The sequence below is a fragment of the Accumulibacter sp. genome, from assembly GCF_029255125.1.
Classification (GTDB): Bacteria; Pseudomonadota; Gammaproteobacteria; order Burkholderiales; family Rhodocyclaceae; genus Accumulibacter.
In genome coordinates this window covers 1-230686 of the sequence record NZ_JAPUVR010000100.1, presented here as the reverse complement: position 1 = coordinate 230686, position 230686 = coordinate 1, and the positions used below count along the sequence as shown (strand labels likewise).

The following is a 230686-nucleotide window of genomic DNA, read 5'->3' as shown; positions in this document are numbered from 1 at the left end:
CTTGACACCCTCCGGCGCATTCGGCGTGCGCGCCAGGACCAGGTGGACGATGTTCTCGACCATGTCGTGATCACCATAGGTGATGAAGATCTTCTGTCCGTAAATCTTGTAGCTGCCATCCGGCTGCGGCTCGGCACGCGTGCGCACGGCGGCCAGATCGGAACCCGCGTTGGGCTCGGTGAGGTTCATCGTCCCCGTCCACTCACCGCTCACCATCTTTTCGAGATAGGTCTTCTTCAGTTCTTCGCTACCGGACAGAACGAGCGCCTCGATGGCTCCGGTGGTCAACAGCGGACAGAGCGAGAACGCATGATTGGCCGCTTTCCACATTTCGCCGACCGCCGCTGCAACCACCTTGGGCAGACCCTGCCCGCCCCACTCCGGCTCGCTCGCCAGAGCCGCCCAACCGCTTTCGACGAACAGCTTGTACGCCTCCTTGAACCCGGCCGGCATGGTCACCGCCTTGTCGTGCCAGGTGGCACCCTCCTGGTCGCCCGGATAGTTCAGCGGCGAGAGCACCTCGAGGGCAAAGCGGGCGGCTTCCTCGAGAACGGCATCGACCAGGTCCGGCGTCGCTTCCTCGCATCCCGGCAACTGGGCAACTGCATCGAGGCCGGCAAGTTCCTTCAGCACGAACTGCATGTCGCGCAACGGGGCATAGTATTCACTCATTCGATTCTCCTTCTCGATTGGGGCAAGTCATCTCGCTACACCCGGCCGCTCGTCCGCCATGGCCTCAGCCTTGGCCGAGGTAGCGCTGGTCTTCAAAGCTGGTCAGCAGATCCGGCCGGTACACCACCAGCAGCGTGGTCAGCATGCCGGAGAGCCACGCCTCGGAAAAACCCAGCAGCAGAAAGTACGGCAGGTATTCCTCACCCAGGTACTCGCCGCGATACGCTCCGGCAAGGGCGAGAACCAGGCAGGATACGGCGCCAACGGCGAGCACCGCCAGCGCCGCAGCAAAAAAGCCATTACAAAAAATATAAACGAAGATGTGCTGCGGCAGCAGCCGCTCGACCAGCCGATGCAGCAGGGCACTGGCGGCAACGCCGACACCGGCCATCAGCAAGGCATTGACGGCAAACACCTGCCAACCGGCGAAACCGTTCAGCGTCACGCCGAAAAGGACGAGCGACAGGCCGACGAAAGCCAGGCGCCAGCCAAAGCACAGGGTCAGCACCGTCGCGCCGAGCAGATGCAGCGTCAGGCCGGGCTTGACTCCGGCCTGCAGGTGCCAGAGCACGAGCAGCGCGACGAGCAGGCCAAGAAAGGCGTTCAGGCGCGCGCTGTCGGCCAGCACGCGCCACGGTGCCCGACGCAAGGCGCGCGCGGCGATCAAGACAAAGACAAACCACGCCGGAAGCGTCCAACTCGTGTCGAGCAGGCCATCCGGCAGATTCATCGCGCCCGCGCCGTCGGCCGATCAGCCGAGTTCTGCCAGCAAGGCCGGCAGCACTTCGAAGAGATCGCCGACCAGACCGTAATCGGCGACCTGAAAGATCGGCGCTTCGGCGTCCTTGTTGATCGCGACGATCACCTTGCTGTCCTTCATTCCGGCCAGGTGCTGGATCGCCCCGGAAATGCCCACCGCAATGTAGAGCTGCGGCGCAACGATCTTGCCGGTCTGCCCGACCTGATAATCGTTCGGGACGAAGCCGGCATCGACGGCCGCGCGCGAAGCGCCGATCGCCGCACCAAGCTTGTCGGCCAAGGGCTCGATCAGCTTGTGGAAATTCTCGCCGTTACCCAGACCGCGGCCGCCCGCGATGACGACGCGCGCGGCGGTCAGATCCGGACGCTCGGACTTGGTCAATTCGCGTCCGACGAGTCGAGCAAGGGCCAGGTCCGGCCCGGCCGGCAGGCTTTCCACGGCGGCGCTGCCGCCCTCGCCGGCCGCTTCGAAAGCCGTCGCACGCACCGTCACGACCTTGATCGGATCGCTCGACTGTACGGTGGCGACGACGTTCCCGGCGTAGATCGGGCGAACGAAGGTATCCGGCGCAACGACGCCAATGATTTCGGAGACTTGCGCCACGTCGAGCAGCGCGGCGACGCGTGGCATGAAATTCTTCCCGCTGGTCGTCGCAGCGGCCAGGATGTGGCTGTACGCCGCCGCCTGCGCGACGACCAGCGCGCTCAGGTTCTCCGGCAACTGGTCGGCATAATGCGCGGCGTCGGCGACGAGCACCTTGCTCACCCCGGCGATCCTTGCTGCCGCCTGTGCCGCCTCGGCACAAGCGCTACCGGCGACGAGCAGGTGAAGTTCGCCGCCGATCTTCGCCGCGGCGCTCACCGCGTTCAGCGTCGCAGCCTTGATCGAGGTATTGTCGTGTTCAGCAATAACGAGAATGGCCATGGTCAGATCACCTTCGCTTCAGTCTTCAGTTTCAACACCAGATCGGCGGCATCGGCCACCTTGATCCCCGCCGTCCGCTTCGCCGGCTCGGCCACCTTGAGCGTCTTCAGGCGCGCCGTCACGTCCACGCCAAGCGCCGCCGGAGTCAGCGTCTCGAGCGGCTTCTTCTTCGCCTTCATGATATTGGGCAGCGTCGCGTAGCGCGGCTCGTTGAGCCGCAGATCCGCCGTCAGAACCGCCGGCAGCCGCACTTCGACAGTCTCCAGCCCGCTGTCGATCTCGCGCGTCACCGTTGCCTGGTCGCCGGCGACGGCCACCTTCGAGACGAAGGTCGCTTGTGGCCAGTTGAGCAGACCGGCCAGCATCTGGCCGGTCTGGTTGGCGTCGTCGTCGATCGCCTGCTTGCCGCAGAAGACGATCTGCGGCTGCTCCTTCTCGCACACCGCCTTGAGCAGCCTGGCCACCGCCAGAGGCTGCAGTTCGCCGTCGGTCTGAATCAGAATCCCGCGGTCGGCGCCGGTCGCCATCGCCGTGCGCAGCGTCTCCTGGCAATTGGCGACGCCGGCCGAGACGACGACGACCTCGCTCGCCACCCCGGCTTCCTTCAGACGGACGGCCTGTTCGACGGCGATTTCATCGAATGGGTTCATCGACATCTTGACGTTCGCCAGATCGACGTCGCTGCCATCCGGCTTGACCCGCACCTTGACGTTGTAGTCGACCACCCGCTTGACTGGAACGAGGATTTTCAAGTTTCTCTCCTTTTATCACTTACTGATGAAATCGTTGGGCGCGCCGCGCGCCACGCACTGAAAACGACGTCAAGCCGGCGATCTGCGCCGCACGTTTGACATCGCCGAAATCTCACCGGACAATAGGCCATACTTTCTGGTATGGACGGCGTACGGTACCGTATGGAAAGTCTCCTGTCAACACCGTCGCAACGATGGTGTCACGCGAAGCTGTGATATTGCCTCAGGCGAGGAAATCAGGAAAGGACCAGATCGGAATGAAGTCTTCGGGCGGCAGACCACGCACTCCTCTCGACCGTCACGAGTGGATCGAAGCGGCGATCAACATCCTTGCCGAACAAGGTGTCCAGGGCATGCGGGTGGAGGTGCTGGCGAAGAATTTCGGCGTCACCAAGGGCAGCTTCTACTGGCACTTCAAGGACCGGCAGGATCTCTTCAGTGCCGTGCTGCAGACCTGGCGCGACGGACGCATACGCGACATCAACAAGCAGACGATCGCCACCCCGGGCAACGAACGCGAGCAACTCCTGCACCTGATCGACGTCTATGGCGCGACGCGCAACCGCAAAGGCATCTCGATCGAACTCGCCGTGCGCGAATGGGCGCGCCGCGACGAACAGGCGGCCGCCATCGTCGCCGAAGTCGACGCCTGGCGCCTCGAATGTACGCGCAAGCTCTATTTGGCGCGCGGGCTGAGCGACGACGAAGCCAGGAGTCGCAGCGTCCTGCTCTACGCCTACGTCTTTGGCCAGAGTCTGATGGTCTGCGAGGGCTTCGATTCCCGACTGGCCGATTTCAAACGCTGGATCGCCGACCTCATCGTACACGCCTGAGCGCCGCCGGTCGGCTCGGCGCTCGTTCATCCCATGCCGCGGGAGCGCTCACATGTCACAGGCCCCTCATCAACAGTTCATCCTCGCGCTCGACCAGGGGACGACCAGCTCGCGCGCCATCCTCTTTGCACGCGATGGCAGCCTGCGCGCGCTCGCGCAGCAGGAATACGCGCAGCACTATCCCCAGCCCGGATGGGTCGAACACGACGCCGACGAAATCTGGCAGACGCAACTGGCGGTCGCCCGCAGCGTCCTGCGCGAGAACGGCATCAGCGCCAGCCAGATCGCCGCTGTCGGCATCGCCAATCAGCGCGAAACGACCGTCCTTTGGGAGCGCGCCAGCGGCCGCCCGCTACACCGCGCCATCGTCTGGCAAGACCGGCGGACGGCCGACCGCTGTGCCGCCCTGCTCGCCGCCGGGCACGGCGAACTCATTCGCCAGCGCACCGGCCTGCAGCTCGACGCGTACTTTTCGGGCAGCAAGATCCAGTGGCTGCTCGACCACATCCCGGGCGCGCGGGCGCGCGCCGAACGCGGCGAACTGGCCTGCGGCACGATCGATACCTGGCTCGCCTGGCAGCTCTCGGGCGGCCGGGCCCATGTGACCGATGCATCGAATGCCTCGCGCACGCTGCTTTTCGACCTCGAACGCGGCACCTGGGACGACGAACTGCTGCACCTCTTCGACATCCCGCGCGCGATTCTGCCCGAGGTCGTCGACAGCAGCGGCGAAATCACGCGGCTTGGCGCGGAATGGCTCGGCGCATCGCTGCCGCTCAGCGCGATCGCCGGCGACCAGCAGGCGGCGACCTTCGGCCAGGTGTGCCTGACGCATGGCATGGCCAAGAACACCTACGGCACCGGCTGCTTCCTGCTGATGAACACCGGCCGCCAGGCGATGCCCTCCGCGCACCGCATGCTGACCACGATCGGCTGGCGGCGCCAGGGGACGACGACGTACCTGCTCGAAGGCAGCGTCTTCATGGGTGGCGCCACCGTGCAATGGCTGCGCGACGAACTCGGAGTGATCGCGCACGCGAACGAAATCGAGCCCTTGGCCAGGTCGGTCGCGGACAGCGGCGGCGTCTTTCTCGTTCCCGCGCACAGCGGGCTCGGCGCGCCGTACTGGGATCCCTACGCGCGCGGCGCACTGCTCGGCCTCACACGCGGCAGCACACGCGCGCACCTCGCGCGCGCCGCGCTCGAAGCGATCGCTTTCCAGAGCGCCGAAGTGCTCGCCGCGATGGAAATGGACGCCGGCCAGAGTCTGCGCGAACTGCGCGTCGACGGCGGCGCAGCACGCAACAACCTGCTGCTGCAATTTCAGGCCGACCTGCTCGGCGTACCGGTCGTTCGTCCGTCGATCACCGAAACCACCGCACTCGGCGCCGCCTATCTCGCCGGGCTGGCCGTCGGCTTCTGGCACGATGAAGACGAGCTGGCGGCGATGTGGCACAGCGACCGGCGCTTCGAACCGGCGATGTCGGCCGACCAGCGCGCCACGCTGCTCGCCGGCTGGCGGCGCGCCGTCGAACGCTGCCGCGACTGGGCGAGGAATCACGCCGCATAGATCGTCGCTTCGCACGACCCAGGCTTGCTCGATAGAGGGGAAACCCTCAGCAGACAAGACCGCCTTGCCCTTGGCCAGCCGGCGATCGCCGACCCCTGTCAGCTCGGCAATACCGAGTTCCTCCTGCCGGATCGGCGACAGGCTCACGACCGGCGATCCGCCAAAGCCGGTGCCGCTCCCTGAACACGGCCGCACCCGGCCGGCCGCTCTCGCGGCTTACCTTCGGGACGCGCAGCGCCAAGGACCGTCCCCCGCAGGAAGGATTCGGGGAGGGAAAACCTCGCGTGGTTTATGCACCGATTCCCAGATGGGTCTTAATCCCCTTCAGGAATTCGGGGAGGGAAAACCGATGCTGATAGCCTTCGCAACAGCGGACACGAGTCTTAATCCCCTTCAGGAATTCGGGGAGGGAAAACGTTCCGAAGGTGGGTTTAGGACAGCGGGAGATAGTCTTAATCCCCTTCAGGAATTCGGGGAGGGAAAACACAATTTTACTTTAGATACCCCCGAATATCAGGTCTTAATCCCCTTCAGGAATTCGGGGAGGGAAAACTCTAACGCTGGGAAGGCGCTTGTGGCAAGGGTTTGCGGGGGGGAAATCTGCGCCCTTGTGGGGAATAGGACAGAGGCATTCCCCGGATCGCCTGAAAATGGGGTTTTTTCCTTTTCTATCCGCTTGCTGCGCGCTTTTCGGCGAAGCCGCTCAGGAGAGGGCGTGGCGGAAGTCGTCGACGGGCAGGCCGCGACCGAGCGAGACGACATCGGCGTGGTCGCTTGGCGCCAAGGCGTAGAGCGCGATGCGATCCTCGCCGGCATCGATGCATGCCGCCAGCAGAGAAAGCAGGCGGCGGCGGGCGCGGGCATCGAGCCAGGCTTCGAAGACGCTTTCCTGGGCGCGCCAGGCGAAGGCTTCGAGTACGCGCACGACGCGTCGGCGACGGCGATCGTCGGCGATGTCGAAACAGACGATCGTGAATTCGACTGCCCCGCCGCGGCGGCGGTCGCCGCCGGTCGGCGCTGCGCCGCCTGCCCGCATCAGACGATCCAGAAACCGGTCGGACGCGGCGCACCCGCCGCCTCGCCGAGCGTCCGGCGGCGCGACGAGATGTTCCCCGCCAGCGGATAGGCGCGCAGCGCATCGACGGTCGGCTCGATCAATGCCGCCGCCTCGGCCAACAGGGCGCGGAGCTCGAACGCATTGAGCCAGCCTTCGAAGACGCTCTCCTGCACGCGCACCGCGCGTCGGCCGAGCGCCGAAGCCAGGCGGCGACGGCGAACGTCGTCGGCGATGTCGTAAGCGATCACCCACAGACGCATGGTCAGCGGGCCACGAACGGCCGATACGCCGGCGCGGCGCCCTGCAAGACATCGATCCAGTGCGCCACCTGGGCGCGCATCGCGCGCCGGAAATCCCGCGCCGGCGCCGCTGCCGCCTCGCGGGAAGGTGCCGGTTCCGCTGCCCGCGCCGCTGCCCGAGCCGCTGCCGCTGCCGCTGCCGCTGCCGCTCCCGGTATCGCTGCTGCTGCCGCACCCGGCGCTAGCGTATCCAAGCGCGTGTCCGTCGTGGGCGCCTCCTCCGGATGCTCGGCGATCGGCACCAACCGATGCCCGTCCACCGGCTCCAGCGGCTCCAGCGGCTGCGCCGTCGCCGCGATCGCCGAACCGTCCCCTGCCCTCTGCGTCACCGTACCCTGGAAGCGGCCTTCGAGCGCTGCCAGATACACCTTGCGCAGGCTGAGCCCGATGCGGCAGGTCTCGCCCTCGCCGGCCGACGAAAAGTCGTCGTCGCGGATATCGCCGTGGCACAACAGATTGAGCACCACCGCATCGACGGTGAGCGCGCGGAACTCCTCCATCAGATCGGAGACGAGCGCCGGATGCCCGTCGCGCAGCGCGTGCAGGCAGCCGAAAAAGGGATCGAGGCCGCGCTCGACGATGAGCGTCAGCAGATTCTGGAAGAGAACCGCGTAGCCATAGGAGAGCAGCGCATTCACCGGATCGCTCGCCGGCTGCCGACGGCGTCCGGGAAACGGCCAACGGCTGGGCAGCAGGCCGGCGAAGGAGGCGAAATACGCCCGCGCCGCGGCGCCTTCGACCCCGCGCAGCGCATTCAGATCGTCCGCCCGCAGCGCGCTGCGCTGCAGCTCGCGCAAGTCGGCATCGGCCGGGCAGCGGCCGCCGGGGCGGAAGCGATAATGTCGGCGCAGCAGCAAGCGGCCGTTGGCGATCTTGCCGGCGACGATGGCACGCGCCGCCGCCAGGCAGAAGGCGGGGTCCTCACCGCGCCGATACTGCCAGCGGCGCAGTTCGGCCCGGCTGTCGGCGGTGCTGAGCAACATCCCCGGCGGCTCGCCGGCCGTCCCGTTGAGCACGAAAGTCGCCCCGCGCGCGAGCAGCGTGCGCAAGACGGCAAAGCTCACCGCCCCTTCGTCGGCGGCGAACACCTGGTCCACCTTCTCCAGCGGAACACCGAGCAACTCCTCGCTGTTCTTGACGACCACGATGCGTCCGCCGTCGAGGCGCAGATAGGCGCCCGGTTCGGCCAGATAGAGCGTGCGCAGCAAAGGCGGCGGCGCCTCGTCGTAGCGCACGCCGCGCGGCGAGCGCGACGAGCGCAAGGCACGCGCCGGCAGGCGTGCCGACGAGGCCGACGACGCTGCGGACACCGCGGATGCAGTAGACGCCGACGGTCGCCGGGCCGGCGATAGCGGGCGATCAGCGGGCGGCGCCGCAGGGCGAAGCGCCGGCGCGACCGCAGGCAAGGCCGGCGAGGTCGGATCGGCATTCACCGGCGACGCGGCGTCGGCGTCGGCGTCGGCGTCGGCGTCGATTTCCGACTCGGCGTCCGCATCAGCCTTGATGTCGGCCTCGGCTGCGCTCGCCCGGCCGCCAGCGACCGGCGTTTCGCCCACCGCCACGTCCGCTGCCCCACCCAATGCCTGAGCGCCGACGAGCGCCGCCGGCGCTGCCTTGCCTTGCCGACGCAGATGCGGCATCAGCAGCCAGGCTTCGGCGGCCGGATCGACGGCCTGCTGGTCGTGCGCGGTGAAATGCACGCCGAGGAAGTTCACCCCCTGGCCGAAAAGCGCGATGCGCGTCTTGGCGAAATTCAGTTCCAGCCCGGCGCCGGTCAACCAGTTCGCCGCCGCTTCCAGCGCCCGCTCGGCGCTATCGCTGTCGGCGCAGAGGATGACGAAATCGTCGGCATAGCGCACCAGATGCCAGTCTGCGTGCGCTGCGATGGCCTCGTCGAAGCCGTCGAGATAGAGATTGGCGAGCAGCGGCGAAAGCGGCGAGCCCTGGCTGATGCCCTGCAGGCGGCGAAAACAGAGGTCGCCCGTCTGCACCGGCGCCGCCAGCCACTGGCGGACGAGCGGCAGGAGACTGCGGTCGGGTACCAGCGCGGCCAGCCGGGCGACCAGTTCGAGGTGCGGAATGTGGTCGAAAAAGTCGCTGATGTCGGCGTCGACGACATAGGCCAGGCCCATGTCACGCAGTTGCACCACGCGCGCGACGGCATCGCGCACCGAACGGCCGGGCCGAAAGGCAAAGCTTTCGTCTTCGAAGGTCGGATCGAGGAGCGGCCCGAGAACGAGCGCTGCCGCCGTCTGCAGAACGCGGTCGCGGATCGTCGGCACGGCCAGCCGGCGCGGCGCCCGGCCCGCCCGCGGCAACTCGACGCGCCGCAGCGGCGCCGGCGCATAGCGCCCATCGCGCACCTGATCGCGCAGACGACCGATGTGGATCAGCGCATTGCGACCGAATTCGTCGATATCCATCCCATCGACGCCGGGCGCGCCGCCATTGTGCCGGACACGCGTCCACGCGCGCGTCAGCGTATCGTCGGAAAGCAGTTCGTCGAGCAGGGCCATGACCGGAATCTCCTCGTCACATGAAAGGAACGCCCGACCGCCTAGCCGGGCCACGCTGGCCAGCAAGGGCCGCCTGATCGCAGCGCCCGCTGGCTCCTTGTTAATCCCCTTCAGGAAATCGGGGAGGGAAAACACGCCGGGGATCACTTCGGGGCGTGGCGCATAGTCTTAATCCCCTTCAGGAAATCGGGGAGGGAAAACCGCAGTGATGGCTGTGGCGGCAACGTCCATCATCAAGTCTTAATCCCCTTCAGGAAATCGGGGAGGGAAAACCTGTAGCGCTGGAAAGCCGCTGCTGGCAAGGGTTTCAGGGGGCAAGATCGGCGCCCTGGGCGGGAATATTGCTCTGGCATGCTCGGCGAAGCTCCGAAACGTCATTTTCTCGTTTGTCTTCAGTCGGCTGCGTCGATCATGTGGAGCGCTTTCGCGATTTGACCGGAACGGACAGGCAGCGGACGTTCCGCCGGAGCACAGGAAGCCGGTTTTTGCCTTCGGCCGACCGACTTTCGCAGCGTGTGGGCCGCCCGACGAGGCGCCGGGAGGGCGGATGGAACCGACGAAGGCATGGCTTGACCGACGCCCCCAAGCCGCCGCCCGTGACCGCGATCCGATCAACGTCCGACATCGATCGATCAACCTCCAGCATTGATCGATCAACCTCCAGCATTGATCGATCAACCTCCAGCATTGATCGATCAACCTCCAGCATTGATCGATCAACCTCCAGCATTGATCGATCAACCTCCAGCATTGATCGATCGACCTCCAGCATTGATCGATCGACCTCCCGCATTGATCGATCAACCTCCGGCATTGATCGATCAACCTCCGGCATTGATCGATCGACCTCCGACATTGATCGATCAACCTCCGACATTGATCGATCGACCTCCAGCATTGATCGATCGACCTCCGGCATTGATCTTTCCTTCCCGCATCGGGATTGCCCGCCCGCCGCCGGGCGGCCGGGACGGGCGGCGAAGCGCCGGCCGGCAGAGCGTCGGGCGGCGCGGGGGGGTCATTGACCTTCGCCGCTCTTGCGATTGCGCCGCGAGAAGCGCCGGCCGAGGTCGTCGAGGCTTTCTTCCAGCGCGCCGGTGGCGACGTTGTGCGTTTTGGCGTACTGGTAGACGAGCAGCGCGCTGACGTAGGCTTCGCTGCCGGCGGCGAAGTAGGTGTTGTCGATGCGACCCAACAGGGCTTCGACCGCGTTGCGCAGCGGGTAGAGGCTTTCGACGAGTTCGACGTCGGCGCGTAATTCGTCCAGGTCGAGGCTGCGCGGCAGGATTTCGGGGTGGTTCTCGGCGATGGCCAGCGCTTTGACGACGAAGCTGCGGTTCTTGTCGCCGAACTTGGCCATCGAGTTGCGTTCGTCGGCGCTGAGGTCGATCAGGAAGGGCAGTGCATCGTTCAGGCTGGCCAGTGCGGCGAGAGCCTGGCGGCGTTGTTCGTCGCTCAGCGTGGCGTTGATGCGGTTGACGGGCATGGCTTTTCTCCTTTTCGCAGAGGGTGGATGAGTTTGCGCAAATGGCCTTGAACTATTGTGGCATTTGCCGCCCGTCGTCAATCTGGCGGGGGCCGCCAGCGCCCGCTTCAGACTGCGGCCGGCGGTTCAGCGGCGGAGACGATGTTGAAGCTGCGCACCTCTTTTTCGCCTTCGGTATCGACGTACTGGAACTCGATCTCCGGGTGTTCGACGGTGACGATGGCGGCGACGATGCTGACGACTTTCGTGCCGCCGGTGACATCGAGCATGATTTCGCTTTTGCGCGCCGCTTCGCCGGCGATGATTTCGCGGTAGCAATCGAGCAACTCGTCGAGCGCGTCGAAGCTCGCCTCGCGTTCGTCGATGGCGATCGCGTCCAGGCTGGGGAAGTAGTGGCGGATCATCTGCCGGCAAAGCGACAGCGTGGCGAAGCTGCCGCGCGCGCCGGGCGAGCCGACGAGGACGATCCGTTGCAGGCGATCGGCATGCGGCGCGATGGCGCGCAGCAACTGCTCCCAGGCGAAACTGGGCAGCGTCTCGCCGTCGCCGGGTGCGGCGAGCCTGGCCATTTCGGCGAGCGCTTCCGGCAGCGTCGGCGGCAGCGGCCAGGTCTTGCCGCCGGGGCCGCCGACCAGCTCGCTGGGCGACCATTGCCAGCGCGGCGTCGACACCGGAAGGACGAGGACGGCGCGCGGCCGGACGCGGCCGGGGCGGCCGATGCGGCGCACTTCGACCGGCAGCAGGCGCCGCCCTTGCCGGTAGAGGAAGCCGATGCCGAGCGCAGCGAGGCCGATCATGCCGCCGACGACGCAGGAAAAGGCGGTGTCGCCATACTTGAGCTTGCCGCCCGGCCACCAGGGGAAGAGTTCGTCGCCCTTGAGGCCGTCGGCGATCCAGCTTTCGAGCAGGATGACGGCGAAGGCGACGCCGGCCAGGGCGATTTTGAGGGCAAGCGAGGCGGGCCGCGCGGCGGGCGGCGGTGGCGAGGCGTTCATACTCGGTCTGCCGAGGGGGAGGGGTTGAGGAGAAAGTGGCCATAGCCGGAACTGCGCTTGCCGCCGATGCCGCGCTGCTCCAGGCCGCCGGCGAGCAGGCGGCAGGCCAGGCGCGTCCACGCCGGGTCGCCTTCGATGACGAAACGGAAGCGGCCGCTGACGGCGATCTGCGGCGCCGGCACCGGCGCGTCGAAGTCGGTGGCGTCCTGCTTGCCGGCGCTGCCGTAGTAGCCGGCGTGATGGCCGGTGACGACTTCGGCGACGAGCGGCGGCGCCTTGCCGGCCGGGTTCCACCAGGCGTCGTGGAAGATGACGCCGCCGATTTCGCTGTCGATTCCGGCTTCGGCCGGGTCGGCGTCGGCGGCGTCGGCGGCGGCGTCGCGCGCGTCGTTTGCCGCGCGCGGCCGGCGGTCGTCGCCGAAAAGGTAGCGGCGGGCTTCGCGCTGCGCCAGCCATTCGCCGGCGGCGGCGCGGCACAGTCCCTTGACCGCCGAGCCGGGAATGAACGGCATGCCGTAGGTGTGCGACAGGCTGACGCCGGTTTCCAGCGCGTTGTCGCGCGCGACGCCGATGTAGAGCCGGCCGGCGAGCGGCGCGTCGAGGACGGCGAAGCGCCGGTCGTCGGCGGTCAGGTCGCACCAGCGGGCGTAGGCGGCCGCGTAGAGCGCGCCGCCGCGCGCCGCGTTCGCGGCGGCGACGACGGCGGCGATGTGCCGGGCTTTGCATTCGCCGGCGGCGGGCTGGCCGGTTCCGCCGCTTCCGCCGCTTCCGCCGCTTCCGCCGCTTCCGCCGCTTCCGTTGCTCCCGTCGCTTCCGTCGCTCCCGCCGCTCCCGGCCGCGCTCGTCTGCGTAGTCGGCAGTGCGACCAGCCCGCGCGCGAGGAGCAGGCCGCAGTGCGGCTGGTGTTGGCGCAACGCGGCGAAGTCGCGGTCGGCCAGCAGCGGCTGCAAGGCAGCGCGGCAGAGCGGGATCATGGCGTCCATGGCGCCTCCTGCGCGGTCGGCGCGCCGTTCCCGGCGTCGGCGCTCGCGCCGAGATAGGCTTGCCCGAAGCGCTTGAGCCAGCCGGCGGCGTCGAGTACCTGGCGGGTGAGTTGCCGGTAGGCGGGCAGTGGGGCGGCGATCGCCTGTTGCTGCAGCGCCTCGCCGTCGCTCGCGCCGACGACGACGGCGAGATCGTTCAGATAGCGCCGGTAGGCGTTGTCGGCGCCGCCGGCGTCGCCCGCCTTGGCGCGCAGGAAGCCGAGCGCCTGCGCCAATCCGGCCTGCATGACGAGGACCGGGAACTGGTCGGCGCGCGCTTTGTATTGGGCGCGTGAAAAGCCGGCCGAGGAGCCGGCGGACGGGCGGCTCTGGCCGTCCGCCGGCCAATCGGCGGCGACGGCGCGGATTCGGGTCAGCGCCGCTTCGGCCAGGCGCTGCGCGCGCGTGCGCGGAGCGGGGCTCATCGTTTGTCCCCCCTGCCGCCGCCGGCAGCCTTGTCCGCCGCGGGCGGCAGGACGAAGCGGACGAGGCCGCGCCCGATCGTCGCCTTGCCGCCGATCTGCAGCGTCAGTGCGCCGTGCCCGTTGCCGGCCAGACCGGCGCGGAAGGCGGCGAGCGTCTGCGCGGCGGCGAGCGGCTGGCCGTCGCGCGCCGGGCCGGCGGCGATCTGGCCCCAGAGGACGGTCTCCGCCGGCAGGTTTTCTTCGTACCACAGCGCGCCGTTGTCGACGACGCCACGCGAGTCGTCGATCCGGATGCGCGCGCGTACCTCGGTCGCCGTGTCGGCGAGGAATGAGAAGTCGGCGTCGGAAATGATGGCGAAGCGTTCGCCGAGCAGCGCCTGCCATTTCTTGTCGCCGGGATGGACGCGGGCGGCGATCCGTTCGGCCCAGGCGTCGGCCCCCGGCGCGGCGCCGTGCGGGCCGGCGTTCTGGCCGCTCGCCCGCAGGTCGAGGTCTTCGAGCACGACGAGTGTGCCGGGTTTGTGCTGGGCGATGATCTTCGTGCTTTGGCAGACGAGCGCCTGCTGCTCGTCGACCGGCGGAACGGCGGGGGGTTCGCGGACGGTCGGCGCTGCGGGGACGACGCCGACTGCGCCGCCGGCGGCCGCCGCCGTCGGCGCGGCGAGCGTTTCGCGGCGCAGGTCTTCGGCGTAGCGCGCGAGGACGAAGGGGCAGGTGACGAAAGCGACGATGCCGGCCAGCGAGCGCACCGGCAGGAGCAGGAGCTGCGCGTCGCCGAAAGCCAGCGCGCCGGCGTAGGCGGCGTCGCCGGAGTCGATGCTCGGCGGTCCGAAGAGCGTCAGGAGTGTCTTCTGCTGCCGCTCGTCGGCGGCGAATTCGTCGCGCAGGACGCCTTTCAGCGCCGAGCCGGGGACGATCGGCAGGTGGGTCGCGCGGGCGCGCGCCACCGGCAGGTCGACGGCGCCGAGCGCCTGGCCGCTGCCGACGTGCAGCGCGCTCAGGGCGTGCAGGTGAAAGATCTGGGTCAGCATGCGCTTTCTTCTCCTTGTTGTTGCGGGGTTGGCCAGAGACCGGGGATGACCAGGCCGAAGCCGTCGCGGCGATCCTGTTCGTCGTCGGCGATCGGCGCCAGCCAGAGGCGTTCTGCCCAGTCGTCGGGTGGGGCGCCGATGACTTCGAACCAGTAGGTGGCGCCGGCGGGAACCGCTTTGCGGGCGGCTTTGGCGCCGGCGGTGGGGCGGCCGGCGCCGTCTCCGGCGGCGACGAGGTCCCAGCCGGAGACGGAGAGCCAGCCGTCGACGGCGGCGGCAACCAGGCGGAGCTGCAGGGCGGGGCAGGCGGGCGGGCAGCCGCAAAGATCGTCATTCAGCCAGGCGGGCCGCCAGCCGGCGGCGAAGAGCGCCGGGGTGGCGAGGCTGAGCGTCAGGCGGCGCGCGCCGGCGAGGGCGGCAAGGTGCTCGGGCGGCGCGGCGAGCACTTCGCGCGGCGCGGTGTCGAGCCACGACAGCCGCCGTTCGCCGCCAAAGGTGACCCAGCGCGGAGCGATGTCCTGGGCAAAGCGGGCGAGGAAGATCCATTGTTCGACGGTGAAGCCGTGACGGTCGGCCCGCCGGCGCGGCGAGAAGTCGAGTCCGTCGCTCTGGAAGAGGCGGCCGGGGTCGGCGGCCAGCGTGTTGCGCGCCAGTGCAACGTGCGTGCGGGTTTCGCTCGGTGGTTCGTCGTGCGCGGGGAGCGCGACGCTTGCGCCGCGTCGCCAGGCGAGCACGGTGGACAGCGGCCAGAAGCGCGGGCCAGGCTGCACCTTGCCCTTGCCGGCGCCGGGCGGCAGGAGCAGCGGGCGCAGCCCGGTCGGCAGGTCGCAGCCGCAGCCGGCCGGCAGCGCGCCGGGCTGCAGCCGCTGGTAGGCGCCGGCGCCGTGCGCGTCGGCGAGGAGCACCGCGTCGGCCGGCCGGGGCAGCATCGGCGTGATCTTTCCGGCGCAGCAGTGGGCGAGCAGCGGCCCGTGCGCGGCGAGCGCGCGCAGCGCCCGTTGTTGTTCGCGGTCGACCGTGCCCGGCCACGGCGGCGGAGCGCCGGTGTCGCCGGTATCGCCGGTATCGCCGGCGGCAGTGGCGGCGTGCGCCGCGGCGTACGCTTCGCTGCGGTCGTCGAGCACTTGCGTGCGCAGCAGGCCGGCGAGCGACGAGGGCCAGGGGAAATGCGCGGCGTCGCGGCCGCCGACGCCGAATGGCCGGCCGGAGCGGAAGACGAGCGGTGCGCGCGGGACGATCAGGTAGTCGTACATCGTCGGCGCGGTGGACGCCGGCGGGGAGTGTTCGGCGCGGGGGGTCGGGTTCATCAATGGCTTTCCAGAAAAGCGCCGATTTCGGCTGCCGAGCGGGCCGCCAACCAGCGCGCGAGGATGAGCTCGTCGCCCAGCCGGTGCAGGGCGCCGGGGTCGTCGGCGCCGGCGAGCGGGGCGAGCGCCGCCTGCCGCTCGGCCAGCCAGTTGCGCGTCGCGTCGTCGATCCGCTCGCCGCCGCCGCCCTGGCGGGCGCGCGCCAGCAGACGGAGGAATTCGCCTTCGGCGACGCCGGCTCCGGCGCCGATCGCCCGGCAGTGCAGGCCAATGGCGCGCGTGTCGAAGGCGAGGCGGCCGGGCAGCCGGTGCGCGGCGTAGGCGGCTTGCCAATGATCGAGCGCGGCGCGCCCGTGTGCGTCGGCGAAACACAGGCGCAGGCCGACTTGCGGTCCGCTGCGCAGGCTGAGCAGCAGGCCGAGCGCATTGCCGGGCGCCGCCGGGCCGCCTTCGCCCTTGGCCAGGCGCTCGGCGTCGGCGGCGCGCTGCCGGATGACGGCGAGCGGTTCGAGCACGTGGCAGATCGCCGCGCCGACGCGCAAGGTCGGCGGCGGTGCGCCGTCCGCCGGCGGCGGCAGCGCGCCGACGACTTCGGCCAGCGCCTCGGTGAAGGCGTCGTGCAGATCGAAGGCGCCGTGGACGACGCCGGCGAGCGGGAAGTAGAGCGTGAGGTCGTCGCCGCCGGCAAAGACGCACTGGCCGGCGACTTCGCGCGCGATTCCCGGCACGCGGTCGGCAAAGGCGGCGACGGCGCGGGAAATCCGCTCATGCTCTTCTGCCGAGCGGGCGCGGTCGACGAGGCGCCCCATGCGGTCGCCGTCGGCGATGACGAGCACCGCATAGGGACACGGCTGACCGTGGTCGCGCCAGATCGGGCGCAGCGTGCGGCGCAGTTCAGCGAGCGCGGCCAGCGCGGCCGGCTCGGCGCGCCGCTCCTGCTCGGCGACGGCGATGCGTTCGGGAAAGAGCAGGCCACCGTCGTAGGGGAAGTCGGCGTGCGCGGTATCGAGGGCGCCCGTCGCGAGGTTGAGCGCCGGGTCGAGCAGTTTTTTGTAGGCGGCGCAGAGCGTGCTGCGGCTTTTGTCGTCGAGTCCGCCCAGCCAGCCATGCGCGGCAAAGCGGCTGAGCGCGGTAAAGCGCTCGTTGCGCCCGACAACGCGTTTGATGCAGCCGAGCGCGTCGAGCTGCTCACCGGGAGCGACGCCGAAGCGGGCCGGGAAGCTCTCGCCGGCGGGCAGTTCCGGCAACACCGATTCGCGCAGGCCGTCGAACGAGCACTTGGGGATGCCGGCGCCCTTGTCGGACGCTGCCGGCGGGAACATCGGTGCGAAGTCGCGCGTGTGCCTGCGCGCGGCGAGCGCGCCTTTGAGCTTGTCGTAGGCGATGCGGTACGGCGTTCGCCCGTCGCCCGACGCGTCGGCGGCTTCCGCCACGCGCGCCCAGGCGGCATAGCTGTCGATCGCGTCCTCGACCTGGCGCGTCCAGAAGTCCTCGCGCAGCCTCATGCGTGCGCCGTTACTGCCGCTCTGCCAGTCGTCGAGCGCGTTGTCGGCGAAGACACGCAGATGAGCACGCGCCTCGTCCTGCGCTGCGCGCGCGAGCTCGCGCACCGCCGCCTCGTCCGCCGCGTCGACCTCCGCCAGCAGGATGTTCGACAGATTGCTGTTCTCGTCCGGCGACGCTCTGCGCACGCGCGCCGCCAGCGGATAGATGAGCTGCGCGCCGTTGTCGAGCAGATGCAGCGCCGTCGCGCGGACGAGTTCGGAGAGCAGATGGCTGCCCGCCCACAGGTCGCGACTGCGCCGCGCGGCGGCGATGAAGCCCTGCACCGGGCCGATGGCGATTTCGAGGAGCCAGGTGCTCATTGGTCTTCCTCGATACGCAGGAGTTCTTTGCCTTTGACGATGGCCGCTGCCTGAAAGAAGCCGCGGGCGATCTTGCTTCTCGCCAATGGCGAGAGTTTTTTGTGCATGTCTTCGCCCATCTCCTGCAAGGCATATGCTTCTCGGTGGTGCGGACCCACGGCCGTGACCGTACCGTTATGCGTGTTGACGGTGATGCGTGCTTTCGGCCAGCGCTCCTCCGCGCGCTCTGGAGGGCTGCCGCTCGCGCCCGACCCAGGACTTTTCGGGGCAGCAGGCGAGAATCTGCTCTGGAAGGCGGTCAGTGCGTCGGTTCTGTGTGGCGGAAGGCTGGGATCCACGGCTGCCTGCACGCTCCACCCAGGATCACTGACCTGCGGCCACCAGACGCCGCGCGCAAACTGTTTCGGAAGATGCGGATTCATCGCTCTTCCGGAATTGACAAGTTCCACGGCCATCGTCCATACGTGATCGGACGGCAAGCAGAGGAGCGCCGGGTGCCACTTGCCGGATGCCGCGCGATACGGCCGTACGATCAGCGGCGAGGCCATCCGGTCGCGCCGTTGACCGTCGACCACCGGAACGAGCTGGGTATCCTGCGGGTCGTCGTCGTCTTTGAAATGGAAGACGATCGGCAGGCCGAAAGCCGCACGCGGGAAAACGGCGCCCGCCGCGTGCCGCGGCGGATGGCGCCGCGATGGGCTGCACACGGTTCGCCGAATGGCGTCGGCTTCCGGCCATCTGCTGCGACCGGGGTCACCCCCTGCAGATTTGTCGCGGGCGACACCGGGCTGCTGACGAAAGGAGCGCAGAGCGCACACCGCCGACTGCCAGGCGGCAAGTGCCGAGTCCACCGCGGGTTGCAGAAGGAGTTGCAGCCCGAATCGGCCGACTTCGGCGCTGGAAACATAGGCAAATTCGCCGTTTGCGCTGGAAGTCACTTCGAACGCACCAAGACCGCGCCGGGTGCGAGCGCCCACTCCGCCAAAGGTGGCCCACCAGCGAAACGCCTCTTCGACACTCTTGAACTGAGCGGAATCCGCCGTGAGCTCGCGGAAGCCGAGATGGATTTCCCAGCGCAATCCCTCGCGCGCAAACCGCGCGGGCGGTTTCTTGCTCTGACCGTTGTTCACTTCTCCCTGTGCGGGGAACATGGCGTATGGCGACGCCCAGTCAAGCCATTGGACGCCGACTTTGCCGTTTGCCTTTCGTTTGTGCCGCGCACCGGCTTCCAGCACCGGCGAGGAGAGGATCGTCACCTTGACGACGACCTTGCTCACCGCCAGCGTCTTCTCGTCGCCGAGGCCGCCCCAGATCTCCCGCTCGGCGGCGAAGAGCAGAGCGCTGTCGGGTTTTCCTTCACGGCAGTACTCGGTGCGCCGACGATTGAGCAGCCGCCACCAGGCGCGCAGTTGGCCGCGGATGGCCGTGGCGCGGATCGGCATCAGGCGATCGACCACCCCCGGCTCGACGCCGCCGCCGTACATCGGGGTGAGCAAGCGGCAGGTGTAGCGCTGCCAGACGGCTGCACTGTCGTCCATGGCGCGCTGCACGTCTTGCATCAGCGCGGCGATGTCGAGTTGCGGTGCTGCTTTGGCCATCGATTCCCTCCCCTGCGGCCGTGTTCTGGTCAAGTGCCGGCAGCGCCGGCCGGCCCGCCGGCGGCGTCGCTTCCGAGAATCCGGTAGGCGCCGAAGCCGAAAGCGCTCTTGCCGCCGATCTGCACGTGCTGCCCGGCGAGCAGCCAGGGCAGCGTCGAGTCGAGTTCGCCGGCAAAACGCAACCGGCCGAGCAGTCCGCCGAAATGCATTTGGCTATGGGTGCGCGCCGAGCGGCGGGCGATTTCGCTCCAGCGCAGCGCGGCGTCGGTCAGTCGCACGTCCTGCGCGGCGGCCAGGAGTTGCGCCCGCTCGTCGGCGGTAAACGGCGCCCGGCCGCCGGTGACGTGCGCCAGTTGTTCGAGGCGACCGATCAGGCGGTGCAGGAGCTGCGCGTAACTGGGTGCCTGGCGGACGATTTCGCCGCCTTCCTTGATGCGCAAGGGGGTGAGCAGCGTGAGCTCGATCGCCGCTGGGGCGGGGCGCGCCGGCAGCCAGTCGCAGAAGTCTGTCGTCGGCGGCGGCCGGGTGAAGCCGTCGGCGGCAGTGAAGTATTCGATGTCGCCGAGCGGCGTTCGCACGGCGGCGTGCGTCAGCCGGTAATGCCCGGCCGGGTCGATTCCGCTTTCGCCGAGTTGGGCGATGGCCTGCGTGCAGGCACAGACATGTTCGCCGGCACGGCCGAAGAGCGAGAGTTCGAGGGTCAGCCGGCTGCCGCTCGGGTAGGTCTCGCCGGGCTCCGGGCGCAGGCTGTGCAGGCGGGTTTCCGCCTGGCCGCCGTAGAGCAGGTGAAACGCTTCCGGAAAGCGGCGGGCGAGCGCCTGGCCGAAGCCGCCATGCCAGACGCTGCCGGAGAAAGCGGGGAAGCGCAGGCCGTCGGAAACGAGCTGCAGGCGGAGGGAAACGAGCGTGATCGAGGGCTCGGAGCGCATGTGAAGGGTCTGATATAAAGCTGCACGGGGGCGCGGGGAAAGTCGCATTATGTCCGCGAATGGCAGCAAACGCGAGTTCGCAAAACGGGATTTCGCTGCCGCGCGCGCGGCGCACCGCCGAAGGTTGCGGCGACTGGGCGAGGAGCCACACGGCTTGACGCCGCGCCGTCCAGCATCCCCCTTCCCGCCCATCGGGGTCCTGGGCGCGCACGCGCGCAGACTGGGTCTTGAAATAATGTGCCACCGGCCCTATTATTAGCACTCGTTAGCCGCGAGTGCTAATAGCCCGGCATCGACAGCCTCTGCAGACTCTGCGGAGACCTTGCGCAAATTCGTTATGTGTCTGAAAAACCTAGGAGAGACTTTATGAAGATTCGTCCGTTGCATGATCGCGTGATCGTCAAACGTCTGGAAGAAGAGCGCCGGACCGCTTCCGGTATCGTCATCCCGGATACCGCCGCCGAGAAACCCGACCAGGGTGAAGTTCGCGCCGTTGGCAATGGCAAGATCCTCGAAGACGGTAGCGTCCGCGCCCTCGCCGTCAAGGTCGGCGACCGCGTCCTGTTCGGCAAGTATGCCGGCCAGACCGTCAAGGTCGAAGGCGACGAACTGCTGGTCATGCGTGAAGAAGACATCATGGGTGTGATCGAGCCCTGAGGCGCTCGACGCGTCCCGCTCGAACACCCGGCATTTCCACGTTTTCCATCCAAACCAACAATCAATCAGGAGTTATCTCTATGGCAGCAAAAGACGTCAAGTTTGGCGACAGCGCCCGTGCCCGCATGGTCGAGGGTGTCAACATCCTCTCCGATGCGGTCAAGATCACCCTCGGTCCGAAAGGCCGCAACGTGGTTCTCGAACGCTCCTACGGCGCACCGACGGTGACCAAGGACGGCGTTTCGGTCGCCAAGGAAATCGAACTGAAGGACAAGTTCGCCAACATGGGCGCGCAGATGCTCAAGGAAGTCGCTTCGAAGACCTCCGACATCGCGGGTGACGGAACGACGACGGCCACCGTCCTTGCCCAGTCGATCGTTCGCGAAGGCATGAAGTACGTCGCCGCCGGTATGAATCCGATGGATCTCAAGCGCGGCATCGACAAGGCCGTCGTGGCCACCGTCGAAGAGCTGAAGAAGCTCTCCAAGCCCTGCTCGACGAGCAAGGAAATCGCCCAGGTCGGCGCCATTTCGGCCAATGCCGACGAGGCGATCGGCGACATCATCGCGAAAGCGATGGACAAGGTCGGCAAGGAAGGCGTGATCACCGTCGAAGACGGCAAGTCGCTGAACAACGAACTCGACGTGGTCGAAGGGATGCAGTTCGACCGCGGCTATCTGAGCCCCTACTTCATCAACAACAACGACAAGCAGAACGCCATTCTCGAGAATCCCTTCGTGCTCATCTTCGACAAGAAGATCTCGAACATCCGCGACCTGCTGCCCGTCCTCGAACAGGTGGCGAAGAACAGCCGCCCGCTGCTGATCGTGGCCGAAGACGTCGACGGCGAAGCGCTGGCGACGCTGGTGGTGAACAACATCCGCGGCATCCTGAAGACCTGTGCGGTGAAGGCGCCCGGCTTCGGTGACCGGCGCAAGGCGATGCTGGAAGACATCGCCATCCTGACCGGCGGCCAGGTGATCGCCGAAGAAGTCGGTCTGACGCTCGAAAAAGCGACGCTGAACGACCTCGGTCAGGCCAAGCGCATCGAAATCGGCAAGGAGAATACGACGATCATCGACGGAGCCGGTTCGAGCGCTGCGATCGAAGCGCGCGTCAAGCAAATCCGCGCCCAGATCGATACGGCGACGAGCGACTACGACAAGGAAAAGCTGCAGGAACGTGTCGCCAAGCTGGCCGGCGGCGTCGCGCTGATCAAGGTCGGTGCCGCGACGGAAGTCGAAATGAAGGAGAAGAAGGCGCGCGTCGAAGATGCGCTGCACGCCACCCGTGCGGCCGTCGAGGAAGGGATCGTCGCCGGTGGCGGTGTTGCGCTGTTGCGCGCGCGCGCCGGAATGGCCGGTCTGAAGGGCGACAACCACGACCAGGACGCCGGTATCAAGATCGTCCTGCGCGCGATGGAGCAGCCGCTGCGTGAAATCGTCGCCAACGCCGGCGACGAGCCTTCGGTCGTCGTCAACGCGGTGACCAACGGTACCGGCAACTACGGCTACAACGCGGCCACCGGCGAGTACGGCGATCTGGTCGAAATGGGTGTTCTCGATCCGACCAAGGTGACGCGTACGGCGCTGCAGAACGCCGCTTCGATCGCTGGCCTGATGCTCACCACCGACTGCATGGTCGCCGAGCTGGCCGAGGAAAAGCCGCCGATGGGTCCTGGCGGTATGGGCGGTATGGGCGGTATGGGTGGCATGGGCGGCATGGATATGTAATCGGCCGCCGGCGGGGCCGCAGCTCATCGGCTGCGGCCGCAGGCCGTCACAGCAAGAGAAAAACCCCGCCAGTGCGGGGTTTTTCTTTGGCCTTGCGGCGCCGCGCTTGGCGACGGACCTGCTCGGATTCCCCTGCGCGTCGCGTCCGGTTCGGCGAGATGGGCGGTCGCCGCCACGTGGGTCTGCCGGCGCGAAATGCTCGCGCCACCCGACTCCGAAAACGATCAGCGATCAGCGATCAGCGATCAGCGATCCTTGCTTTCCAGCATTGCCTTGTTGATGTCGATCTTGTAGCGCGTACGCAGACCGGCCAGGTAGGCATGGAACTCCTCCTGCCCAAGCAGCGCAGCGTACTCGCGGCGCACGGCCTGTCGCCGCTGCTCGTCGGTGGTGTCCGGGTGGCTCACCTTGATGAGCTTGTAGAGCGTGTAGCCGCCGCTGCCCGGGCTGCCGACATACGCCGGCAGCTTGCTGGCGTCGCTACGGAAAATCGCTTTCAGCGCCTCCTGCGAGACCTGTCGCGCGTCGTTCCGCCCGATGCTGCGCACCGTCGACCACGGCAGCTTGTCGTCACCCGCGCGCAACTCGGCGAGCCTGCTTTCGCCCGTCTTGCGCGCCAGGGCGGCCGCTTCCTCGGCGCGCAGCGTGCTTTCGATGTCGCCCTTGACTTCAGCAAACGGCCGCAGGCTGGCCGGCCTGTGCTCGACGACACGCGCCGCCAGCAGGCGGTTCGGGGCAATCTCGACGGCTTCGGTGTTACGCTTGTTCTTCAGCGAATCGTCGGCAAACAGCGCGGTCAGCAGCTTGGTATTGCCCAGCGGACCGAGCGCAGCGATCGCCTCGGGGCTGGCATTGCGCGGCAGCCACGCCGATTGCTCGATCTTCAGCTTGAACTTGTCGGCTACCGGCTGCAGGCTGTCGGCCTGCTCATAGACCATGTTGCTGAACGACTCGGCAGCCTCGGCAAACTGCCGCGACGCCGCCTGTCGCTTCAGCTCGTCTTCGATTTCACCGCGCACTTCGTTCAAGGCCCGCAGCTTGCCCGGCTTGACGCCTGTCCGGCGGATGATGTGGTAGCCGAAATCGGACTCGACGAGCTGCGAAATCTCGTTTTCGCGCAACGCAAAAGCGGCGTCTTCAAAGGGTTTGACCATCATCCCGCGGGCAAAGAAACCCAGGTCGCCGCCCTTTTCGGCCGAACCCGGATCCTGCGAGTGCTGCCGGGCAAGTTCGGCAAAGCGCTCCGGTGTCTTCTGCACTTCTTTCAGCAGTTCCTCGGCCTTGGCTTTCGCTTTCGCCTTGTCGCCTTCGCCGGTCAGCAGGATATGGCTGGCGCGCCTTTCCTCGGCCTGCTGGTAGCGCTCCTTGTGTCCCTGATACCAGGCGCTCACTTCGCTCTCGCTGACGACAGTCTGCGCGAGCAGCGAATCGAGCGAAAGAACCACATACTCGGCACGTGCCTGCTCGGCAGTCTCGAAGCGTTTCGGATTCTCATCGTAGAACTTCTGCACCGCCGCCGGATCTATTTTCACCTGCGCGGCGAATTGCTCCGCGCTGATCCGCCATTCGGCAATGTGCCGCTCTTCACTTTGCAGGCGGAGGAGCGCCTCACCGACTTCGCTGCCGACGATCGCCGTATCGCCGATCGCGCCGATCAGTTGCTGCAGCGTCAGGTCCTGCCGCAACTGCGCCTCGAATTGCGCCTGCGACATGCCCTGCGCGGCCAGCGCCGACTGATAGCGCGTCAGCGAAAACTGGCCGTTTTCCTGCAGCGCCGGGATGCGGCCGATCACCTCGCGCAGCATCTCGTCGCCGGTCACCAGATGGTTCTTCGTCGCCTCGAGCAGCAGCAGGCGCTGATCGATCAGTGCGTCGAGCACGGCCAGCCTGGCTTCGGGCGTATTCATCGCCTCCGGCCGGTAGTTGGCGCCGAGAAGCTGTCGCATCCTGTCCTGTTGGGCGCGCCAAGCCTGGTCGAAGCTGTGCAAGGTGATCTTCGAATCGCCAACGCTGGCCAGATCGCTCCCCGCCCCGACGTTACGCACGTACGAATCGACCCCCCAGAACGCGAACGGCAGCGTGATCAAGGCGAGAAATATCTGAACTGCTCTCTTGTTGTTGCGGACGGAGTCGAACATGTGCAGGCTCGCGATCTGATTCAGCGAAAAACGCAGCGGAAATGGGAAAAAACGGAGCAAAAACGAACTTGCGTTCGCCCTTTTCGGCATTGGCGGAGTGGACGGGGCTCGAACCCGCGACCCCCGGCGTGACAGGCCGGTATTCTGACCAACTGAACTACCACTCCCATGGCGCTGGTGGCCTAATGCCGCCAGACTGGTGGGTGCTGACGGGCTCGAACCGCCGACATCCAGCTTGTAAGGCTAGCGCTCTACCAACTGAGCTAAGCACCCATTACCGAAACCAAACGCAGGGGCGCGAGTCTACCGCATCCCTGGCCGGCTGACCAGAGCAGCGCGAGCGCCCCGGCCGGCGCCTTCGCCGGCCGACGTCTCGTCCTTGCCGAAACACGTCAATGCGTGGTCAGCCCGGCTCCCCCGGCGACGCCTTCGGCATTGGCCGCCGCCAACGGCGGCGCAGTGACCGCCTCCTCGCTCGCCACCGCTTCGGGCTTGCGCTCGAGCGCATGCTCGAGCACCTGATCGATCCAGCGCACCGGAATGATCTCCAGTTTGTTCTTGATGTTGTCCGGGATCTCCGCCAAGTCCCTGACGTTTTCCTCGGGAATCAGCACTCGGGCCAAACCACCACGAACCGCTGCGAGAAGTTTCTCTTTCAAGCCGCCAATCGGCAGAACCTCACCGCGCAAGGTGATTTCGCCGGTCATCGCGACATCGCAGCAGACCGGAATCCCGGTCAGCACGGAGACCAGTGCGGTGCAGATTCCGACGCCGGCCGATGGTCCGTCCTTCGGGATAGCGCCTTCCGGCAGATGGATATGGATGTCGCTCTTCTGGTAGAAGTCGTGATCGATACCCAGCGACTGCGCCCGCTTGCGCACCACCGAAAGCGCCGCCTGCACGGATTCCTGCATCACCTCGCCCAGCTTGCCGGTGGTCGTCGTCTTGCCCTTGCCGGGCAGGACGACCGCCTCGATCGTCAGCAGTTCGCCCCCTACCTCGGTCCACGCCAGCCCGGTCACCTGACCGACCTGGTTCTCGCGCTCGGCAACGCCGAAGTTGTAGCGCCGCACGCCGAGGAACTTGTCGAGATTGCGCGCGCCCACGGCGACCCTGTGCTGACTCTTGCGCAGCAGCAGCGTCTTCACCACCTTGCGGCAGATCTTTGAAATGTCGCGTTCGAGCGCGCGTACACCAGCCTCGCGGGTGTAGTAGCGGACGATGTCGCGCAAGCCACTTTCGGCAACGGTCAGCTCCGTCGTGCGCAGGCCGTTGTTTTTGATCTGCTTGGGCAGCAGGTAGCGCTGCGCGATATTGACCTTCTCGTCCTCGGTATAGCCCGACAGGCGTATGACCTCCATCCGGTCGAGCAAGGGCGGCGGGATGTTGAGCGTGTTGGCCGTGGCGACAAACATGACGTCGGACAGGTCGTATTCAACTTCGACGTAGTGGTCGACAAAGGTCGAGTTCTGCTCGGGGTCGAGCACTTCGAGCAGCGCCGAACTCGGATCGCCACGAAAATCCTGGCCCATCTTGTCGACCTCGTCGAGCAGGAAGAGCGGGTTCTTGACGCCGACCTTGCTCATGTTCTGCAGAATCTTGCCCGGCATCGAGCCGATGTACGTCCGCCGGTGGCCACGGATCTCGGCCTCGTCGCGTACGCCACCCAGGCTCATGCGAACGAACTTGCGGCCGGTAGCGCGCGCAATCGACTGACCGAGCGAAGTCTTGCCGACGCCGGGCGGCCCGACCAGGCAGAGGATCGGGGCCTTCAGGCGGTCGACCCGCTGCTGCACGGCAAGGTACTCGATGATCCGTTCCTTGACCTTCTCCAGGCCCCAATGGTCGGCGTCGAGAATCTTTCCCGCCGCGGCCAGATCCTTGCTCGTCCGCGTCCGCTTGCGCCAGGGCAGGCCGACCAGCGTTTCGATGTAGTTGCGCACCACCGTCGCTTCCGCCGACATCGGCGACATCAACCTGAGCTTGCGCAGCTCCGACTGCGCCTTGGCAAGTCCCTCGCGGCTCATTCCGGCGGCTTTGATCTTCTTCTCGAAGTCGTCGATGTCGGCACCGTCCTCGCCTTCACCAAGCTCTTTCTGGATCGCCTTGACCTGTTCGTTCAGGTAATACTCGCGCTGGCTCTTTTCCATCTGGCGCTTGACGCGACCGCGAATCCGCTTCTCGACCTGCAGAATGTCGATTTCGGCCTCGAGCTGCGCGAGCAAGCGTTCCATCCGCGCACGCACATCGAACATCTCGAGAATTTCCTGCTTCTGCTCGATCTTCAGCGGCAGATGGGCGGCAATCGTATCAGCCAGTCGCCCCGCCTGCTCGATGCCGGTAATCGAAGTCAGGATTTCCGGCGGGATCTTCTTGTTCAACTTGACGTACTGATCGAACTGCGCAATTACCGCACGGCGCAGCGCCTCGACTTCATGATTGACCCCGTCCTCGACGAGCACCGAGCGCGAGTGCGCGAAGAACATGTCCTGGCGCGCTTCGATCACTTCGATGCGCGCCCGCTGCGTACCTTCAACCAGAACCTTGACCGTTCCATCGGGCAGCTTCAGCATCTGCAGAATGTTGGCCGTGCACCCGACAACGTACAGGTCTTCTGCCTCCGGTTCATCCTTGACGGCCGATTTCTGGGCGACGAGCAGAATGTTCTTGCCGGCCTCCATCGCCACTTCGAGCGCCTTTATCGACTTTGGCCTGCCGACGAACAGGGGAATCACCATATGCGGAAAGACCACCACATCGCGCAGGGGCAGAAGCGGAAGTTCAATCCGCTCGCTGGACAGCTTGGGAGTTGCAGACATCGATTGTGCCCTTCAGGTAATGGTCCATGCCCCAGATGGTGACACGAATCCGAATTTCAAGCTGCGCCGCTCGCTCAGCACGCTAGCGCTTGGAAACGCGACATGGATTTTCCTCCGCTCGCGGCTCCCAGGTATCGTGCCCGGCTGGTGACGACCCCCGACAGGCGCTCAGTTACCGCCGGAAACCTTCGGCTGGCCGGCGTAGATGAGGAGCGGCTGCCCATCCCCGACAATGACATTCTCGTCTACGACCACCTCTGAGACATCCTCCATACTCGGGAGTTCGTACATGCTGTCGAGCAGCACCGATTCGAGGATCGAGCGCAAACCGCGGGCACCGGTCTTCCGTTCGAGTGCCTTCTTGGCCACCGCGGTCAGGGCCGCCGGCCGGATCTCGAGCGCCACGCCCTCCATCGCAAACAGCTTCTGGTACTGCTTCACCAGCGCGTTCTTCGGCTCGACGAGGATCTGGACGAGCGCATTGGCCGACAGTTCCTCGAGCGTCGCGACGACCGGCAAACGCCCGATCAACTCGGGAATGAGGCCGAATTTGATCAGGTCTTCCGGTTCGACAGTGCGCAATACTTCACCAATCGCCTTTTTGTTGTCCTTGCTCGTCACTTCGGCGCCGAAACCGATACCGCCACGCTCGGAACGATTGCGGATGACCTTCTCCAGACCGTCGAAGGCGCCCCCACAGATGAACAGGATATTCGTCGTATCGACCTGCACGAAGTCCTGATTCGGGTGCTTCCGTCCGCCCTGCGGCGGCACCGAGGCGATCGTCCCTTCGATCAGCTTGAGCAGAGCCTGCTGCACACCTTCGCCGGAAACGTCTCGCGTAATCGAAGGGTTATCTGACTTGCGCGAGATCTTGTCGATCTCGTCGATGTAGACGATGCCGCGCTGCGCCTTCTCGGTGTCGTAATCGGCCTTTTGCAGCAACTTCTGGATGATGTTCTCGACATCTTCTCCGACGTAGCCCGCTTCGGTCAGCGTCGTCGCGTCGGCCATCACGAAAGGAACGTCGAGCATCCGCGCCAGCGTCTGGGCGAGCAACGTCTTGCCCGACCCAGTCGGGCCGATCAGCAGGATGTTGCTCTTGGCAAGTTCGACCTCGTCAGCGCCCACCCTGCCCTGGTGGCGTAGGCGCTTGTAGTGGTTGTACACGGCGACGGCAAGAATGCGCTTCGCCTGGTCCTGGCCGATGACGTACTGATCGAGTAGCGCCGAAATCTCGCGCGGCGTTGGCAAGTCGTTCCGGCCACCTTTGCTGGCGTGATCGCCGACGATCTCGTCGCGCACGATATCGTTGCACAACTCGATGCACTCGTCGCAAATGAAGACGGATGGCCCGGCAATCAGCTTCTTGACTTCATGCTGGCTCTTTCCGCAGAACGAGCAGTAGAGCAGTTTTTCGCTGCCGCTTTTCTTTTCTGACATCTCCACCTACCTCACTGTTGCGCGACCCGGCACCCAGGCGCCAGTCACAGCGCGCCCCGGTTCGCCAGCACCTTGTCGATCAGACCATACTCGGCGGCTTCCTCCGCCGAAAGAAAGTTGTCGCGATCCGTATCGCGTTCAATGCGTTCGATGGCCTGTCCGGTGTGCCGCGCCATCAGTTCGTTCAACTTGGCGCGCAGCGACAGGATCTCCTTGGCGTGAATCGCGATATCCGACGCCTGCCCCTGAAAACCGCCCATTGGTTGGTGAATCATCACGCGTGAATTGGGCAGCGCGAAGCGCTTTCCCTGCGCGCCAGCGGCAAGCAGAAAGGCACCCATCGAACACGCTTGCCCCATGCACAGGGTAGACACATCCGGTTTGACGAACTGCATCGTATCGTAAATCGACAGGCCGGCCGAAACGCCACCACCGGGCGAGTTGATATAGAAATGGATGTCCTTCTCGGGGTTCTCCGCTTCGAGAAACAGCAACTGGGCGACGACCAGATTGGCCGTCACATCGTTGACCGGGCCGACGAGAAAGATCACCCGTTCCTTGAGCAGGCGCGAATAGATGTCGTAAGCGCGCTCGCCCCGACCGCTCTGCTCGATCACCATAGGCACCAGGCCAAGCGCCTCTGGCCGCCAGTTGCTACCGCCTTCGATGTTCATGCGCATTCCTCCTCGTCGTGCAGCCGCCCTGCCCTCAGGACGTATGCCCCATCAACTCCGCGAAAACCACCGGCTTATCGACCACCTTGACCTGCGCCAAGACCCAGTCGACGATTTGCGCCTCCATCGCCGCCCCCTCGAACTCGCGCAGGCGCTCCGGCTGCGCATAGTGCCAGCTGACGATCTGTTCCGGGTGCTCGTAGCTTTGCGCCGCTTCTTCAACCAGCGCACGCACCTGCCGCGGCTGGGCGCGAATGTCGTTGGCGGTGGCAATTTCAGCCAGGATCAGGCCGAGTGCAACGCGTCGCCGCGCCTGTTCGGCAAACCAGTCGGCCGGCATCGGCAGTTCTTTTGCGCTCATGCCGCGCTGCCGCATGTCCTGGCGCACCGACTCCTGCAAACGCTCGATCTCGCCGGCGAGCAGCGCCTGAGGTACGTCGATCGGGTTGGCCTTGAGCAGCAAGTCCATCACCTGTTGGGTCACTCTTGCCTGCAGGCGCCGCTTCACCTCGCGCCGCAGATTCGTCTCGATTTCGCTGCGCATCTTTTCCAGGTCGCCATCGGCAATCCCCAACGCCAGGGCAAAGTCGCCGTCGATCGCCGGCAGGATGGGTTCGCCGACCTCTTTCACGGTCAGCTCGAAGCTCACCGTCTGGCCGGCCAGCTCGGCCGAGAAATACTCCGCCGGGAACGTCATCTCGAAAGACTTGCTCTCGCCAGCGCGCGTACCGGCAACCGCATTCTCGAAATCCGACAGCATTCTGCCTTCGCCGAGAACGAAGCGGTAATCCTGGCCCTGGCCGCCGGCGAACGGCTCGCCGTCCTTGCGGCCGAGAAAGTCTATGCTCACCTGATCGCCGGCCGCCGCCGGTCGATCGACAATCTCGTAACGCACACGCTGCTTGCGCAAAATCTCGATCGTCCGGTCGATCTCCGTCTGCCCTACCTCAAGAACGGAGCGTTCGATCTCGAAGCTCGACAGATCGTGCAGAACGATATCCGGATAGACTTCGAACTCGGCCGAGAACTGCAAATGTGTGTCGCTATCGCCGGCTTCCGCCTCGAGCCTCGGCGCGCCGGCGATTCGCCACCGCCTTTCTTCGAGCGCCTCGTTCAACAAGCGCGCGAGTTCGCTGCGCAGCGCTTCATGATTCGCCTGCGCGCCATGCTGCTGGCGAATCACTGCCGGAGGCACCTTGCCGGGACGAAAGCCGGGCATTTTCATCGTCTTGCCGACGCGCCGCAAGCGCTGCTCCACATCCTTGTCGAGGTCAGCGATGGAGACCGACAGGTCGATCCGCCGTAGCAGCGGGCTCACTTCCGTAGCATCAGTGTTTTCGCCATTCGTTTCCATTAAGAGTCCTTCAAGTCCTTGTCATGCGGGCGGAAAGGTGGCCCAGCGCGAGTGCCCATGCCGCGTTTTGTCCCGGCAGAGCCTGCAGCAGCGCCAGCCCGAGACCGCGACCTGCTGCGCCTGGCTGGCTCGCCGCAGTGCGCCGGGACTGCGACAACTGGGCGAGGCCCGGCTTGCCCGCGCACCGCCCCACCTCTGCGTAAACGAAAAGCGAAAGATTCTACAGCAATACCAGCCAGGCCGAAACCTCACAAACGCCCCAGGATAACCTCGGCGACGAATCTGCTTCCGATGTACGCCAGAAGCAGCGCCAGGAAGCCGGCCAGCGTCCAGCGCAGCGCGACGCGTCCGCGCCAACCGTACCAGCGACGGCCGACCAGCAAAGCGGCGAAGATCGCCCACGAGGCAAAGGCGAACAGCGTCTTGTGATCGAAGACCACGGCGCGCCCGAAAATCGCCTCGGAAAACAGGACACCGCTCAACAAGGCCAGGCTGAGCAGAGAAAAGGCAAGCAAGATCATGCGAAAGAGCAGTGCTTCCATGGTCAGGATCGGCGGCAGGCTGCCCAGGCTCCTGGTCAGCGCGCGCTGATGCAGCTTGCGCTCGGCAAAACCCATGAACACCGCGTGCAGCGCTGACAGCGTGAACACGCTGTAGGCCAGCATCGCGGTAAGAAAATGGAACTGGAAACCCCAGGCGCCAGCGTGTGCGACGACGCGCAAATGGGGAAAAACCGCCGGCGCCGCGGCACCGAGCGCAGCCAGCGGCAGAACCAGCGGCTGCAAGCCGTCCATACGCGAACGAAAACTCTCCAGCCAGTAGATCAGCACGGCCAGCCAGAGCATCAACGAGAGCGCGTAGCTGAACGAAAAGCGCATTCCGCCAGTGCCGAACAGACCGTTGTAGAGGCCGCAAGCCTGAATCGCCAGGGTCGCAAAAATCGCCCAGCGCTCCCACGGCCGCATGGGTTGGGTCAGCAGCGGGCGGTCAGTTTCCCGCCAACGGGTATTCCAGAAGTGAATGCCGAGCGCCGCATGCAGCAGCGATGAAACGACGTGCGGAAGAAGCTGCAGTAGAATATCTGCCATTACCTGAGTTTACACCAAGCCGGAAGCCAAATGCTCGACAACCTCACCCAACGCCTTGCCCGCGTCATGAAGACCCTGCGCGGCGAAGCCCGCCTGACCGAGGCGAATATCAGCGACGCCTTGCGCGAGGTTCGCCTCGCGCTGCTTGAAGCCGATGTCGCTCTGCCGGCGGTCAAGGACCTGATTGCCGCGGTCAAGGAAAAGGCGATCGGCGAGGAAGTGATCGGCTCGCTCAGCCCTGGCCAGGCGCTGATCGGCGTCGTCCATCGCGAACTGACGCGCATCATGGGTGAGGCGCACAGTGGCTTGAATCTGGCGACGCAGCCGCCAGCGATCGTCCTGATGGCCGGGTTGCAAGGCTCGGGCAAGACGACGACGGTCGGCAAACTGGCCCGGATGTTGCGCGAAACGCAGAAGAAGAAGGTGCTGGTGGTTTCCTGCGACATTTATCGCCCGGCCGCCATCGAGCAGTTGAAGACCGTCGCCGGGCAGGCAGGAGCCGAATTCTTTCCCTCTGCAACGCACGAGAAACCGGTCGACATCGCCCGTCAAGCAGTCGATTGGGCACGCCGCCACTACCACGATGTGCTGCTCGTAGACACCGCCGGGCGACTGGCGATCGACGCAGCGATGATGCAGGAAATTGCCGAGATCCACGCCGCGATCAAGCCAATCGAAACGCTCTTCGTGGTCGACGCGATGCTCGGCCAGGACGCGGTCAACACCGCAAAAGCGTTCAACGAAACACTGCCGCTGACCGGCATCGTGCTCACCAAGCTGGACGGCGACGCGCGCGGCGGCGCCGCCCTGTCGGTTCGTCATATCACCGGCCGGCCGATCAAGTTTGCCGGCATCGGCGAAAAGCTGACCGGACTGGAAGCCTTTCACCCGGAGCGGATGGCCTCGCGCATTCTCGGCATGGGCGATGTCCTGTCGCTGATCGAGGACGCACGCAAGGGAATCGACGAACAGAAAGCGATCGACTTCGCGAAGAAGCTGAAAGCGGGAAAAGGCTTCGACCTGAACGACTTCAAGGAGCAGATCGGACAGGTGCGCAAGATGGGCGGCCTGGCCTCGATGATGGACAAGCTGCCGGCGCAGTTCTCGCAAGCGGCCGGACAGCTACCGGCCGGCGGCGAGGAGAAGGCCGTCGCCCGCATCGAGGGAATCATCAATTCGATGACCCCGACCGAACGCAGCAAACCCGAACTGATCAAGGCGGCACGCAAGCGGCGCATCGCGCTCGGCGCCGGCGTTCAGGTGCAGGAAGTCAATCGCCTGCTCAGGCAGTTCGAGCAAACGCAGCAGATGATGAAGCAGTTCTCGCGCGGCGGCATGGCGCAATTGCTGCGCGGCATGAAGAACATGCTGCCCGGTTTGCGCTGACCGCGCTGGCCACCCGCACACGGCGGCGACGCGCGGCGTTTCAGCGTAAAGCCAGCTTACTGCTGCGCGTATAGGACCAGTGGCGGTCCCAGGCAGCGCGCACCGTGTTCGGGTACTGTGGCTGGCCCAGGCTGCCGTTGTAGCGTCCGAGCGCGCGATACAGGTCGCCGCGCTCGAGGTCGAGATAGTGACGCAGGATCGTGCAGCCGTAGCGCAGGTTGGTCCGCAGGTGAAAAAGATTGTCGTCGCTGCGCCCGACCAGTTTGACCCAGAACGGCATGACCTGCATGAAGCCGCGCGCGCCAGCGGTCGACACGGCGTACTTCTTGAAGCCGCTTTCCACCTGGATCAGGCCAAGGACGAGTTGCGGGTCGAGTCCGGCGCGCGTCGCTTCGTAGTGCACCGAGCGGAGGAACTCTAACCGCCCTTCGCGATCGGGAATTCGCTTCTCCAGTCGACGCGACATCTCGCTCAGCCAGTCGACAGCCGCCAACGAATCCTGAAACGAGCTCGTTGGCGGCGCGCGGTCGGAAACCGTACGCGACAGCGCCGCCTGCACACTGGCCGACAGGGGCTCGTACTTCTGCGCCCCGGCCTGGGCTGCCGAGACGCTGAGCATGGCGACCAGGACGATCAGCCAGCGCACAGCCGCTCCTCCAGGAACGCACGGATGTCACTCACTGGCACCATCTGCGCCGCCGCATCGCAGCGACCCTTGTACTCCAGTTTTCCTTCGCCCAGGCCACGCTCGCCGACGACGATGCGATGCGGGATGCCGATCAGTTCCATTTCGGCGAACATCACGCCCGGACGCTCGTTGCGGTCATCGAGCAAGACGTCGATTCCCGCCGCCTGTAACTCGCCGTAGAGCGCATCGGCCGCCTGCCTGACCGCCTCGTTCTTGGCATAGCCCATCGGAACGATGCAGACGGCAAAGGGGGCAATCGCCGCCGGGAAAACGATGCCGCGCTCGTCGTGGCCCTGCTCGACAGCCGCCCCGACGATGCGTGTCACACCTATCCCGTAGCAGCCCATCTCCATGATCCGGCTCTGGCCACTCTCGTCCAGAAAGCTGCATTTCAGCGCTTCCGCGTACTTGGTGCGCAACTGGAAGATGTGGCCGACCTCGATGCCACGACAAAGTTCAAGCGATCCCTGCCCATCCGGTGACGGATCGCCAGCAACGACGTTGCGAAAATCAGCCACCATGGCCGGCTCGCGCAGGTCGCGGACAAAATTCACCCCGGCCAGGTGAAAACCTGCTTCGTTCGCCCCACAGACAAAATCGCTCATCGTCGCGACGCTGCGATCGGCCACGACCGCCAGGTCGCTCGGCACGCCCAGCGGCCCGAGATAGCCCGGCGGGCAGCCAAAAGCGGCGACGATTTCATCATCGCGCGCAAAGCGGAAATCGCCGAGCAGCTTCTGCGTCTTCACCTCGTTCAGCGCGTGGTCGCCGCGCAGGAGGATCAGTGCCAGCTCGCGGCAGCCTGGTGGCGGCGCCGCCAGAACGACCGCGATCAGCTTGACCGTCGCCGTAAGCGGGCAGCCGAGCAGTTCGGCAACGTCTTCGCACTTGGTTCGTCCGGGCGTCGGCACCTTGTGCAGCGCTTCCCGCGCCGGCAGCCGCTCGCCAGCCGGCGCCAGCGCCTCGGCCAGTTCGACGTTGGCGGCAAAATCCGATTGTGGGCAATAGGCCAGCGCGTCCTCGCCCGAGTCGGCCAGGACATGAAACTCGTGCGAACCGGTGCCGCCGATCGACCCGGTATCCGCCGCGACGGCGCGGAAACGCAATCCCAAGCGGGTGAAGATGCGCGTGTAAGTGGCGAACATGTTGCCGTACTCGCGCTGCAGATCCGCGAAACTGCTATGGAACGAGTAGCCGTCCTTCATCAGGAACTCACGCCCACGCATCACACCAAAGCGCGGTCGAATCTCGTCGCGGAACTTGACCTGAATCTGATAGAAATGCAACGGAAGTTGGCGGTAGCTTCTCACCTCACGGCGGACGACATCGGTGATCACCTCCTCATGCGTCGGGCCGATGACGAAATCGCGCTGGTGCCTGTCCTTGCAGCGCAACAACTCGGGACCGTACTTTTCCCAACGACCGGACTCCTGCCACAATTCGGCCGGTTGCACCGCCGGCATCGACAGTTCGATGGCCCCGGCGCGATTCATCTCCTCGCGCACGATCGCCTCGACCTTGCGCACGACGCGCAAGCCGAGCGGCATCCAGGTATAGATTCCACCAGCCAGGCGCCTGATCATCCCGGCGCGCAGCATCAGCTGGTGACTGACGACCTCGGCGTCGGCCGGCGCCTCCTTCAGGGTGGACAGAAAAAACCGTGAACTACGCATGGTGGATAGCTAAGAAAAGGCTGGCGGGATGGCAAGCAGCGATTTTACCCGAGCCCGGCAGCCGCCGCGAAATCATTTGGCGCGACTCGTGATCTGCTTTGCAAGTCCTGTGAAATGTGGAAGAATGTACGCAATCAATCGAATTGCAGGTCTTGGGAAATGCTTGACCGTGAAGGCTATCGCCCGAACGTCGGCATCATTCTTTGCAACGCCAGGAACGAGGTATTCTGGGGCAAGCGCATCCGAGAGCATTCATGGCAGTTCCCGCAGGGCGGCATCAAGCGCGGTGAAACGCCCGAGCAGGCGATGTACCGGGAACTGTATGAAGAGATCGGCTTGCTGCCCGAGCATGTCTGCATTCTGGGGCGGACCAAGGACTGGTTGCGTTACGACGTACCGGCGCATTGGGTAAGACGCGAATGGCGTGGCAGTTACCGCGGGCAGAAGCAGATCTGGTTTCTGCTCCGCCTGATTGGTCGCGACACCGACGTCTCGCTGCGCGCCTGCGACCACCCCGAGTTCGATGCCTGGCGCTGGAACACCTACTGGGTTTCGCTGGACGCCGTGATCGAGTTCAAGCGTCGGGTGTACGAACAGGCGCTGAACGAACTGGCGCGTTTTCTCAATGCCGATCACCGGCGAACTCGCCGGCCGCCACCCACCCGACGCGAAAACCTGCCCGACCCGCAACCCGTAACGCTGGTCGGCGAGGAGTAAGAAATGCTTCGCGTACCGCCCAGCCACAACCGGCAGACGCAGGCGAACGCACGTTGGCCGCGGCCGCTCCGCCAAACGCTGATCATCGCGGCTTGCCTTGGTGTGAGCGCCGGTTCGGTTGGCGCCGCCGCGCGCGCCGACGAAGACGAGGAACGGCCAACCTGGCAGGAAAACGAAGTGCAGTTACCGGCTTTTCCGCAAAACGAAAAACTGATCCCTTTCGAGGTCAGCGCGACAACAAACAACCGCTTTCTGATTGACGGCGACTCGCTGAGCGTCGGCAGCGACGGCGTTCTGCGCTATACGCTGGTCGTTGTCAGCCCGTCCGGTGCGCAGAACATCAGCTACGAAGGGATGCGCTGCGCAACCGGCGAGCGCCGGGTATACGCCCTCGGCCGCGCCGACCGCACGTGGTCGAAAGCGCGCAGCGACCGCTGGCAAACGATCAGCGAGAACACGCTCAACCGGCACTACGCGGCGCTCTTTTCCGACTACTTCTGCCACATCGACGTCCGCTTGCGCGACGCCGACGACGCTCGCCGCGCCTTGCGTCATGGCGGACAACCAACCGCCCTGCGCCGCTGATTGCCGGCCAGGCTTTCTCCACCAAGCGGCGCCGGCCGTCGCCCGGCAGAGGACCCCGATGACCCACGACGACCTCATTATCGGTTTCGACAGAGCGCTACGCACGCTCTTCGCGCCAGCGCCGACGACGCGCCCAGTGCCTGGAAACGAAATCGGCCATGATCCCTTGACTCCGGCGGAAAGGGCGCACGCCGCCGCCCTGATGCGGGTCAATCACGTCGGTGAGGTGTGCGCTCAGGCACTCTACCAAGGGCAGGCGCTGGCCTGTCGCGACCCGAGCATCCAGCACGCCTTGCAGCAGGCAGCGGACGAGGAAACCGAGCATCTCGCCTGGACCGAGCGCCGCCTGGCCGAACTCGCCGACCGCAAGAGCCTGCTCAATCCGGTCTGGTATCTCGGCTCGCTCGCCATCGGCATCTGCGCCGGCAAACTGGGCGACGCGTGGAGCCTTGGATTCCTGGCCGAAACCGAAAGGCAGGTCGAAGCACACCTCGACAGCCACCTCGACGAGTTGCCGGCGAGCGACCGCAAGTCGCGCGCCATCGTCGAACAGATGCGCGCCGATGAAGTCGCGCATGCGGCGACGGCCAACCGGCTCGGCGCGCGCGAACTGCCAGCGCCGGCTCGTCTGGCAATGAAGCTGGCGGGCCGCGTGATGACGCGGACGGCGTACTACCTCTAGCGCTTCAGGCTTCGACGATGGCATAGTCGTAAGTGATCTCGGCCGTCTTGCCGAGCATGATCGAGGCCGAGCAGTACTTTTCCTTCGACAACTGGATTGCCCGCTCGACGGCTTCCGGTTTGAGCTGCTTGCCGGTGACCCGGAAGTGAAAGTGGATGCGGGTGAACACCTGCGGTTCGCTTTCCGCGCGCTGCGCCTGCAGGCTGACTTCGCAACCGCTGATCGCCTGCCGCGCCTTCTTCAGAATCAGCACGACATCGAAAGCCGCGCAGCCGCCGGTGCCCGCCAGGAGTAGCTCCATCGGCCGCGGCGCCAGATTGCGCCCACCCGCTTCTGGCGCACCGTCCATCACCAGCGCATGGTTGGTGCCCGTCTCGGCGACGAACGCCATCCCGTCATTGATCCACTTGACCTTACATTCCACGCCACCAACCTCCACCCAAAACAGTCCTTACCCCATGCCTGCGGCCGCTGGCCGCGCCCGGCGCGGCGCGCCAGGGCTTATCCGCATTGTAACCGGAAGCGCTGGCCGGCAGGCCAGACGGTTGATGGTGCAGCGCAATATCGTAGTCAAAATGACGCCTTCATTCGACCCGCGAAAAAATTACGCATTGTATAATCGATGTCATTATTGAGCAGCAACCATCCGCATATTAATCGCTTTTACTCTAGAGGGGGGGCCGATCAGGGACAACGGAAAAAATATTGCGCAATGCAGCAAGAAAGCTTGACGCAAGGTCTTCGATCGGCGATAATTCACTCATCGGTAGCGATGTGGTGAGCCCGTGCCAAGCGTGGGAAGCGAGTTTCCCCCCATGCTGGCGTGTCGCAAGGCAATGCGGCACGCGGTGGCCGAAGGCAGCAGTGCAGCTCTTCTCCGGATGTCTCCTCCACCCTCCTCCTTTGGTGTGGATTTAGCGCGGTTCGCACGAACCGCGCTTTTTTTTGCCTCCCGCGCCGACCGCGTGTTCGCCCCCGACGGTCTGCCCACGGTGCGCCAGACCGCGCACTAGCGACCAAAACGGTAGGTCCAGAAAACGTCGAGCGCGTTGTCCGACCCGGCCCGACCGACGACCGACAGATTGCGTCCGAGATTGGCCGTCAGCTTGACGACGCTGCCGGTGGCATTCAGCGCCTGCTCGTAGCTGAGCAGCAGATTTGCCGACAGACGCTTGCCGACGCTGACGATCTGCCCGGTCGCCGTACTCGCGCTGCCGAAGCCGCTCGAGCTGGCGATGCGGCTGGTCAGCCGCCGACCCGAACCGTCGAGCGTCCCTGTGCTGATGCCGAAGTCGTCGATGCCCAGGCTGCGTTGCAAGGCCTTCAGCGGCCCGCCGTCCTGCCCGCCGAGAATCGCCTGCCCGGCGGCGAAGAGCAGCGCCGCGTCCTGCCCGCCCTCCTGATCAGGCGCGTGTCCGAGGACCAGCCAAGACAGCTTCTCGGCGTCGGGCACCGGTGGATCGGAAATCAGGCGAACCACCGGTCGGCGCGCCGTGCCGCTCACCTCGACGCCGGCTTCGACCGGCAGATTGGCGCGTATGGCACGGATGTTCAGTCCGGGATTGTCGACCAGTCCCTGGAAGTTGACGATGCCGCGCTCGATCTCCAGCTTCTGGCCGTAGGCATCGAAACGCCCGTCGCGCGTGCGGATCGACCCGCTCGCACGCAGCGGTTCGCCGCCCTGCGCGCGCAAGCGCAGGGCGCCGACCAGACGGCTTTCGACGCCCGCGCCACGGAAATGGAAGTTGCGACCAAGATCGGTCTGCAGGTCGACGCTGAGCAGGCGCGGCGCACCCGAGGCCGGCGCCTGAGCGCCGCCTCGGCGAATGAACACGTCCTCGGACAGGCTCGGCGTGCTCAGGCCGGCGAGTTGCCAATAGGCCGCGTCGACCGCGAGTTGGCCGACGACGGCCACGCTGCCGGCAGCCAACGCGAGTTCGCCGTTGCCCGAGACGAGCAGCCACTGGTCGGGCCGTTGCCACACGCCGAGACGCTCGGCGCGCAGCTGCAAGACCGCGTCGGCCTGCCCGAGGCGCAGTTCGCCACTCGCCAAGAAGCGTCCAGGCTTGCCGGTCAGTTCGCCGGGAGCGATCCCCGCCGCGAGTTGCAGCGCGCGTGGCATTGTCTGCAGATCGCTCTCGAAACTTAGTTCGTCGAGCCGCAGGCGCAGGTCTGCCGGCGTCTCGCCCCCGGCCAGGCGCGCCTGCAACCGGCCGCGTTCCAGACGCATGCCCTGGTCGAGCGCGCGCAGCGCCAAGTCGTCACCGCGCCACTCGCCGCCCAGGCTGGGCCGCGCCGGCGTGCCGCCCAGGCGGACATCGCCCACCAAGCGGCCGCCAAGCTGCCATCCGTGACCGAGCAGCGGACCGAGCCAGGCGAGGTCGGGCGCGTTCAGCCTGAGGTCGCCGCGCCACGGTGCCAGACGATCGAGCAGCGCGCGCGCCGACGCGGCAGCGCTGAGTTGCGCGGTCAGCTCGCCGAGGCGCGCGCCGCGCAGCCTGAGCCCCGCGACATGCCGCCCATCGCTGCTCGCCAGATCGAGCTGTGCCTCGTGCAGACCAAGCGCTAAAGCGCCGATCGCCAGATCGCCGCTCTCGCGCGCCAGGCGCAGGCGGCCGGCCGGCAGACCACTAGCGCTGCGCGTGGCTGGCGGGCCGAATTCCCACTCACCGGCCAGACGCAAGGGCTCGCCGCCCGCCGGGTTGGCCAGCGTCGCCGCCAGGCTGGGCGAGAACTCGGCGAGCGTGCGCGCCATCGGCAGGCCGCGCACGCTGCCCGCGCTCTGCCAGCCGGCGGCAGTCAGACGCAAGGATTCCACGCGTGCCGACCATCCCCCAGCACCCACCAGTTCGCCGGCACCCAGCGCCAGCCCGCCGCCGCCGATGCGCCAGGGCAGCGGCGCGGCGAGGCGGACGAAGGGCGCAGCGGGCTCGACGAGCGACGCGAACACCAGTTCGTCGAGCGTGCCGCTCCAGACCAGCCCGCCCGCCTGCTCGCCAAGCGCGCCGGCGAGGCGCAGACGCATTTCCCGCTCTCCCGCGAGGGCGGCTTGTGCGCGCAGCCGGTGTGCGCCGCGCACGCCTTCGACCTCAATGCTGAGCCCGCTGAACACGCCTGCGCCGCCCGCCCGGGTGTAGCTGGCGAGCCGCAGTTGACCGGCGAGCGCGCCTTGCGCACCCTCGCCCAGATTCGCCTGTGCCTGCAGCCCGCGCAACTCGCCGAGCCCGGGCAGTACCAGTCGCAGCGCCCGCAACTCGCCGCTCAGCGTCGGCGCGGCGAGCGTCCCTCCGAGCAGCACGCGCCCGTCCAGGTCGCCGACGATGCCGAGCGAATCAACTTTAGGCGCCGCGACGACGACGTTCAAACGATCGCTCGGCGCGCCGAACGCGCCGTTCGCGGTCAGCCGGTTGCCCGCCGCGCTCAACTCGATCGCCACCTGCGACAGGCGCCGCCCGACGATTTCCAAGGCGCCGCGGCCGGCCAGCGGCTGCCCGTGAAAACGGCTGTCACGCAGAGCAAAAGCGAGCTTCAGCGCCAGCGGCACGGCGTGTCCCTCGGCGTCAAACGTCGCGTTCAGGCGCGCCGTGGGCAAGCGGGCGAAAGCGCTCGGATCGAAGTCGTGCAGGCTGCCGCGCGCGGCAAACGCGCGCTCGCCGCTCAATGCCAGCCGTCCGTCGACGCGCAGCTCTGCCTTGCCGGCCGACAGGCGCATGCCTTCGACGAGCAGCACTGCCGGATCGGCGATCATCCGGGCGGCGACCGCGAAACGCGCGTCACGCAGGTCGACCGCGAGCGTTTGCCGATGCAACGCCAGCGTCGCGCGCAGCGCACCGGCAAGCTGCGTCCGGCGCAGCGCGCCGTGCAGCACAGCCGCGTCGAGACGAGCGGCGTTCAGGCTCAGCGCCAGCTCGTCCGTCTGCCAGCGTCCACTGCCCTGCAGGCGCCCGCCGCCGAGCAGTTCAGCGTCGAGCGCGGATAGGCTCAGCTCGCCGCCGCTCAGCCGCAGATCGCTGCGCAACGACTCGAGCGGCAGGCGCTGTCGGTCGACCGTGCCGGCCAGCCGATTGACCAGCGCCAGGCGCCCAACCAGTTCGCTCGGTGAGTCGCCCAGCGGCTGCAACTCGATCTGTACGGCAAGGGCGGCGCGCGGCGCGCCGTCGACCCACGCCGCCGGATCGACGCCCGACAGGCGGACGAGCGCGCTGCGATAGGATCCGCGCGCAAAGGGCGTCAGATGTGCCTGCAACTCGCCGGCGAAGTCCTCGCCCGCTCGCCCGGCGACCGTGCGCGCACTGCCGTGCACGGCGATATCGGTCAGTGGTCCCTCCGCGGAGAGATCGAAGGCGAGCGCCCGCCCGCCCGTTGCGCCCTCGACGGCGGCCTTGGCGAGAACGGCGAACGGCGGCTCGACACCCAGGCTCAACTCACCGTCAACCGCCAGACCGAAGACCGCGGCGCGCAGATCGGCAACGCGGTGCTGCTCATCGTCGCTGTGCCAGCGCGCCTTCAGGTTTTCCGCGACGGTCAGCGCCTTGCCGTCCCGATGCGCGTAATCGCCGGCTTCCAGGCGGCCGATGTCGACTTCGTCGACGACGACGGCGACGGCGAGCGGCAGGCGCAGCGTCTGTGGCGGCGCCGGCACTTCACTGCTTGCCAGCTTCGCGACGCGCAGGCGCGCCGCTGCCAGCCGGGCAATCGCCAGGCGCCCGCGCAACAGCTCAGTCGGGCGCCAAACCACCTGCAGTTGCTCGAGCTGCACATCGAGTGTGTCGCTGCGCCAGTGCAGCCAAGCGACCGCCGGCGCCGTGCCCAGGCTACCACTTGCCCCCCGGATGCTCAATTGCCCGCCGCCAACTGCGCTCAGCAAGCGACACGTCGCGCGCCACCCAGCCTCGCTCGTCCACACCCAGGCGGCACCGACGAGCAAACCGAGCAGGCAGACGACGAACAGCCACCAGCGAGCACGGTGCCCGTCCGTCCCCGTCGGAGGCGGCCCCGCCACTGTCGGCGGTGCGATCGCCGGATGATCGCTGGCAGCGCTCGCCTGGTCGCTCACCGGCTCGTCCATTTCGTCGCTCGCTGCACTTCGCGCGCCACCTTCGGCTTCATCGCTGCCGCCTCAAAACGGAATCGCCAGCGAGAAATCGAGGCGCAGCTTGCCCACGCGCTGGCCCCACGCGAGATCGATGCCGAGCGGCCCGGCCGGGCTGCGCCAGCGCGCACCGACGCCGTAACCGGTCGCCAGCTGACGCACCCGGCGCTCGTCGAAGGCATCTCCAGCATCGACAAAGACCGCCGCACCCCAGGTCGCGCTGAGCCAATGCAGGTACTCGGCGCTCATCGTCAGCAGATAGCGTCCACCCACGGTCGCCGTCCCCTCGCGCACGCCGAGGCTCTGGTACGCATAGCCGCGCACTGAATTGCTGCCGCCGGCGCGAAAGAGGAAGTCCTGCGGAATCCCGACGCGCGAAGGCGCCAGCGTGGCACCCACTTCGCCCCGCACGAGCAAGGCGTCGCGCGCGCTCAGCGGGATCCCCTGGCTATAGCGCAGATAAGCGCGCAGGAAGTCCTGATCGGACAGCAGGTTCCGGCTGCCGCCGCCGAGCTGCACCTGCAGCGAAACGCCCTCGGCCGGGTCGAGCGGATCGACCGCGTGCCGCCAGGTCCACGCGAGCAAAGCGGTCAGCGCCCGGCTGCTACTCTCGGGCGCGCCGTCCGGCAAGCGCTTCTCTTCCTGCCAATTGACGCTCAGCCGTTGCTCGACGCTGCCGCGCTGCTGCACGCGCATCGCGCCAACGGCAAAGCGGCGAATCGCCAGCCCGGCGATATCCGACTCCTCGAACGACGTGCCGACGCCGTCGCGCCGTCGCCGCTCATCGGGCGGGAAGAACAGATCGGCATACGCCGTCTGACGCAACTGCTCGATGCGCAATCCGCTCTGCAACTCCCAGGCGCGCGAAAAGACATCGCTGTTGCGATACGTCGCCTCCATGCGCAAACCCGTATTCGTGCTGTAGCCGCCGCCAAGCGACACCTGGTAAGGCGAACGCTCGCGCAAACGGACGAGCACCGGCGCCGTCAACGCGCCGTCGCTGGCCAGCGCGGGCGCGTCCGCCCGCTCGTCGGCACGCTCGAGCGTGACGCTCACCGACGAGAAATAGGGCGTGCTCTGCAGGGCATTCTGCAAGGCGAGCAGGCGGTCCTCACGGTAGTTGTCACCGACCTTGACGCTGTCGTTGAAACGCGCGACGAGCGCCGCCGAATAGCGCTGCAGCCCGCTGATCTTCAGTTCGCCGAAGCGATAACGCGGCCCCGTTTCGGCGACGATGTAGAGCTCGACCCGACGGGCCACCGGATCAACCTCGGCGCGCGTCTCGCGCAGCCGCGCACCGGCGTAGTCGACCGCCAGCAAGTCGGCGAGCAGCGCATGCTTGGCCTCGTCCCAGTCGCTTTGGCGAAACGCTTGCGCGCGCTTCAGCCGCCAACCGGCGATCAGCGACGCGCGCCTTTCCTCGGTCAAATCGCCGAGCAGAGCGATGTGTACCGCACCGATCAGCGAGCGCTCACCCGACTCGACGAGCAGCACGAGTTCGCCGTCGTCGCGGCGCAACTCGACGCGCGGCGAGAAATAGCCTTCGGTCGCCAGCAGATTCGCCGCCTCGCGCTGCGCCCGGCGAGCGAACGCAGCCTCCTCCGTCGCATCGCCCAGATCGGGCCGCTCGAGAAAGTTTGCCAGCAAGCCGCGCAGCTCGGCCGGCGCGATCAGCCTCGGCACCTCGGCGAAAACCGGCCAGCCAGACAGCAGCCCGGCGAAGGCGAGTGCGGCGAGAGCGGAAGAGGAGGACATGGTGGAATCGGCAGGTGGTCGACACGCGCCGGATCGCACCGGTGCGGCGTCCGTCAGCATACTACCGCAAAGCGCCGGCGCGGCCACCTTCAGCCCGCACCGGCGGACACCAACACCACACAGCGGCGACGGCAAGCAGCAAGTGGGAAACGCGCTTTGCCCGGCAGCCGACGGCCAGCGCCAACGCACCTCTTTGTTTATCTGCCAGACCGCCGAAGCGCTTGCCGAAACTCTGGCGAGGATCGATCAGGTCTTGAAATCGGCCACCGTCTGCTTCAGATCGGTTGCCATTCGTTCCAGGTCTTCAGCCGCATTACTGGTTTCCCGCACTTGCTCAAGATTGCCTTGCGCCAGCTTGGCAATCGCCTCGACATGGTGGCCGATGGCCGTCGCCGCCGCATGCTGCGAGTTCACCGCCTCGACGATCTCGGCCACCACCTGCCTGACCTGCCCGCCGGTCAGGCGCACCTGTTCCATCGCCCTTCCGGCGTGCGACGAGAGGCCGGCGATCTCGCCCGATCTTCGTTGGCATTCGGCGATTCCACTCACCGACTGCTCGATCTCGTGGCGAACCGTGCTGAGGATGTCGCCGATCCCGGCCGTTGCGGTGTCGGTCTTGTCGGCTAGTTTGCGCACTTCGTCCGCTACCACGGCAAAGCCGCGCCCCAGTTCGCCGGCGCGCGCCGCCTCGATCGCGGCGTTCAGCGCCAGCAAGTTGGTCTGTTGGGCAATTTCGCGAATCACCTGAACGATGGCATCTACCTCGCTCGAGCGCTGCCGCAGACCGCCGAGTTGTACGGCAAGTGCGCCAACGCTGTCGCTGGTAGCCTGAATCGCTTGCCCGACCTGCCCAACGATGGCGCTGCATTCGGTCGCCACTGTGGTTGAGGTTTCGGTCAGTTGCCCGGCTTCGCGCGCACGCTTGTCCAGATCGGTAATGGTGACATGCAAGGTGTCGACCACGGCTACGGCTTCGTGTGATGACGTTTGCTGGCGTGCCGAGCCGTCCCGGACGCGCTCGGCAACGCTCACCATGTTGGTGGCAGCGACGCGCAGACCTGCCATGCTGTCCAGAACGCGGCAAACGATCTGCTGCAACCCATTGATCAGCGAATTGAACGCACCGGTGACCCGACCGAGTTCGTCCTGATGCGGCCACTCCACACGGCGGGTCAGATCGTGTTCCCGATCGACCGAGACGATGGCCGACTGCAGGCGGTGCATCGGCGCCATGATTCGCCGATAGGTGGCGACGAAAAGCGCCAATAGGGCGACCGTCAGGAGAACGCTGGTCGCGCTGACGAGCGCGACCAGCCGTTCGATGCGCGCAGCAGCTTCCACCGCCGAGCGTGCGCGCAACTGGCCAATCTCCTGACTGAGGGCGTTCCCCAGATTGATCAGGCGACCAAAGGCAACCATCGCTTCGTCGTTGTCTGGCCCCGGCGACCTGACTTGCAGGAACGCTTCGATACTGCTGCTGAAGGCTTGCCACTTGGGTGAAATCTGACTACTCAGCGCTGCTTGCAGCGGAGTCCCCGAGCTGGCCGCGATCAGCCTCGGCCAGACGTCATTGAAGGCTTGCACGCTCTTGCGTGCCAAGTCCTTGGCTGCCGGCGTACCCTGGGTCAGGATTACTTCATCGAGACCGCGCAGGCTGAGCTGCAGATTGATGAACTGTTGCGCAGACGAAGCCTCGATCTCCGCTTCCCGTTCGAGCATGCGGTAACCATAAATGCCGGCAATTGCCAGAAACAAGACGATTGCCAACGAGAGGCAGCCAGCGATCAGCAGCCGACTGCCGATTGATGGGTTGCACAGGCGCACTGAACCGCTTTCTGGCTACTACTGGGCAACCGGAAGATTTCGCGCTGTCCACCCGGCAAAACCTTCACGCATCCACAGAACATTCTTGTACCCGGCGTTGATTGCCAGAGTAGCCGCCTTGTACGACTTCCAGCCTTTCGGCCCGTCGCTGTAGAAGACGACCTGGGCGCTCTTTTCAGCCGGCAGCTTGGCGAGCTCGAACGCGTCTTGGCTTGCGTCAAAGGTGGGACTGAAATCGCTCTTCTCCTTGTAGGAGACAATCGTCGCGCCGGGAACGTGCCCTTTGCCGAAATTCAGCGCGTTGCGTGTGTCGAAGAATGCGGCTGACTTCTTGTCGAGCAGGCTCTTCGCTTCATCGACGCTGACCACTTTTCCACCGCGAATACTGACTGGGGTATCGGGTTTGTCGTCTGCTGCCCAAGCAGGCGTAGTCAGGCAGGCGCTGACAAGGGTCGAAACGAGGACTGCTTTTCTTGGCCACATGCATGTTCTCCCAATGGTCTTCAACGAACGGGCGGCGACACGCCGCTGAGGAGCATTACGGCCAACTCACGGTCAACTTGAGCGCTGCTGGATCGACCAGCGGAATGAGATACCGGCGCCAGGGATGTGCCGCAGCAATGAGGAGCCGGCGGTTCCGCCTCGTCAGTCTCGATGACGACGTCGTGACCGCTGAGCGCACCCTGACTCGTGCTGCTCGTCCGCCCGGACGGCGAGCGCCGACGAAAGATGGATTGGAGCCTGCTGGGCGTGCTTGGCATGCCTGACGGCTTCGGGGGTCGGCCTGCAGTCAGTCGGTTGGCGGGGGCAGTTCCGACCAGCACGAGCGCATCCAGGCCAGGCCGCAGCAATCCAACGAGTATGTTTAAGCTGGATTTTCCCATGTCCTGCTGGGCGGGCGCGCGGCCACCGCCGCTCGCCGAATCGTCGGCAAGGAAAGCGGTGAGCAACGATTTTCCTGTCGCCGCGTCGTCGGCTTGGGCATAATCGACGGTTGCGCGCCGTCGGAGCGAGCCGGCTGGCGCATCCTCAAGAGACCCGCGGCGCTGGCGCCGCCATCGACTGCCCGCATGCACGAACGTACGCCGCCCGGCATCGCCGCTTTTGTCCTGATGATCGTGCTCTGCGCCACCTGGGGCTTCCAGCAGGTGACGATCAAGATCGCCAGCGCAGGAATCAGTCCGGTTCTCCAGTCCGGGCTGCGCTCGGCGATCGCCGTCCTGCTACTCCTTGTCTGGGCGCGCTGGCGCGGGATCGCGCTGACCCAGGCCGACCGCAGCTTGCGCCCCGGCCTGCTGGCCGGTTTTCTTTTCGGGCTGGAGTTCGTCTTCATCTATCTCGGGCTGTCCTACACCACGGCGTCGCGGCTGATCGTCGTCCTCTACACGGCGCCGTGCTTCACGGTTCTCGGCCTGCACTACTTCGTCGCTGGCGAGCAGATGCAGCGGCGACAACTGGCCGGCGTGCTGCTCGCGTTCATGGGTATCGTCTTCGGTTTTTCCGGTGAGAGCGGTGGACCGCCCGGTGCCTGGATCGGCGATCTGCTCGGACTGCTCGCGGCGATCGGCTGGGCCGCGACAACGGTGCTCATCCGGGCAACTCGGCTGGCCACGATCAGCGCCAGCAAGGTTCTGTTCTACCAACTCGCGGTATCGGCGGCACTTCTCCTGCCGCTCTCGCCGTTGATCGGCGAGGCCGGGATCAGCCAGCTCAGCCTGCCGGTCGTCCTCGCCCTCGCCTATCAAGGCGTGATCGTCGCTTTCGCCAGTTATCTCGCCTGGTTCTGGCTGCTGACGCGCTACCTTACCACCCGGCTGGCGGTCTTTTCGTTCCTGACGCCGCTTTTTGGCGTTGCTTTCGGCGTTGTCATGCTGCACGAGCGCCTTACGCCGAGCTTCATCGTCGCCGTCGCCTGCGTGACTTCCGGCATCGTCCTGGTCAATCTGCCCGCTCCGCGTCAGCGCGCGGCGCGCGTCGACGGCTGACGAACTGGCCGGACGAACGCACGACGGCGACGCCCGCCATCGAGCGCCTGCGGCCTCGCCGCTCAGCGATAGACGAGCACCGGAATCTTCGAGTGCGTCAGCACCTTGTTCGTCTCGCTGCCAAGCAGCAGCGCGCTGAATCCGCGCCGCCCGTGCGAAGCCATGAAGATCAGGTCGCAGCCTGCTTCGTTCGCCGCATCGATGATCGCCTGATACGGCAGGTCGCTGGTCAGCGCCATACAATCGACCTGGACGCCGGCCGCGCGCCCGAGTTCGACGACGAAGTCGAGCACCTGCTGCGCCTGCTGCTCGGCCAGCTCAGCGAATTTTTCCGGCGTCGTCGGGTCGATCAGCGCGCCTTCGCCGAAGTAGCTCACCGGATACTCGGGTTTGGCATAGAAGGCGGTGATTCGCGCACCCGCCTCCTTGGCAAAGGAAATGGCGCGCCGTGCGGTGTCCTGCGAGAGTTCCGAGCCGTCGGTCGGCACAAGGATGTTCTTGAACATGGTGAGTACTCCGGATAACGATCAAACAAAGCGCGGCGAGCGAGCCGACAGGTAACGGCTGGCGGCGCACCGGCGAAACGCGCGCGGGCGCCGTCCAGTGTTTAGTAAAGCCTTCGCCGAGAGGACTGTCAAGGCGCGCGCGTCGTTGCCCCGACACCCAGCGCGGTGAGCACGGCCAGCCCCTGCAGCGCAGCAACGCCGACCAGGACGGCAGCGAAGCGCCGGCCATCCATCAATCCGCCAAAAACCAGCGGCGCCAGCGCCAAGCCGCTGTCCAGACCCGAATAGACGAAGCCATAGACGCGACCGTAGGCCGCCTGCCCGAAGCGAGAGGTCGCTGCGCGGCGCACGAGAAGATCGCGCGAGGGTCCGGCAATTCCAGTGCAGAAGCCGATCGCCGCCATCAGCGGGAGCACCGCCGGCGCGGCGAGCGGCACTCCGGCGACAAGCAGCGCGAGGAGCGCGGCGACCAGCAGCGCGGCGGCGATCAACTTTTCGTGTTCGCCCTTCCGGGCGAGGAAACCGCCGGCGAGAATTCCGCCGGCACCCCCGGCCAGGTAGGCGGAGAGTGCCGTCGCGCCAGCGGCCAGCGACAGACCGTGCAGGTTCTGCAGGATCGGCGTGGCGAAATTCTGGATCGCGCCGAAGGCGGTCGTGATGAGGAGAAAGAAAAGGAAGCAGAGCCAGACGCCAGGCGCGCGCAGGAAGGCGAAGGTGGACACCGCCGGCTCACCGCCGCCCAGCCCGGAAGTCGCTCCGGCGCCCCAGCCCGGCGGGTCGGCAAGCGTCTGGCGGCGCGAGAAGAGCAGAGCGAGCGCGAACAGTGCGAGACCAGCCGCGGCGAGCGCCGCCAAGCGCCAGCCGAACGCTGCGGCGAGCGCGGTCAGGAAGACTGGCGCCAGCGCCCAACCGAGGTTGCCCGAGAGCCCATGGATGGAGAAGGCGTGCGGCAGGCGCGGCGACGAGACGTGTCGGTTGAGCACCGTGAAGTCGGCCGGATGGAAGACGCTGTTGCCCAGACCGGCGACGCCGCCGACCAGCGCCAGCATCGCATAGCCGTCGGCCAGCGCGAGAAGCAGCGCAGCCGCGGCGAAACAGGCGATGCCGCCAGCGAGGACGCGCGCCGCGCCGTAGCGGTCGACCAGGAAACCAGCGAGCGCCTGGCCGATCGCCGAGACGACGAAGAAGATCGTCATCGTCATACCGATCGCACTGAAACTGAGACCGAAGTCGTTCATCAGCCAGGGAAAGAGTGGCGGCAGCAGCAGGTGGAAAAAGTGCGAGACAGCATGCGCGAAGCCGATCAGCGAAATGACCTCGAAGTCGCGTGCCGGCGGCTCGGCGCTCTGCGCAGTAGCCAATGGCGTAGCGGGTCGAGGGTGGTTCACGGGCGCACAGTTCCGGGCGCAACGAATCCGTCGGCGGCCGGCGCGCGTGCCGCACTTACCTCTTCGCCGATGGCCAGACCGTCCTCACCAGCGGCGCAGGCAAAAGCGGCGGCGCAACCGATGCCACCGCCGACCCAGGCCAGTTCATCGCCGGCCCAAAGCAAGGGCAGACGGTGTCGCTCCCAGCACGGCACGCCGGCTTCCTGCAGCAGCTGGCTCAGGCTGCGCCGCGGGCGCCGCGTGTCTAGCTGCAAGCGCTCACCGCCCTGGCGCAGACGCAACCAGACGGACAGGCCGCTCAACCGGCGACGGCTGAGTCCGCCGCCGACCACCGGACGGAATGAAATCAGCCGCTCGCCCCAGGCGACTTGCTCTTCGCCTCGCCAGCACACAGCGCTTGGCAGCGCCGGCGCGGTGCCGGTCAATACGTACAACCGGCCACGATGCACGCGCAGTTCGCCGTCCTCGGTCCTCAGGCAGGGCTGTGCGCCGGCAGCGCTGCCGACCAATTGCCGCTGCGCCTCGGCGAGCCAGCGCGCGTCCGGGCTGCGCCAGCCGGCGCTGGCCAGCTCGTAGCGCAGAAGGTTGCGCGCGCGCGCCGACGACAGCCCCTGCAAACGCGCGAGCTCGATTCGCCCGCCGTCACCAGCGACGCACTGCCGGTCGGCATGGGCCACTTCGTCAAGCAATTCCTGCGCCTCGGCGAAGTGTGCCGCGGCACGCGCCAGCGCCGGAGCCGCCGCCGGAAAGACCGTGCTCAGCCGCGGCAGCATTTCGCGACGCAGGAAGTTGCGCCGGAAGCGACAGTCGGCATTGCTCTCGTCTTCGACCCAGGCGAGTGAATTGGCCGCCGCATAGTCGGCCAGTGCGCTACCTGGCAGTTCAAGGAGCGGCCGGATCAGCCGCGGCCCTCGTGGCAAGGCTCGCGCGCTGCGCATCCCGGCCGCGCCGGCCACCCCCGCGCCGCGCAGCAGGCGGAAGAGGACGGTTTCCGCCTGGTCGTCGCGGTGATGGGCCAGCGCCAGCCAGTCGGCCGGGCAGTCGGCGAAAGCGGCGTAGCGCACACGGCGCGCGGCCGCTTCCAGCCCGGCGCGATCGTTGCGCACAACCTCTACGCGGACGACGTGCAGCGGCACGGCAAGCCGCGCGCACAGCTCGTGACAGAAGGCTGCCCAGGCGCCTGCGTGTTCGCTCAAACCATGCTCGACATGCATGGCCGAGAGGCGCCAGCGACCGCCAGCGAAGTCTGCGGCCCGCAGGTGTACCAGCGCGTGCAGCAAGACGACGGAATCGCGCCCACCGGAAAGTCCGACACACAGGCTCTGATCGGCCGCCAAGCGACTGGCGAGAAAAGCGGCGAGCGTTGCCAGCAACTCAGCGCGCAGCGCGTGCTGCGCCAGATCGCCCGGACGCACCGCCGGCTGGCTCATCGCACGTCGGCAAGCGCCGCCAACGCAATGGCCGCCGCTCTGCATTCCTGCCCGCCAACGGCCTGCCGACAAGCGTTCAACAGTAGACGAGTTCCTTGACTCGCCCGTAGGTCATCAGCCGGTCGACGCGTCGCCGCACGAGCTCGTCTGAGGGGACGGCAGTCAGCTTGTGCAGCGCTTCGCGCAGCGTCCTTTGCAGGTTCTGCGCCATCGCCACAGGGTCGCGCTGCGCGCCGCCGTCGGGTTCGTCGACGATGCGGTCGATCAAACCGAGCGACATCAGCCGCGTCGCCGTGATGCCCATGATTTCAGCCGCCTCGCTCGCTTTGTCGGCGCTTTTCCAGAGTATCGACGCGCAGCCTTCGGGCGAAATCACCGAATAGGTCGAATACTGCAGCATCTGCACCAGGTCGCCGACGCCAATCGCCAGCGCACCGCCCGAACCGCCTTCGCCGATCACCGTGACGATGATCGGCACGCGCAGTTCGGCCATTGCGTAGAGGTTGCGGCCGATAGCTTCCGACTGGCCGCGCTCTTCCGCATCGATGCCGGGATAGGCGCCCGGCGTATCGATGAAGGTGAGCACGGGCAAGCCGAACTTCTCGGCCAGCCGCATCAGACGCAGCGCCTTGCGGTAGCCTTCAGGACGCGGCATACCGAAGTTCCGGAAAAGCTTCTCCTTGGTGTCGCGCCCTTTCTGGTGGCCGATGACGACCATCGGCTCGCCATCGAAACGCGCCAATCCGCCGACGATGGCGTGGTCGTCGGCAAACGCGCGATCGCCGTGCAGTTCCTCGAAATCGGTAAACATGAGGCGAAGGTAATCAAGCGTGTAAGGCCGCTGCGGGTGGCGCGACACCTGTGATACCTGCCACGCCGAGAGCTTGGCGTAGATCTCGCGCGTCAGTTGCTGGCTCTTCTTCTCGAGGCGGGCAATCTCGTCCGAGATATCGACCGCCGAATCGTCCTGGGAGAAGCGCAAGGCCTCGATCTTGCCTTCGAGGTCGGCAATCGGTTGTTCGAAGTCGAGAAAAGTGGTCTTCATCAGGCCCGGCCGTATCTGCAGGAATGCGATGGGAAAACACGTTATTCTAACCGAAAGACCACCCGGAAGACCCTGCCGGCCGCGCCTGGTCGGCCAGAGCAGCCGGATGAATGGCGGCACGCCACAACGATCCGCCTGGCTCGACGCCGGCAATCCCGGAGTCGTCCACTGTACAATTTCCGCATGAAGCACGATACCGGCTACAAGCTACTCTTCTCCCACCCGGAAATGGTGCGCGATCTGCTGTGTGACTGGGTTCCGGGCGACTGGCTGGCTGAGGCGGACTTCTCGACGCTGGAGCGGATGAACGCGAGCTACGTGGCCGAGAACGAGAAGGAACGCCACGACGACATGGTCTGGCGCCTGCGTCTGCGCGATCGCTGGCTGTGGGTCTACCTGGTGCTCGAGTTTCAGTCGGAAGCCGACCGCTGGATGGCGCTGCGCATGCTGGTCTATGCCGGACTGCTGGCGCAGGATCTGGTCAGGCGGGGCGAACTGAGCGATGGCAAACTGCCGCCCATCCTGCCAGTCGTTCTCTACAACGGCCAGCCGATGTGGAGCGCACCGACCAATGTGCGCGATCTCTTTGTCGCGCCACCACCCGGCCTGGCCGACCACCAGCCGAATTTCGCCTATCATCTGATCGACGAGGCGCGCCTGCGACTGCATCCGGCAACCAGTGTGCGCAACGCGGTCGAGGCGCTCTTCCGGCTCGAGCACGGGCGCTCGCCAGACGAGCTGCGGCGCGTTATCCAGGCGCTCGACGCGCTCCTGCGCGATCCGCAACAGCAGCCGATGCGGCGCTCGTTTACCAACTGGATCAAGCGCCTCTTGCACCGCAAGGCGGCCTCGACCACACTCTCGGCGATGGCGACCGAGATTGACGCAATGAGTGATTTCATGGAGGCCGACAGCATGCTCGCCGAACGTATCGAAACCTGGTTTGAGGAAGCAACCCAACGGGGACTTCAGCAGGGAATTCAGCAGGGAATTCAGCAGGGAATTCAGCAGGGAATTCAGCAGGGAATTCAGCAAGGTCGCGTGGAGGGCCGCCACGAGGGCGAAGCGCACCTCCTGGCCCGCTTGCTGGCCCAGCGCTTCGGGCCCTTGCCCGAGTGGGTTGACCAGCGCCTGAAACAGGCGAGCGAAGACGAACTGAGCTCATGGGGCGAGGCCGTGCTCAGCGCGCCAACGCTGGCCGCGGTGTTCGGCGAGCGGCGGCGCTGAAGGGCGCGTTTTCCGGCGACGCAGCCGGCCATCTGAGGCTGCCGAGTGCAAGGCAGCGCAGACCAAACGAATCTCGGCAAGGCGAGCGCGACGCTCGCGCTGGGTCCCGCGCCCTCGGCGAGGTCGACCGCCGCAAACACGCGCACTACGCCAGCCGCCGGGCGATCAGCTCGCTCGTCGGCGCTTCGTCGCTTGCCGCCTGCCGCCGCGCGAGGACTTCGGACAGTGCCTCGACCTCGGCCACCGTCGGCGGATCGCTGCGACGACCACTGGCGAGTACGAGACGGGTGAGAACGGCGTCGAGCGCGGTCGGGTTGGCCAGCGCGTGCGGGACGAGTGCTCGGATCATCTCTCGCTGTTTCGCCGACAACCCTCCCTGCCCAGCCTGGGCAAGGATTTCGGCAGCCAGCCGGGCAGCGATGTGCGGGATGAAACCAGGATCGGGAACGGCCAGCGACTCGCCGGCGGTGATTTGCGGCTCGCCTCCGGCAAGTCGCACAAAACCGGCTGCTGGTCGCTGATAAAGGCGCTGCAGGCGGGCGAAGCTGAGCGGTTCGCGCGCCCAGTCGGGAAACTCCAGGGAGTCGGCGCGCCGCCCGGTGTAGACGTGACCGACCCGGTGCAGGCCGGCGAACTCGCGCAGGTAAGCCGCTTCGGGCAGACGACGCAAACGATCGTCGAGCACGAACGGCGTCCACCAGTACGCCCGCATCGCATTGACGCGCGCCGTCATGCGCGCACAGAAGCTCGGGTCCTGAACGTTGTGCGCAGCGCGCTGCGCCCACTCAAGGGCGCTCTCGATCGCCTGGACATCGGACGGCGGGGCGCCTGATGTAGTAGCGCTCGGCCGACAGACGAGGATCGCCTCGGCGAGCGCCAGACAGGCCGGCGCCTGGTAGCCGGCGAAGCCCGAGTCAGCCAGGCCGAGGGCATCGTCCAGGATCTGCCCGGCGAGCGCCGTTTCGCCGAGCAGCCAGCCGAGCGCCTGGGCGATCGCCAGCATCAGTCGCTTGTGCTGCGCCCAGATGTCGCTGCCCGCGCGTTCACGGCCAGGTTTCAGGCACGCCGCCTGGGCCATCAGTTGCTGCGCCTGGTCGACCAGCCCCTGCCGCGCGTGCGCATCGCCCGCCTGCGCGCGCAGCGCCTCGGCGGCGATTGCAACGCCCCGTTCGAACTCGACGCTACCGCCACCGAGTGCCGATTCAACAATACTTACGACCGCCTCCTTGACCCAGGCGCCGCCGTCGGCGCGCGGGTAGCGGACGACGTAGCCGAGCAGCAGCCAGAGCGTGCTCAGACGGTATTCCGGGTAGTTGTAGTTGCTGTAGACGCTGAGGTAACGCGCCAACGCCTGGCTGCCACGCGCCGGATCGCGCGCCGCGTAGGCGACCAGATAGGGGCCGTCGAGGTCGGCCAAATAGCCGGTCTTCGTCTGTTCGGCCAGCTCGCCTTCGGGCAGACCGGGGATGCGCTCGCGGTAGATGCCGCGCGTCGGCTGCGGTCGATCCGGATTGTGCACCTCAGGGTCTAGTCCACGACTGACGATCAGTTCGCGGCTGTACTCGCCACCGCCCACTCGTTTGAGGAGTTCTTCGATCAGGCACTCATCAGCTTCGCTCGGCGGCACAGGGAAGGAAAACACCGGCGGCGACGCAGCGTGCAGGTCGGCGGCGAGCCAGCGCCAGAGGTCCTGCAGAACAGCGTGCGGACCGAGTTCGGCATGCACTTCGTCGGCCAGGCGGGTGGCGGCGGCCGGCCTGAGTGGCGCGGCCAGCCAGGCAAGTACGAGCAACAGCACCTGCCGCCAGTACTCGTCGAGCGGCAGTAGTTCGCTGCGCCGGCGCGCGCCGTCGAGCTTGCCCTGTCTGGCCAGGGCAAGGATCGGCTGCGGCTGTCCATGCGTGCGCTGAAAGCGGCGCAAGTTGTCGACCGCGCGCACGAGGAGCGCCACGCCAAGCGGTTGATCGTCGCCGAGCACCGCGTGCAGCGCGCTCTGCAAGGCCTCGCGCAGCGCCGGCAGATCGCCGAGCGCGTTCTCGTGCGCCTGCTGCCACGTGGCGTCGCCCACCAGCGCAACGAGAGCGGCGCAGCGTGCGTGGCGCGCGCACGGCTCCGCGTGGAGCGCCGCCTGCGCGCGATGAAAAGCGAGCCAGCGCCAAGCGAAGGCGTTATCGGTCTGCGGGTAATCTCCCCAGGCGTCGGCCAGCGCGCAGTGCAGCGCCGCCCGGTCGGCCAGCCGGCCAGCAAGGTAGTTGCGCAGCACGTCGTGCAGACGCAGCGTACCCGCGCTGCCGTCGTACTCGACGAGCGCTAGCGGAGCCAGCCGATCGCCGACCAGTCGCTCGGCCAGCCCGGCGTCGAGGCCGGCCGTGATCTGCCAGAGCTCGGCAGCAGCGGCCACCGGGAGCGCCACGTCCTGCGCAAAGATCGCCAGTTCGGCGTACCGTTGACGCTCATCGGGGTCCAGCAGCTCGACACTGGCATCGACCGTCGCAGCTACCGCCTGGTCGCGTTCGGCGACATCGCGCGCCGGGTCGAAGGCGCGCACGCCCTGGCGTTGGAGGTCGCCAGCGACCGCGTCTAGCGCTTTATCGAGCGGCGTCCTCTGGCGCAGCACGCGCTGGCGCAGCGTTCGGTTGGCCAGTCCGAGAAGGACCGGCCAGCCGCCGAGTTGTTCGGCCAGCGCCATCATGCGCGCGCTCTGCCCACCCGGCAGGCCGGCGCCGAGCAGCTGCCGGGAGTCTCCAGTGTGCATCGTCGCCAGCTCGACGACCAGCGCGTCGATGGGTAGCGCGTTCGTGTTGCGCGTCGTGATCAGGCGGGCGCAGCCGGTGCTCGCGTCGCTTAGCTCGCGAATCTGCGCCTCGTCCCAGACATCGTCGAGAACGAGTAGCAACTGCCGGCCGCGCAGCGCTGCCTGCAACTGCGCGCGAGCACCAGGCAAGCTCTGGCAGCCGCTCAGCTCGCCGGTCAGGGCGACGACGAGGTCACTGATCAGCGCATGCGCCGACGTGGGGTTCTTGCCCAGCGTCACCCACAGCATGCCGTCACGGCATGCCCGGCGGACGGCTGCGTCGGCGCAGAAAAGGCGCGCCAGCGTCGTCTTGCCGACGCCACCGAAGCCGTGCAGTGCGACGGTGAGCGGTAGCAGTTCGCCGTCGGCCGCCAGCAGGTGCGCGCGCAGCCGGTTCAGGTCGTCGATGCGTGGCACGTGATCGGCGGCTGGGAGCGGCGCCTGAAACGGCACCAGACGGCGACCCACGACCGTCGGTGCCGGTCCCTGGAGCGTCGCCGTCAAGCTGATCGTGCCACCCGCGACGAGCTTGTCGAGTTGCTGATTGAACTTGTACTTCAGTTCATCGACGCTCTTGTAGACGGTGTAGAAGTGGCCGAGCGCGCCAAGCCTTTCCTGGAAAGCCCAGACGCTCGCCAGATCGCCGTCGCGCGCGCTGCCCGGATCGGGTGGCAGGTCTTTGAAATACGTGTAGACCAGCGGCCGGCCGCTCGCCTTGAACTGGGCGACGGCCGTGGCGAACTCTTCCTCGCTGTAACGACCGACTTTCGTGCAGAACAGCATCAGGAAGATGTCGCAGGCGCGTATCGCCGCGTTGTAGTCGTCCTGCAGGCGCGTCGGCGACAACGCGTCGAGAAAATCCTCCCAGACAATCAGTTCGATGAAGGCACCGTGCGCATGCCAGTCCTTGTTCTTGCGGTTGATGAAGATCTCGAACTCGCGCCGGTCGTCGATCAGTTCGGCCGAGGAAGCAAGAAAGATTTTCGTCTTCGCCATGGAAGGTTCCTTTGCTCATCGTCAAGCCTACCGTACCCGCAGGCGCGGCATGGCCGCAGGCGCGCCGCGCTCTCTTATCCCGCTGTCGTCGCGACCGCGCGTACCGCCGCCTGCAGCAGCGCGACGTCGGCCGATGTCGTCTGCCAGTTGTCGAAGGCGGCGCGGATGGCAGCACGGCCATGCCAGACGGTGCCGGTGACGAAGACGCGACCGTCGCGCTGAATCGCGTCCACCGCATCACGGTTGAGCCGATCGGTCGCCGCCTCGTCGAGACCGTCGCGGATCAGCCGAAAACAGACGATGTTGAGCGGTGCAGGGTTCATCAAGGCGAGGCCGGGCGTCGCCTCGACCCAGCGAGCGAAAGCGGCCGCGTTATCGACACAGCGCTCGACGACCGCGCGATAGCCCGCGCGACCAAAAGCCTTGAGTGCGCACCAGGCGGCCAGCCCGCGAAATCGGCGTGACATTTCAGGAACGTGCATGCACGGATCCCAGCCGGTACCGCCCGCAACATACGCCGCCCCGACGGCAAACACCTGGCGCAGCAGGGCCCCGTCACGAACGAAGGCAAAACCGCTGTCGTAAGGTACGTTCAGCCACTTGTGGGCGTCGGCGGCCAGTGAGTCGGCGCGCTCGATTCCCTGCGTCAGGTGCGCCAGGCGTGGCGCGACGCTGGCGAACAGCCCAAAGGCACCGTCCACGTGCAACCACGCACCGGCCGGGTGCGCATCGCGCAGGTCGGCAAGCCCGGCAAGATCGTCGAAATGACCGCTATTTACCTCGCCCGCGTTGCCGACGATGATCGCCGGTCCGTCGATACGGCGGAGCAGCTCGGCCATCGCCGCGACGTCGACCGAACCCCTCGGCGCGCTGACCAGGTGCACCTGTCGCCGCCCGAGACCGAGCGTTCCCAGACACTTGACGGCGCTCAGGTGGATTTGCGCGCTGGCGACGACGGTGATCGGCGGCTGACCAGCCAGGCCGTCGGCAGCGGCGTCGAAACCGAGTTGCCGGCCAGCCCATTGGCGCGCCGCGGCCAGACCAATCAAGTTGGCCATCGTCGCACCGCTGGTCAGCGCGCCGCTCCATTCCGACGGCAGCCGGAAGAGTTCCTTCAGCCAGCGCAGGACGACGAGTTCGGTCTGCGCTGCCGCCGGGCTGCCTGCCCACAGGCCGGCATTCTGGTCGATCGCCGACGCCAGCCAGTCGCCAGCCAGCGCCGCCGGCGTCACGCCGCCGGTGACAAAACCGAAGAAGCGCGGTCCAGGTGACGCGGTGATTCCCGGCTCGGCGCGCCTGAACCACTCGTCGACGACGACTGCTGGATCGCTACCGTCTTCCGGCAGTGGCTCGTCGAGGGCGGCTGCCATTTCTTCGGCTGACGGCACGCGACTAACCGGGCGCTCGCCGAGTGAGGCGAGAAAGGCGCTCGCCAGCGAATGGGCTCGACGCAACGGCGCAGCGCCTGGGGAGGAAGTCAGCTCGTCGGGTGCAGGCATTGCGGGTGCTCCAGGTGACGTAGGCACGCGGCGGATCGAGCCGTCCGGCAGTTACCGGCAGTCGCCTTGGCGACCTGCCGATTGACGATGACCCGCCGATCACAGGATACTAGCACTTCTGGTGCAGAGGTTCCCCGTTGGCCACCCGGTGCTCGCCCGGCCGGCGGCGACGGACGACGAGCGAGGTCGCGCATGGGATTGGCAGAACTGACGTTGAGCGACGCTTCGCTGATCACCGCGACCTTCCTGTTCACCGACATCGAAGGCTCTACCAGCCTGTGGGAGCGCGAGAGCGCGGCGATGCGCGTCGCCTTGCAGCGCCACAACGCGCTGCTGGGTGCGGCAATCGACGAGCATGGCGGTGACGTCTTCAAAACGATCGGCGATGCTTTCTGCGTCGCCTTCACCGACGCTGGCGCGGCGCTGAACGCGGCCTGCCGCAGCCAGATGCTGCTCGCCGCCGAAAAATGGCCAACGCGCGCCGCACTACGTGTGCGCATCGCGCTGCATACCGGCACGGCATATGTTTGCGCCGGCGACTACTTCGGCACGACGGTCAACCGCTGCGCGCGCCTGCTGGCAGTGACACGCGGCGGCCAGACGCTGCTCACCTCGACCACCGAAGCACTCGTCCGCACGAGCCTGCCGAGCGCCACCCGCCTGCACGACGCGGGCATGCTGCGGCTGCGCGATCTGCCGCACCCCGTACACGTCTTCCAGCTCGTACACCCCGGCTTGGCGGCGAATCTGCTCGAGGTAGGCGACGTCACGCCCGCCCGCAAGCCCGAAGCGCGCGCCGAGGCCCGCTTCCGGCCAAGCGACCTGTACGAGGTGCCGACCTTGCCGGCGATCGTCCTGCAGGCAATGAAGGCGCTGCAGGACCCTCGGTGCAACGCGAAGACGATCGAACGCGTGGTCGCGCGCGATCCGGCGATTTCGGCCAAAATCCTGCGCGTCGCCAACTCGGCCTTCTTCGGCTACTCGCGGCGCATCGGCACGATTGCCGAGGCGATTCAGTTACTCGGTTTTGCCAATGTACAGGGAATGATCATTTCGGTCGGCGCCTTCGACGCCTTCCGCGCCGAGCGCTTGCGCCTGCTCGACCTCTGGCGGCACTCGATCACCACGGCAACGGCGGCGCGTTTCCTCGCGCCGCTCGTCCGCTGTTCGCCGGATGAAGCGTTCATGGCCGGTCTGCTGCACGACATCGGCAAGCTGATCCTGGCCGTTCAGGCGGAACCCGGCTATCAACGCGTGCTCGACCTGCGGCTGGCATCGCCAGTGACCAACCTCGCCGCTGAGCGCGCGCTGTTCGACTTCACGCATCCCGAGGTAGGTGAAATGGTCGCCGAGCGCTGGGATCTCCCGCCGCGCTACGTCGCCGCCATCGCGCACCATCACCAACCGGTGGCGGCGGGCGGCGAGACGGTTTTCTGTGCGCTGATCGGGCTCGCCGACCGCGCCGCCTACACCACCCTTCCCGACACAGACCGGGAAGCCGGCGGCGACGACGAAGTCGCCGAACTGCTCGCCATGCTCGGACTTGCCACCGAGCATTGGGACGGCTGCCGTGCGCACCTGCTCGCCGGGCAGGCAGAGATCGAGGCTCTACTCGGCGCCATCCAGTAGCACGCTCAAAGCTGGTACTCGTCTTCCGGGCCGCCGCCGACCATCGCCCGGTCCACCGCCCGGCGCGTCAGGTGCGAGGCAAACAGTTCGATGAAGTCGTATTCATAGCGCCGGATGTAGGTCCCACGACGCAAGCCGATACGCGTTGTGTTCGAACCGAACAGGTGCTCGGCGGGAATCGCCTGCAGACCGGCATCGCGCTCCGGATCGAAAGCCATGCTGGCAATGATGCCGAGGCCGAGGCCAAGGCTGACGTAGGTCTTGATGACATCGGCATCGGTCGCGGTGAGCACGATGCTCGGCACCAACTGCGCGAGTTCGAACGCCTTGTTGATGCGCGAACGGCCGGCAAAGGCGGTATCGTAGGTAATCAGCGGCCAGCGCGCGAGCGCGGCGAGCGCCAGCACCCTGGTTTCGAGAATCGGATGGCCGCTCGGTGCGATCACGCAGTGCGCCCACTGATAGCAGGGCAGCATGACGAGCTGCGGATACTGATCGAGCGCTTCGGTGGCGATCGCGATGTCGGCCTCGCCTTGCAAGGTCCATTCGGCGATTTGCGCCGGATGACCCTGGTGCAGCGACAGACGCACCTTCGGGTAGCGTTCGACGAAGCGCTTGATCACCGCCGGCAGCGCGTAGCGCGCCTGCGTGTGCGTCGTCGCGATAACCAGACTGCCTGAATCGCCGGCCGCGTACTCCTCGCCGACGCGCCGGATGTTTTCGGCTTCGCGCAGCATCCGCTCGGCAATCTCGAGCACGACGCGGCCGGGCTCGGTGATTGCCGTCAAACGCTTGCCGCTGCGCTCGAAGACGATGACGCCAAGTTCGTCTTCGAGCAGCCTGATCTGCTTGGAGATGCCCGGCTGCGAGGTATAGAGCGCCTCGGCCGCTTCCGAGACGTTGAGGCGGCAGCGCGCGACTTCGACCAGATAGCGCAGTTGCTGGAGTTTCATCGCCGTTTTGAATTACCAATGGTTATAACAATCTAACTCAATATTCTTTTTCGATCAAACGCTGCGCTGCTACGATGGGCGCCGCTTTGCCCTGCCGTTCATGGCATGGGTTCATCAGAGGAGTGCACATGTACCGCTACGACAGCACCGACCAACGGATCATCGACGAGCGGGTGGCACAGTATCGCGAGCAGATCGCGCGCCATCTCGCCGGCGAACTTTCAGCCGACGAACTGCGTCCGCTACGCCTGCAGAACGGCCTCTATATCCAGCGCCACGGTCCCATGCTGCGCATTGCCATCCCCTACGGCATGCTGGCGGCACGCCAACTGCGCAAGCTGGCCGAAATCGCGCGCCATTACGATCGTGGCGTCGGACACTTCACGACGCGCCAGAACATGCAGCTCAACTGGCCGCAGTTCGAGGAAACGCCGGACATGCTGGCTGAGCTGGCGAGTGTCCAAATGCACGCTGTGCAGACTTCCGGCAACTGCGTGCGTAACATCACGACCGACGCCTTCGCTGGCCGCGCACCGGACGAAGTGGTCGACCCGCGCCCCTACTGCGAACTGCTCCGCCAATGGTCGACCTTCCACCCGGAGTTCGCCTTCCTGCCGCGCAAGTTCAAGATCGCCGTCAATGCCGCGGCGACCGATCGTGCGGTGATTCGCGCGCACGACATCGGCCTGGATGTGCAGCGCAATGCCGACGGCGAGATTGGCTTCCGCGTCTTCGTCGGCGGCGGCCTCGGGCGGACGCCGATACTCGGCCAGGTGCTGCGCGACTTCCTGCCGCGCCAGCACCTGCTGACCTACCTGGAAGCGATCATTCGCCTCTACAACCTCTACGGGCGGCGAGACAATCTGTACAAGGCGCGCATCAAGATCCTCGTCCAAGCTCTCGGCATCGAGGAATTCGCCCGTCAGGTGGAGGCCGAGTGGGAGCACCTGCGCGATGGACCGTCGACGGTTCCCGCTGAGGAATTCGCCCGCCTGGCCGAGCACTTTGCGCCGCCCGAGTGGCAACCGCTGGCGGCCGAAGACGCTCGCCATACGGCCCATCTGGCGAGCGACCGCGCCTTTGCCAACTGGGTCAGCCGCTCGGTCCATAGCCACCGGACACCCGGTTACGCGGCCGTCACGCTGTCCTTGAAAGCGCCGGGCACCGCCCCCGGCGACATCACCGACGAACAGATGCTGGTCGCTGCCGACCTCGCCGATCGCTTCAGCTTCGGCGAACTGCGCGTGACGCACGAACAGAACCTGGTTCTCGCCGACGTTCGCCTGGCGGACCTCTACGAGGTCTGGCAGGTCGCCCGCCAGCATCGTCTGGCGACCGCCAACATCGGCCTGCTCACCGACATGATCTGCTGCCCGGGCGGCGATCTCTGCGCGCTCGCCAACGCCCGTTCGGTACCGATCGCGCAGGCCGTGCACGAGCGTTTCGACGACCTCGACTATCTGTACGACATCGGAGACATTTCGCTCAACATCTCCGGTTGTATGAACTCCTGTGGTCACCACCACGTGGCCAACATCGGCATCCTGGGCGTCGACAAGAACGACGAGGAGTGGTACCAGGTAACGCTCGGTGGCCAGCAAGGAAACGCAACGACGCTCGGCAAGGTGATCGGCCCGTCGTTTCGCGCGCACGAAATCCCCGACGTGATCGCTGCGTTGATTGCCGTCTATGTCGAGCAACGCACGCCGAGCGAGCGCTTCATCGATACGCTGCAACGAATAGGCAGCGACGCGTTCAAGGCACGCGCCTACGCCGGACGCGACCGGCGGCGCGCCGCGAGCCGCGTCGATCGCAAGGACAAGGAAAGCGAGGCGCTGCATGTCTAGGATCATCAAGCACGGGCAAGTCGTCGCCGACGACTGGCAGGTTCTCGCGCTGAGCGAAGGCGCCAAGCCGGAGTCGATCGAGCTGCCGAGCGGCCGCACGCTACTGCCGCTCGCCGTCTGGCTGGCCCACCGCGACCAAGTGGCGGGCCGACCCGAGGGCTTTGGCGTCTGGCTCGACAGCCACGAGGAACCCGCCGCCCTGGTCGGCGACTTCGCGCGGCTGGCGGTGATCGGGGTCAACTTCCCAAAATTTACCGACGGCCGCGGGTATTCGATTGCCCGCCTCCTGCGCGAGCGTCATCACTACCCGGGCGAGATTCGCGCGCTCGGCGATGTCCTCCAGGATCAGTTGTTCTACATGCAGCGTTGCGGCTTCGACGCGTTCGTCCTGCGCGCCGACAAGGATATCCAGCGGGCGCTCGCCGGTCTGCGCGTTTTCAGCGAAACGTATCAGGCAGGCGTCGATCAGCCGCGGCCGCTTTTCTGCCGTCGCGCCAAGGCAGCGACGGCATGAATCGGGCGCTCGATCTCGCCGATCCCGCGTTGCACGAATCGCTGACACGACGCGTCGAGGCCGTGCGCGCGCTGCTACGGACGATCGCCGCCGACTTCGCGCCAGCGGCGTTTGCCTGCAGTCTCGGCGCCGAAGATATGGTCCTCACCGATCTGATCGTCCGCGATCACCTGCCGATCGAAATTTTCTCGCTCGACACCGGCCGCCTGCCGGCCGAGACCTACGAGCTGATCGACACGCTGCACAAGTACTACGGCCTGAAACTGCGCCTTTTCTATCCACATCACGAGTTGGTCGAACGCTACACGCGGGAAAACGGCATCAATGCCTTCTACGACTCGATCGAGCTGCGCCAGCGCTGTTGTTTCGTGCGCAAGGTCGAACCACTGCAACGCGCGCTCGCCGGGCGCAAGGCGTGGATCACCGGCTTGCGCGCCAGTCAGGCGGCAACGCGCGCCGGCCTGCCATTGCGCAGTTTCGATGCCGACCACGGCGACGGCGGGCTGGAAAAGTTCAACCCGCTCGCCGAGTGGAGCGAGAACGAGGTGTGGGCCTATCTGAAGCTCAATAAGGTGCCGTACAATGCGCTGCACGACCGCTTTTTCCCCAGCATAGGCTGCGCCCCGTGCACGCGCGCGATCACCCCGGGCGAAGACATCCGCGCCGGCCGCTGGTGGTGGGAGAACCCGGAAGCAAAAGAGTGCGGTCTGCACGTCAAACGACCCTGAGCATGGACATTCACGCCAAACCCATCGCCGAACGCATCGACTGGCTGTTCGGGCTGGCTGACCGACACAGTGCAATTTTCCGCAGTCCGGAAGCCTGGTTGGCGCGTGAGCGCTACCTCGCCGAACATCCGACGGCGATCGCCGTGCTCAAATGCATGGACGGGCGAATCAACATTCCGGTGGCAACCAACACGCCGGTCGGCATCCTGATGCCCTTCCGTAACCTCGGCGGCATCTTCGACCTCGGCTGGCCGCACCTTGGCGAGGTGCTCGCGCACCATGTGCAGCGGGTCGTCGGCGCCGGACGGCACGTCGTTTTCCTCGTCACCTACCATTACTCGCAGGGCGATCCGCGCCGCGGTTGCGCCGGCTTCCAATACGATACGGCGGCAGCCATCGCCCATACGCATGAAATCCGCCGCCAGATCGAGCATATCTTCGGCAGCAACCACGGCACCGTCTATCCGCTCGTCTGCGGTTTCGAAACCGATGAGGACGCGCTGGTCATACACGGCACGACCGGAGATACGCTCGACCTGTCGACGCTGACCTCGACCGACCGGGCCACACTCGAACTGCGCCTGGCCGCCCTGCTCCCCGACATGCCAGCGCGCATGCGCGCCGACCTGCTGCCACTGCTGTACGGAAACCTGGAGCATATCGAGGCCGTGCGTGCACAGATTCGCCGTAACGAGCGCCTGCTCGACATCGAGCATCGCGAATGGATGATTTGCCTTGGTCGCGGCTTCGACTTTCTGCATACGCCGAACATTGCGCTGATCATTGGTCCGTACAGCCCGAACCTCGATGTCCCGATTCGCCGCGCAGCGGGAATCATCGAAGCGAACATGCAGGCCGGACGGATTCCCGATGACGGCTTTCTGCTCCTCGCCTCGGTCCCTTACGACGAAATCGGCGTCGACCGCGCGCGCGCAGAGCTCAAGTCGCGCTTTCTTTCGACCTTCGCCGCAGAGGTAATTCGTGCCGAGTTTCCACGTCTTGGCGAACAGATGACGATCCGCACGGCAGTCCTCGACTGGCGCTCGCGCACGCTGGAAGCAATCTCCTGCGCCAGTTGACACCCGCCACAGCGTGCATCGCAGCCGGCCTGCAGTGCATGTCCGCACGTGCCGGCGCCGGGGTAACAGGCAGCGCCGGCCACAGCCAGCCGCAGAGACCGGCGCTCGGCCAATCGCCGCACTCCGTTGAACCCTTTCGCCCACTCGCCGCGCAATGTCCGCATCCACTCGTCTGATCTTCGGCTTTCATGCCATCCTCGCCAAGCTACGGCACGACGCCGCAGGAGTGCACGAAATTTACGTCGACGCCAGCCGAAATGACGCGCGCCTGCGTGACCTCGTTCGCCAGGCCGACTTTGCCGGCGTGCGCGTGCTACCGGTAGAAGCGCAACGACTGGTGGCGATGGCACCGGCCGCCCGGCATCAGGGCGTCATCGCCACGATCGCCGCCAACCAGCGCCACGTCACACTCGACGATGTACTCGACACGCTGGAAGAACCGCCTTTTCTGCTGGTCCTCGACGGCATCCAGGACCCGCATAATCTCGGTGCGTGCCTGCGCGTGGCGGACGCGGTCGGCGCGCACGCCGTCGTTGCGCCAAAGGATCGCGCTACCGGACTGACCCAGACGGCGATCAAGGTGGCCAGCGGCGCGGCTGAAACTGTGCCCTACATCACGGTTACCAACCTCGCCCGAGCGCTGCGCCAACTGCAGACGCGCGACGTGTGGATCATCGGTGCCGCCGCTGAAACCGGTGAGCCCTTGTACTCGGCGCAGTGGCCTTCAGCCTGCGCCTGGGTGCTGGGCGCAGAAGGCGACGGATTGCGTCGCCTGACCCGCGAAACCTGCGATCAACTGATCAGCATTCCGATGTTGGGCACGGTCGCCAGCCTCAATGTCTCGGTGGCGGCTGGCGTCTGTCTGTACGAAGCGCGGCGCCGGCGCGACTCTGGTGGCAGCGCCGCTGCCGGCGGGCCGCTGCCTCGACAGACCTAGCTCTTGTACGAGTACCGATAGACGTAGCCCTTGTAGCCGTAGCGATAACGCTGACGGCTGACGTTCAGGTCGTTGAAAACGAAGCCTTTGACCTGAACACCCGCTTGGTTCAGACGCTTTACCGCCTGCTCGAGTTCACGAATCGGGTGCTTGCCGGCGCGCGCAATCATCAGCGTCGCACCGACATGGCGGCCGATGATCGCCGCATCGGAAACCGCCAGAACCGGCGGCGCATCGACGATGACTGAGTCGAACCGGGCGCTCAGTTCGTTCAGCAACTCGCCGAAACGCTGGTGCATGAGCAGTTCGGAGGGGTTGGGCGGTATCTGGCCGGTGGTCACCAGCCAGAGATGGTCGACCGCTGACTGCTTCAGGATGTCGTCGAGCGAGGCGTGGCCCGCCACGTACTCGCTGATTCCGACCGAGCGCTCAATGCCGAACTCCTTGTGAATGTGTCCCCGCCGCAGGTCGGCGTCGACGATGACCACGCGCTTGTCGACCTGCGCCAGCACTGCACCCAGGTTCTTCGAGATGAAGCTCTTGCCCAGACCCGGGCTGGGCCCAGTGATCAGAAGCGAATTGCGTTGCGCGTCGAGCAAAGCGAAGTGCAGCGTCGTGCGCAAACCGCGCAGGCTTTCAACGGCGTCTTCCTGCGGAAAGGCAACGGCGAGCAACTCACTTCCGCCGCCTGACCGCAAGCGGCGAGTCAACTCGATTTCGTTGCTGCTATGCGGCACCGTGGCATAAACCGGCAGGCCAAGTTGCGCTTCGATCGTTTCCGGGTCTTCGACGACGACACGCAGCGAGCGTAGCAGCCAGATGACGACCATGCTCAGCAGTAGGCCAAGGAGCAAAGAGATGCCGAGAATGGCGACAGGCTTGGCGCCGACCGGTTCGCGCGCGACGACAGCGGGATCGATGACGCGCACGTCACCTACCGTACCGGCCTTTGAAACACGCAACTGCTGCGCCGTGTTGAGAAGTTCCGTGTAGAGCTTGGTCGACACCTCGACATCGCGCGCCAAGCGCAACACGGTCTGTTGCGTGTCGGGTAGCCGCGCCACGTCAGCTTCGAACTGCTTGCGCCTTTCATTCAATCGCTGCAGCTTGTTATCGACTGCCTGAATGCGCGGGTGCTCGGGCGTGAAGTGCTGGCGCAACTCGTCGCGCTCCTGCTTCAGCAGGACGGCGGCGTTTTCAACGTCAACCAGCGACTTGAGGATGCCCTGCGTTTCGATATTGAGGTCGAGCGAGCCACGCGTCTGCCGGTAGTTGTTGTAGGCGGCTTCAGCACTGTCCACCTGCGTCTTCAGCGCGGGCAACTGCGTTTCAAGAAACTTGAGCGTTTTCTCCGCCTCGGCCGAACGCCGCTCAACGTTCTGTCGAACGTAGGTATTGAGAATGTCATCGAGGACGAGACCGATCTCCTGCGCATCCGGACCAAGCAGGCTCAGTTCAAGCACGCCGGATTTCTTGCCACGCTCCCGCACTGAGTATCTCGCCCGCAGGTCGGATATCGCCGCCTCGGCTGAGCGTTTGATGACCCGAAACTGCGTCCCGGGTCGCGCCTTGAGTTGCGCGACGAACGCCGCATAGCCGTTGTTTTCCTTTGCCCGAACGCCAACCTTACCGTTCAGCACACTTTGCCCATCGCCGTCGCGCAGTTCGAAGCTACCCGCCTCGCCGGCAATCAGAATATGCCGCTCGTCGAGCGCGTCAGGCGGCACCTCGAGCGAATCGATCTGAATGCGCTCGCCGCCCCAAGCGAAACTCGACAGACCCAGCCACGGCGAGCTCACTTCTTCACCGTGGTGGCGCCTGAAGAACGCACCGCCAATCAGGGGAAAGGTGCGCGGTGCGGCAACCAGGTCGAGCTTCAGCTTGTTGACCACTCGCCCAAGAATCATCCGCGAGCTGAGGATTTCCAGTTCGGCCGATACGGTCGTGTCGTCGCCAAGCAGCGGCTGGAGCGCTTTCAATGAACCGACGCCCGGACTCTTTTCTTCCACCTGGAGCAAACCGTCGGCCCGATATGTCGGCTTGCTGGCAAAAACCCAACCCACACCCAGGAGCAAGGCGAACAGACAGATCGCTGCAATCAGCCAACGATAGTCCAACAGCACCGCGATGATCTCGCCAAGCGCGAGTCCCTCATCTTCTTCGCCGGCGGGCCCTACCGACTGGCCCTGCAATGCAGCGCCGAGCGTCACCGGGGAAGCGGGTGGGCTGAATATGGGTTTCGCCTGTTCGTTTTCCATGTCTTGTCCGTAGTTTCTCTCGCCCCATTCGTTGCCGCGGGCTCAGCAAGGGGCGTGGCCAGCCCGCTCGGCCAGGCAGTCGGTCAACTCTTGCCCGGCACCCGCACGCCGGGCTGGCTGCGCGCGCCCGCTGGCGGCTTAGGGTTGCCGTCCGCCAAAGAGCGGATATTGCGTCAGGCTTGTCTGATTGAGCATCGTTGCCGTCGGCAGGATGTTGGCAATCACGCGCTGCCAGCGCACCACCGCAGCCGCGTCGACATAGACGATGTCGCGCGGACGCAGCGGAAAGCGATCGGCAAGCAGCATCGCGTCAGGCAAGCGGGAGTCCAGATGGAAGAGCTCGGGGGTTTCTGTATCGCCGCGCATGACGTAGATCCAGCGTGGATCAGCGCTCGCCTGACTGATATAGCCGACATCGCCCAGCGCTTCCGCCAGCGTCAGGCGCTTCTTGTTCATCATCAAGGAACCCGGCTTGTTCACCTCGCCGAGAACAAAGACCTTGTTGTAGCTGCGATCGGCGACGTTGAGGATGTCGCCATGCTCGAGCAGGGCATTCTGCTCGGTCGAGCCCTGATCGTACATCGCCTGGATGTCCACCAGATAGGTCTGCCCACGCCGGGTGAGCAGAACCCGGCTGTGGTCCGCTTCCGGCGTCAAACCGCCGGCCCGATTGATTGCCTCAAGAACGGTCATCGGGACATCGGTCACCGGCTGAACACCCGGCTTGGCGACTTCGCCGACCACATACACCTGCTTGCTACGAAATGCCACCATGCGTACGTCAAGCTGGACCTTCTCGATGTACTTGGTCAGCTTGGCCGACAGCATCGTCCGCACCTCACTGGTCGTCTTGTCCTGCACCTTGAGAACGCCAGCATAGGGGTAGAAGATCGTTCCGTCCTCAGCCACCACCGTGCCTGCTTGCTCAGCCGTCCGGAAACTTCCGGCCGGAATCGTCAGTTCGGGATGATCCCAAACGACGATCGAGATGATGTCGCCCGGACCAAGACGGTAGTCGGGAACCGGTTTACTCGCGCTGGCGATCGGACCAAGATTCGCCTTGCTCGCGACGGCCACGCTGCTCGTCCCATCGCCGCGCGGCGGACGGGCTGCCTTGAACAGGTCGATAATCAGTTCTGCCGTGATCGGCTTGATCCTGACGTTGGCCGGGGCCAGGACGTCACCTTGCTGGACCGGCAGTCTGACGGCCGATTCCTCCCGCTCGCCGTAAGCCTGGTTGCCCGGTACGATGCTGCACCCCGCCAGAGCGCTTGCAGCAAGGCAAGCGAGAATGCGCCTGGCGTCACCGCATACGGCAGAAAACGCATTCATGCAGGAATCCTCATCACCTAGTGTTCTCCATCTTGATGACACTGCCGGCAGGGCTCGACGGCTGGCGGCAAAGTGTACATTGATCGATCATCTTCCGCAAAACAAACGGGGTCGCGCCAGCCAAGGCCAGCTCATAGGCCGACAACCGGCACCCTTGCGGCGTCGCCGGCTCCTGTCCACCTTCGCTTTCGGGAAATCAGCCAATCGCGGAAGAAACTATAGCTCCGATTGGCTGGTCGGGTCGTGCTGAATTTAACGACCTCGACCGATTCGGCGGCGGTGCGCGACACGCCGCCCGGTCGGTCAAGCGCAGAGCTTGCTCACCCAGGGATCAAGCGCTTCCTCGATGAGATCGAGCGCTTCGACATGTGCCGCATCGCCACGTCGATAGGGATCGGGTATTTCGGTTCCTGTCCAGTGGCCGAGAAGAAAAGTTTTGCCGCGCGCGGTCGGATCCAGGGCGAGAACCGCATCACGGTGATGTTTCTCCATGACAAGAACAAGCTGAGCCCAGCGCAGCGACTCAGCCGTCAGCTGGCTCGCCCGGTGGCCGCTGAGGTCGACCCCGCGTGCCTGCATCAACGTTGAGGTCGTCTCTTCGGCCGGATGGTTGACCAGGGCACCGATTCCTGCCGAATAAGCCTCGACGCGCTTTCCTTTCCGGGCAATTCGCTCGCGCAACAGAAACTGCGCCGCTGGACTGCGACAGATGTTCCCCGTACAGACGGTCAAAATTCTGCTGAACACGCCAGGTCGCCTCAAACTGGGGTTACGGTGGTCGCGCACGCGACGGGGTCCCGATACACTCGGCCGCGCGTACGCTCCATCGAGTAGATCAAGGTGCGCCCGACGCCACGTCGGTCGGCGCGCCGCTGGTTGGCCTTCACGCCCGGGCGCGAATAGGCGACCCGTCGGTCATTTGCACTGCTACGCTGGATAAACAGTCGCACCTCGACAGCTGTATCGCCAGTGAGTCGCCGACGGATAGCATTCGTATCGCTATGGATCCGCCCGATCAACTGATCGTTGCCGCTGCCCGCCGGCACGAGGACGACGCAGTAAACGTTGCGCCTGCGAGCGCCTTGCCGGCGATCGTCGACCCGGTAGAGCTGAATCTGATAGTCATAGCTGCCCGTCAACCCGGCGCAAACCACATCGAGCAACTCAAGACACTTGTCCTGTTCGAAATACCCGACAAAGATGCCGCGCGCATCGCCTGACGGCAAGTGTAGTGCGCGGCCAAGTCTCCGCAAGGTGGGCACCAGCCGCCACGGACGCAGAATCGCCAAGAAATATCCGGCAAAAACGAGCAAGAAGATAGCGAACATCACCCATTCCGGCACGCCGAGCCACAGACCAGCAATGCCAACCAGGCCCAGAGCGACCTGACTCAAGACGGCGAAGGCGACGACATCGCAAACCCGAAAACCAGCTCGCACCAAGAGGTGATGCAAGTGATGTCGGTCGGGCTGGAACGGCGACTTGCCAAGCCAAATCCTCCGCAACATGACGCCAACCGTATCCATCAGGGGCAAGGCAAAGAGCCACAGGGCGGTGACGGGAGTCATTGCCGCCGACTTCCCCTGCGACAGCGCAATGAACAACCAGGCAAAGAGGAAACCAAGCAACATGCTGCCGTTGTCGCCGAGGAAAACGCGGGCTCGACCATTGCCCGGGTAGCGCAGGTTGTAATAAAGGAAACCGGCGACACCACCGATCAATGCGACAAGAAGAACAGTACACGCGACATTGCCCGCGCTGTGCGCAACGACGGCCGCCAGCGCCAGACTGACCAAACTGACCGATCCCGACAGGCCGTCAATCCCGTCGATCATGTTGACCGCATTGATCAAACCGATGGTGGCGAAGATGGTGAATGGGACTGCCAAGGAGCCGAGTTCGACCGCCGCCAGTCCGGGCAGAAGCTGGCCCAGTGAAACGAGCTCGACGCCACCAGAGTAAACCATCGAGAGCGCGGCGAGCGCCTGGATGACGAAGCGCGGCTTGAAACTGAGGTGCCAGATGTCGTCGGCCAGCCCGGTGAGAAAGAGCGTCAACGCACCAAGCAAAATGCCCTGCAGGGGACGCAGACTGAAGCTTTGAAAAAATGATTCGACCAACAAGAAGGCAGCCACGACGACGCTGATGACACCAAAGCCCCCGACGAATGGTGTTACCGCGTGGTGCTGCTTATGCCCGCCCGGACGATCCGCTATTCCGAAATGGTCGGCGAAGACCAGCCCGAGTCGAATCGCGACCCCTGAGATCAACAAGCAGACCGCACCCAGGACAACCAACTCCACGACGACCTCCAAACTTACTGCTGAACATTCACTGTCAAGCCGTTGCAAGGCGACCAACGCGCCGAGAGCGGCCGACTGGCGTCCTGCCTGATAAGGACAGAGCCCTTTCGGGCTCTGTCTTCACATCCCGAGAGCGCTTGCGCGCCGAGGAGTTCTCAGGCGGCGGAATCAGGCACGCCGACGGCGGCCGAGGAACAGACCCACCAAGCCGATACCAAGCAACGCCAGGGACTCTGGCTCAGGCACATTGATACCAAGGCGATAAACGCCGCTGTAGGAACCATCCTGGGTGGAATAGCCCGTCGGATCGGCGACAAAGCCATAGAGATACTGCCAATCGCCGTTATCGACCTTGACTTTGACCACCTCGCTGACCTGAGCAAAACGACCGGCCGAAGTCAGATCGGGATCGACGTAGGCGTTCACTGCGGCGACCAGGCCATTCAGGTAGGCGGCTGCATTGTAGAAGCCGTCCAGGTCGACGAAGAATTGCGAACCGACCTTCTCAACCTTGGACACGTTCGGGTCGCTGACCTGCCGATACCCGGCCGAGGCCGCCGGGAGGCCCAGCGCCGTCGGGTCACGCATCAGCTTGGTCAGCGTGTCGAGTTGGCCACCGGGACCGCCGGTCAGCGTCTGACCCACCGAGGCAAAGGCGTCGGTAATGTACTTCTCGGTAAACGCGACCGTCCAGTCGCTGGCGACCAGCCCGCTGAGAACGATCTGCTTTCCGTCGAGCGTGCCGGTCAACGTGGTCGCCGGCTGAGAACCGAACTTGCCGAGCTCGACGTTGCCCTTGTCGGTCAGCGCCTGCGTCACTTCTGACGCAGAGCAACCGCCCACAACCAGCGCGTTGGAACCAAGCGGGCTCTCCAGATAGGTCTGGCACGGAGCGTTGGCGATCGTCCCACTGGTCATGACACTCGCCTGCGCCCCGGCCGATGCAGCCAAAGCGACGATCGCCAGCGCGACCCTTGTTTTGCTACCAAATGTATTCATCGAGAACTCCTTCGACTTCACTCGCCGACGCTCTTGGGCGGCCGGTCCATGAGGGTTTTTCTAATGGGCTTTACAAGTCTCGGTTTTTAGCCGCACGGCAAAAGCAACCGCGCAGCTTCGACTGTACCTGACTCGGGTCAACTGATGCAATTACTGTGCCCGAGAATGAAGGAATCTGTTTTAAGTCGATTTCCCGGCCTTGGAGCTGCGATGCGTCCAAGGATCGGCAAAGAAGTGTAAAATTTATCGACACTTAGCGTGCCGCTGTCAGTACTGATCGAGCCGCTTCCGGCGGCTGCGTCCTCGCTCGCCCGACGGCCGCGAGATGCCCGCCAACGGCACCAGCGATATGCCAGATGCAAGCGCCCGCGGGAGCGTGCGGGCGCCGGTTGGAAACCTGCCAACACGCCCTCGAATCGCGTTTGTCATGGAAGCGAAAGCAATTGACGCGCTGCCTGCAGGTGTCGATACTGGCTCCCGTCCGCTTTGTCGCAGGCGCGGACGATTCTCCTGCACGCGAGTGCAGCTTTGATTTTCTGACGAAGGAGGGGAACCATGCGCACTTTCGCCATCATGCTGTCCGGACTACTGGCGCTGGGCCTGGCCGGCCAGGCCGACGCCGCCAAGCACAAGACCGAGGGTAAATCGATCGCCGAATGCAGCAAGAACACGCGCGTTGCCCGACGCAACGGGGATGGCGTCGTAACCGCCGACGAGAAGCGGAAGCGCGGCTGCGTCATCGACATTCAGGCACTGCATCCAACCCAGTCGGCGGTAGGTATGGACGCAGTCGAATGCAAGGCAGCGAAGATCTCGAGCAAGGCAAAAGCCGGCAAGCTCGACGACTACTTGCGCGCCGACAACCGATGGGTGCCGATCGTCCGCGGACCCGGTGGGAAGTTCTATCTGACCGACCACCACCACCTGTCGACCGCCGTCTGGAACGCCGACATCAAGGACAAGGAAAAACGCGTTTACGCCTACCTAATCGCCGACCTGGCGACACTGTCCGAGGACGCTTTCTGGGCACGCATGGTCAAGGACCACGACACGTGGCTGAAGAATCCGGCCGGTGAGGACATCGCGCCCAGCCAGTTGCCCAAGCACATCGCCCTTCTGCAGGACGATCCAATGCGCACACTCTCGGCCTGGGTGCGCGGTAGCTGCGGCTACGTCAAGTGCGACCCGGTCGGCGTTGCCAAGGACGACGATGAACTCTCCTGCGAGGACAAGTTCCACACCAACGTCACCTGCGCGGCAGCCGACGTCTACTTCCTCGAATTCAAGTGGGGCAGCTACCTGGCCAGCGTTCCCGAAGTCCGGGAGGCGCTTGGTGAAGGGGCAGCGTGCCCACAGCAGGCGCCACTCGACGAGAAGTGCCTTGACGCGCAATACGATCGTTTGACCAGAGCCTTGCCAGCAGCGATGAAAGCCGCCGCCGCGCCCGAAGCTCTGCGCGCACTCGGTCGTGAGTCCGGCTACAACCCCGCCGTCCAGCCGGGTATCGCACAGCCGAAACACTGCAAGTAAGCGAAACGGAGCCGCGCTTCATCGGGGCGATCGGCCCGCTTCACCGGCGAGCAGGAAGTCGATCGCTGCCTGCCACCAGTGATCGTCGACGCGCAGCAACCAGTCGTTGTGGTCGGCGCCGGCGATGATCGACAGACGCTTGGGCGGCGCCAACGCCGCCTCTAGCGCCTGCCCGAAGTGCGCCGGGATAATCCGGTCGCGCTCGGCGACGGCGACGAACACAGGCCGACCGAACGACGCCAGATTGGTCACGCTGTCGTAACGGTCGCGCAGCAGCGAGCGCACCGGTAACAGCGGGTAATGATGGCGGGCAACGTTTTCCAGCTTGTCCCAAGGAGTGACCAGCAGCACGCCGGCAACGGCGTCGCGCTGGCGTGCGCTCGCTGCTGCCGCAACCCCGGCACCAAGCGATTCGCCGATGATCAGCAGCGGCCCCCGGTATAGCTCGCGGGCCAGGCTGATCGTCCGTTCGGCGTCGGCCACCAGGCTCGTTTCACCCAGCGACCCGGCACGCGGGCCGTAGGCCGGATACTCGGCGAGGAGCACGCGCAGACCGAGCGGCGCCAGCGCCTCGGCATAGTAATCGCGATGGCCGGCATGCCCGGCGTTGCCGTGAAAGACGATCACCGTCGCACGCGCGGGTACGTCCGGTTCGGCCAGCAAGCCGCGAAAATCGGACACCGTAGGCCAGGCGGCAAGGCCGCGCGAAACCACTTGCATTTCTTCGACGCTAGCCCGCTCGGGGTAATAGAGCAGATGGTCTTGAAACATGGCAACCCCCGCGAGGAAAATCACGCCGGCAAGGACTGCCGATGCTATGCTCATCACACACAAACGGCCGGGCGACCGGCTCCTCGCTGGCCTAGCGACCGGGCGCATGGGTGGACACCAAGACGCATCAGGCCGGCGGCGGCCGCCGAATCAGACAGGCGTCTTCGAACAGCGAAGTGATCTCCACCCGGCAAATCCCCGGATCGTCAGGCACGAGGTAAAGGATGGGCGTCATCAGTTCTTCGAAGATCCCGCGCAAGCTGCGCGCGCCGGTCTTGTACTCGATGGCGATCTCGGCCATCTGCTCGAAGACCCGCTGACTGATGCTCAGCTCGACACCCTCACCCCGGAAGATCTCGACGTACTGCCGGTAGATCGAATCCTTCGGCACACTCATGATGCTCACCAGCATGGACTTGCTCAGCGGATGCAGATTGGCGATGACCGGCAGGCGGCCAGTAAACTCCGGGATAAGACCGAACTCGAAGAGGTCGGTCGGTTTGATACGCTTGTTCAGGCGGTCGAGAATGCTTTGATTGTCATCGACCGAAGTAGCGATGAAACCAAAACCATGCGTCTTCGACATGATGTTCTCGATGCCGACGAAAGCACCACCGCAGATGAACAGAACATTGCTCGTATCGATGTAGCGGTTGCCCGGCAGCTTCACCGGAGCACCCTCCATGATCTTCAGCAAGGCATGCTGGACGCTTTCGCCGGAGAGCGCCTGCGTCTGTTCCTTCGCCGCCTTCAGCTTGTCGATTTCGTCGATGAAGACGATGCCGTGCTCGGCGCTGGCAATGTTGCCGCCGGCCTTGTCGATCAACCTCTGCAGAACCGCCTCGATTTCCTCGTTGACATACTTCGTCTGCGCCAGCGAGGTCGCATCGGCGGTGGCGAAGGGAACATCCAGCATGCGCGAAAGGGTGTGGCAGAGCAAGGTCTTACCGGTTCCCGAAGGCCCGACCAACAGGATGTTGCTCTTGGCGACCGCACCCCGGCTGCGCTCGGCAGCAACAATCTTGCGGTAGTGCGCGTAGACCGCGACCGCGAGTATCTTCTTCGCATCGTCCTGACCAATGACGTACTGATCGAGGTAGCGCACGATCGCGCTTGGGGTGGTTTCTCGGCTCAACATGCGCCTACCCTCCATCGGTCACGATGCTACGGCGGTCCGACGAACTGGCGACCGGCCCGCCTCGGCAAGCCGACCACCAGGCGCCCCCGCGCAGGTGCCCGGCGCCCTGCCTCTACTTTCCCTTGAAATCGAGGAACATCTTGAAGCAGCGGGCAAAGGCGAGAGGCGATTCGCAATGCTCGGCCCACAATTGCGCCGTCAGCGAAAATGAGACATCGCCTTCGGCTTGCTTATCCTTCACCCAGACCAAGCGACGGTCACTGAAGACGCCGGTCGGCAGGCGCGCGCGAATGAACTCCCAGACTTCATCGAGCGTTTCAAAATTCCCCAAATCCCCGGCACCATCGGCGCCTTCCTCTTCTTCCATGAAAACCTGGTAGCGCATGACAACACCCTCGGCAGAGTAGAATCCCCGCACTGACCAGCGGCGACCTGCGTAACTCACAGGGCGCAATTATTGGCGAAGGCGACCAAATAGTCCATCCCGCCTGACGCTCCGATGGCTGGTCAGGCGGCGCAGCCGGGCCTGCGGCGCAACCGGAAGGCCGCACGGCAGTGATACAATGCCCGGTTATTTTCCAGACCACTGACAGGAGACCGATGTGCTGATCAGCACCGCCCACGCTCAAACCGCCGCAGCCAGCGACCCAACCGGTGGCTTCATGCAGTTGCTGCCAATCATCCTGATGTTCGTCGTCCTTTATTTCCTGATGGTGCGACCACAAATGAAACGCGCAAAGGAACATAAGGCGCTCGTCGAAGCCCTCGCCAAGGGGGATGAAGTGGTGACCGGCGGCGGTATTGCCGGGCGCATCACGCGGGTCGGTGAGCAGTACATCGGCCTGGAGGTTGCCGAAGGCGTCGAGATTCAGGTGCAGAAGCCGGCGATCACGCTGGTTCTGCCCAAGGGCTCGCTGAAGTCGCTTTGACCCCTGCGGACTTGCGCCAAGGCAGCAATGACCGCCGTACCATCTGATTGCAGAAAGCCATGAACCGATATCCGCTGTGGAAGTACGTCATCGTTGCCTTGGCCGTCGTCTTCGGCTTGCTGTACACGCTGCCCAACCTTTTCGGCGAATCGCCAGCAGTTCAGGTGTCGAGTGGCAAGGCAACGGTCAAGGTCGACAGCAAAGTGCTCGAGCGTGTCGTGGCTACGCTGCAGGCGGCAGGAATCGAGAACAGCGGCATTTTTCTTGATGCCCATGGGGTCAAAGTCCGCCTCCGCGATACCGATGCCCAGCTCAAAGCTAAAGATCTGATCGAAAAGCAACTAAACCCGGATGCCGGGGACGCGCAGTATGTCGTTGCCTTGAACCTGCTGTCGAGTTCGCCGCAATGGCTGAGTTCGCTGCACGCCTTGCCGATGTACCTTGGCCTCGACTTGCGCGGTGGCGTGCATTTCCTCCTCCAGGTCGACATGCGGGGCGCCCTGACCAAACGCCTCGATGCACTGAGCGGCGACCTGCGGACGCTGCTGCGTGACAAGAACGTGCGCCACGCCGGCATCGCGCGCGAAGGCGAACGCGTAACGATTCGCTTCCGTGACGCCGACACACGAACCAGGGCGCGCCAGATCGTCGAAGACAACCAACCTGATCTCCAACTCGCCGAACAGGGCGAGGGCGACGACCTGAAGCTTGCGACAACACTGCGACCGGAAGCAATCAAGCGTCTCCAGGAGTTCGCCATCAAGCAGAACATGACGACGCTGAGCAACCGGATCAACGAACTGGGTGTCGCCGAACCGGTTATCGCGCAGCAGGGCGCAGACCGCATCGTCGTCCAGTTACCCGGCGTGCAGGATACGGCGAAGGCAAAAGACATTCTCGGCCGCACGGCAACGCTCGAGATTCGCATGGTCGATGACACACCCGGCGCCGTCGAAGCGGCGCAAGCCGGTCAGCCCCCCTTCGGCAGCGATCTGTACGTCGAACGCGGCGGCCTCCCCCTACTCGTCAAGAAGCAGGTCGTGCTGACCGGCGACCGCCTGACCGACGCCCAACCCGGCTTCGACAACCAGACGCACGAACCGGCCGTGCACCTGACGCTTGACGCGGCCGGCGCGCGCATTTTCAAGGATGTCACGCGCGACAACGTTGGCAAACGAATGGCCATCGTGCTGATCGAAAAGGGCAAGGGTGAGGTCGTCACGGCCCCGGTGATCCGCTCCGAGATTGGCGGCGGTCGCGTCCAGATCTCGGGCCGCATGAGCACGATGGAAGCCAACGACACGGCGCTCCTGTTGCGCGCCGGCTCGCTCGCCGCGCCGATGGAGATCATCGAGGAGCGGACGATCGGACCCAGTCTCGGTGCCGACAACATCAGGAAGGGATTCCATTCGACGCTTTGGGGTTTTGCCGCGATCGCCGCCTTCATGATTGCCTACTATGTGCTTTTCGGTCTGGTCTCGGTGATCGCGCTGGCCTGCAACCTGCTGTTCCTCGTTGCCCTGCTTTCGCTCCTGCAAGCAACACTGACGCTGCCCGGCATCGCCGCCATTGCGCTCGCTCTGGGCATGGCGATCGACGCCAATGTGCTGATCAACGAACGGATACGCGAGGAACTGCGCAACGGCTCGACGCCGCAGGCGGCGATTCACACTGGCTACGAACGCGCTTTCGGTACGATTCTCGACTCCAACATCACGACGCTGATCGCCGGTATCGCGCTGCTTGCCTTCGGCTCGGGCCCGGTGCGCGGTTTTGCCGTCGTTCATTGCCTGGGAATTCTGACCTCGCTCTTCTCCGCCGTCGTCGTTTCGCGCGCCTTGATCAATCTGATCTATGGACGCCGGCGCCGAACGGAATCACTCGCCATCGGCCAGATCTGGAAGCCCGGCAGCCAAGCCCGCGCAATCGCCGACTAAGGAGGCACCACGATGGAATTTTTCCGGATCAGCAAGGACATCCCGTTCATGCGCCATGCGCTGGTGTTCAATGTCATTTCCCTGGTCACTTTTCTGCTTGCCGTCATCTTCCTGTTCAGCCGCGGACTGCATCTTTCGGTCGAATTCACCGGCGGAACCTTGATCGAGCTCAGTTATGCGCAGGCGGCCGATCTGGAAAAGGTGCGCAGCAGTCTCGGCAAGGCCGGCTATACGGACTTTTCCGTACAGAACTTCGGCTCCAGTCACGATGTGCTGATTCGCCTGCCGCTGAAGGCTGAACAGAACACGGCGAAGATTGGTGAATCGGTGATGAGCGCGCTCTCCGCCGAAGCGCCGGGTGCGAGTTTGCGCCGGGTCGAGTTCGTCGGGCCGCAGGTTGGCAAGGAGCTTGCCGAAAACGGCGCCCTCGCCTTGCTGCTCGTCGTCATCGGGATCGTCGTCTACCTGGCGTTCCGCTTCGAGTGGCGTTTCTCGGTCTCGGCGATCATCGCCAACCTGCACGACGTGGTCATCATTCTCGGCTTCTTCGCCTTCTTTCAGTGGGAGTTTTCGCTCTCGGTGCTGGCCGCGGTGCTGGCCGTTCTGGGCTACTCGGTGAATGAATCGGTCGTCGTCTTCGACCGTGTGCGCGAAACGTTCAAGAAAGTCCGTGGTCTGACCACGGCACAGGTTCTCGATCATGCGATCACCAGCACGATTTCGCGTACGATCATCACGCATGGCTCGACCCAGATGATGGTCCTCTCGATGCTCGTCTTCGGCGGCGAAACGCTTCATTACTTCGCGCTGGCGCTGACCATCGGCATCTGTTTCGGAATCTACTCGTCGGTTCTCGTCGCCAGCCCGCTCGTCATGTGGCTGGGCGTCTCGCGCGAGCAATTCGTCCGCGTGAAGAAGCAGATCGAAGGTGCCAATCGCGACGGCGCGGTCGTTTAGGTCAAGCGCTGGCGAAAGCCGGAACCCTTGGCCGAATACGGGCCACTATGGCAAGATCACCGCGCAGCGTCCGGCGGAACAACTGCACCCGCGCAGACAGGAGGAAGCGATGAACAGGCAACGCATTCGGCTCTGGGATTTACCGACACGCGTCTTTCACTGGTCACTCGTCGTTCTCGTCGTGGCTTCGGTGGTCAGCGGGAAGATCGGTGGTAACTTGATCGTCTGGCACAGCCGCTGTGGACTGGCGATTGTCGGTCTGCTCGCTTTCCGCCTGGTCTGGGGACTGATCGGTTCGACCTACGCACGTTTCCTCAGCTTCATTCCCACACCAGCATCGCTGCTCGCCTACCTGCGCGGTCAGTGGCACGGCGTTGGCCATAACCCGCTGGGCGCGTTCTCCGTCTTTGGCCTGCTGGGCCTGCTCGCCTTGCAGGCAGGCACCGGCTTGTTCGGTAACGACGACATCGCCTTCCGCGGACCGCTGGCTGCGCTGGTCAGTGGCGACCTGAGCGATTGGCTGACCGGCGTGCACAAGCTGTCGATCAACCTGCTCATCGCCCTCATCGTGCTCCACCTGGCCGCCATCACGTTCTATGCCCGGGTCAAGAAGGACAACCTCGTGCAACCGATGCTGACCGGCTGGAAGGAAGTCGAGGCCGGGCGCGCCGAATCGGCGAGCGGCGGCGGCCGGCTCGCTTTCTGCGGCGCGCTGTTGATTGCTCTGGCCGTTGTCTACGGAGCCTCGGGTGCCTGGCTGCCGACGCCGGCAACGCCGCCAGCGTCGGCACCGACACCTGCTTGGTAGGCCACCCGGGAAACCCCGAGCCGACAACGACAGCGGGCATCGAGCAGCCGGCGCCCACGATCAGCCGTGCGCCGGGGCTCGCGAACTCTCGTTGACTGGTTGACTGGCTCTCAGTCGTTGCGATACTTGTCGTGGCAGGCCTTGCAGCTCTCGCCGGTCTTGCCGAATTGTGCCTTGACCGCGGCAGCATCGCCCGTCGCTGCCACCTTCTGCAGTTCGTTGGCCTCTTTGATGAAGGTCATCGCCAGTTCCCTGACCTTGTCCTGCTCCTTGAAGAACTCGGGCTTGACGCGCGTCTTCTGTCCACCGGCCTCCTTGTCGGTGCCGGGACCATAGAGCGCACCCATGCCGGAATTAGCCGTCGCAGCGATCAGGTTGGCGGCCCCGACCACCTGTTCCTTGTTGTACGTCCCCTCGATGTTGGCCTTGATCTTGCCCATGTTCCATGACATGAAGCTATACCCCGCCTTGCGATACTTGATCATCTCTTCCGGCTTCAAGGCCTGCTGGGCAAAAACCGCACCAGCGAACGTGGTCAGAGCAAGCGCAGTCACCAGTTTTCTCATTTCTTCTCTCCGTTAGGGTTGACGACAAAGACTACATACAACCAAACTGCCGATTGGTTCCATCGAGTCCAGCCGGCAGTCAGCGACTCCAGTCCATCTGACGACGCGTCTCGGCAAGCGGTGTCACCCGGCAACAACCGTTCTCCACCTGCTCCCGGGCGACGCGATGGCTGGAGTTTAGTCGGCTCGGCTACGCAGCGCGCCGACGATAATGCCGATCACCGCAGCAGCGGCCATGATGGAAAGTACCGGACCCCAGGTGGCCTGCTGCGGACCAACGATCGGTGACCAGACGGCAACCGCCAGGCCGCCACCCAGCAAGCCGATGACGCCACCAATGAACGCTCCGCGTTTCGCTGCGCCACGCCGACCATCGTCACCGTGACAGTGTGGACAGTGCGCGGCGCCGCGCGCGACCGGCTGCTCACAAGCCGGGCAAACTACTGCTTCCAACACCGCGTCACGGTTTACCGGGTCGCCGCTGGCGGTCGACTTGTCGGCTGCCGACTCCTCTCCCGCTGCCATCAGATGCGCCGCGCCAGCTCCGCAGCCAGACCCGTGTAAGCCGACGGAGTCAGCGCCAGGAGTTCTGCCTTGGCCGGCTCTGGAATCTCCAGAGATGCGACAAAAAGCTGCATCTCATCTCGCGTCACACGCCTACCGCGCGTTAGATCCTTCAGTTTTTCGTAGGGATTTGCCACACCATAGCGGCGCATGACGGTCTGTACCGGCTCGGCGAGCAGCTCCCAGTTGGCTTCTAGATCGGCCTGCAAGCGTTCGGGATCGGCTTCCAGCTTATGCAGGCCACGCAGCAGCGAGTCATAGGCGAGCAGCGTATAGCCCAGCGCTACCCCCATGTTGCGCAGGACGGTCGAATCGCTCAGGTCACGCTGCCAACGCGAAACCGGCAGTTTGTCCGCCAAGTGGCGCAGCAAGGCGTTAGCCAGGCCCAGATTACCTTCCGAGTTCTCGAAATCGATTGGGTTGACCTTATGCGGCATCGTCGAGGAGCCGATCTCGCCAGCGCGCAGCTTCTGTCGGAAGAAACCGAGCGAGATATAGCCCCAGACATCGCGGTCCAGATCCAGGAGAACCAGATTGGCGCGCGCAAAGGCATCAAACAGCTCGGCCATCGTGTCGTGCGGCTCGATCTGTATCGTATAGGGGTTGAACTCGAGGCCAAGCGATTCGACGAAACGGCGCGAGAACCCTTCCCAGTCGTAGTCCGGGTAAGCGGCCAGATGCGCGTTGTAATTGCCGACCGCACCATTCATCTTGCCGCGCAACCTGACCTGGGCGATGGCCTGACGCGCCCGGTCGAGGCGATAGGCGACGTTCGCCATCTCCTTGCCGACCGTCGTCGGTGTTGCCGGCTGCCCGTGTGTGCGCGACATCATCGGCAAATCGGCGAAGTCGTGTGCCAGTTCGCGCAGGCGAGTGAGCAGGCGGTCGATCATCGGGAGCAGCGTATCGGCGCGCGCCGCCTGCAGCATCAAGGCGTGCGCCAGATTGTTGATATCCTCCGAAGTACAGGCGAAGTGGATGAACTCGGCCACCCGCATGACTTCCGGGTTGCCTGACAGGCGCTGCCTGATCCAGTACTCGAGCGCCTTGACATCGTGCTTGGTAACCTCTTCGATCGCCTTCACCTGACCCGCGTCGTCAGGTGAAAACCCGTCGACCAGAGCGTCGAGCTCCGCCGTCGTGGCGGGCGAAAACTCCGGGATCTCGACAAAATGCGGCTCCCGAGCGAGCGCCTTCAACCACCCGATTTCGACCTGCAGACGTCGCCGGATTAGCCCGTACTCCGAAAATAGGGGACGCAGTGTGTCGAGTTTTTCCGCGTAGCGGCCGTCGAGCGGTGACAGTGAGGTAAGCGTGGTAAGGGTCATGCGGATCGCTCGCGTGCTGGAAGTGAGGCAGATCGGGAAGCAGCGTGCCGGGATTGGCACCCTATTCTACCGCGCCCAGCCGGCAGCCGTCGCTCATTCTGGCGGCGATGCTATAATTGTTTGACTGATTTCACGCGCGGGATGCAGATGAAGCTTATCGGATCATTGACCAGTCCTTACGTCCGCAAGGCCCGTGTTGTCCTGGCCGAGAAGAAGATCGACTACGATTTCGAGCTTGATTCGCCCTGGGTGACCGGTAACAGCGTGGCCAGCACCAACCCGCTAGGCAAGATTCCGGTCCTCGTCCTCGATGACAACACGGTTCTCTTCGACTCGCGCGTGATTGTCGAGTACCTGGACAATGTTGCGCCCAACAACAAACTGATGCCCGGACCGAACCGCGAGCGCAGCGAAGTCAAGCGATGGGAGGCGCTCGCGGACGGCGTTTGCGATGCTGCCGCGCTCATCTTTCTCGAACGCAAGCGACCTGACGAGCAGCAGTCGACCGAATGGATCATGCGCCAGGAAGAAAAGATTCTGCGCAGCCTCGAATTCATGTCCGAAGAACTCGGCGAAAACGCGTGGTGCATGGGAACGCACTTTTCACTCGCCGACGTGACCGTCGGCTGCGCGCTGGGCTACCTGCTGTTCCGTTTTCCGCAGATCGATTGGCAGGAAGCACACCCAAATCTGGCACGCCTGTACGACAAGCTGATGCGCCGCGCGGCTTTCCTGGAAACGGTTCCGCACGCCTGATCCAGACGTCCCCTTTCGTCTCGTCGGCCGGCCAGCCCATCGGCGAGCGCTTCAGGCGCTCGCGCAGAGTGCTCCGGCAGCCGCAGCCGAATGATGCGGCAAGGCCAGCCGTTCCATCAGATAGCACAGACAATCCTGCCGGATCGCCCGTGCGTCTAGGGTCAGCATGGCCGGCGTTGCCGCGCGCAGCAGCCTGATCCTCCCGTCGCGTGTGGAAAAGAACGCATCGCTGACATCTCGTCCACTTTCATCACGTACCTCGAGCGGCTGCTGCAAGCGCGAGCGACCGAAAGCCTTCCCCGCCGTCAAGGGGCGAAAATTCATGTGATCCAGTTGCGGATGAAGACTCACCTCGGCCGCCAGGTCACCGAAGGCGAACGATACGCCCGCCGGCACGCGGACCGTCGCTACGGTATGGTAGAGGTCGATGTCATGCTCAGGTACCGCGTGCGACGGAAATTGTGCGAGATGCAGACAGGCATCAAGGAAACGCGCGGCATGCTCTTCGCTGGCCGGCGCCCCGGGTTTGCCGCACTCGACGGTGAGTGCCGGGCAATGTGCGGCAAAGGCCGACGTCTGCGAACCGGGCAGACCACGAAACCAGACGACGGTGCGCGAGAAAAGCAAAGCAAGGTGGAGAACCGAATGTTCCAGTCGGTTGACGACGCTGTAGTAGGGATTGATTCCCGAATTGTTGTGCACGTCGATGCTGGCGAAGACCTTGCGCGCCAGCATGATTCGCCACACCTCCCTCATCGCCGCGTGTTCAGGTGAGCTGCCGTGCTGGTCGGTTCCCGGCCAAGTGCGATTGTAGTCGGGCTGGGTGTCAAGCCGGCGCAAGCCCATGCGCGCCGCAGCCACATTGCCAACCAGGATCGACAGTGCGCGCGGCAGCGGACGCTGGGCATGCGCGCGCAACAGGCTCTGCAGAGCAACGACGCCGCTGTCTTCATTGCCGTGCAGCAATACCGACACGAACAGGGGCTGCGCACGCCGCCCGGGAAGATGAATCAGCGTCGGACCAGGCAGGATACGGTGCAGTTCGCGTGCAGGCGTGTCGAGAAAATTAGCCGGCAGCGTTTCCAGTACGGTAAGCATGCAAATCGGGAAGCTTAGATTGGCCACTCATGCACGGGCACGATGCGGCTTTGATGAGCGAGGTAGTCGGCGGTCAGCCGGAGGAAATCATGGTATTTTGCGTAATGCGCGAGTTGCCAGGCGGCACCGTTGCGCCCGCTGCGCAGGCGTCCGTCAATTACACCCAGGTAGCGGCGGCGGTCCTCGACGGCAAGCTCCAGTTCGGCCAATCCTTGGCGCGCCAGCGGCAGCAGTTCGCGTGCCAGCAGTTCGCCAGCCATGATTCGGCGGCCGCCCAGCCAGGTTAGTTCTGCGCCCAGACCACTGCGCGCTGCGCAATAGAAGTTGGCCCGTGCGGCGGTAAACGGGAGTTCCCGTTCCGGCGCTACGGCCCGTCGAGTCAGGCTGTGCACGGCACCGTAGTAGAACGCCGCGTTGGCGATCATATCGACAATGCTGGGTCCGGCAGGCATCACTCGTTGCTCAACGCGCAAGTGCGGTCGGCCGTTGTCGTCGAAGCCGACCAGCAGGCGATTCCAGCGCCAGATCGTTCCATTGTGCAGACGGAGATGAGCACACGACGCGATCTCTCCGGGCATTTCGAACGGCAGCAGGACGGCATAGGAGGAAAGATTCTCGGCGAAAAGTTCGGTCGGATCGGCACCCAGATAGCCGGAACCAAAGGTCACGCGCATGTACTCGGGGTGGCCTGGATCACAACAATCAACGGCTTGCTCGAACAGCGGAATACGCGTCTCCTGCCAAAGCGCGCGACCGAACAGGAAAGGGGAGTTGGCGCTGAGTGCAACCAGCGGCGCGGCAAGAATCAGCGAAGCGTTGTAGGTGCGCGCCGCATCGCACGCCGGCGTCTGCAGGTGCGCCTGGAAAGATGTCGTTGCCGCCTCGAGCATCACATCGGTGTGTGTTGTAGCAAGTCGGTCAGCACCTTCAATGCTCAGCGTCAGCGGCCGACCACCGCGCAAGCGCAAAATCTGGTCGTTGAGCATGGCGTAGCGTCGGCTGGGCGACATGTTGGCCAGCGAGAGATCGGTATCGCGCAAGGTCGGCAGGATGCCGATCGCGATCAACGATCCTTGCTCTTCCGCCGCCACCCGCTGGCACTGCTGCCAGGTCGCGGTCAGCTCGCTTTCCAGCCGGGAGAGCGCGCTGCCCTGTAGCTGCTGTGGGGTGGCGTTGATCTCGACATTGAAGCGCGACAGTTCAGGGACAACCAAGGGACTGTTCAGGCGGGCAAGAAACGAGACGTTGCGTGCCGCCGGCAAACAGCCACGATCAACGAGGCAGGCCTCCAATTCGAAACCCGCCACCCGTTGTGCGTCGGCAAAAAGCCCGTGGTCATAGGCAGTGCGGGCATACTGCGTCTCCGCAGCCAGCCGTTGCCCGAATCGGGCGAAGTCCTCGCGGGTGACGCTCTGCGTGCCAATCTCCGTTCCCATCGGCCATCCCCCCAAGTCCGCCATCCCACCGCCAACGCGAAGTCGGGATCGGCTATCGGAAGCGCGCCCATACGCGGCCCCGGCTGATCGCGGAAAAACTGGACTAGCGCACTCGGCCGGCAGGCACCTGACCGCAGCGAACGCGCCGCACGAGCTTAACACCGCCAGCTTACGAGAGAAAGGAGCGATTTCCGCTCTCACGCTGCCGCCGCCGCAGTTCCCCCACGCCCGCTGATTCGCCCTGCCCCGCCTCGATTGCCGGAAGGCTGACCCAGAACCGGAGCTTACCCGAGCGGCACTCGACGCCCGCTTGGCCGCCGTGCCTTTCGGCGACCTTGCGGACAAAGTACAGGCCCAGGCCCATGCTGGATGCCGATCTAGCTTCACCGATGCCCGAGCTGAACTGTTGGAACAGGCGCTCAACCTGCTCTGCCGACAACGGCGGCCCTTCGTTCTCGACCCAGAAACGGACGCCATCTTCCCAGCGTGTATCGAGGCCGATGGCGACCGGCGTGGCCGGCGGAGCGTAATTGAGCGCGTTGTCCAGGAGATTGATCGCACAGCGCTCGATCGACTCGAAGTCACCACGAATCCAGACCGCTTCGTCGGGCAGGCAGCGCACGAGTTCGCTTCTGCGGCGCTCGGCGAGCAGGTGCACCTCGTCGAGTGCCTGATCGAGCAGACCGGTCAGTTCGATTTCCCTCATCCGACGGCGGTCGAGCGCTTCGGCCCGAGCCAGCCAGAGAAAGGCCTGCGCCATCGCCAGCGCCCGCCGCAAAGGCGGCAGCAAACGCTGTGGGTCACACTCCGTTTCGCTTTCGAGCTGGCAGACGACGCTTGCCAACGGTGCGCGCAGATCATGCGAAATGAAAGCCAGCGCCTCGTTGCGCTGCGCCTCGAGATCGCGCATGGCCTTCTTGGCAGCGAGCACCCAGGCAATCCGCTGCTCGAAGCTGAGACCACCCATCTTTGTCAAGGAGGCCGTTCCCGACCGCCGATCCGGAAAGATCGCCTGCAGTTCGCGCAGTTCCTCGTCGAAATGACGTCGTACGGCTTCCAGGCGGCGCCAGCTCCACAGGGGAAAGGCGAGGACACCAGCGATCAACGCGCCGCTCGGCGCAAACCAGATCTGGGTCAGACCCGGCAACAGACCGCAAACTGCGCTCAAGAACAGAATCCAGGCGACACTCGCCAGCAAGCCTGGCAGCGGCATCACGCGCGGCAACCAGAGCAAGGGGACAGCCGCCAGGAGCACCGTGCACAGCAAGTCAGCGGGCAACGGCAGGTCGTCGATCATGCGCCCGTCGCGCATCGACAAGACAAGATTGGCCTGTACCTCGACCCCCGACATCGGCTGCCCAGGCGGCGAAACCGGCGTCATCACGGCGTCGCCGAGGCCGACGGCAGTCGCCCCGACGAGAACAATGCGACCGGTGAAGGTGCCTGGCGGCAGATCGGCATCGAACGCCGAGGCGTAGGATATCTGCGGCACGGCACGTGGCGGTCCGGAGAAAAACAGGCGCTGGGTCGACTCGCGCACGATGCCATCGCCACTCACCGGCCACGCCTTCAGCGATACGCGGCTCGCATCTACGGCGGGCAGCTTCCGCGCCACACGCAACAACTCGCTCGCCATCAGAGGCCAGGCGGGGGCACCGACGCCTTCGCGCAGGTCGACCGACCGCGCGACACCATCGGCATCCAGGCGAAGACCGATCCGCCCGATCCCGGCGGCTGCGGCGAACAACTCGCGAATCGGCGGCGATTCGAGCACGTGCCCACCAGATCCTGAGAACTCGATGACCAAGGGCAAGACGACGTTGCCGCAAGCCGCCATGGCCTCGGCGAGCAAAGCGTCAGCATGCGGATCGTTGCTCTGCTCGCTGAATGCAACGTTGAAACCGACTGCCGCCGGCTTGTCCGCACAGAGCTTGCTGAGCAGGCGCGCGTGCCAGGTACGCGTCCAGGGCCAGCGACCAAAGCGATCGAGACTCTCCTTGTCGACCGCGACAATCATCACGTCAGCCGGCATCGGACGCCAATTCAGGCGCTGGCCGGTGTCGAAGATCAGATGGTCGATCCGGACGAGCAGACCGCTCAGACTCGTCGCCAGGGCAATCACGACAAGCAGCAAGGCGACCCGCAACAGCTCAGCGCTAAGCCAGCGGGCGCGGCGATTCGGTCGAGACATTCGTAAGGGCAGCCTCTGCGGACGGTAGGGAGCTTTCGGTAGAATCCTTGTCTAGCCGATCAACAGCACCGGCAAACGGCGCAGGCAGTTCTCTGTGTGCGGCCTGTCAAACCTGTTCAGACTGGCGTCCGACTGCGCTGGACGCACTCCCAGACTGGCCGACCCGCCGGCCCCCCGCTGGGCAGCGAGGACACGCCCCGACGGCATGCGGAAAGCGTGCCAGGCGAATACATCAGCCGGGGCTCCGAGCGCGTTCAAGACGGTAGCCATAGCCGTAGATCGAGGTCAACCGCCAGCCGAATTTTGGGATCAGCCCGAGTTTCCGTCGCAGGGCGCTGACATGCACATCGACGGTTCGCGTATCGATGTCCGGCGTCAGCGACCAGACGACCTGGATCAAGTGTTCGCGACTCAAGGCACGTCCAACGTTCTTGAACAAGTACAACGCCAGATCCGTTTCTCGGTCGGTCAGCGAAACCAGTTCATCTTCCAGGGCGATCAGACGTCGGCCGTAGTCCACCGTGAGGCGGCCGAAATCGCGCTGCACCGCTGCTCCCGCGCCGCTCCGACGACGGGTGACGGCCTCCAGCCTTGCCAACAGCAAGGGGCGCGAGAGCGGTTTGACGATGTAGTCGTCGGCACCAGCGGCGAGAACGCCGACGACATCCTCCTCGCTGTCACGCCCGGTGGTGAACACGACCGGTGGCATTGCCTGGCGCAGCTTGATTTGCAAGCGCGCCAGGACATCGATGCCAGACAGATCGGGCACCAGCCAATCGAACAGGCAGGCGTCGAACCGTCTGCTCTCAACCGCCTGGGCACAACGAACGCCGCTGCTGAACCACTCGACTTCGTAGCCGGCCGCGTGCAGCCAATCGGTTACAGTTCCCGCAAGACTCGCTTCGTCTTCAAGGTATGCAATTCTCATGGCAAACGACTGACCGACAGCGGAGCGTAGGAGAGGTGAACAGCAGGCGAAGGAAGATGCGGCATCACTTCTACATTGTACCCGACGGAAGGCATCGCTACACCTGACTGAGGAGCAATGGCCGAATGCTTTCGGCACACTCAGGCGCGCCGGATTGCCGTTGTCGAGCCGAACGCAGAATCCACCGGTGAAGACGCATTCGCCGAGCCTTGAAACGGGTGCCAGTGGTCGCCAAACAAGCCTTCGAGCGGCCTGAAACTCGCCTTGTAAGCCATTTTTTGGCTGTCGCGAATCCAATAACCCAGGTAAAGATAGGGCAAATGATTGGCAACGCACTGCGCAACCTGCCAGACGATGCTATAGGTTCCCAGACTGGCTGGCTGCAGGTCCGGATCGTAGAAGGTGTAGACCGACGACAGCCCATCGCTCAGCACATCAAGGATGCTCACCATGCGCAAAACGCCGTGCGCGGAAAACTCGATCAGCCGGGTATCGACACGGCTTTGCAGGAGGAATTGCGTGTACTGCTCGCGCCCGTCCTGGTCCATGCCACCACCGGCATGGCGTGCCGCCTGGTAACGCAGGTACAGTGAATAGTGGTCATCGCGAAAGCGCAAGGGAAGCTCGCGTACCAGCAAGTCGGAATGCATCCGGATGCTGCGCCGCTGACTGCGGTTCGCATGAAACTGATCGACCGGCACGCGCACCGGTATGCATGCCTGACAGGCGTCGCACTGCGGCCGGTAGGTAAACACGCCGCTACGCCGGAAGCCCTTGCGAACGAGTTCGCCATAGACCTCGGCGTTGATCAGGTGACTGGGCGTAGCGACTAGCGACCGGGCCCGCCGGGCCGACAGATAGCTACAGGCGTACGGCGACGTCGAATAGAACTGAAGCAGCGAGAAGGGCAATTCGGAATCGTCAGGTAAGGCCATGCGCCTCTATCCACGGCTGGCCAGCCGCATCGCTCGGCCAACGGCCGGGCTGCCAATTGGCTGCCACGAGCGTTCGCAAACGGTCCAAGAAAGCCGCGCGCGGAATCACGCGTGCGCCGAGCGACGCCAGGTGCGGGGTGCTCATCTGACAATCGATCATGCCAAAGCCCTCTTCCTCCAGGAAGCGCGCGAGATGCGCGGCAGCGATCTTCGAAGCATCGCTGACATGGGAAAACATTGATTCGCCGAAGAACATCCGCCCAATGGCCAATCCGTAGAGGCCGCCGACCAGTTCGTCGTCACGCCAGGTTTCGACCGAATGGGCAATGCCGAGTTCGAACAGCCGGTAATAGGCCCGCTGCATCTCGCGGGTGATCCAGGTGCCCGTCTGACCCACACGCGGCGTCTGTGCACACGCCCGAACAACCGCCGCGAAGCTGCTGTCCAGGCGTACCTCGCAACGCGCGCTACGCAGGCTGCGACGCAAGGAGCGGGAGACGCGGAACTCGCCGGGAATGAGTACCATGCGTGGATCGGGGCTCCACCAGAGAATCGGTTCGCCAGGCGAATACCACGGGAAGATTCCCTGCCGATAAGCCTGCAGCAGACGCTGCGGCGAAAGGTCGCCACCCGCGCAGAGCAGCCCATTTGGCTCGGTCAGCGCCTCCGCCACCGGCGGAAACGGCTCATCGTCGGCCAGCCAACCGATCATTGCTCGGCCGATCGTACGATGGGCTGAGTGATCCACCCCCGCTCACCGCTCGCGGCGGGCAAACGCAGGCGGTGCCGTTCACTGACCGATCGCAACTGTTCGTCGGCGCTATCCTTACTCAAGCAGGGGTGTGCGCCGTCCGGCCGGCGACGCCGATCCGACACGCTCAAATTCGACGGCGATGTGCAATCCATGGCGAGACACCTCGCAAGCCAGTTTGTAGTGCGTATCGGCAGATCCCGATCATGGCCGGATCACCATCCGTCGGCCGCCAGCCCGAACTGACGCAATAGATGGCAACGGCCCTGGGGAACAACGCAACGATGGTCAATTATAATTGAGCCGCAAGCACTGCTCGACGACGCCAGCGCTCGTCCGCAAATGTCGGCAGGCGGGCGCAGCACGCTGCAGGAGCCGACGAACCTGCACGCGGCCGGCTCGGTTCGCGCGCTCTGTCCCGCCTGGCCTGCTGCTCGCGGGCAACCGAACGCGGCACGGATCAGCAACAATCGCAATGAGACGCATTCCCAACTGCGCCAAAAAAGAAACGACGCACAGCGTCGTTTCAGGGCACTACCGCATTCACCGCGCGAGCAATCGGCGCGCGCCGTTATAGCGCTGTATCCAGTAGTTCTGCCGCATGTCTTCGATACGAACCTCGGCGCCGGTGCGCGGCGCATGCATGAACCTGTTGTCGCCGAGGTAAATGCCAACGTGCGAAAAGGCGTGCCGCATGGTGTTGAAGAAGACGAGATCGCCGGCCTTCAGTTCGTGTCGGTCAATGACCGTTCCGACTTCGCTTTGCTCGCGCGCCGTGCGCGGGAGCAAGATGCCAATCGCTTCCTTGAAAACGAGTTGCACGAAACCGCTGCAATCAAGACCTGTATCGGGATTCGTGCCACCGAAACGGTAATTGATGCCAATCAGCTCAAAACCCTTGAGAATCAGATCCTGTGCACTGTTGGTGTAGCGTTCGAACAGCGAGAGTTCGTCGGCGGCCTTAGCCTGTTCGCTAGCGTGGACATGGCCGGCCCCTGAGGAAAACAACAGGGCGGCAGCAAAAAGGGAGGGAAGTAGAGGTATCTTGGGCATAAGGACGCAATTTATGTGAAATATTTCACGTTGTAAACCCCCCGTGAGCACTCGCTGGCGTGCCACGCCGAGCGCACCCGAGCCCATCAAACGAAGCCAAAAATCAAGCAAAACATGAGGCTGCTGCGCCCACGCAAGCGCCGCAACGGACTTCTGGAAGTGAGCTGGCGGCGGCCATCCGCGCTCAACGCAACGATTTTTGTGTTTATAATCCGCCACCGTGGCTAACGCGGGAAATGCTTGACTCGTCGAAGCAGCGATTGATTCCTCGGATTCCTCTTCATGCAGGGAGTGCACATGGGCCCATTCAAGGCTTATCTGATTGACGAAAAAGAAGGTCAGACACGTGGCGCTTTCGTCGAAATGGACGAAGGCGGCCTCGACCAAGGCGAAGTGACGGTCAAGGTTGCCTACTCCAGCGTCAACTACAAGGACGCTCTGGCGGCCACCGGCGCTGGCCGAATCATCCGCCGCTTCCCCTGTATCGGCGGCATCGACCTGGCGGGAACAGTCACCACAAGCAGCGACACGCGTTTCCAACCCGGCGATCAAGTCATCGCGACGAGCTTCGACATCGGTGTCGCCCACCATGGCGGCTACGCGGAGTATGCTCGCGTACCGGCTGCCTGGGTCGTCCCCTTGCCCGCCGGTCTGTCGCTGTTCGAGGCGATGGCCCTGGGAACGGCTGGCTTTACTGCCGCGCTGGGCATCGTGCGTATGGAGGAAAATGGCCTTCATCCGCGCAATGGCCCAGTGGTCGTCAGCGGTGCCAGCGGCGGCGTCGGCAGTCTGGCGGTCGACATGCTGGCCAAGCTCGGTTATCAGGTGACCGCGCTGACTGGCAAGGAGAATGAAACCGACTATCTGCGCAGTCTCGGCGCCAGCGAAGTCATGCTGCGCTCGGCCCTCGATCTTGCGCGCGTGCGACCGCTTGATCGTGCGCTCTGGGCAGGCGCTGTAGACAACCTCGGTGGCGACGTGCTGGCCTGGATGATCAGCACGATGCGGCAGGGAGGAACGATCGCCAGCATCGGCCTCGCCGCCAGCGCGTCGCTGAAGACAACGGTCATGCCCTTCATCCTGCGCGGCGCCGCCCTGCTTGGCATTGATTCGGGTTACATCGGCGAGCCCTATCGCAGCGGCATCTGGCAGCGCCTGGCCAGCGACCTGCGGCCACAGCACCTGGCGTCAATGACCCGCCGCCTGGCGTTCGACGAGTTGCCCGACTGTTTCGAGGACTTTCTGGCGGGTCGGGCACACGGGCGCGTCGTCGTCGAGATTGCTGGCGCGTGAACGACGCACGGACGCGACAGACAACAAGCCACGATGGAGAACCCCAACCTGGCGCTGCGCGTTCTGATCGTCGACCAGTCGCGCATGGTCCGCGCCAAGCTGATCAAGCTCATTAGCAAGCACTACGGCTTCCGCGAGGAAGCGGACGGCGAAGCAGGCTGGCAGGCTCTAGTCCTCGACCACTCCATCCACTTGGTGATCTGCTCGCTTTCCCTGCCGATTCTCGACGGCGAGGGCTTGCTGGCACGGGTTCGCTCGTCGAAGCTTGCACGCCTGCGGCGGATGCCGGTGCTCATCATTGCCGGTGACAACACCGAGGCGATGGACCGTGCCCGCGTACTCGGCGCGTCCGATTTCATCAACCGGGGAGTCAGCAGCAATGAACTGCTGACCCGCATCGAGACACTGCTGCGCCTCGCCGCACAACAAAGCGAAGCGAGCGACGAAACGGCGCAAGGGCGGCAGCATCCGAATACCGGCTTGCCCGGCCGCCGGCAGATCGAGACAGATACCGGACGTAGCGTAGCGCAAGCGCTGCGCAAGGAAACTCCGGTCAGCATCATGATTCTTGGCTTCGACCGTGTCGACCGGCTGCGCGACGAGTACGGCGAGGAGGTGGCGCGCGAATTCCAGCGACGCCTGGCCAGCATGCTGGCCAAGAAGGTGCGCCGCGAGGATAGCCTCGGCCACTACACCGACGACGACCTCGTCGTCGTCTCGCCAGGGACGCCGTATCCGGCCAGCGAGATATTTGCCCGGCGCCTGTGCGAGGCTTTCACCGTGGCAAACATCACGGTCCACGGCCAGCGCGTCGATCTGACGATCAGCATCGGCGTCGCCAACACACCGGTCGACCGGCAGAACACGGCCACTGCCCTGCTCGCGCTGGCTGCGCAGCGCCTGAAGGCAGCCCGCCTCGCCGGCGGCAACCGGGTCGTCGCCTGTTTCGAACAAGTGCAGCAACCGACCGCACCGGCGATCGGTCATGCGATCAACCTGATCAGGGCCGGGCGTGAAACGGAGGTCATCCCGCACCTCGCAGCGCTTGGCCAGGAAGTACTCCCTTTGCTCGAGCTTCTGGCAAGGGAGCTGAAGCTGGGTCTGCCTCTGGCAGATCTTCAACAAAGAATGCTTGACCGCGCGCGGAAAGTCGAAGACACGCGGCAAGCGTAGTTTCCACGGGTGCAGGTGGGTCATTTTTGCGAGAGGGAGTCTCATGACGACAGTCAAAGAGTTTCACAAGAGGTCAATCGAAAATCCGGACGCCTTCTGGGGTGAAGAAGCCAAGCGCATCGACTGGCACAAGCCGTTCAGCCAGGTTCTCGATTTTTCCCGGCCGCCGTTCGCCAAGTGGTTCGTCGGCGGCGAAACCAACATCTGCTACAACGCCATCGACCGCCACGCGGCGAAGCGGCCGAACGACCGTGCCTTGGTTTTCATTTCGACCGAAACCGATCAGGAAGTCGTCTATTCCTTCGCCGAACTGAAAACCGAAGTCATTCGCATGGCGGCAATCATGCAAAGCCTGGGCGTCGGCAAAGGAGACCGCGTCCTCATCTACATGCCGATGATTGCCGAAGCCTTGTTTGCCATGCTCGCGTGCACGCGGATCGGCGCGATCCATTCCGTCGTGTTCGGCGGCTTCGCTTCCGGGTCGCTGGCCACGCGGATCGACGACGCAACGCCGAAACTCGTCGTCTCCTCCGACGCCGGCATGCGCGGCGGCAAGGCTGTCCCGTACAAGGATCTGCTCGACGAAGCGATCTCGCTGGCCGTCCATAAGCCGGGCAAAGTCTTGATGGTCGATCGCGGGCTCGACAAGGGCTTCAACAAGGTCGCCGGGCGTGACGTCGATTACGCCACGCTGCGCGCGCAGTTCATGGACGCCGATGTTCCGATCACCTGGCTTGAGTCCTCGGAACCGTCCTACATCCTGTACACCTCGGGCACGACCGGCAAGCCGAAGGGCGTTCAGCGCGACACTGGTGGCTACGCCGTGGCGCTCGCCTCCTCGATCAAGCACATCTACTGCGGCGAGGAAGGCGAAACCTATTTTGCCACTTCGGACATCGGCTGGGTGGTCGGCCACTCGTACATCGTCTACGGGCCATTGATCGCCGGAATGTGCACCATCATGTACGAAGGCACGCCCCTGCGCCCGGACCCCGGCATCTGGTGGCAGATCGTCGAGAAGTACAAGGTCAATGTCATGTTCTCGGCGCCAACCGCGGCGCGCGTACTGAAGAAGGCCGACCCGGCGTACATGCACAAGTACGACCTGTCGAGCCTCAAGCACCTCTTCCTGGCCGGCGAACCACTCGACCAGCCGACGCACGAATGGATCATGGGCGAGCTCCAACTGCCGGTGATCGACAACTACTGGCAAACCGAAACCGGCTGGCCAATTCTCTCTGCGATGCCCGGCGTCGAAAAGACCGAAATCCGCTTCGGCACACCGAGCTTCCCGGTGTACGGCTACAACCTCAAGATCTTCCGCGAAGACGGAACGATTTGCGAAGCTGATGAGAAGGGCATCGTCGGTATCCTCCCGCCGCTGCCGCCCGGCTGTCTGTCGACTGTCTGGGGTGACGACGCACGCTTCGTTTCGACCTACTTCTCGCTCTTCCGCGAGCCTCAGGTCTATTCGTCGTTCGACTGGGGAATCAAGGACAAGGACGGCTATCACTATATTCTCGGGCGCACCGACGACGTGATCAACGTGGCGGGTCACCGTCTGGGCACGCGCGAGATCGAGGAAGCCATCCAGGGCCATGCGGCGATTGCCGAAGTCGCCGTCGTTGGTGTCGCGGATCAGTTGAAAGGCCAGATGCCAATGGCCTTTGCCGTCGTCAAGAATCCCGACAGCATTGCGACGCCCGAGCTCGCGTCAGCGCTCGAGAAGGCCGTCATGCGCCAGGTTGACGACACGCTTGGCGCAATCGCCCGACCGAGCCGCGTGCACTTCCTGACCGTCTTGCCGAAGACTCGCTCGGGCAAGTTGCTGCGCCGCTCGATCCAGGCGCTGGCCGAAGGACGCGATCCAGGCGATCTGACAACGATCGAGGATCCGAAGGCGCTCGAGCAACTGCAACGTGCTCTCGCCGGCGGCAAGGCCTGACCGACGACTTGCCGGCCGCGCTCACGCGGCCGGCTGCGTCACGCCGCGCTTGCCGTGCCGCAAACCCTGGCGACCGTTTCCTACCGACCGCCGCGCGGCCAGGACCACCGCTGCTCGCTAAAGTTTCTCCTTCAGCGGCCGATGATCCACCATCGGCCGGCTTGTTCGAGTACTCATCCTGCTTCGCCAGATGGACTGCTCGCTGGGTGGCCGCACTGCCATTCCACCCATGTTTCCGGCCGAGCGACCAGGCCTAGGGGAGAGCGAACAAGATGAATACGCACGGTCCTTCATTCGTCAGCTCACTGACATTTGCTGCCGCCCTCGCGTGCACGGGCCTGCAAGCGGCCGAGCCGCCCGAGGCGGCCGACATCAGTCTGGAAGACCTGTTGACCGTCGAAGTGACCAGTGCAGCACGCAAGGCGCAGCGCATCAACGATGTCGCGGCCGCCGTCTTCGTCGTCAGTCGCGAGGATATTGAGCGCTCGGGAGCGACCAGCATTCCCGAAGTCCTGCGCATGGTGCCTGGCGTCGAAGTGGCGCGTCTGGCCAACAACCGCTGGGCAGTCAGCGTCCGTGGCTTCAACAACCGCTTCGCCAACAAGCTGCTGGTCCTGATGGACGGACGCAGCATCTATTCGCCAATTTTCTCGGGCGTTCTATGGGAGAACGAAGACACTCTGCTGGAAGACATCGACCGTATCGAGGTCATCCGCGGACCCGGGGCGGCGATGTGGGGGGCCAATGCAGTCAACGGTGTCATCAACATCATTACCCGCCGCGCGCGCGACACGCAGGGGAACCTCCTGGTTGCCGGTGCCGGCAGCGAGGAACGTGCGCTGGCCGGCTTTCGTCATGGCGGACAAGCGGGCGGCGGGCACTACCGCGTCTGGGCAAAAGGGTTCACACGCGACGAAGCAGTGACCACCGACGGCAAGTCCGGCAACGACTACTGGCGATCGGGGCGCGCCGGTTTTCGCGCGGACTGGAGCATGGCCGCCGGTCACCGCCTGACGGTCAGTGGGCAGGCCTACAGCAGCTACACCGGCGACCGTTTCAACAGACCCGATGTAGCCTCTCCCACTGGCATGACGGTAAACAACCTGGAACAGACGGGCAAAGGCGCCCACCTGCTCGGGCGTAACGAATGGACACTCGCCGGCGGTTCCGAAATGGCGCTGCAGGGCTACGTCGATCATACCAACATCGAACTTGCCGGGACGTTCAAGGAAGTGCGCACGACGATCGACCTCGACTTCCAGCACCGCCTGCTGCTCGCGCCAAACCACGACGTGATCTGGGGCGTCGGCTATCGCCGGTCGAGCGACCGCACGACCAGCGGCTCGCTCATTTCCGTGACGCCGCGCACAGGGGCGTTCACGCTGGCCAGCGCCTTCATCCATGACGACATCACGCTGATCCCCGACACCCTGCGCCTGATGCTCGGCGTTCGCCTGGAGAAGAGCAGCTTCACCAACATCGAGCCCATGCCCAACGCCCGGCTCATGTGGACACCTAGCGAGAACCAGTCCATCTGGATGTCGCTGTCACGTGCCGTGCGGACGCCATCGCGCGCCGAACTCGACGCGCAGGTCGACCTTGGTGTGCTGCCCGGCGGTGCGCCAGGAAACCCAACCCCCTTGGCGATTCTCACCCGCAACGTCCCCGACGACCACAAGCTGAAGGTCGAGAAGGTCACTGCCTACGAGCTTGGCTACCGCCAGCAGATGACTCCCACGCTGTCCGCCGACATTGCTGCTTTTCATAACGAATACATGGATTTACGATCTGTCGCGCTGGGCTCGCAACGGCTCGTCGCCGGACGGCCGCCATACCTCGTGCAAGAGATCGTGCCCAACAACAGCGTCGAGGCCTACACCCGCGGCATCGAGCTGGCGCTCGACTGGAACCCACTCTCATGGTGGCGAATCCAGCCCAGCTACAGTTACCTTTCGCTGCACGCCCGCTCAACAACCGGCGATCCCTCGTCGGCCCAGAGCGTGACGCGGATCAACCAGAGTGACCCGCAGCATCAGTTGTCGCTGCGCTCGGCCATGTCGTTCTCCGACCGGCACAACTTCGATCTTTGGCTACGGCACGTCAGCAAGCTGGGCAACGATGTCATCGCAGCCTATACCAGCCTCGATCTGCGCTACGCTTGGCGACCGAGGCGCGACTTCGAGCTCTCGCTTGTCGGGCAGAACCTGCTCGACCGGCGTCATCCCGAGTTTGTTCCCGACCTCCTGCCCTCGCAGGCATGCGACATCGAGCGCGCCTTCTACGTAAAGGCCAAGTGGCTGTTCTGAGGAAGGAATGACGTGACCCGCCATGGCCACCGAACGCTCCTTGTGCTGGCTGCCGGTGTACTCTTGTTGCTAGGCAGCGCGCGGGCACAACCGACGCTCACCGAGTCGCAGGCCAAAGCGGCGTTCGTCCTCAATTTTGCGCGCTACGTCGAGTGGCCGGAGCGCGCTTTTCCCGCGCGCGAGACTCCTTTGTCGATCTGCCTGCTCGGCCGCGACCCGGTTGGCAACGCTTTGCTGGCGCTTGAGGGCCGACAGGTACATAACCGTGTGGTCACTGTTCGGCGTCTGGCCAACGCGGACGAAGCGCGCACCTGCCATGTTCTTTTCCTCGCCGAGTCGGAGGAGAGGCGACTGGTGCATGCGTTACGCGGTCTGATCGGCTTGCCCGTCCTGACCGTCGGCGACACCGACGGTTTTATCGACAATGGTGGCGCCATCGGCCTGGTTCAGGGCGAGGGTCGGCTACAGTTCGAAGTCAATCGCCACGTACTCGACCAGGCCCAGCTCAAAGCGAGTTCAAACCTGCTCAAGCTGGCGCGCAACCTGTCCGACTTGAAAGGGAGAAACTAGCCATGCGCTTTCGCGACCTGCCGCTGAAAGGCAAGCTGATGCTGATCATCGGCCTGACGGTCGGGGCCGGCCTGCTGATCAGCACCTTGCTGGTCGTCGTCTCCGAGGTCGACGACAACCGGGAAGCTGAAGTGGCAAAACTCAGCGGCATGGCTGAGCTGCTGGCGGCCAGCACAAGCTCGGCGATTGCCTTCGACGACGCGGCAACCGCACGCGAAGCACTCTCCGGCCTGCGCGTTCGCCCCGAGGTCATCGCCGCGTCAATTGCCCTGCCCGGCGGCCGCGTGTTTGCACACTACCCGGCCGACAAGCCGCCGATCGTCGCCGCCCAGAGTGGCGCCAGCCTACCGTCGGTCAAAGGCTCGTACTGGGATACGCTACTCAAGGTCGACTACCCAATCCGCCAGGGTAGCGAGATCATCGGCACGCTGAGCATCGAGTCCGACTTGAAACCGATGTGGAGCGACATCATGCATCGCATGCTGGTCGTCCTCTGCGGAGCGCTGATCGCCTTCGGCGCCGCCCTCATCCTTGCCGCGCGCCTGCAGAAATCCGTGTCGACCCCGATCATCGGGCTGACCACGGTCATGCGCCAGATTGCCGCCGACCGCGACTACTCACGCCGCGTACCGGTTGAACAGCACGACGAGATCGGCGAACTGATCGCCGGTTTCAACGCCATGCTGCACGAAGTGCAGGTGCGTAACGACGAACTGCACGAGCACCGGGCAACCCTCGAGCAGCAGGTCGAGCAACGTACCGCCCAGTTGCGCCTGGCGAAAGAGCAGGCGGAAAGTGCAAATATCGCCAAATCGCGCTTCCTGGCCAACATGAGCCATGAGATACGGACGCCGATGAACGGCGTGATCGGCATGGCCGATCTGCTCCTCGACACCGAGTTATCGGACGTGCAAAGGCGGTACACGGACACCCTGCGCGTTTCGGCGGAATCTCTGCTCCATCTGCTGAACAATGTCCTCGACCTGTCGAAGATCGAATCGGGCCGGCTCGATGTCGAGCATGTGCCGTTCAGTCCGACGCAGCTCGTCGAAGAGGTCGTCCAGCCGTTCATTGAAATGGCCTCGACCAAGGGCGTCCTGCTCAGTCACCGGATCGGAAACGGTGTGCCGGAAGCCGTCCTCGGCGACCCCTTCCGGGTCAAACAAATCATCAGCAATCTGCTCAGCAACGCGGTGAAGTTTACCGAACGGGGTTCGATTACGCTGACGCTCACCTGCGAATGTGCGGCTGAGCCCAGGCGGGACGCGCCAGGCGGCCGGCGGCTGGACTGCGAGTTGTGTTACGCGGTGACCGACACCGGCGTCGGCATCTCGCGTGAAGCTGGCGAACGGCTGTTTGCGCCCTTCGCCCAGGCTGACAACTCGACGACGCGCCGCTTCGGAGGAACCGGATTGGGCCTGGTGATCATCCGCGAGCTGGCACACCGTATGGACGGCGATGTCGGGTTCGAGAGCGAAGAGGGACGCGGGTCTACGTTCTGGTTCCGCCAGCGCGTGCAGCGGCACGCCGCAGCGCTGCCGGTACGCACGCATGCGGCGCCCACTGGGCGACGCCTGAACGGTCGCGTGCTGCTGGTTGAAGACAACGAGATCAATCGGGAAATCGCTGGTGCGGTACTCGCTACGCTCGGCTGCCAAGTCGATTTCGCACACGACGGCGCGCAGGCCGTTGTCGCCGCGCGCGCCTCTGCCTACGACATCATCCTGATGGACTGCCAGATGCCGGTAATGGACGGTTTCGAGGCCAGCCGGCGCATCCGGGCGGAGGAGAAGGAAGCAGCACGCCCCGCGGTACCGATCATCGCGTTGACCGCGAATGCTTTAGCGGGCGACCGTGAGCAGTGCCTGGCCGCCGGAATGACCGATTACCTGGCAAAGCCGATCAACCGTGCGCAATTGACCGCGGCGCTCGAACGGAACCTGGCGGAACGAAGCGAGGAGGGGGCCGGCGAGACCAAGGATGGCTCGTCACCCGGCGCAGCGACGACGGCTGCCGCACACGGTGAGCGGCGCGCCTCGCTGGTCTTCGATCCAAGCATCGTCCAGTCGCTGCCGATGGTCGCCGACGGCAGCAAACCCGAGTTCGCCGACCGCGTCCTCGACCTCTTCGTGCAAAACGCTGGCCAACTGCTGGCCGACATCGAGCACGCAAGCAGCCGCAAGGATACCGCCACACTGCAACGTTCAGCACACACGCTCAAGTCGTCGAGCGCAACAGTCGGAGCGCTAGCGCTGTCGGAGAAGGCGAAACAGCTCGAGGCACTGCTGCGCGCCGACCAGCAGCCGAGCAGCGAGTGGCCATCGCTGCTGCAGGAAACCTACGCCCAGTTCGCCGCCGCACTGGCACGACACCGGGCAGCCGCCGCGGAAGCGAAAGGGACGATCCAGTGAACAGCCACCCTGAAGGCGGCCGCCTGCTGCTGGTTGACGACGATCTGATGATTCGCATGCTCGCTGCCGAGTCCTTGCGGCACGCGGGTTTCGACGTGCGCGAGGCCGATTGCGGGGAGGAAGCCTTGCGCCTGTTCAACGAGGAAGATTTCGACCTGATGCTGCTCGACGTGATGATGCCCGGAATTGACGGCTATCAGGTCTGCGAGCGAATCCGCCAGCATGCCAAAGGAACCTGGCTGCCCATCCTGATGCTCACCGGTTTGAATGACACCGACTCGATCGAACGAGCCTACGCCTCGGGCGCGACGGACTTTGTCACCAAACCGATCAATTGGCTCTTGCTGACCCATCGCGTGCGCTATGGCCTGCGCTCGAGCCGCGCCGTTGAAGGCGTCACGCGCAGCCAACGCAGCCTGGCGCAGGCGCAACGGCTGGCAAGAATCGGCAGTTGGGAGTGGTCGGTACGAGACTCGCGTTTCACCTGCTCCGACGAACTGCAGCGCATGTTCGGCGGCAACGAACTTGCCGCCTGCCGCAGCCCGGCGGTTTTCCTTGGTCGCGTCCAGGCAAACGACCGGGCAGCCGTGGAGGGGGCACGACGCACCCTGCTCGACGAGGGAACAGCCTACCAGGTGACTTACGGCATGCAGCGTTTCGACGGCAGCGTGATCGAGGTGTTCGAGGAGGCGGTTGCCGTAGCGGACAGCAGTGGCCGGATCGTCAAGATCGAAGGCTTCACCCAGGATATCACCGAGCGCGTCGAAGCCCAGCGGCGGATCCAACACCTTGCCCTGCACGATGCGCTCACCGGTCTGGCCAACCGGCAGTTCTTTTCAGAAATGGTTTCAGTCGAATTGCAACGCGCGCGGCGTACCGGGAGCACCTGCGCCATTCTCCATCTCGACATCGATCACTTCAAGAGCGTCAACGATGCGCTTGGCGATGCAACCGGCGACCGCCTGCTTTGCGCTTTGGCCGAGCGCCTGCACACCTCGGTGCGCGCGGCCGATCTGTTGGCACTGAGTCCGCCGATGCGCGCCGCAGAGATGGTCGCCCGCATCGACGGCGACGCCTTTACCGTACTCGTGCTTGAAGTGCGCCTGGCCAGCCACGCAGCCATGATCGCTGATCGCCTGCTGCACGCGGTCGCCCTGCCCTTCCTCCTCGACGGTCGCGAAATCGTCCTCACGGCGAGCATCGGAATCTCGGTCTTCCCACGTGATGGCGAAACGGTCGAGGCTTTGTGGCGCCATGCTGAGCAGGCGATGTATGCAGCGAAGGCGGCAGGCCCGTCGACCTATCGGTTTTTCGACGAGGACATGAACACCGCGGCAAGCGCCAAGCTGCAACTGGAGAGTGAACTTCGGCGCGGAATATCGAGCGGCGAGTTGCGGCTCCATTTCCAACCCAAGATCGACACGCGCAGTGGTCGCATGGTCGGTGCCGAAGCGCTTGTCCGCTGGCAACATCCACAGCGCGGATTGCTCGCACCCGGGCAGTTCATCCCGCTGGCCGAGGAGTCGGGACTGATCGTCGGGCTGGGCGAGTGGGTAGCCAGAGCCACCGCCGAACAATTGCGGCAATGGGCGGACGCGGGACTGGAACCGGTGCGCGTTTCGATCAATCTGGCCAGCCCAAGCTTCCAGCAGGATGACATTGCCGAGAAGCTGTATGGCATGGTGCAGGCCGTCAGCGTACACCCCGGGCAAATCGTCGTCGAACTCACCGAATCGCTGCTGATGACCAATGCTGAACGGACAATCGCGGTACTCTGCGCCTTGCGCGACAAGGGTTTCGGTCTGTCGCTCGACGATTTCGGCACGGGCTACTCTTCGCTCGGCTACCTGAAGCGCTTTCCGATCGACGAGCTGAAGATTGACCGCTCGTTCGTGACCGACGTGACCAACGGCGGCAAGGACGCAGCCATCGCCATGTCGATCATCGAACTCGGCAACCAGTTTGGCATGCGGGTCGTCGCCGAAGGCGTCGAAACCCGAGAGCAGGCCGCCTTCCTGCTCAGTCATCGCTGTCCGATCCAGCAGGGCTTCCTCTTTTCGCGCCCGTTGCCGGCCAATGAATTTGCTGCGCTGCTGGCGCAGACGGACCACATCTTTCAGCCCGCCTTGCTGCCGTAGATGACGAGCAAACTCCAGCCGCGTATCTCGTCAGACACCTCACAGCAGCCCCTACGTCGGCCGGCGCTGGCTGACCGAGCCGCAGGCGACACAGAGACCCCCAGCGGCCGGCCCGGGATGACGCGCACGACAGCCGGACAAGTGCAGCCTTACTGGCTGGCAGCAGGTGCAGCTTCGCCAGCTTCGCCAAGTTCGCCAATTCTGATGTCGATCGGCGTCAGATCCTCGCCGGCAGGTGGCCCCGCGGGCACCTCGCCCCCCTCGAAATAGAGCGCGATCTCGCGCTCGCGACGGAGCTTCAGGCGAGCGTGTTCCTTGCCGCCCACCTGCGTCCACCGCCGCCATTGAAACGGCACTCGCTGCTGCTCGCCGGCATTGATCGCCTTGAGCAGCGTCGAGCTCCGTAGCTTCTCGGCACCGACGCTATAGGTGAAGTTGCACAATGCGGCAAACTGCGCGTCGTTCAGCTCGCTGGTCACCAGACTCATAACTGCCCGCTGCGCACGCCGCATGTCCTCGACCAGCAGCATCTCGCCTTGCTCCTCACTCACCCCGCGTTGCAAGGCGACGGGTTCGCTCCCATCACAGCGGGTTTTCTTGACGACATGGCCATAGGCAATACTGCAATGACCGCCGCTGGCATCGTACAGACGGCCCACAAAACCCTCGGATATCTTGCCTAAAGCAATCCCCTTGTCCGAAACGCGGCGCAAACGAACACCCTGAGGCAAGCCAAGCTCGATTTCCGGCTCGAGCAGAAGTCCTGGAGCCACCCGCTCCTCACCGGTTTTCCCGGCAGCCTGATTCTCCACCAGAGTGGCGGTATCGCAAGGCCCCCGCTCAGCGCAGACCGACCCATAAGCCACCCCGGCAAGGAGCGGCGCCGTGCGCACGAGCGAGGCAAAGCTCTGCGCCGCGCGCTCTTCGAGCTGACGGCGACCGGCATCGTTCAGGCGGCCAAAAGTGTCGAGCGGCTTGCCGTCGGCGTCGCGCCCGTCCGCCCCGCCTTGCTGCAAGTCGAGCGCTTCCCGGCTTAGAAAGGCCGCTACGAGCATCCGCCCTTGTGGTCCAGTCGCTTTCAGCTCCTGCTTCATCTGCCCGGTCGGGAGGGCAAACGCGCCGATCCCGACGCGATTGTCGGTGTGCAACTGGTTGGGAAAAAGGATCGTCGGCACGTCATCGGGACCAACACTGAGAACATTCAGGTAGCCTTCAAACGGAACATCGACGCTGATCGCCAGCCGCTCGCCCACCCGATGGCGAACCTTGTTCAAGCGCACTTTCAACCCGCTGGCAAGCAGCGCAGCAGTTTCGAGCGCGTCGCGAAAAGTGCCGTCAGCCGCCGCGACCGCGTCTGGTGCGCCAATGCTTGCGGGCCGCACGGGCTCCTGCGCAAAGGCCTGGGCTCCTGCCGTCAGCAGCAAGGATCCGATCAGGCAACAGGCGAGTGCCCGGCCGCAATGCTCATTCGTCATTCTTGTCTCCCAATGCACGTCAGCTTCGCTGCCAAGTATACCGATGTCGCGCAGGATTTCCGAAGGCGACCGAGCATTATCCCGGCTGCTCTCCGGCCAGCCTGGTCCTGCTCATCGGCGCGCGCCGGAGCAGACGCGCACCCTACCTGTCAGCCGGGAGATCGTTGGCGCAAGCGGTGCTTCTCCATCCGATAGCGTAACGTGTCGCGGCTGATCCCCAGCGTGCGCGCCGCCTGCGAGACATTATGGCCCGCATCGGCCAAAGCGCCGATCAAGGCTTCGCGCTCGAGACGATCGAGCGTCGAGCCGTCGGCTGCTTCGCGCGCGGCCGTCGGCATTGTGCCAGCCGTGGCTTCGCCCGTCGTTCGCCGGGCCGGAAGACACAGGTCCTGCAGCCCGATCTCGCTGTCGGTCGCGAGCAGAACAGCCTGCTCGACGACGTTGCGCAACTCGCGCACGTTGCCCGGCCAATGATGCTCGGTGATCGCGCGCGCGGCCTGCGCACTGAAGCGCAGACTGACCCGCCGATAGCGATGGGCAAACTCGTCGAGAAAGCGGCCAGCCAGCAGCAGTGCATCACCCGCGCGCTCGCGCAATGGCGGAACGTTCACCTGCAACACACGCAGGCGAAAGTAAAGGTCGGCACGGAAAGCGCCCTGCCCGATTCTTTCTTCGAGGTTCTGATGCGTGGCCGCAACGATGCGCAGATCCGCCTGCCGCTCGTGCACCGAACCAATCCGGCGAAAACGGCCATCTTCAATGACCTTCAATAGCTTGGCCTGCAGCGCGAGATCCATCTCGGCGACTTCGTCGAGAAACAGGGTGCCGCCGTCGGCCGCCTCGAGCAGCCCGATTCGACGCTCTTTGGCGTCGGTGAAGGCGCCTCGCTCGTGACCGAAAAGCTCGGCTTCGAGCAAGGTCGCCGGAATCGCCGCGCAATTCAGCTCGATGAACGGACGGCTGCAGCGCGCGCCATCGTAATGGAAGGCACGCGCCACCAATTCCTTGCCGGTCCCCGTTTCGCCGGTAATCAGGACCGGCGGAAGCGAATGCGCCCCCTGAGCTTCGGCAATCCGGGCAATGCGCGTGCGCAGCGCGACGATCGCCGGACTCTCGCCGAGGATTTGCTGGCGCGCATCATGCTCGCGTGCTTCGAAATAGCGCAGCCGGCTCGAATCGAGCTGGCGTCTTGTCAGGTTTTCCAGGCGCTGACGCAGATCACTGAGCGCCACCGGTTTGGTCAGCAGGTCGTTGGCGCCGGCCTTCATCGCGTCGACCGCGAGTTCGATGCTGCCATGACCGGTAATCATCACAATCGGCACCGCCTGATCGTGCGTGCGCAGCCGCTGGATCAGCGAAACGCCGTCCATGTCCGGCAAACGGTAGTCGAGGATCACCGCATCCGGCGCGGTCGCGCCAAAGAGCTCGAGCCCAGCGCTCGCTGTCAGCGCCGTGGACACTTCGTGCCCGCTCTTGGCGAGAAAACGGGCAGCGTTCTTGACGAAGGTTTCCTCGTCATCAATGATCAGAATCGCCGGCATGGTTTACGCCCTCGGAAAAAACATCTGCACTTCGGTCCCCTCACCCGGAACGCTGCTCAGGCTGAGCCTGCCGCCGAAGCGCTCGACGATGCGCTTGGCAAACGGTAGGCCGAGGCCAAGGCCCTGCGGCTTGCTGGTAAAGAATGGACGCAAGACCTGGCCGATCGACTCTGGCGTGATGCCACAGCCAGAATCGGCGACGACCACCCTGATCTCCTTTGCCGTCGCGTCCTCGACGATGACTTGGCAGGTACCGCCCTGGCGCATCGCTTCTGCTGCGTTGCTGAGCAGACTGAGGAAGGCCTGCTGCAGGAGCGCCGGATCGGCGGTTATCCACGCTTGCGCAGAGCGGCACTCGAAGTTAAGCGGCATTCCGCGCTCGGCAAAGCTCGACCGGCACTCGATCACGCACCGTTGCAGCAAGGCTGCCAGATCGACACGTTCCCGTCCGCGTACCTCCTGCCCGGAAAGGCGCAGCAACTCGGTGATCCGCCCGGAAATGCGGTCCACCTCGCGGATGATGTCGCGCGCCTGCTCTGTGCAATCGTCGAGCGGCATGTCCAGGCTGAGCTCGGCTGCCGAGCGGATCGACGCCAAGGGGTTGCGGATATTGTGCGCCACGGCCGCAGTCAACTCGCCGATCACGGCCAGTGTTTCTGCGTCGAGCAAGCGCGCATGCTGCAGTTTGATCGTCCGGTCAGCCCGCTGGATCAGCCAGAACAGGCTGAGGTACAAGGCCAAGGCGCTGGCCAGCGCAGCCAGGCCGACCTGCGTCTGTCCTTCACGAATCGCCTGACTGAGCGCCAGGGGTGCCTTGTAGATCTCGACCACGCCGAGCACACCACTGCCGCCCGGTGCGACCAATGGAATGTAGGTCTCGACGAAGAACTGCACCGATGGATCGAGACCTTCGTGTTCCCGCTTCTGCCGTTCATCGCGCGCAATCCGTCCAGCGTGAACGACAAGTTCGCCGCGCATCGCTTCCACCAGTTCGTCGTTGTCGGCAAAACGCTTGCCGACGAGATCCGGATTGCTCGACCAAAGAATGCTGCCATCGGCCGCAAAGACGTTGGCGCGCAGAACGTCCGGCATCTTCGAAAGCTGAGCGATCGACTCGCGAAAGCGGCCGCGCAGCGCCGCATCGTCGCTCCCCGCCAAATAGGCCACGGACTCGTCAGCAAGCAGAATGGTCTGCACAAAATCGCGCGAGATAGACGCTTCGCGCTGAAAGAGATGTTCGTTGAGAAAGCGCGAGATCAGCCAGGCGTTGGCCAAAGCGATCATTGCGATCACCAGCGGGCTCAACCAGGCGAACCAGCGCAGGAGATTGAACGGAGCTGGCTGGTCGACAGGTTTCATGGTGACTCTTTACCTTCGGTAGACGGACGAAATGGCGAGAATAGCGTGACCGTAGACCAGATCGCCAGCATCCGTCGCCGCCTACCAGGAAATCTGCAACACAACGCCGATCTGCCGATAGCGATTCTGGTACAGGGCGACGTTCGAGTCATTGCGCACACCAACGTAGTCTACGCGCAGCGTCCGGCCAGGCGCCATCTCGACCGCCGCTGCCAGCTCGATCGTCCACGCCTGGTCACGGCGCAGCGGCAGCGTCGGCAAGAGCGCGGCAGCGAATCTTGCTTGCTGCCAGGCCACGCCAGCCGACCAGGTGACGCCGAGCCAAGCACGCTCCAACGAGGCATGCAGCAGATGACTGCGGCTGGAGAGTTCGCGGAAGCCGCGATCATTCTGCTCACGCACCAGGTAGAGCTCCAGGTCGAGCGCATCGATTCCCGGCAGCGGCGCCTCGACATGTCGTTGGAGCAACAGCGTGCTGCTCGTGGAATCGAGATCGACCAGATCGCCACGATGGCGGTTGCGACCGGAATCCAGCATGATCACCCAGTGACTGCCCTCGCCATCGGCGTAGGTCCAGTCGAGCTGCAGTGAACGGGTCGTCCGGAAATGCTCGCCGGCCACATCAATGTGTTGCCAGTGGCCGGCGATACCGACGTTGGCGCGTTCGCCGAGCGACGTACGCAGCGCTGGGCTGAGCGAAGCGTTCAGGAAATCGAAATCGGGTGTCTGCGACGAGCGTTTGACATGCACGTCACCCGCCAGCGCCAAGCGAACGTCGCCAAACAGCGACCAGTCACGCAGCCCGCTGAGGTTGGCCCGCCAATGACTGCCGGCGAGCCGGCGCAGTCCGCCAAGAAAAATGAGCGTGCCCTGCGGCGAAATCTGCACCAGCGGCGAGGTCTGGGATTCATGACCCCAGCCCACTTCCGCCGCGAGCGTGGCTGCCGATGGCGGAGCCGCCAGGGCGCTGCCGGAGAGCAGCAGCGCGCCGAGCACCTGCCCGCATGCCGCAAGCTGCCAGCAGGCGCGAATATCAGACGCCCTTCCGGCAGACTTGTTTGTAGGTATTCGTCCCGTTCACCGACGAGACCAGAACCCAGGTGCACTTGACGCCGCCACCCAGGCTGACGCTGTTCTTCGCCGCCGCAGGAGCGACTGCGCTCAGCGAGAGCAAGCCGGCGACCAGGGAAGTGAGCAGCAGACGAACGATCGTATTCTTGAACATGGCAATTCTCCCGAGGATTGTAAGTGTCGACCGCCCGCTGTGCGCTAGCTGTGAGGAGGTCGATCTGCTACTAGCAAAACCGATGCCAGTCAGACCTTCCTCAATAAATTAGCCTGTTCCACCAGCATGCGCGGTAGCCTGTACGGCCTGGGTCGAGAAAAGCGGGGATTTAGGCCCAGCGCCTGGGGCATATCCCCCAGGGCGGCGTAGAGCAGCCGGTAGCCGCCCTCCGAGGCGAATGTGCGCACGCCGGTGCAGAACTCGTCGAGCCCGATCCAACCAAGCCACTACCCGCACTTGCCTGCCGCGGCACACTTGCCGACACCAGACTGACGCAGCTCTCGCGGCTGCGCGTACCCGCCACATGCCGATGTCGGCAGCCCTCAAGAGCGACACGACGCTAGCGGATCTGGCGCTGATGCGTAGCATCGACCAGTTGCCTCTCGAGCACCCCTTCGCCGGCTACCGCATGTTGCGCGATCTGCTGCGCACCGAGGGGCTCCAGGCCGGGCGCCGGCACATCGGCGCCTTGATCGCGCGCATGGGCATCGAGGCGCTCCATCGGAAGCGCAACATCTCCCGTCGGCAACGCGGTGATGAAATCCATCCGGTTCTGCTGCGCGACTTCGCCGTCGAGCTGCCCACTAAGGTGTGGGCCGCTGACATCACCTGCATTCCGATGCGCCGGGCTTCCTCCATTGGTTCGCTGTAATCGACTGGACCGCAAGGCGGGTGCTCGCCTGACGGCTCTCCAACACCTTGACGACTGACTTCTGTCTGGATGCAGGGCGCGCCGCCGTTCACCGTCACGGGTGCTCGGAAATCCTCAACAATGATCAGCTTTGCCCGTTCACCGGCGGCGAATTCACGGGTCTATCAAGGCGCACGACCTCCGGATCAGCATGGGCGACACGGGGGCCTGGCGTGACAAGGTCTTTGTCGAGCGCCTGTGGAAGGCGGCCAAGGATGCTGCGGTATCTCTCAAAGCCTACGACAGCGTTAGAGAGGCAAGAAGCCAAGCTGGCCGCATACATCCGCTTCTACAACGAACGCTGACCGCACCGCGCCCTGGACGGCAAGGCGCCGGACGCCGCCTAAAGCCTCAACAAGGGGCTCGGCGGATTTGTGGACGATGCGCTGGCGCATAACGGGCGGCTGGCCGTGGAAACGCCTGGCGACTTTCCCACCGCACGCTCTTTCGACCACAAGCTCCACCGAGCACTATCCGGTTTGGATAAGACCCTAGAAGGTCGAAACCAAGCGCTTCACCGGTCAGCCGAGCGAAACTCGCAGGGCCCCACCACTTATCGAAGAGCTTTTGCTGCCCAAACAAACGGGGCCACATCTCTCGATTTCGGTATAGACTGCCAATGTGCAGCGCAGACAGTGGCTCCTGTCGAGCCTGTTACCCATCTACTAGCGGGAACCCCGTCCACGACAGTTCCGATCGCAAAGTCTCTCCCCCGCAAATCAACGCTGCTGGGAAACGTTCTCAACGTTTTTTCGACCTGAGCGTGTAGCCGAGAGGTCGTCATGTAGAGGCGTGCATCGAGTATCCAATCCAGTTCCAACCAAACCATCGAGTCGCCAGACGTGAACAGTCAACCAGTTATCAATTCGATACGGGCTTGCCTCGGAGCCGTCGCGGTCGCCATCCTCGCTGCCGCGGCTTTGCCGGGCTGCTCGCCGCCGGAGCCAATTACCCTGGGCTTTGTCGGCGGGATCTCCGGCCGCGGAGCCGATCTCGGGATCGCCGCCCGCGACGCCGTCCAACTCGCCGTCGAATTGCGCAACCAGGCGGGCGGCGTCGGCGGCCGCCAGGTCAGTCTGGTGATGAAGGACGACGAGCAGAGCACGGAGGTAGCGCAAAGGGTGACGCGCGAACTGCTCCAACAGGGAGCGGTAGGCATCGTCGGCCCAATCACCAGCACGATGGCGAAAGCCATCGTGCCTATCGTCGACGAGGCCAAGGTCATGGTGATCAGTTCGAGCGCCACGACCGACGAGCTCACCGGCAAGGATGACTATCTGTATCGCGTCAACATGTCGACCGCCGAGGCCGCAACCCAGATCGCCCAGTATCACCTGAAGGAGCGCCCCCTCGGGCCGCTCGTGGCAGCCTACGACCTGAGCAACCGGTCGTACTCCGAACGTTGGCTTAACGCCTTCCGCACCACGTATGAAAAGGGTGGGGGCGAAGTCCGCAAAGCGGTCGGCTTCGAGTCGAGTAGCGAAACGGCCTTCGTGCAGGTGGCTCAAGACCTTCTGGCGACGCCGGCGAAAGGCTTGCTCATCGTCGCCAATTCGATGGATACCGCGCTGCTGTGCCAGCAGATCCGCAAATTGGGAAGCCACCTGCCGATCATCGTGTCCGGGTGGGCGGGCACCGAACGCCTGCTGGAACTCGGCGGCAAGTCGGTCGAAGGCGTGATGGTGGCACAGAACTTCGATCGCGAGAGCACAGCGCCCGCCTATCAGGCCTTTCGGAAAGCCTATCGCGAACGCTTTCATCGCGAACCCGGGTTCAGCGGGACGATGGCGTTCGATGCTGCCAACATCCTCATGGAGGTGTTGGCCCGGCAACCAGACCCGAAGCGGGTGAAAGAGACTTTGCGGGCCGCGCCCCGCTTCGAGGGAGTCCAGGAACCGATCCTTTTCGACCAGTTCGGTGACGTCATCCGCCAGATCCATATGAGCGTCGTGCGCGATGGCCAATTCGTGGTCATCCGGTAGCCGCCCGCCGGTCGCCCGCGCGCTGCGGCTGTGGCTGGCGCTGCGCTTCACGCTGGCCGGCATGGCGCCGCTGCTGCTGGTCGCCGCGCTGATCCTGTGGATTCTCCTGCCGCAGGCACTGCAGGATGTCGAAGCGCGCCATCAGGCGCTGGCGCGCGCCATCGCCGGTCAGATCGAGGCGCACCTGCGTGGCGCCGGGAGAGAGCTAACCGGACTGGCGGCGTACTTTCGCGAACGCGGGCGGCAGACCGCTTCGTTCTGGAGTCAGCCCTTGGACGCGCATTGCGGAACGGGCGAAATGTTCGCGGCCATTTACGTTGCCGACGCAGACGACTCGGCTTTCGCTGTCGGCTTGCCGACAGCGCAGCGCGGGCAGCGCGGCGATCTGCTCGGGATAGACCTCTCACAATGGAACGTCCTGCGCGAAGCCCGCGAGCGGCGAGGGCCGGTGTGGTCGGAGGTTTTCCTGTCCGCCGTCAGCGCCCGGCTGGTGGTGAGTCTGGCGATCCCGGTCGACGGGCAGGTGGTGATCGGCGAAGTGGCCATCGACGGTCTCTCCGAGTTCGTCAGCCACCTGCCCACTGAATCGGCCATGACGACGATGATCCTCGACCGCCGGGGCCAAATCGTCGCGCATTCGCGGTGGAAGGGAGGCGGCCAGCAATTGAACCTCGCGCGCCTGCCCATCATCGGCGACGCCTTGCGGGGGCGCTTCACGACCCGGGACATGGAGCTGGAAGGTCAAGTTGCCATCGGCACGTTGGTGAGTGTGTCGGAAATCGGCTGGATGGTGCTGGTCGCCCAAGCGCGTACCGACGCGCTCAAGCCGCTGCTGTCCACCTTCTTGGCCCTGACCGCAGGCGCGGTGGTCGCGCTGCTGCTGGCGACAATCGCCACGCTGCTTTTGGCGCGCGCCGTAGCCGGTCGTATCGGTGGCTATGCGGCGCAAGCGCACGCCATTGCCGAAGGGGATTACGATCAGCCTTGGCCGATCTCCAATATCCGGGAACTCGACAGCTTGGCCGAGGACCTGGATCGAATGTCCCAGGCGATTCGGCAACGGGAACGGAAGCTGGCCACCAACGAGGCCCGCTTTCGGTCGGTGATCACCAACGCACCGGTGGTCATTTACCAGCTTGACCGGAACGGCGTGTTCACAATGAGCGATGGCAAGGGTTTGGCGGGCCTGGGTCTGCAGCCCGGCGAGGCGGTCGGCCGGTCGGTGTTCGATCTCTATCGCGACTACCCCGAGCTTTGCGACCAGATCCGGCAAGCCATCAAGGGATCGGTCCAATACACCTATTCCAGTGTAGGGGGTATCCACTTCGACAACTATTACAGCTCGCTGCCGGGCGCTGACGGCACCCCGGAATTGCTCGGCCTGGCGGTAGACATCAGCGAACGGGTGCGGGCCGAAGAAGAGCTCAGGGAAAGCGAACGGAAATATCGCTCGATCGTCTGGAACGCGCCGGTGGGGATCTTTCGTTCGACGCCGGAGGGCCGAATCCTCGAAGCGAATCCAGTCATGGCGACCCTGTTCGGCTACACCTCTCCCGACGCCATGATCCGGGCGGGGCACAATGTCGCCAGCGGGCTTTTTATGCGAACCGACGAGCGTTCGTCCGTTGGCGAGGAATCGGTCGGGGCGGTCGAGGTTACCCAGCACACCAATCGCTTCCGGCGCCGCAACGGTTCGGAGTTCGTCGCCAATCTCTACCTGGTCACCCTCCACGACGACGCGGGCGCGCCGCGCTTTCTCGAAGGCATCGTGGAAGACATCACTGACCGCAAGCGGGCGGAAGCGGAATTACTGGCTTATCGGGACCATCTGGAGGAGTTGGTCGACAGTCGAACGGTGGAGTTGACGCAAGCCAAGGAGCAAGCCGAGGCGGCCAACCGGGCCAAGAGTGCGTTTCTGGCCAACATCAGCCACGAACTGCGCACGCCGCTGAACGCGGTGCTGGGCTTCTCGGAACTGCTGCTACGCGAAGCGGCCGGCGGCCGGGAGCGGCTGTCGCCGACGCAGGCGCAGCACTTGGCCACGGTACACCGCAGCGGCGACCATCTGCTGACTCTGATCAACAACGTGCTGAACCTGTCGCGTATCGAGGCGGGGCGCGCGGTGGTCAACCCGAGCGACTTCGACCTGCACGAGCTGCTCGCCGGGCTGGAGGACATGTTCGCGATCAAGGCGGCGAACAAGGGACTGACGCTACGAGTCGAACGGGCGGCCGACGTTCCCCGCCACGTCCGCGCCGACGAGGTGAAGTTGCGGCAGATGCTGATCAACCTGATCAACAACGCCTTCAAATTCACCGAACGCGGCGGTGTCAGCGTCCGCGTAAGCGCGTCCCCGCCACCCGCCTTGGAGGGATCGGCCGCGGCGCCGGCCGACGAATTGCGCCTGAAGTTTGAAGTGGTCGACACCGGCGTCGGTATCGCCGCCGAGGAACTGGCCGGGCTGTTCCAGCCCTTCGCCCAGTCCGTCTCCGGCCGCAGGGCGGAGGAAGGCACCGGCCTGGGGCTGGCCATCACCCGGCAGTTCGCCGAGTTGCTGGGGGGCGGGATCGAGGCGCGCAGCGAGGTCGGCGCGGGCAGCGCTTTCACTTTCACCATCGCCGCGCAGGTCGCGGTGGGCCCAGCGCGGGCAGCCGAGCCCGACCGCCGGCCGGTGCTCGGCTTGGCGCCGGGGCAACCAGCCTGGCGCATCCTGGTGGTGGACGACGACGCCAACGGCCGGCACCTGCTGGGCCAACTCCTGCAGCCACTGGGTTTCGCCGTCGAGGAGGCCGCCGACGGGCTCGCGGCCATCGCGGTCTGGGAGCGCTGGCGGCCGCACCTGATCTGGATGGACATGCGGATGCCGAACCTCGACGGGCGGGAAGTAGCCCGGCGGATCAGGGCCGCGCCGGGCGGGGCCGAGACGCGAATCGTCGCCCTGACCGCCAGCAGCTTCGAGGAAGAGCGGGCCGAGATCCTGGCGGCGGGCTGCGACGACTTCCTGCGTAAGCCCTACCGAGCGGCAGCGCTGCTGGAGCTGATCGAGAAGCATCTGGGCGCGCGTTACCTCTACGGCGAAGCCGGGACGGCGCCGGAGCAGGCGCTGGACGGCGCTGCCTTGGCAGACGCTCTGCGCTCCCTGCCCGGCGATCTACTGGAGCAGCTGGCGCGGGCGGCGGTCCGCGCCGAGATGGACGAGATCGACCGGCTGATCGGGGAGGTGGCCGTACAGACTCCGCCGGCGGCGGCCGGGCTGCGCGCCTTGGCCGACGACTTCGGCTACACCCAGATCGCCGAACTCGCGCAAGGGGCGCAGCGCTTGGCGGGGAGCGTGCCCAGATGGGCACGCTGCGAAGCATCGCCCACTGCCGGAAAGCCGACCGCCTCGGCCGAACCCCGCTCCGCCAAGGGCTGAAATGGTGCAGAAAGATATCGGATGAGGGATCTCTTGCCGTCGCCGGTGCTTCCCTCACTCCCGCACTGTCCGCACTTGGCCAGCAGCCTGCACCTCCTTCGGCCATATCCGAGGCCAAGCAGCAAGCTGATCGACGGACTTTGGTAAAATGGCGGGTTTTCGTCTAGCCTTTTCCCGGGGAGCCTGCCATGCATATCGTCTGCCTTGACCTGGAAGGCGTCCTGGTCCCCGAGATCTGGATCGAGTTTGCGGCGCGCACCGGCATTCCCGAATTGCGTCGGACGACGCGCGACGAGCCGGACTATGACAAGTTGATGCGCTACCGCCTGGCCATCCTTGCTGGCAACGACTTGGGTCTGCCGGATGTGCAGAAAGTCATCGCTGAAATGGGGCCGCTACCGGGTGCCCGCGAGTTCGTCGATGCGCTACGTGAGAGCTACCAGTTGATCATCCTCTCCGATACCTTCTACGAGTTCGCTCGGCCGCTGATGCGCCAGCTCGGCTGGCCAACGCTGTTCTGCCACAGCCTGGAAACCGATCGCCGCGGAATGCTCGTGGACTACCACCTGCGCCTGCCCGACCAGAAACGCGAGGCAGTAAAACGCCTCAAGGAGCTTCGCTTCATGGTGGTTGCCGCGGGTGATTCCTACAACGATACGGCGATGCTCAGCGAAGCGCATGCCGGCATCCTCTTCCGCCCGCCAGCCAACGTTGCCGAGCAGTTCCCCCAATTTCCGGTGACGCAGTCCTACGACGATCTGCGCGCCCGGATAGATCAGGCGTTCGCCGCTTGCCGCTCGCGCTAGGGTGGCCAGCGCGTGCACACAAGACGCTATTACACGCTCACCGGGTCCTGTCCGGACCAGACCGGAATCATCGCGCGTGTCGCCGGTTTCTTTGCGCAACACGGCGGATGGATTCTCGAGTCGCGCTTTCATGCCGAGGATGGCAACGGCGAGAGCGCCGGCCGTTACTTCATGCGTATGGAGGTAAGGGCCGATTCGCTGCCTTTCCATCTGGTCGAACTGCGCGAGCGTTTCGGCCCGTTGGCCGAAAACCTGTCAATGACATGGAGAATTACCGATTCAGCGGTGCGGCGCCGGGTAGTGATTGTCGTCAGCAAGCAGGAACACTGCCTCTACGACCTTCTTTCGCGCTGGCAGTCGAAGGAACTGGACATCGAGATCCCATGCGTGATCTCCAACCACGAAACCTTCAGGGCGTTCGTCGAATGGCACGGGATTCCCTTTCACCACGTCCCGGTCAACCCGCCTAACAAGGCTGCCGCGTACGCCGAGATCAGGCGAATTTATGAGGAAGTGCGTGGCGATACGATGGTCCTCGCACGCTACATGCAGATTCTGCCGGCCGAAATGTGCGCGCGCTTTGCCGGACAGATGATCAATATCCATCACTCGTTCCTGCCCAGCTTCATTGGCGCACGCCCCTATCACCAGGCGTACGAGCGTGGCGTCAAGCTGATCGGCGCCACCTGTCATTACGTCACGGCAGACCTCGATCAGGGGCCGATCATCGAGCAGGATGTCATTCGCATAGACCATTCCGACTCGGTCGACGACATGATGCGGTATGGCAAGGACATCGAGAAAGCCGTGCTGGCGCGCGGCTTGCGCTACCACCTCGAAGACCGCGTACTGGTGCATGCCAACAAGACAGTCGTCTTTCGCTAAGAGCGACAAGCGTTCGCCACCGCGCGCGCCGGTTTTCCTGGTGCGCCTGGCGGGCGACCGACAAGCGGGCAGCGCATGATCAGCCTCGCCGACCTGACTCTGCGGCGAGCGACGAAAGTGCTGCTCGACCGCGCTTCGGCGACGATCAACCCAGGCGAACATGTCGGCCTGGTGGGGCGCAATGGGGCCGGCAAGTCCAGCCTTTTCGCGCTGCTTGCCGGCAGCTTGCACGAAGAGAGCGGTGAACTCTCGCAGCCTGCCGAATGGCGTCTGGCGCAGGTTGCGCAAGAGATGCCGGCAACCAGCCAGAGCGCGACGGATTTCGTCATCGAAGGTGACAGCGCATTGATCGCCGCGCGACGCGAAGTGTCTCTGGCCGAGGCGGCAGGCGACGGCGAACGCTTGGCGCACGCCTACATGGCCTGGCACGACGCTGGCGCGCACGACGCACAGGCGCGCGCACAGGCGCTGATTCTCGGGCTCGGCTTCGCGAGCAACCAACTGCAGAATCCGGTCGATAGCTTCTCCGGCGGCTGGCGCATGCGCCTGCAACTGGCGCGCGCGTTGATGTGTCCGTCGGATCTCCTGCTCCTCGACGAACCGACCAACCACCTCGACCTCGATGCCCTCGTCTGGCTGGAAAGTTGGCTCAAACGCTACCCGGGAACGATGCTGGTGATCAGCCACGACCGCGAGTTTCTCGACGCCGTAACGAGTGTCACGCTGCACATCGACAATGGCAAACTGACGCGCTACACCGGCAACTACACGGCTTTCGAAGAGGCGCGCGCGCAACAGATCGAACTGCAGATGAGCGCTTACGTCAAACAGCAGGACAAGATCGTCCGTCTGCAAGCTTTCATCAACCGCTTCAAGGCGAAAGCGACGAAAGCCCGGCAGGCGCAGAGTCGGGTCAAGGCGCTGGAAAGGATGGAACGGCTTGCCCCGGTGCTGACCAACGCCGAATTCACCTTCGAGTTTGCCGAACCCGCCAGTCTTCCCAACCCGATGCTGATCATGGAACAGGCCAGCTTTGGTTACCCGCCACCCGCGCATGCGCCTGCCGGCGCGCCGCCGACGGTCGTCGTCGAGCAGGTCAGCCGTCCGGTGATGGCCGGCCAGCGCATCGGCATCCTGGGTGCAAACGGACAGGGCAAGTCGACGCTGGTGAAGACCTTGGCCGGCGTGCTCTCTTGTGTCAGCGGCTCGATCCAGCGCGGCAAAGGGCTCGACATCGGCTATTTCGCGCAGCAGGAACTCGATGTGCTGCGACCGGACGAGACGCCCCTCGCGCACCTCCAGCGGCTTGCCCGTGCAACTCCGACCAGTGGGCGAAGCGACCGAGAACAGGACCTGCGGACCTTCCTCGGCACTTTCAACTTCGCGGGCGAGGTCGTCAAGCAAGCGGTCGGAACCCTGAGTGGCGGCGAGAAAGCGCGCCTCGTCCTGTGCATGATCGTCTGGCAAAGACCGAACCTGCTGCTCCTCGACGAACCGACCAACCACCTCGACCTCAACACGCGCGAGGCACTGTCGATCGCGCTGAACGAGTTTGAAGGAACCGTGATGCTGGTCAGCCACGACCGCGCACTATTGCGCTCGGTGTGCGACGAATTCTGGCTCGTCGCACGCGGCAGACTGGCGCCGTTTGCCGGCGACCTTGACGACTATCAGCGCTTCCTGCTCGACGAAGCCCGACGCAACCGCGACGCGTTGCGCGAACGCACGAAACCAGCGGCGAAACCGAATCCCTCGGCGGGCACCGCCGGCCCATCCGCCAAGCTTGCGCTGAGCAGCCTGAAAGCACTTGCCCGCGAGCAACTGGTCGTCGAGCAGAAGCTGCAGCGGCTGCAGGCGCACCAGCGCACGCTGGAAGAGCGCCTGCCGGCGACCATGCAGGCCACTGAACTGGCCGAGATCGGCCGGGAATTGCAGCAGCTTGCCGAGGAAATATCGGTTCGCGAAGAAGAATGGCTGGCGCTCGCCGAGCAGATCGATCTGGCAGAGAGCGCTGCAGCCGCCGCGGGCTGGCCGGTCGACGCCCGCACGCAAGCAAGGGGAAGCACATGAAGGACTTTGCATTGGCCGAGTGGTCGACAAAGATCGAGGTCGGCCTGCCGCAGATCGACCAGCAGCATCGACAGTTGTTTGAACTGGCGGCGACCTTTCGCGGCAATGGTGACCAGATCCGGATTCTCAAGTCGCTCGTCATGTTGACCGAGTACGTCAAGGTGCACTTCCGGGAAGAAGAGGAACTGATGGCCGCTTGCCGCTATCCGGGAATCGAAGCGCACCGTCGGCTGCACGGCGAGTTTCGCCGAATGCTCTTCGACCTGCTGGAGAAGGCGAAACAGATGACGCTCGACGAAATCGCCGACGAGGTCACTTTCCTGATCAACGGTTGGTTCTACAACCACATCCTGGTTGCCGACTTCGACTACGTGCCGAGCGTTCGCGCGCAGCACACGCGCTGACAACGCCTCACCGTCGTTGCGCTAGGCCGGCATGAACCAGCGTTGCCGACCATCGCCGGTCTCGCGCAACGGATAGCCGTACAGGCGCGTCAACGCCTCGCTGGTGATCACCTCGTGACAAGCGCCTTGCGTCAGCGTGCCATCAGCAAACAGAAGCAGCGCGTGCGTGCAAAAACGCGCCGCCAGACCCGGTTCGTGCAGAACCATCACGCAAGCTGCACCCTGCTCGCACGTCAGCCGGGCAAAAAGCTCGAGCACGGCGATCTGGTGATTGAGATCGAGATGCGCCAGCGGCTCGTCGAGCAAATAGAGCTGCGGGGCCTGGGTGAGCACCGTGGCAATCGCCAGTCGCTGGCGTTCGCCACCGGACAGCGTCTGCACGTCGCGCTGCGCGAGATCGGCCATGCCCACGGCTGCCAGCGCCTGCCGGGCAATCGCTGCGTCATTTGTCGATTCCCAGGCCCAGCGCGCCAGATGCGGGTGGCGACCGATCAGCGCGGTTTCAAGCACGGTCGAGGAGAATGCCTCGCTGCGCCCCTGCGGCAGCCAGCCGCGCAGCAGCGCGCTGGCGCGCGCGCCGGACGCGGCGTAGGTCCGCCCGGCAAGCAGCACCTCGCCCGCGAGTGGCGGACGCAGACCGGCAAGAACCGCGAGCAGCGTCGACTTGCCAACACCGTTGCGGCCGAGTACCGCCAGGCTTTCCCCTGGCATCAGACGCAAATCCAGGTCGCGGCAGAAGACACGTCCGGCAAGGCCAACGGCGACCTGCCGGGCGCAGAGCAGTGGCGCCAGGGACACCGATCAGTCTCCCCTGGGCGCAGCGCGGGCGAGCAGGAACAGAAAGACCGGTGCACCGATCAGGGCAGTCAGCACACCCACCGGCAGTTGCTGTGGCGCCAGCAGCGTGCGCGCCAGTGTGTCGGCAATCACCAGCAAGCTGCCGCCGGCCAGCACGCAGGCGGGCAGCAGCAGGCGCTGGTCGTTACCCGCCGCCAGGCGAACCAGGTGCGGCACGACCAGGCCGACAAAACCGATCGATCCGGCATGCGTGACTGCGGCGGCCGTCGCCAATGAAGCCACGAAATACACCCCGCGCCGCAAAGGATTCACCGCGACGCCGAGCGCCTGTGCGAGATCGACGCCGCGCGCCAGCAGGTTCAGCTCGCGGGCAAAGGGCAAAGCGATCAGCAGCGCCGCGCCGAGCAGGCCGAGAGCGATCTGCGGGTCGCCGCTCTGCGAGAGATCGCCCATCAGCCAGAACAGCATTCCGCGCAGCCGGTCATCGGGGGCAATCGTCAGCATCAGCGTAACCAGCGCCCCCGAAGCAGCGGCGACGATGACGCCGGTAAGCAGCAGGCGCGAATGCGTCCAGCCGCCATTACCCTGCGCCAACCCGAAGACGATCAGCATGGCGGCGAGCGCACCGGCAAAAGCCAGACCGTTGACCGCGGCAACACCGAAACCGAGAACGATCGCCAGCAGGGCGCCGATTCCGGCGCCCCCCGAAATCCCCAGTACATAAGGATCGGCCAGCGGATTGCGCAGGAGAATCTGGAGCAGCGCGCCGGCCAGGGCCAGGAGTCCGCCGCAGGCAAAACCGGTCAGCGCACGCGGCAGGCGCAGACCGCGCACGACTTCCGTCGACACCCCGTCACCACCGCCAAGCAGCGTTGCGGCAACCTCAGTGAAGGGGATACGCATGCTGCCCACGATCAGAGCGAGGCTGATGCTGAGCACCGCCGTGCTGGCCAGCGCAGCAAGAATGAGCAGGGCACGGCGGCGGGTCGGCATCGCTCAGAAGTCAAACCGCCCGGCGACAAAGAAAGCGCGGCCGTCGGCAGGATAGTAGTAGGTATCGTTGTAGAAGCTGGAGTAACCGGCGAGCGGCGAATACTTCCGGTCGAGCGCGTTGAGCAGCCTGGCCGTGATGCGCCACGGCTTGACCACCCAGGCGGCCTGCAGATCGAGTGTCGTGTAGCCGGCCAGCATGCCGTGCGCGTTGTCATAATCGCCGTTGTAGCGCCGGGCGCCGACATGCCGGACGGCGGCCGAATAAGTTCCCGGCCGCCCACTGTCCCAGATCAGTTGCATGCCCGCCTGATGCCGTGCCACCAAGGGGATCGCGTTGTCCGCATACGGTGCGCGACGCAGACGAGCATCGGTATACGCGTACGATCCCTTCACCTGCAGCCCATCGACGATCCGCCAGTCGGCCTCCAGTTCCGCACCCTGGCGCCGGGTCGACGGCAGATTGACGTTCGCACCGAGGTTCCCGTCATAGGCGATCTCGTCCGCCAGTTTCAGCCGGTAGAAGGAAGCCCGCAGATTCGCCGAGCCAAGCCGCAGACCGCCGCCGACTTCATTGATTCGCCCCTGCTGTGGTTTCAGGTCACCGACGAAGACAGGATTGAACGAGGCGTCGAGGCCGAAAAGTTCATCAAGGTTGGCAAAACGGAAAGTGCTACCGGTCTTGGCGTAGACCTTCCAGGCGTCCTGCGCATAGGCCAGACCGAGATCGGTCGCACTGCGCGAACGGCTCGCCCTGCCCTTCATCGCCGGGCTGAAGAAAGCCGCGTAGGCATCCTGGCGCGCCTCCTGCGCCATGCGTTGCCGGCGAGCGCCAAGCGTCAGGCTGAGGTGCTCGGAGAGTCGGCTGACGTTCTGCAGGTAGAAGGCGGTGCTCGTCTGCTCGGCACCCTGATCGGCAAATCCCGTGTTATTCGAAGTCACTTCGCCATGGTAGTAGTCGAAACCAAGAACCGTTTCGCTGGGCACCGCAGCCAGATCATGGCGCCAGCGCAAGCGCGGCGTAAACGATGTGGTGTCGCGCACACGGTCGCTCGCCGTTGCGCCAAACGACGAGACATAGCGCGCGACGAGTTGCTGATGATCGAAGGCAAACTCCGCCTCGAACGCAAGACGATCGCCGAGTTCGTACGACACGCCGGGACGCAGGCGATAACCGTCGCGCTCGCTGACGTTGTGTGGGCTGCGCGTGCTGCGCGGATCGTTACGGTAGGCGGCACTGAAGATTGATCCCGGCTCGCCGGCCGACTCCTTGTAAGCGGCAAAGTCGACAAACGCTTGGCCGCGCTCGAACTGCACGCCCGCCCGCCCGCTGGCCGTGCGCTGATCCTGCTGGCTGTTGTGCCGATACCCACTCGCCTCAGCCAGGTTGGCGACGAGATCGAAGTACACGCCATCCTTGCTGTTCGCCAGGCTGAGATCGGCTGCACGGTAGCCGTAGCTGCCCACCTCGCCGGCCGCGCTGGCGAGCACCCGGCGGCCCTTGCGGGTGATGATGTTGATCACCCCACCGGTGGCGCCGTCGCCATAAAGGACGGTCCCCGAGCCGCGGATGATTTCGATCCGTTCGACGCTCTCCAGCGGAATTGCCGACCAGATGATGCTCCCCAGGTCAGCCGGATTGAGTCGCAAGCCATCGAGAAGAATCAAGGTATTGCTGGTCGCAGTCGAGCCGAAGCCGCGGACGTCGACGAGCGCGTCGCGGCCCATGGCCCCGCCCAGCTGGCGCACATCGATACCGGCGTGCGTGCGCAGAACGTCCGGCAGATTCTGTGTCGGCATGTTCCTGATGTCCTGTCGGCTGATGATGCTGATGTTCGCGGCGATGCGCGGATCGGCTTCGCTGAAGCGCGTCGCGGTAACGACGACGGGTGCGAGTTCCTGTTCGGCAGCGTGCAAGCCGCTCGACGTTACGACGCCCGAAATAACGAGCAAGGCAGCCGAGGCTGCACACGATCCTTTCGGATGCATGATGGTTTCTCCCTGTTGCCGACGAGCGTCCCCGCAAGCCGACGAGCCCAATACATGGAAATATCCAGGGAAAACGATGAACGGCAGACCTGCTTGTCCGCGCACTCGGTGCCCGCCTCCCCGCGACACTTCCGTTCCAGTTGCGCGAAGGCCGGTATCCGGGCTCGCAAGTCTTGATCTGCCGCCTTCCCAGGCTGTCGCCCAGTGGCCTATCGGCAGACCCACACTCGCTTACCGTTGCGGGGGCAGCACAGGCATGGTGTTGCTGGAACACGCACCTGTTTCCCGTTTAACCGCGGCAGAGAACCTGCTTTGCGGCACCTTGCACAGTTCTTCGCCCAGCAGCCTGGACGAAGGCCCATATTATAGTGCATCTGCCCAAGGCCAACGCGGGCGAGTGCACACACTTTGTCCGAACCGTGTATCTTGCCTTGATCCGCAACGCTTCAGCCTTGACCAGATGGGCTTCTTGAATCTATAGTCCGCGTCATGCTGAATGAACTCCTTGCCCTTGAAAGCCGAGTCACTGAAGTGGTTGCCCTCTGCCACGCCCTGCGCGCCGAGAATGACGGACTGAAAGACCAGCTCGCGGCTGCCCAGGCGGAGAAGCACCAGCTCGTCGAGCGCATGGGTGAAGCGCGCTCACGCCTTGAGCGACTCACCGCCCAGTTGCCCGAAGCCAAGACCTGAAACGCGTCCGACCGATGCCCAACGACTCCGCCATTCTCGACGCTTTTCTCGACATCACCCTGCTCGGCAAGGAGTATCGCGTCGCCTGCCCGCCAGAGCAGCACGCGGCCTTGCTCAACGCGGCCGCCTTCCTGAACGGCAGGATGCGCGAAATCGCCGAGAAGACGAAGAGCAACCTCGCCGAGCGAATTGCCGTCATGGCGGCACTGAATATTGCCCACGAACACCTCGCCGGGCATCAACCACGCCCAGCGACAGATCAAAAAATTGAATCTGAAATATCGCTGGACATGGCCGACGTTAGGCGTAGAATTTCCTGCATGGAGGCTGAACTGGCGACGGCGCTGCAAGCGCACTAGCGGTGGAAGCGGGCCTCCAACGGAGTTCCCTGCGGTGCTTGTTAAGGTCATAGATTCCTTGAACCAATGCAAATTGGCATCGGTTGCAGACCCTAGAAACCGCTGTTGTGTGTGCCCCATGTCGGGTATGCCTGATGCGGAAGGAAAGTGACCTATCTGAACCCAGGTTCAGGATGCCGGCCTGACGGCACTCGCGGGGACAACCAATAAAGAACGCGGAACTACTCGGTTCCGCGTTTTTTTTTCATCCAGCGAATGGCCCCGAGCGGCAGTCGCTGAGCATCCTCGTTGGCGACCGACACCTCGCACCGTGCGGTCGACGTAAGCTGCGGCGCGGCAGCGCCGACCCCTGAGTCGTTTTTGCAAAGATTGATTCGCATCAAGAAAAAGCGGTCACGACTCCCTTAGAGTGGCTACCTGACGCAGGCTGGCCGCAGGCGCTTAGAGCGCTTGCCGCCACCAAGGGCTGTCAGTTTGCGCACAGGAGTCTCTCGGGTTCATGAACATCTCCAGCGTGCTGGTCAACGCCCAGCCCCAGGCCGTGCACGATGTGCAACGCCGGCTGCTGGCCCTGCACGGCATCGAGATCCATGTCGTCAGCGAAGACGGCCGGCTGATCGTGACAATCGAAGCCGAATCCGCGCAAGCCGCCGCAGATACCTTCTCCCAGATCAACCAGCAGCCGGGTGTGCTTTCGGCATCGTTGGTCTATCACCAGTTCGAATCCGATCCCGACAAGGAAGCATGAAATGAAAGTAACTTTGACACGTCGTGACTTCATCAAGAGCAATGCTGTTGCCGCCGCCGCCAGCGTAGCCGGAATCAGCCTGCCCGGCGTCGCTTCGGCGGCCGTCGCGACGAATGATGGTGTACGCTGGGACAAGGGTGCCTGCCGTTACTGCGGAACCGGCTGCGGCGTGCTCGTGGGAACGAAAGACGGGCGCATCGTCGCGACCCAGGGTGATCCCGATGCTCCGGTCAACCGCGGCCTCAACTGCATCAAGGGTTATTTCCTCTCGAAGATTCAGTATGGCAAGGACCGCCTGACGACACCCTTGCTGCGCATGAAGGATGGCAAGTTCGACAAGAACGGTGAGTTCGTGCCAGTTTCGTGGGAGCAGGCCTTCGACCTCATGGCCGACAAATGCAAGGCTGCATTGAAGAAGGGGGGGCCGCGCAACATCGCCATGTTTGGTTCTGGCCAATGGACGATCTGGGAGGGTTACGCCGCCGCCAAACTGATGAAAGCCGGCTTCCTGAGCAACAACCTGGACCCGAATGCGCGCCACTGCATGGCCTCCGCCGTCGCCGGTTTCATGCGCACCTTCGGTATCGACGAACCGATGGGTTGCTACGACGACATCGAACACGCTGATGCGTTCGTGTTGTGGGGCTCAAACATGGCCGAAATGCACCCGATCCTGTGGTCGCGCGTCACCGACCGGCGACTGACCGGCAAGAACGTCCGCATTCACGTGCTCTCGACGTTCGCCCACCGGTCCACCGAACTCGCCGATAACGAGTTGATCTTCAAGCCCCAGAGCGACCTTGCGATCCTCAACTACATCTGCAACTACATCATTCAGAACAACGCAGTCAATCAGGAGTTCGTCGCGCGCAACGTTAACTTCAAGCGGGGCGTGACCGATATCGGCTACGGCTTGCGCGCCAACCATCCGCTCGAAAAACTCGCCATGAACAATGGCTACCCGGGTGAAGACGGCAAACCGCGCGGCAACCCGGCCGGCGCCAGTCCGATGAGCTTCGAAGAGTTCAAGGCCTTCGTCGCCGAATACACGCTGGACAAGACACACGAGATTTCCGGGGTACCAAAGGAAAAGCTCGAAGCGCTGGCCAAAGCCTACGCCGATCCCAAGCTCAAGGTGACCTCTTTCTGGACAATGGGCTTCAATCAGCACACGCGCGGCACCTGGGTCAACAACATGATCTACAACGTCCATCTGTTGGTCGGCAAGATCTCCGAACCGGGTAACAGTCCGTTTTCGCTCACCGGTCAGCCGTCCGCCTGCGGCACGGCGCGCGAGGTCGGTACCTTCGCCCATCGGCTGCCGGCCGACATGTTGGTCACCAACCCAAAACACCGCGAACTCTCCGAGAAACTGTGGAAGCTCCCCGCCGGCGTCCTGCCCGACTGGATCGGCGCGCACGCCGTCGCGCAGAGCCGGCTGTTGAAGGATGGCAAGATCAACTTCTACTGGACGACGACGACCAATAACATGCAGGCCGGGCCAAACGTCAACGACGAGATCTTCCCCGGCTGGCGCAACCCCGACAACTTCGTCGTGGTGTCGGACGCCTACCCGACGGTTTCGGCGATGTCCGCCGATCTCATTCTGCCCGCTGCGATGTGGATGGAAAAGGAAGGCGCCTTCGGCAACGCCGAGCGACGCACGCAATTCTGGCGTCAGCAGGTGAAAGCCCCTGGACAAGCGCGCTCGGACCTCTGGCAATACGTCGAGTTCGCCAAGCGTTTCAAGACCGATGAAGTGTGGCCAGCCGCCTTGCTCGAGAAAAATCCCGAGTACCGGGGGAAGACCTTGTACGATGTTCTGTTCGCCAACGGCCAGGTCAACAAGTTCCCGCTCGCCCAGACGTATCCGGGCTTCGACAACGACGAGTCGAAAGCTTTGGGCTTCTACGTGCAGAAAGGTCTGTTCGAGGAGTATGCCGCTTTCGGCCGCGGCCACGCGCACGATCTGGCCAGTTTCGACACCTACCACAAGGCGCGCGGCCTGCGCTGGCCGGTAGTCGATGGCAAGGAGACCCTTTGGCGCTTCCGTGAAGGCTACGATCCCTACGTCAAGAAAGGCGAAGGAGTCCGCTTTTACGGTCACCCGGACGGCAAGGCGGTGATCTTCGCCCTACCCTACCAGCCAGCCGCCGAGATGCCCGACAAGGACTACGATCTCTGGCTGTGCACCGGGCGCGTGCTCGAGCACTGGCACACGGGTTCGATGACACGGCGCGTTCCCGAGCTGTACAAATCGATGCCCGACGCCTGGATCTACATGCATCCGGACGACGCCAAGAAGCGCGGCCTGCAGCGTGGCGATGTCGTGAAGACGGTCACCCGGCGCGGCGAGATCCAGTTGCGCGTCGAAACCCGCGGTCGCAACAAGCCGCCGGTCGGCCTCGTTTTCGTCCCGTTCTTCGACGAACACCGGCTGGTCAACAAGCTGACACTCGATGCGACCTGCCCGATTTCCAAGGAAACCGACTTCAAGAAGTGTGCTTGCAAGGTGGTGAAAGCCTGAGGCACTGGAACGTCCCGGGCAGCGTGGCGTACGCCGCAGCCGGCGGGCAAACCGCGCGGCGCTCGCCCGGGTTCGCGCCCACCCGATCCCCGATCTCCGACCAGCCCGTTCATCAGCCGACATGCCCAAGGAAGCCAAAGCCACGCGCCGACCGCCGGCGATGAGCGCCGGCATGCCAGAAGTTGCGCGCCGGCAGTTCCTGACCGATTCGGCGCGCCTGTTTTGCGGCGTCGGGCTGCTTGGCGTCGCCCTTGCCCTCCATGGCAAGCAAGCGAAAGCCCTGCCCCCGCTGGCCCTCCGCCCACCCGGTGCGCAGCCGGAAGATCACTTTCTCGGCGCATGCATACGCTGCGGCATGTGCGCGCGCGCTTGCCCCTACGACATCCTGACGCTTGCCCGACCGGAAACGGCAGTTGCCGCGGGTACGCCGTACTTCACCGCGCGCAGCGGACCGTGCGAGATGTGCGAGGACATCCCCTGCGTCAAAGCCTGTCCGACCGGTGCCCTCACACACGCGCTGACCGACATCAACCGCGCGCGCATGGGCCTTGCCGTCCTCGCCGACCAGGAGACCTGCCTGAACTTCCTCGGCATGCGCTGCGACGTCTGCTACCGCGTCTGTCCGCTGATCGACCAGGCCATCACGCTCGAGCTGCGTCCGAACCCGCGCACCGGGCGCCATACGATGTTCATTCCGACCGTACACTCCGAACACTGCACCGGCTGCGGCAAGTGCGAGAAAGCCTGCGTCACCGAAGAGGCCTCGATCCGCGTCCTGCCGATCAAGCTGGTCAAGGGCTCGCTCGGCGAACACTACCGTTTGGGATGGCAGGAAAAGGCGAAGGCTGGCGGTCATTCGCTGGTCGAAGACAAGGGTCTCGTCGACCTGCCCGACCGTCTGCCGGAAGGAATGAAACTCGACGGTCATTTCGATCCAGGCAGCGACCGATCCCCGGCACTGATCCCCGGTCACGGCTCGGCAGTCCCCAGACTCCCTCCCGGGCTGGGTGATCAGCCTGCTGCGGCAGCCGAACCGGCGCGGCCAACGGTCAGCGAGGGGGCACGATGAGCCGACGACAACCCGGCGCCGAGGCTATCCGCACGAAAGGCCGGTTCGCTGCGCACAAGTGGTTGTTGGCCCGGCGCGCCAGTCAGTGCGCCATCCTCAGCCTCTTCCTGCTCGGCCCGCTGACCGGCTGGTGGATCGTCAAGGGCAACCTGGCCTACAGCCTGACGCTCGACACGCTACCCCTGACCGACCCGTTCATCCTGATGCAGTCGCTGGTCGCCGGCCACCGGCCGGAAAGCCTGGCGCTGCTCGGCGTCGCCATCACGCTCGTCTTCTACTTTCTGGTGGGTGGCCGAGCGTACTGCGCCTGGGTCTGCCCGCTCAACCCGCTGACTGACCTTGCCGCCTGGCTGCGCCGCCGGCTGCAGATCAGGGGCAGTACCCACCTTGCGCGCGCTACCCGCTACTGGATCCTGGCGATGACGCTTATCCTTGCCGCCGCTACCGGCACCCTCGTCTGGGAACTGGTGAATCCCGTTTCCTTCCTGCAACGCGCCCTGGTTTTCGGTTTCGGTGCAGCGTGGACGATCATTCTTGCCGTATTCCTGTTCGACCTTTTCGTCATGAGCCGCGCCTGGTGCGGGCACCTCTGTCCAGTGGGCGCTTTCTACAGCCTGCTCGCGCGCTGGAGTCCGCTGCGCATTCGCGCCGACAAGCGCGCTGCCTGCAACGACTGCCTGGACTGCTTCGACGTCTGTCCGGAACCGCAGGTCATTCGACCTGCCCTGAAGGGAGCCGAGCAGGGCGTCGGCCCGGTCATTCTGGCCGCCAACTGCACCAACTGCGGACGCTGCATCGACGTCTGCTCGCAAGACGTCTTCACCTTCGGCCTGCGCTTTGCGCGCCCACCCGGCGATGGCGCAACGAGTGAGGCATCGCGCAACACTGAAACCATTCTTTGACCTGGAGGGAGCGCCAACCATGTACAAAACCCTGAAATTGATCGCCGCGCTCGCGGCGACTTGCCTGAGCGCGCTGGCGTTTGCCGACGACGGTGCACGGTCGATGCGCGGCGTCGACGTCGCAGCGCCTGATCCGGCACCGGAGATCAAACCCTACGTCGGCAAGCGCCCAGGAACCGAGGCGCCGGTTGCCCGCACCTTCAGTACGCAACCGCCGGTCATCCCGCATGCCGTCGAGAACTTCGACGAAATCAACCTGGAAGGCAACCAGTGCATGGATTGTCACTCGGCCGCGAACTACAAGAAGAAGAAGGCGCCGCAGATCGGTGTCAGCCACTTCGTCGACCGCGAGGGCAAGAAGCACGCCGAAGCGACTGGCGGCCGCTACAACTGCGTTCAATGCCACGTGCCGCAGATCGACGCACCGCCGCTGGTCGACAACACCTTCAAGGGCGATGCCGTCAAGAAACCGGTCAAGAGGAACTGAGCGACATCCGCGGCAGCAAGCCTCCTTGCGCCGCGGCTACGCCGCCCGCCCAGGCCGCCGCGTCGGGCGGTCCACGATTTTTCGCCGCGGCCTAGCGCTCCAGGTCGTGTTCGCCACACAGGCGCAGGATCTCCCGCCGCGCGGCATCGCGCAAGCGTACGGTCGCCGCCCAATCGGCGCCCGCCGGCGCCAGGACTGCGCCCAGTGCCAGTTTCATCCGGCCAAGTCGTGGCAGCCAAGAGCCATCGCGCAGTACCTCGCGCGTTCCGCGCAGACCACCGGTGAGGACCGGCACGCCGGCACGGGCAGCGGCAACGAAGGCGCCCATGCGCAGCGGCTTGAGGCCGGCTTCACGGGAAAAGGTACCTTCCGGAAAAAGGATGACGCGCTGCCCCCGGCCCAGGGCAATGACGATGTCCTCGACATCCTCGACGCTGCGCGCGACGTCGAAACGCTCTACGAAGAGCGTCCCCAAGGCCCGCAGGAAGGCGTGCATCATCGGCTGCCTGAGCAACTCGCGCTTGGCGGCGAAACAGTATCCGGCTGCGGGCGGCAGCGCCGCGCACAGCACCAACGCGTCCAGATAGCTGCAATGATTGACCAGCAGCAGATGCGGCGTTGCCGGCAGGTCAGCGCGGTCTATCCTGCCCACCGGCATGCCGGTCAGGCGCAGGAAAGCGCGCGCCGCCCAATGCACGATTCGGCGGCCCGCTGCCGGCGAACGTAGAGCGACGACGCTCGCCGCTGTTGGCAGCGCCAGCAGGGCGAAGATCGTCCAGCACCACGAGCCATACAGTCGTCGAACAAAGCGCCGCGCGCCGTCGGCGATGCGTGCACGAGACGCGGCCATCGCCAGGCGCACCAGCTGCCAGCGCCCCGCTACAGCTTCGGCCCCGAGTGACCCGCTCTCGAAAGCATCGCGCGACGCGCTGCGCCGGATCTTGCCGCTCGAGGTCTTGAGAACCGAGTTCGGTGGGACGAGGACGATCTCGTCGGCCGGTACACCGACCGCGTCGATCGCCGCTTCGCTGATCCGCTGGCGCAAGGCAGCGCGCTCCGCCGCATCCTGCGCGCGCGTTTCGGCGACGACGACCAGGCGCTCGCTCGCCGTCAGCGGATCGTTGCTGGCGAAGACCGCGACACAACCGCGGCGAACACCGGGAATGTTGCCGACCGCCTGCTCCAGTTCGTACGGATAAAGGTTGCGCCCCCCGCGGATGATCAGATCCTTCTCTCTCCCGGTGAGGTAGATTTCGCCTTCGACCGTGTAGGCAAAATCCCCCGAGTCCAGCCAGCCGTCACGCCACAGCGCCTGGGTCGCGGACGGATTACGGAAATAGCCGACCGTTGCCGAGGGACCGCGAAACTGCAAATGCCCGACGTGGCGTTCCGGCAGTTCGCTACCGCTCTCGTCGACGATGCGGATTTCGTGGCCGGGAAGCGCCCGGCCACAGGCTGGCACTCCCATCGACCCCGGCGCTGCATCAAGCACCGGCAGCGCGACCTTCCGACGCAGCAAGGCATCGCGCTCGATCAGGTCGATGCGTGGCCCGCGCCCAAGCGGCGGAAAGGCCAGGCCGACCGAGCACTCGGCCAGACCATAGACCGGCGTCAGGGCGGTCGGGGACAAGCCAAACGGAGCAAAGCGCTCGGCGAAAGCGGTCAATGTTGCCGGACTGACCGGCTCGGCGCCATTCAGGGCAAGCCGCCACGACGACAGGTCAAGCCCCGACAAGTCGGTATCGGCGAGCTTGCGCGCGCACAGGTCGTAGGCAAAATTCGGTGCCGGCGAAAGCGTGCCACGATGCTGGCTGATCGCCTCCAACCAGCGCACCGGGCGGGCGAGAAACGCCAGCGGCGACATCAACACCAGGCGCATGCCGAAGTACAAGGCGCCGAACCAGGCGCCGATCAGCCCCATGTCATGATAGAGCGGCAGCCAGGAGACGAAAACGTCGTCGCTGGAAACGACGACCGCCGCACCCATCGCGCGCAGGTTGGCGAGCAGATTGGCATGGCTGAGGACGACCCCCTTGGGATCGCCGGTACTGCCCGAAGTGTATTGCAGGAAGGCGACATCCGAGGACACTGCGCGATAGAGCAAGGCGAGCGGCTCCTGATCGAGCTCAGTGGGCGTCAGGACCTCGCGCAAGGCCGGCGCCGCTGCCCGCAGGAGGGCGCCAACGCCTTTCGCTTCCGGCACCGTGATGATGAACACCGCTTCCGCGTTGGCCAGGATGCGGGCATGCCGGCGCAGGTGGTCGGCAAGCTGCGCCAGACGAGCGGGCGGATAGATCGGCACCGGAACGCCGCCAGCGAGCATCACGCCGAAGAAACTCGTCAGGTAGTCGCGCCCGGTCGGCAACATCAGGGCAACCGTCTGCTGTGGCCGCAGACCACGCGCGACCAAGCCCGCCGCGATACGCCGCGACGCGCTCAGCAGATCGCCGTAAGACAGCGGCTGCGGTCGAAAATCGCCCGTGTCGCCCGCCCCGCTCGCGCAGAGCAGCACGTGCGTACGATCCGGGCAGCGCTCGGCGTACCACTCGAGAACCTCGACCAAGGTCGCTGCCTGCACCGGGACTTCGCAGATCTCACCCTGCGCCGCTTTGTCGAGCGCGACGACGGCCGGCTCCTGCAGGTCGCCTGCCCCGTTGATCAGGCGCCACAGGTCGGCCGGCGTTTCAGCTTCAGCCAAAGCGCTCTCGGGCAGCGACTTGCCAAACTCGGTGGCCAGTCGCAACAGCAGTTCGACCCGCGCCAGGCTGTCCAGGCCCAGGTCGCGTTCAAGATGGCTACCCAGGCTGACTCGGCCCTGCCGCCCGGGACGCGTCTCCTCGACCATCGTCGCGACGAGCTGCAGCAGGCGCTCGGCCGAAGCTTCAGGCAAACGCTGACCGGCTGCCCGTTCGCGGTTCACGTCCCTGCTCCTCCACGCCTGACCCGCGGAGCGGGCGAACCGGAGCAACCAGCCAGCGCGCCAGCCGTACCCCCGGAGACAATCGACCAAGGCGCTGGCAGATCGCGCAAGCCCGACGGCCGATCAGGTCGACGGGCAAACATTGATCGCCCTCGTCGGACACGGTGCGAGGCAGGCGCCGCAGCCGGTGCACCGCGTTTCGTCAACGATCGGTCGCGCGATCCCGCCGCGCTGCGGCAGAAAAAGGATCGCGCCGTTGAGACAAAGATCAGCGCACACCCGGCACTCGACCGCACGCGTGGCCAGACAGACCTCGCCAAGCACCGCGCGCAGCGACCACGCGCGACCTTCCTCGCCGCGCTGCAGCGCAGCGCTCCGACAAACACCGACGCAGGCAGCGCAGAAAGTACATTCGCCGCGGGTGAAATCGATTTCCGGATAGCCGCCCTCGCCGCTGACGACGATACCCGTCGGACACACCTTGCGGCATTCGTCGCAACGCGAGCAGGCCTGCTGAAAAGCGTGCTCGGCGAGCGCCCAGGGCGGGCGCAGCGGCTTCGGGCGGAGACCGAACCGACCGCGCAGAAAGTTGCGCCGACTCGCCACATCAACCACAGCCAGCCCGCCAGGCGCCGAGCGTCCGCTTCATCAGGCGTCAGCCGGGACGAAATCGATTCGGCCGCTCTCGAGGTCAGCCCGGACCAGCCTGACGCGCAGGCGATCAGCCAATCGGTAGCGCCGACCGGTGCGCTGGCCAAGCATCTGGTGCTTCACGCTATCGTACTGAAAGTAATCCTCACCCAGTTCGGAAACATGGATCAGGCCCTCGACATGGATTTCGTCAAGCGCCACGAACACGCCGAAAGGAACGACGGCCGCGATACTCCCCGCGAAGACCTCGCCGATGCGGTCGCGCATGTAATAGCATTTCAACCAGTTGAGCACATCGCGCGTCGCCTCGTCAGCGCGACGTTCGGTCTGCGAGCAGTGCACGCCCACTTCTTGCCAACTCCCAGGTGAGTAATGCTGCCCGGCGAGCACGGCCTTGATCGAACGATGCACGAGCAGGTCCGGATAGCGCCTGATCGGCGAGGTGAAGTGCGTGTAGTGCTCGTAAGCGAGGCCAAAGTGGCCGACATTATCCGGGCTGTAAAGTGCTTGGCGCAGCGAGCGCAGCATTACTGTCTGCAGTAGCAGCGCATCCGGACGATCGCGTACCTGTTCGAGCAGCAACGCGTAGTCGCGTGCCGTCGGAGTGTCGCCACCACCCAGAGCCAAGCCGAACTCGGCGAGGAAGCTGCGCAGACCGACTAGCTTCTCGGCCGTCGGACCCTGATGAACCCGGTACAGGCACGCTTGCCGATTGACCTGAAGGAAATCCGACGCGCAAACGTTGGCCGCCAACATGCATTCCTCGATCAGCCGATGCGCGTCGTTGCGGTAGGCCGGAACGATCCGCTCGATCTTGCCCTGATCGTTGAACAGCATCAGCGTTTCGATTGTTTCGAAATCGATCGCACCGCGTTGCTCACGCGCGCACTGGAGGACATGAAACAGATCGTAGAGCGCGCGTAGATGCGGCAGCAGCGCAGCGAGTCCCGCTTCCGCGGGCTGGCCGGCAGTACTGAGCCAAGTCCATACCTGATCGTAGGTCAGCCGTGCATGCGAGCGAAAGACGGCCGGATAGAAGCGATAGTGGCCAATCTCGCCGCGCTCGCTAATCTCCATGTCGCAGGCGACCACCAGTCGGTCGACATCCGGATTGAGCGAACACAAGCCGTTCGACAGCTTCTCGGGCAACATCGGAATCACGCGGCGCGGGAAATAGACCGAGTTGCCGCGTTCAGCGGCTGCCCGATCGAGCGCACTCCCCGGCTGCACATAATGGCTGACATCGGCAATCGCGACGATCAGCCGCCAGCCGTCGGCGCGCCGCTCGGCAAAAACGGCATCATCGAAATCCTTCGCCGTGTCGCCGTCGATCGTCAACAGCGGCAAGTCGCGCAAGTCTACCCGCCCGCCCGAGTCGTTCAACGAGACCTGGTCCGGCAGGGCGGCCGTCTCAGCCAGTGCACCAGGTGAGAAAACAAAAGGAAGCTCGTGCTTGCGCAGGGCAATCTCGATCTCCATCCCAGGATCGGCGTAGCCGCCAAGAACCTCGACGATACGGCCAATCGGTTTGGCGTGCCGATCAGGCTGCTCGATGATCTCGACCACCACGACCTGACCCGGCTTGGCCGCCACGCCGTCATCGGGTGCGACCAGAATATCCTGATTGATGCGCCGGTTCTCCGGCACGACCAGCGTAATTCCGTGCTCGACCAGCACGCGCCCGACAACCTTGCTGTTCGCCCGTTCGAGGACTTCGACGATGACGCCCTCGCGCCGTCCGCGGCGATCGACGCCGACGACGCGGACCAAGGCGCGATCGCGATGCAGGACCTTCGCCATCTGCCGCGCTTCGAGCGACAGGTCCTCGCTGCCATCGTCCGGAACGAGGAAGCCATAGCCGTCCGGATGACCCTCCACGCGCCCGGCAATCAGGCTGGCTCGCTCCGGCAGAATGTACGCCGCCTTGCGATTGCGCAACAACTGCGCCTCACGTTCCATCGCGCCCAGGCGGCGCTGAAACGGTTCGCACTCGTCTGGCCGGATTTCGAGCAACCGGCAGAGTTCGTCGAAGCCTACCGGCCGACCTTGCTCCTCGAGCACCTGCAGGATGAATTCGCGCGACGGCAGGGGGTGTTCATAGCGCTTAGCCTCGCGCGCCAGATGCGCATCACGCCCTCTCATCCCGAGCGGATTGATCATTGACATTTGCTCTTGATCCTATAGAATTCGCTTCTCGCTGGCATGCCCAGGTGGCGAAATTGGTAGACGCGCTAGGTTCAGGTCCTAGTGGTGGCAACACCGTGGAGGTTCGATTCCTCTCTTGGGCACCAGACACAACAAGCTCTGATCCTTCGGAGCTTTTTTTTCGCCCGCTTGTTTTCGCTCCTTTGCCGGGCGCTCATTGTACGCCTTCCACGACCAAGCTTGGCCTGATTCGCTGCGTAGCGCGCGGTTGCGCCCGATCCACACCCCTTGCCCGAGAATGCCGGCTGCCGACAGCCGCCGGCGCCCAAGCACTCCCGAGTTTCCCGGCCGCAGCCTTTTGCGTCGCCTCACCCGCGCCGGGCCGCCGCGGGATATGGCCGGCACGCGGAAAACTCGCAGCGAAACTGGCCAACCCATGCCGAACATGGGATAATATGCTGCCGGAAAGTGGTCGCTCGGGACCGCTATGCGAATGAGAACTAATTCCACTCCAATCACGTACCAGGAATTCAGATGACGATACGACCGGAACTAATCGAAAAGCTGCGCGCCAAGCGCGCCAGGTTAACCCAGAACGTCAGCCCGGAAAAGCTGGAGGCGCTGCATGCCAAGGGTTTGCTGTCGGCCCGCGAGCGTCTCGACGCGCTGTACGACGAGGGAACCTTCCAGGAACTTGGGCTGCATGCCGCCCACGCCGCAACGCATTTCGGTATGGCCGGACGCGAGTTGCCCGCCGACGGAGTCATCGCAGGAAGCGGCTATGTCGGCCACACGCAGGTGGCTGCCTTCAGCCAGGACTTCAGTGTGGTCGCCGGCACGCTCGGCAAGATGCAGGCGCGCAAGATCACGCGCATCATGCGACATGCGCTGAAGATCGGTGTCCCACTGGTTGCTTTCAAGGACTCTGGCGGTGCGCGCATTCAGGAAGGGGTTGACGCTCTCTCCGGCTACGGCGATGTGTTCTACACCAATGTCCTGCTCTCCGGCGTCGTTCCGCAGATCGCCGTGATCTGTGGTCCCTGTGCCGGGGGAGCTGCCTATTCGCCAGCGTTGATGGATTTCGTCATCATGACACGCAGCAATGCGCACATGTTCCTCACCGGTCCGGAAGTCATCAAGGCGGTAACCGGACGCGCGACGACGATGGCCGAGGTCGGCGGCGCTGAAATGCACGCAACCGTCAGCGGTAACGCCCACTTCATCGTCGACGACGACCAGCAGGCGATTGCCCTGGTCAGGCAACTGCTGTCCTATCTGCCAGCGAATAACACCGAAGACCCACCGCACAACCTCGCAGCGCCGATCGAGGAAATGGAAGATCCGTCGATCAATGAGTGCATTCCCGATAGCGCGTCGGCGCCGATGGACATGTACGCGATCATTCGCCGTATCGTCGACGGCGGCGAACTGCTCGAGGTGCATGCGGGCTTTGCGCGCAATGTCATCGTCGGCTTCGCGCGGATCAGCGGCGTCGTCGCCGGTATCGTCGCCAATCAACCAATGGTCATGGCAGGCGCACTTGATCTGAACGCGGCCGACAAGGTGGCGCGTTTCGTACGGACTTGCAACATCTTCAACATCCCCGTCGTAACGCTGGTTGATGTCCCTGGCTTCCTGCCCGGTGTCGAGCAGGAGCGCGGCGGAATCATCCGCCATGGCGCCAAAATGCTTTCGGCCTACGGTTCATGCACTGCACCGAAAATCACCGTGATCTGCCGCAAGGCCTATGGTGGTTCGTACCTTGCCATGTGCAGCCAGGAAATGGGGGCGGACATGGTCTTTGCCTGGCCGACGGCAGAGATCGCCGTCATGGGCGCAGAAGCGGCGGTCAAGATCCTCTACCGCAAGGAAATCAAGGAAGCCGAAGACAGCCAGGCACGCGCAGCCGAATTGGCACAGGAATACCGCGACGAGTTCGCCTCGCCCTACGTTTCCGCGGGTAATTTCTATATTACCGACGTCATCGAGCCGCAGGATACACGTTGGATGGTCGCCCTGGCCTTGCGCAAGACACTCGACAAACGCGAACTCCGACCGGCCAAGAAGCACGGCAACATACCCATGTAATTCCCCGCACGAGGACTAAACTCCATGCTGACTGCCGCCACTCTCAAAGCCCTGCAGGTCTACGGTATTGCCATCGTCATTTCAGTGCTGGTCGCCCTGCTGATCAAGATGATGGTTTCGCTGACCGGACGGATGGAAAAGAGCAAACCAGCCGACATTCCAACCGGCACGGTATGTCCGGTTGGCCTCGGCGTTCCGGATGAAGACGTCGCAGCCCTCTCGGCGGCAATTTTTGTCGCCATGGGACCGCACCGCATACTGCACATCGCACCAAGCAGCCATGGCTGGGCCTCCGGCGCGCGCGCCGCCCAGCATTCCCATACGCCCGGGCCCACGGGCCGTGGCCCCCGATAAGGAGAGAGATCAGATGCCCAGACATTTCAAGGTTACCGTCAACGGTCGCGAGTACGAGGTCAGCGTTCTCGAACTTGGCACCGGACAAACGCAGAGCGCGCCCGCCGCCACACCGGTTGCCAGTGCGCTGGCGAGCGCTGCCAGCAGCGCGAGCAGCGTAGCCGCCCCGGCGGCAGCGCCCGCCGCAGCGGCGGCTGCCGGAGCCAACGATGTCGTCGCCGCCATGGGCGGAGTGGTCGTCGAGGTCAACGTCAAAGTTGGCCAAACTGTTGCCGCCGGTGATCAGCTACTCGTTCTTGAAGCAATGAAGATGAAGACACCGATCACCTCGGCGCGCGCTGGTCAGGTGACCAAAGTCCTGGTCGCCGCCGGCGATGCGGTCGACGGCGGGCAGCCGCTGCTGACTATCGCCTGACGTTCGACGAACCGGCAGGGATGAAATCCTGCCGCCTGCAACTCTCGATGCGCCGGCAAATGCCTTTGCCTGACCGGCGCGAGGATTGACGCGTATGGAAAGCATTCACTTTCTGGATCTGTTCCAGGGTATCGCGACACTCGCGGCCGCCGAGCCGAAGATCATGTTTGGCCGCATCTTTCTGATGCTGCTCGGCTTCTTGCTCATCTACCTGGGCTCGAAGAACGTCCTTGAACCGTTGCTGATGATCCCGATGGGGCTCGGCATGTCTTCGGTGAACGCGGGCGTGATGTTCCTCGAAGGCAACAAGATGGGCACCTTGTTCGTTGACCCATTGATGTCTGAGCCGGTAGACCTGATCAACATCCTGCAGATCGACTGGCTGCAACCGATCTACACGCTGACTTTCAGCAACGGCCTGATCGCCTGTCTGGTTTTCATGGGTATTGGCGTCCTCCTCGATGTTGGCTACGTGATGGCACGCCCATTCCAGAGCATGTTCATCGCCCTTTTCGCCGAGCTTGGCACGATCGCCGTCTTTCCGATCGCCGTAGGCATCGGCCTGAACCAGGGCGAAGCGGCGGCTGTAGCAACGATCGGCGGCGCCGACGGGCCGATGGTGTTGTTCGCTTCGCTCGTGCTGGCGAAGAACTTGTTCGTTCCGATCACCGTCGTCGGCTACCTGTATCTCGGACTGACTTACGGTGCCTATCCCTACCTGATCAAGTGGCTCGTGCCCAAGCATATCCGCGGGCTTGACATGAGTGGCGATCAGGGGCCCAAGATCAGCCGCTCGCAGAAGCTCGTTTTCGCCGTCGTCGCCTGTACGCTGCTCTGCCTCCTTTTTCCCGTTGCCGCGCCGCTCTTCTTCTCGCTGTTCCTGGGCGTTGCCGTTCGCGAAAGCGGCATCGATCCCTTTACCAAGCTGATCGGCGAGACTTTCCTGTATGGTGCAACGTTCTTTCTTGGCCTGACGCTGGGTGTGTTGTGCGAAGCAAACACGCTGCTCGATCCGACGGTGCTCAAGCTCCTGCTCCTCGGCATGCTGGCCTTGACGATCTCGGCGCTCGGCGGTCTGCTCGGCGGGTATCTGCTCTACTTCTGGTCCGGCAAGAAGTTCAACCCGATGATCGGAATTGCCGGTGTCAGTTGTGTTCCGACGACGGCCAAAGTGGTCCAGAAGATCGCGACCGACGCCAACCCGCGCGCGATCATCTTGCCGCAGGCCCTCGGCGCCAATATCAGCGGCGTGATCACGACAGCCATCATCGCGGCGACCTACGTCGCGCTGCTGCGCTGATTTCGCTGCCAGTGATCCGCCATGCGGCAGCGCAGCGACGGCCGAGGCCGGCCGAAGTAGAATGTGAGTGTGTGCGGCGCGCGCCCGGCGCGCTTACTGATCCCCGTCTTTCGTCGGCTTATCGCCGCCAAAGCCGGGGATCTGGATGCTAGTGAATAGCGTTCGAGTTTGCGTCTTCAACTGATCCTGCATCTGGTGCAACATCTTGCGACTTTGCTCCATGTAGGTAGCCATCATCGTCTGCATCGCCGGGCCCTGGAAATTCATGAACTGCGACCACATGTCGCTCTGCATCTGACTGCTGCTTTCACCATAAAGCGACTGCGACTGTTCCTGCAGTTTTTTCTGGAACTCGATGAAAGACTTGATGTTCGTCTCGAGGTACTTGCCAAGCATTCCCTGCATGGCATGCCCGTAGAAGCGGATCATCTGGGCTAATAGCTCCGTTGTAAAAAGCGGAATTCCCGCGGCTTCCTCCTCCAGAATGATCTGTAGGAGAATGCTGCGCGTAATGTCCTCACTCGTCTTTGCGTCCAGCACGTTGAAGTGCTCGCGCGCCAGGACAAGATCCTTGACATCGCTCAGCGTGATATAGGCGCTCGTCTTCGTATCGTAAAGACGACGGTTGGGATACTTCTTGATCAATCGTGGCTGCTGCTCGGGCATGGCGACCCTTTCCTCCATAGGCGGATGACTCGACGGACTTTCCGGCGCCCGTTGGTGCGGTGCACCACAATTATACTCCGGCGAAAAAAAACAGGCTCCTCGCGGAGCCTGTCTCACCTTCCTAAACAAGAAGTTTACTGGTAGTAAAGACCGCCACAGATATTCATCGTCGACCCGGTCATGAAACCGGCGATTTCCGACGCCAGGTAAACGCAGGCGCCGCCGATCTCTTCGGGCCTGGCCAGACGCTTCATCGGCACGGTCTCGATGATGCTTTGCAGGATTTCGGGTTTGATCGCCATGACCATCGGGGTCGCGACGTACCCAGGGGTAATCGCATTCACGGTGACCCCCTTGGCCGCCAGTTCGGCTGCCAGCGCCTTGGTGAAACCGATGACGCCAGCCTTCGCAGCCGAATAGTTCGTTTGCCCGGCCTGGCCGCGCAGCCCATTGACCGACGAAATGTTGATGATCCGGCCCCAACCACGCTCGGCCATCTTCGCCGAAACCTGCTTCGTCATGTTGAACAGGCTCGACAGGTTGGTCGAAATCACGGCATTCCACTGCGCGGCTTCCATCTTGGCGAACATCCGGTCACGGGTGATACCCGCGTTGTTGACCAGAATGTCGATCGGACCCGCCTTCGCTTCCGCTTCGGCGACCAAGGCGACACACGTGTCATAGTCGGAAACGTCGCCAGCAACACAGATGAAGTCGTTGAACCCAGCCTCTGCCATGGCCGCGGTCCACTCGGCCGGCTTGTCGAACTCCGGATGATAGGCAGCGACCACCTTGTGACCCGCCTTGGCCAGTTCCTGGCAGATGGCCGTACCGATCCCGCCCATGGCTCCCGTAACCAAAGCAACACGTTGTGTCATAGTTCTTTCCTTTCCTGTTGACGAATGAGACAAGCTGCGGCAAGGCACCGCCACCAATACAATCCAATCCCCTACGCTCAGGGCCAAGCGCCCCGACCGGCGATTCTGCATTGCAGCATCAGGCATGTCAATGGACAATTGGCGATATGACAATGTACAGCCGACTTCTGGCCTCAGTTGGCAGGATGTGCGGCCGCCGAAAAGCGCCATCGTCTCGCTACCGCGTCGGCGCAGGCACCGTATAATCGCCCGATGCACATTGTTGCAATCGCCTGGCTGTACGTGACCCTGCTCATGGCGCTGACCGAAGGCAATCTCGTCGCCGCCGTGCTGAGCTTTCTTTTCTACGGCCTGCTGCCGGTTGCGCTGCTGCTCTGGGTGTTCTCCGGTTCGGCGCGCCGGCAGCGCGCGCAGCGCCGATTGCCGGCCGCTGACCAGGAGCACGGCGGCTCTCCACCCCCGACCGACTGATCAGTCGGTCGTCAGCCAGATCAGAGATGCCATCCGTCCCGTCACTCCGTCGCGACGGTAGGAAAAGAAGCGCCGCGCGTCACCGACCGTACAGTATTCGCCGCCGAAGACCGTCTCGACGCCGACCTCGGCGAGCGCCTGACGCGCCAGCAGGTAGATATCGGCCAGCCAGGAATGCACGTCCGTTTGCCCGTTCGCCTGACTTGGCGGCGCAAGCGGTCGGAAGGCAGCCGCTGCGCGCGCTGCCGAGTCGACAAAAGCGCTACGCACGTCGTCCCCGACGACGAACGCCTGCGGCCCTATCGCCGGACCGAGATAGGCCAATAGATCGCCGCCGTCGACCGCCATCGCCCGTACCGTGGTTTGCACGATGCCCGCCAGCAACCCCCGCCAACCGGCGTGTGCCGCTGCGACGACGCTGCCAGCACGATCGCAGAGCAGCAACGGCAGGCAGTCAGCGGTCAACACGCCACAGACCACCCCCGGGGAGCGCGTTAGCGCAGCATCCGCGAGCGGCGCACCCATTGCTCCTACACCATGTGCCTCGACGACATTGGTACCATGCACCTGTTGCAACCAGACCGGGGAGGCGGGCAGGTGCGTGTCCAAGCTCCGCCGATTGATCGCCACCGCGAGCGGATCGTCACCGACATGATCGCCAAGGTTGAAACTGGCATACGGAGCACGGCTGACACCGCCTGAACGCGTCGTCAGCAGGCTGCGTACCGCTCGCGGTGCCGGCCAATCGGCGACAAGCCAGTCGTCGCTACGGGTCGCCACCATCGTCGCCCTCCCATTCACCTACGCCATCGTCCTCGGCGCCAACGACAGCTTGCTGCAACACAGTGCCACTGGTACGGCCCAGAGGCGCCTTCTCCTCATCCGCCGACAGTTCGCAGCGCGCGGCGCGACTTCCACCCCTCAGCGCTTCGTGCCGCAAGCGTTCAATCACAGCGAGCAGGTCGGCCGGCAGCTCCGACGTCCACGCCATCCCCATTCCGTGCAGCGGATGGATCAAGGCCAAGCGCCAGGCATGCAGCGCTTGGCGCGCCAACGCGCTGCGCAGGGGCGTGCCGCTGCGGCTGCCAGCGTAGACCGGGTCGCCAATCAAGGGGTGGCCGATGGCCGTCATATGCACCCGGATCTGATGCGTACGCCCGGTTTCCAGAGCACACTCGATCAAGGTGCTGGCGAGGAAGCGTTCGAGCACGCGATAAGCGGTTCGCGCGGGTTTGCCGCTACCAACCACCGCCATCCGCGTGCGCACCGTCGGATGGCGGCCAATCGGCGCATCGACCGTGCCAGCCTGCCCGACGATGCCGTGTACAACAGCGTAATAAAGCCTCTGCACACTACGTGCCTGCAACTGGCGAACGAGATGGGTTTGCGCCTCGAGCGTCTTGGCAACGACCAGCAAGCCCGAGGTGTCCTTGTCCAGGCGATGGACGATTCCCGCCCGCGGCAGGCGATCAAGCTGCGGCGCGTGGTGCAACAGCGCGTTGAGCAAGGTTCCGTGCCAGTTGCCGTTGCCGGGGTGGACGACCAACCCGGCCGGCTTGTCGAGAACGATCAGGCTGTCATCCTCAAAGACGATGTCTAGCGGAATATTCTCTGGATCGGCCGGCGCCTGACGCTCATCGCGTACTTCGGCGAGCTCGATCAGTTCACCGCCCCACAGTTTGTGCCGCGGCTCGACCGTCGGTACGCCGGCGATAGTCACCCGCCCGGCACGCACCCAATTCTGCAAACGGCTGCGCGAGTGATTCGCCAACAGATGGGCGAGAACCCGATCAAGACGCCAGCCTGCGCATTGAACCGGCACCCTGAGGGCAATTCCGGCGTTTGCGCTATAATCGGCCGCTCCCGGTGCACGGCTTGTCGCGTCGGTCGGCGCGTCCATATTCTCTGGCTTCCCCATCATGCGTAGTTTAGCGGTTATCGCAACGTTTATCGTCACCTCGCTTATCTCGGGCTGCGGGTTGTTACCGGCCGAGAAGGATGAAACCGCCGGTTGGTCGGCAAACAAGCTCTATACGGAAGCCAAGGATGCCCTGAACGAGGGCTCCTACGCGAAAGCCGTCAAGTACTTCGAAAAGCTGGAGTCGCGCTATCCGTACGGGCGTTACGCGCAGCAGGCCCAGATCGAGATTGCTTACGCCTACTGGAAGGATTTCGAGCCCGCCTCGGCGCTCGCCGCCTGCGACCGCTTCATCAAGCTGCACCCGAATCATCCGAATGTCGATTATGTGCACTACCTGCGCGGCCTGATCAATTTCAACGAGGACCAAGGGATTCTGGGAGCGATCAGCAGCCAGGACATGAGCGAGCGCGACCCGAAAGGTGCGCGCGAATCCTTCGACGCGTTCAAAGAACTGGTCACCCGCTTTCCTGACAGCAAGTACACTCCCGACGCGCTGCTGCGGATGAAATACCTGGTCAACGCGCTGGCTCGGCTCGAGCTGCACGTCGCACGCTATTACATGAAGCGTGGCGCCTACTTGGCGGCGGCAAACCGAGCGCAATACGCGGTAAAGAACTACCCCGATACCCCAGCCAACGAAGAGGCCTTGTTCATCATGATCAGCGCTTACGATGCGCTTGGTCTGACCGACTTGCGCGACGATGCCAGTCGCGTCATGCGCAAGAACTTCCCGCAGAGCGAGTATTACACGCGCGGCTTGGCCCAGCGCCAGGAGCCTTGGTGGAGGCTCTGGTGAGCGTCCTCGGTGCGCGCGACCTGGTAGCCGACTTACCTTAGCGAGAACACGGCGCGCCCGCCTTTCGCGGGCGCCGCGGACCCGTTCTTGCCGTCCGTCGACCCGACTTTGCCCGGCAGCAGGAAAACGCGCTCGCCCGGAATGTCGTGCGCCAGCAACCAGTCGCGTGCTGCCTTTCCCCGCCGATCCGCCAGGTCACGCAGATCGTCCTCGTCGATGGCCGAGTTGGCGAGGATCAGCTTTTCCATTTCGTCACTTGGCAGACCTTTGACCAAGCCAACAAGGTTGCGCGGTTTGGGGAACTTTTCGTTGCGATAGACGCGCTCGAGCAGGACCGGGTAGTCCTTGGCCGAAACCGTGATCTCGTCCGCCGAGCCGGTTTGCACGGCCTTCCTGGTCAGCTCCTCGCGCTGCAGTGCCTTGACCTTGCGCTCGAGGCGATCGCGCTTCAGACCTTCCGAATCGGTTTCCGGATCAGCCGTACCCTGGATCTCGAGCTTGAGCGCCGGTCGGTCGAGCAGCGCTTTGCCGAGCTTGTCGAGTCGCTGCACCGCTTCGCCCGCGATCCCCGCCCGCCCGGAGTCGAAATCCAGGCTCGACAACTCCTCGCCGCCACCGAAAACCGCGCCGAGCAAGGCAAACGGTGAAGTCAGCGCCTTGCCCAACAGATTGACCACGACCTTGACGATAAGCCCGCCGACGCTGAATTCCGGATCATCGAGCGAACCTGAGATCGGCAGGTTGATATCGATCTCGCCGTTTCGGTTCTTTAGCAGGGCAACCGCAAGCGTCACTGGCAGCTTCGTCGCGTCCGGGCTGTCAACCGGACTGCCGAAGGTAAGCTGATCGAGAAAGATGCGGTTCTCCGCACTCAGCTGTCGATCATCAATCTTGTACTTGACATAAACCGAAAGCTTGCCTTTCTCGATCGCGTAGCCCGCATACTTGCCCGAATAGGGAGAGAGTGAGGTCATCTCGATTCCCTTGACCTCCGCCTGCAGGTCGAGCGACGGCTTTCTGGCCAGCGGGTTGAGCTGACCAGCGATCATCAACGGCGCGATGTTGTCGTAGGTGCCACGCAGATCCAGGCTCGCCACCGTATTCGGGGCTGACGACAAGCCGCTGATCGTGCCTCCGACCTGGCGAAGGTTGGCCGAATAGTTCGGTTTGACGAAGTTGTCGGTAAACCGGATGTCGCCGCCCTGCAGCGTGATCTTACCAATGCTTATTGGCGGCAGCGCCCGCTCGCTCGTTGCAACCGCTGCCGTCGCCTTGCCACCCGCGGCACTGGGCGCCGTCTTGTCGGCCGCAACCGCCGCTGCCGCGGAATGAGGTTCCGACTGGCGCACGATCTGCAGAAGGTTGAGGTCACCTTGACGACTGACAATCACGCGCGCAAAGAAGTCGGCCAATGCCACCTGACCGATCGACAGCGAATTCGGATTGATCTTGGCATCCACGTGGCCAAAGTACAGCGACTTCCACTTTACGAAGTCGGCCGAGTTGAGCTTGTCTACCGCCTGCAGATCGCCCACCGTGACCTGACCGGAGAATCCGCCGCTCAGCTTGCCTGCCTCGAAACTGCCACCGCTCGTCTGGCGCAACTGCACATTGCCGGCCAGGGTCACTTGCCCGCGCGTCAGGTCGATGTTCAGTCGCTCGGTGAAATAGGGTTGCAGTGGCAGCAACTCGACCGTCCTGAGCAGCAGCTTGAGGTCCGTGTCGAGTGGCGCCGGGCGAATGTCGCCCGCCAGTTCGATTTCCCCCTTGCGGTTCAGCCGGAAACGCGTCGATAGCCGTACCCTCTGCGCCAGATCGCTCGAAACGTTCTCCAGCAGGAGGCTCATCCCATCGAGTGCATGCGTCGTCGCCGGCGAAACTGCGGCATCCTCGAAACGCACCGCAAGATCTTCGCCACGGTACTTGCTGACGACGATCTTCCAAGGCCCCTCGGGATCCTTCCGCGCCGCCGCAACCGCGCGCAACTGCGGCGGTGGCACGAACTCGATCCGACCATCGGCTGTTCGTCGCAGCAGCACACGCGCCGTGCGCGAGCTGACCTCATCGATCGTGATCTGGCGCTTGACGAGGTCCAGCCGCCCGCCGCGAACGGCCACCGCGTCAGTCTTCAACCATTGGGCGAAATCGACGCGCCACGCCGCGTCGAACTCGGTCGGCGCACCGCCTCGGCTATCCACTTTGCCCAGATTGACTTCGATGCCCTCAATGCTCGCCTTGAACGGCGTACCGTGCGACTCGTCAAGCCAGCGCAAAGTACCCCCGGAGATCTTCGCTCCAGCGAGCGACCATTCGACCGGTGCCGTTGCTGCCGCGCTTGCCGCCGCTGCAGAGGATGTCTGGCGTGCAGCCGTTTCCTGCTTGAAGTACTCGATCCAGTTGACCTCACCCTGGCGCCCGACGCGTGCATGAATTTCCGGCGATTCCGCAGCAACCCGATCGATGGCAAAGCGGCGACGCAGTGGATCGAGCGACGACGCCGCGACTTCCAGGTGTTTGAGCGCGAGCAAAGGCGCCCCGCCGGTATCCTGCACGACAAGATCAGCGAGCGTCGCGGTCCCCGCCAGACTGAGCGACGGTCCCTCTTCTCGGTTGCGCTTGAAGACAATCTTCAGGTCGCCGTCGAGCACCCCGGAGAGCACCTTGACCGGCAGGCGAATCGGCGAATAGCCGATGTATTTGCCCACCTGCACAGCGTGCAGAGCGAAACCGATTTCGCTCTCCTGTGAGTCGGCAAAAGGCTTGCTCCTGCCTTGCACGGCCAGCGGCGCTCCGTCGATCGAGGCCGAAAAAACCGGCTCGACGAAGATCTCGGTCGAATCCGGCAAGGTGGAGATGAACGGCAGGCCGATGTTGATGTCGCTGATCAGATGGCTTTCCGCCAGCACCTGGTCATCGAACTCGATTTTGCCGTCGCTGACTTTGATGTTGTTGATTGAAAAAAGTGGCAGCGGATCGTCTGTCGCCGGTCTTGCCATGAATTCGTCGATCAGATCACTGAAATTGAGGCGACCGTCGGGCAGGCGAACCAACCGCAACATTGGCGCAGCGAGTCTGACCTCGCTGACCACCGGCCCGCCGCGCAGCAGCGAGCCCCAGTCAACATCGACAAACAGAGTCTCGAAGCTGACGACCGCCGACCCTCCGCCCTTTTCACCGACGCGCAGGCCAGCAACTTGCGCAGACAGCGTGTACGGGTTTATGCTCACGCTTCCGACCTCGACTGGGCGGTGCAGGACCCTGGAGAGCTGGTCGGTCAGCAACGAGTTGACCACCGGGGGCAGGACAAGGAAACCTAGAGCACCGATGACAAGCAGGGCGAGAACCACATACAGCCCTGCCTTTTTGATGTTCACGCGGGCTTTCACCGTAGCGGGAGGGGCGTTTTCAGGCATGTCGGCAAGGCTGAGTGAACTGGAAAGACTTCAATTTAGCACGAAGAGGCCTTTCCCGCACTTACCCCACGGTCGCATGCGTCGGTCTACACCGAAAAGGTAGAAACGGAACGAGGTTGGCGAGTGAAGAACGCAAGTGGTGCGCCGTCAGATCAGCCGCGAGCGCTGATCGTCGATGACAATGACGTGGTCCGGACGCTGCTGCGCAGCATTCTGCGCAGTGGTGATTACGATGTCGTCGGTGAGGCGAAGAACGGTGTCGTTGCCCTTGAACTCGCCGAGCGCTTGCGTCCGGACATCGTTTGCATGGACTTGATGATGCCCGAGATGGACGGTCTCGAAGCCTTGCAGGCGATCAAGGCGATGCACCCGCAGATCGCTGTCGTCATGATCACCGGCAGTCCGAGCGTTGACAATGTCCGCGAATCGATTCAGAGCGGAGCTGGCGGCTTCATCATCAAGCCGTTCAATGCCGGCAAGGTCCTCGACACGATCAGCCGCGCGCGACAGGCAAGCAAGCGCTCGGGCAATGGGCCGGAGGATGCCTGACGCAGCTCAGAATCCGTTCTTCCACTCGCGCAAGGCAGCAAAGACGGCCGGGCCATAAGTTGCTCCGGAGGCGTGACGACGAGCCGCGGCGATGACTGCTGGCGCATGACACCGCAGGAAGGGATTACTTTCCTTCTCCAAGCCGATCGTCGACGGGACCGTCGAACAGGATTTTGCGCGCGCCAACGCAACCTCCTCGACGCGTTTGCGCAAACGATCGTTACCCGGTTCAACAGCAAGCGCGAAGCGCAAATTGGCCTCGGTGTACTCGTGTGCGCAATAGACGGCCGTTTCATCGGGTAATGCCGCCAGGCGAGTGAGCGAGGCAAACATTTGCTCAGCCGTGCCTTCGAAAACGCGGCCACAGCCACCGCCAAACAGGGTGTCCCCACAGAACAGGCAGCCTGCGCCATAATAGGCCACGTGCCCGAGTGTGTGCCCAGGTACGGCCAAGACCTGGAAGGCGGCACCCAGCGACGCGAGTTGAAGTGTTTCGCCGCCGACTAACGGCCGCGTCCGGCCAGCAATTGGCTCGTTTGACGGGCCATGCACTTCCGCCCGATGCTGCGCCAGCAGCCTTCCCACACCGCCCTGATGATCGGCGTGGTGATGGGTAACGAGAATGTCCGTGAGTCGCAGCTCATCGCGCGCGAGCACATCGAGAACTGGCTGTGCGTCGCCCGGGTCGACAACGACTGCCTGCCGACCCTTGCGCAAGAGCCAGATGTAGTTATCCTTGAAAGCTGGAATCTGAACGATGTCGAACATGCGCGTATTGTGGAAGAACCGCTGAGAATGTCAAACCCTGGCCTGGAAGCCTGGCTGCAGAGCCCGCAAGGGCGTTACGTCATGACCTGGGAGCAAGGCATGATCGACAACGCCGTTGCCGACGTTTTCGGCTATAACGCCCTGCAGCTCGGTTTGCCGCAGTGCAAGCTGCTGGCCCAGAACCGCATCCCTCTACGCCAGACGGTCGCCGAGGCTGGCGATGCAGACGTCCGCTGTGATTTCCGACAAATTCCTTTTGCCGCCCACAGCATTGATTTGATCGTCATGCCGCACGTCATCGAGTTCCACGATGATCCGCACCAGATTCTGCGTGAAGTAGAGCGTGTACTGATTCCAGAAGGAATGTTGGTGGTCAGCGGCTTCAATCCAATCTCCATTTGGGGTCTGCGACAACGGGTCGCCGGGCGCCGCGTGCAGTTCCCGTGGAACGGCATCTACCTCTCTGCTTTGCGTCTCAAGGACTGGCTGCAGTTGCTCGGCTTCGAGGTCGACCGCGCCACCTTCGGTTGTTATGCGCCACCTTTCGAACGTGTAGGCTGGCTGCGGCGCTGGCAATTCATGGAGGCTGTTGGATCTCGCTGGTGGGCTTTTGCGGGCGGGGTCTACCTCCTCTGCGCCGTCAAGCGGGTGCACGGCATGCGCCTGATCCTGCCCGGCTGGAAGCATGCTCGACCAACGCGCAAAGGACTATCCATCGTGAGCCAGAAGGAGGGCGAGCTGCATGAACAGTGAGGTGCTGGTCAGGATTTACGCCGACGGCGGCTGTCGTGGCAACCCCGGCCCAGGCGGCTGGGGCGTCGTCCTCCAGGCCAACGGAACAGAGCGGGAACTCTGTGGGAGCGAAACCAACACAACGAACAACCGGATGGAGCTGACCGCCGCCATCCGCGCGCTCGAAGCGCTGACCCGAACATGCACCGTCGATCTGCATACTGATTCACAGTATGTTCAGAAGGGCATCAGCCAGTGGATAGGCAACTGGAAGCGCAACGGCTGGCTCACCGCTGAGAAGAAGCCAGTAAAGAACGCCGACCTTTGGCAGCGCCTGGATAAACTGTCCAGCCAACACCGGATCAATTGGATTTGGGTCAGAGGCCATGCTGGCAACGCCGGGAACGAAAGGGCCGACCGCCTAGCCAACCAGGCAATGGACGAACTGCAGGCGACTCTCGGCGCGCCGCGCGCCAGGTAGCGTGATGCATACCCTGAGCGGCCGCGAGCACCGGCAGCCCGCGCTCTATGCCCAGCGCGTCTCCGACAAGCGCCCGGCCACTGAAGCCGGCCAGCGCTGGCGCAGCACGTTCTGGGACGGGCGAGGCTCAAGCATCAGACACGATCAACCCTACGATGGAATACGCTCATGCGCCAGGTTTTTCTCGACACCGAAACCACCGGTCTCGAATACAAGCTCGGGCACCGGATCATTGAAGTTGCCGGTGTCGAAATGCTCAACCGCCGCCTTACCGGAGGTCGATTCCACCGCTACCTCAATCCCGAGCGTGAGATCGATGCTGGGGCCTTGTCGGTACACGGAATCGATAACGAATTTCTCCTCGACAAACCGCGTTTTTGCGAGATTGCCGCTGAGTTTCTCGATTTCGTCCGGGGTGCCGAGCTGATCATTCACAACGCGCCGTTCGACATCGGCTTTCTGAATGCCGAGCTCGCGCGCCTCGACATGGCGCCGATGGAAACAGTCTGCCACGACGTCTGCGATACCTTGCGCATGGCCAAGGATTTGCATCCGGGAAAGAAGAACAACCTGAATGCGCTGTGCGAGCGCTACGGGATCGACAACTCAAAGCGCACCTTGCACGGCGCCCTGCTCGACGCCGAAATCCTCGCCGAAGTGTATCTCGCCATGACCCGTGGCCAGGAGAGCCTGATCATTGACCTGGATGGTGACGCCCTTGGACAGACGTCGACTTGCGGGCACGCCGCCGGACTGAACCTAGGCAGGGAGTACCGCATCCGGCGTGCAGACGCTACTGAGCTGGCCGAGCACGAGAGGATTCTCGCCGCCATACACGAAGCGAGCAAAGGCAAGTGCGTGTGGCTGGACGGTCAGACAGGAAGACGGGGTGAAACCGAACACTAGCCGCGCCCATCCGTCCGAAGGCGCGGGAGGCGCGCAGCCACGGCTATAGGTGTTACGTTCAACAGGTAGCGAGCACGCAATTCCCGGTTCGCCTGATCGCGTCCCGGCGCGCCCGCATTACGCGCCGGCTCAACCTTCGCCGGGCGTTTCGGGCAGCCGGCGCGGACGCCTACCGTGGCGTTTCGGTATGCGAGGATCAGGCAGTTTGCCATCCGGCGGAACATCGTGCGCGCCTTCCGGACGCGCAGCAGGCGGCCTCACCTCCTGGCGCGGCACGTTCGGCCGAGGGGGTTTATTGCGTAGCTCAGGCCGCCTCGTCCCGGATGCTGGAACGCCCGCACGCTTTTCCGGCTGGCGCTCCCCCGAACGATCCGGATAGCGTTCGGTATCGCGATTGCCCGGAGCAAGCGTGATCTCGAGATCGATGATTTCATCCCATTGCTCGTCGGTGCGGTCTCGCTCCGGGATGGTCAGGAGTTCACGGAGCCGGCGACGCGGATCCACAGGAGAAGAGTCATTCATACCCACATTATGACTCACGAAGCCATCAGACTTCAACAAGTCCCCAGCGCGGGCGGCCGACGACCCCTCGGCAGGCCATCTCGACCACCGCCCGGCAACGACCGGAAAGCCTAGTGCTCCGATCGCAGGCTGGCCGCAAAAGCCGTCTGCAGGCTCTCGGGAAATTGAAAACGAGCCAATGCCTGCTGAATGCCAGCTTCGTTCGCTCCGCTGCGTTTGTCCTGAAACCGAATTCCCAGAGGGCGGCCGTTCGTCGCCAAAGTCGCAAAAGCAAAACGCCAACGTTGCGCCTCGGCCAAACGCTCGCGCAACTCGGCTTCGTTGCTGATTTCAACGCCCGCTTCCTTGAGTGAGTCCAGAAACTGGTCAAAAGACTCGGTGCTCAGACTTCCCATTCTGTCTTCTCCTGTTGACGTGGCTTGGCGCCCATGCTGCGACTAACGTTCTCCCTCGTCAGCGGTTGACAATAGAACGGGAGCGAGCGGCAGCACGGCAGGCGCAAGAATCGACCGCAGCAGCCTACATGCGAACAGTGAAACGGTTCGAGCCGCGAGGAAGCGGACGCGCGCCGGGCTAACTGCTGTTCAGCCGGCGAACTGACCTGCGGTACGCTGGAGAGTGGTCATCCACGCGCTGTCATCCGCCTGGTTTCGGCGCATCGCACGTCGGCGTATTGACCAAGTGTATGACTCCTTCCGCATAACGGTGGGTAAAGGGCGTGCTCGATTCTATGCCTTCGCTGTAGTCGCCAATCCGGTACGCGCAGGAGCCGTGTTCGCGCTGCAACTGCATGGCGCGCCGGCGGAGGATCAGGCCCGATTCGCCGTCCCCCCCGGTACGGAAGCTCTTTGCGCGCATGGACAGCAGAAAGGTTGAGCTGTTTACCATCCGCTCTTCGATCGTCCAGTTGGCCGCCAGCGGGTCAAAGACGAGATAGGCTCCGACCGCCGCCGCGGCTGCGTTGCTCAAGGCAACTCCCGAGCCGGTGTAGTGACGCACCGCATAGGTAGCTGCCGCGGCCAAGGCGATGCCTTCAGTGGTGCTCAGCTTGATTGTTGGATTCGGCGACTGCGCATACGCGGTCTCCGCTGGTGCAGACTCGCCGCCGGCCACTCGGTCGTCGCGCGAAGTCGCGCAGGCCGCCAGCAGGAGCGGCAAGACGGCGATGAGCGAACTGCGCACCATGGGCGCCGCCAGTCAGAGGTACTTGAAGAGATTCAGGTCACTGACGGCGACGAACGACTTCTTTGCCGCTTCAAGAGTTGCCTGCTGGCGCATGAAGTCCGAAATCGCCTGCGCGTAGTCAACATCTTCGAGTGCTGACAGTGTCGCCTGATACTGGATATCGATCGCCGCCGTCGCGTTGAGCAGTGAATCCAATTGCTGCAGGCGAGTACCGATGGTTGACTGAACGCGACTGACATTGGCCAATGCCTGATCGACGTTGACCAGATGCTGCTGCAGCTTCCCGGTGAAGTCGGAGCGTCCTGTGCTCGAAGCCAACGGGGTGCGCAATAGATCAACCAACTCCTGCACCGTCTGGAACATGCTCTTGTTGGCACTGGGTTCAACCGCAAAGGTATCTCCCGCTGCCGGCGTCCCCTTGACGACCACCTGTGCCCCGAAATCGGTGCTGACCGGGGCCGCCGGGGGTTGCGTCGTGGTGACCAAAGGAATTGCCTGTCCCGGCGTGAATGGCAGGACGGCGCTGACGGCTGCCGGTGGCAACGACGCCGCCGGGGGTGCCGGCGTAGACGCATCGAACAACTGGTAACTGAGCGTACCCCCGACCTGCGAGAACTGAATCTGCAACTGGCGGTTGCTCGCACCCTGCCAGGGAAAACCGCCGGCCAGCGCGTCCCGCCATTTCTGCGGATCGAGCACCGATCCGGGATCGATCTGTCCGCTCCCCTGATTTGGCAGACTGCCGCCACCATTACCAAGTGCAGCGGTCGAGAAGCTGCCGTTACCGTCGCGGATGTTCATGAACAGCTCGCTGCCGGCAACATTGGTCGGCATCTGTTGCGAGGGCCCAACCTGCAGCGAGCGCAGGCCATCGTCACCGTAGTAGGTTACAGCAGCTGTCGTCGAGCTCGCCGCACTGCGCGCAAACGGGACGGTTGCCCCCTGGTGTCCGGAGAACAGGTACTCGCCGTCTGCGTTGCGGCTGTTCGCGATACCGAGCAGTTCGTCCACCCGCGTCTCCAGCTCGGCAGCGATCGCCTGCCGATCGCTATCGGCAAGAATAGTGTTGCCGGCCTGGACAACCCGGTTGCGGACACCCTGCAGCAGGTCGCCGACGGCGGTCAGTTGCACATCGAGAAGTCCGAGACGCGCGCTCGCCTCCTGCTGGTTCTCTCCGTACTGTGCCGCAACCTCCTGGCTTTGCCTGACGGTCAGCGCGCGCGCCGCAGCGATTGGATCGTCGGCCGGGCTCAACAGGCGACGATTGGTCGACAGCTGGTTCTGCAATCTGACGAGTTGACTCTGGTTGCGCTCGATGCTGCGCGCTGCGCCAGCGTAGATCTGATTCGTACTGATCCGCATGAGAACGTTTCCTAGAGTATGTCGAGTATCGTATCGAACAGGCTGGTCGCCACCTGCAAGGTCTTGGCTGCCGCCTGATAGGCCTGCTGGTAGCGGATCAGATTGGCCGCCTCCTCGTCAAGATTCACTCCGGAAAACGATTCGCGACTGCTCACCGCCTGTTCGAGCATGACCTGCTGCGCCTCGGCTCTGACCTCCATCTGGCGCGTCCGGCTACCGGCCGCACTGACCAGCTGCCCATACGAATCGAGGAAGGAATCAGTCTTGCCCGACATCGTGTCCTGCGTTTGCAGCTGCCCGAGCGCCAGCGCGTTTCGGCCATCCGCTGTCGCGCCGCTGTTACGGCCAATGACGAATGTGTCGCCATTGTTGGGAACGCCAGAGATCGTGAAGTTGAAGCCGACTGGCGGCGTGGCGGCGACGGAACCGACCAGCGTGATGTTTGCGCCACTGGTGTAGGGCACGCGGTCAGTCGCTGCGGCAATGAGCACCGGCGCCCCGCCATCGATCGACACGCGCGCGCCCACTGGGAAGTTCTGCAGGCCGCCCGACTGATAGGTGACGGCAATCGGTAGGGCCGCCGCCGCAGCCGTATAGCCGGGGCCGGTCGTCGCCGCTGAAACCGTCGCGCTGCCGGTGTTGCTCGCTGCCGACGAAGTACGCAGCGGCCCGGCCAACGCCAGCAAGCGGGGGTCGGCAGCAACCGCGGAATTGACCGCGATGCCGCTCGCTGCGTCGCGTACCGGCTGAATCAGATAGCTCGATCCGGCCGGCAGCGGCGCGCTCGAAGCAAGAGTGAAACCTTGTGGATCGCTCGCCAGCAGCGTATTGACGGCGCTTACATCGGCACCGGTCCACACCTTGCTGTCGGCCAAACGGGTAAGCGTGACGTTTGTCCCGTCAGAACTCAAACGGTAGTCGCTGCTGCCTAGGTCCGTATAGAAATTGCCCTTGAACGGTGGCGGATCGATGAAGCTCGCACTGACCAGTGGGCTACCCACCGGATTTCGCGTGCTGGCGGTAACCGCGGGCGGGAACAAGGTGAAGACGTTGGGCGCAAAACTGTTCGGCGCGGCGGACAGTTGCGATTGGCCCAGCAAGTCCTGACCGAGCGCGCTTTGCGCGTTGAAGGTCAAGGCAAACGATGCCGCATTTCGGCCAAGATCGTTGATCGCCGGGCTGAGCGATTCGCGACGAAACGACAACAGCCCGCCCAGGCCACCACCAGCGAGCAGCTTCTCCGGGATCTCCTGTGTTGCCCCAGCCGCCGTTCGCAGACCAACAGCCAGCGTGTTCGGATCGGCCGCCGACGGCGCCACCGTCAGCGTCAAAGCTCGCGCGCCGACGACCAGTTGCTGACCGCTGCCGACGAAAACGTTGATGCTTCCATCGGGGGCAGCCGTGGTGCTCGTCTTGATCAGTTTGTTCAAGTCGAGAACAAGTTGGTCACGTGTATCGCGCAGGTCATTGGCCGGTTGCCCGGTTGATGCTTCGGCGAGCACGACGCTCTGGTTCAGCGCAGCGATCTGCTCGGCGTACGAATTGATCCCTTCCACCGTCGTCGCAATCTGCTCGTTCACGCCGTCGGCGATCTCTCCCATCTGTTCGCCGAGCGAGCGATAGCGCGCAGCGAGCCCCTGCGCCGACGATACCATCGCCTGCCGAACCGCCAGTTGCCCAGGATTGGCCGCAGACTGCTGGACGACCTGGAAGAACTCCTGCAACACCGGCGACAGACCGGTCGCCGAATCAGCCAGCATGTTGTCGATCTGCGCTAGCTGTTGATGGTAGCTGGTCAGTTCGCTGGCCCTCGCCTGCGCGCGATTCACCTGTTCAGACAGGAACTTGTCGTACATGCGCTCGACCGTGGCGACGCGCGTTCCCTGACCGATGAAACCCGACCCGGACAAGACGCCGGGGTTGCCCGCCTGCAAGGTCCGCTGGCGCGAGAAACCCGGCGTATTGACGTTAGCGATATTGTGCTCGGTGGCCTGCAACGCCAACTGTGCGGCGTGCAGGCCGGTGAGGCCGGTACCGATCAATCCTGAACCCATGGCGTGGAATCCTTTCTAACAGCTCTGTGAACGGCAGTCGGATCGGGGACTTTAGCCGAGCACTCGCTAAGCGCCTCTTTCGTCAGGCCGCCAGGGCTTCGCGCAGGGTTGCCCCGCCGATGATACGCGCCAGCTTGTCGGCGTACTGCGGATCGGTGGCGTAGCCCGCCTGCTGCAGCGAGCGGGCAAACTGAACGCCATCCTGCTGGCCAATCACCGCGGCAAAGCGCGGTCTGCTGCGCAGGACTTCGGCGTAATCGCGAAATGCTTCGGCGTACGACTCGTAGGCGCGAAAGCGCGCGCGCGTCGAGCGCGCTGCGCCATCGACGAATTCGGTCGTCTGCACTTCGGTCGTCGCGCCCGTCCAGCGTTGCCCGGCCTTGATGCCGAACAGGTTGTAGCTGGGCGAACCGTCGGAAGCCCTGATTTCGTTCTTTCCCCAACCGGATTCAAGTGCTGCCTGGGCAACCAGGAAGCGGGCCGGAATGCCGGTGGCCGCCGCCGCTTCGACCGCGTGCGGCCAGACGCGGTTTACGAAATCGCGCGCGCGGCCAGACGACGTGCCGGCACCACCGGTACTGCTCGCGGTTGCGCTCGTCGCAGCGACCTGCCCCGAGCGCTGACGCGCCTCGCTGATCACGGGTGCGCGCGAGGCGCTAGTCGCTGCCTGCGCCGCGAACAGTGATTGCTGCACGGCGTCGAATGAGCCAGCACCACCCGCCGACCCGTTGACGCGCGCCGAGCGCGCCATCTGCTGCGCCAGCATCGCGGCCAGACCGGTCGGCGCCTGCGTGGCAAGATCGAGCGCCAGTTGCTGGTCGACGATGGCGGTGAAAAAACGACTTTCGTCGCTGTTGGTCATCCCGTCAGCCGGTGTCGCCTCGCGCATGCTCTTCAGCATCATCTGCAACAACATTCCCTCGAACTGTCGCGCGGCCTGCTGTCCCCCCGCTTTTGGATCCTGGCGCAAGCGGTTGCGCAGCCCGGCCGCTGCCGACGGATCGAACACCAGGCGGTTGCTCAGATAGTCATTTGCCTTCATTCACGTCCCCCTCACGAAGATTCAGGGCAAGCGTCTCAGATGATCTCGAGCTCGGCGCGCAGTGCACCAGCGGCTTTCATCGACTGCAGGATGGACAACAGATCGAGCGGCCCGGCGCCCAGCGCATTGACCGCCTTGACCACTTCGGCCAGATTGACGCCCGCCTTCAGGTGGAGCAGCGAACCCCCGCTTTGCCGGACGTCGATGTCGCTCTGCGTGGTGGCGACAGTCTGACCGCCAGCCAGCGCGTTCGGCTGGCTGACCTTCTGTTCGCTGTTGATGACCACCGACAAGTTACCGTGCGCCACCGCACACGAGTCGATGGTCACCGTCTGATTCATCACCACCGAACCCGTGCGCGGGTTGATGATCACTCGTGCCGCACCCTTCGCCGGGCGCACTTCCAGGCTCTCGACGCGACCGAGAAAGGCAACCCGGCTGTTGGCTTCCTGCGGCGCAGAAACGCGAATCAACCGGCCGTCTACCGCCTCCGCCGTTCCCGGTCCGATTTCACGATTGATCACCTCGACCACCTTCTGCGTCGTCGCGAAATCCGTGGTGCCCATTTCATAATGGACGAAAGACCCCTGCCCCAAAGCCGTCGGCACCTCGCGTTCGACAGTTGCGCCGCCGGCGATGCGGCCGGCGAGCAAATGGTTGACGGTCACCTTGCTGCCACCGGAAGCTGCACCGGCTCCGCCAACCAGAAGGTTTCCCTGTGCCTGCGCGTAAATCTGCCCGTCGGCGCCTTTCAGCGGCGTCATGACGAGTGTCCCGCCGCGCAGACTCTTGGCGTTGCCCATCGAGGAAACGGTCACGTCGATCTGTTGCCCGATACGCGCGAAGGGCGGCAGCATCGCCGTCACCATGACAGCAGCAACGTTCTTGAGCTGTAGCGACTGCGTCGTCGGCAGCGTCGTGCCAAGCTGCGCCAACATGTTGATGATGCTCTGCGTGGTAAACGGGGTCTGGGTCGTCTGGTCGCCGCTGCCGTCCAGGCCGACGACCAGGCCATAGCCGACGAGCTGGTTGTTGCGCACGCCTTGCAAGGAAGCCAGATCCTTGATCCGCTCCGCCGTCGCCGATACGCTCAGCAGCGCCAGGAGCAAGCTGGTCAGCAGCTTGGTCCACAGCGGCACGCGGTTTTCCCCGAGCTTGATGTCGAACATCGATTCCCGTCCTCGTCAGAATGGAAGAACCGAAAGGAAGAAGCGTGCCAGCCAGCCCATGACCTGCGCTTCGCTGATCGCACCGCTTTCCTTGTACTCGATGCGGGCGTCCGCTACCTGCGACGAGGCAATCGTGTTGGCCGCGTTGACGAAATACGGATTGACGATTCCCGACAGGCGGATGTATTCCTGACCGTGTCCTATGGCAACTTGCTTCTCTCCGGAAACGAGCAGGTTGCCGTTCGCCAGAACCTCGATCACGGTAACCGTGATTGTTCCCGTGAAAACGTTGTTCGCCGCCGCTTCGCCCTTGCCGTTGGCACTGTTGCTGCTGTTGGCCGTCAACTGCATCCCCTGAAACGACTTTCCGGGCAAACCGACGATGGGTCCGGCGGCCGCGCTGATACTGCCCGTCTTGGCAAGGCTGGCATTCGACTTCGTCGCCGCCGAAGTGTTCTCGGTGATCGTCACCGTAATCGTATCGCCGACATAGCGCGCGCGGCGATCTTCGAAAAGGGTACGCGAAGTCCCCGCCTGGTAGATGCTGCCGGTCGCTGCCAGGTTGGCGACGAACTGGTCCGAGCGCTGCTGCGGGCGCGCCGTCATTGGCTGGTGAACGTTGGTCGGCGGCACGCTGGCGCACGCAGCGAGGCCAAGCGCCAAGCAACAGATCGACCAGCGTCGCGCCGCCAAGCAGGTGCTCATCCTCGGACCTATAGCTGCGTCAGTCGTCCAAGCATCTGGTCCGAAGTGGACACGACCTTGGAGTTGAGCTCGTAAGCTCGTTGCGTCTGGATCATCATGACCAGTTCCTGCGCCACATTGACGTTCGAAGCCTCGACGTAGTTCTGCAGAACAATTCCCGAACCGTTGGTTCCGGGTGTGTTTGGCGTCGGCGTGCCGCTCGAAGCCGTTTCGAGATAGAGGTTCTCGCCCATGCTTTGCAAGCCGCCGTTGTTGATGAAGGTGGCGACCTGGATGGTACCGATCTGCACTGCCGCTGCCGAACCCGGCTGGGTAATGTTTACCACGCCGTCGGTCCCGATCGTCAGCGTCAGAGCATTCGCTGGGATCGTGATCGCCGGCTGCAAGACATAGCCATTCGCAGTGACGATCTGCCCCTGGCTGTCGCGTTGAAACGAACCGTCACGCGTATAGGCGGTCGTCCCGTCCGGCAGCAACACCTGAAAGAAACCCGCGCCGTTGATCGCCAAGTCGAGACCGTTCCCGGTCTGCTGCGGCGAACCCTGCGTGAAGATGCGCCCGGTCGATACCGGCGTCGCGCCCAGGCCGATCTGCAGACCGTCAGGAATCTGCGTCGTTTGCGACGACTGCGCGCCTGGCTGGCGCAAGGTCTGGTAGATCAGGTCGGCAAAGATGCCGCGAGCCTGTTTGAAGCCGTTCGTACTGACGTTCGCCAGATTGTTGGCGATGATGTCGATTTGCACCTGCTGCGCATTCAGGCCGGTGCTGGCGGTCCACAGCGAGCGAATCATTCGTGTTCGTCCTCTTAGCGGTTCATCGTCAGGAGCTGCGTCGCCGCACGCGCGTTCGCGTCGGCGGTTTGCAGCATCTTGATCTGCATTTCGAACTGACGTGCCAGGCTGATCATCCTGACCATCGAGTCGACGGTATTCGTGTTGCTACCCTCGAGCGTTTCCGGCGCGAGTCTGACCGCCTCGTCGACTGGCGCCTCGTCGCCGTTACGCGTGCGGAAGAGCCCGTCATCGCTGCGCACAAGATCGTTTAGCGGTGGATTGACCAGTTTGATCCGGCCCACCACGGTGGCTGTGTTGAGTGCCCCGGCGCCACGGCGCGGAATCGCTGAAACCGTTCCATCAGCGGCAATCGCGATTGTATTGTCGGGCGGCAAGGTGATCGGGCCACCTTCGCCGAGGACATTGAAACCGCTGCTGGTCTGCAGCAGACCGTTGGCGTCGGTGGAAAGATTGCCGGCGCGCGTGTAAGCTTCGCGCCCATTCACACCCTCGACGGCCAGCCAGCCCGCGCCCTGGACGGCGATGTCGAGCGGCCGGCCGGTAGCGATCATCGGTCCGGGCTCGAAGACGTTGGCAACCGATGCGTCGACGGCAAATGCGCGGGTAGGCGCGCCCGGCCCAACGATCGGAACAGCGCGAAAGCGATGCTCCATCGCGCGGTAGCCGGTGGACGTGGCGTTGGCCAGATTCTGGGCAACCCCTGCCTGTTGCAGGAAAGCCTGCTTGGCACCACTCATCGCGGTGTAGATCAGACGGTCCATTCGCCGCTCTTCCTGTCCGCTGCGTCCTCAGCCCTCAGCGCAGATTCACCAGCGTCTGCATGATCTGATCCTGCGTCTTGATCGTCTGCGCGTTGGCCTGATAGTTGCGCTGCGCGGTAATCATGTCGACCAGTTGGCGCGTCAGGTCCACGTTGGAGTCCTCGACTGCCGCCGACTGAACGACGCCGCGACTACCGGAAGCCGGCGCCCCGACCAGTTCGGGGCCGGAGACCGAGGTGGGATTCCACTGATTGTTGCCCAGGTTGAGCAGCCCGTTTGGATCGGCAAAGGTGGCCAACACAATCTGCCCCATGTTGCGCGTCTGACCATTGCTGTAGCGTCCCTGAACGACGCCATCCTTGCCCACGCCAATGCCAACCAGACTCCCGGCAGCGTACCCCCCCTGCGTCAAGCGATCGACGCTCGACTCACTGCCATACTGGGTTGATCCGGTGAAATCGATTGTCCCAGGTGACCACGGGGTCACTGCGCCACTCGTCAGCGACCAGGAAGGAAGGACCTTCTGCGCCGAAGCCGTACTCAAGGCACCAGCGGTATCAAAGATCAGATTCCCCGGAAGCTGTTGCGGATTGGCGCCGTCCAGCGTCGCATATACAGTCCACTCGCCACCGTCGGGCGCAGTCGGTGTATTCAGCACGTAATAGGTCGTCAAGTTGTGCGCCACACCCAGCGTGTCGAAGACGTTGAGCGCGGTTGAGAAGTTGTACGTGTCGGGATTGTTGTAGTTGAATGGCGACAGCGCCGGCACGACCTCGCGCGAGTCCAGGTTGATCACCGCGGCAAGGTTGCCAGAGAGTGAATCGCTGGTTGCCCGCGGCGCAATCTGGCTCGCCGAAAGCTGCAGTTCGATCGGATTCGACGGCGAGATCAACCCGTTGACACCAGCCGGATAGCCCGTCAAGCGAAGGTTTTGATCGTTGATGATGTAGCCTTCCTTGTCCAGATGGAACTGGCCGTTGCGCGTATAGGTGATCGCACCGGCGTTGCTCATGCGGAAGAAGCCACCGCCATTCAGCGCCAGGTCGAGCGGATTGTTGGTCGTCGTCAGGTTGCCTTGCGTGAACTGTTGCTGAATCGCCGAAACCCCGACACCAATGCCCACCTGCGAAGCGCCAACGATACCCAGCGATGCCGCATAGACGTCGGAAAAGTTGGCTCGCGCACCTTTGAACCCGACGGTGCTCGAGTTCGCCACGTTGTTACCGATCACATCGAGCGCCGATGCTGCCGCGCCGAGACCGCTCAAACCCTGCTGAAAGCTCATGCCAATCCCCTACCTCTAAAAGACCTGCTGCACCTGGTCGAAGTTGACTCGGCCAAGCCCGCCAAGATCAAGCTGGAAACTGCCGCTCTTGTCTCGGATCAAAGCAGAAACCGTACCAAGCTGAAGCGCAGTCGCCTCGACCTTCTCACCGGCGCGCTCTGCGACCACCGTGAAGCGGTAGTTTCCCGGGGGGGCGACCGCCCCGGTATCGGTCCTGCCATCCCAGACGAAGCTGAAGCTGCCGGCCTCGTGCGCGCCGAGCACCTGAGTCTGTACGGACCGGCCGGCAGCATCAAGAACGGTCAGCACGACGCGGTCGGCCGGCCCAGCCAGATTCACCCCACCGCGCGCCTCACTGCCGGCCAGGACAAGCCCCGAACCGCCGACCAGAACGTCCTTTCCGATCAAGGCGGCCGCCTGCATTGCCTGGCTCTCGCCATAGGCTCCGAGCAGGGTCTCCAACGTCGCATTCAGCCGCTCGATTCCGGCGACCGTGTTGATTTGCGAGATTTGCGTCGTCACCGCGGCGTTATCGAGCGGGTTGAGCGGGTCCTGATTCTTCAGTTGCGTGATCAGCAACTGAAGAAAGCGGTCCTGCACGGCTGCGCTGGTCGAGCCGCCCGCGCTGCTCGCCGCCGTTGCCTGCGCGTTGAGCGCAGCAAAAATGTCACTCGCTGAGTTGCTAGCCTGTACGCTCGCCATTCCATTCTCCGATCAGATTGCGGGCCTTCACTGGCCGAGCGCCAGCGTTTTGAGGAGGAGCTGCTTGGCGGTGTTCATCACTTCCGCGTTGGTCTGGTAGGAACGTGCCGCCGAGATCATGTTGGTCATCTCCTCGACCACGCTGACGTTCGGCATCGTGACATAGCCGCGTTCGTCGGCAGCCGGATTGCGCGGATCATAGACCAGTCGTCCAGGAGTGCTGTCCTCGACGACCTGCTGCACCCGAACTCCCTGTGCAGCGCTACTGCCCATCGGGCTGGCAGCGAACACCACCTGCTTCGCGCGATAGGGCTTGCCGTTCGCAGTGACGACGCTGTCTACATTGGCCAGGTTGCTGGCTACTGCGTTAAGACGCATCGACTGTGCGGTCAAGGCGCTGCCGGCAACATGAAAGGTCGCGAACATGCTCATGCCTATTGCCCTTGCAGCGCGCTGGTCAGGGTACGCAACTGACCACTGAGAAAGGTGAGACCGGCTTCATAGAAGATCGAGTTCTCGGCGAGCTGGGCACGCTCTACATCCATTTCGACGGTATTGCCGTCGGCGCTCGCCTGTGCCGGCTGGCGGTAGAGCATCGGTGTCAGCGCTGCGTCCACGTTTCCCGCCAGATGCCTGGGTGAGGTTGTCAGCAGACGCACGCTGTCAACACCACGGACGCTTAACGCCCGCTGCAGCGCACCCGCAAAAGCGAAGTCACGCGCTTTATAGTGCGGCGTGTCGGCGTTTGCAATGTTGCTTGCCAGCACCTGCTGGCGCGCAGCACGCAGGGTCAGCGCCTGCTCCTGAAAGAAAAGCGCTCGGTCGAGTTTGCTCAGCATGGCGGCCTCCGCTGCAGTGTTTCTGGCCAACATTGACGCAAACTCCGTACCAGGTCCGCAGACGACTGACCACAGCCGACGACCACCACGGTGCAGCAGCCGCGCCTACCCGAGATTGCCGCGTTGCCGGCAAGAATTGCCGCCAACCGCAGTCCTCTTGCCGGTGAAGCGAGCCGACGAATCTGCTCCACCCGGCTGAGAATCGGGCAGAATGGAGGCATGTGTATCTCATTGCCGCGCGCTCCGCACCGAGACGCTTGCCGTTTTCTGCTTGGTCTTGTGTTTGGCCTTGTGCTCGCCTTTTCTGCCGACAAGGTGTCGGCGCAGGCGTCCTTGTCGACGGCTGTCGAGCAATTTCTGGGGGCCAACACAAGAGGCTTACCCGGCGTAGTCACTTACAGCTTCGGGCCACTCGACCGGCATGCGCAGCAGGCGACCTGCAGCGCTTTCGAACCCTTTCTGCCGCCAGGAAATCGTCTGTGGGGCCGCAGCAGCATCGGCGTTCGGTGCCTCGGCCCAACACCCTGGAGTATCTACGTCCCGGTTCAGGTCAGGATCTCCGGCAAGCACCTGAGCGCGGCGCGTCAACTCGCCGCCGGCGAGGTCATCACTGAATCCGATGTTCGCCTGCTCGACGGCGACCTCGGAGCCTTGCCCGCCACCGTCCTGACCGAACCGCGACAGGCCATTGGCAAGGCGCTGCGCAATGGTCTGGCCGCCGGCCAGGCGCTGCGCAGCGACGCACTGATCGCGCCCTGGGCTGTCCAACTCGGGCAGAGCGTGAAACTGCTGACCAGTGGTCCGGGTTTTACCGTTAGCAATGAGGGAAAGGCACTCAACAACGCGGCCGACGGCCAGCTCACCCAGGTCAGGACAAGTTCCGGCCAGATCGTCAGCGGGATCGCGCGCAACGGCGGTATTGTCGAAGTAAGATATTGACAGCGTTCCCGTATTCTGCCGAAATCAGGTTAAAGTTCGGTCCCGGGCCGCCGATAAAGACATTGAACACAAACTTTCTAGGGGCAAGAGCGTGAAAATTGACCGCACAACAAGCAGCGCGAGCATCATCAGCGAGACGCGCAACCGAACAGGCGGAACCCGGCCGGCCGACGGCGCCGCGAGCGAGGTTCATCTGAGTGGACTGGCAGCCCAGTTGCAATCGTCGGCTGAAACGCCGTCGTTTGACGTCACACGAGTGGGCGAAATCAAGGAAGCCATCGCCGATGGTCGCTTCACGATCAATGCGTCGGCGGTTGCCGACCGCCTGATCGTCTCGGCAACCGAATTGATCTCGACGCAAAGGCGTGCCTGATCGTCATTCTGCCGCTACCCCGTGACAACGATCGACCTGCGGCGAACGCTGGATGACGAGTGCCTCGCGATAGAGCGCTTCGTTGCGCTGCTGCGAACCGAGCGTGAACTGCTCGTCCAGGGAGAGGTTGACCAGATGAGCGACCTGCTGCAGGACAAGGGTCGGCTGAGCAACCAACTTGCCCAACTCGCCGAGCAACGCAGCCGCCTGCTGGCGGCCGACGGCCGCATGCCGGATCGGCAAGGCATGGCCGCATGGTTTGCCGCACACCCCGCAGAGACAAAAGCCTGTGCCGCGTGGACCCGCCTGCGCTCGCTTACCGAAGAAGCGCGCGATCTGAACCAGATGAACGGTGAACTGATCCGCCTGCATCTGCAGCACACCGCCGAGGCGCTGAGCATCCTCGGTGCCGGAGCACCGCCAGGCCTCTACGGCCCGGACGGACAGAGCACATCGTCGGCCAGAGGCCGCATCGCTGATCGAGCCTGAAACCCCTTCTACCGCGGAATCACCGCCGATGGGCCGCCTGCGCTGCGCGGCGCCGGCGATGGCGGGCTGCGCTCGGGAAAATCGAGTTCCGTTCCCTTCTCCGGGATCGTCGAGTCGATCAGGATCGTCACCCGCCGGTTGCGCGCCCGACCATCGGGCAGGAGATTCGGCTCGACCGGCCGCGTGTCGGCATAACCAATCGCCGTCAGCCGCTCAGCAGCGATGCCGGCATCGGCGAACAGCCGCAACACCGTCGTCGCGCGTACTGCCGACAGCTCCCAGTTGGACGGAAACTGCGCGTTCTTGATCGGCACGTTATCCGTATGGCCCTCGATGGTGATTGGAAACTCGGCCGACACCAGCACCTCGGCAATCGACTGCATAGCCCGCGCCAACTGTACCTGGATTTGCGCCTGGCCAGGCGAGAACAGAATGCTGTCGTTGATCTCGATGCTCACCCCGCGGCTGGTTTCGAGCACCCGAACCTTTCCCTGCTCGACCAGCGGCGCCATCACTTCCATGATCTCCTTGGCAATGTTGCGCATTTTCTCGCGCTGCTTCTGGCGCGCTACTTCCTGCGGTTTGGCCGTCAACACACCCGATTTCGGCACCGGCGGCGACAGCATGGTTGGCACCTGCCCGCTTGCCTGGACCGGAAGATTGCGAAAGGCGCTGACCATGGAATCGCTGAGAATGCGGTACTTGCCCTCGTTGACGGACGAAAGAGCGTACATCACGACGAAGAAGGCAAAGAGCAAGGTAATGAAATCAGCGTACGAGACAAGCCAGCGCTCGTGGTTGTCGTGTTCGTCGTCAATTCTGCGCCGGGCCATCGCTTAAAAAAGGTAGCCCCGCAGTCGGCTTTCGATGATGCGCGGGTTATCACCGTTGGCGATCCCGACCAGACCATCGACGATCATCTCGCGCTGTACGATCAGGCGACTGATGTGCGTCTTCAGCTTGTTGGCCATGGGCAGGTAGACCAGGTTGGCAAGTCCGACGCCGTAGATCGTCGCGACGAAGGCGACCGCGATCCCTGCCCCCAGCTTCGACGGATCGGAAAGATTCTCCATCACGTGAATCAGACCCATGACCGCGCCAAGGATGCCGATCGTCGGCGAGTAACCGCCCGCCGCCTCCCAGATGCGCGCCGAGAGCTTCATCTCCTGCTCGTAGGTGCTGATCTCGACCTCGAGTACTTCGCGCAAGCGCTCGGGCTCGGCGCCATCAACCAGCAGTTGCAGGCCCTTGCGCGCGAAGTCGTCCTTCAGACTCTGGACCACAGCATCGAGAGCGAGCAGGCCTTCCCGGCGCGACACCTGGCTCCAGTTCGAGATTTGCTGGATCAACTGCTGATAGTTGACCACCGGTGGATACCACACCCACTTCGCCATTCGCATGCCGCGCATGAAGGTCGCGTAAGGGCTCTGCAGCATGACCGCACCCAAGGTGCCACCAACGACGATCAGCATCGCCGTCGGCTGCGACAGTGACCCGACGTGCCCACCTTCGAGAATCTGCCCGCCGACAATCGCCAAAATCCCGGTCAGCAGACCGAGGGCGCTGATCCTATCCACGCCCTCGGCCCTTCTTCTTCTCGCCGCTGGCGAACAAGCGGGCCCGCAAGCGCATTACCGCCTGACTGTGCAGCTGACAGACGCGCGACTCGGAAACGCCCATCACTTCGCCAATTTCGCGCAGATTGAGGTCTTGCTCATAGTAGAGGCCCATCATCAGTTTTTCGCGTTCCGGCAGACCCTCGATCGCCTGTACCAATGCCTGACGAAGGCTTTCGTCCTCAAACAGTTTCGACGGATCGGAACCTTCGTCGACCAGATGTCGATCGAGGAAGTCTTCACCATTTTCGGCCACCATGTCTTCCAGGTAGACCAACTGATGGCAGCGCGCATCCTGCAACATCTTTTGATACTCGCCGATAGGCATGCCGAGCGCATCCGCGAGTTCTTTCTCCGTCGGCGGACGGCCGTGCTCCTGCTCCAGATCCGCGATCGCCACCTCGATCCGCCGGCAATCCCGCCGCAAGCTGCGCGGGAGCCAGTCATTGTCGCGCAGTCCGTCGAGCATCGCACCGCGAATTCTCTGTGCCGCATAGGCCTCGAACTGTGCTCCCATGCCCGGCTCAAAACGACCCAGCGCGTCGAGCAAGCCGAGCATTCCATTCTGGATGAGATCATCCACCTGCACGCTGGCCGGCAGGCGAGCCATCAGGTGGCTGGCGATGCGCTTCACCAGTGGAGCGTAGCGCTCCACCAACTGATCCCGGCTGAGCTGACCAGCGGCGTTATACATACCCTTCCAGATCAGGAGATCAAGCGTAGATGGCGATGGGATCGATGCGTTGGCTCAAGTGCACCAATTGTTGCACAAAATCATCCATCCCGCCCGCCACCTCGTCGTCGTTCTGCCAATCGAGCAGCGATGCGGCGAGGCAGTGGGACGCCTTGGCTGCTGGAGCTTCGGGAAACAGTGCGGTCACCGGCTGGCAGAGTCGGGCAGCAAGCCGCAAGTGCTCGTCGTTTGGAACATGCCCGGCGTACTCGATCTGGGCAATCCGTCGGCTGTGCGTCAAGCGGGCCATGTTCGCATGAATCGCCTGCGCTTCGTCAGCCGTCCGAGCCTTGGTGACCAGGATACGAAACGAACGTCGCGCGTAGCCCAGACTGACTCGCTTGATGAGCGCATACGCCTCGGTGATCGACTGGCCGCTGGTCGACACGACGATGATCGTCTCACGCGTCGCCAGGCCGAGCGGCGAAAAACCGAGCGGATGGTCAAGCGAGGTATCGATCAGGACCACATCGGCCGCGGGCGTCATTGCCCGCAAGCAGTCAATCAGACGCTGCTGCTCACCCGCAGCAAGCCGCGCAAGCTGCCTGACCAGCAGCGCGGCCGGCAGGACGCGCACGCCTGGGGCAACGCCGACCAGCACATCGTCGATCGCCTTTTGGCCATCGATGGCCTGCAGCAGATCGCAACTTGCCTGCCGGCCAAAGTAGGCCAACAAATCGTCGCCCGAGTTCTCGTCGACCAGCAGAACCTCTTTACCGCGCCGAGCCAGACAGGTCGCCAGGTTGGCCAGCAGCGTGCTCCGCCCAACACCGACGCTGCCTGCAACGAAGCTGACGAACTGTACCGATCGACGCGCCGCGAAAAGTCGGCGCAGGCCAGCCGCCTGATCGCCGCGCCTTTCAGCCACCTCGGCCTCCTGCCGACACGGCCCAGGCACCCGAGCTGGCCATCAGCAAGCCAGGTTCGGTGCCGTCCAGATGATGCGGCGAGCCATCGGGCAGATCCTTGAACGCGCGATGCAGCAAGTACGAGCGATTGGGCAAGTGGAGGTCCTCTGGCACACGCTGGCCGTTCGAGACATAGAACATGCGCAGACGATGGCGGATGATCACGTCGAGCGACGAGGCAAGACCTGCTGCCTCATCCACTTTGGTCAGGATGCAACCCGCCAGACGCAAACCGGCATACGCCCTGACAACGTCGTCGAGCGTATCGCCCCGGCTGGTTGCCGAGAGCAGCAGCAGTGACTTGACGTCGGCCTGGGCAAACATCGCGACCTGCTCGCTGACCATGCGATCGCGCTGGCTCATGCCCATCGTGTCGATCAGCACCATGTGGGTGTGCTGCAAGTCGCTCAATGTCGCCCTGAGATCGTGTGCGTCGCGCGCAAGGTGCACCGGCACGCCGAGAATCCGGCCGTAAATGCGCAACTGCTCGTGGGCGCCGATGCGATAGCCGTCGGTCGTCACGAGAGCCAGTTTCCTCGCGCCATGGCGCAGGACGCAACGCGCGGCCAGCTTCGCGGTCGTCGTCGTCTTGCCAACTCCCGTCGGTCCGACCAGCGCATAGATGCCGCCCCGGTCGACCACATCGGTATCGCTGCCGATGGTCAACATGCACTGGTCGGCGCTCCCTTTCACCCAGGCCAGAGCACTGCCCGCCTCGAGCTCGCGCGGCAACCCGGCAAGCAGTTCGCGCGCGAACTGCGGCGAGAATCCAGCGTCGAGCATTTGGCGAAGCATTTCGGTTTTTACCGGCTCGGCGCGCGCCTGGTCGCCGTAGGCGAATCCCGCCAGGTGTTGCTCGACGATCCTGCGCAAGGCACGAATCTCGTCCATCACGGAGGCCGGCACAACATCCGCTTCCGCCCTGCCGACGCTGGCAGCTTCCGGCCGGGGACTGTCCGCCGGCAGCGGCCGGGCGGCGAGCATCGGCGCCCGCACCGGCGAACCAGGATGTGCGCTGTTGGGCGGCGACGCGGCGGAGCGTCCCAACGCGGGCGCTGCAGCGACCGACGCGTGTGTCGCTGCTTCAGACCCACCAGGTGCGACGACAGGCGGTTCAGGCCGACGCACCGGTGGTTCCGGCCGACGCACTGGCGTCGGGCGCTCAGGTGTCGCCACCATCATCTCCATGTCGCGCGCGGCGACCGCCATGATTTCGACACCTCCGGGAATCCCTCGATTGGACAGGATGATCGCGTCGGGTCCAAGCGTTTCTTTGACCTTGCGTAAAGCGTCACGCGCCGTCGCAGCGATAAATTTCCTGACGTTCATACCCTCCCCCCAATGATAGAGGTGACTTTGATTACTCGGTTCTCAGGCACTTCGCCATCGGCGAGAACCTTGAGCTGCGCCGCGCTGCGGCGCAGAAAGCGCGACAGCAGCGGACGCAAGGCGCCGGGTACGAGCAGCACCGGCGGCAATCCCGCCTCCTCCTGGCGCTGTGCGGCAAGAACCGACTCGCGCACCAGCGTGTCCGCCAGGCCAGGCTCGATGGCAGCAGTGTCGCCACCTCCGGCAAACGCCTGCAGAAGAATACGTTCCAGTTGTGGATCGAGGGCAATCACTTGCATCTCGCTGCTGCCTGGGAATATCTCCTGCACAATCGACCGCCCGAGCGCCAGGCGCACCTGCGCGGTCAGCACCTCCGCATCCTGCGAGCGTGGCGCGTGGTCAGCCAGCGTCTCGATGATCGTGCGCATATCGCGAATGGCAACCCCTTCGTCAAGCAAGTTGCGCAGAACCTTTTGCACGATACCCAGCGGCATCATCTTGGGCACCACGTCCTCGACCAGCTTCGGCATTTCCTTGGCCAGATGATCGAGCAGCGCCTGCGCTTCCTGCCGCCCGAGCAGCTCGGCGGCGTGCGAGAGAATCAGGTGGTTGAGATGGGTGGCGACTACCGTGCTGGCGTCTACCACCGTATAGCCGTAGGCCTGCGCCTGCTCGCGCAAAGCGCTGTCGATCCAGACCGCAGGCAGGCCGAAGGCGGGATCCTTGGTCGCCGTGCCCGGCACCTGTCCAGCGACCCGACCGGGATTGATCGCCAGCAAACTGCCCGGAAAGGCCTCACCATCGCCGATTTCGACTCCCTTGAGGAGGATCTTGTAGGCGTTCGGCTTCAACTCGAGATTGTCCCTGATATGCACCGGTGAAACCAAGAAACCAACCTCCTGGGCGAATTTCTTGCGAATTCCACGTATGCGTCGCAGCAGCTCGCCATCCTGCGACTTGTCGACCAGCGGAATCAGTCGATAGCCGACCTCCAGACCCAGCACATCAAGCAGCGTGACGTCGGCCCAGGTTGCTTCGTGCGTCTCGCGTGGCGCCACCGGCGGAGCAACGACCGGTAGCGGCTGAACGGCGCGCGAGCGCGCCTCGATCCGCCAGGCAACGGCGGCCGCAGCCGCGGCAATGAGCAGGAAGACGAGATTCGGCATGCCAGGAATCAGACCGAGAAAGCCGATGATCGCCGCGGTCAGATAAAGCAGTTTGGGGTTGTTGAACAACTGGCCAATGAACTGCTGCGACACATCTTCCTCGTCGCCAACGCGCGTCACGACCATGCCGGCGGCAATCGAGATGATCAGTGCCGGGATCTGTGCCACCAGACCGTCGCCTATGGTCAACAGCGTATAGGTTCTCGCCGCAGTCGCGACATCCAGATTGTGTTGCAGGACGCCGACAAAAAGGCCACCAATGACGTTGATCAGCATGATCAGAATACCGGCCACCGCGTCGCCGCGAACGAACTTGGAAGCGCCGTCCATCGAGCCGAAGAAGTCGGCTTCCTGGGCAATCGTCGCGCGCCGCTTGCGCGCCTCGTCCTCGCCGATCAAACCGGCGTTGAGGTCGGCGTCGATCGCCATCTGCTTGCCGGGCATGGCATCGAGCGTGAACCGCGCGGCCACCTCCGCAACCCGGCCGGCGCCCTTGGTAATGACGACGAAATTGATGATGACGAGAATCATGAAGACGACGAAACCAACGGCGTAGTTGCCACCGACAAGAAAATGCCCGAAAGCTTCGATGACGCGCCCTGCAGCACCCGGACCGGTATGTCCATCGAGGAGGACAACCCGCGTCGAGGCCACGTTGAGCGACAAACGCAGCAAGGTGGTGATCAGCAGGACGGTCGGAAAGACCGAAAAGTCGAGTGGCTTCATCACGCTCATCGCAACCAGCATGACGATCACCGAGATGGCGATGTTGAAGGTGAAGAACAGATCAAGCACCAGCGGTGGCAGCGGCAGCACCATCATGGCCAGGATCAGCAGGATCAACAGGGGCCCGGCCAATTGGCGCTGGCCAAACCGGACAAAGACACCCTGCAGAACGGCGCTCGTCGTACTAGCCATTCGCGGCCTCGCCGACCAGCGGCTCGGGGATGGCTATGGTTTGCGGCGGCAGCGGCCGATGGCCGCCCGTGCGCTGCCATTCGGCAAGTTGATAGACGTAGGCCAAGACCTCGGCAACGGCCGCATAGAGGGGCGTCGGAATTTCCTGGTCGATGTCCGAGTGGCGATGCAGCGCACGCGCCAGTGGCGGCGCCTCGACAATCGGCACGCCATGCTCGGCACCAATCTCGCGGATGCGCCCGGCGACCTGACCAGCCCCCTTGGCCAGCACGCGTGGCGCGCGCATGCCGCTCTTATAGGCGAGCGCGACGGCGTAGTGCGTCGGGTTGGTCACGATCACATCGGCCGACGGAACCGCGGCCATCATCCGCTTGCGCGCCGCTTCACGCTGCAACTGCCGGATGCGCCCCTTGATTTCCGGGTTGCCTTCGAGTTCCTTGCCTTCCTGCTTGACCTCCTGCCGGCTCATCTTCAGCTTATCGTGGTACTGCCAGATCTGGAACGGCACATCAACCGCGACGATGAGCAACATTGCCAAAACGATGACCAGGAAGCTGAAGGTGAGCAAGTGGCCGGCGCTCGGCAGACTGCTCTCGCTCGGCTGCGCAAACAGCGCCAGCAGTTCGCCGCGCTCGCTCCACAGAATCCAGGCGGCAACGCCTCCGACGATGAGCGCCTTGGCCACCGCCTTGATCAGTTCGGCCAAACCGCTGAACGAGATCAGCCTGCTCAAGCCCTGCAGGGGGTCGAGGCGGAAGAGGTCGGGTTGCAAGGCCTTCGGCGAGAAATTCCAGCGACCGACAAGGAATGGCGACAGAAGCGCGGCAAGAATCAAGGCAATCAGCAAGGGAGAAACGGTGAACAGTGCATCGGTCGACAGTTCGGCCAGTCGCATCAGCATCTGCTGTGGTTCGCGCGCAATACCCTCGTCGACCCGCAGTCCGCGGCGAAAAATGTCCGACACGCGCAGGACCAGCCAGGGACCGACAAGCCAAAACACCGCCGCGGCAACGAGCAGGACGAGAAACGCACCGACCTCGTGCGAACGCGGCACCTGACCCTCCTCGCGCGCTTGTTCGAGGCGTCGAGCCGATGCGGGTTCAGTTCTCTCGGAGTCGCTTTCCTCAGCCATGTCGAGTTCTCACCATACTCGCGGCTATTATAGGAAAAAACTATAAAAAATAGGAAGGTATGCTGCTTTATTTAGGTGGCTTCTCGTTTAGTGGCAGAAGAACAACACTCTTCGCTCGACGAACGAGAAAAGAGGGGGCAGAAGCCCCCTCGACGGCCGGTTTACCGGTTGGCGAATCAGTCGCACCAAGCCCATCGAGCGCGCAGCGGTGCGCGCTACACGTGCCGGCTGACGCCTCGCGACCAAACGCGAAAGGCTCGCTCGTTCTCCGGGTCTTAGCCGACAGATGGCGATCGCTTGCTCAGCCGCTCAGGCGAACAACTCCAACGCCCGGACGTGACTGCCACGAGTGTCGCGTTCAGCGTTTGAGGCAAGGTCGGCCAACAACTCCTTCATGTCCAGAATCAGGACGATCTGGCCGTTCGACAGGGTCGTCACGCCAGCCACTCCGCGCGGGCGAAAATCGTCGAGCGCCTTGATCACGGCGTCGTCACGGCCAGCAAAATTGTCGACTGCCAGGATGAAACTGCGTTCGGCGGTCTGCATCAGGACGCCATACTCAGGCTGCTGAACCTGTGGCCAGCCGAGCAGGCGCGACAGGGCGATGACCGGCAGAATCTCCCCACGTACAACAAGTGTTTCTTTGCCGCCCACCTCCTGCATTGCGGCATGGTCGATCGGCAGAATCTCCCTGACCATAGACAAGGGCAGGGCGAACGGCTGCTCGCCGAGAAGAACGAGGAGGACCGGCAGGATCGCCAAGGTGAGCGGCAACGAAATGATGAAGACCGAACCTTTCCCGGGTTCGGAGCGAATTTCGATCGAGCCGTTCAGCTTCTGGATGTTGGTCTTGACAACATCCATCCCGACACCGCGTCCGGACACCGCCGACGCCTGCGACATCGTCGAAAAGCCGGGCAGGAAGATCAGATTGAGGCTCTGGCGGTCATCCAGAGTATTCGCTTCTTCCTCCGAAATGATGTTCTTTTCGATCGCTTTCGCCCGGATACGCTCGGCACTCATGCCACGCCCGTCGTCGGCGACGATCAGAACGATGTGGTCGCCCTCCTGGCGTGCTTCCAGCCGAACGACACTTTTCTCCGGTTTACCCGCCAGCACGCGTTCGTCCGGTGCCTCGACGCCGTGATCGACGGCATTCCGGATGAGGTGTATCAGCGGATCGGCAAGGTCTTCGATCATCGTCTTGTCGACCTCGGTCTCTTCGCCGAGCAACGCGAGTTCGACATCCTTGCCCAACTGCCGCGCCAGATCGCGCGCAATCCGTGGGTACTTCTGGAACAGCCGGCCAATCGGCTGCATGCGGGTCTTCATCACCGAGTTTTGCAGGTCGGAGACCAGCAGGTCGAGTTGACTCACCGCCTGGTCAAGTGCCTGCAAAGTCTCGCTGTCGCTTCGCCCGGCAAGAATGTCGGCGCGCAAGCTGGTCAGCCGGTTCTTGGTCAGACCGATTTCGCCCGACAGGTTGAGCACCTGGTCGAGGCGCGCGGTGTCTACGCGGATCGTTGTCTCGCGATTGGCCGCCCTTTCGTCAGCCCGCCGCCCGGAGACCGCACCGCTCGCGACGGCACCGGGTTTGTCCGTTGCGCGGCGTCCCTCGGGTGGGAAATGCGGCCGCATCTCCCCGCTCTCGACGTTCGGCGCCGGCACTGCCGGCGTTGCTGGCGCGGCGACGGGTGCGCCAGCAGGGCTGACGGCGGTCAGCGAGGTGGCCCGCGATACCTGACTTCCTGAAACAGCCGCATGCAGAGCGTGCCAGTCGGGGCCACCCTGAGCGCCGCCAGCGGGCGGACTGGTGACCAGCGTCTCCGGTTTGGAAGGCCGCGCGGGCGTCTCAGGCGTCTCCGCTGGCTTGCCCGGCGCTTGTCCGTCAAGCACACTGCGTAGAGCAGCAAGGATCTCGGCCTCGGCCGAGCGCGGCTGTACTCCCTGGCCAATCTCGGCAAACATCTGTCGCACGCCCTGCGTCGCCGCCATGATGATATCCATCAGGCTCGGTGTCAGAACCATCTCGGCGTTTCTCAGTTTGTCGAAAAGATTCTCGGTCAGGTGACAGAGCTTCACCAGTTCGACCGCATTGAGGAACCCGGCACCGCCCTTGATGGTGTGAAAACCGCGAAAGATGTCGTTCAGCAGTTGGCGATCGGCAGGGCTGCGCTCAAGTTCGACCAGCTTGTTGTCGACGTCGGACAGCAGATCGCCCGCCTCCTGCAGAAAGTCCCGCAACAGGTCTTCCATCCCGGCAAAGTCACTCATCTTGCTCTCCTAAAAGCCCAGGCTGTCGAGCAAATCATCGACTTGCTGCTGGCTTGCGACGGCATCGCTGCACCCTTCCGCGTTGATCACTGGTCCGTTCAGCAGACCCATTACCGACTCAGTGCGCCGTTCCCCCGGCATCGTCTCGATCAGCACGTCCATGAGTTGTGTTTCGAGCTCCTGCGCAACCGAAATGATCTTCTTGATGACCTGCCCGGTGAGATCCTGAAAATCCTGTGCCATCATGATCTCGAGCAGTTGCGCTTTGGTCGCACCGGTCTTTTCGGGCAAACCGGTCTTCAAGAAACGACGCGTGTCTTCGGCCAACGCCTTGAACTGATCGACCCCGATCCGGTTGGCAAACACGGCATCCCACTCACCGGCGAGTGCCGTCGCGCGCGCGTCAAGCTCTTCCAACAAGGGATTTGCGATATCGGTCGCATTGAGCACGCGGCAGGCGGCCTGCTCGGTCAGATTGGCCACGTACGACAACCTGTCACGCGTATCGGGGATGGCGGCGACCGTGCTTTCGATCAACTCGTGGTAACCGAGCTCGCGCAGCGTGTCATGCAACTGCCTGGCCATCTGACCCACGCGTCGAAACACTTTCCCCTGCCCCTGCCATTCCTCGTCCCCAACCGGCGCCGCTTGCTGATCGGCAAGTCCCTCAGCCGACCCCCGGCCATCGACCAGCGAGTCAAACAAGGCTTGCAGTTCTTCGTTGTCGTCGGCTCCGGCATTCCCCTCATGCAACTGATCCAGTAGCGACGGCTTGCGCGCGGGTGGGCTGGCTACCGCCGGCGCGGCACTTCCATAGGCAATGCTGTCGAACAGATCTTCCAGTTCCTTCGAGTCCCCGGTCACGTTGGCGTCACTCATCTCAGCCACCCATCTTGTCGAAAATCTTCTGCAGCTTCTCGGACAGAGTCGCCGCTGTAAACGGTTTGACGATGTAGCCGCTCGCCCCCGCTTGTGCGGCTGCAATGATGTTCTCCTTCTTCGCCTCTGCGGTAATCATCAGAACCGGCAAGTGCTTGAGCGTCGGCGATCCGCGCACCGCCTGAAGAAGCTGCAGTCCGTCCATGTTGGGCATGTTCCAGTCGGTCACGACAAACTCGAAGGTACCGTTCTGCAGTTTTTGCAGGGCGATCGCCCCATCTTCCGCTTCATCAACGTTGGAGAACCCAAGTTCCTTCAGGAGATTCCTGACGATTCGCCGCATCGTCGAGAAGTCGTCCACGACAAGGATCTTCAATTTTGGATCAGCCATTCCTTACTCCTGTTGTCTAGCGTTCGAGCAATGGACGCAACGTATCGGCAAGAACTTCGGCGTCGAATTTGGCAACGTAGGCATCCACCCCGACGGTCTTGCCCATGGCCCGGTTGGCTTCGGATGAAAGCGACGAATGCATGACCACCGGAACGCCGGAAAAACGCGCATCGCTCTTGAGGTGCTTGGTCAACACGTAACCATCCATCTCAGGCATTTCGGCGTCCACCAGAATCAGGCGGATTTCATCGCGTACGCTCCGCCCGTTCTGGGCCGCATGGGCCGCGATTCCCTGCAGCCGCGCCAAAGCTTCGGCACCATTGGTTGCGTGCTTGTGTTTGACGCCGAGCTTGTCGAGCACTTCGACGATCTTCCGGCGCGCGACGATCGAGTCATCGGCAAAGAAGACGCCAACATCCTCGCCGACGTTCGCTGGTGGAATGTCGATGATGATCGCTTCGCCGAAGGCATTGGCCAGGATCTGCTCGACATCGAGAATCGATACCAGTTTGCCGTCTTCCAGTTCCGTGATGGCGGTGATCAGACCCTGATTGGTCGACAAAACGCTTTCCGGCGCCTTCACCCTTTCCCAGTCGACGCGGATGATCCGATCGACTTCGTGAACCAGGAAACCCAGCGTCCGCTTCGAGTATTCGGCGACCATCATCGTCTTGCCCGAATCGACCGCCTCTCCCCGATGTTCGAGAAACGAGATCAGCGAGAGGACCGGAATCACGTTGCCGCGCAAGGAAATCAATCCCTCGACGCCACGCGGCATGTTCGGCGTCTTGGTGATGTGCGGCGTCCGCCCAACCTCGCGCACCTTGAACACGTTTATCCCGAAGGTCTCGCGCGTACCGAGCGAAAAGAGGAGGATTTCCATCTTGTTCGAGCCGGCCAGCCGGGTTCTCGCGTCTACGCCTTCGAGCAAGCTCTTCCGTTCTACCAGATCCATCGTATCGCTCCCAAAAGGTCTCTTGCCCTGGCGCCTCAGACGACCGGATGTGCCACGTTCAACAAGCGACGGGTCAACGTCTCCGACAGCCGCTGTGGCTCAAACTTGGGCACGTACTCATCAACACCGACCGACTTGCCGAGTTGCTGATTCGACATGCCCGACAAGGACGAGTGCATGATCACCGGCACGTCGGCAAAGCGGGGATCGGACTTGATCTTCTTGGTCAGAATGTACCCGTCCATTTCCGGCATCTCGATATCGGTCAGCACGAGACTGACCAGATCCGCCACCTGCTGACCCGACGATGTCGCATACGCAGCCATTTTTTCCAGCTCATCCCAGGCCTCACGACCGTTGATCGTGGCAACATACTTCACCCCCATCGCCTGCAGCGTCCGCTCGATCTGACGCCGCGCCACCGACGAATCGTCGGCAAAAAACACTGTCAGCTCGGGATGCTCCAGCGGCTTGATGTTCCGATAGACGATTTCGTCATCGTAACTCGTCGTTTCCGAGAGGATTTTCTCGACGTCCATCATCATCACCAGCCGGCCGTCGGCAAGTTCGGTGACTGCCGTCACCAGGCCACCCATTTCGGCCAGAAGCATCGCCGGCGGAACCCGCATCTGGCTCCAGTCAAGGCGCAGAATCGTATCGACCGCTTCGACGAGAAAGCCCTGTGTGTGCCCGGCGTATTCGGTGACGATCATGATTCCCCGCGCCACCTCGCACTCGACGCCGGCGTAGCGGGCAAGATCGACCACTGGCACCAGAACACCACGCAGACTGACCATGCCGACGACCGAGGCTGGCATCTCCGGCGCTGCCGTAATCGGCGGCGTGCGCATCACCTCGCGTACCTTGAACACATTGATCCCGAAGGTCTCGCGCCGCCCGGTGCGGGTATCGGTGCCGAGCGAAAAGAGCAGAATCTCCAGCTTGTTGGTCCCGGCCAGCTTGGTGCGCGCGTCAATATTCTTCAATAATTCGGACATTTTCGTCTTCCTCGGGAGATGGGCCATGGGCCGCCCAGTTCCGTCATGTTAATCCAACCGCCACGGTCGCGTCATGCACGCGGCAAGCCAGCGGACGTGACCAACGTTCATTGCAGACCGCCGTCTGCTCGCTAACTCGGAAGAGACCCCAATCCCGTCGCCTGGCGTAGACCGACGCCGATCCATCGCGCATTCCCTCCTCGGCCTCACGTTGCGTAGTGCGCAATGGGCAGGTACGCGCATGCCTTCTCCATTTCCGGCAGGCGGCCCCGAAACGCCGCTGCGCGCCTTGATCGTCCTTGCCAAGGCACTCTCCGTTGGCGGTCAGCGGCGGCGGCTGGGACCACGGCCGACACGTGTTGTCACCGTTGCAACGGGCACGAACCGACTGCTCATTCCGCCTCGGGACGCGCTTCGGCAGCACAGCAGGTGTGTCGTCGGAGGGGTCGCAGGAGCGCGTCGTCAACTTTTTTTGCAGCGGAGTCCTGGCAAAGACCCGACGAACGGTCCGAACCCCGTCCTTTTGTTTCATGAGCGCGCAGCCCAGCGTTCTGCCCGGGACAATCACCCTGCCCGCACGGGCGGGCACAGCGAAGTAGTCTCCGCTCGCCACGCACCCAGCGACGGAGCCGGCGCCGACGACAGGCAACACGATGCCGCCACGCTTCGTCCACGCTGCCGCTGTCAACTTTGCAAGCACCTCTCGTCGCCTTGTCGTCTATCGCCCCATCAGTTCGTAATCGGCGCCATCGGCCACACCTTTAGGACCATCTGCTGCGCCGGCGGGATGCGCGCACGTTTGCCGACTCCCGAGGAGGCGCCGAGGGCTGCGATTCCTGACCGTCCGTGCAGGCGACCGACAGCTTGCTGGACACCCGGCGCTCGACCGCGAACGGCGTGCGTTTTACCGATCTTTCGGGTAAACTATAGTGGAACACTCGGGTATCTACATTGGGGAGCTTTGACTGATGGCTGTAAGCACTGAATCCGCATTGGCCGCGCTGAAGAAAGTAACCGACCCGAACACCGGGAAGGATTATGTGTCGACCCGCTCGGCGCGGAACCTCAAGGTCGAGGGCGCGGACGTATCGCTCGACATCGAACTGGGCTATCCGGCCAAGAGCCAGTTCGACCACATCCGACGCACGGTGGTGAGCGCACTCAAAGCGATTCCTGGCGTCGACAACGTCAGCGTCGGCGTGACCAGCAAGATCGTTGCGCACACAGTGCAGCGCGGCCTTAAGCCTCTGCCCGGCGTGAAGAACATCATTGCCGTCGCCTCTGGCAAGGGCGGTGTCGGAAAAAGCACCACGGCGGTGAATCTGGCGCTGGCGTTGGCCCAGGAAGGTGCCGTCGTGGGCTTGCTCGACGCCGACATCTACGGTCCATCGCAGCCGCAGATGCTCGGACTTGCCGGACAGAAGCCCGAGTCGCCGGACGGCGCATCGATCGAGCCGCTGCTCGCGCACGGCCTGCAAGCGATGTCGATCGGCTTCATGATCGATGTCGACTCGCCGATGGTCTGGCGCGGACCGATGGTGACGCAGGCGCTCGAGCAGTTGCTCAAGCAGACGAACTGGCACGATGTAGACTACCTGATCGTCGACATGCCGCCGGGTACGGGCGACACGCAGTTGACGCTAGCGCAGAAGGTCCCGGTAACTGGTGCGGTGATCGTCACCACGCCGCAGGACATTGCCTTGATCGACGCCCGCAAGGGGCTCAAGATGTTCGAGAAGGTGGGCATCCCGATCCTCGGCCTGGTCGAGAACATGACGCTGCACATCTGCTCACAATGCGGTCATGAAGAACACATCTTCGGTCAAGGTGGCGGCGAGCAGATTTGTCGGGACTACGGCAGCGAACTGCTCGGCGCCTTGCCGCTCGAGATCGGCATTCGCGAGATGACCGACGCCGGGCAGCCGACGGTGGTCAGCGCACCCGCCTCGCGTGCAGCAGAGATTTACCGGGCGATCGCCCGCCGGTTGGCGATCAAGGTTGCCGAGCGCGCGCGCGACATGAGCGCAAAATTTCCCAACATCATCGTGCAGAACACCTGAGGACGGTGCCGCGAGCACCAGGTGTTCGCGGCAGGGCAATTGCATGAATCTCATGTCAAGCCGAGGAGTTCAGCACGGAAGGTATCGGAGGTTGCTGCGATAAGGCGCTGAACCTTGAGGCCGCCCTTGCGCCGTACAGGTGCAAGGCGCAGCAGGTTCAAGACGAACTGGCGCAACACGGAGAGATTGTGGGCGGCGTGATCGGTGCGGGCGCGCATTTGATCGTCGGAAAAGACGACATCCATGCACCAATGCAGGCTGTTCTCGACGCGCCAGTGCATGCGGATGGCTTCATTGATGCGCTGCGCGTCGGGTGCAAGGCTGGTCACGTAGAGGCGACGTTCAGTGGAGGTTTTTCCCTTGATCGTCCGCTCTGTGGTGACGATGGCGAATGCCTTGAGGTCCGGCCAGCGCTGCGGGGCGTGCAGGCAGTCGAGTTGGTCGAAGACATGGCAGCGGCGGACTTCGAAGCGGCCGTGGTCTTTCTCGACGGCTTCGTGAAACTGATGCGGCGTCTTGCCTGGGGCGGCTTGGAAGGCCTCGAGAAAGTCCTGCATTGATTCAGCCAGCGTGGGCTGATTGTCTTTGATCGGTAGGATATAGTCGGCACCCCGATCGCGAATCGCTTGTGCAATGCTGGGCTGAGTGCCCATGGCATCGATCGTGACGATGCAACCTTCCAGCGCCAAGGTTGCCAACAGCTCGGGAATCGCCGTCTTCTCGTTCGACTTGGCTGCGGTCGCACGCTGCCCCAAGACCAACCCCGCTTGCGCGGCAAACGCGCTGACCAGATGCAACGGCGTGGCATCCACTTTCCCCGATCGCCGGCTCGTCTTCCCATCGATCGCGACGACTTCCCCTTGGGCCAACGACGGCACGACTTGGCCTACCCAGCGCAAGAACGCCGCGCTAAATTCGTCCGGGGCGATCGCTGCGAAGACCCTGCCGAAGGTGTCATGACACGGGATACCCGACCTAAGTTTCAGGTAGTTGCGTAGCCAGTCAACTTTCTCTTTCGCCCACTCCTCGATCGCCACGAACGTGTCCGCGCCAGACAGCACCGCGCACACCGCCATTACGAGCAATTCCACCAGCTCGTGCTCAACCTTTGTTGCTTGTCTTGGATCGCGCACCCCAACCCACACGTCTAGCAGCCGAACCGAATTTTCTGCCTTCATGGCCTACCCCAAAAAGACAGAAAACTACACAAATCATAGGGCTGTGAACAGCCCCCTTTCCTAACTCATTGACGGTAAACCACTATTCCAGAGGGTCAACGACATTGGCATTCATGCAATTGCCCTGGTGTTCGCGGTTAGCTGTTCCTTCTGTTGTCCGGACACCGTAGAATGAGCCCCTGAGCTTTATCGGTGCCCGGGTGACCAGCGATGTCCATCAAGTCGGATAAGTGGATCCGCCGCATGGCGGCAGAGTACGGCATGATCGAACCCTTCGAGCCACGGCAGGTGCGCGAAATAGAGGGCCGCCGTATCGTCTCCTACGGCACTTCGAGCTACGGCTACGACATCCGCTGCTCAGACGAATTCAAGTTGTTTACGAATCTCAACTCGACGATCGTGGACCCCAAGGCCTTCGACCCCAACTCGTTCGTCGAAGTCCGTAACGACTTCTGCATCATTCCGCCAAACTCGTTTGCCCTGGCGCGAACTGTCGAATACTTTCGCATCCCGCGCAAAGTGCTGACCGTTTGCCTGGGCAAGAGTACCTATGCCCGCTGTGGAATCATTGTCAACGTCACGCCGTTCGAGCCCGAATGGGAAGGCCATGTGACGCTCGAGTTCTCGAATACGACGCCCCTGCCGGCGAAGATATACGCTAACGAGGGTATTGCCCAGGTTCTTTTCTTCGAGTCCGATGAGGAGTGTGAAACATCGTACCGGGACCGTGGTGGCAAGTACCAAGGTCAGCTGGGAGTCACCTTACCCAAGATGTAAGCGGCGGGCGGTAGCCACCGTCTCGCTTGCCATCGTTCATCGTCGCGACTGGATTGCTCATGCACTTCAACTTCCCGGTCATCGTCATCGACAAGGACTACCGCTCGGAGAACACCGGCGGTCTCGGCATCCGGGCTCTGGCCAAAGCGATCGAGAAAAAAGGTTTCGAGGTCTTCGGCCTGACCAGCTACGGTGACCTTACCTCCTTTGCCCAGCAGCAAAGCCGCGCCTCGGCGTTCATTCTGTCGATCGACGACGAGGACTTCCGGAACGGCAAAGCGGATGCAACGGTTGCCGGCCTGCGCGCCTTTGTCAAGGAAATACGCTGCAGAAACGAGGACATTCCGATCTTCCTCTACGGCGAGACGAGAACCTCGCGCCACATCCCGAACGACGTGCTGCGCGAGTTGCATGGCTTCATCCACATGTTCGAGGATACGCCGGAGTTCATCGGCCGCTACGTCGTGCGCGAAGCGCGCGCCTATCTCGAAAGTCTCGCGCCACCCTTCTTCCGTGCCCTCACCCACTATGCCGAAGACGGGTCATACTCCTGGCATTGCCCAGGACACTCGGGTGGCGTTGCTTTCCTGAAGAGCCCGGTCGGTCGAATGTTTCATCAGTTTTTTGGCGAGAACATGTTGCGCGCCGATGTCTGCAACGCGGTCGAAGAGCTCGGCCAACTGCTCGATCACACCGGGCCGGTCGCCGCCTCCGAGCGCAATGCAGCACGCATCTTCAACGCCGATCATCTTTTCTTCGTCACTAACGGCACGTCCACGTCCAACAAGATCGTCTGGCACTCGACAGTCGCCCCGGGCGATGTGGTCATCGTCGATCGCAACTGCCACAAGTCCGTCCTTCATTCGATCATCATGACGGGCGCAGTTCCCGTCTTCCTGATGCCGACGCGCAACCATTACGGCATCATCGGACCAATTCCGAAGGACGAGTTCCGTTGGGAGAACATTCAGAAGAAGATCGAGGCGCACCCCTTTGCCCGCGCAGTCAAGGCGAAACCGCGCGTGCTCACGATCACCCAGAGCACTTATGACGGCATCCTGTATAACGTCGAAGAGATCAAGGAAATGCTCGACGGTGCCATCGATACCCTGCATTTCGATGAAGCGTGGTTGCCACACGCCGCTTTCCACGATTTCTACGGCGACTACCACGCCATCGGCGCCGACCGCCGGCGCTGCAAGGATGCGATGATCTTCTCGACGCAATCCACTCACAAGCTGCTAGCCGGCCTGTCGCAAGCCTCGCAAATCCTGGTGCAGGATTCTGAGGGGCGGCGACTTGATCGCGATGTCTTCAATGAGGCCTACCTGATGCACACGTCGACCTCGCCGCAGTACGCGATCATCGCCTCCTGCGACGTGGCGGCGGCGATGATGGAAGCGCCGGCCGGCACGGCGCTGGTCGAGGAGTCGATTGCCGAGGCCCTCAACTTCCGCAGCACGATGCGCAAGGTCGCCGGCGAATGGGGTGCCGATTGGTGGTTCAAGGTGTGGGGTCCGGATGAGGCCCCAAGCGAAGGAATTGAGGACCGCGCCGCCTGGATCCTGAAGCCGGGCGAACGCTGGCATGGCTTCGGCATGCTCGCCGAAGGCTTCAACATGCTCGATCCGATCAAGGCAACGATCATCACCCCCGGTCTGGACGTGGACGGCGAGTTTGCCGAATCCGGCATCCCCGCTGCGATCGTCACCAAATATCTGGCCGAACACGGAATCATCGTCGAGAAATGTGGGCTCTACTCGTTCTTCATCATGTTCACCATCGGCATCACGAAAGGTCGCTGGAATACGATGGTCACCGAGTTGCAGCAGTTCAAGGACGGCTACGACCAGAATCTGCCGCTGTGGAAAGTGATGCCGGAGTTTCTCGCCAAGAACCCGCGTTATGAGGCGTATGGCCTGAAGGATCTGTGCCGACAGATTCATGGCATCTACGCCGCCAACGATGTCGCGCACCTGACCACACGCATGTACCTGTCGGACATGGAACCGGCGATGAAACCAACCGATGCCTTTTCCCGCATGGCGCATCGCGAAATCGACCGCGTGCCGATCGACGACCTCGAGGGGCGCATTACCAGCACGTTGCTCACGCCCTACCCGCCCGGCATTCCACTGCTCATCCCGGGCGAGCGCTTCAATGCGACGATTGTCCGCTATCTACAGTTCGCGCGCGACTTCAACGAACGTTTCCCCGGTTTCGAGACGGATGTGCACGGGCTCGTCAAGGCGATGGTCGCCGGCAAACCAGTCTACTCTGTCGACTGCGTCCGCTAGAACAAACCGGCGTCAGCCTGAGGGGCACAGCCCTCAGGCCGGAGCACGGCGGCGGAAGCTAAGCTCACTCACCGCTGGGGCTCCGCCTGCGGCGCATCGCCCGAGGCTGCGGAATTCCCGGCGGCCGACGGCGCGGCTCCCTCGGCCGACTGTGGCGCAGGTGTCAGCGCTGCTGGATCGGCGGCTGAAGAATTGTCTACCAGGCGAACGACGCCGTCATCGCCGATCGCGGTGTCCTCGAATTTCAACAGCGTGATCCGGTGGTTGTCCATCTCGATCACGGTCAACCGGGCGCCCTCAAGCATCACGGAATCGCCAACACGCGGCACGCTGCCCAGTTTTTTGTAGAAGAGGCCGGCCAGCGTAACGTAGTCGTCGTCTTTCGGGAACGGGAAGTCGAGCAAGGTTTCAAGGTCGGAAACGCGCATCGAGGCGTCGATCTCGTACTGGCTGCCAACGAGTTTCTTGACACGCCGGGCCTGCCGGGTGAACTCATCCTCGTATTCGCCGACGATCTCTTCCAGAATGTCTTCCAGCGTGATGATGCCTTCCGTCCCGCCATACTCGTCGATGACGACCGCCATCTGCTGGCGTGTGCGCTTGAAGTCCTTCAAGAGGTCGCTCAGCAGTTTGCTGTTGGGCACGATGTACGGCGCCTGAGCGAAGTCGCTGACCGGCTTGCGGCTGACGTCCTCGAGCGTCTCGCCGCTGCTTTCAGCCATCACGGTGAGCAGTTCCTTGATCGCGACCACCCCGGTGATCCGGTCCAGGCTCTTGTCGTAAACCGGGAAGCGCGCGTGTGGCATGTCACGGAAGTAGCGCAGCGCGGTAGCCAGCGTCTCTTCCTGCGCCAGCGCCCGAATCTCGGTACGCGGAATCATCGCCTCGCGCACGGTATGTTCGTCCAGCTTGAAGACACCGCGGATCATTTCGGTTTCCTCGCGGGCCAGCGTGCCGTCCTTCTCGCTGGCCGAGAGGATCATGCGAATCTCTTCGACCGACATCGTGAAGTGGCTTTCGCCGTGCCCGCCGCCGAGATCGCGTTGCCCGAAAACCCAGAGCAGTGCATTCGATGACAGCTTCATGACGTAGATCAGTGGCCGGAAAGTCAGATAAAGGATGTTGATGCTCCAGCCGACCGCCATGCTCAGTTGTTCGGCCTTGTGAAAAGCCAGCACCTTCGGCGCGAGTTCGCCGGCAACGACATGCAGGAAGGAGATGACGACGAAAGCGAAGACGTACGACACCGTATGCGCCGCCTTGATCAGCGCTTCGCTATTGCCGAACAGCGAAAACAGCTTGACGAAGCTCGAATCGGTCAGATTACTGATCGTTTCCATGCCAACCGCACCGAGACCGAGCGAGACCAGGGTAATGCCCACCTGCGTCACCGAATAGAAGCGTTCGGGTTCGTTGTGCAACATTTCGACGCGTGCTGCGCGCTTGTCGCCGTCCTCGGCGAGTTGTCGAATCCGGCTGCGCCGGGCTGACGAAATGGCAATCTCCGAACCGACGAAAAACGCGTTGCCGGCGACGAAAACCAGAATTAAAACAAGGTTGAAATACAGTGTGGCTTGTTCCATCGAAAATCCCTCCTTTCCCCTATGCGCAGCCGGCGGTAAACGGTCTGCCGTCCAGGGCCGCCGCATTTCGCCGCATTCCCTCACTCGACGGGTCGTCGAGCACGCTTGTTGCCTTTATTGGCTGAAATGGCCCGGCTGATCTTGCTGCGGCCGAATCATACGCTATTTGTCAGCGGAACCGGCTGCTTTGCATGCACAAAAGCCGCAACGCGGCGGCCAGCCGCTGGCCTCTCCCGCCTGCTGCCCGGCACGAAGCGACGGTCGCTTACGCTAGAATATCGGTTTTCCGTCCGGAACGATGTCGTGAATGGGATCACCATTGCCCTCTCGAAGGGGCGCATCTTCGCCGAAACGCTCCCCCTGCTGGCCAGCGCCGGCATCGTTCCGCACGAGGATCCGGAGACTTCGCGCCGCCTGATCATCCCGACCAACGTTGCTGACGTACGCGTAGTCATCGTCCGGGCGAGCGATGCGCCAACCTACGTCCAATACGGCGCGGCCGATCTCGGCGTCGCCGGCCGCGACATCCTGCTCGAGCACGGCAGCGAAGGCCTTTACCAGCCGATCGATCTGCGCATCGCCTGCTGCCGAATGATGGTCGCCGCATCGCTTGGTTTCGACTACCAGACGGCAGTTCGCCAAGGTGCCCGCCTCAGGGTGGCAAGCAAGTATGTCAATATCGCGCGTGAACATTTTGCCGCCAAAGGCGTCCATGTCGACCTGATCAAGCTCTACGGGTCGATGGAATTGGCGCCGCTTGCCGGCCTTGCCGATGCCATCGTCGACCTGGTGTCGACCGGAAGCACGCTCAAGGCAAACAATCTTGTCGCTGTCGAACATATCATGGATATCTCCTCGCGCCTGATCGTCAACCAGGCGGCGCTGAAGATCAAGCGGGAACGCTTGATGCCGATTCTCGCCGCACTCGCCAGCGTGGTCAAACAATGATCGCAATCAAGCGCTTGACGACCGCCGATGCGGATTTTGCGGCACGTATCGAGACGCTGCTCGCCTTTGAATCGGCTCAGGACGACGCGGTCGAGGCAACGGTTACAGCCATCCTGGCCGACGTCAGGCAACGAGGCGATGCTGCACTGATCGAGTACACCGCCCGCTTCGACCGCATCGCGGTCCACTCGGCAGGTGAACTCGAACTTGCTCCAGACGAGATGCAGCAGGCGCTGGCAAGACTACCCGAGAAGCAGCGGACTGCGCTCACGGCAGCCGCCGAACGGATACGGAGCTACCATCTGCGCCAACCGCTGCAGAGTTGGCACTATGAGGAGGAGGAAGGGCCGCTGCGCGGTACCTTGCTCGGCCAGAAAGTCACCCCGCTCGAACGTGTCGGACTCTATGTGCCGGGCGGTAAGGCGTCATATCCGTCGTCGGTGCTGATGAACGCAATCCCGGCGCGCGTCGCCGGGGTCGAGGAACTCATCATGGTTGTTCCAACACCGGCTGGCGAACGCAATCCGATGGTGCTCGCGGCGGCGGCCCTCGCCGGCGTAGACCGCGTGTTCACGATCGGCGGCGCGCAAGCGGTCGCCGCACTCGCCTACGGCACGCAAACCGTTCCCAAGGTAGACAAGATCGTTGGCCCGGGCAACGCCTACGTCGCCGCGGCCAAACGCCGCGTCTTCGGCATCGTCGGCATTGACATGCTCGCCGGACCGTCGGAGATCCTGATCATTTCTGACGGCCTTGCCAGTCCAGACTGGCTCGCCATGGATCTTTTTTCGCAAGCGGAACACGACGAGCTGGCGCAGCCCATTCTCATTTCGCCGAACGCCGAGCACCTCGACCAAGTCGCTGAGGCACTCGCGCGGCTGCTCCCGAGCATGCCGCGCCGGCAGATCATCCGGTCGGCGCTGGAAAATCGAGGTGCCCTGATTCTCGTTCGCGACCTTGCCGAGGCCTGCCGGATCGCCAACCGGATAGCCCCCGAACATCTTGAGCTCGCCCTCGCCAACGCGGAAGACTGGCTAACCCACATTCGCCATGCTGGGGCGATCTTTCTTGGCCCGTTCACCTCAGAATCACTCGGTGACTACTGCGCCGGCCCCAACCACGTCCTACCCACCTCGGGCAGCGCACGCTTTTCTTCGCCCCTGGGGGTCTACGATTTTCAGAAGCGAAGCAGCCTGATCCGCGTTTCCGGCAGTGGTGCACACGCCCTGGGTGAGATCGCAGCAACGCTTGCCTACGGCGAAGGCCTCGCAGCACACGCCCGCTCGGCTGAGTACCGGCAGCAGCAGGATCAGGATCAGCTCACGTGCGCTTCCGTCGATCAACTGTAGCATCCGGCAGCGGTCGCCTTGGACGCAACAGTGGCGACAGCGCGCGCGCACCAGCCGGGCTCGTGTTCTGTTCGCCAGCGGGACTCGGGTTGCCCTGCTCCGAGTCCGATGGTAGATCACTTGACGCGCTGTAGCCGCGGGCGGCCAGCCGACGGCGATGGCGTCGTCGGGTCGGGTTCCTCGGTCGCCGAGTGGCTCTCGGCGGCAGTCTCCCCAGTAGCTTCTCCAGCCGTCGCAAGCTCCGGCTCGAACGCCATCCCGGCACCGTTTTCGCGCGCGTAGATTGCCGCCACGTTACCGACCGGAATGGCGATCTCGCGCGCCATTCCGCCAAACCTGGCCTGAAAGCTGATCCCGTCGTTGCTCAGGCTGAGGTGAGCCGTCGCTTCATAGCCGATATTGAGGACGATCTGTCCATCTCGAACATGTTCGGGCGGGACGCGCGTGCGCGAATCGACGACCACCGCCAAGTACGGCGTGAAGCCGTTGTCGCAACACCACTGGTGAATGGCCCGAATCAGATAGGGCTTGGTCGACGGCAGTTCCATGGACTCCCCGGAGAAGGGCGACAGGCCGTACCAGGCCGGCGCTGCCGCCAAATGCGACAAGGCTGTGCGCTACTTGCGCATGGCCTTTTCCGACGGCGTGAGCGCGTCGATAAAGCCCTGCCGGCTGAAGATTCGTTCGCCGTACTTCATAAGCGGTGCAGCAGTTCTCGGCAACTCGATACCGTAATGGTCGAGCCGCCAGAGGAGCGGCGCGATGGCCACATCGAGCATCGAAAAGTCCTCGCCCAACATGTGCTTCTGTTTGACAAAGACTGGCGCCATCTCGGTCAGCCGATCACGGATCTGCTGACGCGATCTGTCGGCCGCCTTGCCGTTCTTTTCCAGCGCTTCGATGTACGAAAACACCTCGCGTTCCATCGTAATCAGCAATTGTCGCGCGCGCGCGCGCATGATCGGATCGGCCGGCATCAACTGCGGATGGGGAAAACGCTCGTCGATATACTCATTGATGATGTTCGGTTCATAGAGGATCAGATCGCGCTCGACGAGTACCGGAACGCGCCCGTAGGGGTTGATGATGGCATTGTCTTCCGGTTTGGCAAACAGGTCGACGTCGATCACCTGGAAATCCATCCCCTTCTCATACAGCACGATGCGGCAGCGGTGGCTGAATGGGCAGGTGGTTCCCGAATACAGATTCATCATGATCATTCCCCTCAGAAACGAATCGGCATCGCAACGGCTACGGGAACGTCACTGCCCCCTCGCCGGCGATGCCGCGGCGGGTAATCCGGCGCGCAGGCGCCGCCTACCTTACGTCTTTCCAGTACGCCTTCTTCATTGGATAGGCAACGGCGAACAGCACGACAAGAAAACCGAGAACGCCGAAGCCGAGCTGCTTGCGGAAGGCAGCCCCGGGCTCGGCAACCCAGACCAGAAAGCCAACGAGCTCGGCAACCTGCTTATCGTAGGCAGCCGCCGACAGTGTGCCGGGCACCGCGAGTTCCAGCTTGTGATCCTTGTTGAGGATTCGCTGCCCCTGGCTCTCCCACAATACATGCGGCATCCCCACGTTCTCGAAGACAGTGTTGTTCCAGCCGGTCGGGCGCTTGTCATCGCGATAGAAGGAGCGCAGATAGGTATAGAGCCAGTCGGCGCCGCTACCGGCTTCCGAAGCGCGCGAACGCGCGATCAGCGACAGGTCGGGCGGCGCCGCGCCAAACCACTGTTTCTGCTCCGCCGGGCGAGCGGCAACACGCATCGGTTCGCCGATCTTTTCCGCGGTGAACAGCAGATTATCCTTCACCTGCTGTTCGCTCAGGCCGAGCTCGGTGAGACGGTTGTAACGAGCGTAGCTGAGCCCGTGACAATTCATGCAGTAGTTGATGAAGGTTTTTGCCCCGCTCTGCAATGCAGCCTTGTCGCCTTGCACATCGGGCGCCTTGTCAAGATGCAGCGTGGCACCACTGGCCAAGGCAAGCGCCGGAGCGAGGAGCAACGCCGTAAGTAGCTTTTTCATTTTTGCATTCCTTTACATCGTCACGCGATCGGGTTCCGGCTTGTACTTGTCGATCTTCGACCACCAGGGCATGGTCAGGAAGAAGAGGAAGTAGTAGGCGGTCAGCACCTGCGCTACTGGAGCACTCGGAATCACACCGAAGAACGCGTACGACGGCGGCTGCGTGCCGAGGAAACCGAGCACGAGGAAGGCAATCACGAACAGCGTCAACAAGGTCTTGAAGATCGGGCCGCGGTAACGGATCGACTTCACCGGGCTACGGTCAAGCCAGGGAAGGAAGGCCAGAATGACGACCCCGCCACCCATCAGCACGACGCCCCAGAACTTGGCATCGATCCCGAACAGCGGCCAGACCATCGCCCGGAGGAGCGAATAGTAGGGGGTGAAATACCATACCGGAGCGATGTGCGGCGGCGTCTTCAACGGATCCGCCGGGATGAAGTTGTTGTATTCGAGAAAATAGCCGCCGCCTTCCGGTGCAAAGAAGACGATGATCGAAAAGACCATCAGGAAAACGATCACGCCCACGATGTCCTTCACCGAGTAATACGGGTGGAACGGGATACCGTCGAGTGGCACCCCATGGACATCCTTGCGCTTCTTGATCTCGACACCGTCCGGGTTGTTCGAGCCGACTTCGTGCAGCGCCAGGATGTGGGCAGCAACCAGACCGAGCAGGACGAGCGGTACGGCGATGACATGGAACGAGAAGAAGCGGTTGAGCGTGGCATCGCCGACGACAAAGTCACCGCGAATCCAGATCGACAGCGGCTCACCGATCAGCGGGATGGCGGAGAACAGATTGACGATCACCTGCGCGCCCCAGAACGACATCTGTCCCCAAGGCAGGAGATAGCCCATGAAGGCTTCGGCCATCAGGCAGAGAAAGATCAGCGTGCCGAAGATCCAGATCAGTTCGCGTGGCTGGCGGTACGACCCGTAGAGCATGCCGCGGAACATGTGCAGGTAGACGACGACGAAGAAGGCAGACGCGCCGGTCGAGTGCATGTAGCGGATCAGCCAACCCCAGGGCACGTCGCGCATGATGTATTCGACGCTGGCGAAGGCAACCGGGATGCCATTCTCGTTCAGCGAGGCGTCGGGCTTGTAATGCATGACCAGGAAAATCCCGGTGACGATCTGGATCACCAGCACCAGCATGGCGAGCGAGCCGAAGAAGTACCAGAAGTTGAAGTTCTTCGGCGCGTAGTACTCGGACAGATGGCCGCGCCACATCGAGGTTGCCGGAAAGCGCGCGTCGAACCACTCGAGCAGATTGCCCTGCAGCGATCCGTCCGACTTGTACTTTTCGAAATTGGTGTTCGCCGCCATGGCTCAAGCTCCCTTCTTGTCTTCGCCAATGAGGATTCGCGTTTCCGACAGATACATGTGCGGCGGCACCTCGAGGTTGTCGGGCGCCGGCTTGCTCTTGAAGACGCGGCCGGCAAAATCGAACGTCGAGCCATGACAGGGACAGAGGAAGCCGCCGAGCCAGGCCGCGTCCATACCTTCTTCGGCACCCTTCTTGAACTTGGACGAAGGGGAGCAGCCCAGGTGCGTACAGATACCGACTGCCACCATGATTTCCGGCTTGATCGAACGTGCTTCGTTCGTGCAATAGTCTGGCTGCATCTTCTTTTCGGACTTCGGATCGGCCACTGCATCGGCCAGCTTGGCGAGCGATTCCAGCATTTCTGGGGTCCGTCGGATGATCCAGACCGGTTTGCCACGCCACTCGACGGTCATCATCTGGCCGGGTTCGAGGTTACCGATCTCGACTTCCACCGGCGCCCCGGCTGCCTTGGCCCGCTCGGACGGCAGCATACTGGACAGGAAGGGTACGAGCGCTGCCAGCGCCCCCACCCCGCCGACCGCGGCAGTCGCGACAACCAGCCGCCGCCTACCGCCGTCCACCTTGCTCTCATTGCTCATAGCGCTGATCCCTAGCACGTAATGAAAAGTTGGTACGAACTAAACCGGCGCATTATACTCCAAGGCCAACGCGGTTTGCACTGCAGCATTCCCACCCTTCCCACCCTGGCTAGGTGTCGAGCGCTCGCCGCTCACGTAGAGCCTGAGCCAGCGTCCCCGCGTCGACGTATTCCAGTTCGCCGCCAACCGGCACGCCGCGCGCAATGCGCGTCACCCGCACAGCACGCGCCTTGAGCATCTCGGACAGATAGTGCGCGGTCGCTTCGCCCTCGTTCGTGTAGTTCGTCGCGATGATCACCTCACGCACCACGCCATCGGCACAGCGCGCCAGCAGGCGATCAAGGTGCAGTTCGTTCGGGCCGATCCCGTCGAGCGGAGAAACCCTGCCCATGAGTACGTAGTAGAGGCCCGCGTAGGCATGCGTCTGTTCCATCATGTTCATGTCGACGGGTGTCTCGACGACGCACAAAAGACCCGCGTCACGCCTGGACGACAGGCAGCGGGAACAAACGTCGGTCTCGCTGAAGGTGTTACAGCGCTGGCAATGACGCACTGCGGCAAGCGCTTGCTGGAGCGCGTCGGCCAAGCGGCGGGCGCCGGATCGATCGTTCTGCAGCAGTTGATAGGCCATTCGCTGGGCTGATTTCGGCCCGACGCCAGGCAGGCAGCGCAAAGCCTCGATCAGCGCCTCGAGGCTCGACGGCGTCGTCATTAGAACGGCAGCTTGAACCCCGGCGGCAGGTTCAACCCCGCCGAGAAACCCGCCAAGCGCTCCTGTGACGTTTCCTCGACACGCCGCACGGCGTCGTTGACTGCCGCGGCAATCAGGTCCTCAAGCATCTCCCGGTCGTCCATCACCGTCGGATCGATCGTCACGCGTCGCACGTTGTGCCCGCAGGTCATGACCACCTTGACCATCCCAGCGCCCGATTGGCCCTCGACCTCGGTTCGCGCGAGTTCCTCCTGCGCCTTGCGCATGTTGTCCTGCATCTGCTGCGCCTGCTTCATCAAGCCGGCGATTCCGCCCTTCATCATCCTCTTGTCCTCGCTGTGAACTAAATGGGTTTGATCGATGATTCGATCAAGGTGGCGTCGAAGGTTTCGATGATCGCACGCACGAAGCCGTCCTGTTCGACTGCGGCTATCGCCCGATCCTGACGCTCGCGTCGGTCACGCTCGGCAACCGACGCCGGCGTAGCGCCCGACACTTCGTCGACCTCGACGGCAAGCCGCAACGGTCGCTGGAAATACTCGGCCAGCGCCTGTTGCAGCTTGTCCTGCGCCGGCTTCATCACGAGATGACGGTGGCGCGGTGAAAGACGCAGAACAACCTGAGTCGCCGAAAGATCGCGCAACTCGCAGTGCTGCCCGAGTTCGCGCGCCATTCCACCAACCTTCAAACCGCTGAGGATGGCTGGCCAGTCGCCACCGCTCGCCGGCGGCGCTGCTGCTCGCACGGCCGCCGCGGGTAGCCCGTTTGGCGGTTCGCCAAACGCGCGAGCAGCGCCTGCTGGCGGAGCGCAAAGTGTGCTGCCAGACGGCAGGGCGACGGCCTCGCCGGACGACGGCGACGGAGCGCGCGGCCCGACCGCCGGCGTAGTACGCGTGGCGACTGCCGACCGCGACACCACGCGCAGCGAAGACCCGTCGGAGATCGGTCGAAAAGCGTGCAGGCGCAACAAGGTCATCGTGAAACCGGCAAGTTCGTCGGGCGCCAAGGCGAGATCCCGGCGCCCATGGACGACGATCTGATAGGCGAGCTGGACGAACTCGAGGTCAAATGCAGCCGCCAGGCCGATCAGCCGGGCGCGCTCGGGCATATCGTCAGCCAGCGCGGCGGGCGCGAGCTGCGCGATCTGCAGGCGGGTCAACAGACCAGCCATTTCCTGCAAGGCAGCGTCGAACGAAAGACTGCGTTCGGCCATTTCGTCGGCAATGCGCAGCATGGCAGCAGGATCGCCAGCCAGCAATGCGTCGAGGATCGCGAACAAATGGTCGAGGTCGACCGCGCCAAGCATTGCGCGCACGGCGCCTTCCTCAACCCTTCCCGCCCCGTGGGCAATCGCCTGATCAAGCAGCGACAGCGCATCGCGCATGCTGCCCGCAGCCGAGCGCGCGAGCAAGTTGAGCGCCGGCGCGTCGGTGCTGATCGATTCGGCCGCGAGCACGCGCGCCAAATGGTCGGCAATCAGCGGCTGCGTCATCTGCTTGAGGTTGAACTGCAAACAACGCGACAGGACGGTCACCGGAATTTTTTGCGGGTCGGTCGTCGCCAGGATGAATTTGACGTGCTCGGGCGGCTCTTCAAGCGTCTTCAGCATCGCGTTGAAAGCCGAGGTCGACAGCATGTGCACCTCGTCGATGACGTAGACCTTGAAGCGGCCACGTGTAGGCGCGTAAACGGCGTTCTCCAACAACTGACGCATTTCGTCGACCCGCGTGTTGGTTGCCGCATCGACTTCGAGCAGGTCGACGAAGCGGCCGGAATCAATCTCCCGGCACGCCGCACAGCTGCCACAGGGTACCGCACTGACGCCAGACTCACAATTGAGCGCCTTGGCTAGTATGCGCGCCAGCGTCGTCTTGCCGACTCCGCGTGTACCCGTAAACAGGTACGCATGGTGCAGCCGCTGCGCCGTCAACGCGTGGGTTAGTGCGCGCACCACGTGCTCTTGCCCGACGAGGTCGGCGAACGTCCGCGGGCGCCACTTGCGCGCCAGAACCTGGTAGCTCATTCGGCGATTCTAGCAGATGGCGCACTGGCCCCGAGACCACGTTTGCCGGGGAAACGACTGAAGCAAGCGGCATGCCCTAGCAGGTGCGGAATGGCGAGTGCCAGCAGTTGACCAAAGCAAGGCAGTAAAGGAACAAGAAAGGCCGAGAACGAAGCTCGGGAGGGCAGCCGTCGAGCGAAGGTGGCGAGCCCTACCCCCGGCACTCACATCAAACGGCTGTGGCTGCTTCCTTCCGGACCTGACCAGGTTCACCGCCCTGCGATGCGGGGAGACCCGCCACTTGCAATCCTACCACATCAGCAACCCGCAAGCGAAATGTCGAAAAGCTCGTGTCGTGGGCGCGCCAATGTCGCAGCGGTCACCGCGCTCCGGCGTTGATGCTCAATCGGTGGCCAGCAGTCGTCGCGCCAGGTAGGCTTCGGTCACTTGCAGCGGGGCCGCCGACAACCGCTCCTTCCATTCTCCAAGACTGACGCGTTCCTGGATCAAACCGCGCAGCGCGGCGATCTGCTCGGTGTAGCCGACGCTGTTCGCACCGAGCAGGCGATCACCGGAAAAGACGAGGCGAAGATAACGGTAATCGGCCGCTTCGAGCAACTGTGCCGTCTCGCCCCCTGCTCCCTCCTGCCATTGTCCAAAGGACGCGGAAACCAGACCCAAGGTGTCGAGGATGTTATAGGCGAAAGTGCCGGGCAGGAGCGCCGGATGGCCGGCCATGTTCAACGCAGCAATGCGTGCCTGCTCGACGGCGTCGGGCTGAATCGCATTGACCCGTCGACGACGGGTGCCGGTTTCAATCGCTTCGGCAGCATCGCCAGCGGCATAAACGCCGGCGACGCTGCTCTGCATGGCGGCATCGACCAGCACGCCGCGATCAAGCGCAATGCCACTGCCGGCGAGAAAGGCGACGTTGGGTTGACCTCCCGTCGCATTGATCAGCACATCAGCCTCGATGATCTCGCCATCATCGATCTCGGCGCGCAATCGTTCGCCCGACCGCGTAACCGCTACGACGCGCCGACCCGTACATATCCGTACCCCCTGGTCCTCGCACCAGCGCCGAATCAAGCCCCCCGCGACATCGTCGAGCAGATGTGCAAGCATGCGCTCGCGCACCTCGACGACCGTCAAGCGCGCCGTATGTGCCGCCAGCGCTTGCATGGCGATGCAGCCGATAAACCCGGCGCCCATCTGGAGCACGTGCGCGGCTGGACTGACCACCGCCGCAATGGCCTGCGCGTCGGCGGGTGTCCAGCAAGTAAACACCTGTGGCAAGTCGATCCCGACGATGGCCGGTCGCACGGGGCGAGAACCCGTAGCGATCAAAGCCCGGTCGTAGGGCACGACCCGCCCATCGGCCAGGGTCACGCTGCACGCAGCGGTATCTATCGCCTTGACACGCGAATGTCTCAACTCGATCCGCAAGCGCGCCAAGTGATCGGCGTCCGAGCGCACACAGCTTGGTGTTTCATCGAGCGCGCCGCGCGAGCGCGAAGCGGTGCGAACCGTCGACTGCGCGAAGCCCGCCTTGTCCCCAATCACGGTGATCTCGGCGGATGGGTCGAGCCGCCGCAGGGTCTCTGCCGCGACCACCCCGGCTGGCCCGCTGCCAATGATGACGTGCCGCATGCTGCTACCGAACGACAATGGGAAAGGCGCTGTGCCCATCCAGCACGCTCAGCCAAGCCGCAGGACGCCGTCGCGCGGCCGCTGCGGCGCACGCCAGGTCGCCCCCCGCAGGCCTGCCGGCCAGCTCGCTCGCGACCACGCCAATCGTCTCACCCATAGAGGTCCACACTCCTTCCTGCCGGTGCGCTTGCCGACGAAACGCGCAACGCCGACCACCTGGCTTCTACGGCGGTTGGCAGCGCATCCTTGATCACTGCGCAGCACGCGATCGCCGCACCGTCCTTCGCCGGGCAAGGTGGCTCCAGCCGAAGCGGCCAGATCGGTTAAGATCCCGGCCATGAAAGCAACCCGTATCTGTCTCGTCCGGCACGGCGAAACCACATGGAATGCGGAAAAGCGCATTCAGGGGCAAATCGACATCGGACTCAACTCAGCCGGCCTGGTGCAGGCCGAGGCAGCCGCCCGATGGCTGTCCGGGCAGCCGGTCGCGGCGCTCTACAGCAGCGATCTGCTGCGCGCACGTCAGACTGCAGAACGTATCGCGGTTCGGCTCAGACTGCAGCCGCACTTTCTTGCCGAATTTCGTGAGCGGCGCTATGGCTTCTTCGAAGGCCTCACCTATGGCGAGTCACGCGCCCGCTACCCGGCCGAATACCGGTTGTTCGAGACGCGCGATCCAGCGTTCGTCATTCCGTTTGGCGGTGAAAGCCTGCAGCAGTTACACGAACGCGTCGGCACTGCTCTCGCACGCCTTGCCGTCGAGCACGGCGGACAGACCATCGTCGTGGTAACGCACGGCGGCGTTCTCGACATCGTCAATCGCTTGGCGCGCGGAAACGCGCTGTCGAACCCGCGCGACTTCCTGATTCCCAACGCCGGAATCAACTGGGTGACCGGCGACGGCGAAGCATGGCGTCTTGAAGCGTGGGGCGTGACCGCCCATCTGAACCAGTTCGGGCTCGACGAACTACCCTAGCCAACTAGCCGGTGATGTACTTCTCCATCTGCTCGATGACGAACTGCTGGTGGGAAATCGTCTCCTTGACCACATCGCCGATCGAGACAATGCCGACCACCTGGTCATCAGCAATTACCGGCAGATGGCGAAAGTGCATCTCGGTCATGATCGCCATGCATTCGTCGACGGTCCGTTCGGGAGTGACATAGAGGACTCTGTCACTCATGATCGCACGCACCGGGATATCCTTCGAAGCCTTTCCGTGCAGGATCACCTTGCGCGCATAGTCGCGCTCGGTGAAGATGCCAACCAGCTTGCCGTCGTCGAGGACAAGGACCGAGCCGACGTTGTGATCAGCCATGACCTGCAGGGCGTGAAAAACTGCGTCATCGGGTTTGACGGCTACCAAGGGCCCGCTCTTGCTGGCGAGCAACTGCCTGATTGTCTTCATAACGCATCCATCCTTTCTCGATCTCGCCCGGCTCGGGACGATTCGGTGATGAGCGCTCAGCGCAGCCCGGCGGCGTACTCGGCTACGGCGCTGATCTGAGCGTCGGAAAGCTTGCCGGCAATCACGCGCATCATCTTCTCTGGATCGTTGGCTCGCTCGTGGGTACGGAATGTCTTCAACTGCGTTGCCGTGTATTCGGCGTACTGCCCGGCCAGGCGTGGATACTGCGCTGGCAGTCCAGCCCCCGCGGGTCCGTGGCAGCCTGCACACGCGGGAATGCCTTTTTCGAAATCCCCCTTGCGCCACAAAGCCTTGCCTTCAGCCAGCAGTTTCTCGTCGCGGGCAAGCGAAGGCTTGATCGCTTGCTGGGAAAAATACGCCGCCAGACTGTGCATGTCTTCGTCCGACAGCGCGGCGACCATACCGGCCATGATCGGGTTGGTGCGTAACGCCGGCTTGCCGTCCGCTGCCTTGAAGTTGCCGAGCTGCTTATACAGGTACTCCCGCACCTGGCCGGCAATGATCGGATTGGCAGCGGCCGGGCTGTTACCATCAGCGCCGTGACAGCCGACGCAGACGGTCTCGGCGATCTCCTTGGCTTTCGCCAGGTCAACCTTTGCTTTAGCCTGTTCTGTTGCGAAGGCCGGGATACTGGCGGCCAGGAGAACCGCAAGCGCCGTTGTACGAATCATGTCGAAACTCCCATAGACAACATTGACACAACCTTGACTGATCTGAAGCCGGTGAAGCCGAGCGCCGAAAGCTGATATTCTATCGCAGTTTCGAGCGCGGGCACGCATCCGTTCTCTCACCCACCGTCGCATGCCTGACTTATGCCACTCTTCCAACACGCGATTTTCCACACGACGGTTGCCGACCTGCGCGAGCTGCCGACCGACGCACTGTGCGAAGTCGCTTTCGCCGGCCGCTCGAACGCGGGCAAGTCGACCGCGATCAACGCTCTGGCCAATCACACCCGGCTGGCCTTCGTCTCCAAGACGCCGGGTCGAACACAGCATCTGAACTACTTCCGAATCGACGAGGGAAAGTACTTTGTCGACCTGCCCGGTTACGGTTATGCAAAAGCACCGCAGGACATCCGTGCGCAATGGGAGGGCTTGCTCGGCCCTTATCTTCAGCAGCGGCCGGCGTTGCGCGGCCTGCTCTTGATCATGGACAGCCGTCACCCGCTGACCGAGCTGGATCAGCAGATGATTCGCTGGTTCGCCGCAACCGGAAAGCCGATCCACGTCCTCCTGTCAAAGGCCGACAAGTTGAGCCGTCAGGAGCAAACCCAGGTCTGCCGGCACGTGCAGGCGGCGCTTACCGAGCTCGCTGAGCATTGTTCGGCACAAGTCTTTTCCGGGCTGAAGAAGTTCGGCGTACGCGAAGCCGAGGCTGTGCTCGCGGGCTGGCTGGATCTGCCATTCGACGAGTCTTCGTTGCCGCCGCCGGGTGTCCGGAGCGGCCGGCGAACACCGGCGAAACGGCGCGCGGCAGTCGGCTGGACCGCCCGCCAAGCGGTTTCCACCAACAAGCGTTGAAGCGCACAAAAGAAACGCCCCCGGCAAGGGGGGGCCGGGGGCGTCGATGCCTTACAGGGGATAAGGCACCCGCTCAGGGAGGTGAAGCGGGAGATGGCGTGGCCATCTGAAAACTTGGAGCAAGCAGCAAAGCGGCGAGTTCCCGTCTAACAGCGGGCCGGCCTATTAAATTTGTCTATTCTGAACTGGCGAAGCTTATGGATCACAACACCGCATTTCCGGTTACCCGCATGCGCCGCATGCGTCACGACGATTTCTCCCGCCGCCTGGTGCGGCAAACGCGACTCTCGGCTGACGACCTGATCTACCCGGTTTTCGTCCTGGAGGGCAACGATCGGGTTGAACCGATACCTTCGCTGCCGGGTCTGGAGAGACAGAGCCTGGATCGCCTGCTCCGGACGGCCGAACGTGCTCTGGCGCTGGGCATCCCAGCCTTAGCGCTGTTTCCGGTCGTCGACGCCGCTAACAAGACGCCGGACGCCGAGGAAGCGTACAACCCGGATGGTCTGGTTCCGCGCGTGGTCATGGCCTTGAAGCGGGAGTTCCCGGAACTCGGGGTGATCACCGACGTTGCCCTCGATCCTTATACCAGTCACGGACAGGACGGTCTGATTGCTGCCGACGACCCACAGCACTATGTCCTGAATGACGAGACGCTCGCTGTCCTGGCGCGGCAGGCGCTGATCCACGCGCAAGCCGGCGCCGACATCGTCGCCCCGTCTGACATGATGGACGGCCGCGTTGGACGGATTCGGCGCGAACTCGACGCCGCCGGGCTGATTCACACGCGCATCCTCGCCTATTCGGCAAAGTACGCGTCCAGCTTCTATGGCCCCTTCCGCGATGCAGTCGGCTCAGCCGGCAACCTCGGCAAGGGCAACAAAAAGACCTATCAGATGGACCCGGCGAATAGCGACGAGGCATTGCGCGAGGTCGCGCTCGACCTGGCTGAAGGCGCCGACATGGTGATGGTCAAACCAGGCCTGCCCTATCTCGACATCGTTCGCCGCGTCAAGGACGAGTTCGCCGTACCGACCTACGTCTACCAGGTCAGCGGCGAGTACGCCATGCTCAAGGCGGCGGCACAGAACGGCTGGCTCGACGAGCGGGCGTGCGTCATGGAGAGCCTGTTGGCCTGCAAGCGGGCCGGCGCCGACGGAGTTCTCAGCTACTTCGCGCTGAGCGCAGCAGCCTGGCTCAAGGCCGACGGTTGAGCGCTCGAGAAACGTTCGTCGCGAGCGGGCCTAGCCGTCCGCTACCAGCCCGCCAGGAAGCCGGCGCGTCAATCTGGTGGGCGATGAGCGAGGGCGCGAGGCGGACAGCCGAGCAGCCGCACACCAGGTCTGCCCAGGCATACCGCTGAGCCGCGCGGTCAGTGCTGGAGAAAAGAACGTTCGTAGTCGTCGAAAGGCATCGGCCGCCCGGTCAGGTAGCCCTGAATCTCGTCACAGCCTTCGCGCGCCAGGAATTCGCGTTGCTCGTCGCGCTCGACACCTTCGGCGATCACGGTCAACTGCAGGCTGTGGGCCAAACCGATCACCGCACGGGTGATCGCACAGTCCTCGGCACCATGCGGCAGACCAAGCACGAAGCTCCGATCAACCTTGAGCTTATCCAACGGCAGCCGTTTCAAGTGTGCCAGCGACGAGTACCCGGTCCCGAAATCGTCGATCACCACGCGTAACCCCATCGCCCGCAGATTGCTGAGAACCTGAAGACTGTTCTCGGCATGGCTCATGATCGCGCCTTCGGTAATCTCCAGTTCGAGAAACTGCGCCGACAGGCCTGAGGCCTCAAGCGCCTTGCGCGCGGTCTCCTGGATACGACCACGCGCAAACTCGAGGCCCGAGACATTGATCGAAAGAACGCCGGGAGCCAAGCCAGCGGCACTCCACGCCGCCCACTGTGCCATGGCGACTTGCTGCACCCACTCGCCGATCTGGACGATCAGTCCGGACTCCTCAGCCAAGCGAATGAAGTCGGCCGGCAGGAGCATGCCTTGCGCGGGGTGCAACCAGCGCACAAGGGCTTCGGCGCCCAGCACCCGGCCAGTGATCAGAGAAAACTGCGGCTGCAGGTATACCCGCAACTCGCCGCGCTCAAGCGCTCGGCGCAAGTCGGTCTCCAGGCGCAGGCGGGCCAACGAAGACTGCGTGAGACTCCCGGTAAAGAACTCGTAAGTGTTGCGACCGCGTTCCTTGGCCCGATACATGGCAACGTCGGCGTTCTTCATCAGGGTTTCCGCGTCGATACCGTCCTGCGGGAAGACGCTGATCCCGATGCTGGCACCAACGAAGAACTCCTGGTTGACGATCACCGGAGAATTCTGCAGCACGCCAAGAATGTTCTCAGCGATGTGCGAAGCCGCCGATGGGTCGCTTATGTCCTCGATTATGATCAGGAATTCGTCGCCGCCCAGGCGTCCGACCGTATCCGATTCGCGCATCAATCGACTCAGGCGCCAGGCCACTTCGCAGAGGACGCGATCGCCCACCTGGTGACCCAGGGTATCGTTGATGTTCTTGAAGCGATCAAGATCAATGAAGAAAACCGCCAGGCCAGACTCATCGCGATGTGCCCGCTGCAGTGCCTTGTGCAGACGGTCACCAAGCAGCAGCCGGTTGGGCAGTCCGGTCAGCGGATCGTGGTGCGCCTGGTGGTCAAGGCGGTCGTGCGCTTTGCGCAACTCCGTGATGTCGGAAAAGACACCCACATAGTGCGTCAGTCTACCGGCGTTGTCTTTCACAGCGCTGATGGTCAGGGATTCAAGGAAAGCCTGTCCGTCCTTTCGCCGGTTCCAGACCTCGCCCTGCCAGCGTCCGTGCAGCGCCAGCGTCTCCCACATCTCGCGGTAGAAGCTCTGTCCGTGCAGGCCGGATTGGAGGAAACGCGGGTTCTGCCCGATGACCTCGTCTTCCCGATAACCGGTGATCTCGGTGAAAGCACGGTTGACCGCGATGATCGCCGCATCGGGGGACGTAATCGTGATTCCTTCAGCACTGCTGTCGAAGACCGTCGCCGCCTGGCGCAGGCGATCTTCCATGCGCTTGCGCTCAGTAATGTCGAGCATTACGCCGACCACTCCGCCACCTGACTCACCGGGTCCGCCGTAGGCCGCCTTGTGGAAAACGACGTCCCGGAAATTACCCTCGGCGTCGACCACGCGCGATTCGTAGACCTGCGAACCTGCTGCTTTCAGCAACTGCTTGTCGGACAATCGGTAGCCATCGGCCAGTTCTTGGGGCGCCAGATCATAAACACTGGCGCCAATCACTTCCTCCCGCGAACGCCCAATCAGCTTGAGGAAAGCCTGATTGCAGCCAAGATAGCGGCCCTGTCTATCCTTGTAGAAGACCGGTCCAGGAATGGCTTCGATCAACTGACGCATGAAATGCAGTTGCTGCTCGAGTTCCAGCGTGCGTTCGGCAACCCGCCGCTCGAGTTCGAGGTGGCTGTCGCGGAGTGCCTGCTGGGCGGCCCGGTGCGCCGTCACGTCCTGGTAGGTCCAGATCCAGACATCGCCGCCCTCCTTCTGGCCAATCGCCCGTCCGATCAGATGAACCCAGATCAGCGTGCCGTCGAGCCGGCAATGCATCAGTTCGCCGTCGACGGTCCCTTGTCCTTCGGTGCAGCGTTCGACGATCTGGCGGGCGGCATCGTCCCAGGCCTCGCCACTCGGGAACAGCACACGCGTAGACCGGCCACTCAAACCGCCTGCCGGATAACCGAAAATCTCTTCCAGCCGACGATTACAGCGCAGGATGGTTCGCTCGCGCTGATACGAGATACCGATCATTGCGTTGTCGAAGATGAACTGCTGTTCCCACAAGCTTGCCACCAACGCCTCCTCGGCGGCACGACGGGCAGTAATGTCCTCAAACAGATAGACGTGCCCTTCCTCGCGCCGAGCAGGATCGAACAGGCTGCCGGTGACCTGACACCAAAGCGGGGTTCCATCAGCCTTGCAGTAGGCGACTTCCCCGACGAACTTGCCGGTTTCGTCGATCACACGATAGGCCGACTCGCCAGCAGTCAACCAGGCCGCCTCGTCCGGAAAGATCACCCGCGTCGAACGGCCGATCAGTTCCCCTGGCTGATAACCGAACATGCGCTCAAAGCTCGGGTTGCAGCGCCTGATCACACGGTCGCGGAGAAAAGCAATGCCGATTGGCGCCCGCTCGAAAATCAGCGTCTGTTCGCGCAGGAGCGCGCGCAGTTCCCTGGCCGCGCGTCGCTTTTCGGTTACATCCTCGTAAAGCCAGACATAGCCCTCGTCCGGATGGCCAGGTTTGATCATGCTGCCAATGATGTGACAACAGAAAGCCTGCCCGTCACGTCGATGAAAAACCACATCACCCCGGAAAATGCCGGTTTCCGAGATCTCCCTGTAAGCCCTGTTTCCAGTCTCCCGCCAGGCCGTGTCACTCGGGTAGTAGACGCGCGTCGATTGGCCGATCAACTCCTCCGGTGCATAGCCCAGAAGTTCGGCAAAACGCCGGTTGCAGCGCTGAATGACACGATCCCGCAGAACGACGATACCGGTCTCGGCATTCTGAAAAATGAGCTGCTGCTCGCGCAGAAGGCGAGCGCTCGTTGTCCGCGCGAGCGCTTCCTCGGATATGTCGCGGATGATCCATACGAGACTCGTCCCGGGCTCGTGTGGATCAAGCTTCTGTACGATCAGATGGGCATCGAGCGTAGTGCGGTCGCGCCGCGCCAACTGACTTTCCATGGCAACCGTCTGCCCACCCAGCAGGCGGGAACGTGTGCGCCGGCGCACCGCACGCCAGATCGCGAGACTGGGGAAGAGGACGAGTTCAGGCTGGCTGAGGAGCGCCCCCGGCGACCAGCCGAAAAGCTCCTCGGCGCGCGTGTTGCAGTAGTAGATCCGGCGCCTGCGCGTGAACACCACCGCAATGCCGGAGCAATCGAGAATTGCCCTGCATGCGGCGAGTTCCTGCTCGGGGATGCCTGAATCTTTCATGGTGCCTGACGAAAGTTCTTTTGCCCGGAGTCTACCTGACTACCGGTAATGAGAGTATCGGCCACCCATGGCGCGTGTGGCCTATTTCGCGAACAGACCTCGAAAATCCGTTCCGCCACGCGACGTGCAATCAGCGATTGTCGCCTAGCGCGGCGCCCGATGGCGGTACAGATCGATTATCGAAGCCAGCCTACAGTCAACCCACGCCGGCTGCCGGGTGTTCGAGCTAACCCAGACAGTCTTCATACCAAGCCGCTTCGCCGTGCGCAGATTCGCCAGCGAGTCCTCGACCATGATGCACTGGGCAGGGTGCAGGCTTTCGGCAGACAGCAGGCAGCGAAACGCCGCAAGCGTCGGCTTGGGCTGGAAACGAAGTCGTTCGATCGAGTAAACGGCGGCAAAACAGTTTCTTATACCCATTTTATCGAGAATGGTGTATGTATAGTCCAGCGGCGCGTTCGAGAAGATCAGCTTGCGCCCAACGAGGCGCCGCAGGATGGTCTTGAGCGCGGGTTCGAAAACCAGCATGCGCGCAAGATCGTCAAACTGATGCGTATGTTCCAGGAAATGGTGTGGATTGGTCGCATGGTGACGCACCAATCCGAGCAAGGTGGCGCCATAGCGCTGCCAGTAACCCTCGCGCAGGCGCGTCGCTTCGTCTTCGTCGAGGCCGAGATGGTCGCGAATGTAAGCGACCATCGAACGATTGATGTGCGGAAAGATATTTGGTCGCGCGTCGTGCAGCGTGTTGTCCAGATCAAAAAGCCATACAGGTGCGCTAGTTTTTGCCGGCATCGGCACCGCTCAGTGCGACTTGATCATCGTGCCAACCCCATGATCGGTAAGAATTTCGAGCAACAGCGCGTGTTCGACGCGCCCATCGATGATGTGCACGCTTCTTACACCGTTGCGCGCCGCCTCGAGCGCCGAAGCGATCTTTGGCAGCATGCCGCCGGAAAGCGAACCGTCCGCCACCATGTCGACAATTTGCTTCGGCGTCATGCCGGTAATCAAGCGGCCCGTCTGATCGAGGACGCCGGGAGTGTTGGTCAGCAAGACCAGCTTTTCAGCCTTGAGGATTTCGGCGATCTTGCCCGCCACAACGTCGGCATTGATGTTGTAGGTCTCGCCGCCTTTGCCGACACCTATCGGTGCCACCACCGGGATGAAGCCGCCGGACTCCAGGTGGCCGATCAGTGACGGATCGATCTGCGTGATGTCCCCCACCAAGCCGACATCAATCAAGTCTTCGCCAGTATCTCGGTCGGCCAGCAACAGCTTCTTCGCTCGAATGAAACTGCCGTCCTTGCCGGTCAGGCCAACCGCCTTGCCCCCCGCCTGGTTGATCAGATTGACCACATCCTTGTTGACCTGGCCGCCGAGGACCATTTCGACGATTTCCATTGTTTCGGCGTCGGTGACGCGCATCCCCTGCACGAACTCACCCTTCTTGCCAACCCGGCTGAGCAGACTCTCGATCTGCGGGCCGCCGCCATGAACAACCACGACGTTCATCCCGACCAGCTTCAGAAGCACGACATCGCGTGCGAAACACTGTTTCAGGTTCTCGTCTATCATTGCGTTGCCGCCGTACTTGACGACGATGGTCTTGCCGTGAAAGCGCTTGATGTAAGGCAGCGCCTCGGCGAGAACGGCGGCCTCGTGATTGGCTGTGAAAGTACGATCGGGCATGGCTGAAATCCGAGTGATCACCGACTTATTCTACTCGGCAAGGGCGGAAATAGGAAGGCAACAGTCCGTGGACCCCAGCATGCGCCAGGACAGTAGCGGTCGCCGAGACTATCGGGGCCGCTTCGCACCGTCGCCAACCGGTGCGCTACACTTCGGCTCGCTGGTCGCGGCACTCGCCAGCTACCTCGACGCGCGCGCCAATCGCGGCGAGTGGTTGCTGCGCATCGAGGACCTTGATCAAGCGCGTACGGTACGTGGCGCTAGCGACGCCATCCTGCACGCGCTCGACCGCCTGGGCTTCGAGTGGACCGGGGCGGTCGCCGTGCAGAGCCAGCGGGTGGACCTTTACCAGGCTGCGCTCGAGCGTCTGCGGTTGGCCGGCGAAGTTTATCCCTGCTCGTGTTCGCGGCGCGACATCGCGGCGCGCGCGCTGGCGTCGGCGCACGATGGGGGGCGCATCTATCCCGGAACCTGCCGCACTGGCGGCGCTCGGCGGCACCACCCGGCCGCCTGGCGCTTGCGTGTCGCAGACTGTGAGATCGCCTTCGACGATCGGGTGCAAGGCCGCTTTCGACAGAATCTGGCGCAGGCAGTTGGCGACTTCGTCGTCCTGCGCGCCGACGCGCAGTTTGCTTATCAGTTGGCCGTGGTCGTAGACGACGCTGAACAGGGAGTCACCGCGGTCGTCCGTGGCGCCGATCTGCTCGACTCGACGCCGCGGCAGATCTGGCTGCACGAGAGACTTGCGCTGGCCACACCCAGCTACGCGCATCTGCCCGTCGTCACCGACGCTGCCGGCGAAAAACTGTCTAAACAAACACGCGCCGCGGCCATCGACGCGGCGCAGGGTAGCCCGCTGCTGGCGGCCGCTTTGAGCTTTCTCGGGCACGCCGTGCCCGAAGAAATCCGCCATGCGCCCATTCGCGACTTCTGGCACTGGGCAACAAGCGCCTGGTCGATCGCTCATGTCCCGGCTGTGCGCGCCCTTCCTCGCAGCCTATCGCTTGCCCCCGTAACCGGCAATACCAACCAGAATGCGAACGAGGTTGTAGCTCGCCCAGCGCAGTAGCCGGGAATGCCAGGGCAGGCGTTTCCAGCTGTCGAACGGCAATTCGCGGGCACCGTTCTGCATCGCTTGCCGCAGGCTGCGCCGCAATTCTTCGGCAAACTTTCGGTCCTTGACGACCACATTCGCCTCGCGCGCCAGGAGCAGGCTGAAAGGATCGATGTTCGACGAGCCGACCGTTGCCCAGTGGTGGTCGATCACCGCCACCTTGGCGTGCAGGAAACTGCGCCGATACTCGAAGATGCGAATCCCGGCACCGAGCAGCTTGCCGTAGAGCGCTTGTGTCGCGTAGTGCAGCAGGCGGTACTCGATGCGACCCTGGAGCAGAATGACGACCTGCACACCACGCTTGACGGCGTCCTGCAAAGCGCGGCGAAAACGCCGCCCGGGAAGAAAATACGCGTTGGCGAGAATGATGTCCTGGCTTGCCGCAGCGATGGCCGCCAGATACGCTTCTTCGATGTCGCGCCGGTGACGTATGTTGTCGCGCACGAGGAAGGCAGCCGTCTGCTCGCCACGCGCCTCAGGCGCTTTCTGGACAGACGGCAGCAGGCGATAGCGGCGGTTCAGCTTGGCCCACAGGACGATTTCCCACAAGCGGTGCAGCGCCTGCTGAATCGGCGTCAACAGGGGCCCTTCGATGCGCACCGCATAATCGTAGCGTGGCGGAACCTGATGTGGTGTGTTCAGATCGTCAATGACATTGATGCCACCGACGAAAGCGATCTCGCCGTCCACCGCGACCAGCTTGCGATGCAGACGACGAAGGCGATGCCGACGCAACTGAAAGCGCGCGATGTCAGGCCGATAGACCATCGCCTGCACGCCAGCCGCAACTAGCTCCGGCAGCAAGCGGTCGGCAAAGTCGCGCGCCCCGAAGCCGTCGACCAGGACACGCACGGTGACGCCACGCTGCGCGGCCCTGGACAACGTGTCGGCGACCGCACGCCCGGTCGCATCGTCTTCGAAAATGTAGCTTTCCAGATGCACTTCATGCCGCGCGCCGTCGATCGCCTTGATCAGTGCCGGAAAGTACTCGGTACCACTGTTCAGCAGTGTGAGCAGATTCCCGCTCAGAAACCGGGCAGCCATGGCGCTTTACGACCTGGACAGAGGCGAGGGTCGCAGCATTCTCTGCAAGGCAAACGGCACACCAGAGGCCGGCCGGAGCGCGCACATGCACCGAGCGGCAAGCCGCCCAAGGTCGCTGCGCGCGCCGGACCGGACAGCCGGCGTTGCCTCCGCGTCAAACCGTGTCAAGCGCCACTGGCTGGCTGGTTGACGAAGACCACCTGGGCCGGCATCGGTGCCGGGAATTCGGCACCCGTCAGCGACTCGCGAATCGTCCGGTTGGTGTCGAAATACACCTGCCAATAGTGATCGTTATGGCAGTAAGGGCGCACCGCGAGCACCGGACCGACCAGATTGAACTCGAGAATCTCCACATCCACCGGCGGACTGGCCAACACGTTCGGAATGGCGGCGATCCTTTCCCTGAGCAGCGCCATGGCGGCTGCATGGTCGGCGGCGCCCGACAACTGCGCCTTCAGGTCAACCCGACGATACGCGTTGAGCGAGAAATTCTGGATCGTGTCCGAAAATATCTTGTTGTTGCCGACCAGCGTCAGGACGTTGTCCGGCGTGTTGATCGCCGAGGCGAAGAGCCCGACTTCCTTGACCGTACCGGTGATACCGGCGACCGTGACGAAATCACCTACCTTGATCGGACGCAGGATGATCAGGAAGACACCAGCCGCGAAGTTGGCCAGCAGCCCTGACCAGGCGAGTCCGATGGCGACGCCGGCGGCGGCGAACAACGCAGCAAAGGTCGTCGTCTGGATCCCGAAGTAGCCGAGAATGCCGACCACCAGCAGAATGTTCAGCGTCACGTTGATTACCGTGCCGAGGTAACGCATGACCGTCGCGTCGACCTTCTGGCGCTCGAGTGCGCTTTGCACCAGCGTTCCCACCTGGCCGATCAGCCAGCGACCAATGACCCAGAAGGCGATTGCGGCGAGAACCTTTACCCCCAGTTCCGAGCCATACTGCAGCGCCATTTCCTGCCAACGCGTGATGTCCTGAGCGTTCATGGATTTCTCCTAGCGGTTAGTCGTGAGTTCAGTTTCCCATGCGGCGCGCGCGAGGGCAAGTACGCGGCCGCCGCGCCGTTCAGCGCCACGAGCTGCTGCCCGAACCCTGGACCGCAGCCCGCACCAGTAGCCCGACCCGCCTCAGAACGGGATGTCGTCGTCCATGTCGTCGAAGCTGGGCGTCTTCCTGGCTGGCGCCGAGCGTGCCGGCGCGCCGGTCGATGGCATGGCGCCGCCGTACTCACCGTCAGCCGGCGACGGCGTGCCCATACCCTCCCGGCTGCCGAGCATCTTCATCTCGTTGGCGATGATTTCGGTCGTGTAACGCTCGTTGCCATCCTTGTCCTGCCACTTGTTGGTGCGAATGCGTCCTTCGACATAGACCTGCCTACCCTTCTTCAGGTATTGCCCGGCCGTTTCGGCGAGCTTGCCGAAAAATACGACCCGGTGCCACTCGGTACTCTCCTTCAGTTCGCCGCTTGCCTTGTCACGAAAACGATCGGTCGTCGCCATGCGAATGTTGCACACGGCGTCGCCGTTTGCCGAGTAACGCGTTTCCGGGTCAGCGCCAAGATTGCCGACCAGTATCACCTTGTTGACCGAAGCCATGTTGCCTCCATGGAGAGTGTAGGGAAAGGACAGACGTCAATTATAGGCGCTGCCACCCCCGCTTGAGGAACTGGAGAGCAGGCTGGTGAGCGCTGCAACCGCGCACGTGCAGCCATCGCCAGACGGCGCTTGACGCGCCGCGACACGCCAGAGATACTTCGGCTGAAGCGGGCTGCACCAGCATCTTTTTCCCACACGTGTTCGTACGGCCCCCGCTGTTGTCGCCTCCGTTGGCTCGCCTGACTCGTCTTACGCCCCTGCCTTCCTCGATCAACCACCCCCCCGGAAACGCAAACCATGAACGCTACAAACATCAAACCCGGTGTCGCCACTGGCGACGACCTGCAGGTCATCTTCGACCTGGCCAAGGCAAAGCAATTCGCCCTGCCTGCCGTCAACGTGATCAACACGAGCACGGTAAACGCCGTCATGGAGACGGCCAGCCAGCTCAATGCGCCGGCGATCATCCAGTTTTCCAACGGCGGCGCGCAGTTCTTTGCCGGAAAAGGCCTCGACAACACGGGCCAGCGCTCCTGCATCGCTGGTGCAGTCTCCGGCGCCCACCACATTCATCAGCTCGCCGAACTCTACGGGGCAACGGTCGTCATGCATACCGACCACGCGGCGAAGAAGTTGCTGCCCTGGATTGACGGGCTGCTCGACGCTGGCGAGCAGTATTTCAAGGTGCACGGAAAGCCACTCTACAGCTCGCACATGCTCGACCTCTCGGAAGAACCGATCGAGGAGAACATCGAGATCTGCAAGCGCTATCTGGAGCGCATGAGCAGGATGGGAATGACCCTGGAAATCGAACTCGGCGTCACCGGCGGCGAGGAGGATGGGGTGGACAACACCGGCGTGGACAGCTCCCGGCTCTACACGCAGCCGGAAGACGTGGCGCTCGCCTACGAGCAACTCTCGCAAGTTAGCGACCGCTTCACCATTGCCGCCGCTTTCGGTAATGTGCATGGCGTGTATAAGCCTGGCAATGTCAAGCTGCAGCCGATCATCCTGAAGAACTCGCAGGACTACGTGCAGAAGAAGTTCGCGACAAAGGACCGCCCGATCAACTTCGTCTTCCACGGCGGATCAGGCTCGACGCTGGAAGAGATTCGCGAAGCCATCTCCTACGGCGTCGTCAAGATGAACATCGACACTGACCTGCAGTGGGCCTTCTGGGACGGGGTCATGGGTTTCTACAAGAAGAATGAGGGCTACTTGCAGGGCCAGATCGGCAACCCGGAAGGCGACGACAAACCGAACAAGAAGTACTACGACCCGCGCGCCTGGCTGCGCAAGGGTGAGGATGCTTTCCGCGCCCGCCTCAAACAGGCATTTGCCGATCTGAACAACGTCGGGACACTTGCCTGATCGCTCACCACGAACCCGGTGGGGCGTTGCCGATCTGCTTTCCGCAGCGCCCTGCCGATCCACCCTGCACAGCAAGTCCAGTCAAGATATGAACACCCTAGCGAGGATCAAACCATGAGCACACTCGTCGAACAGCTCATCCAGACAGAAGCGCACAAGTCGGTATTCGAATCCGCCGTGCGCCAGCTCCCCCTGCCGGTCTGTGCTGCCTTCGGCTCGTCGAGCCACCCGCAGCCGGTCGGTTTCACCAATACCAGCCGCATCCTGAGCACCAAGGATAGCGAAGGCGTGCGCGAACAGTTTCCGCGCACCGTCGCTGCCTCGGGCAATGTCGTTCTCGCCTCGAGCGGCGCGCGCAGCGCAGCAGTCCACGGCAAGCGCGTTGCCGTTCTCTTCTCGGGCGGCCCGGCAGCCGGCGGGCACAATGTCGTCTGCGGCCTCAAGCGAGTCCTCGGCGCCGGCAACACGCTGTTCGGCGTGCGCGCCGGCCCGAAAGGTCTGCTCAAGGGAAACTTGTTCGAAATCAGCGATGCACACGGCGATTTCATCATCAACACCGGAGGCTTCGACTTCCTGGGTTCAGACCGGACGAAAATCAAGAGCGCCGAGCAGTTCGCCCAGGTACGGGAAACCTGCATCAAGTACCAGCTTGACGCAATCGTCGTCGTCGGCGGAGACGACTCGAATACCAACGCTGCGGTGCTCGCCGAGTCCCTGTTCACTGGCGTCAAGGCCGATGGGTCGGGCGTCCAGGTGATCGGAGTCCCGAAGACGATCGACGGCGATCTGCAGATCAGCGAACTGCTCTCGATCTCGTTCGGCTTCGACACGGCGACGCGCATCTACAGCGAAATGGTCGGCAATATCCTGCAGGATACCAGTTCGTCGCTCAAGTATTGGCACTTCGTCAAACTGATGGGCCGCTCCGCCTCGCATGTCGCGCTCGAAGTCGCTCTGCAGACGAAACCGGCGATCGCGCTCATTTCGGAGGAAATCGCCGCCCGCCAGATGTCGCTCGCCAGCATTATCGAGCGCATTGCGCAAGTCATCGTCGAGCGCTCGCACAAGGGAATGAACTACGGTGTGCTGCTCGCACCCGAAGGCCTGATCGAGTTCATTCCGGAAATGAACCGGATGATCGCCGAACTCAACGATGTCCTGGCGCACCACGCCGGCGAGTTCGCCACGCTGAGCGACGACGCGAAGCCGGGATTCATCGGCAGCAAGCTCAGCCCAGCGAATGCCGGGCTGCTTGCGTCGCTGCCGTCGTACATCGTGCGCATGCTGCTCGCCGAACGCGACTCGCACGGCAACCTGCAGGTTTCGCTGATTCCAACCGAACAACTGCTGATCGACATGGCCAGGGCGCGGGTCAAGGAAATCGACCCGAACGTGCCGTTCGCTGCACATAGCCATTTCCTCGGCTACGAGGGACGTTGTGGCGCCCCGACGCTATTTGACGCGGCCTACACCTTCAACCTCGGGTTGACCGCCGGCTCGCTGATCCTCGATGGACGTACCGGTTACATGGCAACGATCACTGGCCTGACCAGCGGCGGAACGCCGCAGGCAATCCCGCTTGCCGGACTACTGAACATCGAGCGCCGGCACGGCCAGAACGAGTTCGTCATCGAGAAAGCACTGGTCAGGATGGATTCGCCGGCCATGCAGTTCTTCGTCTCGCGGCGCGACGAATGGGCGGCCGGCGACTGCTTCGCGTCGCCTGGGCCGCGCCAGTTCTGGGGTCCGACGACGCACCAACTGCCGATCAGCGTCGCCTTGAACTCGGCCGCTCCTTCGCTGATGTTCAAGATCGGCTGAACGAGTTGCTGTCCAGCGCAAACCCACTGGCCATCGCCGACACGGTGGCCTTTTTCTTTCCCGCGGGGCGTGCGCGGGATCGGCAAGAAGCCCGCCCAGGCTCCGCCTAGCCGACCCGAGACTGGACAAAATGCGGCGATTTGCGGCAAACTTGCGGGCATGAGGAAACAAAAGGACGCTTCGCCAGACCCCACGACAGCACCGGAACAAACCCGGCTGCTGGTTCTGCACGGACCAAACCTGAATCTCCTGGGGACCCGCGAACCCAGGTATTACGGCTCGACGACGCTCGCCGAAATCAACCGCGCGCTGGCGCAGCGCGCCGAACGCGCAGGTGTCGTTCTCGAAACTTTCCAGAGCAACCACGAAGGCGCGCTGATCGAACGGGTACACGCGGCGCGCGAGCAGAACATTCGCTACATGATCATCAATCCGGCCGCCTATACGCATACCAGCATTGCCTTGCGTGACGCCGTCGCCGGTAGCGGCATTGCCTTCGTCGAGGTTCACCTGTCGAACATCCACGCGCGCGAGCCGTTCCGCCATCACTCCCATTTTTCCGACCTCGCAATCGGTGTCGTCTGCGGCCTCGGCAGCGAAGGATACCTGTTGGCGCTCGAATACCTGTTGCGCAGGATCGCCACCGAGTAAGCCACCGCTCATCGCCAGACCAGCATCGGCCCTGATGGCGAGCGTTCAACCCTGCAAGCGTAATTTCCCGGAGTATATCGATGGACCTGCGGAAACTGAAGAAACTGATCGACCTGGTCGAGGAGTCCAGCATCACCGAACTTGAAATCAACGACGCTGAGGAAAAGGTGCGCATCGTCAAACACGGCGCCGCGCCCGCCCAGGCCTACGCCTATCCGCCGCTTGCCCCGGCGCATCCGGCTGCGCCGACCGCCGCCGCGGTAGCGAACGTCAGTGCGCCAGCCGAACCCGAACTGCCGGAAGGTGACATCGTCAAAGCGCCAATGGTCGGCACCTTCTACCGTGCATCCAGCCCCGGCGCCGAGCCATTCGTCGAAGTCGGCAGCGTCGTCAAGGCGGGCGCGACGCTGTGCATCATCGAAGCGATGAAGCTGCTCAACGAGATCGAAGCTGAAACGGCCGGTACGGTCAAGGCCATCCTGGTCGAGAACGGCCAGCCCGTCGAATACGGCGAGCCGCTTTTCGTCATCGGCTGAAAAGGAAGCCTCTGCCATGTTCGGGAAAGTCCTCATTGCCAATCGCGGCGAGATTGCGCTGCGCATCCAGCGCGCCTGCCGCGAACTCGGGATCAAAACCGTCGTCGTTCATTCCGAGGCGGATCGCGAAGCCAAGTATGTCCGCCTGGCCGACGAGTCGGTGTGCATCGGTCCCGCCCCTTCAGCGCAGAGCTATCTCAACGTGCCGGCAATCATCTCGGCGGCCGAGGTCACCGACGCGCAGGCGATTCATCCGGGCTACGGTTTTCTCTCGGAAAACGCGGATTTTGCCGAGCGCGTCGAGTCATCCGGATTTGTCTTCATTGGCCCGCGTCCAGAGACGATCCGCCTGATGGGCGACAAGGTTTCCGCCAAGGAAGCGATGCGAGTCACCGGAGTCCCCTGTGTTCCCGGCTCAGAAGGATCCTTGCCCGAAGATCCGAAGGAGATCCTGCGCATCGCCAAAGTGGTCGGCTATCCGGTCATCATCAAGGCGGCGGGCGGCGGCGGCGGACGCGGCATGCGCGTCGTCCACACCGAAGCAGCACTGATCAATGCGGTCAACCTGACGCGCGCCGAAGCGCAGAACTTCTTTGGCAATCCAAACGTGTACATGGAGAAGTATCTCGAAAACCCGCGCCACATCGAGATACAGGTACTCGCCGATAGTTTTCGCGGGGCGGTCTATCTAGGCGAGCGCGATTGCTCGATGCAGCGCCGCCATCAGAAGATCATAGAGGAAGCACCAGCGCCGGGCATCGCCACACGCCACATCGTGCGCATCGGCGAGCGTTGTGCCGAGGCCTGCCGGCGCCTGAACTACCGTGGCGCGGGAACCTTCGAATTCCTTTACGAAAACGGCGAGTTCTATTTCATCGAGATGAATACGCGGATTCAGGTCGAGCATCCGGTCACCGAGTTGATCACCGGCGTCGACCTGGTCGCCGAGCAGATTCGCATTGCGGCCGGCGAGCGTTTGCGTTTCCGTCAGCGCGACCTGAGCTTCCGCGGGCACGCGATCGAATGCCGAATCAACGCTGAAGACCCGTACACCTTCGTCCCTTCACCGGGCAAGATCAGCTTCTACCATCCGCCGGGCGGTCCGGGGATTCGCGTCGATTCGCACATTTATCAAGGCTATACAATCCCGTCGCATTACGACTCGATGGTCGCCAAGGTGATTTCCTACGGCGACAGCCGCGAACAGGCGATCCGCCGAATGCGCACCGCGCTCTCGGAAATGAGCATCGAAGGCATTCGCACCAACATCGCCTTGCACCAGGAACTGATGCACGATGCTCGCTTCATGGAAGGCGGTACGAGCATTCACTACCTGGAGCATCGGCTGGCTGCCAAGGACGAGGTCAGAAAAGGCGGCTGAATCAGCGTGCGCCCTCTTCTCCGCCAGCCTTCGGCAGGTAAGGCATGAGCAATCCGCACGCGGCTGCGCGTCCGCTTTGCCCCATCGGCGGAGCACCCTGGTCAAGCTCGACCAGCGCCACCGCTGCCTGCCTGCCCGACGGTGAGCGATAACCGCGATGAGCTGGCTGTCCCTGAGCATCGACACCGATTGCCAACACGCCGAAGCGCTGGCCGATGCGCTGCTCGAGTACGGCGCGCTGTCGGTCAGCATAGAAGATGCCGACGCCGGAACGGCTGAAGAAAGACCGCAGTTCGGCGAGCCAGGCGCACAGACACAGCTGGGTTGGGAGCGCTCGCGCGTGCTTGCACTCGTCGCGCCGTCGTCAGACGTTGCGCAACTGGTCAGTGCCAGCGCCGCCCGCGCCGGCCTTCCCGAACTGCCCAAATTCACCCAGGAAGAGGTCGCTGAACAGGACTGGGTGCAGGTGACCCAGTCGCAGTTCGAGCCGATTTGCGTCTCACCGCGCTTATGGATCGTTCCCTCCTGGCATACGCCGCCGGACGCCCAGGCAACGGTGCTCGTCGTCGACCCGGGCATGGCGTTCGGCACCGGCTCGCACCCTACGACGCGCCTTTGCCTGGAATGGCTCGAGCGCAGCGTGCGCAGCGGGGTGTCCGTACTCGATTACGGCTGCGGTTCAGGGATCCTCGCCATCGCGGCAGCGAAGCTCGGGGCAAGCGTGGTGATCGGTGTTGACCTCGACCCCCAGGCGGTCACATCGTCGGCCAGCAACGCGCAGCGCAATGCCGTCAATGCACGCTTCTACGACGCGCGGGAAGGCTTGTCAGGAGAGTTCGACATCGTTGTCGCGAACATTCTGGCGAATCCGCTGAAGGTTCTCGCACCGGCGCTCTGTGCGCACGTCCGACCGGGCGGCAGCTTGGCGCTGTCCGGCATACTTGTCGAGCAGGCCGACGAAATGATTGCCGCCTACGCCCCCTACCTGCATCTCGCCGTGCACGACGCGCGGGACGGCTGGGTATGCCTGACCGGCAGCAAGGATTAACCGGTGAAAACGGCCTGCCCGGACTGCCGGACGGTCTTCCGGATCACTTCCGGCGAACTGCGCGCGCGCTCGGGGCAGGTTCGCTGTGGTCGCTGCCGAACCGTTTTCAATGCCTTTGACGAACTGTCCGACGATGCCGCACCGCTTCTCCCGCCGACCGCGTCCACGGCTCCACTCGGCCAGGATCCAAGCCCGGCTGCGCTGACCAGCGACCTGGCGGCAAGCGACGCCGCCGGCCTCGGGGGCGAACGGGATGGCGGTTGGCTGCCTGGCTCGCCGGCACCCGAAGTCGCCGATCGCGCAGCGCAGGCTGCGGCAGAGCGATCGACGGAGGTCTTGACTACCGCGACAACGGCTACCCCTCTCGCGCCCCTATCTTCGCCTGGCGAGAGCGACCAGGAGAGCAAGAAGCATTGGCTGGGAGACGCGCGCCGCCCAGCGCGCAGCGCCGCCAGCCAGCGGCGGGAAAAGCTGCTCCTCGGCGTGCTTGTCGGGCTGTTCTCCGTACTGCTGGCGGCGCAACTGATTTTCCAGTTGCGCACCACGATCAGCCTGGCTGTGCCAGGTCTGCACCCGTGGCTGAGTGCGCTGTGCGAACTCATCGGCAGCGAGCTTCCGCTGCCGCAGCGCTCTGACTTGCTGACAATCGAAGCATCGGACCTGCAGAGTGAACCCGGTCGGGCGGCGCTGCTGACGCTGCAAATGACGGTGCGTAACCAGGCGAACCATGCTCAGGCGTATCCGCTAATCGAACTTGCGCTGACTGATACGAGAGACAAGGTCATTGCCCGGCGTGTCCTCTTCCCGGAGGAGTACCTCCTGCCAGACGCCCTGGCGGCGGGGTCTTTTCCGGCCAGGTCCGATCTCGACATCCGCCTTCGTCTGGAGACCCGGTCGATCGAGGCCGCCGGCTACCGACTGTACCTGTTCTATCCCTGATGGGCGGCGAACGGCCGGCCGACCGGCCGGTCTACGCTGGCGCCAATGCTATACTTGCCGCCGGTCAACGCTCACGCACGTTTGCAGGAACTCCATGCCCATCCTGATCTGTGGCTCCATCGCCTTCGACAATATCATGGTCTTCCATGATCGTTTCAAGAACCATATCCTGCCCGAGCAGATTCACATCCTCAACGTCGCCTTTCTCGTTCCTGAAATGCGGCGCGAATTCGGCGGCTGTGCCGGCAACATCGCCTATAACCTGAAGCTGCTCGGCGGTGATCCGCTGATCATGGCGACGGTCGGCGACGACGCCGATCCCTACTTGCAGCGCCTCGACCAGCTAGGCTTGACGCGCACCCATGTGCGCCGAATCGCCGGAAGCTTCACGGCCCAGGCATTCATCACGACCGACCTGGACGACAACCAGATCACCGCGTTTCATCCCGGGGCGATGACTCACTCGCACGCCAACCGGGTTTCCGATGCAACCGGCGTGACCCTGGCGATCGTCGCCCCGGACGGCCGTGACGGGATGCTGCAGCACGCGCGCGACCTGGCACAGCAGGGCACTCCTTTCATTTTCGATCCCGGTCAGGGTCTCCCGATGTTCTCCGGCCCCGAGTTACTCGAGTTCGTGCAGATGGCCGACTACGCCTGCTTCAACGACTACGAAGCCAAGATGCTGTGTGATCGGACCGGCCGGTCGCTGGCCGAACTGGCCGATCAGCTCAAAGCACTGATCGTCACGCTGGGCGGAGAAGGCTCGCGCATTTACGCCGACAGCACCTGCTACAACATTCCGTGCGTCCCGGCGGAGGCGGTCGTCGATCCGACGGGCTGCGGCGATGCCTACCGAGCGGGTCTGCTGCACGGCATTGCCGCCGGCTGGCCGTGGGAGAAGGTTGGGCAACTGGCCGCCGTGATGGGCTCGTTGAAGATTGCGCAGCGCGGCGGACAAAACCATCGGCCAAGCCGCGACGAAATCGCTGAATGCCTGAGCCGGAGTTTTGGCAGCTCACTTTGTTGAAGGAGACCGCCGTGAACATAGCCAACCGGTTACTGATTGCACTAATCTGCGCGCTGCTCGTCGGCTGTGCCAGCAGCAAGTCCGGTAGCGTCTACACGCGCGAGCAAGCGCGACACGAAATGACGATACGCCAAGGCATTGTCGAAAGCGTGCGCGAAGTCGGCCTGGAAGGAACCAAGTCGGGCGTTGGCACGATGGCAGGGGCGGCCGTTGGCGGCGTTGCCGGGAGCAATGTCGGCGGCGGCAAAGGACAGATCGTAGGCGCCATCCTGGGCGCCCTGGTCGGCGGCTTGGCCGGCTCGGCTGTCGAGGAGGGGACAACGCGCCGGATTGGCCTCGAGATCAGCGTTCGGCTCGACAACGGCCAACTCGTCTCCGTCGTCCAGGAAGCCGACGAGCGTTTTCTGCCCGGCGAGCGGGTACGTCTACTTTCCGGGCGCGGCGAAACGCGAGTCAGCCATTGAGTCGGCCGACGCGCTGAGCAGCGCTCGCCGACGCGCCCCATGACGAATGACTGGGCGCTCCTGCCACCTCCCGGCTGGAGCCGGCAAGTCGTTGATTGTCAGAAGGTGTGTGGTAGAGTACGAGACCTTGTGCTGGGCTGGAACCATCCATAATGCTTGTCCGACGTTTTGCCGCCTACAGCGAGTGGCGCACCCATCTTTCCGATGTCCTCGAACAGTTCGCTGGCTGGCTGTCCGACAACGAGTTGAGCGACGCCCAGACCGACCGCCGTCTAGCCCATCTGCTCGAGAACCTGCGCGAGGACCGGTTACACATTGCTTTCGTGGCCGAGTTCTCCCGTGGCAAATCCGAGCTGATCAACGCCATATTTTTTGCCGATTACGGCCATCGCATACTGCCGTCGACGGCTGGCCGCACGACCATGTGCCCCACCGAACTGATGTTCGACCGCGAGCGTCCACCCTCGATTGAACTACTGCCAATCGAAACCCGCGCGTCGACGACAAGCATCAGCGAGTACAAGCGCCGTCCCGATGAATGGATCTCGCTGCCGTTGCCGGTGGACTCCGCGGAAGCCATGCAGCAGACTCTGCGCCATGTCAGTGATACCACGCGCGTCGACCCGGCAAGCGCCGAGCGGCTGGGGTTCACGGTAGCCAACGGTGACTGCACCGCGTTTCAGGTGGAGTCCGACGGTTCGGTCGAAATCCCGTGTTGGCGGCACGCAATCATCAATTTTCCGCACCCGCTGCTCGAGCAGGGTCTGGTCATTCTCGACACGCCGGGCCTCAACGCCATCGGCACCGAACCTGAGTTGACGCTCTCGCTGCTCCCCAACGCGCATGCGGTGCTGTTCATCCTGGCCGCGGATACCGGCGTCACCCAGTCCGATCTGACCGTCTGGCGCGAGCACATAGGCGCCTCGAGTGGTCGGAAAAAGGGCCGCATCGTCGTCTTGAACAAGATCGACACCTTGTGGGACGAGCTCAGGTCGCGCGCGCAAATCGAGGCCGAAATCAACAAGCAGATCGACAACTGCGCGTGGACACTGTCGCTGCCCAGCGGACAGGTCTTTCCGGTTTCGGCGCAGAAGGCGCTGCTGGCAAAGATCAACGGCGACGAAGACCTGCTTTTGCGTAGCCGGCTGACAGCCCTGGAACGTGCGCTCTCCAGCGAACTCATTCCGGCCAAGCAGGAGATCATCCGCGACAATACGGAAAGCGAGTTCGTCGATTGCTGTCAGCGTACGCGCAGCCTGCTCGAGTCGCGCCTGGTAGGTTTGCGCGAGCAGGTATCCGAACTGGCCGAACTGCGCGGCAAGAACAAGGGCGTCGTCGAATACATGATGGGCAAGGTCCGACAGGAAAAGGAGGAGTTCGAAACCGGGCTGCAGCACTATTACGCGGTACGCAGCGTCTTTTCGCGCTTGACCAACAACCTCTTCGCGCATCTTGGACTCGATTCATTGCGCCTATTGACAACGACAACGCGCGAAGCGATGGCCAACGCGACCTTCTCGCATACGCTATCGGCCGCGATGAACGATTTCTTTTCGGTGGCGCGAGGCAACCTGGCTGACTCGAAGACCAAGGTCGGCGAGATTCTGACGATGATGGAGGCCATCTACAAGAAGTTCGCGGTTGAGCATGGACTCAAACTTGGCACGCCTGGCGGTTTTTCGCTGTCGCGTTACGAAAAGGAACTCGACCGGCTCGACCGATGGTGTGGCAGACACATCAATACGCTGTTCCAGCTTTTGACGCATGAGAAAAGCCAACTTACACAAAGGTTTTTCGAGGAAGTTGCCGTACAGGTCAGAAAGGTTTTTGAACGCGCCAACCGCGACACCGAATCATGGCTCAAGTCGATCATGGCGCCGCTCGAGATCCAGATTCGTGAACACCAGATCCAGCTTCAGCGCCGTCTGGAGAGCATCAAGCGTATCCATCAGGCAACCGACACGCTTGAAGAACGCATCGACGAGCTTGTCCATGTCGAGCATCGACTGATCAATCAACTCGACACGCTTGACGACATCGCGCGCCGAGCGCGCGCGATCCTGCAACAGGTAGCCAGTGACGAAGATGCGCGCGACGCCGCTTGAAGCATGACGGCAAGGCAGTCCACTGCCGATAATCGCAAGGTTCGCCAAGCAAGTAGCGGCAAGCTTCCCTCTGCCCGCGCAGCCGAACAGTCTGCAAGACGGCAAACGCACGCGCCACGTCATCCTGTCCGCACGCCGCGCAGGCGAAGTGGGGCACCACGCAAGCTCAGAAAGCGAACCGCCCCCAAAGGAAGATGACGTTCCCGTTCCCCTTCCCGCCCGGGACATAGGCCATGCTCAGTCCGCCGCGCCCGTAGCCCAGCGACGCGATCGGCAATACCCCGGGAATGGGCGTGTAGTGACCAATATCCGAGCGCGCAGTGAGCAATACCGTGTACCCGAGACCGGCATGGGCGCCCTTGGCCTCGCCCCACATCCATTGGTAGGCATAGCCCAGGACGGGTTCGAACTTGCCGTGCGAATCGCGGAAACCCATCGCGTAGAGGCTATACCAGTTTCCCTGCGCATCGTACCGACTTCGTCCGTAACCCAGTCCCCACGTGTTCTCGACGAAGGAATCGATCTTTTCTTGCGTATAGGCAAAGCGCAAGTGGTAGGTATGGAAGGGGACGAGCAATTCTCCCTGCCCATCGTTCCAGGTATCTGACAAGCGGCTGCAGACATTGCCGGTGAAGGTCGTCGGGTCAGGGCAGGAAGCTTGCGCAGATGTTGCGCAGCAAGCGCAAAACAGAGCGATCAGCCGTCCGTCCCAGACGCGAAGCCGCTCGCGGGCGGGCCGCGCACGTCGGTCGCACGGCGTTGCAAGGCGCATTCTCACGTCGCTCTCCTTCGGCAGGTGAATAACTGCAGAAGCTCCGATCGCGCGTATGGCCGAGCGAGTCAGTCCAATACGTGGATCGAGAACCCCAGGAACCGGCATTTTACAGCAAGAGTGCCGGCGAATCGGCTACCGTCGCGCGGGCGGACACTCTGGCTCGCGGCGTGGCGGGCCACGCCCAGCCCGCGCGCAGGGAAAGACCTCAGCGCGCCGGCCACCCGCCAGCAGCGGTTCGACCGCCTCACCGGCAAACCCAGGAGGCCAGGCTGAGTTCCTCGCTACTGGCCTGTCCAAGGCCCGGGCGGGCCGCCGCAGCGGCATCTGCCTGGAGCCGCAGCAGTATGCTATGCTCCGCCGACTTGCAACGCGGCGCCCCACCAACGCCTTGACCGGCGAGGAAATGACCAGCAGATGAGCGACCAACAAGAACCCGCAATTCACCTCGCATTCTCGGAAAAATACACCGACGAGCATTCGCAGGAGTACTTCGAGAAGCACAATCGAAAGCGGCTCTCAGACCGCATCGAGCACCGCATGGCGCAGCGCGCCTTGCGCCTCACCGGAAATCCGACGTCAATCCTCGACATCCCGTGTGGCACGGGCCGATTCTGGTCGATGCTCGCACAGGAACCCGGGCGTGAGTTGCTCGCAGCCGATTACAGCCCCGGAATGCTCGAAGTCGCCAGCAAGGTCCGCGAGCCAGAGGTGGTAAGGCGTTTTCGATTGCTGCAATGTTCGGCCTTCGCGATCACCTTGCCGGACAGCAGCGTCGACTGCATATTCTCGATTCGCCTGATGCACCACATCGGCGACTCAGCGCACCGCATCGCCATGCTCAAGGAGTTCCATCGCGTGACGCGTGACAGCGTCGTCGTCTCCCTTTGGGTTGACGGCAACTACAAGGCGTGGCGTCGGCGCAAGCTGGAAGAACAGCGTCGTCACCAAGGCGAAAAGAGCGACAATCGTTTCGTTGTCCCGCGCGCACAGTTCGAGCGCGAATGCCGCGCTGCCGGATTCACCATCAGCGGACATGTCGACTTCCTCCCTCGCTTGTTCATGTGGCGCACCTACGTCCTGCGCAAGCCGGCTACCCGCATTCCCGTGCACGCCTGAGGCCGCGTGCGGTGGGCACACGCGAGATGTTTACCGACCAGGCGGCGCGGCACCTGCTTACCGCGAACGGCCTGGGCGGCTTCGACGAGCTGTGGACACTGGAAGTCGCGTGGCATGAGGCGCCGAATGAACGCCGCGGCGGCTGGAGCGGCGTCAGCCGCCATGTCCTGCGGGATGGGACTGCGGTCTTCGTCAAGCGACAGGATAACCACCTCTGTCGAACAATTCGCCATCCGGTACGCGGCATCCCGACGTTCTACCGCGAGTACGCCAACATCCTTCACCTGCGCAAGCTGCGCATCGCCGCTGTTGAGGCGCTCTATTACGGCGACCGAAACACCGACGATCATTGGCGTGCCATCCTGGTCACCCGCGCGCTGGACGAGTTCGTCAGCCTGGACGAGTGGAATGACCGCCATCCGGAAGGCTCATCTCCGCTGCGCCAGTCGGTCATCAAGGTCGTCGCACAGGCCTGCGCCCGCCTGCACCATCATCGCCTGCAGCACAGTTGCCTGTACGGCAAGCACCTTTTCATCAAGTGCCTGCCGATGGCAGACGGCGCGGTCCTGGGCGAAGCTGACGTCCGCTTCATCGACCTCGAAAAGCTGCGCAAGGGCTTTAGTCGAAAGCGTGTTGGCGCGCACGATATCGATCAGTTGATGCGCCATACGCCGGGCTGGAGCGCGCTGGACAAGGAAACCTTCCTTGCCGCCTACCGTGCGCAGAGCCGGCGCCTGCAGCAGGAGACAGACGCCGCATGAGTGTTTGTCGAGAAATCGTCCACCGCTTTCCACGATGCACCGTGCGGAACAGCAAACGACGCCTGCGAGGGGCCGTACAGTAGATGTGTTCACCAGCGCTGACGACCATTCGCCATCCGATGGTCAGCTATGCGTGTTCCCCACCCGCCGCCAGAGCCGCTCCGTGATCGCTCTCTACACTGATTTTGGCCTGGACGATCCCTATGTCGGCCAGATGAAAGCCGTCCTCCTCCGGCAGACGGGCGGTTCGATTCCGATTGTCGACTTGCTGCACCGGGTGCCCAACTTCGACCCTCTTGCCGGTGCTCACCTGTTGTCTGCGCTGCAGGCGCAGTTCGATCCGGGAACCGTCTTTGTCGCGGTCGTCGACCCGGGGGTCGGCAGCGAGCGCCTGCCGGTAGTCCTGGAAGCCGACGGCAAGTACTATGTCGGTCCCGATAACGGACTGCTCGCCGTCGTCGCCGCCCGCGCCCTGAGGTGTAGAGCCTGGCGCATCACTTGGCGCCCGTCGCGTTTGTCCGCCTCGTTTCATGGGCGTGACCTGTTTGCACCGATTGCCGCACGCATTGCCATCGGCAACTGGCCTGCCGACGACCTAGCCGATTGCGCCAGCCTGACCGAGCGCCTTTCCGGCAACGACCTGCCGCAGATTATCTATCTCGACCACTACGGCAATGCGATGACCGGCTGGCGAGCAGCCAACGTCGCACCCGATGCCACCATCGCCACGCCCTCCGAACATATTGCGTCGGCAAGGGTTTTCTCGGCTGTGCCGATTGGCCAGGTGTTCTGGTACGAGAACAGCCTTGGGCTCGTTGAAATCGCCGTCAATCGCGGCCACGCTGCGGCGCGCCTCAACCTCGTGGTCGGCGCGCCCGTCGCGCTGCTCGCCTGAGGCAGGGACGGCAAATGGCTGCACGCGCCAAGAACGGCGGTCCGACGCGTAGACAGCCTTGTCTGCCCGCATCCGATCAGTCTATGATAGCCGGCGATGAGGTCGGACTCCTGCGCGGAAAGGCAAGGAAATGAGGTTTATTCGCTTCTTGGCGGCCGTAGCGCTCTCCTTGTCCTTGCTTGGCGGCGCGACGGCCCAACTGACAAACAGCGGCTTGACCGTTACCGATGACGCCAATCTGCGTGGCCTGCTGGTCGCCGCAACTCATGCGGTAAACACCCGGAACTTCCGAGCACTCGCCGACATTGCGCTACCCGAATTCACGCTGATCACCGTCGATGACCAACAACTGGTGGGTGCCGATGCCATCGAGAAGTACTACGCTCGGCTAGTCGATGGTCCAGACGCCGTTCTCCGGAAAATCCAGGTCGAGCCGATAGCCGAGGAGACGAGCATCGTCGCGCGCGACGCGGCGGCTGCCGTATTTGGCCGGTCGGCCGGCAAGCTCACGTTCCGCCACGGCGGCGAGCGCAGCATCAAGCTTCGCTGGAGCGTCAACGTGGTGAAGGAAGGCGATCGCTGGAAACTGGCCAGTGCTCACGTTTCTGCCAATCTGCTCGCCAACCCGGTGCTCGACATCGCCCGGGAAGATGCTGATCTGGCGAGGCGCCCAGCGGCTTTGGCTGGTTTGGCCGTCGGCCTGGCGGGCGGCCTGCTCATCATGGCGTTCTGGTTGCGCCGCAGGTCCCGCAGGCGTACCCCACTGGAATCACCTCCGGCGAACTGAACCGCAGGCAGTGCGCCATCCGCGGCCGGCGTAGCGCAGCGGGTCGACCCCGAATTCGAATTGCCGAAGTTGCTCGTGCACTTTGCTGGTTGGCTTGGCAGGAATCGTCACCTGGTCGGTATGACCCAAGGTCGCGGTGCCCCATTCGGTGACCATCGGCCAAAGCGTGGTCGCGGTCGCTGATCAACTGCGGCCGCATTGCCACCCTCGGGCGAGCCGCGCCGAACGGCCTGACGGACCAACCTGCGCGCAATGATCGAACCAGCGCAGAAGCCCACGCATGATTCCATTGCACGCTCTCTTACCGCTTGCGTAGACCGGGCATCCTGGTAGAGCCCACTCGCGACGACTTCGCCGCGACGGCGCAGCCGGTGGCTGGACCTGCTAGCGTACTTCGCTCAGCTCGGTCGTGCTAACGGAGCGTGCGGCGTACACCACTCGCCCGCACGTGCCTGCGGTCAGGCGCGACGCGACGCTCGCGCTGTTCAGAACCAGTCAGCAGAACATGACGCACTGCGAAAGGGCTACGCCTTTCATCGTCCCGCCGATCGTCGTAATGGACATACCGGCAGCGACAAGTGGCGGCCTCGCAGTTACCGAGCGGAAAAAGCGGTGCCTCGCGCGCGAGAAATTTCCGGCCGGCAACGCCCCTCACTGCGACACAGGCATCGTTCGGATGCCTGATCGTGACCGAGTGATAGGATTGGCCGGCTGACTGCGCGGACGCATTCGACTGCGCTGCGCGCCGCCCGCGGATCAGCCACAAGACGAGAGAAGCGACGACAAGACATGCGCACAACAACCACCACTTCATCCTGACGATCCTCCCTGAAAGTCGCTTGCTCGGCAAGCTGCGGTTTCCGTTTCGACCGCCCAGGCGAGCGGCGGCCGATACTTTAACACTCGGCGGACGACTCAGGGAGACGCAAGCGGCAGCGCAGCGACTGCCTGCGCCGATACTGTTTGCTCAGCCCAACAGTCGAGCAATGGCGTCCAGATGGAAACCCGTACCCAGGAAGCCGCTGACGCCGGACGCAACACCGACGACGGCGAAAACCAGCGCGAACCCGACCAGCCACCGGCGCCGGGTCAGCGCGGCGATGCCGAGCATGGCCATGCCAACCGTAATTCCAGCCTCGGCGATATCGAACTGATCGTCATGGAAGTTGAGGCGATCGTACTCGCGCTCGAAAGCCTCGGCCTGTTGCTTGATCTCCTGCTTCTCGCTTTCGTAGCGCGCCACGCGCTCACGGTAGGACTCAATTTTCCTGTCGAGGAGCGCAGCCGCCTCCGGCGTCAGCGCACCGCGCTCGCGTTCGAAGGTGAGTTGGTCGAGCATGCTCTCGGCCAGATTCTGCTTGGTGCTCTTCGCCTGAAAATAGGTCCACGCGCTGACGCTCTTTGCCTGCGCCTGCGCCATCGCCTGAACGATGTTTCCATCCTTGATGTTGAACACCGCCATCACCGTTGCGAGGATCGCGACGAGTGCCGCGATCACGTTCATCAGTCTGTCCGAACTTGCCTGTTCCGCCTTATTCACCGCGTCTTCCACGGCATCCTTGATATCCGCCATTCTTCACCTCCCGACGAGCCGAATTTCAATTGAGGCCTGCACCGCGCGTGGCTCAAGTCTTCATCGACAACGATTGCGCGCCACCTGCCACGCGATGCGCCGCGCTGCAGTCTACACGATTGGCGCCAAGCAAAGCTCAGCCACTCCCGCCACCGGTCGGCGCGCCCCTGAGCGGCATCTTGCCGGCGCGCAGATTCCGGTAAACTCACACGCTCGGCGCAGTGACCTTTTGGGGGATCCTTTGGCATGAACTTCTGCAATCAGTGTGGCGGCACAGTTCACCTGACGATCCCTCCCGGCGACAACTTGCCGCGTCATGTTTGCGCACGCTGTGGAACGATCCACTACTCGAACCCAAAGCTTGTCGTTGGCTGTGTCGCCGAGTGGGATGGCCGGATACTTCTCTGTCGCCGCTCGATCGAGCCACGCTACGGCCTGTGGACGGTACCTGCCGGCTTCATGGAAAACGGCGAAACGACGCGCGCGGCAGCCGTGCGCGAGACGCTCGAGGAGGCCTGCGCACACGTCGAACTCGACGAGGCTTGCGCCTTGATCAGCGTACCCCAGATCAGTCAGGTCCACCTCTTTTACCGCGGCCGACTACTTGAAGCCCGTTTCGCACCCGGACTGGAAACGCTAGAAACAGCGCTCTTTGCTGAGACACTGATTCCTTGGCAGGAAATCGCCTTCCAGACGGTCGCGCTCTGCCTGCGCGCCTACTTTGCCGATCGTCAGGCGGGCCACTTTCGTTTTCATGAGGCCTCGTT

General features: G+C 63.7%; 197 protein-coding genes, 3 tRNA genes, 1 other RNA gene, 1 pseudogene, 1 CRISPR repeat array and 1 riboswitch (1 of these 204 cut by a window edge). Of the genes and pseudogenes, 81 read left to right on the top strand and 121 right to left on the bottom strand.

Translation table 11 applies throughout. The features are described 5' to 3' along the window. The 4 genes from Q1L59_RS09425 to Q1L59_RS09410 all read right to left on the bottom strand — a co-directional run. Positions 1-672 carry the start of an acyl-CoA dehydrogenase gene (locus Q1L59_RS09425; RefSeq protein WP_300331325.1) on the bottom strand. 1122 nt of this gene lie to the left of the window's left edge, so only the first 672 of its 1794 coding nucleotides appear in the window; it begins with the start codon at positions 670-672; the stop codon falls past the left edge of the window. A 64-nt stretch (positions 673-736) separates the two neighbouring features. Continuing rightward, entirely contained in the window at positions 737-1402 is a 666-nt protein-coding gene (locus Q1L59_RS09420) for an energy-coupling factor ABC transporter permease (RefSeq protein WP_300331323.1), read from the bottom strand. A gap of 21 nt (positions 1403-1423) precedes the next feature. Next, positions 1424-2356: an FAD-binding protein gene (locus Q1L59_RS09415; protein ID WP_300331320.1), complete on the bottom strand. Its 933-nt coding sequence runs from the start codon at positions 2354-2356 to the stop codon at positions 1424-1426. Positions 2357-2358: 2 nt separating this feature from the next. Further along, positions 2359-3108, bottom strand: a complete 750-nt coding sequence (locus Q1L59_RS09410) for an electron transfer flavoprotein subunit beta/FixA family protein (RefSeq protein WP_300331317.1) — start codon at positions 3106-3108, stop codon at positions 2359-2361. A 257-nt stretch (positions 3109-3365) separates the two neighbouring features. Between Q1L59_RS09410 and Q1L59_RS09405 the strand changes: the two genes are divergently transcribed. Both Q1L59_RS09405 and glpK read left to right on the top strand, forming a co-directional pair. Continuing rightward, the gene (locus Q1L59_RS09405) at positions 3366-3941 is read left to right on the top strand and encodes a TetR/AcrR family transcriptional regulator (protein WP_300331314.1); all 576 of its coding nucleotides are present in this window, start codon (positions 3366-3368) and stop codon (positions 3939-3941) included. Between the two features lie 52 nt (positions 3942-3993). After that, positions 3994-5511 carry a glycerol kinase GlpK gene (glpK, locus tag Q1L59_RS09400; RefSeq protein ID WP_300331311.1) on the top strand — a complete coding sequence of 506 codons (1518 nt, stop codon included), beginning with the start codon at positions 3994-3996 and terminating at the stop codon, positions 5509-5511. Between the two features lie 243 nt (positions 5512-5754). Continuing rightward, positions 5755-6064: direct repeats of the CRISPR family, unit length 36 nt; unit sequence GTCTTAATCCCCTTCAGGAATTCGGGGAGGGAAAAC. 150 nt (positions 6065-6214) lie between these two features. Here glpK and cas2 (Q1L59_RS09395) read toward each other — a convergent pair. From cas2 (Q1L59_RS09395) to cas6, 13 genes are all read right to left on the bottom strand, one after another. Next, entirely contained in the window at positions 6215-6547 is a 333-nt protein-coding gene (gene cas2 / locus Q1L59_RS09395; protein WP_300331308.1) for a CRISPR-associated endonuclease Cas2, read from the bottom strand. Then, a complete protein-coding gene (gene cas2 / locus Q1L59_RS09390) occupies positions 6547-6828 on the bottom strand; it encodes a CRISPR-associated endonuclease Cas2 (protein ID WP_300331305.1) in 282 nt (93 codons plus the stop codon). Before cas2 (Q1L59_RS09390) ends, cas2 (Q1L59_RS09395) begins: the two co-directional genes overlap by 1 nt. Positions 6829-6830: 2 nt before the next feature. After that, positions 6831-9383 (bottom strand): CRISPR-associated endonuclease Cas1, encoded by a 2553-nt coding sequence (gene cas1, locus Q1L59_RS09385; protein ID WP_300331302.1) that lies wholly within the window; start codon positions 9381-9383, stop codon positions 6831-6833. Positions 9384-9792: 409 nt separating this feature from the next. After that, the gene (locus Q1L59_RS09380) at positions 9793-10302 is read right to left on the bottom strand and encodes a hypothetical protein (RefSeq protein ID WP_300331300.1); all 510 of its coding nucleotides are present in this window, start codon (positions 10300-10302) and stop codon (positions 9793-9795) included. 99 nt (positions 10303-10401) lie between these two features. Then, positions 10402-10869, bottom strand: coding sequence for a hypothetical protein (locus tag Q1L59_RS09375; RefSeq protein ID WP_300331297.1), 468 nt, complete (start codon positions 10867-10869; stop codon positions 10402-10404). Between the two features lie 107 nt (positions 10870-10976). Continuing rightward, positions 10977-11864: a hypothetical protein gene (locus tag Q1L59_RS09370; protein ID WP_300331296.1), complete on the bottom strand. Its 888-nt coding sequence runs from the start codon at positions 11862-11864 to the stop codon at positions 10977-10979. Further along, entirely contained in the window at positions 11861-12847 is a 987-nt protein-coding gene (gene cmr6 / locus Q1L59_RS09365) for a type III-B CRISPR module RAMP protein Cmr6 (protein WP_300331294.1), read from the bottom strand. Before cmr6 ends, Q1L59_RS09370 begins: the two co-directional genes overlap by 4 nt. Next, a complete protein-coding gene (locus Q1L59_RS09360) occupies positions 12835-13311 on the bottom strand; it encodes a type III-B CRISPR module-associated protein Cmr5 (RefSeq protein WP_300331293.1) in 477 nt (158 codons plus the stop codon). Before Q1L59_RS09360 ends, cmr6 begins: the two co-directional genes overlap by 13 nt. Continuing rightward, complete coding sequence (gene cmr4 / locus Q1L59_RS09355; RefSeq protein ID WP_300331291.1) at positions 13308-14342, bottom strand: type III-B CRISPR module RAMP protein Cmr4; 1035 nt, start codon at positions 14340-14342, stop codon at positions 13308-13310. The genes Q1L59_RS09360 and cmr4 overlap by 4 nt, the downstream gene beginning before the upstream one ends. After that, positions 14336-15649 carry a type III-B CRISPR module-associated Cmr3 family protein gene (locus tag Q1L59_RS09350; protein WP_300331290.1) on the bottom strand — a complete coding sequence of 438 codons (1314 nt, stop codon included), beginning with the start codon at positions 15647-15649 and terminating at the stop codon, positions 14336-14338. The genes cmr4 and Q1L59_RS09350 overlap by 7 nt, the downstream gene beginning before the upstream one ends. Beyond that, complete coding sequence (locus Q1L59_RS09345; RefSeq protein WP_300331288.1) at positions 15649-17514, bottom strand: type III-B CRISPR-associated protein Cas10/Cmr2; 1866 nt, start codon at positions 17512-17514, stop codon at positions 15649-15651. The genes Q1L59_RS09350 and Q1L59_RS09345 overlap by 1 nt, the downstream gene beginning before the upstream one ends. Continuing rightward, positions 17511-19112: an RAMP superfamily CRISPR-associated protein gene (locus Q1L59_RS09340; RefSeq protein WP_300331286.1), complete on the bottom strand. Its 1602-nt coding sequence runs from the start codon at positions 19110-19112 to the stop codon at positions 17511-17513. Before Q1L59_RS09340 ends, Q1L59_RS09345 begins: the two co-directional genes overlap by 4 nt. Positions 19113-19141: 29 nt before the next feature. Next, positions 19142-20041 (bottom strand): CRISPR system precrRNA processing endoribonuclease RAMP protein Cas6, encoded by a 900-nt coding sequence (gene cas6 / locus Q1L59_RS09335; RefSeq protein WP_300331284.1) that lies wholly within the window; start codon positions 20039-20041, stop codon positions 19142-19144. A gap of 366 nt (positions 20042-20407) precedes the next feature. Between cas6 and groES the strand changes: the two genes are divergently transcribed. Together groES and groL are read left to right on the top strand one after the other, a co-directional pair. Further along, positions 20408-20698, top strand: a complete 291-nt coding sequence (gene groES / locus Q1L59_RS09330; protein WP_300331282.1) for a co-chaperone GroES — start codon at positions 20408-20410, stop codon at positions 20696-20698. A gap of 80 nt (positions 20699-20778) precedes the next feature. Further along, positions 20779-22431, top strand: a complete 1653-nt coding sequence (groL, locus tag Q1L59_RS09325) for a chaperonin GroEL (protein ID WP_300331280.1) — start codon at positions 20779-20781, stop codon at positions 22429-22431. A 245-nt stretch (positions 22432-22676) separates the two neighbouring features. Here the strand turns inward: groL and Q1L59_RS09320 are convergent, their stop codons facing one another. The 8 genes from Q1L59_RS09320 to ccsA all read right to left on the bottom strand — a co-directional run bounded on the left by Q1L59_RS09320 (position 22677) and on the right by ccsA (position 31947). Then, positions 22677-24569, bottom strand: coding sequence for a SurA N-terminal domain-containing protein (locus tag Q1L59_RS09320; RefSeq protein WP_300331278.1), 1893 nt, complete (start codon positions 24567-24569; stop codon positions 22677-22679). Positions 24570-24659: 90 nt separating this feature from the next. Continuing rightward, a tRNA-Asp gene (locus tag Q1L59_RS09315) sits at positions 24660-24736 on the bottom strand. A gap of 30 nt (positions 24737-24766) precedes the next feature. Further along, positions 24767-24842, bottom strand: a tRNA-Val gene (locus Q1L59_RS09310). A gap of 119 nt (positions 24843-24961) precedes the next feature. Further along, entirely contained in the window at positions 24962-27388 is a 2427-nt protein-coding gene (gene lon / locus Q1L59_RS09305) for an endopeptidase La (RefSeq protein ID WP_300331276.1), read from the bottom strand. A gap of 168 nt (positions 27389-27556) precedes the next feature. Further along, complete coding sequence (gene clpX / locus Q1L59_RS09300) at positions 27557-28831, bottom strand: ATP-dependent Clp protease ATP-binding subunit ClpX (protein ID WP_300331274.1); 1275 nt, start codon at positions 28829-28831, stop codon at positions 27557-27559. 44 nt (positions 28832-28875) lie between these two features. Beyond that, on the bottom strand, positions 28876-29505 hold the full coding sequence (gene clpP / locus Q1L59_RS09295) for an ATP-dependent Clp endopeptidase proteolytic subunit ClpP (protein WP_300331272.1): 630 nt from the start codon (positions 29503-29505) through the stop codon (positions 28876-28878). Between the two features lie 34 nt (positions 29506-29539). Beyond that, positions 29540-30859 carry a trigger factor gene (gene tig, locus Q1L59_RS09290; protein WP_300331271.1) on the bottom strand — a complete coding sequence of 440 codons (1320 nt, stop codon included), beginning with the start codon at positions 30857-30859 and terminating at the stop codon, positions 29540-29542. A 248-nt stretch (positions 30860-31107) separates the two neighbouring features. Beyond that, positions 31108-31947 (bottom strand): cytochrome c biogenesis protein CcsA, encoded by an 840-nt coding sequence (gene ccsA, locus Q1L59_RS09285; protein ID WP_300331269.1) that lies wholly within the window; start codon positions 31945-31947, stop codon positions 31108-31110. 30 nt (positions 31948-31977) lie between these two features. Between ccsA and ffh the strand changes: the two genes are divergently transcribed. Continuing rightward, on the top strand, positions 31978-33333 hold the full coding sequence (gene ffh / locus Q1L59_RS09280) for a signal recognition particle protein (protein WP_300331268.1): 1356 nt from the start codon (positions 31978-31980) through the stop codon (positions 33331-33333). Positions 33334-33373: 40 nt separating this feature from the next. Here ffh and Q1L59_RS09275 read toward each other — a convergent pair whose 3' ends face one another. Then, on the bottom strand, positions 33374-33952 hold the full coding sequence (locus Q1L59_RS09275; protein WP_300331533.1) for a lytic transglycosylase domain-containing protein: 579 nt from the start codon (positions 33950-33952) through the stop codon (positions 33374-33376). Between the two features lie 14 nt (positions 33953-33966). Further along, positions 33967-35694 carry a proline--tRNA ligase gene (locus Q1L59_RS09270; RefSeq protein ID WP_300331267.1) on the bottom strand — a complete coding sequence of 576 codons (1728 nt, stop codon included), beginning with the start codon at positions 35692-35694 and terminating at the stop codon, positions 33967-33969. Between the two features lie 159 nt (positions 35695-35853). Here Q1L59_RS09270 and Q1L59_RS09265 point away from each other — a divergent pair, with 159 nt between their 5' ends. Genes Q1L59_RS09265 through coq7 form a run of 3 tightly spaced genes read left to right on the top strand, consistent with a single transcriptional unit; the run spans position 35854 to position 37678 of the window. Next, positions 35854-36411, top strand: coding sequence for an RNA pyrophosphohydrolase (locus Q1L59_RS09265; protein ID WP_300331264.1), 558 nt, complete (start codon positions 35854-35856; stop codon positions 36409-36411). A 3-nt stretch (positions 36412-36414) separates the two neighbouring features. Then, positions 36415-36996: a CNP1-like family protein gene (locus Q1L59_RS09260; protein ID WP_300331262.1), complete on the top strand. Its 582-nt coding sequence runs from the start codon at positions 36415-36417 to the stop codon at positions 36994-36996. 58 nt (positions 36997-37054) lie between these two features. After that, a complete protein-coding gene (gene coq7, locus Q1L59_RS09255; protein WP_300331259.1) occupies positions 37055-37678 on the top strand; it encodes a 2-polyprenyl-3-methyl-6-methoxy-1,4-benzoquinone monooxygenase in 624 nt (207 codons plus the stop codon). Between the two features lie 4 nt (positions 37679-37682). Here the strand turns inward: coq7 and Q1L59_RS09250 are convergent, their stop codons facing one another. The 5 genes from Q1L59_RS09250 to Q1L59_RS09230 form a co-directional block, all read right to left on the bottom strand. Further along, complete coding sequence (locus Q1L59_RS09250) at positions 37683-38102, bottom strand: OsmC family protein (RefSeq protein ID WP_300331257.1); 420 nt, start codon at positions 38100-38102, stop codon at positions 37683-37685. A gap of 585 nt (positions 38103-38687) precedes the next feature. Continuing rightward, complete coding sequence (locus tag Q1L59_RS09245) at positions 38688-42746, bottom strand: translocation/assembly module TamB domain-containing protein (protein ID WP_300331254.1); 4059 nt, start codon at positions 42744-42746, stop codon at positions 38688-38690. 51 nt (positions 42747-42797) lie between these two features. Then, the gene (locus Q1L59_RS09240) at positions 42798-44525 is read right to left on the bottom strand and encodes an autotransporter assembly complex family protein (RefSeq protein WP_300331251.1); all 1728 of its coding nucleotides are present in this window, start codon (positions 44523-44525) and stop codon (positions 42798-42800) included. A 246-nt stretch (positions 44526-44771) separates the two neighbouring features. Then, positions 44772-46280 carry a methyl-accepting chemotaxis protein gene (locus Q1L59_RS09235; RefSeq protein WP_300331248.1) on the bottom strand — a complete coding sequence of 503 codons (1509 nt, stop codon included), beginning with the start codon at positions 46278-46280 and terminating at the stop codon, positions 44772-44774. Positions 46281-46367: 87 nt separating this feature from the next. Then, complete coding sequence (locus Q1L59_RS09230; protein ID WP_300331245.1) at positions 46368-46832, bottom strand: rhodanese-like domain-containing protein; 465 nt, start codon at positions 46830-46832, stop codon at positions 46368-46370. 587 nt (positions 46833-47419) lie between these two features. Between Q1L59_RS09230 and Q1L59_RS09225 the strand changes: the two genes are divergently transcribed. Then, complete coding sequence (locus Q1L59_RS09225) at positions 47420-48334, top strand: DMT family transporter (RefSeq protein ID WP_300331242.1); 915 nt, start codon at positions 47420-47422, stop codon at positions 48332-48334. 62 nt (positions 48335-48396) lie between these two features. Here Q1L59_RS09225 and Q1L59_RS09220 read toward each other — a convergent pair whose 3' ends face one another. The 4 genes from Q1L59_RS09220 to Q1L59_RS09205 all read right to left on the bottom strand — a co-directional run bounded on the left by Q1L59_RS09220 (position 48397) and on the right by Q1L59_RS09205 (position 52703). Further along, positions 48397-48840: a universal stress protein gene (locus Q1L59_RS09220; RefSeq protein WP_300331239.1), complete on the bottom strand. Its 444-nt coding sequence runs from the start codon at positions 48838-48840 to the stop codon at positions 48397-48399. A 128-nt stretch (positions 48841-48968) separates the two neighbouring features. Continuing rightward, entirely contained in the window at positions 48969-50228 is a 1260-nt protein-coding gene (locus Q1L59_RS09215) for an MFS transporter (RefSeq protein WP_300331236.1), read from the bottom strand. Further along, entirely contained in the window at positions 50225-51658 is a 1434-nt protein-coding gene (gene tilS / locus Q1L59_RS09210) for a tRNA lysidine(34) synthetase TilS (protein ID WP_300331233.1), read from the bottom strand. Before tilS ends, Q1L59_RS09215 begins: the two co-directional genes overlap by 4 nt. Positions 51659-51734: 76 nt before the next feature. Continuing rightward, positions 51735-52703 carry an acetyl-CoA carboxylase carboxyltransferase subunit alpha gene (locus Q1L59_RS09205; protein WP_300331230.1) on the bottom strand — a complete coding sequence of 323 codons (969 nt, stop codon included), beginning with the start codon at positions 52701-52703 and terminating at the stop codon, positions 51735-51737. A gap of 183 nt (positions 52704-52886) precedes the next feature. Here Q1L59_RS09205 and Q1L59_RS09200 point away from each other — a divergent pair, with 183 nt between their 5' ends. Beyond that, complete coding sequence (locus tag Q1L59_RS09200; RefSeq protein ID WP_300331228.1) at positions 52887-53930, top strand: Rpn family recombination-promoting nuclease/putative transposase; 1044 nt, start codon at positions 52887-52889, stop codon at positions 53928-53930. Positions 53931-54075: 145 nt separating this feature from the next. Here Q1L59_RS09200 and Q1L59_RS09195 read toward each other — a convergent pair whose 3' ends face one another. Together Q1L59_RS09195 and Q1L59_RS09190 are read right to left on the bottom strand one after the other, a co-directional pair. Next, on the bottom strand, positions 54076-57720 hold the full coding sequence (locus tag Q1L59_RS09195; RefSeq protein ID WP_300331224.1) for an NB-ARC domain-containing protein: 3645 nt from the start codon (positions 57718-57720) through the stop codon (positions 54076-54078). A 74-nt stretch (positions 57721-57794) separates the two neighbouring features. Beyond that, complete coding sequence (locus Q1L59_RS09190) at positions 57795-59219, bottom strand: pyridoxal-dependent decarboxylase (protein ID WP_300331221.1); 1425 nt, start codon at positions 59217-59219, stop codon at positions 57795-57797. Positions 59220-59411: 192 nt separating this feature from the next. Between Q1L59_RS09190 and Q1L59_RS09185 the strand changes: the two genes are divergently transcribed. Beyond that, positions 59412-60848 (top strand): HDOD domain-containing protein, encoded by a 1437-nt coding sequence (locus Q1L59_RS09185; protein ID WP_300331218.1) that lies wholly within the window; start codon positions 59412-59414, stop codon positions 60846-60848. A 5-nt stretch (positions 60849-60853) separates the two neighbouring features. On the opposite strand, the gene cysB is transcribed toward Q1L59_RS09185, so the two are convergent. Further along, positions 60854-61801 (bottom strand): HTH-type transcriptional regulator CysB, encoded by a 948-nt coding sequence (gene cysB, locus Q1L59_RS09180; RefSeq protein WP_300331215.1) that lies wholly within the window; start codon positions 61799-61801, stop codon positions 60854-60856. 128 nt (positions 61802-61929) lie between these two features. Between cysB and Q1L59_RS09175 the strand changes: the two genes are divergently transcribed. The 5 genes from Q1L59_RS09175 (at position 61930) to rlmB (ending at position 66906) form a co-directional block, all read left to right on the top strand. Further along, positions 61930-63648, top strand: coding sequence for a nitrite/sulfite reductase (locus Q1L59_RS09175; RefSeq protein WP_300331211.1), 1719 nt, complete (start codon positions 61930-61932; stop codon positions 63646-63648). Next, positions 63641-64162: a DUF934 domain-containing protein gene (locus Q1L59_RS09170; RefSeq protein WP_300331208.1), complete on the top strand. Its 522-nt coding sequence runs from the start codon at positions 63641-63643 to the stop codon at positions 64160-64162. The genes Q1L59_RS09175 and Q1L59_RS09170 overlap by 8 nt, the downstream gene beginning before the upstream one ends. After that, positions 64159-64890 (top strand): phosphoadenylyl-sulfate reductase, encoded by a 732-nt coding sequence (locus tag Q1L59_RS09165; RefSeq protein WP_300331205.1) that lies wholly within the window; start codon positions 64159-64161, stop codon positions 64888-64890. Before Q1L59_RS09170 ends, Q1L59_RS09165 begins: the two co-directional genes overlap by 4 nt. Positions 64891-64892: 2 nt before the next feature. Beyond that, positions 64893-65969 (top strand): carboxysome shell carbonic anhydrase domain-containg protein, encoded by a 1077-nt coding sequence (locus Q1L59_RS09160; protein ID WP_300331202.1) that lies wholly within the window; start codon positions 64893-64895, stop codon positions 65967-65969. A gap of 154 nt (positions 65970-66123) precedes the next feature. Beyond that, positions 66124-66906 (top strand): 23S rRNA (guanosine(2251)-2'-O)-methyltransferase RlmB, encoded by a 783-nt coding sequence (gene rlmB / locus Q1L59_RS09155; protein ID WP_300331199.1) that lies wholly within the window; start codon positions 66124-66126, stop codon positions 66904-66906. Here the strand turns inward: rlmB and Q1L59_RS09150 are convergent. The 5 genes from Q1L59_RS09150 to Q1L59_RS09130 all read right to left on the bottom strand — a co-directional run bounded on the left by Q1L59_RS09150 (position 66903) and on the right by Q1L59_RS09130 (position 73798). After that, a complete protein-coding gene (locus Q1L59_RS09150; RefSeq protein WP_300331196.1) occupies positions 66903-69164 on the bottom strand; it encodes a polysaccharide biosynthesis tyrosine autokinase in 2262 nt (753 codons plus the stop codon). The two genes, rlmB and Q1L59_RS09150, sit on opposite strands and share 4 nt — an antisense overlap. Before the next feature lie 138 nt (positions 69165-69302). After that, positions 69303-70496 carry a polysaccharide biosynthesis/export family protein gene (locus tag Q1L59_RS09145; RefSeq protein WP_300331194.1) on the bottom strand — a complete coding sequence of 398 codons (1194 nt, stop codon included), beginning with the start codon at positions 70494-70496 and terminating at the stop codon, positions 69303-69305. Between the two features lie 303 nt (positions 70497-70799). After that, a complete protein-coding gene (locus Q1L59_RS09140) occupies positions 70800-71243 on the bottom strand; it encodes a low molecular weight protein-tyrosine-phosphatase (RefSeq protein WP_300331191.1) in 444 nt (147 codons plus the stop codon). 11 nt (positions 71244-71254) lie between these two features. Continuing rightward, a complete protein-coding gene (locus Q1L59_RS09135; protein ID WP_300331189.1) occupies positions 71255-72856 on the bottom strand; it encodes an MraY family glycosyltransferase in 1602 nt (533 codons plus the stop codon). Between the two features lie 111 nt (positions 72857-72967). After that, positions 72968-73798, bottom strand: a complete 831-nt coding sequence (locus Q1L59_RS09130) for an NF038130 family PEP-CTERM protein (protein ID WP_300331186.1) — start codon at positions 73796-73798, stop codon at positions 72968-72970. A 555-nt stretch (positions 73799-74353) separates the two neighbouring features. Between Q1L59_RS09130 and Q1L59_RS09125 the strand changes: the two genes are divergently transcribed. Next, positions 74354-75328, top strand: a complete 975-nt coding sequence (locus Q1L59_RS09125; protein ID WP_300331183.1) for a ParB/Srx family N-terminal domain-containing protein — start codon at positions 74354-74356, stop codon at positions 75326-75328. A gap of 18 nt (positions 75329-75346) precedes the next feature. On the opposite strand, the gene Q1L59_RS09120 is transcribed toward Q1L59_RS09125, so the two are convergent. From Q1L59_RS09120 to Q1L59_RS09110, 3 genes are all read right to left on the bottom strand, one after another. After that, on the bottom strand, positions 75347-76153 hold the full coding sequence (locus Q1L59_RS09120) for an alpha/beta hydrolase (RefSeq protein WP_300331180.1): 807 nt from the start codon (positions 76151-76153) through the stop codon (positions 75347-75349). 73 nt (positions 76154-76226) lie between these two features. Next, positions 76227-77237 carry an ATP-dependent Clp protease ATP-binding subunit ClpX gene (clpX, locus tag Q1L59_RS09115; RefSeq protein ID WP_300331177.1) on the bottom strand — a complete coding sequence of 337 codons (1011 nt, stop codon included), beginning with the start codon at positions 77235-77237 and terminating at the stop codon, positions 76227-76229. Positions 77238-77349: 112 nt separating this feature from the next. Then, positions 77350-77622: a hypothetical protein gene (locus tag Q1L59_RS09110; RefSeq protein ID WP_300331174.1), complete on the bottom strand. Its 273-nt coding sequence runs from the start codon at positions 77620-77622 to the stop codon at positions 77350-77352. A gap of 217 nt (positions 77623-77839) precedes the next feature. Between Q1L59_RS09110 and yajC the strand changes: the two genes are divergently transcribed. The 4 genes from yajC to Q1L59_RS09090 all read left to right on the top strand — a co-directional run bounded on the left by yajC (position 77840) and on the right by Q1L59_RS09090 (position 81868). Further along, positions 77840-78166 (top strand): preprotein translocase subunit YajC, encoded by a 327-nt coding sequence (yajC, locus tag Q1L59_RS09105; RefSeq protein WP_300331171.1) that lies wholly within the window; start codon positions 77840-77842, stop codon positions 78164-78166. 59 nt (positions 78167-78225) lie between these two features. After that, positions 78226-80103 carry a protein translocase subunit SecD gene (secD, locus tag Q1L59_RS09100; protein WP_300331168.1) on the top strand — a complete coding sequence of 626 codons (1878 nt, stop codon included), beginning with the start codon at positions 78226-78228 and terminating at the stop codon, positions 80101-80103. A gap of 12 nt (positions 80104-80115) precedes the next feature. Then, the gene (gene secF, locus Q1L59_RS09095) at positions 80116-81060 is read left to right on the top strand and encodes a protein translocase subunit SecF (protein ID WP_300331165.1); all 945 of its coding nucleotides are present in this window, start codon (positions 80116-80118) and stop codon (positions 81058-81060) included. A 109-nt stretch (positions 81061-81169) separates the two neighbouring features. Then, positions 81170-81868 (top strand): cytochrome b/b6 domain-containing protein, encoded by a 699-nt coding sequence (locus Q1L59_RS09090; RefSeq protein WP_300331162.1) that lies wholly within the window; start codon positions 81170-81172, stop codon positions 81866-81868. Positions 81869-81978: 110 nt separating this feature from the next. On the opposite strand, the gene Q1L59_RS09085 is transcribed toward Q1L59_RS09090, so the two are convergent. The 3 genes from Q1L59_RS09085 to purB all read right to left on the bottom strand — a co-directional run bounded on the left by Q1L59_RS09085 (position 81979) and on the right by purB (position 84326). Continuing rightward, positions 81979-82434: a cytochrome c gene (locus Q1L59_RS09085; RefSeq protein ID WP_300331159.1), complete on the bottom strand. Its 456-nt coding sequence runs from the start codon at positions 82432-82434 to the stop codon at positions 81979-81981. A gap of 177 nt (positions 82435-82611) precedes the next feature. Continuing rightward, positions 82612-82959, bottom strand: coding sequence for a hypothetical protein (locus tag Q1L59_RS09080; RefSeq protein ID WP_300331157.1), 348 nt, complete (start codon positions 82957-82959; stop codon positions 82612-82614). Next, a complete protein-coding gene (gene purB, locus Q1L59_RS09075; protein ID WP_300331154.1) occupies positions 82959-84326 on the bottom strand; it encodes an adenylosuccinate lyase in 1368 nt (455 codons plus the stop codon). The genes Q1L59_RS09080 and purB overlap by 1 nt, the downstream gene beginning before the upstream one ends. 147 nt (positions 84327-84473) lie before the next feature. Between purB and Q1L59_RS09070 the strand changes: the two genes are divergently transcribed. Next, the gene (locus tag Q1L59_RS09070; protein ID WP_300331151.1) at positions 84474-85082 is read left to right on the top strand and encodes a glutathione S-transferase; all 609 of its coding nucleotides are present in this window, start codon (positions 84474-84476) and stop codon (positions 85080-85082) included. Between the two features lie 51 nt (positions 85083-85133). Here Q1L59_RS09070 and Q1L59_RS09065 read toward each other — a convergent pair whose 3' ends face one another. From Q1L59_RS09065 to Q1L59_RS16750, 7 genes are all read right to left on the bottom strand, one after another. Beyond that, positions 85134-86180 (bottom strand): M14 family metallopeptidase, encoded by a 1047-nt coding sequence (locus Q1L59_RS09065; protein WP_300331148.1) that lies wholly within the window; start codon positions 86178-86180, stop codon positions 85134-85136. Between the two features lie 14 nt (positions 86181-86194). After that, complete coding sequence (locus Q1L59_RS09060; RefSeq protein WP_300331145.1) at positions 86195-87616, bottom strand: glutamate-cysteine ligase family protein; 1422 nt, start codon at positions 87614-87616, stop codon at positions 86195-86197. Between the two features lie 169 nt (positions 87617-87785). Continuing rightward, positions 87786-89807, bottom strand: coding sequence for a CHASE2 and HATPase_c domain-containing protein (locus Q1L59_RS09055; protein WP_300331142.1), 2022 nt, complete (start codon positions 89805-89807; stop codon positions 87786-87788). A 232-nt stretch (positions 89808-90039) separates the two neighbouring features. Continuing rightward, entirely contained in the window at positions 90040-90735 is a 696-nt protein-coding gene (locus Q1L59_RS09050; protein ID WP_300331139.1) for a response regulator transcription factor, read from the bottom strand. Positions 90736-90875: 140 nt separating this feature from the next. Further along, on the bottom strand, positions 90876-91670 hold the full coding sequence (locus Q1L59_RS09045) for an arginyltransferase (RefSeq protein ID WP_300331136.1): 795 nt from the start codon (positions 91668-91670) through the stop codon (positions 90876-90878). Next, on the bottom strand, positions 91657-92382 hold the full coding sequence (gene aat / locus Q1L59_RS09040) for a leucyl/phenylalanyl-tRNA--protein transferase (RefSeq protein ID WP_300331133.1): 726 nt from the start codon (positions 92380-92382) through the stop codon (positions 91657-91659). Before aat ends, Q1L59_RS09045 begins: the two co-directional genes overlap by 14 nt. 582 nt (positions 92383-92964) lie before the next feature. Beyond that, positions 92965-93771 carry a C40 family peptidase gene (locus Q1L59_RS16750; protein WP_366145642.1) on the bottom strand — a complete coding sequence of 269 codons (807 nt, stop codon included), beginning with the start codon at positions 93769-93771 and terminating at the stop codon, positions 92965-92967. Here Q1L59_RS16750 and Q1L59_RS09030 point away from each other — a divergent pair, their 5' ends adjacent. The 7 genes from Q1L59_RS09030 (at position 93772) to Q1L59_RS09000 (ending at position 105310) form a co-directional block, all read left to right on the top strand. After that, positions 93772-94767: an oxidoreductase gene (locus Q1L59_RS09030; RefSeq protein WP_300331130.1), complete on the top strand. Its 996-nt coding sequence runs from the start codon at positions 93772-93774 to the stop codon at positions 94765-94767. Positions 94768-94800: 33 nt separating this feature from the next. Beyond that, on the top strand, positions 94801-95940 hold the full coding sequence (locus tag Q1L59_RS09025; protein WP_300331127.1) for a diguanylate cyclase: 1140 nt from the start codon (positions 94801-94803) through the stop codon (positions 95938-95940). A 43-nt stretch (positions 95941-95983) separates the two neighbouring features. Then, positions 95984-97885, top strand: coding sequence for a propionate--CoA ligase (locus Q1L59_RS09020; RefSeq protein WP_300331125.1), 1902 nt, complete (start codon positions 95984-95986; stop codon positions 97883-97885). A gap of 272 nt (positions 97886-98157) precedes the next feature. After that, positions 98158-100191 (top strand): TonB-dependent receptor, encoded by a 2034-nt coding sequence (locus Q1L59_RS09015; protein WP_300331123.1) that lies wholly within the window; start codon positions 98158-98160, stop codon positions 100189-100191. 12 nt (positions 100192-100203) lie between these two features. After that, positions 100204-100761, top strand: a complete 558-nt coding sequence (locus Q1L59_RS09010; RefSeq protein WP_300331120.1) for a YfiR family protein — start codon at positions 100204-100206, stop codon at positions 100759-100761. 2 nt (positions 100762-100763) lie between these two features. Then, positions 100764-103172 carry a response regulator gene (locus tag Q1L59_RS09005; protein ID WP_300331118.1) on the top strand — a complete coding sequence of 803 codons (2409 nt, stop codon included), beginning with the start codon at positions 100764-100766 and terminating at the stop codon, positions 103170-103172. After that, on the top strand, positions 103169-105310 hold the full coding sequence (locus Q1L59_RS09000) for an EAL domain-containing protein (protein ID WP_300331115.1): 2142 nt from the start codon (positions 103169-103171) through the stop codon (positions 105308-105310). Before Q1L59_RS09005 ends, Q1L59_RS09000 begins: the two co-directional genes overlap by 4 nt. A 149-nt stretch (positions 105311-105459) precedes the next feature. On the opposite strand, the gene Q1L59_RS08995 is transcribed toward Q1L59_RS09000, so the two are convergent. The 5 genes from Q1L59_RS08995 to Q1L59_RS08975 all read right to left on the bottom strand — a co-directional run bounded on the left by Q1L59_RS08995 (position 105460) and on the right by Q1L59_RS08975 (position 110910). Further along, positions 105460-106785 carry a DUF4384 domain-containing protein gene (locus Q1L59_RS08995; RefSeq protein ID WP_300331113.1) on the bottom strand — a complete coding sequence of 442 codons (1326 nt, stop codon included), beginning with the start codon at positions 106783-106785 and terminating at the stop codon, positions 105460-105462. A 149-nt stretch (positions 106786-106934) separates the two neighbouring features. Next, entirely contained in the window at positions 106935-108326 is a 1392-nt protein-coding gene (locus tag Q1L59_RS08990; protein WP_300331110.1) for a sigma-54 dependent transcriptional regulator, read from the bottom strand. Positions 108327-108329: 3 nt separating this feature from the next. Further along, the gene (locus Q1L59_RS08985) at positions 108330-109685 is read right to left on the bottom strand and encodes an ATP-binding protein (RefSeq protein WP_300331107.1); all 1356 of its coding nucleotides are present in this window, start codon (positions 109683-109685) and stop codon (positions 108330-108332) included. 81 nt (positions 109686-109766) lie between these two features. After that, on the bottom strand, positions 109767-110681 hold the full coding sequence (locus Q1L59_RS08980) for a hypothetical protein (RefSeq protein WP_300331104.1): 915 nt from the start codon (positions 110679-110681) through the stop codon (positions 109767-109769). A 37-nt stretch (positions 110682-110718) separates the two neighbouring features. Then, positions 110719-110910 (bottom strand): hypothetical protein, encoded by a 192-nt coding sequence (locus tag Q1L59_RS08975; RefSeq protein ID WP_300331101.1) that lies wholly within the window; start codon positions 110908-110910, stop codon positions 110719-110721. 406 nt (positions 110911-111316) lie between these two features. Here Q1L59_RS08975 and Q1L59_RS08970 point away from each other — a divergent pair. From Q1L59_RS08970 to Q1L59_RS08940, 7 genes and pseudogenes are all read left to right on the top strand, one after another. Further along, a pseudogene (locus tag Q1L59_RS08970) lies at positions 111317-111963 on the top strand (DDE-type integrase/transposase/recombinase); the annotation flags it as partial. Positions 111964-112581: 618 nt separating this feature from the next. Further along, positions 112582-113643, top strand: a complete 1062-nt coding sequence (locus Q1L59_RS08965; protein WP_300331098.1) for an ABC transporter substrate-binding protein — start codon at positions 112582-112584, stop codon at positions 113641-113643. Positions 113644-113704: 61 nt separating this feature from the next. Continuing rightward, on the top strand, positions 113705-117058 hold the full coding sequence (locus Q1L59_RS08960; protein ID WP_300331095.1) for a PAS domain S-box protein: 3354 nt from the start codon (positions 113705-113707) through the stop codon (positions 117056-117058). A 188-nt stretch (positions 117059-117246) separates the two neighbouring features. Further along, positions 117247-117864: a bifunctional phosphoserine phosphatase/homoserine phosphotransferase ThrH gene (gene thrH, locus Q1L59_RS08955; protein ID WP_300331092.1), complete on the top strand. Its 618-nt coding sequence runs from the start codon at positions 117247-117249 to the stop codon at positions 117862-117864. Between the two features lie 12 nt (positions 117865-117876). Continuing rightward, on the top strand, positions 117877-118749 hold the full coding sequence (gene purU / locus Q1L59_RS08950) for a formyltetrahydrofolate deformylase (protein WP_300331089.1): 873 nt from the start codon (positions 117877-117879) through the stop codon (positions 118747-118749). Positions 118750-118824: 75 nt separating this feature from the next. Then, complete coding sequence (locus Q1L59_RS08945) at positions 118825-120819, top strand: ATP-binding cassette domain-containing protein (RefSeq protein ID WP_300331087.1); 1995 nt, start codon at positions 118825-118827, stop codon at positions 120817-120819. Next, the gene (locus Q1L59_RS08940; protein WP_300331084.1) at positions 120816-121223 is read left to right on the top strand and encodes a bacteriohemerythrin; all 408 of its coding nucleotides are present in this window, start codon (positions 120816-120818) and stop codon (positions 121221-121223) included. Before Q1L59_RS08945 ends, Q1L59_RS08940 begins: the two co-directional genes overlap by 4 nt. A gap of 21 nt (positions 121224-121244) precedes the next feature. On the opposite strand, the gene Q1L59_RS08935 is transcribed toward Q1L59_RS08940, so the two are convergent. Genes Q1L59_RS08935 through Q1L59_RS08925 form a run of 3 tightly spaced genes read right to left on the bottom strand, consistent with a single transcriptional unit; the run spans position 121245 to position 125000 of the window. Next, positions 121245-122015 (bottom strand): ABC transporter ATP-binding protein, encoded by a 771-nt coding sequence (locus Q1L59_RS08935; RefSeq protein WP_300331527.1) that lies wholly within the window; start codon positions 122013-122015, stop codon positions 121245-121247. 9 nt (positions 122016-122024) lie between these two features. Continuing rightward, entirely contained in the window at positions 122025-123014 is a 990-nt protein-coding gene (locus Q1L59_RS08930; protein WP_300331082.1) for an iron ABC transporter permease, read from the bottom strand. Positions 123015-123017: 3 nt separating this feature from the next. Then, on the bottom strand, positions 123018-125000 hold the full coding sequence (locus tag Q1L59_RS08925; RefSeq protein WP_300331079.1) for a TonB-dependent receptor: 1983 nt from the start codon (positions 124998-125000) through the stop codon (positions 123018-123020). Between the two features lie 131 nt (positions 125001-125131). Beyond that, positions 125132-125340: riboswitch (cobalamin riboswitch) on the bottom strand. A gap of 149 nt (positions 125341-125489) precedes the next feature. On the opposite strand from Q1L59_RS08925, the gene Q1L59_RS08920 reads away from it, so the two are divergent. From Q1L59_RS08920 to Q1L59_RS08890, 7 genes are all read left to right on the top strand, one after another. Continuing rightward, a complete protein-coding gene (locus Q1L59_RS08920; RefSeq protein WP_300331076.1) occupies positions 125490-125690 on the top strand; it encodes a hypothetical protein in 201 nt (66 codons plus the stop codon). Positions 125691-125704: 14 nt separating this feature from the next. Further along, positions 125705-126049: a cell division protein ZapA gene (gene zapA, locus Q1L59_RS08915; RefSeq protein WP_300331074.1), complete on the top strand. Its 345-nt coding sequence runs from the start codon at positions 125705-125707 to the stop codon at positions 126047-126049. A gap of 499 nt (positions 126050-126548) precedes the next feature. Continuing rightward, a complete protein-coding gene (locus Q1L59_RS08910; RefSeq protein ID WP_300331071.1) occupies positions 126549-126797 on the top strand; it encodes a chaperone NapD in 249 nt (82 codons plus the stop codon). Between the two features lies 1 nt (position 126798). Then, positions 126799-129324, top strand: coding sequence for a nitrate reductase catalytic subunit NapA (gene napA, locus Q1L59_RS08905; RefSeq protein ID WP_300331067.1), 2526 nt, complete (start codon positions 126799-126801; stop codon positions 129322-129324). Between the two features lie 172 nt (positions 129325-129496). After that, positions 129497-130393, top strand: coding sequence for a ferredoxin-type protein NapG (napG, locus tag Q1L59_RS08900; protein WP_300331064.1), 897 nt, complete (start codon positions 129497-129499; stop codon positions 130391-130393). Next, entirely contained in the window at positions 130390-131295 is a 906-nt protein-coding gene (gene napH, locus Q1L59_RS08895) for a quinol dehydrogenase ferredoxin subunit NapH (RefSeq protein WP_300331061.1), read from the top strand. The genes napG and napH overlap by 4 nt, the downstream gene beginning before the upstream one ends. Before the next feature lie 19 nt (positions 131296-131314). Next, a complete protein-coding gene (locus Q1L59_RS08890; RefSeq protein WP_300331058.1) occupies positions 131315-131782 on the top strand; it encodes a nitrate reductase cytochrome c-type subunit in 468 nt (155 codons plus the stop codon). A gap of 91 nt (positions 131783-131873) precedes the next feature. Here Q1L59_RS08890 and Q1L59_RS08885 read toward each other — a convergent pair whose 3' ends face one another. The 3 genes from Q1L59_RS08885 to rnr all read right to left on the bottom strand — a co-directional run bounded on the left by Q1L59_RS08885 (position 131874) and on the right by rnr (position 137519). Beyond that, entirely contained in the window at positions 131874-134702 is a 2829-nt protein-coding gene (locus tag Q1L59_RS08885; protein WP_300331055.1) for an AMP-binding protein, read from the bottom strand. A 123-nt stretch (positions 134703-134825) separates the two neighbouring features. Then, positions 134826-135308, bottom strand: coding sequence for a ferredoxin-type protein NapF (napF, locus tag Q1L59_RS08880; protein ID WP_366145643.1), 483 nt, complete (start codon positions 135306-135308; stop codon positions 134826-134828). Positions 135309-135350: 42 nt separating this feature from the next. Beyond that, positions 135351-137519, bottom strand: coding sequence for a ribonuclease R (rnr, locus tag Q1L59_RS08875; RefSeq protein WP_300331049.1), 2169 nt, complete (start codon positions 137517-137519; stop codon positions 135351-135353). A 38-nt stretch (positions 137520-137557) separates the two neighbouring features. Between rnr and Q1L59_RS08870 the strand changes: the two genes are divergently transcribed. The 5 genes from Q1L59_RS08870 (at position 137558) to Q1L59_RS08850 (ending at position 141655) form a co-directional block, all read left to right on the top strand. Then, positions 137558-137644: transfer RNA gene (locus tag Q1L59_RS08870), tRNA-Leu, on the top strand. 388 nt (positions 137645-138032) lie between these two features. Beyond that, a complete protein-coding gene (locus tag Q1L59_RS08865; protein ID WP_300331047.1) occupies positions 138033-139586 on the top strand; it encodes an acyl-CoA carboxylase subunit beta in 1554 nt (517 codons plus the stop codon). A 24-nt stretch (positions 139587-139610) separates the two neighbouring features. Beyond that, positions 139611-139940, top strand: a complete 330-nt coding sequence (locus Q1L59_RS08860; RefSeq protein ID WP_300331044.1) for a hypothetical protein — start codon at positions 139611-139613, stop codon at positions 139938-139940. 13 nt (positions 139941-139953) lie between these two features. Then, a complete protein-coding gene (locus Q1L59_RS08855) occupies positions 139954-140355 on the top strand; it encodes a biotin/lipoyl-containing protein (RefSeq protein WP_300331042.1) in 402 nt (133 codons plus the stop codon). A 94-nt stretch (positions 140356-140449) separates the two neighbouring features. After that, a complete protein-coding gene (locus tag Q1L59_RS08850; protein WP_300331039.1) occupies positions 140450-141655 on the top strand; it encodes a sodium ion-translocating decarboxylase subunit beta in 1206 nt (401 codons plus the stop codon). 93 nt (positions 141656-141748) lie between these two features. Here Q1L59_RS08850 and phaR read toward each other — a convergent pair whose 3' ends face one another. Continuing rightward, positions 141749-142321 (bottom strand): polyhydroxyalkanoate synthesis repressor PhaR, encoded by a 573-nt coding sequence (gene phaR / locus Q1L59_RS08845; RefSeq protein ID WP_300331524.1) that lies wholly within the window; start codon positions 142319-142321, stop codon positions 141749-141751. 134 nt (positions 142322-142455) lie between these two features. Continuing rightward, a complete protein-coding gene (phbB, locus tag Q1L59_RS08840) occupies positions 142456-143199 on the bottom strand; it encodes an acetoacetyl-CoA reductase (RefSeq protein WP_300331037.1) in 744 nt (247 codons plus the stop codon). Positions 143200-143451: 252 nt separating this feature from the next. Here phbB and Q1L59_RS08835 point away from each other — a divergent pair, with 252 nt between their 5' ends. Beyond that, on the top strand, positions 143452-143670 hold the full coding sequence (locus Q1L59_RS08835; protein WP_300331034.1) for a hypothetical protein: 219 nt from the start codon (positions 143452-143454) through the stop codon (positions 143668-143670). On the opposite strand, the gene pgeF is transcribed toward Q1L59_RS08835, so the two are convergent. After that, positions 143671-144453, bottom strand: a complete 783-nt coding sequence (pgeF, locus tag Q1L59_RS08830) for a peptidoglycan editing factor PgeF (protein WP_300331031.1) — start codon at positions 144451-144453, stop codon at positions 143671-143673. Further along, positions 144437-145492, bottom strand: coding sequence for a 23S rRNA pseudouridine(1911/1915/1917) synthase RluD (rluD, locus tag Q1L59_RS08825; RefSeq protein WP_366145641.1), 1056 nt, complete (start codon positions 145490-145492; stop codon positions 144437-144439). Before rluD ends, pgeF begins: the two co-directional genes overlap by 17 nt. 97 nt (positions 145493-145589) lie before the next feature. Between rluD and Q1L59_RS08820 the strand changes: the two genes are divergently transcribed. After that, positions 145590-146387 carry an outer membrane protein assembly factor BamD gene (locus tag Q1L59_RS08820; RefSeq protein WP_300331025.1) on the top strand — a complete coding sequence of 266 codons (798 nt, stop codon included), beginning with the start codon at positions 145590-145592 and terminating at the stop codon, positions 146385-146387. A gap of 32 nt (positions 146388-146419) precedes the next feature. Here Q1L59_RS08820 and Q1L59_RS08815 read toward each other — a convergent pair whose 3' ends face one another. Next, entirely contained in the window at positions 146420-149761 is a 3342-nt protein-coding gene (locus Q1L59_RS08815) for a DUF748 domain-containing protein (protein WP_300331022.1), read from the bottom strand. Between the two features lie 162 nt (positions 149762-149923). Between Q1L59_RS08815 and Q1L59_RS08810 the strand changes: the two genes are divergently transcribed. Then, positions 149924-150349 carry a response regulator gene (locus Q1L59_RS08810; protein ID WP_300331019.1) on the top strand — a complete coding sequence of 142 codons (426 nt, stop codon included), beginning with the start codon at positions 149924-149926 and terminating at the stop codon, positions 150347-150349. 6 nt (positions 150350-150355) lie between these two features. Here Q1L59_RS08810 and gloB read toward each other — a convergent pair whose 3' ends face one another. Further along, the gene (gloB, locus tag Q1L59_RS08805; protein WP_300331016.1) at positions 150356-151117 is read right to left on the bottom strand and encodes a hydroxyacylglutathione hydrolase; all 762 of its coding nucleotides are present in this window, start codon (positions 151115-151117) and stop codon (positions 150356-150358) included. 27 nt (positions 151118-151144) lie between these two features. Between gloB and Q1L59_RS08800 the strand changes: the two genes are divergently transcribed. From Q1L59_RS08800 to dnaQ, 3 genes are all read left to right on the top strand, one after another. Continuing rightward, positions 151145-151870: a class I SAM-dependent methyltransferase gene (locus tag Q1L59_RS08800; protein ID WP_300331013.1), complete on the top strand. Its 726-nt coding sequence runs from the start codon at positions 151145-151147 to the stop codon at positions 151868-151870. Further along, entirely contained in the window at positions 151860-152330 is a 471-nt protein-coding gene (gene rnhA / locus Q1L59_RS08795; protein ID WP_300331010.1) for a ribonuclease HI, read from the top strand. The genes Q1L59_RS08800 and rnhA overlap by 11 nt, the downstream gene beginning before the upstream one ends. A 168-nt stretch (positions 152331-152498) precedes the next feature. After that, entirely contained in the window at positions 152499-153236 is a 738-nt protein-coding gene (dnaQ, locus tag Q1L59_RS08790; protein ID WP_300331007.1) for a DNA polymerase III subunit epsilon, read from the top strand. Between the two features lie 632 nt (positions 153237-153868). Here dnaQ and Q1L59_RS08785 read toward each other — a convergent pair. The 13 genes from Q1L59_RS08785 to flgB form a co-directional block, all read right to left on the bottom strand. After that, complete coding sequence (locus Q1L59_RS08785) at positions 153869-154153, bottom strand: hypothetical protein (RefSeq protein ID WP_300331004.1); 285 nt, start codon at positions 154151-154153, stop codon at positions 153869-153871. Between the two features lie 241 nt (positions 154154-154394). Further along, a complete protein-coding gene (locus Q1L59_RS08780) occupies positions 154395-154943 on the bottom strand; it encodes a hypothetical protein (RefSeq protein ID WP_300331002.1) in 549 nt (182 codons plus the stop codon). 12 nt (positions 154944-154955) lie between these two features. After that, positions 154956-156305 (bottom strand): flagellar hook-associated protein FlgL, encoded by a 1350-nt coding sequence (gene flgL, locus Q1L59_RS08775; RefSeq protein ID WP_300330999.1) that lies wholly within the window; start codon positions 156303-156305, stop codon positions 154956-154958. Between the two features lie 11 nt (positions 156306-156316). Next, entirely contained in the window at positions 156317-158359 is a 2043-nt protein-coding gene (flgK, locus tag Q1L59_RS08770) for a flagellar hook-associated protein FlgK (protein ID WP_300330997.1), read from the bottom strand. A gap of 82 nt (positions 158360-158441) precedes the next feature. After that, a complete protein-coding gene (flgJ, locus tag Q1L59_RS08765) occupies positions 158442-159401 on the bottom strand; it encodes a flagellar assembly peptidoglycan hydrolase FlgJ (RefSeq protein ID WP_300330994.1) in 960 nt (319 codons plus the stop codon). 35 nt (positions 159402-159436) lie between these two features. Next, entirely contained in the window at positions 159437-160570 is a 1134-nt protein-coding gene (locus Q1L59_RS08760; protein WP_300330991.1) for a flagellar basal body P-ring protein FlgI, read from the bottom strand. Between the two features lie 15 nt (positions 160571-160585). After that, the gene (locus tag Q1L59_RS08755) at positions 160586-161275 is read right to left on the bottom strand and encodes a flagellar basal body L-ring protein FlgH (RefSeq protein WP_300330988.1); all 690 of its coding nucleotides are present in this window, start codon (positions 161273-161275) and stop codon (positions 160586-160588) included. A gap of 8 nt (positions 161276-161283) precedes the next feature. Next, positions 161284-162066 (bottom strand): flagellar basal-body rod protein FlgG, encoded by a 783-nt coding sequence (gene flgG, locus Q1L59_RS08750; protein ID WP_300330985.1) that lies wholly within the window; start codon positions 162064-162066, stop codon positions 161284-161286. Between the two features lie 14 nt (positions 162067-162080). Beyond that, positions 162081-162830 (bottom strand): flagellar basal body rod protein FlgF, encoded by a 750-nt coding sequence (locus Q1L59_RS08745; protein ID WP_300330982.1) that lies wholly within the window; start codon positions 162828-162830, stop codon positions 162081-162083. Between the two features lie 34 nt (positions 162831-162864). Then, a complete protein-coding gene (flgE, locus tag Q1L59_RS08740; RefSeq protein WP_300330980.1) occupies positions 162865-164115 on the bottom strand; it encodes a flagellar hook protein FlgE in 1251 nt (416 codons plus the stop codon). A 15-nt stretch (positions 164116-164130) separates the two neighbouring features. Next, on the bottom strand, positions 164131-164817 hold the full coding sequence (locus Q1L59_RS08735) for a flagellar hook assembly protein FlgD (RefSeq protein WP_300330977.1): 687 nt from the start codon (positions 164815-164817) through the stop codon (positions 164131-164133). 27 nt (positions 164818-164844) lie between these two features. Continuing rightward, positions 164845-165249 (bottom strand): flagellar basal body rod protein FlgC, encoded by a 405-nt coding sequence (flgC, locus tag Q1L59_RS08730; protein ID WP_300330974.1) that lies wholly within the window; start codon positions 165247-165249, stop codon positions 164845-164847. A gap of 2 nt (positions 165250-165251) precedes the next feature. Beyond that, complete coding sequence (gene flgB / locus Q1L59_RS08725) at positions 165252-165656, bottom strand: flagellar basal body rod protein FlgB (RefSeq protein ID WP_300330971.1); 405 nt, start codon at positions 165654-165656, stop codon at positions 165252-165254. A gap of 219 nt (positions 165657-165875) precedes the next feature. Between flgB and flgA the strand changes: the two genes are divergently transcribed. The 3 genes from flgA (at position 165876) to Q1L59_RS08710 (ending at position 167457) form a co-directional block, all read left to right on the top strand. After that, positions 165876-166595, top strand: a complete 720-nt coding sequence (gene flgA / locus Q1L59_RS08720; RefSeq protein ID WP_300330968.1) for a flagellar basal body P-ring formation chaperone FlgA — start codon at positions 165876-165878, stop codon at positions 166593-166595. A 91-nt stretch (positions 166596-166686) separates the two neighbouring features. Continuing rightward, entirely contained in the window at positions 166687-166968 is a 282-nt protein-coding gene (gene flgM, locus Q1L59_RS08715) for a flagellar biosynthesis anti-sigma factor FlgM (protein ID WP_300330965.1), read from the top strand. 21 nt (positions 166969-166989) lie between these two features. Beyond that, positions 166990-167457, top strand: a complete 468-nt coding sequence (locus Q1L59_RS08710; RefSeq protein ID WP_300330963.1) for a flagella synthesis protein FlgN — start codon at positions 166990-166992, stop codon at positions 167455-167457. 8 nt (positions 167458-167465) lie between these two features. Here the strand turns inward: Q1L59_RS08710 and motD are convergent, their stop codons facing one another. From motD to Q1L59_RS08650, 12 genes are all read right to left on the bottom strand, one after another. Next, positions 167466-168290, bottom strand: coding sequence for a flagellar motor protein MotD (motD, locus tag Q1L59_RS08705; RefSeq protein WP_300330958.1), 825 nt, complete (start codon positions 168288-168290; stop codon positions 167466-167468). Between the two features lie 3 nt (positions 168291-168293). After that, positions 168294-169034, bottom strand: coding sequence for a flagellar motor protein (locus Q1L59_RS08700; RefSeq protein ID WP_300330956.1), 741 nt, complete (start codon positions 169032-169034; stop codon positions 168294-168296). Further along, a complete protein-coding gene (locus Q1L59_RS08695; protein WP_300330953.1) occupies positions 169027-169767 on the bottom strand; it encodes an RNA polymerase sigma factor FliA in 741 nt (246 codons plus the stop codon). Before Q1L59_RS08695 ends, Q1L59_RS08700 begins: the two co-directional genes overlap by 8 nt. Before the next feature lie 19 nt (positions 169768-169786). After that, entirely contained in the window at positions 169787-170674 is an 888-nt protein-coding gene (locus Q1L59_RS08690) for an AAA family ATPase (RefSeq protein ID WP_300330950.1), read from the bottom strand. Continuing rightward, positions 170667-172043: a flagellar biosynthesis protein FlhF gene (gene flhF, locus Q1L59_RS08685; protein WP_300330947.1), complete on the bottom strand. Its 1377-nt coding sequence runs from the start codon at positions 172041-172043 to the stop codon at positions 170667-170669. The genes Q1L59_RS08690 and flhF overlap by 8 nt, the downstream gene beginning before the upstream one ends. Continuing rightward, positions 172040-174127: a flagellar biosynthesis protein FlhA gene (gene flhA / locus Q1L59_RS08680; protein ID WP_300330944.1), complete on the bottom strand. Its 2088-nt coding sequence runs from the start codon at positions 174125-174127 to the stop codon at positions 172040-172042. The genes flhF and flhA overlap by 4 nt, the downstream gene beginning before the upstream one ends. After that, positions 174120-175259 (bottom strand): flagellar biosynthesis protein FlhB, encoded by a 1140-nt coding sequence (gene flhB / locus Q1L59_RS08675; protein ID WP_300330942.1) that lies wholly within the window; start codon positions 175257-175259, stop codon positions 174120-174122. Before flhB ends, flhA begins: the two co-directional genes overlap by 8 nt. A gap of 309 nt (positions 175260-175568) precedes the next feature. Beyond that, positions 175569-177533, bottom strand: a complete 1965-nt coding sequence (locus Q1L59_RS08670) for a chemotaxis protein CheA (RefSeq protein WP_300330939.1) — start codon at positions 177531-177533, stop codon at positions 175569-175571. A 9-nt stretch (positions 177534-177542) separates the two neighbouring features. After that, a complete protein-coding gene (gene cheZ, locus Q1L59_RS08665; protein ID WP_300330936.1) occupies positions 177543-178412 on the bottom strand; it encodes a protein phosphatase CheZ in 870 nt (289 codons plus the stop codon). A gap of 1 nt (position 178413) precedes the next feature. After that, on the bottom strand, positions 178414-178803 hold the full coding sequence (gene cheY, locus Q1L59_RS08660; RefSeq protein WP_300330933.1) for a chemotaxis response regulator CheY: 390 nt from the start codon (positions 178801-178803) through the stop codon (positions 178414-178416). A 16-nt stretch (positions 178804-178819) separates the two neighbouring features. Further along, the gene (locus Q1L59_RS08655; protein ID WP_300330930.1) at positions 178820-179758 is read right to left on the bottom strand and encodes a chemotaxis protein; all 939 of its coding nucleotides are present in this window, start codon (positions 179756-179758) and stop codon (positions 178820-178822) included. A 35-nt stretch (positions 179759-179793) separates the two neighbouring features. Further along, the gene (locus Q1L59_RS08650) at positions 179794-180756 is read right to left on the bottom strand and encodes a chemotaxis protein (protein WP_300330927.1); all 963 of its coding nucleotides are present in this window, start codon (positions 180754-180756) and stop codon (positions 179794-179796) included. 968 nt (positions 180757-181724) lie between these two features. Between Q1L59_RS08650 and apbC the strand changes: the two genes are divergently transcribed. Further along, on the top strand, positions 181725-182816 hold the full coding sequence (apbC, locus tag Q1L59_RS08645) for an iron-sulfur cluster carrier protein ApbC (RefSeq protein ID WP_300330924.1): 1092 nt from the start codon (positions 181725-181727) through the stop codon (positions 182814-182816). Between the two features lie 50 nt (positions 182817-182866). On the opposite strand, the gene Q1L59_RS08640 is transcribed toward apbC, so the two are convergent. Next, complete coding sequence (locus Q1L59_RS08640; protein ID WP_300330921.1) at positions 182867-183994, bottom strand: ISAs1 family transposase; 1128 nt, start codon at positions 183992-183994, stop codon at positions 182867-182869. Positions 183995-184204: 210 nt separating this feature from the next. Here Q1L59_RS08640 and dcd point away from each other — a divergent pair, with 210 nt between their 5' ends. Both dcd and Q1L59_RS08630 read left to right on the top strand, forming a co-directional pair. Further along, positions 184205-184771: a dCTP deaminase gene (dcd, locus tag Q1L59_RS08635; RefSeq protein WP_300330918.1), complete on the top strand. Its 567-nt coding sequence runs from the start codon at positions 184205-184207 to the stop codon at positions 184769-184771. Between the two features lie 59 nt (positions 184772-184830). Further along, the gene (locus Q1L59_RS08630; protein WP_300330916.1) at positions 184831-187068 is read left to right on the top strand and encodes an arginine/lysine/ornithine decarboxylase; all 2238 of its coding nucleotides are present in this window, start codon (positions 184831-184833) and stop codon (positions 187066-187068) included. Between the two features lie 68 nt (positions 187069-187136). Here Q1L59_RS08630 and Q1L59_RS08625 read toward each other — a convergent pair whose 3' ends face one another. Further along, on the bottom strand, positions 187137-188651 hold the full coding sequence (locus Q1L59_RS08625; protein WP_300330913.1) for a hemolysin family protein: 1515 nt from the start codon (positions 188649-188651) through the stop codon (positions 187137-187139). Positions 188652-188954: 303 nt separating this feature from the next. On the opposite strand from Q1L59_RS08625, the gene hisG reads away from it, so the two are divergent. Both hisG and hisD read left to right on the top strand, forming a co-directional pair. Continuing rightward, entirely contained in the window at positions 188955-189599 is a 645-nt protein-coding gene (gene hisG / locus Q1L59_RS08620) for an ATP phosphoribosyltransferase (protein WP_300330911.1), read from the top strand. Further along, the gene (hisD, locus tag Q1L59_RS08615; RefSeq protein WP_300330908.1) at positions 189596-190948 is read left to right on the top strand and encodes a histidinol dehydrogenase; all 1353 of its coding nucleotides are present in this window, start codon (positions 189596-189598) and stop codon (positions 190946-190948) included. The genes hisG and hisD overlap by 4 nt, the downstream gene beginning before the upstream one ends. Positions 190949-191064: 116 nt before the next feature. Here the strand turns inward: hisD and Q1L59_RS08610 are convergent, their stop codons facing one another. From Q1L59_RS08610 to Q1L59_RS08565, 10 genes are all read right to left on the bottom strand, one after another. Next, positions 191065-191496 carry a ClpXP protease specificity-enhancing factor gene (locus Q1L59_RS08610; protein ID WP_300330906.1) on the bottom strand — a complete coding sequence of 144 codons (432 nt, stop codon included), beginning with the start codon at positions 191494-191496 and terminating at the stop codon, positions 191065-191067. Positions 191497-191565: 69 nt separating this feature from the next. Continuing rightward, positions 191566-192162, bottom strand: a complete 597-nt coding sequence (locus tag Q1L59_RS08605) for a glutathione S-transferase N-terminal domain-containing protein (protein WP_300330903.1) — start codon at positions 192160-192162, stop codon at positions 191566-191568. A 103-nt stretch (positions 192163-192265) separates the two neighbouring features. Continuing rightward, a complete protein-coding gene (locus Q1L59_RS08600) occupies positions 192266-192976 on the bottom strand; it encodes a cytochrome c1 (protein ID WP_300330901.1) in 711 nt (236 codons plus the stop codon). 12 nt (positions 192977-192988) lie between these two features. Next, complete coding sequence (locus Q1L59_RS08595) at positions 192989-194308, bottom strand: cytochrome bc complex cytochrome b subunit (RefSeq protein ID WP_300330898.1); 1320 nt, start codon at positions 194306-194308, stop codon at positions 192989-192991. Between the two features lie 3 nt (positions 194309-194311). Beyond that, on the bottom strand, positions 194312-194908 hold the full coding sequence (petA, locus tag Q1L59_RS08590; protein WP_300330895.1) for a ubiquinol-cytochrome c reductase iron-sulfur subunit: 597 nt from the start codon (positions 194906-194908) through the stop codon (positions 194312-194314). Positions 194909-195017: 109 nt separating this feature from the next. Next, positions 195018-195620 (bottom strand): recombination mediator RecR, encoded by a 603-nt coding sequence (gene recR / locus Q1L59_RS08585; protein WP_300330892.1) that lies wholly within the window; start codon positions 195618-195620, stop codon positions 195018-195020. Continuing rightward, positions 195620-195943 (bottom strand): YbaB/EbfC family nucleoid-associated protein, encoded by a 324-nt coding sequence (locus Q1L59_RS08580; RefSeq protein WP_300330889.1) that lies wholly within the window; start codon positions 195941-195943, stop codon positions 195620-195622. The genes recR and Q1L59_RS08580 overlap by 1 nt, the downstream gene beginning before the upstream one ends. 20 nt (positions 195944-195963) lie before the next feature. Further along, on the bottom strand, positions 195964-197643 hold the full coding sequence (gene dnaX / locus Q1L59_RS08575; RefSeq protein WP_300330886.1) for a DNA polymerase III subunit gamma/tau: 1680 nt from the start codon (positions 197641-197643) through the stop codon (positions 195964-195966). A 179-nt stretch (positions 197644-197822) separates the two neighbouring features. Then, an RNA gene (gene ffs / locus Q1L59_RS08570) (signal recognition particle sRNA small type) lies at positions 197823-197921 on the bottom strand. A gap of 103 nt (positions 197922-198024) precedes the next feature. After that, a complete protein-coding gene (locus Q1L59_RS08565; RefSeq protein WP_300330883.1) occupies positions 198025-199311 on the bottom strand; it encodes an FAD-dependent oxidoreductase in 1287 nt (428 codons plus the stop codon). A gap of 298 nt (positions 199312-199609) precedes the next feature. On the opposite strand from Q1L59_RS08565, the gene Q1L59_RS08560 reads away from it, so the two are divergent. Then, positions 199610-200248: a histidine phosphatase family protein gene (locus tag Q1L59_RS08560; RefSeq protein ID WP_300330880.1), complete on the top strand. Its 639-nt coding sequence runs from the start codon at positions 199610-199612 to the stop codon at positions 200246-200248. A 4-nt stretch (positions 200249-200252) separates the two neighbouring features. On the opposite strand, the gene Q1L59_RS08555 is transcribed toward Q1L59_RS08560, so the two are convergent. After that, positions 200253-200681 carry a CBS domain-containing protein gene (locus Q1L59_RS08555; protein WP_300330877.1) on the bottom strand — a complete coding sequence of 143 codons (429 nt, stop codon included), beginning with the start codon at positions 200679-200681 and terminating at the stop codon, positions 200253-200255. A 56-nt stretch (positions 200682-200737) separates the two neighbouring features. Further along, positions 200738-201373: a c-type cytochrome gene (locus tag Q1L59_RS08550; RefSeq protein ID WP_300331521.1), complete on the bottom strand. Its 636-nt coding sequence runs from the start codon at positions 201371-201373 to the stop codon at positions 200738-200740. 141 nt (positions 201374-201514) lie between these two features. On the opposite strand from Q1L59_RS08550, the gene yihA reads away from it, so the two are divergent. Both yihA and hemB read left to right on the top strand, forming a co-directional pair. Next, positions 201515-202225 (top strand): ribosome biogenesis GTP-binding protein YihA/YsxC, encoded by a 711-nt coding sequence (yihA, locus tag Q1L59_RS08545; RefSeq protein ID WP_300330874.1) that lies wholly within the window; start codon positions 201515-201517, stop codon positions 202223-202225. A 197-nt stretch (positions 202226-202422) separates the two neighbouring features. Beyond that, a complete protein-coding gene (gene hemB, locus Q1L59_RS08540) occupies positions 202423-203439 on the top strand; it encodes a porphobilinogen synthase (RefSeq protein WP_300330872.1) in 1017 nt (338 codons plus the stop codon). Between the two features lie 158 nt (positions 203440-203597). Here hemB and Q1L59_RS08535 read toward each other — a convergent pair whose 3' ends face one another. From Q1L59_RS08535 to argB, 3 genes are all read right to left on the bottom strand, one after another. After that, a complete protein-coding gene (locus tag Q1L59_RS08535; RefSeq protein ID WP_300330869.1) occupies positions 203598-207209 on the bottom strand; it encodes a PAS domain S-box protein in 3612 nt (1203 codons plus the stop codon). A 144-nt stretch (positions 207210-207353) separates the two neighbouring features. Beyond that, on the bottom strand, positions 207354-208004 hold the full coding sequence (locus tag Q1L59_RS08530; RefSeq protein ID WP_300330867.1) for a pyrimidine 5'-nucleotidase: 651 nt from the start codon (positions 208002-208004) through the stop codon (positions 207354-207356). 9 nt (positions 208005-208013) lie between these two features. Continuing rightward, positions 208014-208901 (bottom strand): acetylglutamate kinase, encoded by an 888-nt coding sequence (gene argB, locus Q1L59_RS08525; protein ID WP_300330865.1) that lies wholly within the window; start codon positions 208899-208901, stop codon positions 208014-208016. Between the two features lie 79 nt (positions 208902-208980). Between argB and gluQRS the strand changes: the two genes are divergently transcribed. Next, the gene (gene gluQRS / locus Q1L59_RS08520) at positions 208981-209970 is read left to right on the top strand and encodes a tRNA glutamyl-Q(34) synthetase GluQRS (protein WP_300330862.1); all 990 of its coding nucleotides are present in this window, start codon (positions 208981-208983) and stop codon (positions 209968-209970) included. Here the strand turns inward: gluQRS and clsB are convergent. The 3 genes from clsB to ssb all read right to left on the bottom strand — a co-directional run bounded on the left by clsB (position 209899) and on the right by ssb (position 212666). Further along, complete coding sequence (gene clsB / locus Q1L59_RS08515) at positions 209899-211059, bottom strand: cardiolipin synthase ClsB (RefSeq protein WP_300330858.1); 1161 nt, start codon at positions 211057-211059, stop codon at positions 209899-209901. The genes gluQRS and clsB overlap by 72 nt on opposite strands. 164 nt (positions 211060-211223) lie before the next feature. Beyond that, on the bottom strand, positions 211224-212057 hold the full coding sequence (locus tag Q1L59_RS08510; protein WP_300330855.1) for a mechanosensitive ion channel family protein: 834 nt from the start codon (positions 212055-212057) through the stop codon (positions 211224-211226). A gap of 141 nt (positions 212058-212198) precedes the next feature. Beyond that, a complete protein-coding gene (gene ssb, locus Q1L59_RS08505) occupies positions 212199-212666 on the bottom strand; it encodes a single-stranded DNA-binding protein (RefSeq protein WP_300330852.1) in 468 nt (155 codons plus the stop codon). A 297-nt stretch (positions 212667-212963) separates the two neighbouring features. On the opposite strand from ssb, the gene fbaA reads away from it, so the two are divergent. The 10 genes from fbaA (at position 212964) to Q1L59_RS08455 (ending at position 224012) form a co-directional block, all read left to right on the top strand. Next, on the top strand, positions 212964-214037 hold the full coding sequence (gene fbaA / locus Q1L59_RS08500) for a class II fructose-bisphosphate aldolase (protein WP_300330849.1): 1074 nt from the start codon (positions 212964-212966) through the stop codon (positions 214035-214037). A gap of 114 nt (positions 214038-214151) precedes the next feature. Next, the gene (locus Q1L59_RS08495; protein ID WP_300330846.1) at positions 214152-215858 is read left to right on the top strand and encodes a diphosphate--fructose-6-phosphate 1-phosphotransferase; all 1707 of its coding nucleotides are present in this window, start codon (positions 214152-214154) and stop codon (positions 215856-215858) included. A gap of 159 nt (positions 215859-216017) precedes the next feature. Further along, positions 216018-216509: a type II 3-dehydroquinate dehydratase gene (aroQ, locus tag Q1L59_RS08490; protein ID WP_300330843.1), complete on the top strand. Its 492-nt coding sequence runs from the start codon at positions 216018-216020 to the stop codon at positions 216507-216509. 80 nt (positions 216510-216589) lie between these two features. Further along, positions 216590-217045: an acetyl-CoA carboxylase biotin carboxyl carrier protein gene (gene accB, locus Q1L59_RS08485; protein WP_300330840.1), complete on the top strand. Its 456-nt coding sequence runs from the start codon at positions 216590-216592 to the stop codon at positions 217043-217045. Between the two features lie 16 nt (positions 217046-217061). Beyond that, entirely contained in the window at positions 217062-218426 is a 1365-nt protein-coding gene (gene accC / locus Q1L59_RS08480) for an acetyl-CoA carboxylase biotin carboxylase subunit (RefSeq protein ID WP_300330838.1), read from the top strand. Between the two features lie 157 nt (positions 218427-218583). Beyond that, entirely contained in the window at positions 218584-219474 is an 891-nt protein-coding gene (gene prmA / locus Q1L59_RS08475) for a 50S ribosomal protein L11 methyltransferase (RefSeq protein WP_300330835.1), read from the top strand. A 3-nt stretch (positions 219475-219477) separates the two neighbouring features. Further along, a complete protein-coding gene (locus Q1L59_RS08470; protein WP_300330833.1) occupies positions 219478-220413 on the top strand; it encodes a DUF3426 domain-containing protein in 936 nt (311 codons plus the stop codon). A gap of 94 nt (positions 220414-220507) precedes the next feature. Next, entirely contained in the window at positions 220508-221443 is a 936-nt protein-coding gene (locus tag Q1L59_RS08465; protein WP_300330830.1) for a carbohydrate kinase family protein, read from the top strand. Between the two features lie 11 nt (positions 221444-221454). Then, positions 221455-221907 carry a glycine zipper 2TM domain-containing protein gene (locus Q1L59_RS08460; protein ID WP_300330828.1) on the top strand — a complete coding sequence of 151 codons (453 nt, stop codon included), beginning with the start codon at positions 221455-221457 and terminating at the stop codon, positions 221905-221907. Positions 221908-222059: 152 nt separating this feature from the next. Further along, positions 222060-224012 carry a dynamin family protein gene (locus Q1L59_RS08455; protein WP_300330826.1) on the top strand — a complete coding sequence of 651 codons (1953 nt, stop codon included), beginning with the start codon at positions 222060-222062 and terminating at the stop codon, positions 224010-224012. 166 nt (positions 224013-224178) lie between these two features. Here Q1L59_RS08455 and pagP read toward each other — a convergent pair whose 3' ends face one another. Beyond that, positions 224179-224784 (bottom strand): lipid IV(A) palmitoyltransferase PagP, encoded by a 606-nt coding sequence (gene pagP / locus Q1L59_RS08450; RefSeq protein WP_300331518.1) that lies wholly within the window; start codon positions 224782-224784, stop codon positions 224179-224181. Between the two features lie 417 nt (positions 224785-225201). Here pagP and Q1L59_RS08445 point away from each other — a divergent pair, with 417 nt between their 5' ends. The 4 genes from Q1L59_RS08445 (at position 225202) to Q1L59_RS08430 (ending at position 228346) form a co-directional block, all read left to right on the top strand. Next, positions 225202-225903, top strand: a complete 702-nt coding sequence (locus Q1L59_RS08445; protein WP_300330823.1) for a class I SAM-dependent methyltransferase — start codon at positions 225202-225204, stop codon at positions 225901-225903. Between the two features lie 11 nt (positions 225904-225914). After that, positions 225915-226664 carry a lipopolysaccharide kinase InaA family protein gene (locus tag Q1L59_RS08440; protein ID WP_300330820.1) on the top strand — a complete coding sequence of 250 codons (750 nt, stop codon included), beginning with the start codon at positions 225915-225917 and terminating at the stop codon, positions 226662-226664. Between the two features lie 163 nt (positions 226665-226827). Further along, a complete protein-coding gene (locus Q1L59_RS08435; RefSeq protein WP_300330817.1) occupies positions 226828-227559 on the top strand; it encodes an SAM-dependent chlorinase/fluorinase in 732 nt (243 codons plus the stop codon). Between the two features lie 130 nt (positions 227560-227689). After that, entirely contained in the window at positions 227690-228346 is a 657-nt protein-coding gene (locus tag Q1L59_RS08430) for a nuclear transport factor 2 family protein (RefSeq protein WP_300330814.1), read from the top strand. 967 nt (positions 228347-229313) lie between these two features. On the opposite strand, the gene Q1L59_RS08425 is transcribed toward Q1L59_RS08430, so the two are convergent. Further along, a complete protein-coding gene (locus Q1L59_RS08425) occupies positions 229314-229919 on the bottom strand; it encodes a DUF4337 domain-containing protein (RefSeq protein WP_300330811.1) in 606 nt (201 codons plus the stop codon). Positions 229920-230165: 246 nt separating this feature from the next. Here Q1L59_RS08425 and Q1L59_RS08420 point away from each other — a divergent pair. Next, positions 230166-230686 (top strand): NUDIX hydrolase (locus tag Q1L59_RS08420; protein WP_300330809.1); only part of this gene is annotated, 521 nt, incomplete at its 3' end.

What these genes read in the sequence shown, in the direction of transcription:
- Q1L59_RS09110 (WP_300331174.1), bottom strand. Translation starts at nt 77,622, where the DNA reads ATGCGCTACCAGGTTTTCATGGAAGAAGAGGAAGGCGCCGATGGTGCC.
- Q1L59_RS08465 (WP_300330830.1), top strand. Translation starts at nt 220,508, where the DNA reads ATGCCCATCCTGATCTGTGGCTCCATCGCCTTCGACAATATCATGGTC.
- Q1L59_RS09030 (WP_300331130.1), top strand. Translation starts at nt 93,772, where the DNA reads ATGGGCCCATTCAAGGCTTATCTGATTGACGAAAAAGAAGGTCAGACA.
- Q1L59_RS08995 (WP_300331113.1), bottom strand. Translation starts at nt 106,785, where the DNA reads ATGACGAATGAGCATTGCGGCCGGGCACTCGCCTGTTGCCTGATCGGA.
- flhB (WP_300330942.1), bottom strand. Translation starts at nt 175,259, where the DNA reads ATGGCTGAGGAAAGCGACTCCGAGAGAACTGAACCCGCATCGGCTCGA.
- Q1L59_RS08535 (WP_300330869.1), bottom strand. Translation starts at nt 207,209, where the DNA reads ATGAAAGATTCAGGCATCCCCGAGCAGGAACTCGCCGCATGCAGGGCA.
- Q1L59_RS08655 (WP_300330930.1), bottom strand. Translation starts at nt 179,758, where the DNA reads ATGGATCTGGTAGAACGGAAGAGCTTGCTCGAAGGCGTAGACGCGAGA.
- apbC (WP_300330924.1), top strand. Translation starts at nt 181,725, where the DNA reads ATGGCTGTAAGCACTGAATCCGCATTGGCCGCGCTGAAGAAAGTAACC.
- Q1L59_RS08930 (WP_300331082.1), bottom strand. Translation starts at nt 123,014, where the DNA reads ATGCCGACCCGCCGCCGTGCCCTGCTCATTCTTGCTGCGCTGGCCAGC.
- ssb (WP_300330852.1), bottom strand. Translation starts at nt 212,666, where the DNA reads ATGGCTTCGGTCAACAAGGTGATACTGGTCGGCAATCTTGGCGCTGAC.
- Q1L59_RS08455 (WP_300330826.1), top strand. Translation starts at nt 222,060, where the DNA reads ATGCTTGTCCGACGTTTTGCCGCCTACAGCGAGTGGCGCACCCATCTT.
- cmr4 (WP_300331291.1), bottom strand. Translation starts at nt 14,342, where the DNA reads ATGCTGACCCAGATCTTTCACCTGCACGCCCTGAGCGCGCTGCACGTC.
- Q1L59_RS08760 (WP_300330991.1), bottom strand. Translation starts at nt 160,570, where the DNA reads ATGTTCGACATCAAGCTCGGGGAAAACCGCGTGCCGCTGTGGACCAAG.
- flgA (WP_300330968.1), top strand. Translation starts at nt 165,876, where the DNA reads ATGTGTATCTCATTGCCGCGCGCTCCGCACCGAGACGCTTGCCGTTTT.
- rnr (WP_300331049.1), bottom strand. Translation starts at nt 137,519, where the DNA reads ATGTCAATGATCAATCCGCTCGGGATGAGAGGGCGTGATGCGCATCTG.
- Q1L59_RS09145 (WP_300331194.1), bottom strand. Translation starts at nt 70,496, where the DNA reads ATGAATGCGTTTTCTGCCGTATGCGGTGACGCCAGGCGCATTCTCGCT.
- Q1L59_RS09085 (WP_300331159.1), bottom strand. Translation starts at nt 82,434, where the DNA reads ATGAGAAAACTGGTGACTGCGCTTGCTCTGACCACGTTCGCTGGTGCG.
- coq7 (WP_300331259.1), top strand. Translation starts at nt 37,055, where the DNA reads ATGACCCACGACGACCTCATTATCGGTTTCGACAGAGCGCTACGCACG.
- Q1L59_RS09090 (WP_300331162.1), top strand. Translation starts at nt 81,170, where the DNA reads ATGAACAGGCAACGCATTCGGCTCTGGGATTTACCGACACGCGTCTTT.
- rnhA (WP_300331010.1), top strand. Translation starts at nt 151,860, where the DNA reads ATGAACAGTGAGGTGCTGGTCAGGATTTACGCCGACGGCGGCTGTCGT.
- flgC (WP_300330974.1), bottom strand. Translation starts at nt 165,249, where the DNA reads ATGAGCATGTTCGCGACCTTTCATGTTGCCGGCAGCGCCTTGACCGCA.
- gluQRS (WP_300330862.1), top strand. Translation starts at nt 208,981, where the DNA reads ATGCGCCAGGACAGTAGCGGTCGCCGAGACTATCGGGGCCGCTTCGCA.
- Q1L59_RS09005 (WP_300331118.1), top strand. Translation starts at nt 100,764, where the DNA reads ATGCGCTTTCGCGACCTGCCGCTGAAAGGCAAGCTGATGCTGATCATC.
- flhA (WP_300330944.1), bottom strand. Translation starts at nt 174,127, where the DNA reads ATGGCTAGTACGACGAGCGCCGTTCTGCAGGGTGTCTTTGTCCGGTTT.
- Q1L59_RS09165 (WP_300331205.1), top strand. Translation starts at nt 64,159, where the DNA reads ATGAATCGGGCGCTCGATCTCGCCGATCCCGCGTTGCACGAATCGCTG.
- Q1L59_RS08495 (WP_300330846.1), top strand. Translation starts at nt 214,152, where the DNA reads ATGAGCACACTCGTCGAACAGCTCATCCAGACAGAAGCGCACAAGTCG.
- secF (WP_300331165.1), top strand. Translation starts at nt 80,116, where the DNA reads ATGGAATTTTTCCGGATCAGCAAGGACATCCCGTTCATGCGCCATGCG.
- hisD (WP_300330908.1), top strand. Translation starts at nt 189,596, where the DNA reads ATGATCGCAATCAAGCGCTTGACGACCGCCGATGCGGATTTTGCGGCA.
- cas2 (WP_300331308.1), bottom strand. Translation starts at nt 6,547, where the DNA reads ATGCGGGCAGGCGGCGCAGCGCCGACCGGCGGCGACCGCCGCCGCGGC.
- zapA (WP_300331074.1), top strand. Translation starts at nt 125,705, where the DNA reads ATGCCCAACGACTCCGCCATTCTCGACGCTTTTCTCGACATCACCCTG.
- Q1L59_RS09175 (WP_300331211.1), top strand. Translation starts at nt 61,930, where the DNA reads ATGTACCGCTACGACAGCACCGACCAACGGATCATCGACGAGCGGGTG.
- tig (WP_300331271.1), bottom strand. Translation starts at nt 30,859, where the DNA reads ATGGAAACGAATGGCGAAAACACTGATGCTACGGAAGTGAGCCCGCTG.
- Q1L59_RS09245 (WP_300331254.1), bottom strand. Translation starts at nt 42,746, where the DNA reads ATGGACGAGCCGGTGAGCGACCAGGCGAGCGCTGCCAGCGATCATCCG.
- lon (WP_300331276.1), bottom strand. Translation starts at nt 27,388, where the DNA reads ATGTCTGCAACTCCCAAGCTGTCCAGCGAGCGGATTGAACTTCCGCTT.
- Q1L59_RS08960 (WP_300331095.1), top strand. Translation starts at nt 113,705, where the DNA reads ATGGCGCCGCTGCTGCTGGTCGCCGCGCTGATCCTGTGGATTCTCCTG.
- Q1L59_RS09080 (WP_300331157.1), bottom strand. Translation starts at nt 82,959, where the DNA reads ATGGCAGCGGGAGAGGAGTCGGCAGCCGACAAGTCGACCGCCAGCGGC.
- Q1L59_RS08755 (WP_300330988.1), bottom strand. Translation starts at nt 161,275, where the DNA reads ATGAGCACCTGCTTGGCGGCGCGACGCTGGTCGATCTGTTGCTTGGCG.
- Q1L59_RS08920 (WP_300331076.1), top strand. Translation starts at nt 125,490, where the DNA reads ATGCTGAATGAACTCCTTGCCCTTGAAAGCCGAGTCACTGAAGTGGTT.
- clsB (WP_300330858.1), bottom strand. Translation starts at nt 211,059, where the DNA reads ATGGCTGCCCGGTTTCTGAGCGGGAATCTGCTCACACTGCTGAACAGT.
- cas1 (WP_300331302.1), bottom strand. Translation starts at nt 9,383, where the DNA reads ATGGCCCTGCTCGACGAACTGCTTTCCGACGATACGCTGACGCGCGCG.
- Q1L59_RS08865 (WP_300331047.1), top strand. Translation starts at nt 138,033, where the DNA reads ATGACGATACGACCGGAACTAATCGAAAAGCTGCGCGCCAAGCGCGCC.
- Q1L59_RS09070 (WP_300331151.1), top strand. Translation starts at nt 84,474, where the DNA reads ATGAAGCTTATCGGATCATTGACCAGTCCTTACGTCCGCAAGGCCCGT.
- Q1L59_RS09350 (WP_300331290.1), bottom strand. Translation starts at nt 15,649, where the DNA reads ATGAACCCGACCCCCCGCGCCGAACACTCCCCGCCGGCGTCCACCGCG.
- Q1L59_RS08510 (WP_300330855.1), bottom strand. Translation starts at nt 212,057, where the DNA reads ATGAACGCTCAGGACATCACGCGTTGGCAGGAAATGGCGCTGCAGTAT.
- Q1L59_RS09160 (WP_300331202.1), top strand. Translation starts at nt 64,893, where the DNA reads ATGGACATTCACGCCAAACCCATCGCCGAACGCATCGACTGGCTGTTC.
- Q1L59_RS08910 (WP_300331071.1), top strand. Translation starts at nt 126,549, where the DNA reads ATGAACATCTCCAGCGTGCTGGTCAACGCCCAGCCCCAGGCCGTGCAC.
- dnaX (WP_300330886.1), bottom strand. Translation starts at nt 197,643, where the DNA reads ATGAGCTACCAGGTTCTGGCGCGCAAGTGGCGCCCGCGGACGTTCGCC.
- prmA (WP_300330835.1), top strand. Translation starts at nt 218,584, where the DNA reads ATGAGCTGGCTGTCCCTGAGCATCGACACCGATTGCCAACACGCCGAA.
- Q1L59_RS09170 (WP_300331208.1), top strand. Translation starts at nt 63,641, where the DNA reads ATGTCTAGGATCATCAAGCACGGGCAAGTCGTCGCCGACGACTGGCAG.
- tilS (WP_300331233.1), bottom strand. Translation starts at nt 51,658, where the DNA reads ATGAGCCAGCCGGCGGTGCGTCCGGGCGATCTGGCGCAGCACGCGCTG.
- Q1L59_RS08940 (WP_300331084.1), top strand. Translation starts at nt 120,816, where the DNA reads ATGAAGGACTTTGCATTGGCCGAGTGGTCGACAAAGATCGAGGTCGGC.
- Q1L59_RS09225 (WP_300331242.1), top strand. Translation starts at nt 47,420, where the DNA reads ATGCACGAACGTACGCCGCCCGGCATCGCCGCTTTTGTCCTGATGATC.
- Q1L59_RS08835 (WP_300331034.1), top strand. Translation starts at nt 143,452, where the DNA reads ATGCACATTGTTGCAATCGCCTGGCTGTACGTGACCCTGCTCATGGCG.
- flgJ (WP_300330994.1), bottom strand. Translation starts at nt 159,401, where the DNA reads ATGAAGGCAAATGACTATCTGAGCAACCGCCTGGTGTTCGATCCGTCG.
- recR (WP_300330892.1), bottom strand. Translation starts at nt 195,620, where the DNA reads ATGACGACGCCGTCGAGCCTCGAGGCGCTGATCGAGGCTTTGCGCTGC.
- aat (WP_300331133.1), bottom strand. Translation starts at nt 92,382, where the DNA reads ATGATCGGTTGGCTGGCCGACGATGAGCCGTTTCCGCCGGTGGCGGAG.
- napH (WP_300331061.1), top strand. Translation starts at nt 130,390, where the DNA reads ATGAGCCGACGACAACCCGGCGCCGAGGCTATCCGCACGAAAGGCCGG.
- Q1L59_RS08925 (WP_300331079.1), bottom strand. Translation starts at nt 125,000, where the DNA reads ATGCATCCGAAAGGATCGTGTGCAGCCTCGGCTGCCTTGCTCGTTATT.
- Q1L59_RS08445 (WP_300330823.1), top strand. Translation starts at nt 225,202, where the DNA reads ATGAGCGACCAACAAGAACCCGCAATTCACCTCGCATTCTCGGAAAAA.
- Q1L59_RS09150 (WP_300331196.1), bottom strand. Translation starts at nt 69,164, where the DNA reads ATGGAAAACGAACAGGCGAAACCCATATTCAGCCCACCCGCTTCCCCG.
- Q1L59_RS09275 (WP_300331533.1), bottom strand. Translation starts at nt 33,952, where the DNA reads ATGCTCAGCGTCTCGGCAGCCCAGGCCGGGGCGCAGAAGTACGAGCCC.
- Q1L59_RS09405 (WP_300331314.1), top strand. Translation starts at nt 3,366, where the DNA reads ATGAAGTCTTCGGGCGGCAGACCACGCACTCCTCTCGACCGTCACGAG.
- cas6 (WP_300331284.1), bottom strand. Translation starts at nt 20,041, where the DNA reads ATGCGCTCCGAGCCCTCGATCACGCTCGTTTCCCTCCGCCTGCAGCTC.
- Q1L59_RS09195 (WP_300331224.1), bottom strand. Translation starts at nt 57,720, where the DNA reads ATGGCGAAGACGAAAATCTTTCTTGCTTCCTCGGCCGAACTGATCGAC.
- Q1L59_RS09375 (WP_300331297.1), bottom strand. Translation starts at nt 10,869, where the DNA reads ATGCCCGTCAACCGCATCAACGCCACGCTGAGCGACGAACAACGCCGC.
- ccsA (WP_300331269.1), bottom strand. Translation starts at nt 31,947, where the DNA reads ATGGCAGATATTCTACTGCAGCTTCTTCCGCACGTCGTTTCATCGCTG.
- cas2 (WP_300331305.1), bottom strand. Translation starts at nt 6,828, where the DNA reads ATGCGTCTGTGGGTGATCGCTTACGACATCGCCGACGACGTTCGCCGT.
- Q1L59_RS09130 (WP_300331186.1), bottom strand. Translation starts at nt 73,798, where the DNA reads ATGAATACATTTGGTAGCAAAACAAGGGTCGCGCTGGCGATCGTCGCT.
- Q1L59_RS08745 (WP_300330982.1), bottom strand. Translation starts at nt 162,830, where the DNA reads ATGGACCGTCTGATCTACACCGCGATGAGTGGTGCCAAGCAGGCTTTC.
- Q1L59_RS08820 (WP_300331025.1), top strand. Translation starts at nt 145,590, where the DNA reads ATGCGTAGTTTAGCGGTTATCGCAACGTTTATCGTCACCTCGCTTATC.
- Q1L59_RS09380 (WP_300331300.1), bottom strand. Translation starts at nt 10,302, where the DNA reads ATGCCGGAGGTCGATCGATCAATGCTGGAGGTCGATCGATCAATGTCG.
- flgL (WP_300330999.1), bottom strand. Translation starts at nt 156,305, where the DNA reads ATGCGGATCAGTACGAATCAGATCTACGCTGGCGCAGCGCGCAGCATC.
- cheY (WP_300330933.1), bottom strand. Translation starts at nt 178,803, where the DNA reads ATGGCTGATCCAAAATTGAAGATCCTTGTCGTGGACGACTTCTCGACG.
- Q1L59_RS08530 (WP_300330867.1), bottom strand. Translation starts at nt 208,004, where the DNA reads ATGCCGGCAAAAACTAGCGCACCTGTATGGCTTTTTGATCTGGACAAC.
- Q1L59_RS09415 (WP_300331320.1), bottom strand. Translation starts at nt 2,356, where the DNA reads ATGGCCATTCTCGTTATTGCTGAACACGACAATACCTCGATCAAGGCT.
- Q1L59_RS08610 (WP_300330906.1), bottom strand. Translation starts at nt 191,496, where the DNA reads ATGGAACTGCCGTCGACCAAGCCCTATCTGATTCGGGCCATTCACCAG.
- flgK (WP_300330997.1), bottom strand. Translation starts at nt 158,359, where the DNA reads ATGGGTTCAGGATTGATCGGTACCGGCCTCACCGGCCTGCACGCCGCA.
- Q1L59_RS09260 (WP_300331262.1), top strand. Translation starts at nt 36,415, where the DNA reads ATGCTTCGCGTACCGCCCAGCCACAACCGGCAGACGCAGGCGAACGCA.
- Q1L59_RS09020 (WP_300331125.1), top strand. Translation starts at nt 95,984, where the DNA reads ATGACGACAGTCAAAGAGTTTCACAAGAGGTCAATCGAAAATCCGGAC.
- Q1L59_RS08890 (WP_300331058.1), top strand. Translation starts at nt 131,315, where the DNA reads ATGTACAAAACCCTGAAATTGATCGCCGCGCTCGCGGCGACTTGCCTG.
- Q1L59_RS08990 (WP_300331110.1), bottom strand. Translation starts at nt 108,326, where the DNA reads ATGCCGGCGATTCTGATCATTGATGACGAGGAAACCTTCGTCAAGAAC.
- Q1L59_RS08555 (WP_300330877.1), bottom strand. Translation starts at nt 200,681, where the DNA reads ATGAAGACAATCAGGCAGTTGCTCGCCAGCAAGAGCGGGCCCTTGGTA.
- pagP (WP_300331518.1), bottom strand. Translation starts at nt 224,784, where the DNA reads ATGCGCCTTGCAACGCCGTGCGACCGACGTGCGCGGCCCGCCCGCGAG.
- clpX (WP_300331274.1), bottom strand. Translation starts at nt 28,831, where the DNA reads ATGTCAGAAAAGAAAAGCGGCAGCGAAAAACTGCTCTACTGCTCGTTC.
- Q1L59_RS08630 (WP_300330916.1), top strand. Translation starts at nt 184,831, where the DNA reads ATGCACTTCAACTTCCCGGTCATCGTCATCGACAAGGACTACCGCTCG.
- Q1L59_RS09270 (WP_300331267.1), bottom strand. Translation starts at nt 35,694, where the DNA reads ATGCGTAGTTCACGGTTTTTTCTGTCCACCCTGAAGGAGGCGCCGGCC.
- secD (WP_300331168.1), top strand. Translation starts at nt 78,226, where the DNA reads ATGAACCGATATCCGCTGTGGAAGTACGTCATCGTTGCCTTGGCCGTC.
- thrH (WP_300331092.1), top strand. Translation starts at nt 117,247, where the DNA reads ATGCATATCGTCTGCCTTGACCTGGAAGGCGTCCTGGTCCCCGAGATC.
- fbaA (WP_300330849.1), top strand. Translation starts at nt 212,964, where the DNA reads ATGAACGCTACAAACATCAAACCCGGTGTCGCCACTGGCGACGACCTG.
- clpX (WP_300331177.1), bottom strand. Translation starts at nt 77,237, where the DNA reads ATGTTGAGCCGAGAAACCACCCCAAGCGCGATCGTGCGCTACCTCGAT.
- Q1L59_RS08605 (WP_300330903.1), bottom strand. Translation starts at nt 192,162, where the DNA reads ATGATGAATCTGTATTCGGGAACCACCTGCCCATTCAGCCACCGCTGC.
- Q1L59_RS09050 (WP_300331139.1), bottom strand. Translation starts at nt 90,735, where the DNA reads ATGAGAATTGCATACCTTGAAGACGAAGCGAGTCTTGCGGGAACTGTA.
- yihA (WP_300330874.1), top strand. Translation starts at nt 201,515, where the DNA reads ATGCCACTCTTCCAACACGCGATTTTCCACACGACGGTTGCCGACCTG.
- flgG (WP_300330985.1), bottom strand. Translation starts at nt 162,066, where the DNA reads ATGATTCGCTCGCTGTGGACCGCCAGCACCGGCCTGAATGCGCAGCAG.
- accC (WP_300330838.1), top strand. Translation starts at nt 217,062, where the DNA reads ATGTTCGGGAAAGTCCTCATTGCCAATCGCGGCGAGATTGCGCTGCGC.
- purB (WP_300331154.1), bottom strand. Translation starts at nt 84,326, where the DNA reads ATGACCCTTACCACGCTTACCTCACTGTCACCGCTCGACGGCCGCTAC.
- cheZ (WP_300330936.1), bottom strand. Translation starts at nt 178,412, where the DNA reads ATGAGTGACGCCAACGTGACCGGGGACTCGAAGGAACTGGAAGATCTG.
- Q1L59_RS09200 (WP_300331228.1), top strand. Translation starts at nt 52,887, where the DNA reads ATGAAGCACGATACCGGCTACAAGCTACTCTTCTCCCACCCGGAAATG.
- clpP (WP_300331272.1), bottom strand. Translation starts at nt 29,505, where the DNA reads ATGAACATCGAAGGCGGTAGCAACTGGCGGCCAGAGGCGCTTGGCCTG.
- Q1L59_RS08850 (WP_300331039.1), top strand. Translation starts at nt 140,450, where the DNA reads ATGGAAAGCATTCACTTTCTGGATCTGTTCCAGGGTATCGCGACACTC.
- Q1L59_RS08625 (WP_300330913.1), bottom strand. Translation starts at nt 188,651, where the DNA reads ATGGAACAAGCCACACTGTATTTCAACCTTGTTTTAATTCTGGTTTTC.
- Q1L59_RS08780 (WP_300331002.1), bottom strand. Translation starts at nt 154,943, where the DNA reads ATGGTGCGCAGTTCGCTCATCGCCGTCTTGCCGCTCCTGCTGGCGGCC.
- Q1L59_RS08800 (WP_300331013.1), top strand. Translation starts at nt 151,145, where the DNA reads ATGTCAAACCCTGGCCTGGAAGCCTGGCTGCAGAGCCCGCAAGGGCGT.
- Q1L59_RS08595 (WP_300330898.1), bottom strand. Translation starts at nt 194,308, where the DNA reads ATGGCGGCGAACACCAATTTCGAAAAGTACAAGTCGGACGGATCGCTG.
- cmr6 (WP_300331294.1), bottom strand. Translation starts at nt 12,847, where the DNA reads ATGGACGCCATGATCCCGCTCTGCCGCGCTGCCTTGCAGCCGCTGCTG.
- Q1L59_RS09370 (WP_300331296.1), bottom strand. Translation starts at nt 11,864, where the DNA reads ATGAACGCCTCGCCACCGCCGCCCGCCGCGCGGCCCGCCTCGCTTGCC.
- ffh (WP_300331268.1), top strand. Translation starts at nt 31,978, where the DNA reads ATGCTCGACAACCTCACCCAACGCCTTGCCCGCGTCATGAAGACCCTG.
- Q1L59_RS08580 (WP_300330889.1), bottom strand. Translation starts at nt 195,943, where the DNA reads ATGATGAAGGGCGGAATCGCCGGCTTGATGAAGCAGGCGCAGCAGATG.
- aroQ (WP_300330843.1), top strand. Translation starts at nt 216,018, where the DNA reads ATGAGGAAACAAAAGGACGCTTCGCCAGACCCCACGACAGCACCGGAA.
- Q1L59_RS09340 (WP_300331286.1), bottom strand. Translation starts at nt 19,112, where the DNA reads ATGGCCAAAGCAGCACCGCAACTCGACATCGCCGCGCTGATGCAAGAC.
- Q1L59_RS09265 (WP_300331264.1), top strand. Translation starts at nt 35,854, where the DNA reads ATGCTTGACCGTGAAGGCTATCGCCCGAACGTCGGCATCATTCTTTGC.
- Q1L59_RS09345 (WP_300331288.1), bottom strand. Translation starts at nt 17,514, where the DNA reads ATGAGCACCTGGCTCCTCGAAATCGCCATCGGCCCGGTGCAGGGCTTC.
- Q1L59_RS08785 (WP_300331004.1), bottom strand. Translation starts at nt 154,153, where the DNA reads ATGGGAAGTCTGAGCACCGAGTCTTTTGACCAGTTTCTGGACTCACTC.
- motD (WP_300330958.1), bottom strand. Translation starts at nt 168,290, where the DNA reads ATGGCCCGGCGCAGAATTGACGACGAACACGACAACCACGAGCGCTGG.
- flgE (WP_300330980.1), bottom strand. Translation starts at nt 164,115, where the DNA reads ATGAGCTTTCAGCAGGGTTTGAGCGGTCTCGGCGCGGCAGCATCGGCG.
- Q1L59_RS08425 (WP_300330811.1), bottom strand. Translation starts at nt 229,919, where the DNA reads ATGGCGGATATCAAGGATGCCGTGGAAGACGCGGTGAATAAGGCGGAA.
- Q1L59_RS08650 (WP_300330927.1), bottom strand. Translation starts at nt 180,756, where the DNA reads ATGTCCGAATTATTGAAGAATATTGACGCGCGCACCAAGCTGGCCGGG.
- Q1L59_RS09205 (WP_300331230.1), bottom strand. Translation starts at nt 52,703, where the DNA reads ATGAAGACCACTTTTCTCGACTTCGAACAACCGATTGCCGACCTCGAA.
- phbB (WP_300331037.1), bottom strand. Translation starts at nt 143,199, where the DNA reads ATGACACAACGTGTTGCTTTGGTTACGGGAGCCATGGGCGGGATCGGT.
- Q1L59_RS09360 (WP_300331293.1), bottom strand. Translation starts at nt 13,311, where the DNA reads ATGAGCCCCGCTCCGCGCACGCGCGCGCAGCGCCTGGCCGAAGCGGCG.
- Q1L59_RS08565 (WP_300330883.1), bottom strand. Translation starts at nt 199,311, where the DNA reads ATGGGCACAGCGCCTTTCCCATTGTCGTTCGGTAGCAGCATGCGGCAC.
- rlmB (WP_300331199.1), top strand. Translation starts at nt 66,124, where the DNA reads ATGTCCGCATCCACTCGTCTGATCTTCGGCTTTCATGCCATCCTCGCC.
- Q1L59_RS08670 (WP_300330939.1), bottom strand. Translation starts at nt 177,533, where the DNA reads ATGAGTGACTTTGCCGGGATGGAAGACCTGTTGCGGGACTTTCTGCAG.
- groES (WP_300331282.1), top strand. Translation starts at nt 20,408, where the DNA reads ATGAAGATTCGTCCGTTGCATGATCGCGTGATCGTCAAACGTCTGGAA.
- Q1L59_RS09420 (WP_300331323.1), bottom strand. Translation starts at nt 1,402, where the DNA reads ATGAATCTGCCGGATGGCCTGCTCGACACGAGTTGGACGCTTCCGGCG.
- Q1L59_RS08945 (WP_300331087.1), top strand. Translation starts at nt 118,825, where the DNA reads ATGATCAGCCTCGCCGACCTGACTCTGCGGCGAGCGACGAAAGTGCTG.
- groL (WP_300331280.1), top strand. Translation starts at nt 20,779, where the DNA reads ATGGCAGCAAAAGACGTCAAGTTTGGCGACAGCGCCCGTGCCCGCATG.
- Q1L59_RS08560 (WP_300330880.1), top strand. Translation starts at nt 199,610, where the DNA reads ATGAAAGCAACCCGTATCTGTCTCGTCCGGCACGGCGAAACCACATGG.
- Q1L59_RS09230 (WP_300331245.1), bottom strand. Translation starts at nt 46,832, where the DNA reads ATGTGGCCAAGAAAAGCAGTCCTCGTTTCGACCCTTGTCAGCGCCTGC.
- Q1L59_RS09240 (WP_300331251.1), bottom strand. Translation starts at nt 44,525, where the DNA reads ATGTCCTCCTCTTCCGCTCTCGCCGCACTCGCCTTCGCCGGGCTGCTG.
- Q1L59_RS08855 (WP_300331042.1), top strand. Translation starts at nt 139,954, where the DNA reads ATGCCCAGACATTTCAAGGTTACCGTCAACGGTCGCGAGTACGAGGTC.
- gloB (WP_300331016.1), bottom strand. Translation starts at nt 151,117, where the DNA reads ATGTTCGACATCGTTCAGATTCCAGCTTTCAAGGATAACTACATCTGG.
- Q1L59_RS09125 (WP_300331183.1), top strand. Translation starts at nt 74,354, where the DNA reads ATGCGCACTTTCGCCATCATGCTGTCCGGACTACTGGCGCTGGGCCTG.
- Q1L59_RS08985 (WP_300331107.1), bottom strand. Translation starts at nt 109,685, where the DNA reads ATGAAACCTGTCGACCAGCCAGCTCCGTTCAATCTCCTGCGCTGGTTC.
- Q1L59_RS08695 (WP_300330953.1), bottom strand. Translation starts at nt 169,767, where the DNA reads ATGTATAACGCCGCTGGTCAGCTCAGCCGGGATCAGTTGGTGGAGCGC.
- Q1L59_RS09120 (WP_300331180.1), bottom strand. Translation starts at nt 76,153, where the DNA reads ATGAGCATAGCATCGGCAGTCCTTGCCGGCGTGATTTTCCTCGCGGGG.
- accB (WP_300330840.1), top strand. Translation starts at nt 216,590, where the DNA reads ATGGACCTGCGGAAACTGAAGAAACTGATCGACCTGGTCGAGGAGTCC.
- Q1L59_RS09025 (WP_300331127.1), top strand. Translation starts at nt 94,801, where the DNA reads ATGGAGAACCCCAACCTGGCGCTGCGCGTTCTGATCGTCGACCAGTCG.
- phaR (WP_300331524.1), bottom strand. Translation starts at nt 142,321, where the DNA reads ATGCCCGAGCAGCAGCCACGATTGATCAAGAAGTATCCCAACCGTCGT.
- dcd (WP_300330918.1), top strand. Translation starts at nt 184,205, where the DNA reads ATGTCCATCAAGTCGGATAAGTGGATCCGCCGCATGGCGGCAGAGTAC.
- Q1L59_RS09060 (WP_300331145.1), bottom strand. Translation starts at nt 87,616, where the DNA reads ATGGGAACGGAGATTGGCACGCAGAGCGTCACCCGCGAGGACTTCGCC.
- Q1L59_RS09190 (WP_300331221.1), bottom strand. Translation starts at nt 59,219, where the DNA reads ATGCCTGCACCCGACGAGCTGACTTCCTCCCCAGGCGCTGCGCCGTTG.
- Q1L59_RS09065 (WP_300331148.1), bottom strand. Translation starts at nt 86,180, where the DNA reads ATGCTTACCGTACTGGAAACGCTGCCGGCTAATTTTCTCGACACGCCT.
- hemB (WP_300330872.1), top strand. Translation starts at nt 202,423, where the DNA reads ATGGATCACAACACCGCATTTCCGGTTACCCGCATGCGCCGCATGCGT.
- petA (WP_300330895.1), bottom strand. Translation starts at nt 194,908, where the DNA reads ATGAGCAATGAGAGCAAGGTGGACGGCGGTAGGCGGCGGCTGGTTGTC.
- Q1L59_RS08430 (WP_300330814.1), top strand. Translation starts at nt 227,690, where the DNA reads ATGAGGTTTATTCGCTTCTTGGCGGCCGTAGCGCTCTCCTTGTCCTTG.
- Q1L59_RS08975 (WP_300331101.1), bottom strand. Translation starts at nt 110,910, where the DNA reads ATGTTCAAGAATACGATCGTTCGTCTGCTGCTCACTTCCCTGGTCGCC.
- flgB (WP_300330971.1), bottom strand. Translation starts at nt 165,656, where the DNA reads ATGCTGAGCAAACTCGACCGAGCGCTTTTCTTTCAGGAGCAGGCGCTG.
- pgeF (WP_300331031.1), bottom strand. Translation starts at nt 144,453, where the DNA reads ATGGTGGCGACCCGTAGCGACGACTGGCTTGTCGCCGATTGGCCGGCA.
- glpK (WP_300331311.1), top strand. Translation starts at nt 3,994, where the DNA reads ATGTCACAGGCCCCTCATCAACAGTTCATCCTCGCGCTCGACCAGGGG.
- cysB (WP_300331215.1), bottom strand. Translation starts at nt 61,801, where the DNA reads ATGAAACTCCAGCAACTGCGCTATCTGGTCGAAGTCGCGCGCTGCCGC.
- Q1L59_RS08735 (WP_300330977.1), bottom strand. Translation starts at nt 164,817, where the DNA reads ATGGCGAGCGTACAGGCTAGCAACTCAGCGAGTGACATTTTTGCTGCG.
- Q1L59_RS09045 (WP_300331136.1), bottom strand. Translation starts at nt 91,670, where the DNA reads ATGGCCTTACCTGACGATTCCGAATTGCCCTTCTCGCTGCTTCAGTTC.
- Q1L59_RS09015 (WP_300331123.1), top strand. Translation starts at nt 98,158, where the DNA reads ATGAATACGCACGGTCCTTCATTCGTCAGCTCACTGACATTTGCTGCC.
- Q1L59_RS08860 (WP_300331044.1), top strand. Translation starts at nt 139,611, where the DNA reads ATGCTGACTGCCGCCACTCTCAAAGCCCTGCAGGTCTACGGTATTGCC.
- Q1L59_RS09220 (WP_300331239.1), bottom strand. Translation starts at nt 48,840, where the DNA reads ATGTTCAAGAACATCCTTGTGCCGACCGACGGCTCGGAACTCTCGCAG.
- napA (WP_300331067.1), top strand. Translation starts at nt 126,799, where the DNA reads ATGAAAGTAACTTTGACACGTCGTGACTTCATCAAGAGCAATGCTGTT.
- dnaQ (WP_300331007.1), top strand. Translation starts at nt 152,499, where the DNA reads ATGCGCCAGGTTTTTCTCGACACCGAAACCACCGGTCTCGAATACAAG.
- argB (WP_300330865.1), bottom strand. Translation starts at nt 208,901, where the DNA reads ATGCCCGATCGTACTTTCACAGCCAATCACGAGGCCGCCGTTCTCGCC.
- Q1L59_RS08600 (WP_300330901.1), bottom strand. Translation starts at nt 192,976, where the DNA reads ATGAAAAAGCTACTTACGGCGTTGCTCCTCGCTCCGGCGCTTGCCTTG.
- flhF (WP_300330947.1), bottom strand. Translation starts at nt 172,043, where the DNA reads ATGAACGTCAGGAAATTTATCGCTGCGACGGCGCGTGACGCTTTACGC.
- Q1L59_RS09055 (WP_300331142.1), bottom strand. Translation starts at nt 89,807, where the DNA reads ATGTCTCGACCGAATCGCCGCGCCCGCTGGCTTAGCGCTGAGCTGTTG.
- Q1L59_RS08640 (WP_300330921.1), bottom strand. Translation starts at nt 183,994, where the DNA reads ATGAAGGCAGAAAATTCGGTTCGGCTGCTAGACGTGTGGGTTGGGGTG.
- napG (WP_300331064.1), top strand. Translation starts at nt 129,497, where the DNA reads ATGCCAGAAGTTGCGCGCCGGCAGTTCCTGACCGATTCGGCGCGCCTG.
- Q1L59_RS09185 (WP_300331218.1), top strand. Translation starts at nt 59,412, where the DNA reads ATGGGATTGGCAGAACTGACGTTGAGCGACGCTTCGCTGATCACCGCG.
- Q1L59_RS09320 (WP_300331278.1), bottom strand. Translation starts at nt 24,569, where the DNA reads ATGTTCGACTCCGTCCGCAACAACAAGAGAGCAGTTCAGATATTTCTC.
- Q1L59_RS08550 (WP_300331521.1), bottom strand. Translation starts at nt 201,373, where the DNA reads ATGATTCGTACAACGGCGCTTGCGGTTCTCCTGGCCGCCAGTATCCCG.